Source organism: Planctomycetaceae bacterium (genome assembly GCA_039680605.1).
GTDB lineage: Bacteria > Planctomycetota > Phycisphaerae > SM23-33 > SM23-33 > JAJFUU01.
Genome location: JBDKTA010000004.1, coordinates 57672 through 288357, shown reverse-complemented (window position 1 = coordinate 288357; position 230686 = coordinate 57672). Strand labels below are relative to the sequence as shown.

The window sequence follows — 230686 nt, the reverse complement described above, 5'->3', positions numbered from 1 at the left end:
GAGCCAGCGGCGGTAGGGCTTGCTGCGGGCGATCTTGCTCTTGATCTCGTTGTCGGTGACGATGCGTCCTTCCTGGGTGTCGACCAGGAACATGCGTCCGGGCTGAAGTCGGCCCTTGGTCTGGATCTTCTCGGGCGGGAAGTCGATCACGCCGGTCTCGCTGGCCAGCACCACCAGCCCGTCGGTCGTCACGACGTAGCGGCAGGGGCGCAGCCCGTTGCGGTCGAGCGTTCCGCCGACGACGCGCCCGTCGGTGAAGACCATCGCCGCCGGTCCGTCCCAGGGCTCCATGATGGCCGAGTGGAACTCGTAGAACGCGCGCTTGTCGGTGCTGATGTGGTACCGCGCGCCGAAGGCCTCGGGGATCATCATCATCATCGCGTGGGGCAGCGGCCGGCCGGCGCGAGTGAGCATCTCCAGCACGTTGTCGAACTGGGCCGAGTCGCTGCCGCCCTCGGCCAGCACGGGCAGCAGGTCGCTCAGGTCGTCGCCCAGCAGCGGCGAGGCCATTTTCGTTTCACGGGCGCGCATGTGGTTGCGGTTGCCCGAGAGGGTGTTGATCTCGCCGTTGTGCGCCAGGCAGCGGAAGGGCTGGGCCAGCGTCCAGCTCGGGAAGGTGTTGGTGCTGTAGCGCTGGTGGACGATCGCCAGGGCGGTGGTCATCGCCGGCTCGGCCAGGTCCGGGTAGTACGCGAAGAGCTGGTGGGCCATGAACATGCCCTTGTAGACCAGCGTCTGGGCGGAGAAGGAGCAGATGTAGAACTCGCTGTCGGGCCCGAACCGCTCGCGCGTGAGGCGCTCGACGCGCTTGCGCGCCATGAAGCACTTGCGCTCGAGGGCCTCCCCCTCCAGGCCCGCCGTGTCGGTGAAGAACTGCCGCACCCCCGGCTCGCTCGATCGGGCGATCTGACCCAGGCAGCTATTGTCGGCAGGGACCGTGCGCCAGCCCAACACCTTGAGCCCGTAGTGCGCCAGACCCTGGGCGACGATGTTTTCCCAGACGGCGTTGGAGTCGCCGCTGTCGCGCGAGACGAACGCCATGCCCACCGCCCAGGCGTTGTCGCGAGGCAGCGCCACGCCCGCCGCCGCGGCGGCCTTGGGCAGAAACTCCCGCGGAACCTGCATGAGGATCCCCGCCCCGTCGCCGGTGACCTCGTCGCTGCCGGCCGCCCCGCGATGGTGCAGGTTGAGCAGGATCTGCCTGCCGTAGTCGATGATCGCGTGCTCGCGGCGGCCGTTAATGTTCACCACCGCGCCGATCCCGCACGAGTCATGCTCGTTGGCGGGGTCGTAAAGTCCCTGGGCTTTCTGAGGCCTCAACATCGTTTGCCGAACCATCCTTTCCATTCGTACGCCGCACGCTGTCGCCGGATCGGGCCGGGCCGCCTATTGTAGCGGTTTTGCCCGAAACGCAAACACTCGCTGCGCCAGCATACGAAATCGTCTGCCCGCGAATTCGTTTGCCTCGGCCTTTCCCGGTGGCACGGGCTTTCCAGCCTGTGAGGTCTGCAGCGGGAAGCCACAGCCTGGAAAGGCTGTGCCACTTAACTGTCGTAGTACATGTGGAACTCGTGCGGGTGTGGGCGCAGCGCCATCGGAGCGATCTCCTTCTCGCGCTTCCACGTGATCCACGCCTCGATGAGGTCCTTGCTGAACACCTTGCCCTTGAGCAGGAACGCGTGATCCTTCTCCAGCGCCGCGATCGACTCTTCCAGCGAACCGGGCACCTTGGGGATCGTGTCGAGTTCCTTCTTGCTCAACTCGTAGATGTTCTTGTCCAGCGGCTCGCCCGGGTCGATCTTGTTCTGGATGCCGTCGATCACGGCCATCAGCATCGCCGACCAGGCCAGGTACCCGTTGGCCGTCGGGTCCGGGCAGCGGAACTCCAGGCGCTTGGCCTTGGGGTTCTTGGAGTACATCGGAATCCGCAGCGACGCCGAGCGGTTTCGGGCCGACATCACCAGGTTCACCGGCGCCTCGAAGCCCGGAACCAGGCGGCGGTACGAGTTGGTCGTCGGGGCGGCAATCGCCAGCAGCGCCGGGGCGTGCCGCAGCAGCCCGCCCGCCGCGTACAGCGCCATGTCCGACAGCCCGGCGTACTTCTTGCCGGCGAACAGGGGCTTGCCGCCCTTCCAGATCGAAATGTGCGTGTGCATGCCGCTGCCGTTGTCTTCGAAGATCGGCTTGGGCATGAACGTGACCGTCTTGCCGTGACGCTTGGCGACGTTCTTGATGATGTACTTGTACCACATGAACTGATCGCACATCTTGGTCAGCTCGTCGAACTTCATGTCGATTTCGCTCTGGCCTGCCGTGGCGACCTCGTGATGGTGCGCCTCGACCTTGATGCCGACCTTCATCATCTCATGCACCATCTCGCCGCGAAGGTCGTGAAACGTGTCGGTCGGGCTGACCGGAAAGTACCCGCCCTTGAAACTGGGTTTATAGCCGAGGTTGGGCTCCTCGAATCGCGCGGTGTTCCAGGCGCCTTCGGACGAGTCGATCTGGTAGTAGCCGGTGTGCTGGTTCTGCTCGTAGCGCACCTCGTCGAAGATGAAGAACTCGGCCTCGGGGCCCAGGAAGCACGTGTCGCCGATGCCGGTCTCCTTGAGCCACGCCGCCGCCCGCTTGGCCACGTGGCGCGGGTCGCGCGAGTAGTCCTCGCGCGTCTCGGGGTCGACGATATTGGCGATCACGCTGACGGTCGGCCGCGCGAAAAACGGATCGAGCACCGCCGTGTTCGGGTCGCAGACGGCCATCATGTCCGACTTGTGGATCTCCTGCCACCCGCGGATAGACGAGCCGTCGAAGCCCAGACCCTCTTCAAAGACGCTCTCGTTGATGGTGGCGATGGGATAGGAACAGTGCTGCCACGTGCCGAGCATGTCGACGAACTTGAGGTCCATCATCTCGGCTTTGTTCTTCCTGGCGAACTCGAAAAACTCTTTGGGCGTCATGTTCGTCTCCTGACTTTCGGGTCGGGGAGAGCAGGATTGCACGGATTCAGGGGATTAAGAGGATTGGGAAAAGACGGAGCAAAGAGACGGGACACGTCTTCGTCTTCCATCATCTCTTTGTTCTTAATCCTCTTAATCTTTTCCCAATCCGCGCAATCCCGCACTCTTTCTTTTCCGGCGTCGGGCGGACAAAAAAGCCGGGGAGACTGTCGAACGCGCCGCAGGCAGCCTGTCGGCCCAGCGCCACGGTAATTCGACAGCCCCCCAGCCCAACGCACTCCATCATGCATCCAGCAGCCTCGCATCCACTGCAGAGACACCGGTGGCCTGCCAAGATATAAAGCATGGAACGTGCCAGATACCCATTGTTAACATAAGAATCTATTTATCAATAACTTAAAACGACTTGTTTTATATGAGGTGGCTGCATTTTGTTACATACTTGTCGCGATTTCGGCGGATTGGCTACATTATTGTAGTCAGCGACAAGATTGGACTCAGACGCGCCGGGTGCGATGGCGGCCGTTTATCAGCCGCCATGCTCCAGGGCAGGCACAGACATGGCGGCCGCCAGCGTCGCACTGAAGGCGACGCTACTGGGAAATGCTATACGCCTTGTCCAAGACCATCTTGATGAGACCCACGTGTTTAGGAAGATCTTCCGGCTTGAGACGGATTCTCAGAGCTCCCCACTTATAGCTCATAAGATCCAAGCCGGCTTCATCCAACTGGCCTGAGAGCGATTCGTCCTTTGGTAACCTGACGTTCAGCCGGAGATGGGACTTGTTCAATTCACACCAGATAAAGTTGTTCGTGATCCCACCCTTGGCCATCCCGATATAAAACTTGTTGTACTTGAAGTTGAATGCCGGATCGGTCTCGTTCACAATGCCCAAGATGCGGTCTGCCAATTCCATGATGGTTTTGGGGGTGCGTTTTTCCCAATAAGCCCGGTCTGTGACCACTATATCTTCATCCTCATCAACAACACCCAAACTCCGTTCGTCGAGGACCTTTGTGAAATTGAGCCCGATCCCTCCGTCGGCCTTGATTGCCGTCATTTGAAGGGCAACTAGGGGGATTGTTCCGTTGAACAGGTTAATGACATTGAGAAACCTGCTTGTGATATCTTCCGCCACAATAACTGCACAATGCTCATACTGCGGGTAGCGATTCCTTTCGATATCCCAGTACTCAATCGTCCCGATGATATGCGTTTCATCCGTGGCTCCTAATTGAATCTCCACTTCATAGCGTTTGTCGTCGCTGTCTTGAAGCAACAGATCGAGTCTTCCGGCTCGCGGCTGAGGGCGTTCTTTGTCCCGAAGGACCAAATCGCCTAAGCCCAGGATTGCCGGGTCATCTGCTATGACCTTCTGAATCCAAGCCTCGTTGAGTTCAGAGTGGTTCTTCAAGGACACCGTCTCAAGTTTGACATGTTTCATAGAGGCCTCTTAATTTCCGCATCTTCATGAGAATGTCTTCACCGCGTGTTATCTGGCACCGGCCGCTCCGGCCAGAAGTTCGGCTACGAAGTTGCCGATGTCTTTGACCAGCGTTTGCGGGTGGTCAGCCGTCCGCTTGGCGATCTGGGCCACGATGGCCGAGCCGACAATCGCGCCGTCGGCGGCCTTGCAGACCTCGGACACCATCTCCGGCGAGGAGATGCCGAATCCCACGCAGATGGGGGTGTCGGTCTTGGTCTTGAGCTCGGCCACTGCCGCCAGCGTCGCCGCAGGCAAAGCGGTGCGGGCCCCGGTGATGCCGGCTACCGACATGTAGTAGACGAACCCGGTGCTGGAGCGGGCGATCTGCTCGCGGCGTTCAGCCGTCGAGGTCGGGGCCACCAGCATGATGCAGCACAGCCCGTGCGACGCCGCCACCGGCTGAACCTTCAACGCCTCCTCCAGCGGCAGGTCGGGGATCAACAGCGCGTCGAACCCAGCCTCTGCCGCCGCGGCCGAAAACCCCTCATACCCGCGGCGATAGACAATCGAGTCGCTGACCATCGCCACCAAGGCCATCTTGCCCCCGCCCTTGCGATAGGCCTTGACCATCTCGAATATCCCCTCGCACGTGACCCCGCCCTCAAGCGCGTGATAATACGAGGACTGAATGGTCGGCCCATCCGCGATGGAGTCCGAGAACGGAAACCCGATCTCGCAGACCGCCACCCCGCGGGCCTCGATCTCCGCCAGCAGCGCCCCGGTCGTCTTCAGGTCCGGAAACCCCGCCGTCAGAAACGGCACCATCGTGCGCTTGCCAGAGGCACGCAGGGCGGCAAAACTCTTTGCCAGTCGATTGTCGTTGCTCATGTCCGCCACTATACCCGCAGGCGGGAGGGCATTTCCAATTTCCAATTGGCAATTTCCGATGGGGAGTGCAGGGTCAGGGGGCGCCCTAGAGAAGCAAATGGGGGTAGTTAGTGGCGATCCATTCTTCTGTGGCCTGCCGTACGCTCTGCGCCGCCTGAATGACCTCAACCACTTCCTGATCGGAAACAGCGCCAACGCGTTCGTATCCGGTCAGATTGCGTTTCTTGCGGAAAGCGTCGTGCTTGCGGATAACCTTGGCATCCAGCCCCACCGTGAGTGCCAGCGACTGGAGAACTCGAAAATGGTGCGCGTCACGAGTAGCACGATATCCTGCCGCCGCCAGTGCGGCTGTGGCTGTCTGCAAGAGAGCGTTGTACGCGATGTTGAATCGCCAGTCAGCGCTCAAGCCTTCGGACTGGCAGTCCTTGAGGTCCCGGTCTGCTACAGCCAGCAGATCAATGATCTCCTGCGGGCTCGACTGGTGCTCCGTGAGCCAACCGTTATTTTGCCAGTCCTGCAAGGTCATTGGCATCTCCTACTATGAATATCTTGGGTCCCTTCATGACGGCGTGAAGGAAGTGGTGCCCTGAGGCCATCTTGGTTTTGAATTCAGTCGGCGAGAAAACCGTTGGATTGACTTCTCGGGTCAATTCATCCTGCGCCGGACCCACAGCGGCAACAACCCGGGCGAACGACACATTACCGACCACCATCAAGTCCACGTCGCTGGAAGCCCCGGCCGTGCCGGCGGCCTGCGAACCATATACAAAGGCGACTGCAATGCGCCTTGCCAGTGGTTTGAGCGCCTCGGCAAGCACGTCGGCCATTCCGGATGTCTTACGAACGATCCCTCTCAGTTCCGGGCCGATGGGACAATTTGCCGCCGCCTGATAGTACGTACGGTTTCCGTCGCGCGTGGAAGTTACGATGCCGCAGGCTGCCAGCCCCGTCAACTCGCGGCGGACGCTGCCGATGGCGCAACCGGTTCGGCGGACCACGTCCCGCAGGTGCCAGCGCCGCTGAGGGTCGCGTAGAATCAGCGTCAGCACAGCGCTGCGCACGCGAGGAAACAACCAGATGATCGCTTGTCCCTGTGATGTTCTCATTATGCGCACAATTGTGCGCCTAAAGCGCACAGGCATCAAGGCAATTTTTCAGGATCCAAAACAAACCAACTGCCGGGACGGGGCGGGGACGCGGAGGGACGACACTGAGAGACACAACGTTTGCGCCTAGAGGATAACGCGTTTTAGCCCCTTCGCCAGCGTCGGCTGATTGAAGTTCATCAGCAGCCCAATTCGTTTGCCAGAGGCTTTCAGTATGCTCCTCAATTGGGCTACATGGATAGCAGCCAAGGCTTCGACGGATTTCAGTTCAAGAACAACTTGATCGTCGACGAGCAAGTCCAGGCGGTGCTGTCCGACAAGGAAGCCCTTGTAATACACATCGAAGCTCTTCTGCCGTTCGACAACGCGGCCGCGCGACTCCAGCTCGATCACCAACGCGTTTTCATATATCTGTTCAAGGTATCCTGGCCCCAGCTTTCGATGCACATAAATAGCCGCCGCAATGACAGCGTTGGTCAGTTCCTGCAACGGATACTCGTCTGCACCAAACTGCCTGCCACCCTTATTTTGATTCATACCCGCGTCGTCATTCATTCTCATTCCCCTTGCTCAGCAATCTCCATATTCTGCGCGGCTTTCTTCATCCTTGTCATTCTTCTTGTCTCTTTTGTCTTTCTTCTCTTCTTCTCTCTTCTCTTCTTCCCACCTCTGTCCCTCAGCGTCTCTACGTCGTCCCTCCCCTCCCCGTCATCTCTGTCCCTCAGCGTCTCTGTGTCGTCCCTCCCCTCCCCGTTGCTTGAGGATCTCGGCGATCTCGTTGCAGTCTTTGTCGCCGCGGCCGCTCAGGTTTACCAGGAGGATCTTGTCCTTGCCCATCTTGGGGGCCATCTTGACGGCGTGGGCGACGGCGTGGGCGGACTCCAGTGCCGGGATGATGCCCTCGCTGCGGGCCAGGGCCACCACGGCGTCCAGGGCTTCGTCGTCGCGAACGGAGACGTACTCGACTCGCCCGATTTCTTTCCAGTACGAGTGCTCGGGTCCCACGCCGGGATAGTCCAGGCCAGCCGAGATGCTGTGGACAGGCGCCGTCTGCCCGTCGGGGTCCTGCAGCACATAGCTGAGCGAGCCGTGCAGCACGCCGGGCTTTCCGGCGCCGAGGCTGGCGGCGTGGTCGCCGAGGTTGGGCCCGCGCCCGCCGGCTTCGACGCCCACCATCGCCACCTGCGCGTCGTTGATCATGGGGGCGAAGATGCCCGCGGCGTTGGACCCGCCGCCGACGCAGGCGACCACGGCGTCGGGCAGGCGGCCTTCCATCTCAAGCATCTGCCGCCGTGCCTCGCGCCCGATGCAGCTCTGAAACTCGCGGACCATCACCGGGAACGGGTGCGGGCCCACGACCGAGCCGATGATGTAGTGGGTGTCCTCGACGCTGGACATCCAGTCGCGCATCGCGGCGTTGGTGGCGTCCTTGAGCGTGCGCTGGCCGGAGTCGACGGGCACGACCCGCGCGCCCATAAGCTCCATGCGAAAGACGTTCAGCGCCTGGCGGCGGATGTCCTCGGTGCCCATGTACACGTCGCAGGCCAGGCCGAACACCGCCGCGGCCGTGGCGGTCGCCACGCCGTGCTGTCCGGCGCCGGTCTCGGCGATGACGCGTTTCTTGCCCATCCGCAGCGTCAGCAGCCCCTGGCCGAGGGTGTTGTTGATCTTGTGCGCGCCGGTGTGGTTCATGTCCTCGCGCTTGAGGTAGATTCTCGCCCCGCCGAGTTGCTCGCTGAGGCGGCGGCAGAAGTACAACTCGCTGGGTCGCCCGGCGATCTGGCGCAGACAGCGGTCCAGTTCCGCGGTAAAGGTCGCGTCGGCCATGGCGCCGTTGAACTGCTCTTCGAGTTGGCGTACGGCCTTGATGAGCGTCTCGGGCACGAACTGCCCGCCGAAGGCGCCGATGTAGCCTCGGTCGTCAGGGTGGTCTTGAATCATGTGGGGCCTGTCCTTATCATGGCGTTTGACCTATCCTACAGCAAAGGCGGCTGCTGCAACAAGCGCCGCCCCGGGCGGGGGCGAAAGGAAACGATCATGATCTCGACAAGTCTGGCGGCATGGGCGGTCGTCATCGCGGCCGCGGCCGGTGCAGCGCCGTCGCCGGCGACGAGCCGACCTGCCAGCGGTCCTGCCGCGGCGGCGCCTAAAGTCACCGCGCCCGAGGTCCAGGCGATCATCACCCAGCTCAAGGCGACCGACCAACCCGGCGAAGCGGCAGGGTTGTTCATGCGCGGGCGCACCCTCGACCGGAACAACCTCGACCTGTGCCGCGCCTACATGCGCAAGATGCTCACGCTGGGTTACCCGCGTGTGGCATACCACGGCGCGTACGAGGTCGTCCGCCTGGACAGCGGCGACGGAACGGCCTGGGCGACGATGGCGTACTATCTGGCCAGGGAGGGCAAGTTCGCTCTGGCGATCGATCCGGCGGTGCGGGCGGCGGCGCTGCTGAACAACGACGCGTCGGCCCTGAGCAACCTCGGACAGCTCATGGGCTGGTCCGACGAACTCAAGCACACCGCGTCGCTGTCGGCCAAAGCCGCCGGGATGTTCAAGGAGAATGAAAAAGCCTGGACCAGCGCGGGCGCCTACAGCGGGGCGTACAAAGCCGCCCGAAGCAAGATGAAGACCTACAACGACGCGATGAAGAAGAGCACTGCTGCCGTCGACGAGGCCGATAAGCAGGAGAAAGAGGCCCTGACCGTCATCCGCAACGGCACCATCTTCGTCCGCAACGCCCGCCAGCGCGTCGCCGAGTGGACCGAAGAGAACAAGAAAAACCAGACCCACCTCGACCTGATGAACCGCTCCGGCGGAAGCGGTAACTACAAAAGAGACCTCGAAGCCAGGATCAACAACACCAAGAACGGCATCAACACCCTCAACGGTCAGATCGGCCAGGCGACCAACAAGGTCAATGAAGCCGTCCGGACGGTCGCCAAAGCGCGCGACAACGCCGCCAAGGCCAAAGCCGACGCCGCCAAACTCTCCATGCCCGAGCTGGAATGGAAAGTCCCCTCCGTCGACGGCAGAGCCACGGCCGATGCCGAGGACAAAGGCAAGCGATTCACCCTGATGCCCGCGGCGCCGGCGCCCGCCCCGGCCGACACCGGCGACCTGCCCCCGGTCGAACCCCCTGCCGCCACCACCCGCCCCACCGCCTCCGAAGCCCAAAGCGCGTTGGATTTAGCCAAGATGCTGCTGCAGAACAATCGCGTCGACAAAGGGCTGCAGAGCCTGCGCGAGATCGTCCTGAGATATCCCAATACCGCCGTCGCCAAGGAAGCCCAGGAACTCCTCAAGCAACACGAAAACCCCTGAGTAAGACTGTCATGACGCCGCGCCGATATCTGCCGGAACTGGCCGCACTCGCCGCAATCACCCTGGCCCTGGGGCAGGCGCAAGCGGCCGCCCCCGCCGCGTCGCAACCGCATGACAACCAGCCCACCCAGATCGAGATTCTAACCGAATTGGTCCGCCAGATGGCCGCCGCGGAGAACCTGACGGCCTTGAGCGACTACGCCTCGCGGGCGCAGGCCATCGATCGCAACAACCCCGCCGTCCACCAGGCCCACATGAAGCGGGCCCTGCAGTTGGGACGTCCCATGGTGGCGATGGCGGCCGCCCTCGAACTGACGCGCCTGCGCGACGATTGGCCGGCGGCATGGAGCGTGATCGGCTATTGCCAGGGGCGGCGCGAGAAGATGCTCCTGGCGCTGGTGGCGATGTCCAAGGCGATGGACCCCCTCGGCGACGACCCGGGCATCCTCAACAACGCCGCCATCTGCCTGGCGTGGTACGAAGACCAGCAACCGCCCCCCCGCATCTCGCCGCTGCTGAAAAGTTCACTCGAAAAAAACAAGCCCGCATGGATGGCCAAACCCGCCTTCTCGAAAGCCTACGCCGCCGCCGCGGGCGCCTTGGCCTCGAGGCGCGCCCGAATGGCCGATCTCGAACGCCAGGCCGAGAACGCCCAAAGCGCCTACTACCAGGCCAAGAACGCTATCGCCATCGTCATCGAGGAACACAATCGCACCGTCCGCGAGATCGCCAATCAACGCAGCGCCCTGGAGCAGATCGAAAAGTCCGCTGCCGCCGCCTCCAGACCCGCCGACAAGCCCGCGCCCCCCACCGCCGCAAAACAGCCGACGCCCCCGCCGGCAGGGAAGGCCAATCGCGACAAGATCGCCGAACTCGAAACCCTCAACCAACAGCGGGTCAAGCAGGTGGGGGATCTGACAGCCGAGGCCCGCGCCCAGCGGCAAAAGGCCACCCAGCTCCGCCAGAGGCTATATAAGGTAGAGCACTCGCTGCCGACTTTGCCGTGGATGCCCCCCATCGTCGACGGCAAGGCGTCGGTCGACCGCGACATGCCCTCCACCGCCCCCGCCGCCGGCCAAGAGCACCAACCCGACTCCGCCGACGATCCCGCCAGCGCCGAGACCTCGCCCGAGGTGAAGGTCAAGCTGGCCGAGATGCTGCTGAGAAACGGTCTGCCCGGCAAAGCCGCCGCGACGCTCAATGAGGTCATCGCCAGCCATCCCGGCTCGCCCGCGGCGCAGCGGGCGCGGGAGTTGATGGCGCAGCACAAGCTCCGGTAGCGTTTGCCCGTATAATGAACGTGCCGCCGTCAGAGGCGGCGGGAGAATGTCATGGTCACACAGCGTCTTTTCACCGCCATCGCAACCGTCCTGCTCCTGGCGGGGGGCTTATGGGCCCAGAGCCGCCCCGCCGTCGACCGCAGCGCCAAGGACCTCGATCAGATCATCGCCGACATCCGCAGCGCACCTGACCTCAACACGGCCGCCGCCGATTACGCCGAGGGGCGGAACATCGACCGCAACAGCATTGCGCTCTACGAGGCATATACCCAGCGTATGCTGCAGTTGGGTCATCCGCGCATCGCGGTGTATCCGGCGACGGAGTTGACGCGTCTCAAGCCCACCGACGGCCTGGCCTGGGCGGTGCTGGCGTATAACGACGCGGTGCAGGGGCGATATTTCCAGGCCTTGCAGGAAGTGCTTCCGGCGATGAAGCATCGGCCCGACGACAAGACCATCCAGCACAACGCCGCCAACCTGATCGCCTGGCACGAAGGTACGCAGCCGCGCCCCGCCCTGCCCAATGAGCTGGCGCGCATTCTCGACCAGTCGCTGGAGAAGTGGAAACAACTGCCGCAGTTCGCGGCCACATACGCCAAGGCCCGCCAGACATACACCGGGCGGGCCAAGCGCTCGCAGGAGATCGCCGAGCAGACCGCCGCCGCCCAGGTGCGCCGCCAGGGCGTGCTCAGCGAGGCGCGAGAGATCGACTCGGTCGCCGGACGCAACGACCTGCAGATTCGCGACCTGTGGGCGATGATCAACCATTACCGCCTGCGCCTGTCCCGCATCGAGGGCGACCTGCTCGTCGAGACCGACCCGGGCAACCGACTCCTGCTGCGCCGACAGGCGGACGACGTGCGGGCCGACATCGCCCGAGCCCTCCAGACCATCAACGACCGACAGCAGGAAACCAACACCGTCGCCCTGCGAAAACGCGAACTGGTTGAAGCCCTCAAACGCATCAACGCCGAGATCGACAAGCTCAAGGCCGAGGAAAGAACCCTCGGACCCGTCGCCCCGGCATTCACATGGCACCCGCCCGTGGGCGACAAGCCCCCCGCCGCGGGCGCCGCGGCGGCAGCCCCTGCCGCCCCGCCCGCCCCCGAGGCCCTGCGCCTGCTCGACATGGCCCGGCTCCTGCGCGCCAACGGGTTCGCCGACAAGGCCGACGAAACCCTCCGCGACATCATCAAACGATTTCCCAACACCGCCCCGGCCCAGGAAGCCAAAGACCTGCTGGGGCAGAAACAGGACCGATAGGCCGGGACAAGCGACAGGAAAGAAGCTTATGGAAGAGAGTATTCAGAGTCACCGGCTGGGGTTGAGCGATAAAGCTGCACGCGTACTGGCGTGGCCTGCCCTTGTGCTGGCTGTCCTAGGGTCACTGGGGTTCTATCTGTGGGAAATGCTGCCCTATGGGTCGGGGCGGCTGTTTCTCATTCCACCTCCCTATTTTCTGGTGTCGGTTCCACTGTCTGATTCAGTTGCCCATGCATTGGCGGCATGTTTGCCTTGGGCGGTAATTCTCAGCAGCACATTAGCAACAGGGCTTGCAATAGTCTCCCGTCGAAAAAGAGTAGGCAAAATTGCCCTTATTCTGGCAATCGCAGGACCGGGCTTTGTATATTTGGCGGTGCAAGTCCTTGCTTTTCATGCCAAATGGTACGCTGATTCGAATGTTAATATCCCGTTCTGATCGGTGGCATTCACTGAAGTAAGCACGCTCAAGCATGCTGGGGCACTTAGATGAACGGTCCCCCCTCGCCCACAGGCCAAAGGCCCGTGGCTATCCCTGACTTCAGCCGAGCGGGAAATTGGAAATCGGAAATTGGAAATTTCCCCCGGAATCGTATAATGCCCCCTCTATCGGAGAACCGCACGGCCATGGAATCTCGCGAGGCTTTACACGACCGGTTTGGACGCAACACTGTCTTTGACGTGCTCCTGCGCTTTTCGGGCGACAACGCCGCCCTGGGCGCGGCCATCGGCGCCATCACCGACGCCGGCGCCCGTGTGGGCAATATCGACTTCACTGCCGCCGCCGACAAGGTCTTCAACTACCGCCTGCAGGTCTTCACCAGCGGCGACGCCCAGATGGCCGCCGCCAAAGCCGCCCTGGAAAAGACGGCCGGTTTTGAAGTGACCGCCGTGCTCGACGCGGCGCTGGAAGCGCACCGCGGCGGTTCGACGTACGTCAAGAGCCGCATCCCCATCCGCACAAACACGGACCTTCGGATCGTCTACACGCCGGGCGTCGCCCGCGTGTGCAAGGCCATTGAGGCCAAGCCGGAACTGGCCCGCACGTACACCGGCGTCGGCCAGCGCATCGCCATCTGCACCGACGGGACGGCGATCCTGGGCCTGGGCAACATCGGCACCCTCGCGGGTCTGCCGGTGATGGAAGGAAAAGCGGCGATCTTCGCCGAGTTCGCGGGCCTGTCGGCCGAGGCGGTGCTCATCAACACGCGCGACAGCGACGACTTCATCCACGTGATGGAGACCATCGCCGGCTCGTACGGCGCCATCCAGGTCGAAGACGTCAAGGCGCCCGAGTGCTTCGCCATCACGCGCGAGCTCGACCGGCGCCTCGACATCCCCGTGATGCACGACGACCAGCACGGCACGGCCACCATCGTGCTGGCTGGGTTGTTCAGCGCCCTTAAGCAGATGGGCAAGAAGATGGGCGACCTGAGCTGCGCGATCAGCGGAGCGGGGGCGGCCGGCACGGCGATCGCCGACTTGCTGGTCCACTGCGGAATCGCCGACGTGGTGCTCGTCGACAGCCGCGGGATCGTCGAAGAATCTCGCGGCGACCTCAACGAAGAGAAGAAAGCCCTCGCCCGCCGCACCAACAAGAGCAAGATCAAGGGCGCCCTCGCCGACGCCCTCAAGGGGCGCGAGCTGTTCATCGGCGTCAGCCAGCCCAACATCGTCACGCAGGACATGGTCCGCTCGATGGCGCCGCGGCCGCTGATCTTCCCGCTGGCCAACCCCGTCAGCGAGATCTCCCGCCCCGATGCCCTGGCCGCCGGAGCGGCGCTCTACGCCGACGGCCGCATGATGAACAACGCCCTGGCGTACCCGGGCCTCTTCCGCGGCGCCCTGGAAGCCGGCGCGAAGATCTTCACCCTGGAAATGCTGATCGCCGCCGCCGAGGCCCTGATGGCGTTGGTGCCTCCCGGCCAGTTGCTCCCGGAGATGATGGACCCAGCCACGCACGAAGCCGTGGCGGCCGCGACGGCGAAGGCGGCAAGCAAAGGCGGAACTGCTATTAACAGATAGAAGAAGATCCTAGATCCTAGATCCTCGATCCTAGGGGCATGACGCCACGCCTTGTTGGGGCGGAGGATCTCGGATCAAGGACCCCAGGATCTGGGACCGAGGATCGAGGATCTGGTTTTTGAACAAAGAGCCCGTCTGTGAACGGGCCATGCGATAAAGGAAGATACAAAGATGAAAGCTCTGATCGTTTACGGCGGTTGGGACGGACACACTCCTAAGCCGGTGTCGGAAATCGTGGAAAAGGAACTCAAGGCCGCCGGTTTCCAGGTTGAGCGGCACGACACGCTCGACGCGTTGAACGACCCGGCCAAGGTCGCCTCGATGGACGTGGTGGTCCCGATCTGGACCATGGGCCAGATGAGCGGCGAGCAATGGGGCAGCCTGAACGCGGCCGTCCGCGCGGGCACGGGCGTGGCGGGCCTGCATGGCGGCGCCGGCGACGCCTTCCGCGGCAACCTGGAATACCAGTGGATGATCGGCGGACAGTTCGTCGGCCACCCGCATGTCGGCAAGTACGAGGTCTTCCTGACCGACACGCAGCACCCCATCACCCAGGGCGCCCCGACGGCGTTCGAGTACGAGTCCGAGCAGTACTACATGATCGTCGACCCGGGCATCAACGTCCTGGCCAACACGATCTACAACTATGACGGCCACAAGATCATCCACCCGGTCATGTGGACCAAGAGCTGGGGCAAGGGCCGGGTGTTCTACACCGCCCTGGGCCACTGCGACGCCGAGTTCGGCAAGTTCCCGCAGGTCCATGCGATGACGATCAAGGGCCTGATCTGGGCCGCCCAAGGCAAGGCGCTGGCCAAGTAGCACGGGCGTCTCGCCCGTGCAACGTTCGAAGTAAACCACGCGTGCGGCAGGATCTTTGCCGGAATCCTGCCGCACGTTTTTTTTGCACGGGGAAAATAATAGCCGCTGAGGACGTTGAGGACGCTGAGGAAGAAGACAGACGGGGAAGGAGACCGGGAGAGAGCGGGCAAAGAGGAGCGGGAAAGACAGGCCTTCGCACAAGTAAGCAGCCCAGGTGCCGTGGCGCGCAGGGCCGAAGGCCCGGAGAGCCACGATCCCTGATCTCGCGGTGGGAGTTTCGGCTTTGGCGTCAGGGACACGCACAACGGAGTTGTGCGTGCCACCCGGGTGGCGGCCCGGAGAGCCAGGATCCCCGATCTGACGGCCGCTCTGCCCCATCGTGGCTGTCTTCTCCTTCTCCGCAGCTCCCCGTCTCTCTCCGGCCTCAGCGTCCTCAGCGACCTCAGCGGCTAATTCCAGAACCCAACAATAGTGCTTGACCTTGCCGCTTTGATCCCCGACCATAAGATCGCGCACAACCGCCATGCGATCATAGACACCACGAGAGGACCCGCCCCAAGACGCCATCATGACGCTGCGTGCAATCATCCTCGGTCTCGTGGCCGCCGTTGCCATCGCCTGCGGAGGCTATCTCTGCGGGCTGTTGGCCATTGGCAAGATCCCGGTGGGGCATTTTCCGGTTTTCCTGTTCGGGCTGCTGTTTGTGGGCCTGGTGGCGGGCAATCCGCTGCTGCACCTGATCCGCCCGTCGTGGCGGTTGAGCGGGCGCGAGGTGGCGCTGGTGCTGGGGATGTCGCTGGTGGCCTGCAGCCTGCCCAGCGACGGGCTGATGATCAACTGGACACAGAGCCTGATCATGCCCCGGGCGCTGGCCACACGAGACGTGGCCTTCAAGAACACCCACGTGCTCGACTACGTGCCCGATGTGCTGATGGTGGATGTTTCCGAAAAAGACCCCGCCCTGCTGTACTGGGCCGACGGCTTTGATCAAAAGGATCGGCCGATAAGCCTGGGGCAGGTTCCCTGGCGGCTTTGGAAAGGTCCGGTGGCATCCTGGGGCGGGATGACGATTCTTCTGGCGATCGTCGCCATCTGCATGGCCATGGTGGTGCATCGCCAGTGGGCATATTCCGAGCGTCTGCGCTACCCGATCGCCGAGTTCGCCGACACGATCCTGACCGACCGCCCCGGCCGCGCGCTGGGGGGCGTCTTCAGCAGCTCCCTGTTCTGGATTCCGTTCCTGCTGCTGACGCTGATGCGGGTGATGCACGGGGCCCAGCAATACACCACGCGCGTGCCGAACTTCGACCTGGGGCTGGATGTTTCGGGATTCTGCAACGTCCTTCCGGCTTTGCTCAAGACCCCCAGCGCGAATTACCTGTACTACCTGTCGATCATACCGGCGGTGGTGGCGATCACGTTCTTCCTGGGCAGCGACATCGGTCTGAGCCTGGGGCTGCTGAACCTCGTCAGCGTGGTGGTGCTGTTCCTGCTGGCGCAGGCGGGGGTGAGTTTCGCCGGCGACTCCAACGTCGGCGGGCTGCTGCCGTGGCAGAACTTCGGCGCGTTCCTGGGCTACGGGCTGCTGATCGCGTACGTCGGGCGGCGATACTATCTGCTCGTCGCCCGCAGCGCTGTCTGGCGCCGCCATGGCGAAGTGCCCCGCTACGCCGTCTGGGCCTGCCGCCTGGGTCTTCTGGCGGCCGCCGCGCTGGGGTATATCTTCGTGCGACTGGGTCTGGCCTGGCCGCTGGCGGTGGTGGTGCTGGTGCTGGTGGGGCTGCTGTTCATCGTGATGGCGCGGATGAACGCCGAGTGCGGCATCTTCATCTACACTCCCTTGTGGGCGGTGTCGGGCGTGGTGGTGGGCATGTTCGGTCTGGCGGCGGTGGGACCCTCGTCGCTGGCGTTGATCGGGCTGATCAGCGTGGTGCTGATCGCCAACCCCATCGAGTGCGTCATCCCCTACGCCATCAACGCCCTGAAGATCGGCGAGAGGCAGGGGCTCACCCCCGCCAGGTCGGGAGCCTCCATGACCGGGGCGTACGTGCTGGCCCTGGTGGCGGTGATCGTGGTGGGCCTCTGGGCCGACTACAACTTCGGCTCGAGCAAAGCCGGGGAGAATCCCGCCGTGGCATCGGCCTTTGTCAACGCCCAGACCGCCATCAAGAACCTCAGACCCACCGGTCAACTCTCCGATTCAGAACTGCTCTCGCCGTTGCAGCGCGTGGCCACGATGCAGCCGCATCCGAAATTCATCGCCGCGATGATCTTTGGCGCCGTGGGGCTGCTGGTGCTGGGGCAGATGCGGCTGAAGTTCCCGTGGTGGCCGCTGCATCCGGTCCTGCTGCTGGGCCTGGGGGTCGGTCAGTTGCAATTGCTCAGCGCCTCGTGCCTGCTGGGGTGGATCATCAAGACCGGCGTCATGCGATTCGGCGGCGGACCGGCGTATCAGAAGACCAAGATCATCATGATCGGCGTCATCGCCGGCGAGCTCGTCGGCGCCACCGTCTGGCTGGTCACCAACTGGGTGCTCTACGGCGTCACCGGCATGTCGTGGGTCTGGTACGTCCTGATCCGCCCGTGGCGGTATTGAAAGCCCGTAAACTGCATGAACCGCAGAGATCGCAGAGTACGCAGAGAAGCAAATGGCTCAAAACAAGACCATCTAACGTCGCCGTCGGCGTTAATCTGAAAAACAGACTGTCCATGCGCCCCGCTTCGCTAGTCTTCTGTAAGTCTTTTCGCTCAAAATACCTCTGCGGCCTCTGCGATCTCCGCGGTGAAATATCCGGGCTAGCCGCATGAAATAATCTTCGCGGGAAAATAAGAAATGGACGGTTAGCATTGCAGAGGCCGCAGAGAAGCAAGTGGCGCTTTGGATTCAGGCTGTCCGGCCGCCATCAAGCACTTTGATCTCGTAAGGGCCAAAGTCCGTCAGGTCGATCCCCATATCCCGCGACTCGGTCACGTAGAACGACGCCCCTTTGCCCTCGCCAGGCGCGATGCACTCGCCGTGGGGCACGTCCTTGAGCATGGTGAAGAAGCTCGCCTGCGGGTCGTTGTACCGAACCTTCAGGCACACAAAGTCGGCCGCTGTCAGCCGCCCCGCCGCGATCTTGGCCGCCAGCTCCTCGCGCATGCACAGCGCGACGACCAGATACATCGCCCGCCAGTTGTTATCCCCCAGCATAAGAAACTCTTCGTTATCGACATGCGTCCCAAACGCCGCCAGAGTCTCACGGTTCACCGTCACCGCAATCAGCTTGTGAGGCCCCAGCGACTCCGCGGCCTCATAGATCGACTCGCCCAAAGTCTCCCCCGCCCCGGCCGCCAATTCATGCCGCCCCGGCGCAAGCCGGATGATGAGCTTACGATCCTCCAGCATCTGCATGACATCCGCCGTCATCTCGACCGGCTTGAGCACGATAGTCTTTGCCATAAAATCATTCTCCGTCAGCACGTCAAATCCAACCTTGACCGTCTTCGGTAAGATGCGGATGAAGCTCAATAAGCTGATAGAACAGCTTAAAAGGTAGGGCCTTGCCACAGCTTGGGCATGCATGATCCTTATCCAGGGGGATACCGCAGCCAGGGCAGTAGACCCGGGAAGCGACCGCACCAGTTACGTCACTGGTTTTGGTTTGCTGAACTGGATAGTTCTCCTGCAGGAGTCTCTGAAAGTGCCGGCTAAGCGGCATGTTGCCTTTTTCACAGGTCAACATACCTTCGTTGCATGTCATCACTCGCCCACATTTAGGGCAATACATATCGACTCCGCGGCGACTGGCTGGCGCCAAAGGTTATTACATTCCCAGCATTCTCTTCCACCAGGGCCTTCGGGAAGATACCGCAGGTACCTGTGGATACCTGGAAAACATTCGTTCGACGTAATTCTCTTGAAAAACTTCGCTGTCGAATTCGTAGAACTCATCCATCTGGCGAAACCACTGTAGGCCAATGGTTTGGAATTCATCCCTCGTTTCAGTTCGTACTATGCCCAAAATGGCCAGTCCCTTATTGATAGGCCCAATGTCTTCTGATACTTCGGGCCCATAGGCAACCTTTCCCGACTTCCAAGCAACGGCACTTTGTGTTCCCGTGCCGCCGAAGTACTCGGTCTCGATGTAAGCAACCGGGTCCATGAGAGACATATCCTGCAGGACTTTCCAGACGTGAGAGGAGAGCAGCATAAACCGAGAATCATGCTCGACTGCGTCATCAACACCCATCTCATCGTGGAGGTCGCCAAGCATCGGCACCATCGCAAAGCCATTGGCAAGTTTCACAACTTTGGCATGTGTATATTTCTCCTCAAGCACTTTGAGGAGTTGCTGGCTTCCAATGATCGCCTGGATGTGATGTGCCATGCATGAATCTTACGACACGAGCGATTTGATTAGAATAGGGTAACGTTGATCTTACTGCCACGGCATGCAACTCACTCATTCTTCTGTTTTCTCTGCGTCTCTGTGTCGCATGAATCGCGGCCGCGCGGTAGTATCTTCGCTCACGCGCCAAAGCGCAGAGGAACCCCCTATGGCCGCGAAGAAACATGTGCCTGCGTACAAGAATCCGGACTTGCCGTCTGAGTGGCGGCTGGATGATTTGATCGTCCGGTTGACGGTGGATGAGAAGATCTCGCTGCTGTCGGAGACGGCGCCGGGGATCGCGCGGCTGGGGATACGGCCTTACAACCATGGCAACGAGGCGTTGCATGGGGTGGTGCGGCCGGGGCGGTTTACGGTGTTTCCGCGGCCGACGGGGCTGGCGGCGACGTTCAATCCGGCGTTGATCCGCGCGATGGCGTCGGCTGTCGGCGACGAGGCGCGGGCGGGGCACAATCGCAATCGCGGGCGGATGATCGGCGGGGACTTCGGCGGAAAGTACAACGGGCTGCTGACGTTCTGGTCGCCGGTGGTGAACATGGTTCGCGACCCGCGCTGGGGCCGCACCGGCGAGACCTACGGCGAAGACCCGCTGCTGACGTCGCTGATGGGCAGCGCCTTCGTCCGCGGTCTCCAGGGCGACCACGCGAAATACATCAAGGCCGTCGCCACGCCCAAGCACTACACCGCCAACAACGAAGAGCACAACCGCTTCAGTTGCAAAGCGGTCATCCCGCAGCGGTGGCTGCGCGAGTACTACCTGCCGGCGTACCGCGCGTGCGTGGCGGCAGGAGCGCAGTCGCTGATGGCCGCGTACAACGCCGTCAACGGCGTCCCGTGCTCGGCGAATCACTTCCTGCTGACCGAGGTGCTGCGCTGGCAGTGGGGCTTCGACGGCTACGTGGTGGGCGATTTGAACTCGACGCTGCTGGTGATGAAGGGGCACCACTACACGGCCACGCTCGAGCAGACGGCCGCGGCGTGCCTCAGGGCCGGGCTCGAACTTGACAGCGGTTTCCTGTGCTATCCGGCGCTGGCGCAGGCGCTGGCGGACGGGATGGTCAGCCGCCGCGACATCGATCGGGCGGCCTGGCGGATCCTGCAGGGGCGGATGCGCCTGGGGCTGCTGGACGAGCCGGAGAGCGTGCCCTTCAACAAGATCAAACCGGACGTGATCGGCTGCCGCAAGCACCAGGCGCTGGCGCTGAAGATCGCGCGCGAGTCGATGGTGCTGCTCAAGAATGCGCCAGTCTTGTCATCCAAGAGCATGGCCGAGACGGCCATGCCACACAGCAAGAGCATGGGCGAGACGCCCATGCCACACAACAAGGCGCCCTTGCTACCGCTGGATAACACGAAGATCAAGTCCATCGCCGTCATGGGGCCCAACTGCCTGACGTACAAGCATCATCATTACAGCGGCGAACCGATCAACGAGCCCATCACGCCGCTGGCGGGGATCGTCGCCGCGGCAGGCAAGAACGTGAAGGTCACGCACGTGCCGTGGCTGAGCCTCGACGCCAAGGGCTTCATGGTGATCCCGGACATGTACCTGCGCCCCGCAGGCGGCGCCGAAACGCAGCAGGGGCTGGCGGGGGAATACTTCCACAATCACGACCTGCGCGGCAAGCCCGCGGGGCGGCGGGTCGACGCCCGCATCGAGTTCCACCGCGCCGACCAGCAGCCCGACCCGATGTTCGCCAGCACCCCCCTGTCGATCCGATGGAGCGGCACCCTCACTGCACCCTCGGCGGGCAAGTATCAACTCGCCGTCACCTGCGGCGGCGGCGTGCGGCTGCACGTCGACGGCCGCACGATCATCGACAATTGGGACAAGCGCCAAGCCGGTCGCGACGCAGCCGCGGTAACCTTCGCCGCCGGCCACCAGGCGGCGGTTGTGCTGGAGTATCGCGACCTGCCGGACAAGCGCATCGAAGAGGGCGTGACAGCCGCGGTGAAGCTCGAATGGCTGCCGCCGGCGGGCGCCATGGCACGCCGCAACGACCCATACCTGGCCGCGGCGGCGCAGGCCGACGTGGTCATCGCCGTGCTGGGCACCAACGTGCAGTACGCCGGCGAGGGCAAAGACAAGTTCTCGCTGAACCTGCCCGCCGAGCAGGAGAAGTTCATCCGCCGCGTGGCGCGGGTGAACCCGCGGACGATCGTGGTGCTGGTCAACAGCGAACCGCTGGCGATCAACTGGGTCGACGCGCACTGCCCGGCCGTGCTCGAGGCGTGGTTCCCCGGCGAGCAGGCCGGACGCGCCATCGCCGACGTGCTCTGGGGCCGCTACAACCCGGCCGGGCGGCTGCCGATGACGTTCTACAAGAGCACCGGACAACTGCCGCCGTTCAACAACTACGACATCGCCCGCGGCCGCACGTACATGTTCCTGCGCCAGGAGCCGCTCTACGCCTTCGGGCACGGGCTGAGCTACACGACGTTCAAGTACTCGCCGGCGGCGCTGAGCCGCGGCAGCGCCTCGCCGGGCGGGCGCGTCATCGTCAGCGTGAGCGTGACCAACACCGGCTCGCGCGACGGCGAGGAGGTGGTGCAGCTTTACGTGCATAACCGCCGCTCGCGGGCGCCCCAGCCGATCAAGCAGCTCAAGGGCTTCAAGCGCGTGGCGATCAAGGCCGGCCGCACCGTCAAGGTCGACCTCCCGCTGGCGGTGGACGATCTGGCGTGGTGGGATGAGCGAGCCGGCGACGAGGGCGGGTGGGTCGTCGAGAGCGGACTGTACGACATTCTCGTCGGCGCCGCCAGCGACGACATTCGTGCAAGAGCAACGCTTCGAGTAGAAGAGGCTGCAGTAGTGAACGCTTCGCAGATGTCCCGTACTCAGAAATAATGAATTGTCCGGGGAGCGAGGGCAAGATGCCCTCGCCACGCGCGGGCGAGACGCCCGCGACACGAGGAAACCATGAAAGGCCGCGAAATCGCCCTGGCGACGCTGATGCAGCAGGATGTCAAAGAACCCTGCATCAACTACTGCTGGATGACGCACTCGAAGTATCTCAGCAAGGCCGCCGGTCGCGACTACTGGGCCGATAGCGAAAACGCGTTCTACGATTATCTTCGCTACGCCGGGATCAACCTGGTGCCGCAGTACTACCTGCCCGGCGAGGGCCAGCGCAACATCGAGCTGGGCCACATGGCCCACGAGCCTCAGAGCGGCGGCTGGGAGGGCGTCAGCGGACCCGAGGGCGTCCTGGCGGCGATCGAACGCCTGCCCGACGACGAGCAGGTCATCCGCGAGTTCAACATCGAGAAGTCCGCGGCCGATTACGCCAGGGCCAACAACGACCACATGGCGCGGGCCCACGACGAGACGCTGTTCATCGACTGGTTCGGTCAGGCGGACTTCATGGGCGGCTACAACCGCTGGGGCTATGAGAACTACCTCATGGCGATGCTGGACTACCCCGAGGCGATGGGGCGGTACTGGCATCACACGGCGCTGCAGGGGCGGCTCTGGAACCAGGCCATCGCCCTGGCGGTGGCCAAGCATGGCATCGCGCCGTTCGTTTACAGCGGGCAGGACATCTGCTCGGGCAAGGGCCCCATCGCCTCGCCGGCGCTGCTGCGCCAGTGGTACTTCCCGCAGCTCAAGTGGTGCATCGAGCCGCTGATCGAGGCCGGCGTGGGCATCATCTGGCACTGCGACGGAAACATCATGCCGATCCTCGAGGACATACTGGACCTGGGCGTGGCGGGGCTGCAGGGGTTCGAGGAAGAGCACGGCGTCGACTATTCGCAGATGGTCGCCCTCAACAGCCGCGCCGGGCGCCCGCTGATTATCCTGGGCTGCGTCTCGGTCACCAGCACGTTTCCCCACGGCAGCGTCGAGGACGTGCGCCGCAGCGTCGAGCGGTCGTTCACGCTGGCGGGCAAGGGACGCGGGTTCGTGCTGTCATCGACCAGCAGCGTCATGCCGGAGACGCCAATCGAGAATATTGAGGCCTTCTTTGCTCATGGGTTGAGTTTCGGGCGCGAGTTCCTTGCCTGACGTGTGCCCCCCCTGCGCCGAAGCCGGCGCAGATGCCCGCTGCGATGCCGGCTGCGTATCCGCCGGAGGGGCCTGATTCTGGCGGTGATTGGTCACCAGCCAGCGCCGGCCGATGTGCCCGAGCTCCCTGACGCGTCCGGCGGCGTGCAACTGCATGAGGGCCTCTTTGCCGGTGACGAAGAAGTACACCGGCGCGTCGGACTGCAAGGCAGCCGCGGCGATGGCTTTTCGCCGCGCCTGGTGTTCGGGGGATGTTTTCAACTGCTCGATAAAACCGGGGTCGGCATAGTACTCGAACGAGCGGTTCTCGTCGGACCAGTAATAGTACCTGGCGATCTTGGCCTCGGCCGGATCGATCAGCCGGGCCAGTTGCCGCATGCTCTTCTTGTTGTAGCCGGCAGGAGCGATGTGGATGATCAGATACAGGAACGAGGCCATCACGCCGGCCACCGACAGGATCAGGACCCACCCGCGACGATTGCGGACCAGGGCGACGATCATCGCGGCGATGACCGCGGCGGCCACAACCGCCGGAAGAATAATCGCCGGCGAGAGGATGCCCAGCAATCGCTCCAGCACGGCCAGCAGGATCACAAAACCGCCGACGGTGATCATCATGGAGATGGCGCCGTGCTTGAGCATGCCGTCGCGCTGGCTGGACTGGACCCATTGCACGGCCAGGGCGCCCATCAGGATCGTCAGCGGTGCCAAGACCGGCAGGATGTAGACCGGCAGCTTGGTCTTGCTGAACATGAAGAAGATCAGCGGCAGCAGGGCCGCCAGCCATAGAAACATAACCGCCGGCGAGGCGTTGCGAAGCCTCCACCGCCGCGGGAACATCCGGATGTACGCCCCGGGCAGGTACGTCGTCCAGGGCAGCAGCCCGCCCAGCAGAATCGCAATGTACGTCACGCCCGGAAAGCCGTGTTCTTCGGCGCCGCCGAAGGTCTGCGCACCAAACCGCGCCAAGGTGTGCTGACCGAAAAACTGCTGGGCATACTGCGGCACCGACCAGCACACGCTGATGTAGAACGGCAAGGCGACAAGCGAAAATCCCAGCAGCCCGCGCACGTGGAAGACCTCGAACAGCCGGCGAGGGCGGCCCGACAGCAGCAGGTAGCCCCCCACGACGATGCCCGGAATCCCCAGCCCCGCAATTCCTTTGAACAGGCACGCCACGCCGCAGCAGATATAGAAGCCCAGCCACCCCCCCCATCCGCTGCCCTGGCCTTTGAGACGCTGGTCCTCGCCGCGCCAGAAGAACCACAACGCCGCCCACATGGCCGCCGTAAAGGGCATGTCCATCCGATACCAGCGCGCCACGAAGAGGAACATCCCGCTCGAGGCGAGCATGATCGCCCCCAGCAGACCGGCCTGGGGGCCGAAGATCCGCCGCCCCAGGCGCCAGGTCACCACCACCGCCAGCAGGGCCGACAGCGCCGAGACGCCCCGCCCGGCCAGCTCGCCGCTGCCGGTGAGGATCTCGGCGGCGCCGACGAGCCAGAAGTACGGGGCAGGCTTGTCGTAGTAGATCCCGCCGTCGAGCATCGGCACCCACCAGTTGCCGCTGCGGATCATGTTGCGCACGACGATGGCGCATCGCGGTTCGTCAGGGTCCAGCAGGGGCAGCGAGTTAATCGCGGTGAAGAACAGCGGCAGGCAGACCGCCAGCAATACCATCAGGTGTACAAACGTCTCAACGCGCGGATCGCGCCAAAACGATCTCCCTCCTGCATCCTGTCGTGCCCGCGTCATGCCCTATAGCATACCCAACGACGCTCCTGAAGGCCAACACTTGCGACGCCTCCGGGGAAAAAGCCGCGGCAAAGGCACCAGGTATTTATCAAAGCCGTTGTGTGGCTTTGATGAATACTTGCGCTGGGGAGAGTACACGGGCACCAAATGAAGAAGTAATTCAGACAACGAATTACTTCTTCATTTAGTGCCTCCGCCGCGACTTTTCCCCCCGGCTTGTTCCTACAGCAGGGCCGCCCCCGCGAAGAGCAGGTGCATCAGACCCAGAACGATGCATGCGGCGCCCAGGGGCATTTGGTACTTCTCCAGGGTCTTGATCGTCCCCTGGTGGCGGATGAGCAGGTTCTCGGCGCCGGCCAGGCGCTTGGTAGCCAGGAACTCGGCCGCCAGGACCAGGCCCGTCACGATCGCCAGCGCCTGCGGCAGCAGGTCCGCATGCGGGCGCAGCCGCACCAGGTTCCACAGCAGCAGCACGACTCCGGCAGCCAAAGCCACCACGCCCAGGACGGCCTTGTGTGCGGCCAGCTTGCCCAGCAGGCTTGCCGCGGCCGGTACGTATCGGACGATCAGCGGCGTGGCCACCAAAACGCCCAGGGAGATCAGCGCCAGGCTCAGAACCAGGCGGAACAGGATGAACGGGGCGTTCGAGCCGGCCGTGCCCGCCCTGCCGCCCGTGCTGCCGGCGACGACGCTGCTCAGGTCTGTCAGCGCCGCGCCCTTGAACGCTCCGCTGCGCATCCAGCGATTATCGCCCACTGCCGCGATCTTCCACGGCGGACCTTGCTTGAGGTCGTGCGTGTACATCGACATCCAGAACGACTTGACCACGTCGCGCCCGGCCTTGCGGTCTTCGTGCGAGTACAACGCCACCTCCACCGGCAGACCCCAGTTGATCTGCATGCCCAGGGCGTTCTTCTCGGCCGCATGCCAGTCGCCGGCGACCCTCAGGGCCACCAGCGAGTACTGGTTCATCCACTCGCTGTTTTTGAACCACGCGATGGCGCTGTCGGCCAGGGCGTCGGCGCTGCCGGGACCCTGAAACTTCTTCGAGGGCTTGGGATCCCACTGCTCGGCGTCGATCTCCTTGTTGATCTTGTCGATAATCCCCTTGCGGGTGGCGTCGAGGTTCTTGAGCGTGTCAGCCAGCGCCGCGTTGGCCGGGTCGTACCCCGCCGCCAGCTCGAGGCGCTGCTTCTGCAGGGCGAAGAACGCCTCCTGCTTCTGCTCGTTGTACTGGCGGAAGTTCTTGATGGCGTCCTGGGCTTCTTCCAGCAGCACCTTGGCCACCGCCGGGCGAACCTCGTCCATCTTCTTGAACCCTTCGTCCAGGTCCCGGTAGGCGGTGCCCGGGTCGCGGTCGTATTTCAGCGGGGCGTTGAGCAGCTTGGCCATGGTGTTGTCGATGTCCATCGAGTTGCTGCCGTACTTGGCGCTGAAGTCCTTGAGGAAGGTCTTGGCGGCGGCCGCATCCGTCTCGAGGGTCTTGAGTTTGGGCAGGAATTGCTCGTATTGCTTCGCCCGTTCGTCGCTTTGGCGCGCCGTGAGGATGTCGGCGACCTGTCGGAACGGCTCTTCAAACTTCGCCCGCAGGTCGAGAATCGTCTTGGCGTCCTTGTCGACGTTGTCGCGCCCCGCCGTCACCTTGGTCATGGCGGGGGCGGCCTCTTTCTTGAACCGCTCGATCTCGGCGATGGTGCGCAGGTACGCCGGGTGCTCCTTGAGCTTGACGGTGACGCGTTTGGTGTCGCCCTGGTCGAGGGCGCGTTCGACGGCCTTGTGCATGCGCTCGATGTCGACGTCGATGTCCTTGAACTGCTCGACGCCTTTATCCACCTCGCCGCCTTTGACCAGGATCGTCGCATACCATGCGCGGTCGCGCAGGTTGTCGAGGCTGCGCCCTTCGGGCATCGGCTTTTCGCCGAAGGCGAAGCTCATCCACATGCCGCAGGCCTCCATCTTCTTGCGCATGGCCTCGACCTTGGCCTTGACCTCGACAAGCTGCGGGTCGCTCTCGGGCCAGCCGTCCTCCACGGCCTGGAAATACGCGTCGATGACGTTGCGCAGTTGGCCGGCCATCGCTGACGTGACCTCGATATGGCGCACCGTGCCATTGGAGGATTTCTCCAGCGTGCCCTGCTCTTTGAAGTGGTTGTACTGGGTGAAGAGGGCTTCGGCGCCCTTTTCGAGCTTTCCGGCCTTGAACACCGCGTCGTTCTTGTTGTAGTTGGACGGCGGGGCCGCCCAGGCCGCGACAGCCGAAGCCAAAACAACACTTGTCGCCAGTGCCCATCTCGTGAAAGTCTGGTGTCCCGTCATGGCTGCACTCCTTGTATGTTCGATGAGAAGCCGATCCGGCAAAGGGTAATTGACCGCGCAGATGATAGACCCGCGATGCGATGTCGGCAATGATTTGTGTCTGAATTCGCGCCGAGCGGATTTGCCGGATCATTTCACCGCCGAGAGCGCAGAGACCGCAGAGAGGATCGGAGTGAAAAGACCTACGGACGAGGATGAAAGAAGCTTCTCCCCGTTCCGATCTTTGTTTTAATCCTCTTAATCCTCTCAATCCCGTCCCAATCCCGCACTCCCCCTCCCCGTCCCCGTCCCCGTCCCCGTCCCTGTCTCATCCCCCTCTGTGCTTCTGTGGTAAATCCCATCTCCGTCTTCACGCCTTGGCCTGGATCTCCTTTGAGATCGCCTCGAGGGTCGCCTGGAACTGCGGGTCGCTGTGGGCGACCCCTTCGATCGTGCGGTGGGCGTGCAGCACCGTCGTGTGGTCGCGGCCGCCGAAGTAGCCGCCGATCTCTTCCAGGCTGTGCCGCGTCAGGTTACGAGCCAGGAACATGCAGATCTGCCGCGGAAACGCGATCGAACGCGACCGCTTCTTGCTCTGCAGGTCCGCCAGGCGCACGTTGAAGCGTGACGTGACGGCCGTGAGGATATCCTCGACCGTCACCTCGCGCCGGGTGGGGACGGGGGCGGCGCCCAGGGCCTCTTCGGCCACCGCCAGGTCGATGGGCCGGTCGGCGACCTTGGCGAGCATGGCGACTTTGGCGATGGCGCCTTCGAGCTCGCGGGTGTTGGAGTCGATGGTCGCGGCGATGAAGCACGTGACGTCTTCGGGCAGTTCGATGCTGCGCAGGCGCGACTTCTTGTGGACGATCGCCACGCGCGTTTCGTAGCACGGGCGGTCGATGCGGGCGACCAGGCCCCAGTTGAAGCGGCTGACCAGGCGGCTCTGCAGGGCGGGAATCTCGCCCGGGCCGCGGTCGCTGGTCAGAATGATCTGCTTCTGGCTCTGGTAGAGCGTGTTGAAGGTGTGGAAGAACTCTTCCTGCGTCTGCTCGTGGTCGGAGAGGAACTGGATGTCGTCGATGGCCAGCACGTCGGCGTGGCGGTAGCGGTAGCGGAACTCGTGGAGCTGGCCCTTCTCGACGGCGTTGATGAAGTGGTTCACGAACGTCTCGCAGGACAGCACCATGATCTGGGCTTGGGGGTTATCGAGCTGCACCTTGCCGCAGGCGGCCTGGAGCAGGTGCGTCTTGCCCAGCCCCACCGAGCCGTGCAGGAACAGCGGGTTGTACGTCTTGCCCGGCGACTCGCTGATCGCCACGCACGCCGCGTGCGCCAGGCGGTTGCACGGGCCGATCACGAAGTCGCCGAAGGTGTACCGCGGATTGAGCGAAAATGCCGCCGGCTCGGTCTCGAACTCGCCCTCGCCCGCCGCCGGCGCCTCGTCGCCCGCGACGCCGTTGGCCTCTTCCGCCGACGTCAGAAAGCACACGCTCACCAGCCGCCCCGTCGCCGCCTGGGCCGCCTCGTTGAACATCCGCGTGGCATGCTTGCGGCAGTATTCCTGTTCCTTGCGGCCGGGGACGAGGATCTCCAGCAACCCGTACTCGAGGCTGATGGGCTCCAGGGCGGTGAACCAGGGGCGGATGATGTTGCCGCCGGAGGCAACGACTTGCTGAATGATTTTCTGCCACAGGGATGATTCCACGCCGGCCATTGAATCAACGCCTTTCTACGCGCAGTGACAGCACATCGGTGTATCCACGGGATTGACGCCGCACATCCGGCGTCCGGTCTCAGACAGGCCGCTCCTTGCCCCGCTCACCACGCATCCATGCAGCGGGAGACTCAACGCGTCGGAATATACCCCCGCGCCGCGCAGGCGTCAAAAGCAAAATCCGCAACAGCGCTGAGTAATCTGTGACCAGTGGTCAGAAATATGCACATCCCATCGCTTAAGACGGGGAGTGCGGGATTGACGGGATTGGGAAACGATTAAGAGGATTAAAATAAAGACGGGGATGGGGCGTATCTTCTTCTCGTCCTCGTCCTCGGTTTGTTCTTAGCCTCCTCGTTATTCCCGGATGAACCTTTTTCTTTTGCGTGTTTTGTGCTTCCATAAGGGCTGAAGGAGTTCTTCATGACCGACAAGACGGCTTGGTTTGCGCAGTGCGGGTGGGGCGTGTTCTGTCATTATCTGGGCAGCCCGCCTTCGACGCATGGCATCGGGACGACGGCAGACCAGTGGAACCGCCAGGTCGACGCGTTCGATGTGGCGGGGCTGGCCGAGCAGCTTGAGGCGGCGGCTGCGCGCTACTTCTTCATCACCGTCGGGCAGGGCTCGGGGCATTACTGCGCCCCCAACGCGACGTACGACGCCCTGACCGGTCTGACGCCCAGCAAGTGCTCGCGGCGCGACCTGGTCAGCGACCTCTACGACGCCCTGCACGGCCGCGGGATCGAGCTGCTGGTCTACACCACCGGCGACGGGTCCTGGGGCGACTTCGAGGCCCGCAAAGGCCTCAAGCTCGACCGCCACTGGAACGACCCCGGCGGCAACTTCGACTGGGACGCCAGCCGCAACGTCGAGTTCCAGACCAACTGGGAAAATGTCAATCGCGAGTGGTCGCTGCGATGGGGCACGAAGGTGCGCGGCTGGTGGGTCGACGGCGCGTACCATGCCCACGTGCGGTACCCGGAAAATCAGCCGCCGAACTTCGAGACGTTTGCGGCCGCACTGCGGGCGGGCAACCCCGACGCGATCGTGGCGTTCAACCCCGGCGTGAAGCTGCCGGTGATTCACTACACGAGCCACGAAGACTTCACCTGCGGCGAGGTGGCCGACGCCCTGCCGCAGTGTGACGGCGCGTGGGTCGAGAAGGACGGCCACAAGGCCCGCTACCATCTGCTGAGCTACCTGGGCAGCACGTGGTGCGGCGGGGCGGCGCCGCGATTCCCCGACGATCTGGCGGCCGCCTACACCGCGTACATCGCCGGCCGCGGCGGCGTGATGACCTGGGACGTCCCCATCGAAAAATCCGGCCTCATCCCCGCCGCGTTCGTCGACCAGCTAAAAGCGATCGGCCGCCGGATGGCGGGAAACGTTAGCCGCTGAGGTCGCAGGAGGACGCAGACCAAGATTCTGCGGGTGCCGTGGCGCGCAGGCCAAAGGCCGGAGAGCCACGATCCCCGAACGTTGCGGGAGAGGTTGCGACGGTCTGAGTTCAGGGACACGCACAACGGAGTTGTGCGTGGCACCCGAGCTCGCCCGTCCCCAATTTACGGGGAGGGCACCCAGCGCGTGCCGGCGGGGTTGGCCAGGCCGGGTTGGACGGAGATTTGCGGAAGCCCGATTGGGCGCGGGGTTACCGTCAGGGCGGTGTTGGTGAGGTGGTTACGCGTGGTGACGCCGTTGAGTGTACCCGTCCACTGCGCCGGCTGGACCTGCGTGCTGACCGAAGGCGACAGCGCCGCGGCCGGGCCGACCGTGGAGAGACTGCCCTGCCCGGCGGTGGCCACCACCGAGGGAATGGCCGACTGATCGACCGTCACAATTTGCCGTCTGCTGCCGCCGGGCTGATCGTATTGCACGTCCAGCGTCACCTGGTTGCCAAAGGTGCTTATAACCAGCACATTCACTTTCGCGCCGGTGAGGCTTCCATCCTGGCGATAGGTAAACCGGTCGCCGGTCTTGACCCGCATGGGAGCTGGCGCCGGCTGACCCGGCAGCGCGACGGCGCGGACAGCCGGGACGACGGGCGCGACGGGTTGCAGATTCGGCGCCTGGACCAGCGGTGGCTGTTGCCGCAGCAGCGGCGGAACCGGCTTGGCCGGCGGTTGCGCTGGCGCTGCCGGCAGGGCTGCGGCGGCGGGCTTGAGCTTGTCCGTCACGTCGGGCAGCCGCGCCTGGCGGGGCATGTAGCTGGCCATCGCCACGCTACCGGAGAGGATAATGGCTGCCAGCAGCGCCAAGCCCAGCAGGTCGCCGGCCGCGGCGGCAGAGTGTACCTGCGGGCTGACCAGCCGCCGCACGCGATAAAAGAACGTTCCGCCCCCGTCGGCGGCCACTGCCGCTTGCACTGGCCGACAGGGCATCGCCAGCTTCGCCGTGGCGGCCAGCGCCCGCGCGAACGTCGTAGCCCCTGCCGCTGCGGCGGCAATGTCGTCGCAGCAATATTCGCGATGGCGGCGGATCTGCCGCGACAGCCACCACGCCGCGGGATGGTAGAACAGCAGCGTCTCGGCGGCCGCCTGCACCAGGTTCACCAGGTAGTCGCAGCGGGCGATGTGCGCCAGCTCGTGGGCGAGAATCGCCTCGAGCTGGGCAGCGGTCAATCCCGTCACCGCCGACAGCGGCAGCAACACCACCGGGCGCAGCCAGCCGATCACGACCGGCACGGCCACCCGCGCCGACTCGAGCACGCAAACCGCGCGGCGAATGCCCAGGCGCCGAGCCAGCGCCGAGGCCGTTGCGGCCAGCGACTCGCTGACGGGCCAGACATCGCGTCGCACCAGGCTGCGGGCAAAGCGCCAGGCCCAGACGCGCCTGGCCGCCCCGGTCGCCGTGCCAACCAGCCATGCGGCCACCAGCCACGGCAAGGCCGGAGGCAGCCAGACCTGAACGTCCAACAGGGCCTGCCACGCCGGCCGTGCCGCCGCGGGCGCCTGGGCGGAAAACGCCTGCCCCGCCGCCGGCGCCGGGACCATCGCCTGCGGGGCGCCCGGACGAGCGGCGCAGATCAACGCCGTCGCCGCCGTCAGCAGCACCATCGCCAGCAGCGCCGCGCAGGCAGTAGCGTATCGCGCCCGCGAGCGGACCGGCGGGATCAGTCGCAGAGCCAGCGCCGCGGCCGCGGCGATCAGCGCCCCCTGCCAGAGCGAGTGTACCAGCGCCCAGCCCAGGGCGTGGATCAGCAATCCTGCAATGGCTGTGGCGGGGGCGGTCATGGCGACTCCGGGTCGATCTTGTCCAGCAGCTTTTCCACGGCGGCCAGTTGGTCGGCGTCGAGGTCGGCCCCGTCGAGGGCCTGGAGCACCAGCGTTCGGGTCGAGCCGGCGTAGGTGCGTTCGAGGAAGTCGCCCAGGAGCCTCTGCTGGGTTTGTTCCTGCGTACACGCCGGGCGGAAGATCTGCGGGCGCACGCTGTCGTCGCGGATCAGCAGGCCCTTGTCGACCATGATCTGCATGAACTTCAGCGTCGTGGTCATGCCCACGTTCTGGCGGCGGTTCATCGTTTCGTTGACCTGCCGGACGGTTGCGGGCCCGACGTCCCACAGCACGCGCAGAATCGCCAACTCGGCCTCGGTAGGCATCGGCGGTCGCGATGCCTGCTCGCGGCGGGCTGCGCCCTGGCGTTTGTCACGTTTGCCGGACATGGCGGCCATTATTGTATCTACCGGACCGGAGGAAGCAAGTTGGCGTCATCCCCGCAGGACCGGCAGAGACCCCCGCCCCGCCGCGTCCTCCCCCGAGGGACGCAGCGGGACACAGCTTATTAACGAATACCTTCGTATATCATACGAATGGGTTCGTATCTGTCCAGTGATCTTTCGGAATTCTCGCAAAAATAGTGGTGCCCGCCTGAGACCGAGCCGGATCGCTCGGGGGGGAGGTTGGGCAGACATCGACAGGCAAGACGCCCCGGAATCGTTCGGCGGAGTTTTTTTCGCCAGCGGGGATTTCCGCCCCCGTGCAATCTGCCTTTCGCTTGTGCTAATATTAGCCGAAAGATGAGCGACCGGAATCCGACCCCCGGTTCCTGGTTTGCGGTTGCCTCAACGAAAGGAGATGGCTTGTGCTGGACCCCCGAATGAAGAAACTCGCCGACGTGCTCGTGAGCTACTCGTGCAAAGTGCAGCCGGGAGAGCGCGTGCTCATCGACGCCTTCGATATCCCCGCCGAGATGGCCTGCGCGCTGATCGATCGCGTCGCCGAGGCCGGCGGCGTACCCTTCTGCGACCTCTACCAGGCCCGGGTCATGCGCTCGTTCGTCGCCACCGCCACCCAAGAGCAGATGGCACTCTACGCCCAGCGCGGCCTGGACTTCATGAAGCAGTGTCAGTGCTACATCGCCGTCCGCGGCGGCCACAACATCACCGAGATGTCCGACGTGCCCGACGAGCGGATGAAGACCTACCGCTCGGCCATGAAGCCCGTGACCGACCAGCGCGTCAAGCATTCCAAGTGGGTCGTGCTGCGCTGGCCGACGCCGTCGATGGCGCAGCTGGCCGGCATGAGCACCGAACAGTTCGAAAACTTCTTCTTCGACGTCTGCACCCTCGACTACGCCCGCATGGCCAAAGCCGAGGACATCCTGAAGGAGCGGATGGAGCGGACCGATCGCGTGCGGCTGGTGGGCCCCGGCGAAACCGACCTGGCGTTTTCGATCAAGGGCATGGCCGCCATCCCGTGCGTGGGCGACCGCAACATTCCCGACGGCGAGTGCTACACCGCCCCGCTGCGCGACAGCGCCAACGGCGTGATCGTCTTCAACGCCGGCACGATCCACGACGGCAAACCGTTCGACAACATCCGCCTGGAGTTCCAGGACGGCAAAGCCGTGAACGCGACGGCTTCGGATACCAAGGCGTTGAACGAGATTCTCGACATCGACGAGGGGGCGCGTTACATCGGCGAGTTCAGCCTGGGGTTCAACCCGCACATCAACCGCGCGATGCGCGACATCCTGTTCGACGAAAAGATCGCCGGCTCCATCCACCTGGCCCTGGGCCAGGCCTACGACGAGGCCGACAACGGCAACCGGTCGAAGAACCATTGGGACCTGGTCATGATCCAGACCGAGCCCCAAGGCGGCGGCGAGATCTGGTTCGACGACGAACTCATCCGCAAAGCCGGCCGCTTCGTCCCCGAGTACCTGCACCCCCTGAATCCCGAGAATCTGGTGTAGGCGGACAGTTAAGCGAGGATCCCAGAAAATCAAGAAAACCATCTCGTTGTTTTACGAGCAATAGCTCGTAAAATTACGAGAGATGGCTCACAAGAAGCTGCTCGTCGGAGGGCAAGATGAATTTCTGGCCACCGAGCCCGAGGCGTGGTTTTGAGCCGAACGATGGGCATGGTCCAGACCGACCCCCACGGCGGCGGCGAGATCTGGTTCGACGACGAACTCATCCGCAAAGCCGGCCGCTTCGTCCCCCAATACCTCCACCCCCTGAACCCCGAGAACCTGGTCTGAGCGTCTCGGCCCAGTGCCTGGCGCGAACCATGCAATGTGATGGACATTGTGGACGCGGTGGACGAGATCGTGGACGAAGTTGCTTGGGACTTGTGCCTCCGTTGTTTCATAATGCCGTGGTCCAGATGCTGTGAAAGGGTTGGCACATGGCCTATGGGGCAACAGGCAAAGAGCCATTGATTCCGCCGCATGGCGGGTACCGCAGACTCAAGAGCTTTCAGATCGCCCAACTGCTCTATGATGTCACCGTGCGTTTTTGTCAACGGTACATCGACAGAGGCAGCCGCACGCGGGACCAGAAGAGATTATCGGTTCCTGGCCGCTCTACCTGGGCGGGCAAGGGCCCAGCGGCGAAAGTGGTCGGCAAATTGCACGTCACCAACCGCAATATTTGTTTCGACGCCGGGCTTGCTCTCCAGGAGAACGCCGCGACCGAGCTCAGCAATCGCACACAAGCCTTTGAAACGCTGGACCAGCGACTGTCCATTCCCATCAAGGACATTCGCGAGGCCGCTATCACGAGGAAGTTCCTGATCCTCAAGTCGCTGCAGTTGGTGCTTCAGGCCAGCAGTACAACATTCACTTCGGCGCCGCCTCCCCACAGGACGCGATCCAACGCGGGATGAACATTCAGTAAACTCTCAATCAACGGGGCATGTAAGTCACTTCTTGTCCAATTTGATCTTATCTGCCTGTTGGCGATAAGCTTTTGCGTCCGCTTCACGGCCTGATTCCTGGCAGCACTTGGCCAGGCTTTCCAGGGTCCCCAGGACGATATCGGCATCTGCGTCCTTAACCTTGTCCAGCACCGCCAGCGCTTGCTTGTATTGCTCCAAAGCCGCCTCGTGCTTCTTTTGCGCCGACAGCACATCGCCTCGGCTATTCAGAACGACGGCCAGTTCTACACATTCAGGGTTCTTTTCCAATATGGCCAGTGCGCGCACAAAGAAAGCGTCGGCCTCGACGAGCTTAACCTGCAGAAAGTGAATGCGCCCGAGGTTCAGCAAACTGCCGGCAATCCCGCTTTGGTCATTGTTCTTGCGGCGTATGTCAAAAGCGCGCTGGTATATCGCTGCGGCCTGCTCGTGTTTGCTGATTGTCTCATATAGGAAACCGAGTTCATCCTGAAGATCGGCAAGCAGGAGATGATCAGGCCCTAGGGATCGTTCGATGATAGCCATCGCCGTCTTGTATTCCTTCTCGGCGGGATCATATTTCTTCTGCTCCCAGCAGACTCTGCCCAGCATGCGATGACACTCCACCAGATAGAAATGGTCGGCGCCCAATGCTTTGGCACGAACGGCCACCGCGCGCCGAAACGACGCCTCGGCCTGCGGAAGTTTGCCGGACTCAAAATATACATATCCCAGGCTGTACAAGCCCCGCCCTACTGCAACATCCTGATTCGAATCGCACTTCTCCAGGATGCCCAGGGCTTTCGTACATATGGATGCTGCTTCGTCAAGTCGCCCCAGAGAACCAACCGCTTCGGCCTGAAAGATCATCGCATGCCCCACGGAGGCGTCGTCAGGCCCGTTGGCTTTTTGAAGCACTGCAACGGCGCGCGATATGATTGGTTCGGCGGCTTGAGGATTCTTAGGTAGATATCCGCCCCCCAGCCGCAGGAGAGTAAAGCCCGTCATCCTGTGCTCAGGCCCGATCGTCCGCTCGAAGATTGTGATCTGCCGCTGGAACAGCGGTCCGGAGGAGGCAAAGTCATCACGATGCTGGTAGAACAGCGCCAGCTTCTGGATCAAAGAATGCAATTGGAAATGCGCGCGACCAAGCCGTTTTTCGGCAATCGCGAGTGATTCCTTGTACGTGGCTTCAGCTTTGTCGGGGCGTTGGCGAATCTCCTGAACCTCTCCCATGCGCTGCAGCGAGAAGGCGTATAGCAGGCTGTCGGTTCCAAACGATTTAGCCAGGACTTTCAGCGTGCGGCTGCAGAACGATTCGGCCTGGTCGTACTGTTTCATCGCCTGATACGTCTTGCCCAGGCTGGTTAGCGGGTAGGCACAATCGGGATGCTCTGCCCCCAGCGCCTGCTCAATGATCTTCAAGGACCGCTGGTGGACCTGCAGCGCGTGCTCATACTGCCCCTGAGCAAGATGCCATTTGCCGATGGATTCCAGTATCCAGAGCAACCGTGTGTGTTTCTTGCCGTAGATTTTCTCAGCGGTTGCCAGGCACTCCTGCAGAAGCGCCCCAGCCGGCGCGAATATGCCATCAGAGGTATATTGCTGTGCCAGCGAAAGCTTCAGCCGGCAGGTGGTCGGATGATTCGCACCCAATGATTTTTCGGACCGGTCCAGCAGTGCCTTCATCGCCTCCTTATAGCCAGCGAACCGGAAGACGCTGGGATAGAACTTCGCCAGCGCCGCCTCGGCAGCAATCGTGGAGGGGTGATCCACGCCCTGTTGCTTGCGCAGGATGGCAATGATCCTCTTGTACAGACCTTCGGCCGCCGGGATGTCGCCCTGGCGCTGCCGGATCTGGGCCAACGAGCCCATCGGCCAGGTGACGCTGATATGGTCTGGTCCAGCGGCCTTTTCGGCGATGGCGATGGCTTGCAGCAGGAGCGGCTCGGCCAGGTCGTCGCGCTGGGGAAACTCGTATTGAGCGCCCAGATTGTTCACGCACATACCGTATTGGGCTGATTGTTCTCCCAGGCAGTGGCGAGCGATCTTGCAGGACTGCTGGGCGTGCTTGATCGCTTCCTCATAGCGGCCCAGCGCGGCGCATAGGGAAGACAGGCCATCGTGCATGTACACCAGAAGCGGGTGCTGATCGCCCAGCCTCTCCTGCGCAATCTCCATCGCCAGGCGCAGGTGTTTGCCGGCCAGATCAAATTGCTCCGTTTGCTCGCAGAGCCTCCCGAGCCGGCCATGGACTCTTGCGGCGGTCAGGTGCCGCGCCCCCAGTGTTTTTTCACAGATGGCCAAAGCCTGTTTAAGCGACTTTTGTGCCGCCGCCCAATCCAACTGCTGTTCCTGCGCGTCCGACAAAACCTCTATCGCGACGATCAGGTCGGGATGTTCCTTGCCCAGGACCTTCTCCCGAAGGGCCACCCCGCGCCGTGCCATCTCAAGCGCGCCCGCTGTATCTGCAAGTTCTTTAAGGCAGTTGCTCAGCCCCGTGCAAATAGCAGCATTATCGGCATGATCGGGGCCGACGGCTTTGCGGGCGATCTCCAGCGCACGGCGGTACAGCGGCAAGGCCTGGTTGTAGTTATGCATGAATCCTTGACTGTCGGCCATCCCCATCAGCGAACGCGTGACATCAATGTTGCCGGCGCCCTGTGCCTTGAGCCGGATTTGATAGGCCCGCTCAAACATGACCAGGCCTTGTTTATATTGCCAGCGATCCAGTTTTCGACGGCCCAAGGATTCCAGGCACGCCGCCACATCGCGATGATCCTCCCCCAAAGCCTTGATTCGTAGTGCCAAGGCCTCTTCGACCAAAGCCTCACCGTTATCCTTTTCCCCAAGACTCCGTTGCACGTCGGCCATCGTGCATAAGGACTTGGCCAGCCCCAAACCGTCCGCCCCGCTCTTGCGCGTTATGTCCAAGGCCTCGAGAGCCAGCGGTTTGGCCTGAGCATATTGCCCCAGCCCCAAAAGAGCCTGAGCGACCAGGTCCATGGCCGCCGCTGTCTGGCGCGAGTGCTTGCCGAAGCTCTTGGTCCGAACCTCCAGTGCCGCCCGCGCAACCGTCAGCGCCTGGGCGTACTTGTACTGGCTGCAAAGCTCGCGGAACTGCTGCTCCAAACGACCGGCTTCGTCGGCGGCAGGCAAATTCGCTCCGGCGGCAAATATGACAACCACCAAAGCAATGACTCCGCCGACGCGTCTCGATTTGGTTTTCAGGCACATTGTTCTTAACTCCCGACCGCTTTGGCTACTGATGATACACGGACCTGAGTGGATAAAACTTGCCGCTTCATCGCCCGTTCCCTTTTTCACATTAGGGCACCTTCGCGCAGGACTGTTCCAGGTTTTTGAAGCCTTGGACGATCTGGAAGAAGCGGGAGGGTTTGTTGCGGCTTGGCCAGACTGCTTTCAGGTGGGCGATGGTTTCACGGGACTGGGTTATCAGGTCGGCCTTGTTGGGGACGGGTTTGGCGGCCTGGACGTGCTTGATGGCGATCAGCCAGCGGCAGGCGAAGGCGTCGAGGTGGGCGGCGACGGCGAAGTCGGCGTAGGTGTCGGCGAGGAACTTGGTGGCGGCCTTTTCGGGTGCCGGCCAGCTCAGGCGCTCGAGCTTTCTTGCGTGGGCTTCCAGGCGGGCGCAGACTTTCGGGTCGAAGGGCGTTTCTTCGCGCTTGAGGCCGGCCAGCGGCATCCAGAGGCCCCAGTACGCCTGCGGCCAGGGCAGGCCTACGCTCTCGTCCAGCGAGCCCAGGGTCTCCAGCGCGTCGGCGAGCTTCCAGCCCTCGCGGCCGAAGGTGTGGCGGCAGAAGCGCTGCACGAATCCGCGATCGTCCACGCCGCGCAGGTTCCACGAACACGCCCCGCCGTAAGCCATGTTCGCCAGGCTCACGCCCAGCGGGTTGCGGTGGTTGCCGTCGCCCCAGTCGGTGTTGAGCACGCCCTCGGCGCGGCGCTTGAGCCCCTCGGCCGTAAACTCGCGGATGTTCCGCTGCCCGTGCCGCAGGCGGCAACCGTGCGAGGCCCAGGAATTAGTGCCGGGGCAGACCATGCACGCCAGGCCGCGGTCGGTGATCTCGCGCGTCCGCGGCACGCGGGAGCCGTGGGGATCGTAGTCCCAATTCAGCATCACCACATCCTGCGGCCAGCCCTCAAGCGACTCGGGGTGCTCGAGCACGATGTCAGCCCACATGTTCATCCGCTTGCCGTGCTTGCTGCAGAGGCGGTGGACCTTGAGCAGAAACTCCTTGTACAGACCGCCGATGCCGATGCGGTCGGCCCGGCGCTTGCTGCGGCCTTTGCCCAGCTCCCAGGTCTCGTCGCCGCAGATGTTGAAGTCGACGGCCTCGAACAGCGGGACGTATTCGGCGTAGAGTTCGGCCAGCAGGGCGATGGAGCCCGGGTCGGTCGGGCAGAGGGTCGAGCATTTCTTGTCGGGGTCGACGAACTCGCCCAGCGGTTTGTACCGCGGCTGGGCCAGCACGCGCTCGAGGTGCCCGAAGCTCGCCAGCGACCCCACCAGCCGCACGTGATGCGCCTTGGCGTGCTCCTGCAGGGCGAGGATCTCGTCGGCCGACAGGGCGCTGTAGCCCTCGTCGATGCCCGGGTGGCTGCGGAAGGCAAAGACGTTCTCGACGTACAACTGCAGTTCGTTGATCTTCCATCGCCCCAGGTGAGCGACGAGGTCCTTGAGCGTCGAGAGTTTGGGCACCTTGCCGCGCGAGCAGTCGTGGTACACGCCGCGCCGGGCGAAGGCCGGGGCGTCGTCGATCGCGCAGCACGGGAGGCTGCGCCCGCCGGCGGCGGCCATCTCCCGCAGCGTCTGCACGCCGTAGTACGCCCCGGCGTCGGCCGACGAGCGAATCTCGATTCCTTCAGGGCTCACCGTCAGGCGGTACGCCTCGTCGCCCTGCACGCTGCGATCGCGCACGATGCGCACAGCCGCGGGCAAGCCCGCCGACGCCTCGACGCGCGCCGCGATCGCCGCGGCGGCCAGATCGGCGGCCAGTTGCCCCAGCGGCATCTGGTCGATAATCCGCGGCGAGGCCAGCACCGCCTGTGGCGGCCAGACGAACCGTCCGCCGCGGGGGGAGAACTTCCGTACCGGGATCAGCAGGTCTTTGTCGATGCTCATAGTGGTTTGCGAGTATAATCATTTTCGCAAGAACGGGAATAGCCGGGGACTTTTTGCCGAAGAGGACAGTATGGACTCCGAACGAATGGACGACATGTTTCGCGAATTGATCGAGGAGGTCCGCCGCGGCTGGATCCGCTTCGACGCGCAGGTCTATCGCGACATCCTCGACTGCATCCCATCGGTGGTCATCCTGGTGGACATCTCGGGCACGGTGGTGGACATGAACGCGGCCGCCGCCCGGTTCGTCGACCTCGACAGGGAGACTGCAGAGAAACGGCTCTGCGGCGACTTCCTGCACTGCCGGCACTGCGCGGAGGAAGTCTGCGGCAAAACCGCGGCGTGTCCGTGCGACGTGCGGGTGGCGGTCGAGATGGCCTGCCGCGGCAAGTCCACCCGCCGCAAGAAGACGATGGTCAAGCGCCTGATCAACGGCGCCGCCGAAACCCGCTGCCTCTGGGTCACGGCCATGCCCTTCCAGTTCACCGACTGCCAGATGGCGCTGCTGACGCTGGAAGACATCACCGAGCTGGTCCCGCCAGAGGCGAGCTGATTCGAGGGCGGGCAGAAAACCCATATTTCACCGCTGAGATCGCGGAGACCGCAGAGGGTGAATCCGGTTCAGGGCTCTTCCACTGTGACCTGTACGCCGTCGTCGGCCGGATGCGCCAGCGCCTCTGCGGCGCGTTGAGACCGCCAGCGCCGCAGGGGCGCCAGCCAGCGTTGAGACAGGCGGGCGGGCCAGTCCTTATACATGAAGGGCTTCTCGAACAGCAGGAACAACCCGCCGGCCGCCGCGACGACGAAACCCGCCATCAGCGCCGACTGCACGAGGCTTCGCCACGTCAGAGCGGCTTCGATGCGACCGGTCAGCCCCGCGGTCGGCCACAGCGCCGGTTCGATCAGGAACCCGTGATAGAGGTAGATCGTGTAGCACATCCCGCCGATGGTGGCGATCAGCGGGTTGCGGAAGAACACATTCAGCAGCCGCCCGCGAAAAGCCCCCACGTACGCCAGCAACATCGCCGCCGGAAGCAGCATCCCGTCCAGCACGGCCGCCACGTCGCCCAGGGCGGTGGCGGCGGCGTGCTGACCGGCCAGCGTCCAGAACGGTTGTCGGGCGGCCTGCAGCCATTGCGGCAGCGTCTGCTGGGCCGCCACCAGCACCGGGATAACCGCCCAGGCGGCGGCGCCGGCGGCGTCCCAGGCGAAACATTTTCGCGGCTGACCCTTCCACACCGTCAGATAAATGTCGGCCAGGAGGAACCCGACGAGGAAGAAGCGGATCTGGCCCAGCAGGGTCATGTGGACGTCCATCGTGCTGAGGAAGCCCACCAGGTTGTGCCACCACGCCCCCAGGGCGGCGGTGTCCAGCGCGCCCAGCCAGGTCCAGTGCATGTAGTAGCGGTGCTCCATGAAGCACGACAGGGCGATAGCCCCAACCAGCACGCCCCGCCGCAGCCAGGCTCTCCGCAGGGCGAACACGCCCGCCAGCAGCGGCGCCAGAATGTAAAACTGCACCTCGATCTCCAGCGTCCAGGTCACCCAGTTGATGTAGCTCATCTCCTGGTAGACCAGGTTGTGCGAGTACGCCAGGCTGGCCGCGAAGTGCTGAAAGTATTCGCCCACGCTCAGCGACGCGAACTGCGGCTCGCGAACCACCGGACACAACAGCATCAGCGCCAGCAGCAGCACCAGGTTGATGATGTAGGGCGGTTCCAGGCGCGTCACACGACGGAGGAAGTACTTGCTGATGGGGATTCTCGCGCGGTTGTTGAGGTGGTGCTCGGCGAAGGGCGTGCAGAGAATGAATCCGCTGATGACGAAGAACAACTGCACGCCGAACCACCCGCATGAATACAGCCAGTTCGCCGTCCCGACGACTCCCTGGCCCAGGGCGTGGACCTCGTCGGGAAAGAACTTCGTGCGGGCGTGGAAGTTCAGCACTGAGACGATCGCGATGAACCGCAGGGCGTCGATCTCGGTGATGAACTTGCCCGACGACGTCACGCGCGAAAAGGCGCCCAGAGCGCGCGTCGCAAAGCTCATCACGGATTGAAGGGCATTTGCCAAATGGTCACCCGATCGAACAGGCGCATAATCTATGACAATCCCCGTCAAATGCAAGAACCTGCCCCAAGAACCGCTCGGGCGCGGCGATACGATTCCTTGCCCCGCCAGGAGAGATCATGCATCGCGGAAGCATCAATGAGACCGGACGTCCACGGCGCGATTACGGCCGCTGGGCGATCCTGCTTGCCGCGGCGCAGTTTGTGGGCGTGTCCATCGTCGCCATGGCGATGTATCCCGGCGGTCATCCGTGGGATCCGCAGGCCGCGGGGTATTCCTTCTGGCGCAACACGATCAGCGACCTGACCAAGTCGGCGGCCAACAACGGCCAACCCAATCCTGCGTACGTGGCATTCCTGGCGTCGCTGGCGGTGCTGGCGGCGGGGATGGCCGTGGCATGGTTTCGCCTGCCGCGGTGGTTCCCGCGCTGGCGGCGCCTCGGCAGCACCTGCCGCGTCCTGGGGGCGGTTTCGGTGGCGGGGATGATCTGGCTGGCCGCGGCGCCAGCCGACACCGCGCCGCATCAGCACGTGCTGGCCATTGCCGCCTCGGCCGGGCCCGGACTGGCCTCGGTGGCGCTGGCGTGCGGGGCGATGTTCCTGGACCGCGCCTGCCCGCGCTGGTGGGCGGTCTTCACGCTGGGGATGCTCGTCGTGTCGACCGTCTCGTTCACCCACTACGTACACCACTTCTGGCTCGATGGCCAGTGGCCCCCCGCCGCGCCGGCCGTCGAAAAACTCGCGGCGCTCTACGTCCTGACCTGGCTGACGCTCAGTGCAGTGATCCAGCCGCGGCGCGGGGCGGCCTTCGAAGCTGTTTGAGAGAACGCCGCCCGCGGCAGGTAACGGGAAGAGCCCGCGCTCAATCGAGCGCGTCGTCCGGCAGCATCTGCCTGCGGTGCTTCTCGAAGGCCGTAGCGATGCGGCTGGGTCTTGTGAAGTCCCACAGTGATGTCTTCAGCAGCCGCAGGGCATACGTCGCAGTGATCCAGCCGTCGGTCCAGCCGGTCTCGATGCTCCAGACGCCCCAGCCGATGTCGCCGTCGGAGCCCCAGTAGTCCCACTTGTCGTAATCGAACCCGCGATACCAGGCCCCGTCCAGCTCGCCGCGCATCTCGCTGCGGATCTGGATGCGGACGAGGAAATCCGCCAGCCGGTCCTCCGCCCGCTTGAGCTCCGGGTCGCCCGTGGCGGCCGCGGCCTCGTGCAGACCGATGAAGGCGAAGTTGGTGGCGTACAGCAGGTCGGTGCAGGGGTCGCCGTTGTGCTGGACCAGGGCGCACTCGCCGGTGCCGTATTGATCGTTGGCGGTCGTGGCGTGGATGATCCGCTGCGGGATCGCGCCGCAGGGCTGCTGGGCGACCAGGACGTACTCCTTGATCGTATCGAGCCAGCGCCGGTGCTCGGGCGTGTCGGCCACCCGGACCAGCCACGCCAGCGGCAGGAGCATGCGGCATCGTTCGGGCTCGTGGCGGTTGGCCTCATGGTGCCAGCCGTCGGGGAGAAGTTCCATCAGGTGACGGATGCCGGCCTCGGTGCGGTCCAGCAGCGGGCCAAAGTGCGTCTTGTCGTAGAGCCACAGGTTGACGGCCCAGAGGTAGGCCTGGTAGTGCGGGCAGTTTCGCATGCCGCCCCAACTCGCCTGGGCGTCTTGCCAGAATTGCCGCCAGCCGTGTTCCTGGAGCTCCGGTTCTTCGATCCGCGCCTTGCGAAACCCGGCCGGGCCGGTGGTGCGGAAGTTGGCGAGCATGTCCAGCACGGCGCGGTCGTCCCAGCGGTCGCTCTTCAACGCCGCCGCGGCGGCCATCCCGCCCAGGAGGTGGCGCGCGGCGTCGTCGCCGTAGTACACGCCGGGACTGCTGTCGTCCCATCCGATCAGGCCATAGCTGGGGCTCTCGCGGTCCAGCCGCGGACCGCGGCTCGCCTGCGACTCGAAGAACAGCAGATCGTTGAGATTGCGGGCGACCTGGCGGTACTCCGCCTCGCCCAGCGCCGCCGCGCCCAGCGCCAGGCTCATGGCCACTTCGCCCGTGCAGTCGGACCGGATCGCGGTGCTGACGCCGTGGCTGCCGTCCATGAAGAAGTCCTTCGAGTTGTAGCCCTCGTGGAAGCCCCTCTTGCCCGAGGGCTCCAGGAAGAGCTTCGAGCGGCCGTACCACGAGACCCCGCGCCGCAAGGCCGCCAACTCGGCATCGACCGGGAGCGGCTCGTCGCGACCGTAGGTCGGCCGCACCGTCGGCGTCCATCGCAGTTGCGGCGGCTCCAGAGGCGGTTGCAGCCAGCGCAGGATCATCTGCCAGAGCGGCCCCCAGGCGTTCGTCGGCGCATAGCGGCCGGTGACGAAGTGGCTGAGCATGGTCGTCGCCACGAGGATATCGCCGCGGGGATGCTCGAAAAGAATCGGCCAGACGTCGTCGCCCGGCAGGCCAAACAAGGCCGCGTTATAGCCTGCAACGCGCGCGGTGACGATGTGCGGATTGCCGGCCTCCACCGGCAGGAATCGGCAGCCTTTGACCATGACGATGCTCATCCTGGGCAGGGGCGGGAATGCCTCGGACACGATGACCTCGCGGTCGAGGTTGCTCCCGTAAGGCCCCTTCTTGTGCTCCCGCGGCTGGCCGAGGCTCATGCCCGGCAGCATCGAGGGGAACTCGACATAGAGCCGGAGCTTCTTCCGGGCCGCCCGGTCGAATAGCGCCGGGTCGACCCCGGTTGTTCGCTCGGGGTACCCATCGGCCAGGACGAGCACGCCCGTTCCATCCGCCGCACGCTCGACCGCCTCGGCCGGCGTGTCGCAGCGCTGCACGTCCATGCCGTTGTCCTGCAGCACCCGGTGCAGGTCGTTGTCCCCGCGGCAGCTTGCAGTCAGTTCTCGTGTCATGGCTTCTTCCAGACAACTGTACGCGATATCCCCGCAATGGCATAGAATTCGTCGCACGCGCCGGGCGGTGCGGGAATGACCAGCCGGTAACCACAGGCGAAAGGAGCGTCCCATGGGCAAGCCGCAGAACACGGTGATGATGGACCCCTCTGACGTGGCAATGCTGCTGATCGACCACCAGAGCGGGCTGTTCAATCTGGTCAAGGACATGTCCGTGTCGCAGCTTCGCAACAATGTCATCGCCCTGGCCAAGGTGGCGACCAAGCTGGACATCCCGGTCATCACCACGGCCTCCGTGCCGGAAGGGCCCAACGGTCCGGTGATTCCCGAAATCCAGCAATTCGCCCCTCACGCCCAGTACGTCCCGCGGCATGGACAGATCAACGCCTGGGACGTGCCCGAGTTCGTCCAGGCCGTCCAGAGCACCGGCCGAAAGACGCTGGTGATGACCGGAACGCTGACCAGCGTGTGCCTGGTCTTTCCGGCGATCTGCGCCGCGGGCGCGGGGTACAAGGTGTACGCCGTCGTGGACGCCTCGGGCAACTGGAGCGGCATGGCCACCGATTTGAGCATCGCCCGCCTGAGCCAGGCCGGGGTGGTGCCCATCGACACCTTCGCCGTCGTCGGCGAACTCCAGCAAACCTGGAACCGCCCCGACGCGATGGACTACGCGGAAATCTTCGGCGAGCACATCATCCCCAACTACCGGCTCCTGATGGAGAGCCACGCCCAGGAGATCCATGTATGAACAAGCCCTCTCCGGGAAAGGCTGACACCGCCCGCTCGGTCGTGGCTATCGGCCTGAGGCCTCCCGCCATGGCTACTGCCGGGCGCTTTCCCAGGTCTGCGGAATCGTGCCCGAGCGGCTGTGCTTCCATGAACCGCACAGGCCGCACGATTCGCTGGCGAAGGGCGGCCGGAGATATACGCCATACTGCCCATCGAGCACGTCGGCCAGCGGTTTGAACGTGACGGGCCCGTGGACGGTGTCGAGCTGGAAGGTCAGCGGCTGGTCGTCGGCCGGCGCGTGTACCAGGCGCTGGGGCAGCGAGTCCAGATCGCCGCTGTAGAACAGGTCGCTGCCGGTGCAGGCCGCCAGCACCACCGGGCCATACAGCACGGCGGCCACTTCCGGTGCGTCGGGCAGCCCCTGCGTGTGCAGGCGCATCGGCAGGCGAAGCTCGACCGTGTCGCCCTCGCTCCAGGCGCGCTTGAGCGTGCAATACTCCCCGACGGGCCCGGCGGTGGTCAGTTGGCCGTTGAGCGCGACGCTGGGATTGCCGGCCCACGTCGGCATTCGCAGCCGCAGGGTCATCTCGACCGGTTTGGTCGCGTGGAACGTCAGGCGCGTCGTCTCGCCGCGGGGGAAGTCGGTGGCCTGCTCGACGGCCAGCCCGCGGTCCGCCCAGTCCAGGCGCGAGGCGATGTACTCGTTGACGATCAGCCCCTGGGCGTCGTGGAAGTACGCCCCGTCGCCCAGGCGGCCGAACGCCTCGGTGTTCGTGCCGTAGCAGCACGTGAAGCTGTTCATCGGCTCGCCCCATTCCTTGACCGAGTGCGCGGCGAGGTTCAGGTAATACAGGAACATCCCCGTCTGCGGGTGCTGGCGCGTCAGCACCGAGTTCCAGTACGCCCGCTCGTGATAGTGCGCGCACGCCGCATCGCCGCTCCAGCGGTACAGCGCTGCCGTGACCTTCAGCAGATTGTGCGTGACGCAGCTTTCGTTGGTCTTGCCGGTCAGGCCCGGCAGCAGTCGGCCGGCGAAGTCCCAGTGCTCAGCGACGGATTTTCCGCCGCCGGGTCGCGGGCCGCTCGAGCCGCCCTCGACGTAGCATCGCGTCTGCGTCACGATGCGCCAGAAGTTCTCCACCGCGCGGCGGGGCATCTCCTCGCCGGTCAGCTCGTAGCGCCGAACCGCCGCGGCGATCATCGGCACGTGCGTGTTGACGTGCAGGCCGGCCAGGATATCCTGCCCGCGCGCCAGCGGCTCGAGGAACCACGGGCGGTCGAACACGTCCCGCGCGAGCTTGAGATACCGCTCCTGGCCCGTCAGGGCGTAGAGGTCGTAGAGCGACTCGCCGATGCCGCCGAACTCCTTGAGCGGGTGGCCCTGCGTGGTCACCATCATCGCGTCGATCTGCTCGGGCGTGAACGGCGCGAGACGCTTGATGACGTGGTCCGCCAGGGCGCAGGCGGCCTCGAGCGCGCCGCCCGTGCCGCAGGCGGTGTGCTGGTCGATGAGGCCGGCGAGGATCTTGTGCACCACGTAGTACGGCGCCCAGGCGAACTTGCCGCTCTCCTGCAGCTCGAGGTAGTCGGTGCCGAAAGCCCCGACGTATCCGTTGCCGTGGGCCCGCTGGCACTTGATGATCTCGCCCACCAGGTACGCCCCGCGGTCCTTGAGCTGATCGTCGTCCATGCTCTGGTGCATCCACGCGCACGCCGAGAGGTAGTGCCCGACGTAGTGCCCGCGCACGCCGATGACGGGGGCCTCCCACCCGCCCAGCGGCTCTGCCGTCGAGGGCAGACCCGCCGTGACGCGAAAGTTGTGCAGCAGCCGTTCGGGATCGATCGACCGCATGTACGCCTGATGCACCCGCTGACGCGCCAGCAGCGGCCCTTCCGCCAGCCGCACCGCCGTCAGCGGAAACGGCGTCACCGCAAAGTGTACCTTAACGTCAACGGCCTGATTTGAATTCATAGCGGGCTCCTGTGCGAGGGTGAGCCCATCGTAAGCCCTCGCGCCGCCCTGTCAAGCGCGCAGCGCGGGCTGCGCCCGCAACCCATTTCGGACTTCGGATTGCGGGTTTGCGGATTCCCTTTGTACCACCATCTGCGTTACCCCTGGTCATGTGTGGAAGGTACGGCCGGTTTTCATTCAAAAACCCCTCTGCGATCTCCGCGATCTCCGCGGTGAAAATACCCGGGCTGAAATCGGAATAACCGGCGTTTGGGTGCTTTAGAGGTGCTTTTTGGGTGCCTTTTTGAGCCGTTGCGGGTGAAGCCGCAAACTCGGCACGATTTATGCTCGCACAAGAACAGCGAACGAGGAAAGACCACGCGAACATCAACAAGACCGTGATCCAATCAGTCCAGAGTGTCTATTCGCACATCGCATATCGGATATTGCCTCAGTCCCGTTCCCCGCGGCCTTGCCAGGGCCAACGCCCGGTCATCTCCACCTCCAGCGTGAAGCTCAGGAACGTGCGGATCAGCACCACCAGGCCCAGAACCGCCACGCTGGAAAAGGACAACTCCAGCCCGACCGTTTTGACGATGTCGGCCGCCACCAGCAGCTCCAGCCCCAGCAGGATGGCCCGCCCCACGTCGATGCGGATCTGGCGGTAGGTGCCGTCCTCGACGCGGCGCCGGGCGACGAGATAACCCGCCCGGGTCATGGCGACAGCCGTCCCGCCGACGATCACCACCGCCCCCGCCACCTCCAACGCCGCCACAATAAACCCGATCCACTCCCTCATGCCGAATCTTAGCCAGCCAAACCCCCTGCCCTTGAGCGGCTGAATCAGTTTCAGCGCAGAGTTCGCGGGAACGTGGACCTGTCTCTAACCGTCCGTTTCCTTTCTTCTCGCGAAGGTTTCTCGCTTCAGGGATATCCCACAACATGGGATGGCATGAAACAACAACGCCATCTCCAGCCCACTGCGTCGGAGGGCCCCCGGTGGGAAAACAGTAGCCCCAGTGGCCGCCGGCGTCGTGGGCGGGCTCCAAACGGAAGTCCACGGGGGGGCTGGATTGGGGCCCGGGGTCCCACGGCTCCTTGCATGCGGGCCGAAGGCCGGCAATTCGTCAGCCCAGGGCGCAGTCGCGAGCGAAGCGAGGGACGCAGCCCTGGGGTCAGGTCGCCCCACGGTCCAGCCCTGAAAGGGCGGCACACGATGGTGTTTCGCCCTTTCAGGGCTCAAGACATACTGGGACAACGACTCCCCAGGGCGGCGCTGCGCTGTGCCCTGGGCTGACGAATATTCCTCCTTCGGACGAAGGAGGCCTCGGCCTTTTCTCCGTGAACTCCGTGTGCCCTCTGGCAAGGTTTTGCCCGACCAGGGCGGCACAGGCTTTCAGGGATTATTGGGCTTGCCCGGATCGGTTGAGTCCTGGGTGATGCGCAAGACGGTTTTGGAGGCCTGAGGCAGTTGCGAAAGTTGCCCTTGCGCGGGTGAGCAGATCGCCAGGCGGTCGCCGCGCGTCGCGAGCGTTCCGCCGGCAGGCAGAAGTTCGCGAACCGCCCCCCCGGTCCAGAAGAACGTCGCCGCGCCGTCGCTGAAGTAGAAGATCCGCCGTTGCGAGTCCGCGGCGATGGACTGTATCTGCGCTCCGAAAATCGCACAGATCAGCGTCGTCTGCACCTCGGCGGCTGATGGCTGGTCGCAGCGATGCGGCAGCGAGACCTTGAAGATGGACTCGCCGACGCCCACGAGCAGACCGTCCGGCAACGGGCACAGGGCGGTGATGGCCGAGTCGCTTCGCAGCACGGGCTCCAGCCGCCGCGGGCCAAGGCGATATCGCAGGACCTGGTAGCGCCCGTCACGTCGCGTGGCGACATACAGGCACTCACGCGCCACAGCGAGTTTGTAGGCCCGTCCGGGTATGGTCGCGACGGGCACGAGGCTGCCCGCGGCCAAGGCATAGACCTGCCCTTCGTCCAGCACCAGCACGATGCCGTCATCGCCGATGGCCAGGTCTACAAGCGGTTTGGCGACTTTCTGCGTTTCCTGTTCGATCGACCCTTTGGCCCGGTCAAATCGCCACACGTTATTCTTGGACAAGAAATGCACGCAGCCTTTTTCGTCCAGAGCGATCGGACCGTCCAGCCGCACTCCCGCCTGCGATGCCTGCTGCTGGTCCATCAGCACATCGAAGCCGCCACCGGCGCAGCCGGCCGCCGCGATGCAAAGAATCGCCAACCCCGTCAGCCTCACGATCGCGCTGCTTGGGTCCACTATTGCCGCCTCACTTTGCCGGTCCCCTCGCAGCCCTGGCAGGTATGCGCCTTGCCCGAGCACATCGGGCAGGAAACTTTCTTCTTTCGCCAACAGGACCAGCACATCGTGTGGCCGGTGCCCTGGCACCAAATGCAGTCCTTCAAGCCCGTCCCCTTGCACTGAGAGCAGGTCACCTTGCCGCTACCGCTGCAATTTCCGCACGTGCCGCCGCGCCCGCTGCCGTCACAACTGTCGCAGCTTTCCCTGCGGGCCACCTGTTCGGTACAGGGGCGACTCTCATAGTGGCGGCTGTAGACGGGCTGGCCGGCCGAGTCGAAGCCGACATTATCAACCACCAGTTGCTGGCGCGTTGTTTGGACGGTTTCCCACCGCGTCACGCTGCCGCTGCCATGGCAAGTCGAGCAGGACCGGCGCCCCGTGCCGCCGCAACTCCAGCACGTGGTCTTCTTGGGGCAGGGCACCCGGCCCTTGCCTTTGCACGAGAAGCATTCCGGTCCTCCCGTGCCGTCGCATTTGGGGCAGGGAACCAGAAGTTTGTCGTTGCACGTGGGGCAATGGGCCCGCTTGAGCCCCTTGCAGTAAGGGCAGACGATGTCCTGCGGGATCAACAGGCCGAGCTTGCGCCCCAAGCCGGAGGAAATCAGCGTCTGGATCAACCAGGACGGGGGCAGTTCGGCCGGCACGGAACCGCGGGCTTCCACGCCGACGCTGTATTCGCCGGCGGCGGTCTTAATTGCCAAGTCTTTGCCGGCCTCGATGAACACGCCGTCCTTGCTGCTGAAGCCCATCGCCGCCTCGACGACCTTGAACTTGCAGCCGATCTTCATCTGCCGCTCGCCACCCAGAGCGTCGTTTTCGATCAGCGTCTGCTTGAACTCGAACGACACCGGCGTGTCGAGCTTCACGCGGGCGGCCGTCTCGAACGACATCTCCTCGTCCATGAAGACCGGAGCGGAATTGGCCGCGACGGCGAAGATCCGGCGGCGGCCTTCGATAGTCAGGGCGGTGGGACCTTTGGCCGGGCCAAGCGAAGCGCCGGCCTTGACGGCCAACTCGATCTTGGCTTGGGTGGGGTCTACCTTGAGGGTGGGCACCAGCACGTTGGCATAGGTCGGCAGGCGGTAGGCCTCGGGAGTAAGTTTCTCCACGATCGCCGCGACGGGCAACGCCTGGAGCGTGACAAAGTGGTCCGGGTTCTCGACGGAACTGGCGGCAGGGAGAGGCACGATGCTCTTCTTGTGGGCCAGGCGAGCCAGTTCCGGCGGCAGCTTGGCCCGCTGCTCGAGCATGGCTTTGGATGTCTGGAGGAATTGCTGGTTCATTTCCTCCCACGAGACCGCCTGGGAAGACACCGCAGGCTGCCCCGCGGCCAGCGAGGGAATCGAAGCCGCCAGCAGAAAAGCTGCCAGGCACAGGCCGGGGCGAAAGAACATCGACAAGGCCCCCCGGCGCCGCTGGTATATGCACATAAACAATCTGCCTCCGGGGCCTCAACGCCCGGTATCCTCGCCGGCAGGCGGTGCTGGTGTCACCCGGCGCACTATGGTAGTATCGGATTCCACAACATCAAAGGAGTCAGAAATGTCCTCGAAAAATCTCTTCATCATCACCGCGGCCGTCGCGCTGGCGATATCGGCAGCAACCCTGGCGGGTCTGTGCCCCAACTGCAAAGACAAAGCTTACACCAAGGACATCGGCGAGTGTTCGCAGTGCAAGGGCATGACCACCAGCGGGCAGTTCAAGCTCTGCATGAAATGCTCGGCCGACATGAACCAGTGCCAGCACTGCCGCAAGGCGCTGCCGGCGACACAACCGGCCACTTCCGCCGCGGCAAAACTCGACACCAGCAAGGACGGCACGTACAAGTCCGGCCCGTGGGAATACCGCTATTCGATCCACAATGCCGGTACGCGCAGCCAGGGTTATTTCGGCGACCTTTTCTACGACGGCAAAGCGGTTGCGGCCCCACAGCAGATCAACGACCACCTGCTCACGCCCTGGGGCATGATGTACTGGGTGGGAGACCGCCCGGTGGCCTTCGGGAGCCATCGCTGGATGCCCAAACGATCCCCTTCGGGCAAAGGCGGGCAGCTGCTGACCGATCCGGCCGGCAAGGGGCAGGCGGCAGTCTTCGTGCAGGTGCTGCGATCGGGCGCCAATGGCGCCGATGAGCCGGAACTGGCCCCCTGGATAAAGACCGCCCTCAGCGAGGCCGGCGCCAAGAACATCACCATCGTCGATAAAGAGTTCCTGCTCACGCCCGCCCCTGTTGTGCTCCACGACAGCAGGCATTTCGGCCATTGCGAAATCAGCCTGGGCCCCGTCGCCGCCGACAAGGGCATCAGCGTTTCAGCCGACGGCGAAATGATCGAGCTGCCCTACCGCAACGGGGCCACCAAGCTCGCAAAGCACACCATCAGCTCGTCGGTGGCCAGCATGGATCTTTACCTCGCTCTAAGGGTGGAGATCTCGCTGCCAGCCGGTCCGATAGAATCGCACGCACGATGAGCGGCGAGATTTCCATCGCGATCGAGACGTCGTGCCGCAGCGGGGGCTTGGCGCTGGGGCGGGGCGAGGCGCTGACGGCTGTCGATGCCTTCGAGGCCTCGGGGCGCCACGCCACGGTGCTGGTGTCGCGGCTCAAGGCGCTGCTGGAGCGGCACGCCCTGACGCCGGCGGGGGTGCAGCAGGTGTACGTCTCGGCCGGGCCGGGCAGCTTCACGGGTCTCCGCGTGGGGATCACGGTCGCCCGCACGATGGCCCAGGCGATGCCGCAGCTCAGGTGCGTAGCCGTGCCGACGGCGCTGGCGGTGGCGGAGAACCTGGCTGGCGCGAGCTGGCAGAAGCTGGCGGTGATCGTCGACGCCCAGCAGGGTCAGATCCACGCGACGGTCCTCGAGCGGCGCGGCGATCAGGTCGTGCTCAGCGGTCCGGCGTTTGTCGGAACACCGGGCCAGTTCCTCGCCCAGGCCCCGCGCCCGCTGCTGCTGGCCGGCGAGGGGTTGCTCTTTGCGGACCTGACCGCCCGCGGCGACGAGCTGGCGCCGAAGGAGACGTATCTGCCCACGGCCGCCGGCGTCTGGAGGGTTGGGCGCCGGATGGCGGCCGCGGGCCAGTTCGTCGACTACCAGCGCCTGCTGCCGATCTACTCACGAAAACCCACCGCTGAGCAAGTCTGGCAGGACAAGCAGGGCGGCCAAGCCGTAAAATAACAAGTGAAGGTAGTCACATGAGCAATTCACCGCCAACGTGTCCGTTCTGCGGGGGTCCGACCGAAAGCGGCGAGTTAGTAGGCGCTAGTCATCCTCTGAAATGGGTGCCCCAGGATATGGGGCTTACCATGGGAATCTGGGCGTTTGGTTGCGAAACCGTCGGCACCGGCTGGACTCACCTCGGGCGACCGAAAGCTACCGGTTATCGTTGCGAGAATTGCCGCAAGATCGTCTTGGACTACTAAGGAAGGCAGCCAGAAGTAATTCGAAATCCAAAATTGGTGAAAGGATTTATCATGCACATGCAAACGCAGTTCTCGGTGTTCCTGGTGAACAAGCCGGGCGTTCTGGCGCAGGTGACGGCGGCGCTGGCCAAGGCCAAGGTCAACATCATGGCCTTGACGCTGGTGGACTCGATGGAGCACGGCGTGCTGCGGCTGGTCTGCCACGACGCGGCGGCGGCGCGGAAGGTGCTGGGCCAGGCCCACGACCGCTGGACCGAAACCGACGTGCTGGTGATGGAACTGGAGAACCGGCCAGGCAGCTTCTCGCACGTAGCCGAACGCCTCGCCGAAGAGCACATCAACATCTCCTACGCCTATTCCACCGGCGGCGGTCAGGGCGGCAAGACGACGGCCGTCTTCAAAGTCGCCGACATGAAGAAAGCCGCCGCCCTGATGGAACAGATGGAGAAGGCCGGCCACAAGGAACCCCGGGCGCTCAAGACGCCCCGCTCGCGCAAGGCGAAGTAAAGCAGGGGTGAGTTGTGTGTTGTGTGTTGTGTGTTGTGTGTTGTGAGTGGTGAGTGGTGAGTGGGTGCCACGCACAACTCCGTTGTGCGTGTCCCTGACCTTGGGCTCGGAGCCTGGCGTATGGTGGCATGGCAACATGCGTTTTTTGCGGGTCGCCATGAAGAACCTTGCGCTAGCGCGAAAACTGCATGAACCGCAGAGATCGCAGAGTATACGCAGAGAAGCAAATGGCTTAAAACAAGACCATCTAACGTCGCCGTCGGCGTTAATCCGAAAAAACAGACTGTCCATGCGGCCCGCTTCGCTAGTTTTCTTCAAAACACCTCTGCGGCCTCTGCGATCTCCGCGGTGGAAATATCCGGGTAGCGCGAGTTCAGGGAGCATGGGCCCAACGCCCGTGCGAGTTTGGGCGTGAAAACCTGCGGCAAAACGCGCACAATGAACGCGTGAAAATCGCGCTGGCCCAATTTAATCCCATCGTCGGCGACATCGTCGGCAACCTCGACCGCTCGCGCAAGCTGATCGCGCAGGCGGCAGACGCCGGGGCGCGCCTGGTGGTCTTCGGCGAGCTGTCGCTGGTGGGCTACCCGCCGCGCGACCTGCTGCGCAAGGAGCGGTTTGTGGCCGACAGCGAAGCGGCCGCGGCCAGCCTGGCCCGCACGTGTACGCAGACGGCAGCGCTGGTGGGCTTCGTGCGGCGCAACCCCGCCGCCAGCGGCAGGCCGCTGCAGAACTGTGCGGCGCTGCTGTCTGAGGGCAAGATTCAACACATCTACGCCAAGGCCCTGCTGCCCACGTACGATGTGTTCGACGAGACGCGCTACTTCGAGCCCGGGCCCGACCACCCGTGCCTGGAGATCGCCGGCGGGCGCCTGGGCCTGAGCATCTGCGAGGACCTGTGGGACTCCGCCTCCCTCGGCCGCGCGCTCTACGAGCGCGACCCCATCGCCCAGCTCCGCTCGTGCGGGGCGGACATCATCATCAACATGGCCGCCAGCCCGTACCAGATGGGCAAACCGCGCCTGCGCGAGGAGCTGTTCGCCCGCCGGGCCGCGGCGGCGAAAGCGGCGATCGTCTACGTCAACCAGGTCGGGGGCAATGACGAGCTGGTCTTCGACGGCGGCAGCGCGGTCATCGGGCCCGACGGTTCGGTCGTCGCCCGCGCGAAAAGTTTTGAGGAAGATCTGCTGGTCGTCGAGACGGCCGACCTGGGCGCCTCGCGTCGCGAAACGCCCGCCGAGGAGATCGACAGTCTCTGGAGCGCCCTGAAGCTTGGGCTGCGCGACTACGTTCGCAAGTGCGGATTCTCCAGCGTCGTGCTGGGGCTCTCGGGCGGGATCGACTCGGCGTTGGTCGCCGCCCTGGGCGCCGAGGCGCTGGGGCCCGACAACGTCCACGCCCTGGCCATGCCCAGCCGCTATTCCAGCGACCACAGCCTCGCCGACGCCCAGGCCCTGGCGCGGGCGCTGGGCATTCACTATCGCGTGCTGCCCATCGAGGGCGTTCACGCGGCGTACGAACAGGCCCTCGGCGAAGTGCTGGCCGGCGGGTGGGAAGAGATCGCCTACGAGAACGTGCAGGCCCGCATTCGCGGGGCGATGGTGATGGCCGCCAGCAACGCCCGCGGGCACATGGCGTTGGCGACGGGCAACAAGTCCGAGCTCTCGGTGGGCTACTGCACGCTCTACGGCGACATGTGCGGCGGGCTGGCGCCCATCGGCGACGTGCTCAAGACGCAGATCTACACGCTGGCGCGGCGGATCAACGCCCGCGCCGGGCGCGAGGTCATTCCCCAGAGCACCATCGACAAGGCGCCGTCGGCCGAACTCAAGCCCAACCAGACCGACCAGGACAAGCTGCCCCCCTACGACGTGCTCGACGCGATCCTGCAGCGATATATCGAGGGCGAGAAGACCGCCCTGCAGATTATCGACGAAGGCTTCGACGCCCAGACCGTCCACCGCGTGGTGGCCATGGTCGACAGCGCCGAACACAAACGCCGCCAGGCCGCCCCCGTGCTCAAGGTCACGGCGCGGGCCTTCGGCAGCGGGCGGCGAATGCCCATCGCCCAGCGATATATCCCCCAGGCAGGCGAGTTCTGATGAAAGGCTGTTGTGAGTGGTGAGTGGTGAGCAGGAGCGTCTATCGCTTTTGACTCACCACTCACCACCACAACTCACTACTGATTCAAAGATGCAACTGCTCTGCGGAAAATGCGGGCGCACCACCGAGGCCGACGACAACATCGCCGCCAAGGCCGTCGCCTGCGCCCACTGCGGGCGGCGCATCGCCATCCCCTTCGCCGGCGATGATGACGATGTCGTGCTGGCCGACGATGCGCCCGAGCCGGCGGCAACCGGTACCCAGGCCCCGGGCGAAGAAGACTTCGCCGGCTTGGCCCGCAAGATGATCTCGCGCAAAATCGTGGTGGCGTGCGGGTCATGCGGGCGGAGTCTTAAGGCCTCGGTGCGGATGGTCGGGCGCAAGGTTCGCTGCCCGGCCTGCAAGGCGCGCATTAAGGTTCCGGCCCCGCAGGAGGAGTTGCCGCTGCTGACGGTCCGCGCCCGCCGCGGCGGCGAGGAACTGCCCCCGCTGGAAGACGAAGACCTCAGCGGCCTGCCCGTGGCCAAACTCGTCCACCCGCCGGTGCCGACGTGGGTATACTTCGTGGCCGCAGTCCTGCTCGGCGGAGCGGTGGCAGTCGGGCTGCTGGTCTATCTGGCCCGCTGATTACCCCACAGGCCCCGTGGATAACTTGTGAACAAGCTGTCGCAGGGTGGGCGGTTGTCCGAAGGGCTCGCCCCCGCGGGCGCTGAGAAAAACCCGCCCCTGTGGGCAAAACGGGCAAGCGGCCTCGCCTCCCAACAGCAAAGCCCACAGCTTATCCCCAGGCGCAGATTCGAATTTGCCGCCGCAAGAGGCTATTGCTGCGACAGTTACGTCTGCGGCTGGTAATTTCCCGAACGACCCGCGACACCTATCAATACGACTACTGAATTCTCTTATACTTATATAGATAATACCCGCAACCCGCATGGGGAACGCAAGACGCATCGGTGAACGCTGCAAAGTGAGTGGTTGTGGATGGGGACGCGTTAATGGATGAGGCAACCAGCCAACTCGCTTCTTCTCTCCAGCCTTCGCGTGCAAATGGCCGATGCATAGAGCTATGCGGGCGGTCGCAGTGGCTGCCCGGCGACACTATCGCTCTGCCAGGACACGCACATGCATCAAGGATCAACGGAAACGACACCGCATACAGCCGTGGCGGCGTGGGGCATGGCGTTGGCGGCGATATTCCTGGCGGCATTGCTCGCCGGCGGCTGTCAGGGTTCCATCTCCGAAGGCGAGATCTCACAGGAGGGCCGCATGGGCGCCTCCGGTGTTGAGCGCCAGAAGTGGGTGCCGCTGGTGAGCGATCCGGTAGTCTCGCCGTGGAAGACGCCCCTGGGCCCCGGCCGAGCGCTCGAGACGCAGCACTACCGCATCTTCACCACCGTTAACGACCGTCAGATGCTGCGGATCTTCCCGGCGTTCATGGAAGCCGCCTACGACAACTACTACGTCATCACGCGACTGCCCCGCATCGCCCCGGGCAAGAAGATGCCCGTCTACTTCATGGCCGACCGCAACCAGTGGGTGAGCCTGACAGAGTACCATTTCGGCAAAGACATCGGGGCGTTTCTCGATATCCCCACAGGCGGCTACAGCCACCAGGGCGTGGGAGTGTTCTGGCAGTTGCAGGGGATGCAGTCATACTCAATCGCCTCGCACGAGGGCCTGCACCAGTTCCTGTACTACCGCATGCGCAACACGCTGCCGGCCTGGCTCGAGGAAGGCCTCTGCACCATGGCCGAGGGGTTCCAGGACCGCCAAGCCGAGGCCGTCCGCTTCACGCCCGAGGAAAACATCAGCCGCGCGACGGATCTGCAGGCCGTCATCGTCAACGACCGGTGGATCCCGCTGGAAAAGCTGCTCAACATGGACAGCGCCGAGGCAATCTCCAAAGGCAACGACCCGCTGGCATTCTACGCCCAGGTCTGGGCCCTGGCGATGTACCTGCGATACGACAAGAACTACTCCGCCCGCCTCCAGACGCTGCTGACCGACGCGGCGGCCGGCACGTTCCACAAAGCCCTCGGCGTGCCCCAGGAGAAACTCTCCCAATTGCAGCAGCACAAAGGCTACAACCCGACTGTGGCCGTGCCGCTGTTTCGATACTACTTCGCCAACAATCTGGCCGGTTTCGAAAAAGCCTACCGCAACTACGCCGAAAGAAACTTGATCAAGCTGCTGCCCAAGAACCCTGTGCTGAAGGACTATTGAGGCAGTGGTGAGTTGTGTGCGGTGAGTGGTGAGAGGGCGGCCGAGATTGCTCGCGGGTTGTTCAATCTCTAACCTCTGCGATCTCCGCGATCTCTGCGGTGAAAGATCCGGACTACTAACCGCTCACCGCCACTGCACGTCCGGTTCTTTGCGCGGCGGGATGCGGTGGTACTGCTCGGCGGGGTGGCCGATCATCAGGGCGCCGTGCATCACGTGTCCGGCGGGCAACGCCAGGGCCTCGCGGGCGGCGGGGGAAAAGATCGTCGCCATGTGGAGGAAGCCCGCCCAGCAGGTGCCCAGGCCCAGGGTCGCCGCGGCCAGTTCGGCCGTCGTCAATGCGGCGGTGCATGAGCCCGCGGCCATGGCGTCGCCTTCGCGGGCGTGGGCCACCAGCACGTGCGGGGCGCCGCGCAGGATCAGGTCCATCCCGTTGTCCCAGGCCATGATCATCGGCGCGGGATTGTAATTACCGCCGATCAGCTCGCCCTTGGCCGCCAGCGAGTGCATCCAGTCGATCACGGCGGCGGAAAGCTTCTTCACTTCGCCGGCTTCGTAGACGACCTGCCAACTGACTGACTGGCTGTTCATGCCGGTCGGGGCGTAGCGGGCCATGTCGATGACCCTCAGCAGCGTCGGGCGATCGACGGGCCGGTCCTCGTAGCGGCGGATGGACCGCCGGCCCTTGATGAGCTGCTCGACGGCATGCACGTCGCCGCGCCAGTTTTCGTCCAGCGGCAGACAGGCGCCGGCCGGAAGCCGCTCGTGCTGCAGCGTCTTGGTCGCACAGGCGGCGATGCAGTGCCCGCACAGCATGCACTTGTCCTGGGCGTCAGGCACGGTCCGAGGCCCGCGCGAGCCGACGCGGATAAACCCCATCGGACACGCCGCCCCGCACCTGCCGCACCGTGTGCAGACCGCATCATCAAATGAAAGCAGACTGGCCATTGTTTACTCCTGTCTTTGCTGCTGACATCATAATCGACGTCACGTTAGCGGTCGAGCCCGCCACGGCGGATCTTCGACTTGCTCGACGGGTTGCTCGGTCAATATATCACCGCAGAGGTCGCTGAAGACGCAGAGGAAGAAGCGGTCAAAGAAATGGGGCGTGTCGCCATGCCACCCGACAAATGTTGTGTTAGCGGTCGAGCTTGCTCGACGCGGTTTCTTCCCAGACGCGACAACCGCGCGGGGCAAGCCCCGCCGCTAACAGGCGCGTCGGAGTCTTCTCCCGTCTTGCTCTGCGTTCTCCGCGATCTCCGCGGTGAATCATCCCAGGAACTGCGCCAGGCGCTCGAGGACCTGGCCAACGACGATCTCGGGGCTGGAGGCGCCGGCCAGGACGCCGATTTTCAGCGGGCGGCGCGGCGGCAGCCAGTCGCGGGCGATGATCGGCTGACTGGTGGCGATGTCCATCGTCGACAGCTCGCCGGCGCTGACGATCGCGCGGGCGTCTTCGATGAACCACGCCGCGGCGCTCTTGCGGGCCAGCTCGTACAGGTGCCGCGTGTTGCTCGAGCCGAACCCCCCCACCACCATCACCAGGTCTACCCCGGCGGCGCAGAGCTCGACGGCCGCCGCTTGGCGCTGCTGGGTGGCGCGGCAGACGGTCGGCTCGAAAAGCACGTTGCGCGTGGGGTGCTGGGCGGGGGTGTGGCTGGTCAGGGCGTTGCGGATCAGCCCGCGGACGGTCATCGTGTCGTCGTAGAGCATCGTCGTCTGGCTGACCTGCGCGAGGCGGTGGTAGAACGGCTCGATGCTGCGGGCGTTGGTCGCCCGCTCGTCGAAAACGCGAGAGAACTCCCCCGCGTCGCGCCGGCCGGTGAGCATCTGGCACAGCGCGGCGATCTTGTCCAGGTCTTCGGTCACCACGTAGGACCCCCCCGCCGCGGCCAGTCGCGAGCACGTCACCACGGTTTCGTCGTGATGCACGCGGCCGTAGATCAGCACGCCGTAGCCCTGTTCGACGGCGCGGGTGGTCCAGACCCACAGGCGGCGCACGTCGCCGCAGGAGGTGTCGATGACGCGGCAGCCGATGGCGGTCAGGCGCTGCTCGATGTCCCAGGGGACGCCGAAGGCCGGCACGACGGCGCCGTCGGCGGCGGTGACGTGCTTCTCGACCTCGCGCACCTGGTCGGGGGTGAGGATGCGCACGCCGCGGTCGGCGAAGAACGCGTTGACCCAGGGGTTGTGGATGATCTGCCCCAGCAGCACGAGGGTTCCGCCGCGGCCGGCGTGGTCGGCGACGGCGCGCTCGAGCATCGTCAGGGCGCGGCGCACGCCGCGGCAGAACCCGAAGACCCGCGGCAGGAGCAACTGCCCGCCGGGCAGGTTCCAGGCGTTTGCGCTGCGGTGCATGCGATCGACGACGGCGCTGGAGAAGCTGTCGCCGCGACCTTGCTCGTCGCGATCGGCGTTGTCAAAGGAGTCGTGCGCGTCGGACATATGTTCATCATAACAGGGGGAAGTGGTGAGTGGTGAGAAACAGTGGGAGACTGCGCGCGGGATGCTTCAAAGCGCGAAAGGTCGGGGAACGAACGCTGAACGGACAAGCCGTTCTTGCAGCACTCACACTGGCGACACACCACTCACCACACACAACTGCTTCACTCACCCGTCCGACTCGGGCAGCGGGGGTTGGGGTCGTGCGGGTTTTTCGGGCGGGGGCGTGGGGTGTTCGTCTTTGGGTGCGTCGCCGTGCGGGGTTTTGCGCCACAGGCGGCGCGACGATTCGGTGTGCTGCTTGAAGCGCTGGTCGATGATCTCGCCGCGGTTGCGGGCGTGCTCGTCCAGCTCGGCTTGCATCTGCACCAGGCGGGTCTGGAGGTTCTTAAGGCCGTTGGTTTCGACGGCGGTCTCGGCGTCGAACCCGGCGGCGATGGTCTTCTTGAGCGTTTCCTGGAGCTGGGCTCGCTGGGTGTCGCCGGCGGCGTGGGCCAATTGCAGCGTCAGGCCCTCGATCGCCAGGCGCGAATCGGCGGCTATCAGGGCCGGTCCCTGCATTTCCTTGGGCATGGCGCGCCACCGCTGGTACCACTGCCAGGTGGCCCGCATGAGCCTGCGGTGCGTCTCGGGATTGCTCTTTTCCAGCGCCACCAGGCGGGCGTAGTACTCGGGACGTTTTTCCTTGAGCAGATCGAGCATGGCCGCCAGGTCGCGTTCGTTGGGCCCGCCGCCGAAAACGGGTTGTCGCGAACGTTCGCGCGGGCGCTCGCGGTCGGTGCGCCGCTGGTTTGGACTGGCGTCTTTGGGCGCCCCGGAGCGCTTGGCGTCGGGGGCGTTGCGCGCGGTGGCGGCCGACGGCGTGGCGGTCGGTGCGCGTTGTGAAACAAGTGCGGCGGCGGGCTCGTCGAGTTCCAGAGCGCCCAGACCGGGCTCATCGTCGCCGCGCTGCTTGTGCAGGCGGATGCGTTCGGCCCGCTGGAGGGCTTGTTTATAGCGGGTTTCGATCTGCTGGCCGCGTTGGGCGGCGCGCTTTTCGAGGTTGGTCCGCAGGGTGTCGACTTCCTGCTGGAGCTGCTTGAGGCGGTAGGCGTGCGTGATCTGTTCGGCGTCGAACTCGCGGGCGATTTCTTCGCGGAGTCGTTTGCGCGCCAGCTCGCGATCGCCTTCGCTGTCGGCGTTGGCCAGCTCGCGCGCCAGGCGGTAGATGCGCTGGCGCGACTCGGTGAGGTACCCGGCGGCGGTCTGGACGTCTTTGGGCAGTTTGCGGAACTGCTCGTGCCAGCGCCCCATCGACTGGAGCATGCGCTGATAGGCGGCGGGGTCCTGGTCCTTGGTCGTCATCAGGCGGCTGTACGCCTCGGGGCGATGCTCTTCCAGAACCTTGAGCAGTTCGGCCTCGGTGGCGGGCTTTTCGTGCGAGGGCCCCTGCGCGCGGACAGCGCCGCCCGCCAGGGCCAGCACCACGCTGATGGCGAAGATCTTGCCGCTCATGTGCCACTCTCCCAGGTCTGGATCGAACGGATGTCGCGCAGGAAACCCTGGACGTCGCGCTCCATGGCGTCGAAGTCTCCTTCGCTGTCGGCGGGCGTGGAGACGATATCGGATTCGAGCTGGTCCATCCGTTCGGCCAGCGCCTGGATGTCGGGGTTGATGGGCTTTTGCGCGGCCGAAATCAGCACTTCGGTCGGCACGGCGGGCGCCGCCGGCGGGTCCTGGCTCAGGACGCCCAGGGTGACCAGGATCATCGCTGCCCCGGCGATGGCGGCCGCCTCGACGCCGACGAGGTACTTCAGCGCCAGGCGGAAGCGGTTGGGTCTGGCCGCGGCGGCAGTGAGGCGTCGGTGGGCGCGGGCCATGACGGCCGGCGGCACGTGGACTTCCAGGGCACACAGGGCGGCCTCGCCGTCGCGGAGCTCCTCGGCCAGGCGGCGCTCGTCGCCGGTCAGTTCCACAGCGTGGCCGTCGAGCCACCGGCCCACGCGCTCGTACTGTTGTTCGGTGTATGTCATCTCAGTTACCGCCTCTGGTGGCACAGCCTTTCCAGGCTGTGACTGCCACAGGCTGGAAAGCCTGTGCCACCCGCTAGTGCGGGGGTTCCAGCATGTCCCGCAGGGCCGCCAGCCCGCGATGCACCCGGGCCAGCACCGTCCCCAGCGGACATTCAAACGTATCGGCCAGTTCCTTGAAGCTCATCTGACCGAAGTATCTCAGCAACACCATCTCCCGCGTGGCGGGGTCAAGCTGCTCGAGGGCCTTGGCCAGACCCTGCGAGGCCTCGGCGGCGACCAATCCCGCGTCGGCCGAGGCGTACTTGCCCGCCAGCGTCTCGCCGACCCGTGAGCCGTCGTCGCTCTCGAGCGAAAGGCTCATCGCCGTCGGATGGCTCTTGTAGCGGCGGATCCGGTCGCGAATCATGTTCGCGGCGATGCGGAACAGCCACGGCTCGAACCGCCCGCGATCGTCATACTTGCCGATCTGGCGCACCAGCCGCAACGCCATCTCCGACAGCAGGTCCTCGGCATCGTGATGACTGCCGGTGGCCCGAAGGAAATACCCGAACAGCCGCGGGCCATAGGCCTCCAGCAGCGCCGCCAGGCCGTCGGCCCGGCCGGCCTGTGCGGAGGCAATCACGGCCCGAAGCTCTGCAGGTTCCATTCGTCCATTCCGATTAACGCCCCCCCGCCGCCGCTATTGCGATATTTCCCATTAGCGGCGGGGCTCGCCCCGCGGGTCCCTGACACGCCGGTACAACGATCTTACCCGACGGCCTTTGCCCCAGACGAGAGTTTTTGAAACCGCCGGGATCGGGGAGAGCGGGATTGAAAACGGATTAAGAGGAAAGAATCACAACAACGACAGCCTTCTATGCCCCGGCGTCGATGGCGATGGCCATGCGCACCAGCTCGGCCAAACTCTGTGCCCGCATCTTTTCCATGACCTGCGCGCGGTGGTTCTCGACGGTCTTGATGCTGATGCCCAGTTCGCCGGCGATCTGCTTGTTGAGCATCCCTGCCACGACGCGGTCCATGACCTCCCGCTCGCGCGGCGTGAGAGAACTGCATCGCCGCTGAAGCTCGCCCGACAGCGGCGACGGTGCCGACTTGGCGCACTGCGCCAAAGCCCCGCGCACCCGCTGGAGCAACTGCGCGCCCTCGAAGGGCTTTTCGATAAAGTCAAACGCCCCGGTCTTGAGCGCGCGAACGGCCATCGCGATATTGCCAAAGGCCGTCACGAAAATGACCGGGATCGAAATCTGGGCACGGCGAAGCTCGTCCAGCAGCTCCAGGCCGCTCATGCCGGGCATCCGAACGTCCAGCAGCAGGCAGCCGCGCATGTCCGCCCGGCTGTGCGCCAGAAACGCCGACGCCGAATCGAAACACTGCGTCTCGTATCCGGCCGAAGAGACCAGAAACTCCATGCCGCGACGCATGCCCTCGTCGTCGTCGACAATGAAAACCGTTGCCGCCTCGTGCGGCTGTTCAGGGGTGTTGCACTGAGACATCGTGTCCTCCATCGCTTGTGGGAATGCTGAAGTGGACCGCCAGGCCGCCGCCGGGGTTCGCCGCCGCCCAGATCCTGCCGCCGTGGGCCTCGATGATCGAGCGGCTGATCGACAACCCCATTCCCAGCCCAGAACTCTTGGTGGTGAAAAACGCATCAAACATCTTTTCGATCGACTCGGGCGGGCAACCGGGTCCGCTGTCGCAGACGGAGACGACAACCGCGCCGTCCTGGGGGAGGGCGGCCGTCACGTCGATCCGCCGCGCGGGGCCGCGCGTCTGCTCCAGAGCCTCAATGGCGTTGCGGATCAGGTTGAGCAGGACCTGCTGGGTCTGGATGGCATCCACCTGTACCTGCGGCAGAGCGTCGCTGACGTCCAGGTGAAAGTCGATCTGCTTCTGTCGCAGCTCGGCGGCTACCAGGTCGACCAGTTCCTCCATCAGCGGTCGCAGGCGGTGGGGCTCGGTTCTGGGTTGGCCGCTGGCGACGAACGACCGGAGGCGTTGGATGATCCGCCCAGCGCGGCGGGCCTGTTCGGACACTTCGCCCAGGACGGTGTGCAGAGTTTGCGGGGTGGCTTTATCGGATTCCATCAGCCGCAGGGCGCCTTCGGCAAAGCCGGCGATGGCGCCCAGGGGCTGGTTGAGCTCGTGGGCCAGTCCGGTGGCCATCTCGCCCATCGTGCTGACGCGGGCGACGTGGGCCAGCTCCGCCTGGTGCTGGCGCGACTCGTCCTGAGCCCGTTGTCGTTCGACGATCTCGCGCTGCAGGTGGCGATTGGCGGATTCGAGGTCGGCGGTGCGTTCCCGCACGCGCTGGGCGAGCGTGTCGTTGGCCTCGCGCAGCAGCCGCTCGGCCTGCCCGCGCCGGGCGATCTGGCGCCCCAGCGACCACATGCCCCATGACATGCCCAGCGCCAAGCCCAGGCACAGGATGACCAGCAGCGTCATGCCCACGCCCCAGAACCCCCTGCCGTACCGGTCCAGGCGCAGCGCCAAGCCCTGGCCCGGCGGCTCCAGCGCGGCGGTGGCGAAGAGGCGCTCGTCGATGCCAGCCACCGCCGGCAGGGCGACGATGACGTTCTCGCGGGGATCGATGAGGCTGGCGCGGTGCTCGTGGAGAATTTCGCGGCTGAGCATGTTCCGCAGCACGCGCTGGCAGGAATAGACGCCGACGATGGACCCGCGCGACGTCGGGCCGGCATAGATGGGAACGCTCAGGTCGAACGCCGGTTCGTTCTGGAGGCTGATGTGGACGTCGGAATAGACGGCTTTGCGGGTGCGGGTGGCTTCCTGGCAGATCTCCAGCGACCGCGGGCAGGCAAGGGGGCGCCCCAGCACCTGCTCCTCCCATTGTGGCGGGATGACCCAGCGAGCCTTTCCATCGGGGTCAACGTACATGGCGCTGACCAGCTCCGGGTGCTCGCTCATATAGTGACCGACGCGCTGAGAGAAAAGCTCCTGCGTGATGGTCTGGCGGCCCATATCCTCGGCCAGCGTCACCAGGTGATCGTGCGTGGCGTGGAGGCGCTGACGGATGTTCTCTTGGGCGGTGTGGATGCTTGAGGTGAGGGCGGCGCGGTCCGTCTCCAGCGTCCGCGCGTGGATCAGCGCGATCAGCGCCCCCAGCACCCCCACGAACAGCAGCGCCATCGCCGCAGGGGCGAACCACGTGCTGCCCGCCAGGTGGCGCAGACCGCCCTCCTTCCGTTCTCTCGTCGCGTCGTCGTTCATTGCCTGTTAACGAAGCACGTCCAACAGCAGCCAGTATTGCGAGAGTTCCTCGGCCGTCGGCTCGTTGCCGGTGACCGGCCGCTGGGCGTTAACGGGGTCGGCGCCGGTCCACAGCACCGAGCCGTCGCCGAAAAGCCGATTATACCCGCGTCGCTGGTGCGGACTACACAGGCGCTTCTGAAAGCGTCCGCGCGCGGGCCAGTCGTCCACGCCGATGAAATCTGAGTAGATCACCTTGTTCATGTAGTTCGGGACGGTCCACCGCGGAGTCTGGGGCTCGCCCGGGTCGACAAACCGCGCGGTGTAGGAAGAGTTCAGCCCCGGGCGAGGCGCCGGTCCAGACGCGGCCGCCGTACCAGCGCCGCGTTTCTCCCCACCGCCAGCCGCGCCGCCCTCGTGCCAGCGATTCTCCGGCGAATCATAGGCGATGCTGGCCGAGGTATCGGCGTCCTGGCCGGGGCAGTAGAACGTCTGGGGGCTGTGTACCTGATTGAGCAGCGCCCCGAGATTGACGTACTCGCCGCTGTCGAGACGCATGCGGAACGTGTCGAAGGCGATGGCCCCGTCGGCGTGATACGGCGGCAGCGAAAAGTTGTAGCTGACCGAATGCGCCGCCGCGGCAGTTCCCACCGCGTGCAGGCTCGCCTGGCACGTCGAACGCACCGCCGCCTGGCGCACCATCGAAAGCGACGGCAGGAGGACCACCAGCGCGACGGCCACGATCACGACCACGACGACTGCCTCCAGCAACGTGAAAGCGGTCGCGGAGCGACATCGCCGGCGGAGCGGTTGGTTTGTGTGGCCACCCATCCAATTACACCGTCTGTGTGTGATGCTGCATTCATTATCGGGGACGACTACCCCTCCGCACAGCGGGAATGGGTGGGGGTTTACCCTGATCGCGGGTTAACCCTGATTGTCGCGAACCGGGCCAGGCCAGAGAATGTTCACGTGCAGGCCCGCGATGTTCGCGGGCGGCCGAATAACGCCCTGAGGCAAAGGAGACACATGATGAACAGGTTATTCTTGCCAGCGCTGATGATTGGTGTCCTCGGCTGTGCCGCCGCGGTTATGGGCAACGGAGCCCTCGCCGGCGACGAGCAGGAGGCCATCATGGCCTCGCCCCAAACGGTCGTTCTGGCCAAGGTCGACTCCCTCACCGTACACACGAATATTCCCGCCACCGAAGTAGACGCCGACACGGTCGCCCTCAACGGCGTGCCCGCCTCGGGCATCGGCGTCGATAACCTCGGGCACCTCGTCGCCCGGTTCGCCCTGGCAGACCTGGCGCTGCAACGCGGACAGGCGAGCGTAACCCTGACGGGTCTCTATGACGACGGCGATGAGTTCGCCGCCAGCGACACCGTTACAGTGAAGTAATCCCGCGTCGCGGAGGGAAGGCAGCACACGCGGGGCGATGGGCCGCTTGCGGCTTGGCAGTTGTCGCAATGCCAAGCTGCAAGCGACCATCATTTGCCCATCTCAGCATCGCGACCTCCCGTTCTCCCCCGCATCGCCGCACAAACCCCTTTACACCCACGGCGCTGCAAGTCATATTGAGCGCCATGGAGCCCAATCGGCTTTACAATCAAGACTGCATTGCCGGCATGAACGCCATGGCCGAAGGCTCGGTGGACCTGGCCTTTGCCGATCCGCCCTTCAACATCGGCTACGACTACGACGCCTACGAAGACAAGCTTGCGGCAGACGAGTATCTCAACTGGACGCGCCAGTGGGGCGCGGCCGTTGTGCGGGCGCTCAAGCCCACCGGCACGTTCTGGTTGGCCATCGGCGATGACTTCGCAGCCGAACTGAAACTCATCTTCCAGCGCGAGCTGGGGCTGACGTGCCGGAGCTGGGTGATCTGGTACTACACCTTCGGGGTCAACTGCAAGGCCAAGTTCAGCCGCAGCCACACGCACCTGTTCCACTTTGTGAAAGACCGCAAGACCTTTACGTTCAACACCGACGCCATCCGCGTGCCCTCGGCCCGCCAGCTCGTCTACGCCGACGTCCGGGCCGACGCCAAGGGCCGCCTGCCTGACGACACGTGGATCCTGCGGCCGCAGGACATGAGCGGCGGCTTCGAGCCCGAGGAAGACACGTGGTATTTCCCGCGCGTGTGCGGGACGTTCAAGGAGCGGGCCGGCTGGCACGGCTGCCAGATGCCCGAACAGCTCCTGGGCCGCATCATCAAGGCCTGCTCCAACGAGGGCGAGTTGGTGCTGGACCCCTTCGGCGGCAGCGGTACAACGCTGGTGACGGCCAAGAAGCTCGCCCGCAAGTTCATCGGCTTCGAACTGTCCGAAAACTACGCCGCCCAGATCCAGTCGCGCCTGTCCGCCGTCTCACCCGGCGACCCGCTCAACGGCCCGGCCGACCCCAAAGCCTCCGCCCCCCCCACCGCCCAGGGCAAAAAGCTGGGCGAAAGAAAGCCCGGCAAGAAACGCACTGCATCTCCGCAGAGCCCAACGCTGCCGCTGCCTTAGATCGTCGCGCCCAACTTTTTGGGCCACAACTACATTCGACGTGGCGACCGCCAGGAAATTGTCGCAATATGCTTATTTAAGGGGCAATCTGCGAACGCGAAGATGGCTTGTTCCCACGCTGACCGCGGCGTTGTCTCGAACCTCTTCATTCAAATATCGCGCTGCATTGGCGATCACCACTGCCAACTCGGCCGCGTTCAGTTTCTCAATGCGAATTCGAATTACAGAAGGGCCTGAAGCCTGTGTGGCTGCGAGAATCTGGTGGAAGTCGGCGTCCCGCGTGACAAGACAGGCATTATCCTTAAGCGCTTCGGCCAGGATTACCGCATCGCGCGCCCCGCCAAGCCCGATGTCGAGCACGTGCGTGGCACTGATACCAAACCTGCGCAGAGCCTCCGCCGCAGCCACAGGCAACCCTTCGTCAAGGATCAGTTTCATGTGGCGGTCCGGAATTCGGTGATCTCGTCGTCCAGATATGCCGCCGCATAGGCCAGCGCCTGCTGGATGTCCTCATCCTGAAGCTGGGGGTAATCCTTGTGCAGTTCCTGGCGGTCGCCATATTGTGCCAGGATCAGGAGCACGCGCTTGACCGTCAGACGTGTGCCCTTGATGCACGGCTGCCCGTTCATTATGGCTGGATCAGACGTTATTCTATCAAACTGCTTCATGGCGGGCCGCTCTCTATTACTGATTCTATCCGATTCTATCGGCAACAGGGAAGCATTCTCACCCAATACGGGTAAGGACGCGTTAATCAGGACTTGAATTGGTGCCAGGTTTATCCGGCGCGCTTGCGTTTTGTGCCCGGCTTGGGACCGGGCTTGCGGCGGGCGAGGGTGCGGCCCAGCAGCTTTTCCACTTTTGCGATGAACGCCGCATCGCCCAGCGGTCGGCCGGTACTCTCGCTGCGGCGCATGGCGGCTGCAACGGGCGCCTCGTCCGCCTCGGCAAGGTACTGTCGCCACGTGCATACCCAGTCGGCCGTCGAGTCCGTCAACCAGTCGCCCGAGGCGATGGAACTGCGGCGGCGGTCGACGTGGGCGGCAGCACTCGACCACGGCCAATCTTCCGCCCGTTTGACCAGGCGGGCCTTGACGGGGCTGCGTTCGATGCACTTTGCGGCCGCCAGCAGGTAGGGCTCGTCCATCACGAACGAGGCGAAGCGGTCCTGCCAGAGGTGTCCGCGCCAGCCCTTGCGGGTGTTAACCGCCCGCGTGTAGCGGCGGTGGGCCTCGCCGATGGCCCGGCAGAGGGCATCCTCGGTGGGCGGGCGCAGAATCAGGTGCGCGTGGTTGGGCATGAGGCAGTACGCCAGGATCTCCATGCCGTGGTGGGCGCACCACTGGGCCATCAAGTCCAGGTACGCTTGATAGTCCTGATCGCCGAAGAAGGTTTTCTGCCCCCGATTGCCGCGCTGGGTCACCTGATGCGCGGCCCCGGGCACCACGACTCGTGCAATACGTGCCATAATGCCCGCATCCTACCGCGCGGGGGCTCGATGTGTCAAATATCTTCTATGGCGTCCCCCGGACTCTGGGCTTACGTTCCTGCCGCTGGCGCAAAGAAAGCTCTGTGCCAGTTTTGTTTGCGGCTGAGCTAGCTGCAAAGAGCCCATAGTCTTGCCTCGCTCCTGTGTACGCTCAAGCCGGCTCTAGTCGAGCATGATCGTTCGTGCGCTATCTAATGGTCCGGCCATGGGCATATTTGTGCGTTCAGGTCCCAAGCGAAGTTCGTTGCCCACGAGTTTCACCTCGCGGTAGACGCGGTCGCCCCAGCTTTGTTCTCCCAGGAATCGCATCACCAACCGCTCTTTCTTGCCGCCGCTCTGGTAGCCGATGGTTTCCATCTCGAATCGAAGGAACATCACTCCGGGGACCGTGCCGCTTCCGCCAGTGTTGCCTACGTATTCGACGACGGAGATGCCGGAAGGCGTTGTCCCCAGGAACCTGTATCCGAACCATCCGTTTCCACGCGGCCCGCCGTTGCCCTCATTGGGCAATTCAAAACGTATAAGCTCTCCTTTGGCGATTTTGCATCCACTATAGGCGCCATCGCAGTTGTCATAGAAAAGCCCCTCTACCGCGACAGTACCGATGCGCATACCCACTCCTTTTGTCCAAAAGTCATCTGCTTCTGGTCCGCCGCAAAAGTCGGTCAAGAAGAAGGGAGGAATCGAGCGGCCCTTGAAGGTGAAATGCGTTTGCGCCTCAACGACCAAGGGATCGGCGATTGGCTTGGCCGGCTCAGCGCCCCCACAGCCACAGAGACTGATCCCGAGAATCAAAACCGGAAGTTTTCGCATGTCGGGTCCCCTTTCTCATTCTTGATCTCACAACCTCTGCGGTCTCTGCGACCTCGGCGGTGAAATTCCTCACACCACCTGGCGGTTCTCGTCCTCGTGCGTACCGTGTTCGGCCTGGCTGCGGGATTCGTCCTGGCGGCGGTGGTTGATCTTGAGCTTCTTGGCGTAGAGGCGCAGCACGTCCTGGGCGTCGAGGCCGAGGATCTGGCAGATGCTGATCCAGAAAAACAGCATGTCGGTGGCCTCGACGCGGGCGTTCTGCACGTCCTGAAGCTGATACTGCCGTCCTTCCTTGGCCTCGCGATACCAGTGCTTCCACGAGAGGCATTCCTGCAGTTCGTGGCACTCGGCCGACAGCGCGTCGATGTAACACTTCAGCGCCCGCCCCGCCGCCAGCAGTGCGGCCGTGGCCTTGGGATCGGCCGCCGGTGCATCCGCTCCCCCCGCCCCACCCTCGCCCGGCGCCGCAGGCAGCAGCCCCGCAGCCTCGACAGCCTTGAGCGCCTCGCCTAAGGCCGCGGTATCGAACCCCGCCCGTTTATTCAGCGCCGCCTGGAGCGGCCAGATGTCGTCGATCGAATTAAGCTCATGCGTTTCCTGGGCCATAGTCGCCTCGCCTTCTGATAGCCGCGAACGACGCGAACAACGCGAACTCGTTAGGGTGTAAAAACCGTTGCGGCCGCGGGCGATTCTACGCCCCATCGCCGCCGTGCTCAAGAAAGAGAATGAGCAGGGACAAACGCGGATGAAAGCGGATGAGGAATACGCGGCAAGCGGACCTGGCGCGCCTCCGATCTTCTGACTGAAAGCAGCCCATGGTGGAGCGGCTTTGGCATGTTGGTGTTTTGGCGATCGGCGACAGGTCTGGCAGCTCGAATCGAGATGGATTTGCCGCATCGGGGTTCGCCGGCAGCGGCCCCCTCGCCTCGCCGGGGCTCATCGCCGCCCTGCAGGCTCTCTGTGCCGTCTCGCTCCTGGCGGGCCTGTGGCTTTTGCGAGGTGCATCTTTCCGGCCCGCTCATCCCTGTGGCGCGATAGAAAACCGCACGGTGTAGCGGACCCAGATCGTCCGCCCCGGGGCCGGCATGGCATCGAACGGCCCGGAATCCCCCAGCGAGCCGATGGAAGCGGCGTACCGTGTCCGGTCCCCGAAGTAATCCTCATCGCCGGCCGCGCCCGAGGCGCGCAAGGCCTTGGCGCCTTCCTCGATCCGTACGACCGCCCCCAGCGCGACGGGCGCCTCGGCGGCCAGAACAGCCGCCTTGGATCGCGCGTCGGCCAGCGCGGCGCGGATCGCCTGGGCGCGGACCTCGGGCGCACTTTGGAAGATCGGTTGGCGCATCTGCACCTGAAGCGTCCACTTCTTCTGATCGAACAGCGGCTCCAACGCCGCCAATGCCGCCGTGAGCAAGCCCGGATCTCCCACCGTGATCGTCAGGTGGTGCGAGCCGATCATCTTCTTGGAATACTCGTGGCCGACCTCGGTGGGACCGTCGGCGATCTGTGACCTGTCGAGCCCCGCCTCCAGCAGCGTCGCCAGGCACAACTGGTGCAGTTGCGCGATGGACTGGGCTGCCCGCTGGTGCCGAGAGGCTTTGGCGCCGAGCTGCAGATCGGCGACGTACTCCCGCGCCATTTCAGCATAGCTGGCTTCTCCGGTGACCTGGATGTATGTCGCGTCGTCGGCCATGGTCATGACTGGACCCCAAAAAGTTGTGAAATCCGCGGCCCTATTGCACGAAGACACAGCGATTCTAAGCTCTCCCGCCCCATGGCTCAATAGGGAGCCGCCAAAGGCTGCAGAGGTTGCGGCTTGCGGCTTGAGGGCGGCCTTTGCAATGACTCACTCCTTCCCCATAGAATGTCCACCGTGAAGTGGGCCGTTGTCATCTTGCTCGTGCTGTCTCCGGCGATCCTCTATGGAATAGCCATCGCCGTTATTGCTTTGTCACGCAAGTATTTTCCGCTGCGGTGCCCATCCTGCAGCAAGCGGGGACTTGCGATGGTCAATTCATCCCTGGTGATGCTCGACGATGGCGACGGTAAACATCACTGCGAATACAGGTCCTTCTACAAGTGCCCGAGCTGCCACGCCTCGTTCCGCCGGACTCGCAGTGGAATCTCCCCCCTGCCAGAAGAGGAGCAGCATTGGCTGAATGCCAAACCATAGGTCGCGCCTGGCCCGCCTGGCCCTTGCCGGTTCCGCCAGACCGCCCCTGATGAGAATGAAGATTTTCTTCGAGGCGCCGCTTGACTGGTGTGTAGTGTGTAGTATATACTACACACATGAGCACAACCTCGACATTCGGAGATTATCTCAGGCAGCGGCGCGAGGCGATCGTCGTGGCGGCGCGGGGAGCCGCGGCGGCAGGGAAGGCGGTGCCTGCGGCTTCTGGCGCGGTCTTGCGCGGCGGGCGGCTGTCGCAAGCTCGCGCCGGCAAGGGCACGATGGCCCGCAATCGACAACCCGAGCCGCGCAATCATCTGTCCGTGCGGGCGCTGGCCAAGCGGGTGGGCATCGAGCCGTCGTATTTGAGCAAGATCGAGCGCGGGCTGCAGGCCCCGCCGTCGGAGGCTACCATCGCCCGCCTGGCGGCGGCCTTGGGCGAGGATGTCGACGTGATGCTGGCGATGGCCGGCAAGGTTTCCTCCGACCTGCAGAGCGTCATCCGCAAGCGCCCGGCGCTCTTTGCCGAACTGATCCGCCAGATGAAGAATATGCCCGAACGCGCCGTGCTGCGCATTGTGCGCGAAGTGCGCGACGGGGATTGGTGATAACTGAAAGGGGTATCGCCATGATCGAACTGAAAGACAATGTTCTGCACTTCTCGTTTCCACAAGTATTTGATAATGCTGGAGTTAGTATAGAGTTTCAGCGGACGCTCCGCATTCCTGACGACGGCTGCGAGTACCCCCTGCCGCCGGGCCTGGGGGCGTTTCCGCTGAGGCATGTCGACGATTTTGCCGAGAATCTGCCCCCCACCTGGCGTCAGCACGGCGGGGTGATGATGCCGATGTATCAATCCGAAGCGATGTGGATCATGTTCCAGGCAAACTACATCGGCGATCGCGATGCCACCTATCCCTGCGCGATCAAGATCGCCACGGGCAAGATCAACGCTGTCAGCGGCCAGCCGTGGTCGCCGGGGCTCAACCGGCGGCCTCAGGATTACGCGGTGGTGCCTGGTCAGCCGTGGCTGGACGGCTACTGCGTGAGCAAGGGCGTCATCCGCCAGTTCGTCGCGATGCCCTTAGGCGAGGGGTACACGGCCGAGGAGCAACTGACCGGTTCGGCCGACGTGGGCGGGTTGCAGATCGCGGTCTTTCCGATGAAACGGGAGGTCTTCGAGCGGCGCTTTCCAAAGATCCAGCCCGGTACAAGGATTGAGGCCTGCTTGGATTGTCTGGCTTGTGCGCCATCGCCGGGGATGGGCCTGGCCGCGGGGGGCAAAATGCGGCAGGAGATCTACGAGGACGAGTTCGACCTGAGCGACTGGGACCTTGCGGCCGGCAGCCGGTGCTTCGTGCATATCGTCAACTCTATGGTCTGGAGTGCGATCACCTCCAGCAGCCCGCCGCTGCCGCCGCCGACGGCCAAGCAGTACGCCAGAGCACACCTGCCTTGGTTTGATTACTACCGCGACGACGCCTCGGCGGTGGACGGGGCGAGTCTGCTGGCGGCCCTGAAGAGCGTCAAGGAGATGGGCGAGCAGAGGGGCCTGGCGCCCCTGCCGGAGAATGAATCGGTCGGCGTCGATCGGGTGATCAAGCTCTCGCCGCGCAAGCGCGACGAAGTGCGGCAGGGTCAGGGCTGGTGAATTATCGGTATTGTTCCACGTGGAACCATTAGCCCGAAAACTGCATGAACCGCAGAGATCGCAGAGTACGCAGAGAAGCAAATGGCTCAAAACAAGACCATCTAACGTCGCCGTCGTTAATCTGAAAAACAGACTGTCCATGCGCCCCGCTTCGCTAGTTTTCTGTAAGTCTTTTCGCTCAAAATACCTCTGCGGCCTCTGCGATCTCCGCGGTGAAATATCCGGGTTAGCGCTCGACATGCTCGACGTGCTCGCGACTCCGGGGATACGCGCGGGCAGGTCGCGGAAGCAAACGCGCGGGGCAAGCCCCGCCGCTAACGTCTGGACGAGAGCGAAACGGATTATCCGTGCGACGCGAAAGTGGGCGCTGATGCAGATACGGTCGGTGTTTGGTTTCTTCTTGCGTTGCTGAGATACAGCGTTATGCTTGGCGGCTGCGAAGTGACTGTTCCACGTGGAACATCGCCGCCTGCAACCGATAGCTGAAAGCTGAGCTGGCCTGTGACAGCTCCAAAGCAAAGGAGTCCGATATGTCGTCATCTCCCAAGCCCGTTAAGCCTCGTCTCGGCCGCGGTCTGGCCAGCTTGATCTCCAACTCGGCCATGGCCGATGTGTCGGCGGCGCAAGAGAACCTTCAGGCCGCACCGGCGGGGGCATATGCCGCTGATGTGGCGTCCCCTCATGGGGCGGAAATCGGAACGGCGCCTGTTTCAGCCTCGACCGACGCCGGCCGCGGGACGGAAATGGCCGCAGCCCGAGAAGCTCACGGCCAGGCAGACGGCGGGACCGTCTCCATCGCTGTCGATCTGATCTCGCCCAACCCGTATCAGCCGCGCCGCGAGTTCAACGAGACGGACCTGGCTGAGCTGGCCGGTTCCATCGCCGAGCAGGGGATCCTTCAGCCGCTCATCGTGGCGGTGCATGAAGGCCCCGGCGGCGGGGCGGGCGGGTACGTGCTGATCGCCGGCGAGCGGCGGCTGCGGGCGGCGCGAAAGATCGGCATGTCTGCCGTGCCGTGCATCGTGCGCGCGGCCACGCCCCAGCAGATGCTCGAGTGGGCGCTGATCGAGAACATCCAGCGGGCCGACCTGAACCCCGTCGAGAAAGCCACCGCCTACCGCGACTACCTGGACCGCTTCAACCTCACGCAGGCCCAGGCTTCCCAGCGGCTCGGTCAGCCGCGTGCGACGCTGGCCAACTACCTGCGCATCCTCGACCTGCCAGACGCCATCCAGACGCTCCTGCTGGGCGGCGACCTGAGCTTCGGACACGCCAAAGCCCTGGCGGGCCTGGCGGGCAAGGAAGTCCAGCAGCTCAAGCTGGCCAAGCTGTGTTTACATAAGTCGTTGTCTGTAAGGCAGTTAGAGTCGATGGTTTCGCAGATCATCGCCGGAATGGTCCCGGCGGGCAAAACGCCCTCGACTCGCAAGAGCACCAGCAAGCCGCCCTACATCGCCGACCTGGAAGGCCAACTGACCGCTGCCGTGGGTACACGGGTCGAGATCAAACCCGCCCGCGCCGCCAACACCGGCCGCATCGTCGTGGACTACTACAGCCTGGACGATTTCGACCGAATCACCGGCGCCCTGGGGGCGAAGATCAGCGGGTGAGGATTTTCACCGCCGAGATCGCGGAGAACGCAGAGTCAGAAATTTTGGAAAGGGGATCCGCATGGAAGCGGCCGAGACGAGTTTGGATGCTGTGGTGCAGGTGATGCCTCCGGCGGGGCGGGGAATGGAACGTCAATTTGAACAGGTTGCCCGCGACATGCGCGCGGTGCTGCAATCAGCGAGCAAGGATGCAGCGGTCGCTCGGTCCTTCTCCCTCATAGAAAGCAAGTTTGCCAGGAACGCAAGAAAGGATAGTGCCACGGCCTTGCCCGACAACGCCCGCCAGCGCTTCATCCAAATCCATCATTTTGCCGTCGATATCTGAGTCGCTGGAAATGGTCCAACAACCCTTTGGTGCCCCCCTCTGGCGAAGGAAGCTTGCTATTCCAGCATCGCTTTGTGTTGCCGGTGAGATGCTATGACAGGCTTGTGCGTCCAAGTCGGGCTGATGGTTCAGGCGGTCCAGCAGTTCCCTCCGTCTCTTGCGATTACAGAGCAGAGAACGCCATCGTTCCCGCTTCTCCTTCTTGATGAAGGCGGAAACAAAGGCATCTTCATGTAACCGCTGCATCTGTTTTAGTGAAGGGTCCATATGGCCTTACCCGTAGGTTCTGAACCGGATTCTCCACCATCTGAGAGGATTTGGCAATCAGCAACGCGCGGGGCAAGCCCCGCCGCTAACTGGGTGTGCTAGTTCCGTTGTTAACTCACCACTCACCACGCACAACTCACAACTGATTCACAATTCCGTAGAATACTTCGATGGGCACGTTGACGGAATCGTGGATCTGCTGGGCGATGGCGTCTAGTTCTTCGTTGGTCAGGGGTTCGGCGCCGCGGCGGCGGGCGGGTTTGCGGGCGATGGTGTGCACGTGAATGGCTTTGATCTGTCCGCCGGCGGCGACGATCTCGTCGACGCGCTGGCAATAGGCGGCGATCTCCTGCTCGGTGGGGGCCTGTCCGTCGAGGCGCGAGAAGAGGCTCTGGATGACGACGGCCCGGTCGCGAGCGACGTCGACGATGTTCTCGATGATCCCGGCCAGCGTCAGTCCCTCGGCGGGGCGGTTGACGCGCTGGAATTGTTCCTCGGTGCCGGCGTCGAGCTTCGCCCAGATTTCGCCGCCGGCCTTATCCAGGTGCGGCAGGGCGCGGCGGACCTGCGGGCTGGTCAGGGCGGTGGCGTTGGTCAGCAGGATGAGTTTGATCGTGCCGGCCGCCTCGGGGTCAAACTCCTGGACAGCGTCGCTCAGGGCCCGGGCGGCCGTGGCGACGGCGCTGTGGAAGTCCGGCACGCAGGTCGGTTCGCCGTTGCCGCTGAAGGCCACGTCGTTGACCCGCCGCAGTTCCTGGGGCGTGGAGGAGAATCGCCGGTCGTCCCAGATGCGGCCGGTGAGGGCGTCTTCGAGCACCATGCACAGTTCGTCGTAGAGGATCGAGAGGTTCGTCGAGACGTGCTTGGGCTTGATGCGGCGATTGACCTGGCAGTAGACGCAGCCGAAGTTGCATCGCTTGTCGCGGTTGAGGTTGACGCCGATGCTCAGCCCGCGGCTGCGGCGCGAGACCACGGGGTAGACGTAGAGGCAGTTTCGCCACTGGCGGCGATGGTCGCCCAGAGGCGTGCGCGGAGGGGGCGTCGATTGGGCAGAGGATTCCATGCCCTTATTCTAGTGCCCCAGAGGCCGATGTGCGAGGACAGAGCCTGCGGGCGGGCGGCCGCGACCTCCGCGGTGAACGTCGCCTCACGCTCTGCCGCAGAGAGTTGCCCTGTCGGCAAGGGCGGCGTATACTCGATAGAACAAAATGACGCCAAGCCGCAAGCGGGGTCTGCGGCGTGCGTTGATCTATAAGAGGCGAGATGATTCACTTTACCTGCACAAACTCGGCTTGCCGCCAGACGCTCCGCGTGGGAGAAGAGCTCGGCGGTCGGCGCGTCAAGTGTCCATCCTGCGGCACGGTGTGCGAAGTGCCTCTGCCGGTGGCCGAGGTGGTCGCCGGTCCTGCGGCGGCTCCGCCCCCGCCGGTCGCCGCGCCGGCCCCACCGCCCGTGCGAACCGCCCCGGCAGCGCCGGAGCCCTCGGCGGCGGGGGCGCTGGATGAACTGATGGCTTCGGTCGCGCCGGCAGCGGCGCCCTCCGCGCCGTCGGAGCCCGCCCGCGGAAAGACCGGCCAGCCTCTACGGGGCGGCAAAGTGGCGGCGGCGCGGAAAGACCGAACGCCGCTGATCGCCTTCGGCGTGTGCTTCATCGTCACCGTAATCGTCGGCGTCCTGCTCTATATCATGGTGATCCGCGATCCATGGGAAGCCGACAACCGCCAGACCGTGCTGACAATGGCAAACGAAGTACACCAGGCCGTCGCCAACCAGCGCTATGACCAGGCGCGGGCAAAGTATGACGAGCTCCACACCCTCATCGGCGGACGCACGATCAAAGACTACAAGCTCCAGCAGGCCCTCAAGCAGGCCCTGGAGGATTATCAGTCCGCCCAGGGGTCGTCTGCCGCTCTGCAGCCGCCCGCCGACGAGATGACCGAGATCAACACCCTGCTCGAGCGCATGCAGCAGCGTGCGCAGGTGGGGGCCTGGCAGAACGCCCTGGACCTGTCCAGCCAGATCATCGCCCGCCTCGAGAGCATCAAGGGCACGCAACCACAAGCGCAGGCCCTGCTGACGACGACGATCGCCAGGCGCCAGGAGTTCCAGAAGCGCCTCGACGCGGCACAGAAAGCCGCCCGCGAAGAGGCCGCCCGCGCCGCCGCCAAGGCTAGGCAACCCCCGCCCGAGCAGCCCAAGGACCCCCGCGCTGTCAACCCGGGGCAGCAGTACGCCCGGCAGTTTGCAGCCGACGTCGACCGCGCCGTCGCGACGCCCGAGACGGCTGACGACCTGGCGATCGGCGAGAAGATGTTCGCCGAAGCGGCTGGGGCATCTCAGGCGCCCACCTACCAGGCGCTGCTTTACGAAAAGGCCTGGCCGTTGTGCGCGAAGGAGCCCGCCGGACAGGGCAAGGCGATCGAGGCGCTGGCGGCTCTGGAGCAGAGCTTGCCCGATCGGCGGGCGGAGTTTCTCGCCCAGCGGACCAACCTGCTCGACCAGGCGTTCCGCACCGCCAGCGGAACCGCCCGCCGCCCCGCGGCAGAAGCGTACCTTGCTCCGCTGACGGAACTGGCCGACGCGTACTTCCAGCGCGAGCAGATCCCCAGAGCCCTCGAGACCTACCGCCGGGCGCTGCTGGTGTGCCAGTATCTCCAGTCGCCCCAGGAGGCGCGGCTGAAGGAAGCCATCGCCAAGTGCCGCGCCGCGTCCTCGCCGCGCGAGCTGGCCGCCGAAGCCGTCAAGACCCTCCAGGACAAGCTCAAAGCCGATCCCGCCGACGCCGCCTCGCGAACCCAACTGATCTATCTGCTGCTGACCGAGGCCAACGATCCTCCGGCCGCCGCGGCGGTCTCGCACGCGTCTGTCGAAACGTCGCTGTCGGTCAATCTCGCGCTATCGGTCAAGAGCGTCAGCGAAGTCTCCGAGGCGTCCTGCCTGACCCTGGGGCAGTGGTACGCCGGGCCGCTGCTCAAACGCGCCACCCCGCCGGCCAAGCCCGCCATGGCCCAGCGCGCCAGGGAGTACTACCGCCAGTTCCTCAAGCTTCATGCCGCCCAGGACGGCGCCGCCGAGCAAGTCAACGCGGCGATCAGGGCGCTCGAAAAGAGCTACCCCGAGAAGAAGGATTAATATGGAGTGCGGCAGCCCTAGCTGCCGCTTTGGTTGTTGTTGGCAGGTATAGCACGTTGGGTTACTGAAAAACAGCCAAAGCGGCAGCTGCTGCTGCCGCACTCCATATCGCCTCCCCCATGTGCTTTGTTCGTGTCATTCGTGTTCTCTTTGGTCAACGAACAACCCATCAAGCAAGCAGAAATTATCAGCCGAAAAAGGCCGATAGAAGCTATAATGCGGAACTCTGCCTGGCGGTGAACTGCGCCTATGGCGCCGGGAGTGCCTGCTAATGTTTCGGCCTGAGATTAAAGTAGTCGACTGCACGATTCGTGACGGCGGATTGATCAACGATTCGCACTTTACCTTCGAGACCGTGCGCGAGGTCTACAAGGCCATCTGCGCCTCGGGCGTGGACTACGTCGAGCTGGGATACCGCAACAGCAAGGAAATGTTCGATCCCAAGCAGTTCGGCCCGTGGCGCTTCTGCGACGAGGAGCAACTCCGCCGCGTCACCGACGGCATCGACACCGGTACGACCAAGCTGGCCGTCATGCAGGACGCCCACAAGGCCGATCCTCACGACGTCACGCCGGCTGACCAGTCCGTCGTCAAAATGATCCGCATCGCCACTTACGTCAAGGACATCGACAAGGCGATCATGCTGGCCAACAACGCCACCGACAAGGGCTATGAGGCCGCCATCAACATCATGTCGATATCGAAGGAAGGCGGGCCCTTCCTCGACGAGGCGCTGCAGCAGATCGAGGAAGAGACGAAGGTCAACGCCGTCTACATCGTCGACAGCTACGGCGCGCTGTACAGCGAGGAGATCCAGTACTTCGTCGAGAAGTTCAAGATGTTCATCAAGACGAAGGAAGTGGGCATCCACTGCCACAACAACCAGCAACTGGCCTTCGCCAACACCATCGAGGCCATCATCCACCACGCCAACTACGTGGACGGGACGCTCTACGGCCTGGGGCGGGCGGCAGGCAACTGCCCGCTGGAACTGCTGATCGGATTCCTGAAGAACCCCAAGTTCAGCATCGTTCCGATCATCGACGTGATCGGCAAGACGATCCTGCCTCTCAAGAAAGAGATCGACTGGGGCTACTGCATTCCGTACATGCTGGCCGGCTCGCTCAACCAGCACCCGCGGGTGTCGATGGAATGGGTCGAAGGCAACAACCCCAACCGCGACGACTTCGTGGCCTTCTACAACAAGGTCCTTGAGGATCCGGAACAGTAGAAGCATTTTCAATTTCCAATTTGAAATTTTCAATTTCCCATTGGATACCAACAGCAAGACTTACCACAGAGGCACAGAGACCACTGAGGTAGAAGACAAAGACACGGCACAGAAGCCTTCTGTTCTGCTTCCTCTGAGCCCTCTGTGCCTCTGTGGTAGTCTGTTTTTCTTGAGGACGCGCTAGAATACCGCAGCGGCCGGAGGGGGAGGGGGGGCCCTGAAGAGCGGCGCGGTCCATTTTGCGGCCGCCATCGCTTTGCCGATGGCGCTGGGGGTGGCGGGGGTTCTTGCCTTCATCAACCTCGCCCGCGCCGAGGACGCTCCGTCGCCCGCCCCCAAGGCAACAACCCCATCCACGCCCGGCGGCGTTTTCCATCTGACTCGACAAAGCATTTGGATTCGGACGGTCCCGGCGGTTGCCTTGCCGCCGGTGACACTGTCGCTGACGGCGCCGGCAAAAAAGAGCGCCGGCCCGGCCACGCCGTCTCGTCCCGTCTTGCGCCCGGAGTATGTCATCCGCCGAATGCGGGTGACGGCGTACTGCCCGTGCTGCGACTGTTGCGGACCGCGGGCCCGTGGCGTCACCGCTAACGGCACGCATATCTGGAAAACCGACGGGTATTTCCTCGCGGCTGACCCGGCGATTCCCTTCGGCACGCGGCTGTCTGTTCCCGGTTATGCGATGGATCGGCCGGTGCCGGTGCTCGATCGCGGCAGGGCGGTCACGACCGACTGCGTCGACGTGTACTTTGCCGATCATCGCACGGCCAAGCGGTGGGGGGTGCGCTGGCTGGATGTGAAGATTTACAACAGATCCTAGATCCCAGGTCCTCGATCCTGGGTATTGGTGGCACAGCCTTTCCAGGCTGTGGAGCACAGGCTGGAAAGCCTGTGCCACCTGTTGTTTTTCCCTTGGGATCTGCTTCTTACTGCGGAATTTTGAGCACGGTGCCGACGCGGAGCTGGTTGGGGTTGGAAAGTTTTTCGCGGTTGGCGTTGTAGATGTCGACGTGGCGGCGGTCGTGGCTGGGTCCGTAGACCTTGCGGGCGATTTTGGTCAGGGTGTCGCCGGGCAGGATAGTGTAGGTTCGAAAGGCGGCGGCGGGATCAGACCCCGCGGCGGCCTCGCGGGCGGGTGGCGCCGCGGCGGTGCGGGCGGGGGTGGTTCTGCCGGGCGCCGGCGCGGGCGGGGTGCTGAGGGCGCTGCCGCCCGCGGCGCGCATGGTGCGTTGTGCAGCCCCGCTGGCCTGGGCGTCGTACAGGTCCAGGATGTAAGAGACGCTGTGTCCGCGCCGGCCGATGGCGGGTTTGATCCGGTCGAAGACAGCCGCCGCCAGTTCAGCCTTGGCGAGCATCTTGGCCCGCCCGGTGGCTCGCAGGGCGGGGAACTGCCGCTCGAGGCGCGGGTCGTCCAGGACGACCTCCTCGCCGAAGTTCGGCGCCACCAGCCAGCACCCGTTGACTTTCACCACCAGCAGCCCCAGCCAGTCTCGGGCGAGGGTATTGGGGTCGTCTTCGAGAGTGGCCTGGGCCGAATCGACCGCCTGGGTGATGCGGGCCTCCCGGGCGAGGCGGGTGCTGTCGGGCAGGAGCGTGAAGTTGATCCGCCGCCCCCACCCGCGGCGCTTGAGTTCGCGCTGCAGCGCGGCGCTTCCGTAGGCTATCTCCATGGCGTCGTACCAGCGCTGAAACGACGAGCCGAAAGCGAACGACGCCTCGGCGGTCTGCGAGTCGGCGGCGTACACGCTGGAGCGGAACAGTTCCAGATCGCCCGAGCGATACGCGCGGACGAAGTTCAGAATGGCGTCTTTGGGGGTGGCTGCCCCGGTCGTGACTGGCAGAGGCGAGGACGAACCGGTCGCGCTGCGTGTGGCCGAGTGCGTGGGCGGAATTTTGCTGCACCCGCCCGCGGCCAGCGCTGCGACGGTCAGAGCCACCAGAATGCCTGTGTATGCGGCGCGCACGACGATTCATCCCGGCCGGCCGCTTGAACTGCGCACAAGCCGGTCTATTAATCTCATCGTCGGCAGGGGTCGCCGGGCTTGACCAAATATGGAGTGCGGCAGCAGCAGCTGCCGCTTTAAGAGTTTTTAGATCTGTCAAATGACCTCTCGCAGACGGAACAACTTCCAAAGCGGCGGCTCTGGCTGCCGCACTCCACATTACTTCGAGACTTCGATCACGTGACCGGTCCACGCCGGCGGCGGCGGGGCTGAGGCGTAACGCTGGCACCACTCGATGTAGATGGCCGAGGGCTTGTCACCGGCCAAAAGGGTCTGCGCCTTCTCGAACAGCTCGCGGGCCTGGGCGAAGCGGCGGGCGTTGAAGGTCTCCAGCGCTGCCGCAAACGTTCCGGCGCCCTCGCGCTGTGCGGGGCTGCAGGCGTCGGCGTAGCCCATGATTTCCCACGCGGCGGTCGGCTCGCTCACGCCTTGCACCGCCAGCAGCCCGATGGGGCGGGCAAGCAATTTGTCGCTGCCGCCGGCGGACCACGTGGGAGCGTCTGCCAGAGCGCGGGTTCCGAAGGCCTTGTTGGCGGCCTCGAGGCGGCTGGCCAGGTTCACGCACTCGCCGATGGCGGTGTAGTCCATGCGATCGGTTGAGCCGCAATCGCCGACCATCGCTCTTCCGCCGGCCACGCCCACCCGGGCCGCCAGCGCGACCGGTCGGCCGAGCTCGCCCGTCAACTCGGCGTTCAGGGCGGCGATGGCGTCGTGATATTCCGCCGCCGCAGACAGCGCCAGCGCCGCGTGCGACTCCTGCACCACCGGCGCGCCGAAGAGCACCAGCAGCCCGTCGCCGAGGAACTTGTTGACGTATCCGCCGCAGCGGTCCTGGACGATGCGGCAGGCGTGGTCGAAGTACCGGTTCAGCACCCGCACCGTGTCGGCCGGGCCCAGCGTCTGGGACATCGCCGTGAACCCGGCCAGATCGGTGAACATGCACGTGACGTCGCGCTGGCCCGGGCGGAGCATCGCCGGGTCTTCAATCAACTGGTCCACCAGCGCCCCCGACAACGCGTGGGCGAACATCCCGCGAATCTGCCGCCGCGCCCGCTCCTCGGTGAGCTGGCGATAAACCGTCACCGGCACAAACGCCGCCAGCATCGCCGCCAGAGGCCCTGCGGCCGCCAACTGCACGTGCCACAGCCCGAACACGACATACGCGTTGAGCACCGCATAGACCAGGCCAAAGGCCAGCACCATCAGGGCCGCATGCACCGGCCCGCGCGTGGCGGTGATCAGCGTGACCATGGCCCCGGCGACAATGGCGGCGGCGACGTTGAGCCACAGCGGGCTGACGCGGATGAACTGCCCCGACAGGATCGTCTCAAGGATGTTGCCATGCACCACCACCCCCGGCGTCTGCGGGCCGATGGGCGTGGCGACGAAGTCCGCCGCCTGCCCCGTCGAGTTGTACCCCACCAGGCAGATCTTGCCCCGCACCTCTTTGCCCAGCTCGGCGGTCAGCTCGGTCAGCGACTGGCGCAACTGCGGTTCCTGCGTGGCCAGGGCGTCGAGCTGTGCCAGCACCGACTTGACCGCCGCGATATTTTGCCCGAGCTGCTGTGACGGAACCGGCGCATCGGCTGCAGTCAGCCACGCGGCCCAGCGCCCGTCTTTACGCAAGGCGTCGATGACCTGCCCGGCGGTGGCATGCTGGCGGGCGAGGAGATCGGCGGCGCCGCGCTGCAACGCGGCGAGGGCTTGTTCGTCGGTCTTCTGGACGCTTGCCGGATCGTACAGCACTCGCCGCTGAAGGGCCTGCTGGGCCTGCACGCACTGCCCCTGGGCCTGGAGGAGCTGCTGCTGGTCCTCGACGGCCAGCTTCCAGTACTGGTTCTCAAGTTCGGCGCTGGGCCAGGTTCGCACCATCGACAGAATGTGCAGCCGCAGGGCCAGCGCCACTTCGGGCAGGCGCTCGAGCTGGGTCTTGTTCGCCCAGACGTTGAGGACGTTGCCGATGGCGATGTGCTTGCTGGCGCGGCGGCCGCGGGCCCAGTTGATCCGCAACGTGCCTTGCCAGAGCGGCACTTCTCGCAGCACCTGCCCGTCGGAGACGATCCGCAGCGAGTTGTTCTGCTGCTCGATGTCGTACCTGTTGCCGCCGCTGAGTTCATGCGCCGCCAGGGCCAGGGCGAACTGCGGGTACACGCCCAGGTGGTCGCTGTCGATCAGCACCGCTCCGCGGACGATCTTGTCGCTGTCGAAGGAGGTATTGGTCAGACCCATCAGCCTGGCGCCGGAGCCAAAGAGCACCAGCGGCGGGACGAGAGTTCGCGTTGGAGGCCCATCCTTATGCGGAGCGGGGGCGACGGCAAACGGCGCCGCGGCCAGCGTGCCTCGCCATTGCAGATAGGCCTTTTCGGTGTCTTCTCGCGCCGTCGCCGGCGCATCGGCGGGCAATTTGTCCAGCAGGGTCTTCAGGTTCCGGTCGTCCGACTGCAGGCGCACCCACTGCTGGCGGCGGTCGGGGGGCTCGTTCTTGAGGAAGATCGGCAGGGCGACGTTGCCTGCGCGGCGGATGGCGGCCGCGAGGATGGCGTCGTCGAAGATCACGCGGGGCTTGTCGTCGCCGATGATGCCCGAGCGGTCGGCCCCGTAGACTTCCTGCACCGCCGAGGCGTAGCGAACCGCCAGCGGTTCGGTGAAGGCGATGTCCAGGGCGATGGTCTTGGCGCCGCAGTCGTGCAGGACGTCGATGACGCCGGCGAGGTATTCCCGAGGCCACGGCCAGCGCCCGTAGGCCCGCAGGGAGTTGTCCTCGATGTCGACGTGGAGCACCTTGCCCGTCGGGCGGGCGAACGAGGCATGCTTGAGGCGAAGGTCGAGGGCGTAGAATTCCGCCCGGTTATCCAGGCGCGCCAGGCACAGCGCCGCTATTGCCAACGTCCCGGCCAGGCCCAGCAGGGCCGAAATGGTCAGACTGGATGCTCTGCGTTGCCGCCTCGCCATAGAGGCACTTTACGCGGCGCCCGCCCGCGGCTCAAGAACATTGCGCCGGATCGACACCTGTCAGAACCCGCCTGTATCCATTCCCGGCGACCCGGTGTCCGAAGGCGGCTGATAGTCTGACGGCGGTGGCGGCGGTGGGGGAGGCGGAGGCGGTGGCGGAGGATGCGAAGAGTCTGTCGTGCCGGGGTTCTGCGAATTACCCAGCGGCGAGGAGCCGCCGCTGGTGGAACCGTTGCTGAAGATGCCCTGGCCGCCGCCGTTGGTGTCTTGCGACCATTGCTCGCCGCCGGTCTGTCCGCCGCCGGTGTCGCCGAGGTTCACACTGGTGTTCTGCAGGTTCTGGTCGATCGACGTGCCGCCCTGACCGTTGGTGCCCTCGCCGTTGGAGGTGTTCTGGCTGAAGCCCGTGTTCGTCGTCGTGTTGCTGGTGCCGGTGTTGTTCTGATGAGCGTACCCGGTGTCGGCGTTGTTGGCCGTGTCGGTATCGGTGCCCGTGATGGTCATGGTGGCCACCGGCGTGGCAACTTTCAGATCGTTGCGCCCCTTGGTGGGGTCCACCTTGGTGTTGATCGAACCGTACTTGAGCCCCAGCCGCGCCTTGATGCCCGTGTTCATCTTGCGAAACTCGCCGATGCCGATCTTGGTGCCGCTGGAAATCGTGGCCGTTCCGCGGTCGGCCAGCTTGAGCACCACCTGCGCGCCCAGGCCCGTGCGGATCAGCGTCTGCTCGCCCAGCACGTCGTCTTTCTTGAGCGCCTGCCAGGCGGCGTCGGCCTTGGCCGCCTCGAGCTTCTGGGCCGATCCGGTCACGCTCAGCACCGTCACCTGCAGCGGCGGAAGAGGCGCCGGCGCTGCCGCAGCCGCAGGGGCCGCCGCCGCGGGAGCGGGAGCCGGAGCGGGGGCGGCCGGAGCTTGTTGAGCCAGCGCCGGCAGCGACCAGGCCAGCACGGCCGATACTGCAACGCATACGACAAGACGAGTTTTCATATCCGCATCTCCGGCAAGGATTCCGACATGTGAATAATAAGCTCTTTACAGGCGTCCGGCTACATGTGGGCGTTAATTCTGGGGCTTGTTGACGGCGTTGGGGAACTTGCCGGTGCGGCGGTAGATCTCGGCGCGGTTGAGCACGGCGACGAATTCCATTCCGGTTACCGGGTTGTACTCCACGCCCTCGCCCATCATGGAGCGATACTGCAGTTCGCGCAGGCAATAGCGGGTGGTCGGTCCGCTCAGGTGCATGATCACGCCGCCGCGGATGTCGCAGGCCTGGCAGACCATGAACGCCAGGCGCCCTCGCGTGAGCGGGCGCGTCGCTTCGAGGTCCCACTGGCGGCTGACCACGCCCCGCGCCTTCAGCGCGTCGGCCCGCTGGGTAAAGGTGGCGTGCTTGTCCGCGCCCTCCAGAACCAGCAGGATTCCGCGCATGGCGTCGTTTTCGCTGACGGCCGCCTGCGAACTCATGCGGTCCAGAAAGGCGGCGGAATCTTCGTCGGCCGGCAGATTCGCCGGCCCGGCGATCTTCGGCGCCGGCGTCTGGCATCCGGCACAGATCGCCGCCATCACCGCCGCCGCCAGGATGTTGCCCGCCGAAAAACGCATGCTCGTCCTCAGAAGCTCAGGAGAAAGCCAGTGTATACAAAATGCCGGATGCCGTCGCCGGCCGTGCCCGAATACGCCGCGCCGGGCGTGAAGACGCCGTAACGCACCGTCCAGGACAGGTCGCTGGTGATGCGCCAGTTGCAGTACACGTCCCACTCGGTGCCCAGGTGGGAGGCGTTATTGCTGGCGGTCGAATCGCTGATGGGCCCGCCCGAAGTGGCCTTGTTGAACAGGAAGAGCTTGGTCCCGACTTCCATCTCCCTGAACAGCCGCACGTCCTCAAAGGGCTTGAAGGCCGCCCCCACGGACACCATGTTCAGGTTCGAGATCCGCGGGGCGAAGGCCAGGCCCGTGTCGCGGAAACCGAAACCGTTGAACGCGTGATCGGTGGTTCCGGGGCGATTGCCGCCGATGGTGGCCGAGGAGTTGCTCGAGCGGTCGCCGTCGCCGCTGGCGTAGAGCCACTCGGCCATCAGGCGCGGACTCGTGCGGCAGCGGAAGAGGTATTCCAACTGGAGGTCCGCCGCGTACGCCTGGATGTCGTCGCGCCCGGAGGTGGCGCCGAAGCCGTACGTGTCGCCTGTCTCGCCGACGAGCTCGGCCTGGTATCGCAGGTCGCGCAGCAGGGCGCCGCTGCTGCCGACGCCGTAATACTGCGAGCTGTAGTCGTACTTCTGGTTGGGGTCGTCGCCGCGCGGGTCCGTCCGGTCGTGGTTGGCCATGAAGAACACGTACGGGCGGTGGCGGTCGAAGCCTTTGTACGTCAGCTCGGCGCCGAAGAAGTCGCGGTTCTGGTGGCGGGCGACGCGGTCCGACAGGTCGATGTTGGGCGAGTCTTCGATGCTGCGGCCCAGGAACGTGGCGAACTTCCACTTCGGACTCTCGACCTCGACCTGCACCTTGTCGATGGGGATCGACATCACCAGGGCCGACCCGATGGTCGTGAAGTCGCGCCCGATCAGGGCCCGCACGCTCGTCGAGGGCATCTGGCCGGTCTGGGCCTGGATGTGCCTGCCCCAGTCGAACTGGTACCACAGGCGTTCGATGCTGGCTTCGTCCTGATCGCCGCGCTCGTAGACGGGGTTGGTGCCGCTGTTCCAGTCCTGGTATTCCAGCAGACCGCGGAAGAACGCCGTGTGGACGCCCCGGTCGTTGTACCGCGCCCAGCCGCGAAGCTGGAAATCGCGCAGCGTGCGCTCCTTGCCCAGGGCGTCGTCGTAATTGAAGAACGCGAAGTTGAACCACCCGCCGGCGTCGAAGCCAACTTCGCGGGCCGCGGGCAACTGCTCATCGAGCGCCACGCGAAGCTGCTGCTCGTAAATCGACAGCGGACCGCCCGCCTCCTGCGCGACGGCGAAGGATGTCCACAGCATCACTGCTGCCAGAGCGGCCCCCGCACAGAAATAGTGTCGCCGGCGTCTATGCATGTACGATCCGAAGGGATCTGCCCGGGAACCGCGCCCCAAGCAAACCGCCGTAGATTAGGTATCGACGCAAAGCCTGTCAACGCTGAAATGTCTTATGCCCGCCGAAAAACGAAGCACGCCTTTTTCTGGCATGACTCACCAACGGCGCAGCACCGGTCCCGGTCACCTGAGGCGCTGCCGATGGCGGGCCTGGTCGACGCATGCCCAGCGCCGGTCTCGAAGCGGTACGGGCTATACCGCAATTGAACTTTCCTTGCACTTTGTTGTACTTTTCACAGCAGAATTCGCCCGCCCGTCCTTCCCGTTGAGGTAAACACGGACCCAGATAGTCGACATTCCCAAGTCATCGCCTGCTGACCGATGCCCGACGCCGGTCCGCCGATCAGGGCGATATAATTGCCGCGCGGCGATCATCCACCGACACAGGAGCGCCGGCGATGTACCCGACGGTTCTGAACTGGCTCAACGGTCACGGATATCCGGCGCTTGCAGGACTGCTGGCGGCGGGAGTATTCGGTCTGCCGGTGCCCGACGAGACGCTGCTGGTGTACGCCGGTCTGCTGTCGGCTCAGGGGGTGCTCAACCCGGTCTGGGCGATCATATCGGCTTCGCTGGGCAGTTGGTGCGGCATCTCCGTCAGCTATGTTCTAGGCCGGACGCTGGGGCATAAAGTTCTGCCGTGGGTCGAGCGCCACATGCCGTCACTGCACCGTCGCGTCCAGACCTCGCACCGCTGGTTCGCCCACGCCGGGCGCTGGACGCTGACCTTGGGCTACTTCATTCCCGGCGTGCGGCACGCTACGGCCATCGTCGCCGGCGCCTTGGACGTCAAGACCGGCTCGTTCATGGCCTTCGCTTATCCTGGCGGCGCGGCATGGGTGACGGCGTTCATCCTGCTGGGCTACTACCTCGGGCAGGAGGCACTGGTGCTGCTGGGGCAGTTCTGGCGGGTCGCGCTGATCGGGCTGGGCGGGGTGGTTCTTCTTGGAGGCTTCTGGGCTCTGTGGCGATGGTTGGGCGCGCGCCGGAAATGATCCGCCGCTTATCGGGGCTCACGCCTGCGTTCGCGCCAGTTCGTCTTCAAATGTGGCGATATCGTGGGCCCAGCGGCGGGCTTCGTCTTCGGTGACGGTTTCGGCGGCTACCAGCAGCGCCAGCGATCGTTCCATGGTGACCATGCGTTCGGAGGGGATGTCTTTGCAGCGGGTCTGGAGCTGCGTGTAGAGCTGCTCGACCTTTTGCGTGCGGATGATGTTGGCCACGGCGGGGGTGTTGTTCATGATCTCCATCGCCGCGACGCGGCCGGCCCCGTCGGCGCGCGGGATGAGTTTCTGGGCGATCACGTACGCCAGGCCCAGCGAGAGCTGGCTGGCCACTTCGTCCTGGCGGGATGGCGGGAACATGTCCAGCAGCCGCGTGACGGCCCCGCGCGCGTCGCGGGTGTGCAGCGTCGAGAAGACCAGGTGCCCGGTCTCGGCGGCAGTGAGGGTCCAGGTGGCCGACTCGAGGTCGCGCATCTCGCCGACGAAGATCACGTCGGGGTCTTCGCGCAGGCAGTCGCGCAGGCCGCGGGCGAAGTCCGGAACGTCGCGCCCGACCTCGCGCTGCGAGATCATCGCCCGTTCGCTGGTCAGGCGGTACTCGATGGGGTCTTCCAGCGTGATGATGCGGCAGGGGCGCGTGCGGGCGATGTGGGCGATCAGCGCCGCGATGGTGGTGCTCTTGCCCGCCCCGGTGATGCCCGTCACCAGCACCAGCCCGTGCTGGCGGGCGACGATGTCGCGCCAGACGTCGTTGGGAAAGCCCACCCCCTCGACGCGCGGAGCCTTGGCATCGAGCGCGCGGACGGCGATGGCCGGGCCGTCCATGTCGAAAAAGCAGTTCAGGCGGAACTGCAGCCCCTCGGCGAAGACCGACCCGTCGAGCGAGCGGCGCGTCTTCAACTGTTCCAGTTCCGCCGGGCACAGCAGCGTTTCCAGCAGGGCCGCCGTCGTCGCCTCGTCCAGTGGCGGGCCTTTCATCGGCTGAAGCAGCCCGTCGAGGCGGTAGGTGGGCGGGCAGCCGACCTTGAGGTGCAGGTCCGAGACCCGCAGCGTCCCGGCGTGCGAGAAATACTTGAGCAGGTCGCTCATGCTCAGCACGCGGCCGTCCGAGACGCGGTAGACCTTGGAGTCCATGCTGCGGCGCGATTGGGGTTTGGGGTCCATGGCAAGATCATACCTTTGCGGCGGGCCAGAAACCATGGAGTGCGGCAGCCATAGCTGCCGCTTTGGTAGTTTTCGAGCAAGTGGCGTACTGCTGACACCAAACAACTCCGAAAGCGGCAGCTAGGGCTGCCGCACTCCATAGGTCACATCGCCGCGCTGAAGGGGTCGCAGGACAGATTCGCGCTGCCGCAGTAGAGGCACTTGCTGTGGCGGGGGGACATCACGCGGCCGCACTTGTGGCAGGTCTTGATCGTGCGGGTGAGTTTGCCGTCGGCCTTGCCGTCGGCCAGGTCGATCTCGCGCACGCGCTGGGCGAGGTCGGCCGGCGTCAGATTGGTCTTCTCCGACAGCAGCGACCACATCGCCATGTTGATCAGCGTCAGGCGGTCGAGGCGGTCTTCGAGGTGTTCCATGTCAGTGCGGCTGGCGGCGGGCTGGCGGTCGCGAATCGCCTGGGTGGTCTCCATCTGCGGACGGACGTGTGAATCGGTGTAGGGCATGCCGGCAAAGACGTTCAACAAGTCGCTTACGATGTCGATCATGATAATTTCCTTTCGCCGCCCGAGCAGATTAATGTCCAACATTATTCTACCCTTGCGCTGGAATAGTGGAAAGCGGGCTGTGTGGGGGCGATAATTGCCTGTAGACCCGCATCCCCTTTGGGAAAGGAACCCGTCATGAAATTGCTTATCGCAACGCTCGTCGGTCTGCTGTTAGTCTTGGTACCCTTCGCCGTTTGTGCGAGGGATGTCGCGCCTATCCCCAGCACCGCTCAGACAGTTGCCCGCAGCAGCAACACCTTTGCGGTGAACCTGTACCAGCGGCTGGCCGCGGGGCAGCAGAAGAACCTGTTCTTCTCCCCCAGCAGCATTCACACGGCTTTGGCGATGGCGCTGACCGGCGCGCGGGGGCAGACCGCCTCGCAGATGCGCGACGCAATGGACTGGCCCAGCGACGACCCGGCCGTCACGGCGGCGGCGTTCAATAGCCTGCTCGAGGGGCTCAAGCCCGGCAAGAACGCGCATTACGAACTGCACAGCGCCAATTCGTTGTGGGGGCAGAAGGGGTACGACTGGAAGGCGGACTTCCTGAAGTTGACCAAAGAGCAGTTCCAGGCCCCGCTGCGCGAGGTGAATTATCAAACCGCCCCCGACGACGCGGCCAAGCAGATCAACGCCTGGGTCGAGAAGGAGACGCACGACAAGATCAAGGACCTGATCAAGCCCGGCATGCTCACCGCCGACACGCGGCTGGTCCTGGCCAATGCGATCTACTTCAAAGGCACGTGGTTGCACCAGTTTAACAAGAATGCCACGCAGGACGCCGACTTCCGCACCGGCGGCAAGACCGTCAAGGTGCCCATGATGTTCCAGAAGGCCCGCTTCGGCTACGCGGCCGATGACGATGTGCAGGTGCTCTCGATGCCGTACAAGGGCAACGAGCTGTCGATGGTGATCGTGCTGCCCAAGAAGGACGACGGCTTGCCCGCCCTGGTCAAGGACATGACGCCCGCAAAGCTGGAGGCCTGGATCACCCGGGTGCGCAGCCGGGAAGTGCTGACGTACGTCCCGCGATTCAAGATGACCGACGAGTTCGCCCTGTCAGCGGCGCTCAAAGAGATGGGCATGAAAGACGCCTTCGACCCTGCGGCCGCCGACTTCTCCGGCATGGACGGCAAGCGCGACCTGTTCATCAGCGCCGCGCTGCACAAGGCCTTTGTGGACGTGAACGAGGAAGGCACCGAAGCCGCCGCCGCGACTGGGATCATGGTCGGCGTGACGTCGGTACAGATCGACGAGCCCCCGACGTTCCGGGCGGACCACCCGTTCCTGTTCGTCATCCGCCACAACGCCACCGGAGCGATGCTATTCCTGGGGCAGGTGGTGGATCCGAAGTGAAGAAGGTCTGCGCACGTTATTTGGAATTGAAGATCATTCCGGCTGCATTGCTTGCAGTTTGGCGTCCTTTTGATCCGGTAGTCCCTGAAACCAGAGACGGACGCCAAACTGCAAGCAATGCAGCCGCAAGGCGCTGCAAGTCGGTCCTGCATATCCCCAGGGTCAGCGCTCCGCCGCCATCAGGTCTTCGTAGGTTTCGCGGCGGCGGATGATGCGCCACGTGTCGCCTTCGACCAGCACTTCGCACACGCGGGGGCGGGAGTTGTACTGGCTGGACATCACGAACCCGTACGCCCCTGCCGTGAAGACGCTCAGCAGGTCGCCGCGCTGCATCGGAGGCAGGGGGCGGGCCTTGGCCAGAAAGTCGCTCGACTCGCACACGCCGCCGACGATGTCGGCCTCGACCGCCCCGGCGGGCTTGAAGCTTAGCCGCCGCTGCGGGGGCTCTTCGCCCGCCGCAAGCTGCGCGGGGTAAACAAAATGCTCGCTGCCGTACAGCGCCGGGCGGATCAGGTCGGTCATCGCCGCGTCGACGATGACGAACTTGCGCTCGTGGCCGTCCTTGACGTACTGCACCTGCGTCAGCAGGATGCCCGCGTTGGCGACGATCTGCCTGCCGGGCTCAAGCACCACGTCGAGCCCCGCATCCTTCAACAGCGGCACGATCGCCTTGGCGTACCGCTCTGCCGCCGGCGAGGCGCCTTGCTCGTAGTCGGCTGCGAACCCGCCGCCAATGTCCAGCGTGCGGACGGTGAAGCCCTTGCTGCGCAACTGCCCGATGAGCGTCAGCGTGCGGCCGATGGCCTCGACGTACGGCTGTGCCGAGTAGATCGGCGAGCCGATGTGAATGTGGATCGCGTCGAGCCGCACGTGCTTGTCGCGGCCGTAGGTCTCGAAGAACTTGATCGCGCGATGGATGTCGACGCCGAACTTGCTGTCCTTCTTTCCCGTGGCGGTGTAAGCGTGCGTCTGCGCGTCGTACACGTCGGGGTTGAGCCGCAGGGCCGCGCGAACAGTCTTGCCAGCCGCCGCGGCCAGGGGCGAGATGTTCTCGAACTCCGGTTCCGATTCGACATTGAAAATGCCGATCCCGGCCGCGATGGCCTCGGCGATTTCTTTGTCGGTCTTGCCCACGCCGGCAAAGACGATCTTTGAGCAGTCCGCCCCAGCGGCGATCGCGCGGGCGATCTCGCCGCCGCTGACGACGTCAAAGCTGCTGCCCAGGCCCGCCAGCAGCCGCAGCACGTGCAGGTTCGACAGCGACTTGATGGAATAGCAGATCGTGGGTTTCAGCGGCGCGAACGCATCGGCCATCGCCTGGTAGTGCGCGCGGAGCGTCGCGGCGGAGTAGATGTAAACCGGCGTGCCCGCCGCCGCCGCGATGTCGGCCACCTTCACGTCTTCGCAAAACAGCGACCCATTTCTGTACTCGAACCGATCCATAACGCATTACTCCCGAGGTTGTGCGTATTGAATCAGAAATGCTCTGGCGTTTCCAGTTGGAGAGATCGTGTCGCGGGCGTCTCGCCCGCGCGTGGCGAGGGCATCTTCGCTCTCCGGGGATCGCGGGCGAGACGCCCGCGACACGCGCGGGCGAGACGTCCGCGACACGAATAACTGCGGGCTTCCGCTGTCCCGCTAACGTTCGCTCGACGGCGCCATCCTCGTTTGGTACGCTTTCCCCATGAGCACACAACCGATCATCCTGGTGACCGAACCGCTGAGCAAGCGGGCGATGGATTATCTGCGGCAGCATGGACAGGTCGTGCAGTGCAAACCCGAGCAGGTTGGCGAGCATATCGCCCAGGCCGACGCGCTGGTGGTGCGGACGTACACCATCGTCAACGCGGCGCTGCTGGACAAGGCCCCCAGGCTCAAAGCCGTCGGCCGTGCGGGCGTGGCGATCGACAACATCGACGTGCCCGCCTGCCGCAGCCGCGGCGTCGAGGTGGTGCACACGCCGGCGGCAAACACCTGGGCGGTCGTCGACTACACCCTCTCGATGATCCTGCAAATGAACCGGCGGTTCTGGCCGCTGGGCGGGCCGGTCGCACCCGAGGAGTTCCACCGCATCCGCAACCAGTCGTTCGGGCGGTTCCTCTCGTCGCTGACGCTGGGGATCGTCGGCGCGGGGCGCATCGGCAGCCGCGTCGGCCGCGCTGCGGCGGGGCTGGGCATGACCGTCCTCTACAATGACGTTATCGACATCGCCCTGGACTACCCCGCCCGGGCCCTCGATAAGCCCGCGCTCTACGCCGCCAGCGATATCGTCACCATCCACACGCCGCTCAACGCCACCACGCGCGGGTTGATCAACGCCGCCGCCCTGGCGCAGTTCAAGGACGGCGCCCAGTTCATCAACGCCGCCCGCGGCGGGTGCATGGTCGTGCCAGACGTGGCCGCCGCGCTGCGCAGCGGCAAGCTGTCCGCCGCGGCGATCGACTGCCACGACCCCGAGCCGCCGCCGGCGGACTACCCGCTGTTTGGCATCGACACAGCGATCCTCACCCCGCACATCGCCGCCCGCGTGCCCCAGGCGATGGAAAACATGTGCGACGTCGTGTTCGACATCGCAGCGGTCCTTCAAGGTCGCAAGCCCCAGTACCCGGCGGTTGAAGAATAGGAACCACGGATCGCCCTATCCGCCGCTTGCGGCGTAGCAGTCGTTCGGTAATTAGAGAGACTAAACGTTCAGCATGGTGATCCGTTTTGTGATCTCATCGTGAGCGGCGGCGTGCCAGTTGGCGGACTTTCTTGAGCAGTTCCACGACCAGAAAGACGCTCAGCCCCACGCCAAGGATCTTCACCCAGGCCGCGGCGGGGATAGCCGAGGTATGGAAGAGACGGTTCATGAACGGCAGATACGTAAAGGCCAATTGCGTCATGACTGTCGCGGCCAGGCCTAACAGGATCCACCGGTTGGTCAGCGGCCCGATGGAAACCAGCGTGCGCGTCAGCGAACGGCAGTTGAGCAGATAGAACGCTTCGACGAACACGATCACGTTAACGACGATCGTCCGTGCTTCGTCCAGCTCCGTGCCGCCGGTTCGTTCCCAGATAAACAGGAGGAACCCGCCGGCGACCATCATGGCCGAGACCAGCGCCGTCTGCCACAGCAGGGCGGGGGTCAGGATCGGCGCCGCCGGCGGGCGCGGGGGGCGGTCCATCATGCCCGCTTCTTTGGGCTCGAAAACCAGCATCAGCCCCAGCAGCAGCGCCGTGGTCATGTTCACCCAGAGCAACTGCACCGGCAGCAGCGGCAGGCTTCGACCGGCCAGGACTGCCAACAGGATCATCAGCGCCTCGCCGGCGTTGGTGGGGATGGTCCAAGTGATGAACTTGGTGAGGTTGTCGAAGATGTTGCGCCCCTCTTCGACGGCGGCCTCGATGGATGCAAAGTTGTCGTCGGTGAGGATCATGTCGGCGGTGCCCTTGGCCACGTCAGTGCCGGTGATGCCCATGGCCACGCCGATATTGGCCTGCTTGAGAGCCGGGGCGTCATTGACGCCGTCGCCGGTCATGGCCACGACGTGCCCGCGGTCTTGCAGCGCTCGCACCAGGCGCAGCTTCTGCTCGGGGGCGACGCGGGCGAAGACGGCCGTCTCGTCCGCCACCGCTGCCAGCGACTCATCGGATACCCGCTCGAGCTCCAGCCCGGTGATGACCCGCATGGGCTGGTGGGAATCCGCCCCGCCGCGCAGCCCCAGTTGTGCGGCCACCGCCGCGGCCGTCCCGGCATGGTCGCCGGTGATCATTTTGACGGCGATTCCGGCGCGTTGGCAGCTTGCCACGGCGCGGATTGCTTCTGCCCGAGGCGGGTCGATCATCCCCTGCAAACCCAGGAAGGTCAGCCCACCTTCGGCGTCTTGAGACTCAAGGCGGTCGCGCGAGCTTTCCAGTTCCCGGCGGGCGAACGCCAGCACGCGCAGACCGTCGGCGGCCATGCGATCCACGGCCTCGCCCACGGCGGCGGCGTCCAGAGGAACCCTCTCTCCGGCGGCGTTCAGGGCGTCCTGGCAGGCTCCGAGCACGTGCTCGGCCGATCCCTTTTGGTACAAAACGCATCGTCCGTCCCAGCAGTGCAGGGTGGCCATGTACATCCGCTCGGACTCGAAGGGAATCACGTCCACGCGCGGGCGCTGGCGGGCGGTTTCCGAGGCGTCATAGCCGCCCTTCTGGGCCGCCACGATCAGCGCCGCCTCAGTCGGGTCGCCCTCGACCTCAAGGCGTCCGTCCTTTGTGACCAGTTGCGAATCGTTGCACAAGAGCCCGCACAGCAGGCATTCCGCCAGCGCCGCATCCGCCGACGGCTCGACGCGCTGTCCGTCGCGCAGGATCTGTCCGGCCGAGCCGTACCCGCTGCCGGTGACTTCGTGGAACTCGCCGCCGGCATAGACGCGGGCGACCGTCATCTGATTCTCCGTCAGCGTGCCGGTCTTGTCGGAACAGATGACCGTGGTGCTGCCGAGTGTTTCGACGGCCGGCATCTTGCGGATGATCGCATGGCGTCGCGCCATCCGCGACACTCCGATGGCCAGCGTGATGGTGACCGCCGCCGGCAGCCCCTCCGGAATCGCCCCGACCGCCAAGGCCACTGCCGCCATGAACATCTCGGCTGCGCCATTGCCCCGAAGCACACCCACAACGAATGTCAGGGCCGCCAACGCCAGTACCGCCACCAGCAACCAGCGGCTGAAATGGGCGATCTTCCGGGTCAGGGGCGTCGACAGATTCGCCGCCGATGAGATCATGTCGGCGATGCGCCCCGTTTCGGTATGATCGCCGACGGCGCAAACCAGCCCTTCCGCCTGACCGTAGGTCACCAGCGTTCCGGTGAAGGCCATGTTCCTGCGGTCGGCAAGCCCCGTGTCCTGCGCCAGGGCGCCGGCGTCCTTGGAACTGGGGACCGATTCCCCCGTCAAAGCCGCCTCCTCGACCTGAAGATTTCGCACCAGCACCAGCCGCAGATCGGCGGGGATGCGATCGCCCGATTGCAGCAGCACCAGGTCGCCGGGTACCAGCTCGGCCGAGGGGACCCGCATCTTCTGCCCCGCGCGGCGAACGGTCGCCTCCGTGCGCACCATCCGCGACAGCGCCGCGATGGCCTTCTCCGCCTTGGACTCCTGAAGGAACCCCACCACCGCATTGACCAGCACCACGCCGAAGATCACCGACGCGTCGACATACTCGCCCAGCAGCACCGACACCGCCGCCGCCGCAACCAGAATGTAAACCAGCGCCTGGTTAAACTGCTCCAGGAACTTCAACCACGCCGGCGTGCCGGCCCGCGCCGTCATCTCATTGGGCCCAAAGCGCTGCCGCCGCTGGACGACTTCTTCCGCCGACAGGCCTGCCTCGACGGCCGTCTCCAGCTCCCTCAGCGCGTCGGGCGTCGTAATCGCGTGCCAGTGAACTTCACTCGGGTCTCGCATCAGGCCTCCTGTGGCAGTAAGGAATCAACCTTTACCACGATATTCTAGCCGCTGACCGCATATTTAGCCCGCTTGCGGCTTGGCAGTTCTTCGGATAGCAGTAAAACCGCCAAACGGCGGAAACCGGAGGCGCAACTAAACCTTCATCATGCCCACAAACTCTGTCGTTCGCTCGGGCGTGATGACCAGGCCCGGTCCGGTAAGGCGCTCGATCAGGATCATGCCGTCGCGGCGCGAGATGTACATCTCCATCGGGCCCAGGTTGCGGCTGTGAAAGCGTCCGAAGGCGCCCCAGAGCCCGCCCGCGCCGAAGACCCGCAGCGTGCGCCCCAGGTCGTCGCGGGTCAGCGGGCGCACCGCGACGATCTCTTCTCGCAGCAGCGTCCGCACGCGCCACGGCCAGACGATCTGCAGCCCCTCGGCGGTGACGACGAACTCGCGAGGTCGCCACAGACCGTACACCAGGGCGAAGATGCTCCAGAGAAACACCGCCGCCACCGGCGCCAGCCATCGCGACTGCGCCGGGGCCATGATGAGGATCGCCACCGGCGCAGCAGGCCCCATCGCCAGCAGCAACCACGTGCCGACAGCCACGCCGAAAGACATTCTGGCCAGGGCGAATCGTTCCATGCGGGACCTCTATGCAATAGTAGGGGGTTCGGGCGGCGGGCCTGCAATGGAAAAACGAACTCTCCGCCGCCGGGCGCGGTATGCTTTGTCCATGGCCATCCAAGAACACCACCGACAGGAACTGCTGGCGCTGGCGCGGCGGGCGGTTGAGGCCGCCGTTCGAGGGCAGGGGCTCATCAAGCCGCCGTCGGCCGAGGGCATCGCCGGAGAAATCCGCGGGTGCTTCGTCACGCTCAAGAACGGCCCGCATCTGCGCGGGTGCATTGGGACGTTTCAGCCCCGGGCCCCGCTGGGGCGACTGATCTGCGAGATGGCGTTGGCGGCGGCGACGCAGGATCCGCGGTTCTTCCACGACCCGGTCACGCCGGATGAGTTGCCCGCCCTGCGCGTGGAGGTGTCGGTGCTGTCGCCGCTGGAGCTGACGGACGACCCGGCGTCGCTGACGGTGGGGGTGCATGGCATCTATATCGTCCGCGACGGATACGCCGGGTGCTTCCTGCCCGAGGTCGCCACCGAGATGGGTTGGTCGGCCCGCGAGTTCCTGGACAACTGCTGCTCGCACAAGGCCGGCCTGCCCCCCGGCGCCTGGCGCGACGGCGACACGCAGGTCTATCTCTTCACCAGCGAGAAGTTCGAGGAACCTCAAATTAGCCGCTGAGGTCGCTGAGGTCGCAGAGGGAAGAAGTTTGTTTTGTCTCTCACATCCTCAGCGTCCTCTGCGACCTCTGCGGCTTAATCTACCGGCCGGGTGGCATGGCGACACGCGTTGTTCGGCAGGCCTGCCTGCCGGCAGGCAGGTCGCCATGGGTGTGCGCTGATGAGCATCATGGCGACCCACGAAAAAACAAAAACGTGTGTCGCCATGCCACCCATCTCTGATTCTGCGGTTATTTGCGGAGCAAAGATCGCAGCGTTCTTCACGTCTTTGAATTGGCCGCCAGGAGTTGCCGGGCGTGGGTGAGCGTCGCGGGCGTGGGGTTCTTGCCGGCCATCATCTCCGCCAGTTCCTGCACGCGGGCGTCGCCTTCGAGCACGCAGACGGAGGCGGAGGTCTGGCGCCCGTCGCCGCTGCCGGCCACGTCTTTGCGGATCTGCAGGTGATGGTCCGCGCAGGCGGCGATCTGCGAGAGGTGCGTGATGCAGATGATCTGGTGGGCGTGCGAGTTGGCGGCGCTCTTCCTGCCTGCCGCCCCGCGGGCCAGGGCGCGCATCTTGCGCCCGATGGTGGCGCCGAGGCGGTCGCCGATGTTGGCGTCGATCTCGTCGAAGACCAGCACGGTGATCTGGTCCTTGTCGGCCAGGATCGTCTTGAGCGCCAGCATGATGCGCGACAGCTCGCCGCCGCTGGCGATCTTGCGCAGCGCCAGTCGCTCCTGGCCGGGGTTGGTCCGCACGAGAAAGTCCACCGCATCGAGGCCGGTTGCGTCGACGCCCGCATCGTCGGCCTTGCGCGTAACGATCTCGACGTCGAAGGTGGCCTCGGGCATCTCCAGCTCGGCGAACTGCGCCTCGACGAGCGTCTTGAGCCGCCTGGCGGCGTCCTTTCGGCGGCGCGAGAGCTCGGGCCCGATCTGCCCCAGCCGCCGCTGCAGCTTGGCGATTTCCTCTTCGAGCCCTTCCAGCGACTGCGAGTCGGCCTCGAGGGCGGCGGCCTTTTCGCCGATGGCGCGGCGGTATTCCAGAACCGCTTCGAGCGGGTCGTCGCCGGCGGCGGAGGCGCGGGCGTACTTGTGGATGATGGCGTTGAGTTCGTCGAGGCGCTGCTGGATCTTCTCGAACTGCCCCTCGTCGACATCGAGCTTGTCCTGGTACCGCTCGAGTTCGCGGGCGGCGTCGCGCAGGATATCCTCGCCCTGCTCGAGCTGCGCCGCCAGGGCGCCCAGCGACTCGTCGAGACGCACGAGGTCTTTGACTGCCGCCGACAACCGCCCGAGGTTATCCAGCAGCGCCTCGTCACCCTCGGCCAGGCCGCCCAGCACCGCCAGCGACTGTTCCTTGAGTCGGGCGAGGTTCTTCAGGACGCTGTAGCGGCTCTTGGTCCGGGCGTACTCGCCGGCCTCCGGCGCCGCGGCGTCGATCTCTTCCATCTGGAATCGGTAGAGGTCGAGCTGGTCGTCGCGGGTCTGGCACGAGGCCTTCAGGTCGGCCAGGCGCTGGCGACTGTGGCGAAGCTCGCTGAAAACCGCGGCGAACTGCTCGCGCAGCTCCAGCGCGTCGGCGAAGGCATCGAGGATCTGCAACTGGTTGGCGTTCTTGAGCAGGAACTGCTGGTCGTGCTGTCCATGGATGTCCACCAGCAGCTCGCCGGCCTGGCGGAGCATGGCCGCCGTCACCGCGTTGCCGTTGACCGAGACGCTCGAGCGTCCCGAGGCCAGCACGCGGCGGGTCATCAGGATCGGCTCGGCGGGGGCGATCTCCTGGTCTAGGATCTGCCCCAGCGCCTCAGCCGTGGCGGCTCGGGCAACCTCGAACACGCCGCTGACGCGCGCCTCGCTGCTGCCGGGTCGGACGAACATGGCCGCGTCTTCGCCGCCGCCGCGCAGGCCCAGCAGCAGTTCCAGCGCGCCCAGGATCAGGCTCTTGCCCGCGCCGGTCTGCCCAGTGAAGACGTTAAGCCCCCGGCCGAACTCGATGTCGACCTTTTCGATAATCGCCAGGTTCGAAATGTGCAACTCGCGAAGCATGGCGGGTATTTTACAGAATCGGGAAGAAACTTACCACAGAGGCACAGAGGGCGCAGAGGTAACAATAAGAACCGGCGGCCTCTGCCACCCAGTCATAGCCACGCTGGCTGGGGTGCCGTGGCGCGCAGGGCCGGAGGCCCGGAGAGCCACGATCGCCGACCCCAGGAGGAGCGAACGCCGCAATCTGCGCATAGTCGTGGCTGTCGGGCTGAAGCCCTCCCGCCACGGCACCGGCAGGCGTTCAGTCGCCATTTGAAGTCGCCACGACACCGGCAGAGAACGACTCCCGTCCCCTTTGTTTCTTCTCACCACTCACCACTCACCACTCACAACTGCTTAGCCCGGCGCTGGGGGAGGTAGCGGGCGGCTTCGGCGAGTGCGGCGGCAGTTGCCGTCAGCACCACCGCCGGCACGAGGCCCCAGAGCACCCACCCAGCCAGGGCGAGGATCGCGTACAGGACGATGCGCTGCGTCGCGGCGGCGGGCGAGCCGATGCGCCAGACATGCCGCCAGATCCGAACCGCCAGTGCCAGCAGCACCAGGAGGATGACAGCCGCGGCTGTCGATTCCCACGCGCGGGCGGTGGAGTCTTTGACGGCCCAGATGGTGACGCTGACGTCGCCGCCGCTGCCGGCGAAGTCCATGGACACGCCGTCGGCGCGGGGCAGGCTCACCGGCAGAGAGAAGGTGCCCAGCGCCACGGCGGCCTGGGCGGGGATAGCATCGCCGCCGCGTTCCGACGCGGGCCTATCGGCGGGAACGGGCCCGCCGCCGGGTTGGCCGGCGACTGGGCCTCGCACGCCCAATGCCAACGGTTCGGCCGCTCCGCCGCTTGCCCGCCCGCGCCCATCGTAAGTCCAGCTTTCCTCAGAGGACTGAGGCTGTCCGGGCAGCGCCGGCGGCGATTCGGCGGCGCGTTGCGATTGGTACATCTCGCCCTTGCCCGTGCCCTTGCCGCCGGGCTTCTTGGCCAGGTCCTTGCCGTCGGACTGGCTGCGGGTGAGGCGGTTGAACTGCAGTTCATCCTGCTGCTGGCGGAGCTGGTCGCGCTGCTTGACGAAGTTCCGGCGGCCTTCGTCTTCCAACTGCTTGGTGAGTTCCTTGAGGGCTTCTTCTTTTTTCTCATCGTCAACGCCGGCGCGCCCGCCGACCTTGCGCTGTTCCTGGAGCTTGCGGCCCAGGGCTTGCTCGACGATCTTATTGCCGCCGGCGTCGTTTTTCTCCAGTTCGCCGGCAATGCGCCGCTGCTGCTCGTCGTTGGCGCGAATGACGAACTCGGTCGAGCGGTCCAGCCACTCGTTGGCCGCCGCGTCCGAAACGCCGGCGTTATTCACCGAGCCGTTGAGGAAGTTGTTAACGCCGGTGACGGCGGCGGCCTGCTCCTGCCGCTGCTGCCAGACCGTGTTCAGTCCGTACTGGGTGTTGGAGTCGTCGGTGAGCGTCTGTTCGAGGCGCTGGGCCTCGCCGCCCAGAGTCTCGCGATTTTCGACGATGAACTGCCGCGCCTCTTCGCGACTCTTGTTCCATTTGTCATTCTGCAGGCGAATGTTGTCTGTCCAGGAGTTCAAGCCCGTGCCGTTGCCGGCGCTGGAGTATTCGTCGGCATCGAGGAGGCGTTTGGTTTGTTTTCCCCTGGCCGCCACGCGGCTCAGGAGGCGATACGCTTCGGCGCGTTTGGCCTGTTGCTCCTGGTCGCCGATGGCGCCTTTTCGGGCCATGCCGACGCCCTCGCTGTAGCGGTACCCGCGGGGCAGTTGCAGGCTCCAGGTGGTCTGTTCGACCGGGATGCCGATGATGCGGATCGCCGGCGGCGTGATCTTGGTGATGCGCCCCAGCGGTTCGCTGGCGCGCCCGGCCAGGTAGAGCTTGACCGAGTACGGCAGGCCCGTCGCCGAGGTCTTGATCAGCGGGATGAGCACATTCTCGACGACGGGTTCGCCCTTATCATTGGCAGAAACATAATGGTCGGCCGAGGCGGGTTTGACGGCCTTGCCGTCCACGTACGCACTCCAGAGCGTCAGCTCGGGGGGAACCTTGACGTGCAGGAACTGCTCGCTGCGGTTCTGCAGCATCAGCTCGACCTCGTAGCGGCTGTTGCCCGCCAGGTCGATCGTCGTCGCCACGGTCATCAGGTCGATGATGGCCGTGGTGCGTTTGGCCGGCTCGGCGGGCTTGAGTTTCAGGGCCAGCGTCCAGGTGTCGCTGAAGGCCTGGAAGACATATTGCAGCGACGCGTGGGCGGCCCCGAGCAGGTCGCGCTGCTGGCTGGCGGGCAGGGCGGTCATCTCGGCCGCCGTGTCGAGAGACAATTCGTGGCGCGAGAGGTTCTGCACCGCCACGACGCATCGGTACCCCTCCGGCGCCGCCGTGACCACGCGAGGCACTGCCAGGGCGGTCGTCTGCTGCGAGATCGGCACGGCGAAGTTCACCGCCACGTCCAGCACGCCGGTGACCTCGTTGATCAGCGAGACGGTCCACCGCGTGCGGCCGCCGTCGGCGTCTTCGGTCTTGACGCTCCGCATGGCCGGGCAGGTGACGGCCGCCAGGGCGGCGTACTGCGTCGGCAGGGTGAAGCTGACGTGGTCGATGGGCGAGCCGCTGATGGCGTATCGCAGGCGGTAGGTGTACCAGGCCGCCGTCGGCTGCACCGTCACGCCGGCGACGATCTCGACGCGGGTGCGGGTGGGTTTGGCCCGCACATCGAGGTCCAGGGCGATGGCCGGCCGGTCGTACTGGTAGGCGAACTGGGTGGCCCGGATGTCCTGGCTGGCCAGCCATCCGGTCAGCACACTCGCCGGCGGGGCGCTGCCGAGGTTTTCGCTGTTCAGCGTGTGCGCCTCGAGCGAGTCGGCCAGTTGCACCGCCAGGCGCCCGGTCTGCTCGGCCAGCGGCGCCCCGCCGGCGTCGAGCAGGGTGACCTTGGGCACGCTGAGGCGCCCCAGCTCCAGCGGCGCCTTGACCAGCACCAGCGCCAGGCTGGTGCTCGCGGCGCCGCCGCGGAGATTGACGTAAAGCCGCCGCCCCGTCGGAGCGGGCTCGACGTGGAAGTCTTCCACCGCCGCCCCGGCGGCGCTGAGCAGCTCGTAGCCGTCGGGCAGGGCAAAGGAGGCTTCGAACAACCGCCCGCGGCGGGCGGTCAGGTTCGCCTGGACCAGCAACTGGCAGCGACGCGCGTCGATGCGGACGAGCTGGTTCACCACGGCCGCCGTTTCCGTTTCGGCTCGGTGCAGCTTGAGCGTCAGGGCGAAGGGGCGGTATGGCCAGTAGTAGGACGAGACTTCCCGCGTGGCGTCGGCGGCGGTCTGGGCGTCTCGCCCGCCGGCGGCAGAGGCTCGGCGCCGTCCGCCCTCGACGCCGATTTCGGTGAGCGTCATTCCGCCGGCGACCCGCAGCGTTGCGGCGCCGCTTTCGCGGGCCACGTCGCCGGCCTGGGGCAGCGGCAGCGTGAAGGGCTTGTCCAGCGTGGGAAGCGGCGCGACCCACTTGGCGGTCATCTCATACGTTTTGGTCGCGGGGCGGTGCAGGCGGACGAGCACCACGCTGTAATCCTGCCCTTCGGTCTTGCTCGTGGCGACCACGGCGAAATCGCGCAGGTTCGCCCCGGTCAGGCTGGTCACGCTCACGCCCGCCGGAACCAGCAGGCGGAACTGGTCGTAGTCGGTGGCGCTGAAGGTGAAGACCATCTGCGTGGCGCCGACGATGCCCCAGTGATTGAAGCTCACGTCATGATTGGCCGCGGCGGACAGCGTCCGGTCGACCGTGCCGCCGCCGGCCTTGGGGCTCCATCGCAGCGTCAGGGCGCGGGCCAGGCCCAGCGGAACGGTCCACTCGACGCCGCCGTCGGTCTTGCGGCTGGTGAGACTGCCCTGGGCCTGGGGCACTTCGAGCACCAGGTCGTCGGCCGGCAGAGCGACCGTCATCACGCCCGCCGGCAGCGGCGGCAGCGTGAGGTTGACCGTCGGCCGTCCCGCCTGCGGTTTGGCGGTGGTGACCGCCGTGAGGCGCAGCGTGCCCTTGGCCCCGCCTTCGAGCGTCAGCACCATCCCTTTCTCGGCGGATGCAATCGGCACGGGCTTGTCGTCGAGCGAGGCGCCCGTCAGGGCCACGCCCTCGAACGGGATCGGCACGACCACCAGCCCCTTGCCGGTGGTCTGGGCCTGGGCGGTCAGCGTCAGGGTGAGCGTGTCGGCCTTGACGGTCGCGGCGTAACGCACGTCGGCCAGCCAGAGCTTGCCCGCGGCCGGGGCGATATCGATGGCCTGGTCGGGGTGGGCGGCGTTCCAGAGCTCGATGAACTTCGCGTAGGAGACGAGCACCTTCTTGGCCTGGTCGGCCTTGGCCGGGTCGCCCTCGTAGGGGATGATCAGCGGGGCCGCGCCAGGCTCACCGGCTTGAGGCGGCGCGTTGTTGGCTTGGGCATCGGCCGCCCGGGCCGACTGGGCCATCAGCAGCACCGCCGCCAGCAGCACCGCGGCGCGCTGCAGGACCGGTATCGCCGTGCGGCGCATGGCGCGGAGGATGATCCGCACCAGACCCACCGCCAGGTAGAAGGGGATAAGCAGCAGGGCGGCCCAGAACATTCCGTTCATGAACGGCGCCGCGTCCCGCCACCACACGGCGACGAGGCTGGCGGCGATGAGCACGGCGATGATGAACCGCGCCTTGTGCCATGCCCGAGCATTGAGGCGCATCAGCCCGGCCAGCCCCGCCATCACGAACCCCAGCAGCGCGAAGCTGTCGAGGCCGGACTCATCGGTCAGCTCGACCGCCAGCGGCAGCGGGTCCAGCGAGGTAAACGTGACGCGGTGGCCATAGTCGCCCGTCTGGGCCAACTCCACCGGCAGCGTGTACTTGCCGCTGACGACGAGGCCGCGGGAATGGTCCAGAGAGACTTTGGACTTGACCTCCGCAGGCTGCGTCGCCGGCGCCGCGTCCTTCCTTGTGAGGCCGCCGTGGAGGCTTTCCGTCGCCACAGCCCTCGCCGCTGCCGCGGGAGGGGCTGAATACGCGATAGCGTCCAGCGAGGGTTCCCTGGGACCGAAGGCGAGATCGAACGTCTGCTGGTACGCCGGGGCGACGCTGTAGAGCCCGTCGCTGGTCATGTCGGAGTCCTGGGCCGTGATGCGCAGGCCCGGGGCGGTGACGACGGTCCAGGAGACGGTGTTGACCTTTACGCCGGGCAGGGTTGCCCGCGCCAGGGCGTGCATGCTGCCGCCAGTGCCGGCGGCGCCGTAGACGACCTTGATCAGCGGCGATCGCGAGTCGCGGGGCAGATGCACCATGTAGTTGCCGGCCGTGTCGCGCTGGGGTTTGGCGACGGCGCCGTCGACGGTGATCGACCACAGCGTCGCGTTGGCGGGCAGTTGAACGCTGGCAAACTGCATGCCGGCGTTGACGAGCCTGAACAGCGCCTGCGTGCGCTGGTTGCCCTGGCCGTCGAGATAGGTGGTCAGCTCGGCCGAGCCGGCCAGGGCTGCGGGGATGGCAACCGTTTGATGCACGGTTGTCGAGACGTTGACCACCGGTTGCTCGCTACCGCTGTCGAACCGCCAGGCCGCCAGCAGGCGGTTGGCGTCCTCGGGCAGCGGCGGCAGGTCGGCGCTGTCGATGGCGCGACCGGCGGCGTTTGCCTTGGCGTCGACGGCCAGCTCTTCGGCCGCCTGAAGCGCCAGGTACTCGGTGACCTGGTCAGCGCCGAAGGGGCGCACCAGGGGCAGCGTGAAGTCTTTGGCCGGCAGCGGGCGGCTGTATGAAACATCGACAGCCACCTGTCCCACGGCTTCGGCATCGAGCGTGAGCTTCCAGAGATCGTAACCTTTTGCCTGAGGTAATACGGGCAAAGGTTCCAGATTCTCTAGTGGGACAGCTTTCTGTGTTGTAACAAGCACATCTTTATCAAGATCAGGCAACTCAATAGGGAGCACTCGGGTTTTGCTGGCGATCCGCCGGCCGGGCACTTCGATGGATACCTCTTCACCCAGAGACTTGTCCACCAGGACCATCAATTCTGCCGTGCGGGCGCGGGTGATGGTGTACGTCACGCGCCAGTGGGCGCGCAGATGTTCACTGGTCAGCGAGACCAGCCCTACGGACTCGGCCGACAGGCGCGCGGAGCGGCGGCTGATCTGCAGTCGCACATCGGCGGGCGGGGGCTGCTGGTCGTACGTCCAGGCAAGCTGCACGTCGGAGCCCAGGCCCATCGACGTCATGCGCCCGACGTTGACGCCCTTGATGGCATCGGGCACGGCATCAGGCGCGGCGTCCAGATCGTCCGAGGTCGAAACGCTGACGACGCCGGAAACCTGATCGGCCTGGCACGACAGCAGAGGCATGGCGATGACGCGCGGCGTGCTGCCGGCGCGCCAGAGCCAATTCTGCGGCACGTGCTGGAGCGTGATGACCACGTTCGCCACGCCCTCGGGCTGCACCGGGCGGGCCAGCTCGATGCGCAGCCGCCGAAACGCCGCCGGGGCCGAAGCGGCCGGTTGCGTCGCGGGCGCTGCGTCGTCGGTCACGTGATACTCAAAGCCCTCCCCGCTGCCGTTGACGGTCACGCTTACCAGTTCCCACGCCCCCGGCGGCAGGCGGAAGTTCATGTCGAACATCTCGCTGCCGACGGCTGTGACCTGGAACTCGCCCGTCAGCGTGAGGCTCTTGTCGCCCACGGCGAGGCGCTGGCGGTCCTGGCTCTCGCGGCGCAGCGGCACCTTGGCGGTGCGCAGCTTGACGGACCAGTCGGCGCCCCAGTGGTAGTACAGCCGCCCGGTGAGCAGGCCAAACAGCGCCGGGACTTGCGTGGCGCCGGCGTCTTCGCGGCGGGCGTCGGACAGCTCATGCCCGCGCACGCGAAGGTCGCGCTGCGTGTTGACCAGCAGATACCCCCGCTGAAACGCCGCGTCCTGCAATATCACGCGAGGGCTGCGCCACTGGCCGGCGATCTTTTCCACGGCGGTGGCCTTGATGTGCAGCGCCTGCAGCCCACGGCTGGCCGAGCCCAGGCGAACGGTCAGAATGTTCGACCCGTCCTGGCCGGCCTCGACGGACCAGCGCACCAGGCCCGGGCACGTGACAGCCGTGATCGTCCACGACGCATCCACCGCGAACTGCAGCTCGCGCACGCTGCGGCGCAGCACGTCGACCATATACAGGCAGTGCAGCGTCTGGCTGTCGGCTTCGATCTCAACGCTGGCGGTGCTCTCGCCCAGCAGGATGGGCTTCTGGGCTTCCTGGCGGCCGTTGCCCAGCAGCACGGCCGTCACTGAGTCGCGCCCGCCGATGGTGAGCTCGGCGCGCGTGCGATCGGCGGCGCGATCGTACGTCGGTTTGTCCATTGCCGCCGAGGCGGAGATCTCCAGATCGCCCGGGGCCGTCAGGGTCATCGTGCCCGCCACGGCGGGGGGAATCGAGATGCCAAACTGCAGCCCGCCGGCGGGAAAGCGCGCCAGGGGCAGTTCGGTCAGGGCGGCCGAGGCCTCGATCGTCACGGCGTGCTTGCCCTTGCCCGCCACCAGCAGCACCAACGCCCCGTCGTCGTAGCCCAGCGGGGCGCTCTTGCCGTCGAGGGCGACCTTCAGCAGCCCCAGGCGCGCAAATGCCAGTGGCACGGCCACGCCCTTATCGCTGAGGGAGATCACTTCCAGCTCGCCCGTCAGTCGCAGCGACTGTCCAGTGACATCGGCCTGGTAGCGGGCGGATGTCACCTGGCCGAGCTGTTGACTGTCGGCGGCGGCCTGGTTGGCCTTGGCGGCAGCGAGCAGGGCGGCGAACTCGCCGCGGTCCATGAGGATGCTCTTGGCGGCAGGGTCGAGCGCGGCGGCGATATCGCGATAGGGCACGTAGAGGTTGCCCTTTTCGGCGGGTCGCTGCTGGGCGTCGGCCGGGCCGGCGGCGGCGAGCAGGGCGGCGGTCATCAGCCACGTCGGAAGGTTCTTCATGGCGTTACTCCTTGCCCGCGGGCGTCTGCGGCTGATCGCCGGCGGCTGCGGGCATCGGCGGGGGACTACTCTCGCGGGCCGCGCGGCGGCGCAGCATGGCGAAGAACCACTGCCCCGCCCACAGCGCCGCGACCACCAGCGCCGCCAGGAAGGCGTGCCATCCCAGGCGCACGGCGAACTTCGGCCAGTACAGGTTGATGACCGCCAGCAGCACGATGGCCGCCAGCACGATCACCAGTCGCGTGAAGCCCCGCAGCTTGAGCATGACCGCTCCGGCGGCAAGCACCACCAGCCAGACCGCCAGGGCGAAGACCTCGCGCCCGACCGTCGTCACCGATAGCGTCCCCGGCGCGCCTTGACGCTGGAAGGTCATCACCCGCCCCTGACCGGGCAGGGCCCAGGTCACCTGGACGGGTTGATTGGCCCCCAGCATCGATAACTGATGATCGCCGCCGGGCACCGGCGAGAACGCCCGGTCGTTGCCCAGCACGATGTCCTGCTCGGGGATCCACAGCCGCCACAGCGTCACCTGGAAGGCGACCTCCTTGGGCAGCGAAGGCACTTCGAGCTTCGACGCCGAGGCGTTGTCCTGCCCGAAGCGGATGTCCAGCACCACGTTGGTAACCTGCCCCGCCGAGGGCGGCAGGCGCACGATGCGCTGGTCGGCTGCCGTCGAGGCCTCCACCGGCGCCTCGGCCCCGTTGAGCAGCACCTGGCGCAGCTTGGCCCCGTGCAGCGTGATGGGCAGGCGGTCGCCCTTGCTGGTCTTGAGGAGGTACACGACGCGGCCGTTAAGCTGCCCGTCGTACCCGAGCACCTGCTCGACGATCGTCGCGGTGGCCATGGTCGTGATGACGGCGGCTTCTTCCTGCGTCACCACCGGCAGCGACAGTTCGAAAGGAGGGCGATTGTATCGCAGCGCCAGCGAGGCGGCGGCGCGATGCGGGGCGTAGGGAAGGTCAACGGCGCTGGTCGGGTCGCCGGGCGTGAGATTAGTCGACGCGGGTTGGCCAATCGCCAGCGTCTCGCCCTTGGCGATGGCGATATAGCCGCTCTGGTCGCTCAGGCGACCGGCCGCAAGGATCGGCTCGACCTTGACAGTGGCGGCCGAACCGACCTCCCCGGCCTTGAACGGGCGGCGCACGTTGACGTACAGCCAGTACGTGCCCGTCACCGGCGACTGGAGCACAACCTTATAGTACACCACGCCGCTGCGGCTGGCCGGGGCGGTGGCGGGGGCAACCTCGCCGGCCGGCCCCTGCGCCGGACCGGTGGCCGGCGGAGCGTCGACGCGCGGCGTTTCCTTGATGTTCTCGCCGGTGAGGGTCAGGCCGGCGTCGGCCAACTCGGCGGGCGCCTGAACGTAGAACACGTCCTGCGGCGAATACAGCACGGTGTAGGCGATCGCGGCCTGGTCGACGATCGCCCCGGGCTGGATGTTCACCAGGCGGTGTACGACGGCAGAGACCTGCGAGGGCTTGACGGCGATCTTGAAGACCGCCCCGGCGGGCTTGTCGGCGGCGATGGCGCCGAACTGGAACGCCATCTGCGGCGCCATGCCGAAGGCGCTGCGCTGGCCGATCTGCCGCAGCGGCAGCGACTGGAACTGGTCGAGCCGCTCGACCTGCGCGCCCAGATGCGCGGGCATGTACAGCACGAACTGCCCTGCGTAGTGGCGCAGGTTCGTCTTGTCGGGTTGGGGCAGGGCGAAGGCCACGTTGTCGTCGAGCTTGGCCCGCGGGCGCCGGGCCTGGAGGTTCAGCGAGACGTTGCCGAGGATCTCGCGCTTGAGCAGGATGTTGAGCTGTCGCGTGTCGCCCTTGCCGCTGAACTGGTGGTCGTCGACCACGTCGGCCGGACCGATCGACTGCACCTCCCACGGCTCGGGCAGCGTCATCGAGATGCGGAACAGCCCCGCCCGCTCGATGCTGTAGTTGATGTTCCCCTGGAGCTGCTGCCACGAATCATTCACCGCCAGCGACCACTGCTGAAACACCGCCACCCGCGGCTCCACCGTGCCGATGACCAGCGTGGCCGCGTAGTCAGCCGAGATGAACTGATAGGCCGTGACGCCGCTTTGCGTGGAAAGGTTGCCAGGCAGGCGACCGGTGTCGACGCGCGAGAGGTTTTTCAGGTCGCGCAGCTCCACCGAGCGGCGCGGCGAATGCGTTACGGCCAGCAGACCGCTGCGCCGCAGCACCTCGTGCGTCAGCACCGGCGTCAGCGGCAGGTCCACCTGCGACTCCTTCAGCAGGCGTTCCATCTTCAGAACCAGCGTGTAACTGTCGGTGACGGCCGAAAACAGCTTCACCTTGAGCAGTTGACCTTGCGGTGGCACAGGCTTTCCAGCCTGTGGTTCACGGCCTGGAAAGGCCGTGCCACCGGCGGCCGGGGCGTCGGCGACGTCCCACTTGCCGATGTTGGCGCCCTCGACGCTGGTGACGCGAAAGCCCGCCGGCAATTCGATGGTGAAGGCATCGACGCCGCGGCGGCGGATCTCGTAGTTGAACGTGATGTCGTACGAGACCAGCGCCTCGCTGACCGACAGGTGCTGGAGCTGGTTGGAGATAATCACCGGCTGCAGGTCGGCGGCGGCCTGCGTCTTGGGCTTCCACGAGAGCTTGACGCGCTGGGCGGCGCCCAGGAACGCCTGCAATCGCGTGACGCTCTTGCCGGCGGCGCTGTCCTGGCTGGTGGTAGCCGCCAGCATCGGCTCGACGTCCACCTTCATGTCCTGCTCGGGGATGGTCAACTCCAGGGTGGTGATGGCCGCTCGCGGCAGGGCCAGGTCCAGGATGTTCAGCCCCGGCTGCGTGGTGATCTGGCGGACGAAGTCGATCTGCACGACCTTTCGTCCGGCGCCTTTGGTCAGCAGGACGTACTGCCCGTTGACGACGCGCAGCAGCGGCTGGGTCTTGTCGTCGCCCTGGATTGCCGTGCGGGCGATGGCGGCCTCGCCCAGCCCCAGCGGGACGTTGACCCAGCCGTCGGCGAGGATGTCAACGGTCAGCTCGAGCTTGAGCGACGCCAGTTCGCCGCCGACGCTGCCGCTGAATCGCGCGGTGGAGATCAGGTACTCCCCCGGCGCGGCGGCAGCCTGGGCGGGCGAGGCCTGCGCCGCCTGCCAGAGTCGCTGGAAGTCTTTGTACGGCAGGAAGACGCCCTGGCCTTCGTCGTCGAGCAGGCCCTTGAGCTTGTCGTAGGGCACGTAGACCTTGTCGGGGGCCTTGGCCGGCTCGGGCGGGGCCGCCCACAGCGGAACTGACACCGCCAGCAGCACCAGCAGCGTAACGACCGGGCGAATCGAGCGAGAGGCGTTCATGAGCGAGTCTCCAAGAGATTGACGAATCCAGCGCATGCCATGGTACCGCCAGGACAGGGAAAAAGCCCGCTCCCGCCCGGCAATGTTGATGAGACGCACCAGCGGGCGATTTGTTTCAGAAAATCTTTCCTGGCATTACAATGCTGGCTGACTATTGCATCATGCGGAGTGCTTTATAGGGGTAACCGTTCATGACCAAACAGCAGACCACCGCGGACCTGAAGCCTCAGGGCAAACCCTCAATTTGGGGCCGGCTGGCCCGACTGATACAGCGTACTCCGGAGTGGGTAATTGCTTTGACCCTGGGAATCGGGCCTTTCCTTTTCAACATAGCGGGGCAACCTTACAAGGAACCGTGGCTGAAGATCACTCTTATCCCGCTGATCATAGCCGGGCTGGGGGCGTCCGGGGCCATCCGGCGGCTCAAGCTGCTCGGGATTATCATCATGTGCGTCGGCGGCGCCTTGGTGCTGGGACTGCAATTCCTGATCGATCTGGTTCTGAATATCCCCGTGCCATACTCGCGGTTCATCGGTCCAGCGGTATCGGTAGCGATTATTGGAATCCTCGAGTGGGCCCAGAGGCCTCCACGGCAGCGCGCTGGACTTTGGGCTATCGGCCTGTGTTCGCTCCTTGTCGGCGGAATAACTGGTCTGATCTGCAACTTGGGAGACGTCTGGCTTGGGGTGATCGACGTTTGGGGAGGCAGCTACGGGTATCCCGGAGCGTTCATCTTTCCGCTTCTGCTGACCCTGCTGATGTGGATCTTCCTGCCGCTGGCTTTCGGGCTATCCCGAACAGGGACCACGCCTTTACGATATGCCGGCGTAGCGGCCAGCCTGATATCCGCCTCGCTCTTCTTTCTTGTCTTCTGCATAGGAATTCACCCCCTGGCCTTGCGCTCGTTGGAAGGACAGGGCCCACTGGATCCATCTGCCAGCGCCTGGGTTCTGGCAACGCGGGGCAGAGACAGCGATTTCGAAGCGATCTGGCGGCAAGTTGAGAAGGCTGACTGGAGCAAGCCACGCGATTGGAGTATGCCGCGCCCGGACCGGCGCCGCGAGTTTCTTGTTCAACTGCTCGCGACTCATCGCCCCGAGATTTTCGCCCCTCGATTGGCCAGGCTCCTGCGCGAAAAGCCGCAAGACCCGTTGGCCGCTACCCTCGCGCCCTTAATGGCGGAGCAGAAACGATACGAAGCCGCTGCTGTTCTTCTCTGGTATGCAGGGCAACCGCATACCGGCGAAGAATGCCAGGCGGCGCTGGAGGCGATGAACCTGCCTTGTGCGGCCATTCGCATCCTGGGACACGCTTCGGCTTTCGATCGGCCTATGAATTCAGCCGAGGATTTTCCCATCAACCAGATGGCCCGCGACAAACTGGTTCGCATCTTCAAGACAGACGCCGGGGCCATGTTCAGCATGTGGGAATCGTACCTTGGCAAGCTCGATTCGACGCCCAGCGCGCTGCCCGGACCGTATCAATCTGAAGTGGATAGAGTTGTGGCCTCTTTGAACGCGTGGGGCAATGCCCGCACCCGCCTCCAGCGGGCCACGCAGGCCCTCTACAGGCGCAAACTCCAGCAGTCGGGCGATAACGATCTACTTCAGAAGGCCGCGAAGATTCATTCGCTTTTCCAAAAGCAACCTCGCCCCTCCGCTGCGGAAATATTCGCAGGAGTTCCTGACGCCGACAGGGTTACTGTGCAACTCGACCTTTTGATGCGAGAGGCCAGAGCCCAGATGGACATCCCCTCGCCGCAGTGGCGCGAGGGTGGCGTCGAGAGCCTGGAGAAAGACGTGCGACGGTATGAGGAACAAGTTCAGGATATCATCAGAATGACATTCCCCGCAGCCTCACAGCCGACGACTCGCCGCACGACCAATCCGCATTGAATGCGGGCGATATAGAACATCAGCACAAGTGGCGCGTACCCACCCATTGCTCTCCTCAGCGACCTCAGAGGCTAATAGGAAAAGGGACGGCCTCGGAAGACCGTCCCTTTTGTTCCATACAGGCTACCGGTTACTGCTGCGGCGGGGCCAGGGGCAGTTGCGCGTCGGCGGGTTTCTTGCCGACGATGCCGTACTTCTTGGAGATATTCTCCAGCAGCTTGTTGCGGTAGGGGTACCACATGCAGGCCTGGATGCTCTTGACCTTGTCGTCGGCGGTGTCCACGTAGCCGAAGACGGCCTTGCACTGCTCCATGCGGGCGCCATCGACGGAGTGGACTTCCTCGAAGGGCAGCATGGCCAGTCGCAGGATGCGGCGCGGGCGTCGGCGGTTCCACGGATCATCCTTGGAGAACATGCGGCTGATCTGGTGGCCGACCATCTTGAAGAGGTTGCGGACCGGCTTGCCCTCGAGCAGGCGTTTGAAGCTGACGGTCTTGAAGACCCACGGCGTGAAGGTGCGGATCAGCAGCCACCGCCCTCGCATGCGCGGGAAGAATTTGGCCGGGTCGAGGGCATTGAGCTTGGGCTCGATGGCCTTCATCATCGTCAGGAACTCGACGGTGGCGACGCTGAACTTCTTCTTGAGGTAGTGATTGACGCTGCGGAAGCACTTGCCGTCGGACACCAGCAGCGTGATCGACTCGCAGTTGGGGTGTACGCCGGCCAGCAGCAGCGTCTCGCTGCGGGTGTTCTTGCGGAAAAACGATCGCGGTTTGCGCATGGCGTAGGACAGCCCGGCCGGGACGAACTCGACATCGCCGCCGGGGACGGATTCCTTGACCATCTTCTCGACGTCTTCCATGGTCGTATGCGTGCCGGCCTGGAACGCGCCGGGCTCCCAGTTCTCCGTCAGGGGGATGATGCCCATTTCCGAGAACAGGTCGCGGTTGTCATGCACGTACTGGATCAGGTCGGGCATGTACTGGTCGTTGAACCCGTACGCCGCGCACGAGATCATTGCGTGCTTGCGGCGGCTGTACTTCTTGAGGTTCTCGATGGCCTTGAGCTTGAGGTCGTACGCCGCGCGATTGTGGCGCAGCTTTTCGTAGATGTCGGCGTTGCGTCCGTCGAAGGCGAAACGCATTCGCACGCCGGATTCACAGAGCTTCTTGCAGTATTCCTCGTTGGCCAGCTTGAGACCGTTGGTGACGACGCGGGGCTTGAGGCCGTACTTTCGCCCCAGGCCGATGATGTCGAGCAGGTCCTCGCGCATGGTGGGCTCGCCGCCGAAGAGCTCGACCATCGGCACGGGGTTCCAGGTGCTGATCTCGGCGAAAATCTTGTCGAAGTATTCCAGCGGCGGGGTGAACTCGAAGCCCATGCCCTTGATGGTGGCGATGCAGATGGGGCAGTTCATGTTGCAGCGGTTGGTCACATCGAGAAAGACCATGCCGGGCTTGTGGTCGACCTTGCACTTGTCGCAGTGCAGCGAGCAGGCGGTCTTGTCTTGTGGGACGTACTGCCACATATCGCGTTTGGCCTGCCAGACAGCCGCGTCGGTGCTGACGAGCGACTCGGTGGCCCCGCAGTCGGGGCAGTCCTTGCGGATCCACTTCTGCCCGTTGCGGGTGAAGAACTCGGCCGGAACGCGCTTGGCGCACTTGTTACAGATTCCCGGATTCACAAACGCCATCAGCACACCTCTCCTTCTCTAGAACTCCGGCCATTATAGAAAACGTCGTCGAGATAGTCCACAAGTTTGGTCCAAGAACCCGCGCGGTCGGCCGGAAAAACTTTGCCACTGACATCACAAAGACCACACGGAGGGATCGCGAACATCGTCTTTTCTCTCTGTGATCTCTGTGGCAATGGTGTTATTTCGCCGGCGCGCTGGCCGGGCCACTGGCCGGTTGTGACGCCGGCTGAGTCGTCGTCGCCCCGGTCGGCGGGCCCACCAGGGCCGTCAGTTCCTTGTGGTAATCTTCCATGTTGTAGTGCATGACGAAGTGTTTGACGTCCTGGCCGTTGACGAACAGGATGGCGGTGGGGAAAAGCTGTGCGTCGTACTGCTCGCGAACTTTCTCGCTGGGCACCCGCTCGAATTTGAAGAACAGCACGCGCCCCTTGTACTGGTCGGACAGCTTGTCCAGTTCCGGCTCCAACAGGATGCACGTCGGGCACAGTGTCTTGTAGAAGTTGACCAGCACGGGCTTGTCCGCGTCGAGCACCTTGGACTGGAACTGGTCCTCGTTCTGGAGCGACTGGAGCTTCTCGCCGGCACAGCCGCCGCAGCACGCGGCCGCCATCAGCACCGCCACGCCCGCATGTCGAACCATTCGCGTCATCATGGATATACCTGTTCACTGTAAGGGGGGAGTCTGGCCGAAACCAATGGCCTCAATCAGGGTGCGTATGGTACACACCGCCGCCGGCCAAAACCAGCGCGATTTGCCACGTATAATTCCCCGTCGCCGGGGGGACCGGGCTCATTGCCCACAAGGGGGGACAAAATGAAGGATATTCGACAGGCCGTCGTTGTTGCGCTGGTTGCGGGGATGCTGACGTTTGTGGCGTTCATAACGGTCAGCGCCCTCTGACGGCGACGCATGGACCGCCGACGGGCGCGTTATTCCGCGCGGCGGAGTCTTTCAATTGGAAATTCCAAATTGGAAATTGGAAATCGCGTCGGCGCGCAATGGTGTAGAATACCGCCCTTTGCATCAGGACGCGCCCGATGGCCAAGCCCCGCAACAAGATGCTCGATTATCTGCAGTACGTGGGACTGCGGCTTTTTGCCATGGGCGTCCACATGTTTTCCTGGCGGGCGAACTACGCCACCGCCCGGTTGATGGGCGACATTCTGTATCGCCTGGACAAGCGGCACCGCAACCGGGCGCTGCAGCACTTGCGGCTGAGCTTTCCGGACTGGTCCGAGGCGCGCTGCGAGCAGGTCGCCCGGGCATCGGTGCGGAGCCTGGTGTACCTGGGGATGGAGGTGCTGCTGACGACGCGGTTGATCAAACCGACCTCGTGGCGCCGGTACGTCAAGCTGCTGCAGGACCCCGAGCAGATCCGCACCCTCACCGAGCACCGCACGCCGATCATTCTGATCACCGGCCACCTGGGCAACTGGGAGGTGCTGGGGTACACGCTGGCGACGCTGGGCTTCGACTGCTACGCCATCGCCCGCTCGCTGGACAACCCGTACGTCAACGAGTACATCCTGGGCTACCGCGAGAAGACCGGGCTGAAAATCCTCGACAAGCGAGGCGCCACCGAGCAGGTCGACGGCATCCTCGACGCCGGCGGCGTGGTGGGGTTCATCGCCGACCAGGACGCCGGGCGAAAGGGCATGTTCGTCGACTTCTTCGGCCGCAAGGCCAGCACGTACAAGTCCATCGCCCTGCTGGCGATCAACCACAAGGCCACGATCATCGTCGGGTACGGGCACCGGCTCAACGAGGAGTTCTCGTTCGACTTCGGCGTCTCGTGCGTGATCCGCCCCGAGCAGTGGGCCGACCAGGACGACCCGGTGCGGTGGATCACGCAGGCCTACACGCGCGGGCTCGAAGACGCCATCCGCCGCTATCCCGAGCAATACCTTTGGGTGCATCGCCGCTGGAAGCACCGCCCCAAGGGCGAAGAGCCCGGTCCCGACGGCGTGGCGTGAGAAACTTTGCAGAGCTGTCTCTGGGGCAATTGCCCGTCTTCAGATCCACAAGAAGAGGCAGCCCAGAACGATCAGCACGAGGGCGCCGGCGATTTCGGCGTAGCGACCGACGGCTTTGCCGATGCGGCGCCCGATCATCGTGCCGACCATGCTCATCAGGGCGGCCACCAGGCCGATGATCACCGCCGGCCAGACCACGTCGTTGATCTGCTTGAGTCCCATCGAGACGCCCACCACCAGCGCGTCGATGCTGGTGGCTACCGATAGAGCCACCAGCGACCATCCGCGCGTGGGATCTTTGCCGGCTGCGTGGCGGCCTTCAAGGGCGTGCTCGGTTTTTTCTGCCGCGGCGCCGGGGTGGGACTTGAGGGCTTCGTAGAGCATTTTGGCGCCCAGGGCGATCACCATCGCCGCGGCGATGTACGCGCCGACGCCGACCAGCACGCCGGCAAGCCTGATGCCCGCCAGGCTGCCCGCCAGGGGCATGAGAAACTGGAAGAGACCCATGTGCCAGGCCAGGCGGAAGATCTGCCGCCGCCCGTGCCAGCGCACGCCGATAGCCATCGAGACGCTCATCGCGTCCATGCCCAATCCGGCGGCCACCATCAGGATTGCCCAGATCTGCACGGGAAGGCCCCGATTACTCGCCGGCGACCTTGATCAGGGAATGCACGTCGCGGCCGGCGAGCTTCGCCCGCCCGGGCAGGAAGCACAACTCGACGACGAAGGCCACGCCGACAATCTGGGCGCCGAGTTTTTCGACGAGGTGGCAGGCGGCGGCCATCGTGCCGCCGGTGGCCAGCAGGTCGTCCATCATGAGGACGCGCTGGCCGGGGACCAGGGCGTCGGCGTGGATCTCGATGCTGTCGGTTCCGTATTCGAGTTCGTAGCTGATGCTCAGGGTCTTGGCCGGGAGCTTTCCGGGCTTTCGGACGGGGACGAACCCGGCGCCGAGGCGGCAGGCGGCAGCGGCGCCGAAGATGAATCCGCGGCTTTCGATGCCCACGACGGCGCGGATGCCCTTGTCGCGAAAGGGGGCCACCAGATCGCCGATGCACTGATCCATGGCCTCGGCGCTGGCCAGCAGGGGAGTGATGTCCTTAAAGATGATCCCGGGCTTTGGGAAATCGGGAACGTCGCGAATCACTTTGGCCAGTTCGATCATCTGCATTCCTGCCTCAGGGTTTGGCCGGTCCGGAAGTCGGCGCGGCGGGCAAGCGGTGAGTTTGCCTCACGTACACGTCGCGTGCAACCGCAAAATACGACAGCAGCATCTCCTGCATGCGGGCCAGTTTGACCGGATCGGTCGCCGCCGGGGCGATGGGGACCATGCCGTCAGCATCGACATGATACATCAGCGTCAGGGGGAACTTGGGATCGCGAGGCATCGGCGGCAGCACCAGCGCGTCGGTGCCCATCAGCAGGCACGGATTGCCGCGGTGCATCATCGCCCAGCCCTGGTCCTTGCGCAAAGCCAGGATGTCGCGCCCCATGAAGCAGTGCTCGAAGTCGCCGCCGAGGAGACTCAGCAACGTCACGGGGATGTCGGCCTGGCTGCAGATCGTGCTGACGCGGCGCCGCGGGACCAGGTCCGGCATGCCTGGAGCGTAGAACAGGCAAGGCACGCGAAAGCCCGGAACGTCGAGCATGACTGCCTGGTTGAGCGGCGGGTGCCCGTGGTCGGCCACCAGCACGAACAGCGTGTCCTTGTACCAGTCGGTTTGGGCCGCCTGGTCGAAGAACCGCCCCAGGGCCCAGTCGGCGTAGAGATAGGCGTTGAGGCGGCGGATCTCGATGCTGTTGCCCCGCAGCGCCCGGATGCGCCCGGGCGGGATCCGGTATGGATCATGGTTCGAGATCGTCAGGATGGCGCCGAAGAAGGGCTTGGCGTCGCCGGCCAGGCGCGTGAACTCCTCGACGGCTTTGTCCAGGGCGACTTCGTCGGGCAGGCCCCAGGCGTTGTCGTCCCAGTTTCCCGGGACCTTGGTCTGGTCCATGTGCAGGCGTTCGACGACGCGATCGATGCCGCCGGGTCCGCCGAAGAAGCCTCGCATATTGTCGAAATCGGCTTCGCCGCCGTAGACGAACATCGTCTGGTAGCCCCTCTGGCGGAAGATCTGCGGCAGGGTGAGGAACTTGCCCTGCGCCAGGGGCAGTTCCATCAGGCTCGAGCCCTTGAGGTCGGGATGGCCGCAGAGCGTGCCCACCAGTCCGCGCACGGTGCGGTGCCCGACGGCGTACATGCGGTCGAAGAACAGCCCCTGGCGGCACATCTCGTCCATGCGCGGGGTGAAGCTGGGGATGTAGCTCTGCACCGCCGTGCTCTCGCCGGCGGGGGGTTCTTCGCTGAAAGCCCCGACGGCTTCGCCGGACTGGCTTTCCATGATGATCATGACGACGTTCGGCCGCCGCATCGGCCGACCGGTGCTGGTCTGGCGCCACAGGGTCGGTCCGGCGATATGGACGTCGTGCTCCTGATAGATCATCTCGCGAACGACGCGGCGCGACTCGTCCAGGTCCGGATAGGCGTAGTCGTCGTAGTCGCTGTTGCCCTCGGTGAGCCAGTACTTGGCCGCGTCGGCGATGGTGAAGAAGTTGTTCATCGTCAACTGGCAGGCCATGTTGTTGGTGGTGATGAAGGCCGCCCCTTTGCGCAGCGGCTGGAAGGTGAATGTCCCGTGGACCGCCAGCAGGCACAGCGCCGAGAGCACAATCGGCTGGACTACGCGGCGCCACTTGGCCTTGACGGGTGGCCGCCCGGACCACAGCACCCTGCGCAGGAGGACGTAGACGGCGTAATTCAGCGCGATGGTGAAGGTGATCACCAGCCACAGCGGGTATTCGTTGTAGATGTGCGAAACGATGGTTCGCGGATGGCGCAGGTAGCCGAGCATCCAGTCCGGTCGGGTGCCCTCGTAGAGGAACACGTACCCGCCGACGATCTCCTCGAACACCCCCAGCACCATCACGAACGTCACGTACCCCGTCACCAGGCGGCGCAGCCAGACGCGCTGGAGCGTCTGGTCGCGCACGGTCGAGAGCACCAGCACCAGCGGCAGCAGCACGTACCCCAACGCCATCAGATCGTAGCGCACCCCCAGGGCGAAACAATGCGCCCACGTCGCCGGCGGCAGGTCGATCTGCCCCGCCCGCGCCAGGAACAGCCCCAGGCGCGATCCGCTGAACAGCAGCAGACCGAACACCAGCAGAACCCAGATGGCGCGCAGGCGATGGTCCAGCAGCATCCGTCCCACCCGCCGCAGGCGGGTCTGTTCGCCCAGGCCGTCACCCGGACCGTTTGCCGATGTCGCGCTCATTATCACTCCACAAGAGCATCCGCCCGAACAACCTGCCGCCTCAGGCGCAAACCCCATTCTATCCGGCGGCGTGTCCGGCGTGAAGAGAGGTCCTCCGGTAACAACGAGGCCTCGGGCTGGGCTCTTGCCATGGGGAAGATCTTTCCCGTCCCAACAACATCGAAAGCGGCATCGCTGCCCCCGCACCCCATAAAGACAGCCCTTGCCGCGATGGGCTATCTGGGCCACAATGCCGCCCATGTTTGAATCGCTGGGAAATGTGAAGCTCAAAGACGGGCGCTCGGTCGAGCGCGGCGTGGTTGTCGGGCCGGATGAGGGCTGGGCGAAAAAGATATTGCCGCTGCTGGGGCATAAGGGCGGGGTTTGGAACTGGCAGAATGAGCGGCTGCTCACGAGCGAGACGCCGGTCAATCCGCGGTTCTTTGTGCTGTGCGAAGACGGCCGGCCGTTTGCTAATGTCATGACTTGCGACGTCGGCGGCGTGGGGCTGCTCGGGCACGTGTACACCGACCCGGCGCGGCGGCGGCTGGGAGCAAGCTCGCTGCTGATGGAATCGGCGATGGCCGACTTTGCCGCCCGCGACGGGCAGGCGATGTTCCTGGGGACCGGCTACGACTCGCCGCCCTGGCACATCTATCGCCGGTTTGGATTCGAGGACATCGAGCCGCCTTCGGGTTACATGGCGTGGTATGCCAAGCCGCAGGCGGCGTTCGAGGAGGCCTGGTTCGCGCCGGGGCCGGTCCGCATCGAGGCGCTCGGATGGAAGCAGTGGGTCGCCTCCGTGCCGCTGTTCCTGGCGGATCAGCCGCCTGTCGTGCGATGCGCGCCGCTGCGGCTGATGGGGCGCGAGCTCACCGAGGGCGTACTTCTGCCGCTGCTGCAGGAGGAGATCGATCGCTGCGCGAACCATCAGCCGCCGGCGGCTGTGGCGATGGCGAGCGTCGCCAGCGGGGCGATGGTCGGCTTTGCGGCGTGGCGATGGCACCCGATGTGGCCCGGGACGGTGCTCGTTGATGTATACTGCCACAGTGCTTTCTGGGACCGCGGCGGTGACCTGCTGGCGGCGCTGCCCTTGCCGCCGGCGCAGCGGTATGAAGCCTGCAGCGACTCGCCGTGCCCGGCCAAGGCGGCTGTGCTCGCCAAGGCGGGCTTTGTGCAGACGGCGGTGATGCCAGGACTGCTGCCTGCCGCGAGACGAAGCGACAAGCGAGTGGACGTGACGATATGGAGTGCGGCAGCCGTAGCTGCCGCTTTGGAAGTTTCTCACAAGCCAAACAACGGCTTAAGCGGCAGCTAAGGCTGCCGCACTCCATAGAGGAGAAGCAATGAGCAGCGTGAAAATCGCGTGCCTGGGCGCGGGGAGCCTGTACTTTCCGCGCGCCATCGGCGACCTGGTCGTCCGCGACGATCTGGCTGGATCGGAGCTGTCGCTCTATGACCTCGACGCCGAGAAGACCGCCCGCATGGCGGCCCTGGGGCAGCGCATGACAGCCGAGGCGGGGCACGGGACGCGCGTGACGGCCGCCAGCGAGCTGGGCGAGGCGCTGGATGGGGCGGATTTTATCATCACCTCGATCGGCGGCAGCGGCGCCGACATCAGCCAGGACGTCTACACCTCGCACCACCACGCCGCGGACATGCACATCCCCGCGCGCTACGGGATTCACCAGGTCGTGGGCGACACGGCCGGGCCCGCGGGCATGATGATGGGCCTGCGGTCGATTAGCCCGTACCTGGAGATCTGCCGCCAGGTGGAGCGGCGCTGCCCGCGGGCGGTGCTCTTGAGCCATTCCAACCCGATGGGCGTGCTCTGCCGCGCGATGAACAAGCACTCGCGGGTGAAGGTCATCGGCATCTGCCACGGCGTGCAGGCGACCATCGCCCAGGCCGCCGAGATGCTCGGCGTGCCTGCGGCCGAACTGCACTGCACGTGGATCGGCACGAATCACTATTACTGGATCCTCCGCGCCGCTCACAAGGGCGTGGACGTGACAGACAAGCTCGCCGCGGCGGCTGAGAGGCTCGGCGCCAAGGGCAGCGACAATCTCGCGCACCGCCTCTCGGCGGTCTACGGATACAAGGTTGGCTATCCCGGCGCGGGGCATCTGGTGGAGTTTTATTCGTGGGCGACGCGCGTGGCGAACCAGGCGGATTTGCCGTATGGCCTTGCGCACGACGCGAAGGGCCACGGCTTCGACGAGTCGCGACCGGCGCCGGTTCGCAGCGAGCCGACGGAAGAAACCCGCCGCGAGTTCTTCAAGGGCTTCCAGGAGTTCCTGGACATGATGAAGTTGCCCGCGCCCGGCCATCGCGACCACGTCAGCGAGGAAGGCATCGCGCGAATGATCAGCGCGATCGCCCAGGGGCGGCGCGAAGTCTTCATCGTCAACATTCCCAACCGCGGCGCCGTGGCGAACCTGCCAGCCGAGGCGATCATCGAGATCGAGGGCGTCACCGACACCCTCGGCGTGCGCGGGATCACCGTAGGTGAGTGCCCGCTGGTGCTCAAGGGCATTCTCGAAAAACGTCTGGCCTGGCAGGAGCTGGTGGTAGACGCGGCCGTCACGGGCGACCGCAGGATCGCTCTGCAGGCTCTGATGCTGGACGAAATGGCGATCCACCCCGACAAGGCCCAGGACATGCTCGACGAGCTGCTCGAAGCCTCGCGAGACATGCTGGGACAGTTTTTTGCGTAGCATGGGCACTTGCCTGCCGGCAGGCAGGTCTTGCCCATGAGTAGCACGGGCGTCCCGCCCGTGCAGAAACCAAGAGCATGGGCGAGACGCCCATGCCACCCAAGACCACGGGCAGGATGCCCGTGGAACTCACGGGCGAGACGCCCGTGCTACTGAGATGAGGAGATTATGAAGCTTGAGATTCTCGGCCCTGCCGGGTGCCGCAAGATTGACGCGGCCGCCAAGAGCATTTTGCATCGCACCGGCGTGCTGGTGCCGCACGCGGAGATGTGCCGCCTGTTCGAAAAGGCCGGCGCGAGCGTCGACCACGCCAGCGGGCGTGTGCGGATTCCGCCGGAGCTGGTCGACCAGTGCGTCGCGCAGGCGGGCAAGACGTTTACCATCTACGGGCGCGACCGGAGCAAAAAGGCGGCCTTTGGCGTCGGGCAGCGCAACTACAACTCGATCGCCGGCGAGGCGTACTGGGTCGATATGGGCGGGCAGCGCCGCTTCTGCTGCCTCGACGATGTCGTCCAGGCCGCCAGGCTGGGCGAGATGCTGTCGATGATCAACGTCGTCGGGGCGATGGCCGACCCGCACGAGCTCGATGTGCGACACCGCGTGGTGGACGTTGCGGCTGCACAGCTTGCCACGACGACCAAACCCATCACGTTCTGGTTCCACGATCGCGCCAGCGCCGCGTTCGTGATGGAAGTCTTCGCCGCCCATGCAGGCTCTGCAGAGAATCTCAAAGCCTTCCCGCCGGCATATCCGTTTCTGGAGCCGATCAGTCCGCTGCGGTTCAACACCAACGGGATCGACCTGCTGTTCGAGACGGCCAAGATCCCCCTGCCGGTGCCGATCGGGCCGATGGCCCAGACGGGCCTCAGCGCCCCGGCCACGCTGGCGGCCACCGTCGCGCAGGAGACCGCCGAGATTCTGGCGGGCGTGTGCGTGGTGCAGCTCATCCGCGCGGGCACGCCGGTTTGCTTCGGCGGTATTCCCCATGCCTTCGACATGCGCACGACGCAGCTTATCTTCTCCGGCCCCGAGCAGGGCCTGATGGCCGTGGCGTGTACCGAGATGGGCAAGTTCTACGGTCTGCCCAACTACATCAACGTCGGCCTCACCGACAGCAAGACCGTCGACGCCCAGGCGGGCCTCGAGCCGGCGGCGACGCTGCTGATGGGCGTGCTGGCGGGGGCGGACATCTTCGGGCACATGGGCATCGCCGGCGTGGACCAGGCGACGGACCTGGACATGCTGGTCTGGCAGAACGAGGTGATCGAGTACGTCGAACGCATCGCCCGCGGGTTCGAGATCAGCGACGAGTCGCTGGCGCTGGACCTGATCGACGAGGTCGGCCCCGGCGGGACGTTCATCGACCAGCCGCACACCGCGCAAAACTTCCGCAAGACCCTCTGGATGCCCACGCTGCTGGACCGCGACTACTGGCCGGCCTGGGTCAGCAACGGCCGACCCGATGCCCGCAAACGCACGCGCGACAAACTCGAGGCCCTGCTGGCGGCATACAAACCCACGCCTGTGGCCGACAGCGTGCAGCGCGACGTGGAGCGGATCCGGGCCGATGCGAAGCGGCACCTGGCGGGATAATTCGAAATCCGAAACTCGAAATCCGAAACAAACAACAATAGGAACAAAAAGAAAAGGAACAAGCACACGCGGCCTCATTCAGCAGCGACAACCTTTGTTTTTTTCTTATTGTTGTTTGTCTTTTTGTTGTTTGTTTCGGATTTTGTTTTTCGAATTTCGGATTTCCGCCACTTGGCGGGTCGCCATGGGCTCGCTGGGACATCATGGCGACCCGCGGCTGAAAGCTCGGGGACACGCACAACGGAGTTGTGCGTGGCACCCGATTGGTTGCACTGTTGGCGTAGCGGCGGTGGCGCGGCTAGAATCATTCAGCGGGAACTTTTTCCCCGCGCACGCGTCTGAGCCGTATCCACGAATGGTCTCGATGAAAGGAAGCCTTATGAAACATCTTGTCGCTCTATCATTGATCGCCCTGTTGCTCGCCGCCCCTGCCCTGGCGCAGGAAACCAGGACCGCCCCGGCCGCGGGCAAGGCTGAAGTGCCCGTTACGCGCGTGGTGCTGTTTTCCAGCGGCGTGGGATACTTCGAGCACAACGGCACCGTGCAGGGCGACGCCGACATCCGCCTGAACTTCAAGACCGAGCAGATCAACGACGTGCTCAAGAGCATGCTGGTGATGGCCGACAACGGGTTCGTCACCGGCGTGAACTACGCCAGCCGCGACCCGCTCGTGCGGGCGCTCAAGAGCTTTGCCGTCGACCTCTCGGGCGACCCCACGATGGGCGACCTGCTCAAGCAGCTCCGCGGCGCCGAGGTGGTGTTGATGGCCCCGGAGAAAATCGTCGGCAAGATCATCACCGTCGAGACGCGCAAGAAGGAGATCATCGTCGGCGGCCAGCCCACGATCATCACCGAGGTTATCCTCAACGTGCTGGCCGGCGGCAAGCTCAAGGCCGTGCCCATGGACACAATCCAGAGCCTCGAGCTCACCGACGCTCGCCTGCAGGGTGACCTGAACAAGGCCCTGGAACTGCTGATCACCTCGCACGACACCGAGCGCAAGCCCGTCGACATCCGCTTCTCCGGCAAGGGCGCCAGCAAGGTCCGCATCGGCTACGTCTCCGAGACGCCGGTGTGGAAAGTGTCGTACCGCCTCGACCTGACGCCCAAGAAACCGCTGCTGCAGGGCTGGGCCATCGTCGAGAACACCTCCGACCAGGACTGGACGGACGTGAAGCTCTCGCTGGTCAGCGGTCGGCCGATCTCGTTCATCATGGACCTCTACACCCCGCTGTACCTGCAGCGCCCCACCGTGGTGCCCGAGATGTACGCGCACCTGCGCCCCCAGACGTATGAAGGCGGGATCGCCCCCGAGGCCAAAGTCGCCGCAGCGCCCGCGGCGCCGCGAGCCTACGCCGCCCGCGCTCGCATGGCCCGCGAAAATATCGCCGAAGATCAGGCCATGGGCCTCCAGGCCCAGCAGGCCGCCGGCGTCTACGGCGGCGGCGGGGCCAGCGGCGAAATGTCGCTGGGACAGTCGGCCGCCAACGCGATGGCCGCGGCGGGCAAGATCGGCGAGCTGTTCAACTTCACGCTGGAAAAGCCCGTCACGCTCCAGCGCCGCCGCTCGGCCATGCTGCCGATCCTCAACACGCCCATCGAGGCCGAGAAGGTCAGCATCTACAACCAGGCCGTCATGCAGCGCTATCCGCTCAACGGCGTGTACCTGACCAACGACACCGGCCTCAAGATGCTCGGCGGGCCCATTACGGTGCTTGATGAAGGCATGTACGCCGGCGACGCGCGGATCGACAACATCGCCCCCAAGGACAAACGCCTGATCAGCTACGCCGTCGACCTCAACGTGACCGTCGACCCGTCACAGACCAGCGCAAGCCAGATCACGAGCGTCAAGATCGTGCGCGGCACGCTGCAGATCACGCGCCTGCACACGTACAGCCACACGTACCGCATCAAGAGCACGGCCGACGTGAAGCGAACGCTGATTATCGAGCACCCCTTCAACGCCGCGATGAAGCTGATCGAGCCGGCCAAGTTTGAGGAGAAGACGCCGTCGGTGTACCGCTTCCGCGTGGAAGTCGATAAGGAAGCGACGCGCGATTTCGTCGTCAAGCAGGAGCAGACGCAGTCGCAGGGGATCGCCCTGATCGACATCTCGCTGGACATGCTGGCGTACTACGTCCGCAGCGGCGAGGTGCCGGACAACGTCAAGGCCGCCCTCAGCGAAGCACTGGCGATGAAGAACCGCCTGGCCGATCTGGAGCGCAATCTCAACAATCTCGAAAACCAGAAGCGGCAGATCGAAGCCGGGCAGGAGCGCCTTCGCCAGAATATCGCCTCGGTCGGCAAGGACTCGCAGCTCGGCCAGCGGTACATCAAGAAGCTCGCCGAACAGGAAGACCAGCTCGAAACCATGAGTAAGCAGATCGAGGAACTGCGCCAGCAGATCGAGCAGCAGCGCAAGAAGCTGCAGGACTATCTGTCCAACCTGAATATCTGATGCCTCGCGAGCTCTGTGGCCCAAGATCGCCCGAGCCGCCGCTGTGGTCCCCGCGGTGAAATATCCGCGTTAGAATAGTCCTCCATGGCCAAGAATCCCTATGTCAGCCGAGGGGGCGAAAAACTGGCGGCCGCGCTCGATGCGTTTGCCATCGACGTGCGGGCGCTGACGTGTGCGGATTTCGGCGCCAACGTCGGTGGTTTCACTGACTGCCTGCTCCAGCGCGGGGCGGCGCAGGTGTACGCCATCGACACCGGCTATGGCGACCTGGCGTGGACGCTCCGCAAGGACCCCCGCGTGGTCGTGATGGAGCGCACCAACGCCCTGCACTGCCCGGTTGCCGCGGCAGTCGATCTGGTCGTCATCGATATGGCCTGGACGCCGCTGGCGATGTCGGTGCCGGCGGCGGCGAAGTGGCTCACCCCTTCCGGACGCATCGTCGCGCTGCTCAAACCGCACTACGAACAGGCCAAACTGGCCGGTCGCAAACCTGTGGCGGCGCTATCGCTGGAAGAGTCGGCGGCGGTGGCCGACGAAGTCTGCCGTGGGCTTGAACGCCAGGGCTATCCCGTCACGTCCCGCGTGCAGTCGCCGCTGGAGGGCAAGGGCGGCAACAGTGAGTTCCTGGTTCTGATCGAGCCGGCGCATCCACTCCGTTAGAGGAAAAAGTCGCGGCGGAGGCACTAAATGAAGAAGTAATTCGCTGTTTGAATTACTTCTTCATTTGGGCTCGTGTACCTCACCATCGCAAGTATTCATCAAAGCCACACAACGGCTTTGATAAATACTTGGTGCCTCCGCCGCGACTTTTCCCCGCAACGGAGGCATTGCGGCCTCACTCTGAGGCGCCGAAGAAAATAATCTTGGCTGACGGCGCGCCGAAGGTGCAGCGGATGATCGCTCTTGAGGCGCCGTCGAACGTCACTTCCACGCCATCGCTGGCGACGAACTGCCGGCTGACCGGGCGCCGGGTCATGTACGTGTATCCGCCGCGCACGTCGGCATTGGGGCTGATCGTCGCAAAAATGCACACGACGCCGCGCCCGGCTTGGGAGATCTTCTCGTAGATCTCGGGATTGCCGCCGGGGCTGCCGGTAGCCGCCAGCGTGCTGGCGGTGATGTCGTCGCGGACCTGCTTGTACAGGCCCAGCCATCGCCCGAAGCGCGCGGCGCCTTCCTCGGTAATGACCATGATGTCGCCCCAGATCCCGTTGTGCCCCAGGATCAGCGAGGCAATGTTGACCATCTGGCTGTCGAGCGGTTCGTCGGGCATGTAATGCGTCAGCGTCAGCACCGAGGGAATCCACTTGTCGTATGCCAGCGTCGTCCGCGCGCCCCACGAGCGCACGATCGGGGCGGCAATGTATCCGCTCGTCATCGTCGTCGGGTCGTTCATCAAAAAGTACTTGCCGCTGGCGAGAAACCCCAGACCGAAATTGCGGTACGGCTCGGTCACGTCGAAATCGCAGATCGCCTCGGGCACCGCGGCCGTCACCGCATCGGCCAGACGCTGCATGAACCGGTCGAACAGGAACGTGTAGCACTGCCCTCGCTCCTCGACGCTCGTCGACGCGTCGCCGTGCAGGTGCTCGGGGCGGTCGCAGCCGTAATGCCCGAATGCATCCCACTTGAAATACGTCGCCCCCAGCTCGCGCGCCAGGCGGACGATCTGGTCCGCGAAGGCCTCCACGTACCGGCTGGCCAGGCACAGGTGCTGGCCGGGCTCGGTCTCCCAGACCTTCCAGATGCCGATCTCGGTGCCGCGCCACGACATCGCACAATCGCGATACGCCTGGTAGATCGGGCTGTTGATGCCCGCCTGTGTGCTCAGCCACAGGCCCAGCTTCATGCCGTGCCGCGCCAGCCGCTCGCGCACGGCAGACAGGTCGCCGTCAAGAAGCTTCGTGTTGACCGGCCAATCGCCGCAGCGCGTGAACCATCCGGCGTCGAGCACGAAGACCTCGACGCCCATCTTGGCGGCGCGATCGATCTCGGCCAGGATGCGTTCCTGTTTAAGACCGTCGAGCAGGCTGCCCTGCTCGCCCGCGGCGGCCTTGCCCAGGCACTGGTTGATCCACGTGTTATAGAAGATGTACGGCTTGCGGGTTTCGAGGTTGGGGCACTGCACCTTGAGCAGGAAGCTGCGAAACGCCGCCGCCAGGTCGGCCTCGTCGCCGGCGACAGCGGCCACATCGAACCAGATCGTCTCGAACGGTTGGCCGGGAGCGAGAGGTTGCCCGCTGAAGTAATTGCCTTTCACCGCCCGCAGTGTCACGCCGCGCGTGGAATCGAGATGGAACATCAGATACGGATCCGACGAAACCGATCCGTGTTCATACGCCACCAGCAGGCTCTCGCTGGCACCGCTGGCGGCAATGATCGGGCCGACGACGGCCTGGCTGCTCTCGAAGTGCCGCGGTTCGAGGTCATACTCGCCGGGCATGTAACTGTAGAGGCGGTGCGTGAACTCGCTCAGCCGCACCTCCGTGGCCGCCGGCAGATCGGTCAGCGAAAACGCCAGGTATGTCAATTCGTCGCGCCCGCTCGACTTGGTCAGGCTGTGTTCGGCCGTGCTATGCACCTTGTAGCAGAACCGCACGACGGGACAACCGTCCTTGATGCGAAGAACCAGCTCCAGCCGCAGGTTCGGATTGCCCGCCACGGGCGCGGCGAAACGGTGCTCGACTGCCCCGTTGGCAAGAACCGTCGCCGCGGCCGCGCGCGGGGGCATCTCCTGCTTATCCCACGCCAGGGTCACGCGGCGATTGTCGATCTCGATCGCCGGGGGAGCAAAGCCATATGCGCGGGACGAACCGGCAAGGCGATACTCCCAAAGCGTTTCTTTGATGCCGGGGAAGGTGATGGTGCAGCAGTCTGTCGAGATCATCAGTCCTGGCTCCACGAAGGTAGGGATCAACCGATGGCTTGAGAGAATAGTAGAACGAGCCCCAATGAGCAAGAAAGTGCCAATGAAGTGACCAAATGAGCATCGCGGGACCCTTCGGACTTCTCTTGCGTCCGATCGGCTCCGCGATGCTTTCCACCCGACCCTCGCTAAGGTCTCCCGCCACTGTTACTGTAGGTAGGGTAATGACCTGATTCAAGTAAAGTGGGGGAAAATCTTAAGATCGCAGTGCTTGCTCCCAGGACAAGCGCCAAGCATCGGACATTCCACGTCTTCGAGCCCCCCTTTTCTGATAGCCTCGTGGCTGTTCCGCGCCACCACAGGCGGTAGTCACGGCTGGGTTGCAGCGGTATGATGAGTGTATGCCGGCAACGCGGAGAGAGATCGTTATCGAGGCGCTGGAGTTTCGGCCGCCGCCTTATGTGCCGTGGTCGTGGGACCCGACGCAGGATTGCGCGGTGAAGTTGCGGGCGCACCTGGGAGTCGACGACCTTTGGCACTGGCTGGCGCCGCACATGGTCACAGGCGGCGCGGCCATCGCCGGCCGCAGTGGGGAGGTTCGGCCGGGATATTGGCGCGACGCCTTTGGCGTGGTGTGGGACAAGACCATTGACGTCGATATCGGCACGCCGTGCGATTGGCCGCTGAAGAGCCCACAGGACCTGGCGAGGTACGAATGGCCCAACGCCGACGACCCGCGCGCATACGAGCATATCGCGGGTTTTCTGACCTGGGCGCGGGGGCAGGGGCTGTTCACGCTGTTCAACATCGGCTTTTCGCTCTACGAGCGGGCCTGGACGATGCGCGGGATGGAGCCGCTGCTGATGGACATGCTCGAGCGCCCGCAGTTCGTCCACGAGCTGCTCGACGCGATCGCCGACGAGAACCTCCGCCAGATCCGCCACGCCCTGCGGCACGACTTCGACGCCTTCCTCTTCGGCGACGACTACGGCATGCAAAGCGGCCTGATCATGGGCATCGACCACTGGCGGACGTTCATCAAGCCGCGCCTGGCCCGCATGTGGGCGCCCATCCGCGCGGCGGGCAAGTACATCTTCCTGCACTCCTGCGGCCGCGTGGACAGCCTCTTCGACGATCTGGTCGAGATCGGGCTGAACTGCTTCAATCCGTTCCAGCCGGAGGTGATGGACTGCCCCGCGTTGATCGAGCGGTACCGCGGGCGGCTGGCGTTCCACGGCGGGATGAGCGTCCAGAAGGTGCTGCCCTTCGGGACGGTCGAGCAGGTGCGGGAGGAGACGCGGCGTCTGCTGTCGGCCGGCGCTCGGGGCGGGCTGATCTTCGCCCCCTCGCACGCCGTTCCCCGCGACACGCCGCCGAAAAATCTCCAGGCGATGCAGGAGGTGCTGACATCGTTTAGCGGCGGAGCTTGCTCCGCGCGGTTGTAGAACCTGTCAAGGTCCGCGGCGGCGCCAGACCCGATGGTTCTTCAGCCCTTCGACAAGCTGGTACTGCGGGTCGCCGTCGACCGGGGCAGTCAGAAGCTCACCCAGGCGGCGGGCGAACGCGTCGGGCACTTCCCGGTCCAGCACCGCCAAGGCGCAGCGAGAGCGGAGGATCGACGCGGCCTGGCGGTCAGCATCGCCAACCGTCTCCACCGGTGGAACCATCATCTCAACGGGACGGTCAGCAAAATACTGGAGCACCAGAGCCTGGTCGGGCGCCACGGCTATCGGGCCATCGCCGGCTGTGCGAAACATGGCCGCCAGGGCGGGAAGGTCGCGATACTGTCCGGCATCGATCGTGCTGAAGAACGAGTTCGTCCGGGCCGCGACGGCGCTGCGATACCATCGCTTGAGCATTCGCGGCGCATTGGCGGCGACACTGCAAGCCACCGCCACGATCAGCACGAAGGCGAGTTTGCGGCGATCGGCGAAGGGTTTGAGTCGGGCCGCGGCGATCAGCAGCCCCTGCAGCACGAGCAGGATCATCACCAGGTGCAGCGGAATGAGGTACCGCACCTTGACCGCCCAGGCCCCGAGGCTCAGCGCCGAAACGAGGGGGAAAATTATCGCCGCCAGCGGCAGGATCCGAAGCCCGCGGCGCCACTGGCCGACCAGACCGACGATCATCAGCGCCAGCAGCGGGTAACCCAGCACCAAGGCTATCACCAGCCCGTCCTGTCCGGAAAACATCTCCGCCAGCACATTGGGCAGACCCAGCGTCATGCCCTGAACCGTGCCCACCAGGCGGCCGATCAGCGTCGGCCCGGCCAGGGGCTCCTCCGCCAGAACCTTCAGGTACAGCGGCGTCTCCTGGGATAGCGACCGGCTGAGCCAGTAGAAGATTACCGTCGGCGCCAGCGCCCCGGCCAGTATTGCCCCCGCGCTCCAGAGGCGGCGGCGCCGGCAGGGAACCGCCCGCACCTCCAGCAGCACGCCCGCCGCGATAATCACCATCAGCGCCACCAGCGGAACGCGAACGGTAACCACCGCCGCCGAAAGCAGCGTCAGCGCCGCGACGTTCCAGGCGAGGGACCAGCGCCGACCCAGGTACCACACGGCCAAAATCGCCGCGACCAGGGCGGCCGACGGGGCCTCGGTCAGCACCAGACCGCTGTGGCGGTAGAACTTGAAGGACAAGGCCGTCGCCGCCAGCACGCCCAGCGCCATCGCGGGCGAATCGATCGCCCGGACCAGTCGATAGCCCAGCCACAGGGCGATGAGCCCGCAGAGGGTCATCGCCAGGGTCGGGGCATAGATGTGCTCGCCGAAGAGGCGCCACAGGCCCGCGATCATCGCCGGCAGACCGGGCGTAACGGTGGTGTTGAGCGTGCCGTTGATGCTGTAGCCCTCGCCGCGGACCAGCGAGCGCGCCAGGTTCAAATACAGGGCGCTGTCCTTCGTCGGCCACCATTGCCACGACGCCCCAGTGAGATAGAGAAACGCGACGATCAGCCAGACGCCGTCCCGCCATCGCCGCGAGGGCGGGGGTATCAGGCTCTGCGGCTCCAGGGCCGCCGGCGGGTTCATGCTCTGCAACATCTTCATCAGCGTTTCCTGGCGGCGATCATCTCCTGCGTCAGCAGGATGGGCCAGAGGAGTTTTCGCCCCAGCACCTGGCCGTGACGGGCGACGACCGGCAGCACCTCCTGCCCTCGCAGGGGCCTCTCGTCGGGAAAACGCCATACGCCCGCCGCCTCGGCCGCACCGCGAATGAGCCGGTAAGACCATGTCGGCGTCGGGTAGGAAATGATCGCCAGGCCGCCCGCGCGGAGCATCTCAAAGTGCGTGTCGATGGCCTTGGCGGTGCCCGGGGCGTCAAAGTGCTCGACGAGACCGACGCTGAAGACAAGATCGAACGTGCCGGCAAAGGCGGCCGCCCCGTCCAGAACGTCCGCCTGGTGCAGCCGGACCGCTCCCTGCCGGGCCTCTTGGCGGACCCGCTCGAGCCCGGCGGCGCTGGTGTCGAACACGTGATACTCCTCCAGCGGCAGCAGGGCCAGAACGCTCTGTAGAAAGCAACTGCCGCCGCCGCCGAGTTCCGCCACGCGCAGCGCCGCGCCGCCCGAGCGGTCGATAAAGCGCTCCATCATCCCCAGCAGCACCCGCCGCGTGTACCGGCGCGACAGCCCCGAGGCGCAAAACGGCCGACCGTAGTATGCTTGCCAGTCCGTCGAGGCGGTCATTCCACGTCACCTCGGCCGCGGAAGATCAGGTCCCGCTGCACGGCGAAGTTGAAGACGAACACGATGGATTCGGCAACCACTTTCGAGGCCAGAACAGGAAGGGCGGCCAGGTTGCCCAGCAGTTGCATCAGGGCGTAACTGACCAGGCCGCTGAAGATCACCAGCGCCAGGTATCCCGGAAACGTCCAGCGCGACGTGCTCCTGGAGCGGAAGACGATTTTGCGATTGCTGTGGTAGTTGAAGGCGATGGCCGCCGCGCGGCCGGCCGCCATCGCCAGCAGGACGTTGGGGGCCATCCACATCGAGACCGCGAAGACCACGAAATCGACGCCCGCCGTCAGCAGCGAGACGGCGGCGAACCTCAGCAGCACGAAATATACCCGCATCGAATCCAGCAGCGGGCTGAAATGCGACCCGCTGTTGTTGTCGGTGTAGATCGTGGCGATGGGCTCCTCGACGACTACGACCTTTACGCGATGGGCTTCGAGCAGCATCTCCATCTCGAAGTCATAACCGCTGCTCCGCAGGCGCACGATGTCCGGGATGAACGCCGCCGGTATCCCCCGCAGGCCCGTCTGGGTGTCGCTGAGCCGCAGCCCCGTCACCAGGCGCAGCGTCGTCCGCGTGACCCGGTTGCCGAACCGGCTGCGAAGAGGCACCTCGCCTTCAAAGGCCCGCGCGCCCAGAACCAGACTGCGCGGAGCCTCCGCCAGCCGAGCGGCCACACGAAGGATATCCTCCAGGCGATGCTGCCCGTCGGCGTCGGCGGTGACGCAGCCGACGGAATCGGACAGGCGCGTCGCGCCATAATTGAGGCCCGTTCGCAGGGCGGCGCCCTTGCCGAGATTCGTCACGTGTGAGACAACGCTGCAGCGGGCGATCCGGGCCAGCCGCGCGAAGATCGCCGCGTACTGCCCTCCGCTGCCGTCGTCGACGACCACCACCGCCTGAACGACCGGCGAGTCCGCCAGGGCGCCCACCAGGCGCAGCAGCTCCTCATCGGGTTTGTACGCGGGAATGAGAACCCAGGGGCGGACATCAGGCCCTGACGGCCTGGCGCCAGTCGCGGCGGCCCCTCGTGCGTACTCCATTGCCGTCTGCATCGCTCGAACGATCTTCTATCGCCGGTACTACTCGATAACACCCGGGCGGGGACAGCCTCGGTCCCGAGCGGTATGCTAACGCGCGGGCGGGCAATCCCGATAGGCTTTTCACGCGCAGGGCGATCCGTCAGGCGGCGAGTTTTTCCTCTTCACGCCGCGGCGGCTGAATCGTATAATAAGCGGAGATCAGTGACTTGTTGGACCCCTGACTATACCCACCAAGGCTCCGGGGAGGCCTTCGGCGGTTATCGTCAGCGGTCTGGAGCTATCGAAGTCTGTGGATCAGCACGCTCTAGACAAATGTCAGGAACTCATCGGCTATCGTTTTAACGATCCAGCCATTCTCTCACTGGCGCTGACGCATGCGTCGGTGGCCGCCACGCGCGTGGAAAGCAACGAGCGCCTGGAGTTTCTGGGCGACTCCATCCTCGGCTTGGTCGTCTGCCACGAACTCTACAGCGACCCGTCCAATCTGCACGAAGGCGACATGACGAAGATCAAGTCTGCCGTCGTGTCCCGCAAGACCTGCGCGGAGATGGCCCAGGCCATCGGTCTGTGCGAGGCGCTGGTGTTGGGCAAGGGGATGGGCGGCAGCCAGCCGCTGCCGGAATCGGTAGCCGCGGCGGTCTTTGAGGCGGTGGTCGGGGCGGTCTTCCTCGACGGCGGACTGTCCGCGGCGCGGAAGTTTCTCATGGGCCCGCTGGGGCCTCATATCCGCCAGTCCAAGGCCAGCGAACATCAGTGCAATTACAAATCCATTCTCCAGCAGTATCTGCAGAAGACCTTCAATCATCGCCCCTCGTACCAGCTTCTGGACGAAAAGGGCCCCGACCATCGCAAGTGCTTTGAGGTGGCGGTCAGCGTCAACGGCAGGCAGTTCAAAGCCGCCTGGGGCATCTGCAAGAAGGACGCCGAGCAAGCCGCCGCCCTGGCGGCGCTGGTCGAGCTGGGCGTGCTGGAGCCGCCGGTACAGGAATAGCCCCCGCGCGCCGTGGGGTGGCATGGCGACACACGTTTCTGTTTCTCGTGGGTCGCCATGATGCTCAGCGCACCGGCCCCATGGCGACCCGCTGCGCGTGTCGCCATGCCACCCGGGACTTTCATGGTTTCGGGTGAACCGAAGGTTCATGATCGACTGCGGTGAAATATCCGGGTTAATCCAGGCACCGGCGGATGATCGCGGCCATCGTCTCGTGAGCGTCCTCGAACTCCCGCACCAGCTTGAACTGCGCCCGCGCGCGATCGAGGTTGTGCCCCGGGCGGGTGATCTTGTAATACACGTCGCCGGCCAGCCAGTCGGTCAGGAACCGCAGACCCTGCTCGAAGGTGATCAGGCGCGCGGCGAAGGGCAGGTGCTCGATTTCCTCGCCCGTCAGAAACGCCCTCGCCTCGCTCAGGTAGCCCTCGGCCAGGGCGGCGAACATGTCCAGATCGACGCCCATTCGCGACGCGTCGGGGTCGTCCTCTGCCGTGGTGGCCGCGGCGGTGCGGCAGCAGTCGCCAAAATCGATCACCGACAGGCCCGGCATGACGGTGTCCAGGTCGATCACGCACAGGCCCCGGCCGGTCGCGTCGTCGATGAGGACGTTGTTGAGCTTGGTGTCGTTATGGACGACGCGGCGGGGCAGGTCTCCGGCGGCGGCCAGGTCCTCCAGCACGGCGACGATGTCCTGGCGCGCCAGGGCGAAGTCGATCTCGGCGGCCGCGTCGGTGGCGCGTCCGGCGGCGTCGGCCTCGGCGGCGCGCATGAACGCCTCGAACCGCGAGGGCGTGTGATGAAACCCCGCGATGGTCTCGTGCAGCGGCGGGTCGGGCAGATCCGCCAGCCGGCGCTGAAACCGCCCGAAGGCCGCGGCGGCCTGACGCGCCTGGGCAGGCGTGGCGGCGTCGTACGTGCGGGCGCCTTCGATGAAGCGGTACATCCGCCAGAACGTCTCGCGGCCCCCGCCGGTGCGGCAGAAGCTCCTGCCCTCCGTCGTCGGCACCAGCGTCAGCACCTCGCGTGCCGGATCGCCTCCTTCTTCCTGAACTTTTCGCCACAGGTGGTCCGTCACGCGCAGAATGTTCTCCTGCATGGCAGGCACGTTGCGGAAGACCTTGTGATTGATCTGTTGAAGGATGTACCGCGTGCCGTCATCGCAGGTGACGATATAGGTCTCATGAATGAGCCCGCTGCCGTGGAGGGCGACGGCCGCCGCGGGGGGGACGTTAAAATGGTCTACGATTGATTGCGGGTGCATTGATGCAAATCCAAAATTCGAAGCACGAAATCCGAAACAAGCAACAATGAAAACAAACGACAAATCCCATGCCGGCTTCTTGTTCTTTCTTGTTCCTTTGTTGTTTGTTTCGGATTCCGTTTTTGTTGTTTCGGATTTTCACCAGCTATCGCCACAGTTTTGCCGGATAAACGCCCTTGTCGATCAAGTCGGCGATGGCCGCTCGCGCGGGAGGGCGGTCTTCGGGGTAGGTCAGGCCGAACCAGGTTTCGGTGGTCGGCAGGACCGCTGCGCGGGCTTTGCCGGCGGCGATCAGGTCGGCCACGACTGAGGGAAGGTAGTACTCGGCCTTGGGTTTGTCGGTGTTGGCGGCCACGAAGTTGGCGAAGCCCGCTTGCACGTGATCGAGGAACGAGGGGGTGAAGCCCCACATGTTCATCGAGACGATGCTGTCGGCGGCGAGAGGGACCCACTCGTCGCCCTGGGCGTACTTGACGGCGCGGTCGAAGCGTTTGATGCGGGTTCGTTCGGTCACGTCGGCCAGTGTCCCGTCGGCGTTGACGCGGCAGACGCCGCGCGAAACTTCGCCGTGGGCGCTGAGGGTTTTGTCCAGCACGAAGCCGACCATCGAGTAATCGCCCACGCCGGCGGCGGAGTCGGCGGCGGCTTTGAGATGGTCGGCCAGCGCGCGATAGCTGGCCGGACCGTAGAAGTCGTCGGCGTTGATGACGGCGAAGGGCCCGTCGACCAACTCGCGGCAGCACAGCACTGCGTGGGCGGTGCCCCAGGGTTTCTGCCGCGCAGCCGCGGCGGCCTCAAATCCCTTTGGCAGAAAGCTCGTTAGCTGCTGGTAGGCGTACCGCGTGCGCAGGTGGCGGGCGGTCTCGTCGCCGATGGCGGCACGAAACGCCTGCTCCATCTCCGGGCGGATGACGAAGATCACGCTCTCGAAGCCTGACCTCGCGGCGTCGTAGATCGAATAGGCGATCGTCGGTTCCCCGCCCGGTCCGAGCCCTTCGAGTTGCTTGAGCCCGCCATAGCGGCTGCCCATCCCCGCGGCCATCACTACCAGCGTCGGTCCGTTCATGCAGTTCCTTTCTGACAAACGAGATGTGAAATGGTAGCATCATGTCCGGCCATTGTCGATTGGTGGGCCAGTTGGCCGGCACAGTGTATAATGAAGCAGTTGCGGAGCGCAAGTATGGCTACCCGAACATTTACGATGCTGACTCACCGCGAAGACGACATGTGGGTGTCCTTGTGTCCGGAACTGGATGTGGCCAGCCAGGGCGGGTCTGTCGAGGAAGCACAGGCGAATCTTAGAGAAGCAGTCGGTCTGTTTCTGGAAACGGCCAGCCCTGAGGAAATTCAGCAACGGCTCGACCGGGATGTGCATCTAGACCGCCTGGAGGTCACCATTGGGTAGGCTGGGGGTCTTCTCCGGCAGAGACGTTATTCGCATCTTGCAGGCCAATGGTTTTGTCGAGGTCCGCAGACGGGGCAGCCACGTTGCCATGCAGAAGAAGCTACCCGAAGGTTCCGTCACCGTCCCAGTGCCCGATCACGGCGAACTCAAGTTGGGGACATTGCGCGCGATCATCCGCCAGAGCGGCTTGGCGCGCGAGCTGTTCGAAAAATAGACGATTGCCGGAGAATGAATATGCAAGAGCTGCTTTCGGTTGTCAGAGCGGGCTTTGTCTTCATATTGCTCATGCTCTGGCCCGGCTGCGCGCCACAGTCGTTCAGGGCGGTGGAAGATTCGCGGGCAGGGGCGGCGCTGAACAATCGCGTCTCGGTGGTGTATTCGCGGTACTACCAGATCGACATGGGCGGGTTCGAGAAGCTCCACCCCTTCGACATCCACAAGTACGCCCGCATCTATCTCAAGCTGGTCACCGAGGGGCAGATCAAGCCCCAGGACGTCTTCGTGCCCGAGGCGGTCCGCGACGACCAGGTCAGGCTGGTGCAGTCGCAGGCATTCCTCGACAGCTTGGCCGATCCGGCAACTGTCGCCAGATATCTTGAGGCGCCGGTGGTGGGGCTGGTGCCGGCGGGCTTGATCGAGGCCGGAATCGTCCGCAGCTTCCGCACGGCCACGGGCGGCACGATCCTGGCGGCCCGCCAGGCGCTGCGTCACGGCATCGCCATCAACCTCGCCGGCGGGTATCACCACGCCATGCCTGACCACGGCGAGGGGTTCAATGTTTTTGCCGACATGCCGATCGCCATCGCCGTGCTGAAGAAGGAGCGACTGGTCCGGCGCGTGCTGGTGGTGGACGTTGACGTGCACCAAGGAAATGGCACCATCGTCTGCACGCGCGGCGATAAAGACGTGTTCATCCTCGACCTGCACGAAGGCGACATCTATCCCATCCCCAAGCAGCGCGGACCCATGGATATACCTCTGCCCGCCGGCGCCGGCGACAAGGAAGTGCTTTCGGCCCTGAGACACTGCCTGCCCCTGGCCTTCGAGCGCGCCAAGCCGGACATCGTCTTCCTCCAGGGCGGATGCGACATGCTGGCCGGCGACCCGCTGGCGCGCCTGCAGATGACCAGCGGCGGCATCGTCCAGCGCGATGCGATGGTGATCGATGAATGCGTCCGCCGCGGCGTTCCGGTGGTGATGGTGCTTGGCGGGGGCTACAGCCGCGGCGCGTGGGCGGCCCAGTACGCAAGCGTCTCGCGCACGATCGGCAAGTACGGCTTAGCCAACCCCGAGACGCGCTCACAACGCCGGGAGCGAACGCTGTCAGAGAAGTTGTACACCAAGTAGCAGATCCGGCAGGTGGATCTCACGCCTGGGCAAATTGGAGGCCGACGGAGATGTAGCCTTTGTCGAGCAGGGTGGTGCGGTCGATCCGGATGACGGTGCAGTCGACGCAGCGCTGGTCGAGTTCTTCCAGGTCGCCTTCGACTTTGGGCAGGTCCAGGCGGATGGGTTGTCCGGCTTTGAGTGGGGCGGCGGCGGGGACGTAGACCTGCAGCCCGCCGCGCGAGATGTCGACGCACCGGGCGGGGAAGCGCCGCTGCGAAGGGGCGTGGACAAAGCTCACCCCCGCGGCCAGCGGGTATCGCCGGTGAACGCGCCTCTCTGGCGTAGCCATTTCTACCATCCGGGCAGTTCCTTTACTCGCGACACACGCCCTCCAATATCACTATCGGATCGGGCGCGCGATGCATTATACTCAAAGCCCCGACAACAGAAGACCCTTTTGGCGATTATGACTCCACAACCGGAACAAGGACGTTTCAGGACCGCCTGCCCGCCTGCGTCTTCTGCGCCAGTAGTTCACCGCAGAGATCCCAGAGGCCGCAGAGGAGGAGAACCGGTGACGGGACATTTGCAGTCATCCCGCCATCCAATCGTCCAACCATCCTCCCGCACCCGCTTCTCATCCTTTTTATTCTCTGCGTCCTCTGCGACCTCTGCGGTGAACTTCCTTCTTCTGCTCTCCGTGCTCTCTGTGGCGACTGCCGCCATGGCTCAGCAGCCCCAGCCGGCGGCGGTGCAGCAGCGGGTTGAGGCGATGGTCAACGATTATCTCCGCGCCCACGGCGGACGCGCCGGCGTATCGATCGTGCAGCTTCCCAACCAGCCTCTGGCGGCGCTGGCCGCCGATGAAACGTTCATCCCCGCCAGCAACCAAAAGTTGCTGACGTGCGGAGCGGCTTTGGCACGGCTGGGCAGTACCTACCAGTTCACCACGCGCGTCTACCTGCTGGCCGACGCCAGCGTGCTCGTCGCCGGCGACTTCGATCCGACCCTCGGCGACGCCGACGTGGAATCTTCCCTCGGCCTGGGGCGCTACGACGAGTTGGACCGCTGGGCCGCGGCCGTCAAAACCGCCCTTGGCGGCGCGGCGATCAAGCGGGTGCTGATCGAGGACAATCCCGACGACAGCACGTACACGCCGCCGGACTGGTCCGAGCCCAATGCCCGGGCGGCCTACGTGGCGCCGGCCTGTCGGCTGAACTATAACAACAACTGCCTGGACGTGACCTTCGTGCTGCGTTCGGGGCAGGTCACGCCGCGGATATTCCCGTACAGCCGGTTCTATCGCGTGATCGACCAGACGCGCCCCGGTCGCACCGCCACCTGGTCGCTGACGGGCAACGCCGACGATTCGATCCTGACGCTCAAGGGGTCGGTCGTGGCGTCGGCGTCGACCCGCGGCGGCGTCAGCGTCGCGGTCAAATCCCCCCCGCTGCTGCTGGGCCGCGCGCTGGCCCAGCGCCTCGTGCTGGCCGGCTTGACGTTCGATCCGCAGACTCCGGACCCCGTCGCCATCGTGCCCGCCCAGGCGCCCGGGTCGGCCGACCTGACCGGGGCCAAACTCGTAGCCGTCACGCGCCGCCCGCTGGGGCTGGCGATGGCGCGAGCGGGCAAAGACAGCCTGAACATGGCGGCGGAATGTCTCCTGCTGCGCAGCGGCGACGGAACCTGGGAAGGCAGCGCGCGAATCGCCGTCGAGACGCTGGTAAAGACGTTTGGCCTGGACCCGGCGAAGTTGGCGATTCGTGACGGCTCAGGACTTTCGCGCGGCAACCGGGTTTCGCCGGCAGGAATGACCACGATGCTGACCGCCCTGGCGGCCCGCCCCGACGCCGCCAGCGTGCTCGGGAGCATGTCGGTCGCCGGCGCCGACGGAACGTTGGGCAAGCGGATGACCGCCCTCGACCAGCGCGTCCTGGGCAAGACCGGATACATTCATGGCGTCTGCTGCCTCAGCGGATACGTGCTGGACCGCTCAGGCAAGCCGCAGATCGCCTTTGCGATGTTCGCCAATGGGTTCAAAGGACGCGCCCAGAACTTCAAGGATGTGCAGGACAACATCTGCCGCCTGCTGGTGGAAACGCTCGACGCCTCCGCCCCGCCGCAGCCCCCGCGGCAATGAACCGCCCTATCGCTTGTTGAGCAGCTCCTCGGCTTCCTTGGCCGCGTCGGTTCCGGGATGCTTGTCAATGATCTCTTCGAGCAGCTTGACGGCCTTGGCCCTCATGTCGTTGGCCAGGAATAGCTTGGCCCGCTTCAACTGCGCGACCACCGCCGCGTCGGGCGCGCCGTCGGGCACGGCAGCCGCTTTGCCCTCGCCCTCGCCGGCGGGCGGAACAGCCGCGGGCGGTTCGGCGGCGGGGGGCTGTGCGTCTGGGGTCTGGGCGATCATCTTGCCATTGACGGCCGGGGGCTTCCACTCCAGCACCGGGTCGCGTTTGCCCGCCTGCTCGATGGCCTTGGTCGCGATCTCGATATCTCGCTGGGCTTTCTTGATGCGCTGTTGGCGTTGGATATTGAGCGCCTTGACGCGGTTGCGTTCCTGATCGACGCGCGCGGCTTCGCTGCGGGCCTGGCGCATGCGGTCTTCGTACAGGCGGCGGGAGGAGAGCTGTTGCTCGGGCGTCAGTTGGGAGTACCCGCTGGCGCTGATCACCCGCTGCAGATCCTGCTGGGCCTGGCGGAAGTTCGAGTCACACGTGTTCCACTGCGTCTGCAACTGCCCCCAGCGCGCTTCGAGCTGCGACCCTTCCGAGTTGGCGCGGTTGAGGGCGTCCTGGTACTCCGGCAGCTTATCCTGCAGCGCTTTGGCCGCGTTGGCGCGGTTGTCGAAAGCGGCGGTGGCGGCCGCGGCGGCCTGCTCGTAACCGTCTTTGGACTTCATCTGCTCGGACACCTCGCCCACCAGCGCCGCGCCGTCATTGGGAACCCCCGCCTTCTCGTCGCTGCGCGCAACCCACACCGACAGCGTCGCAATGTTATGGATCAGCCCCGAGTTGTCCGGGTCGCCCTTGGCCGCCCGAACCAGGTGCGGCAGCGCCTCGCCGATCTTGTGACGCGACGCCAGGTTGTACCCGATCACGCCGGCCGCCAGCGCGTTATCCTGCTGGTTGTCCAGTTTCCTGAGCTGTTCTGCCGCCGGAACCGCCACGCGCGCCTGACCGAGTTCCAGCAGCTTGCTGATATACGCCTGGTAGACCTGTGGGTTCTTCCTGTCGGCATCGAGAGCGGCCAGGTAGGCCTTGCCGGCCTCGCTCATGTTCGACGCCCGCTGGATGGCCGCGACGGCGTCGCCGCCGCCGGGTTGTCCCATCGCCGCCGCCCCGCTCGAAAGAACCACCACCCATACGACCAACCGGAAAAAATGAGGATACATCATGGCCGTGCTCCGCTCAGGCCCGCGGACGGGTCGGCTTTAACACGCCGCCCCGGGCGGTGCCTGAAGATGTCAAGAACATCAATCTCTTATATCGTATCAGCAGCGGCTGTGATTTCCAGTTGAATCAATCGCTCGCCGTGGCGCCGCGGCGCACGAAATCGCTCGTTTTCGTGTCCGCGGCGGTATAATGCCTGAACCGTAAAGGAGCCCGAAATGAGCGCGCGAATCATGATCGTCCTGGCGGCAGCAACCGTTGCGGCGATGCTGGGTGGCGGATGCCACACGGCCTATCAGTGCCCGATCCTGCAGCCGATGACGGGCGGGAACATTCCGGCGCCGCTTCCGCCGCAGCCCAACGACGCCACCGACATGGGCTCCGGCGCGCCGCAGCGGGCATACGTCGGCGGCGTGGCCGTGGGCCCCTGGCCCGAGGGCGATGCGTACAAGGTAACCGGTTACCGCGACGGTATCCGCTTCTACATCGTGCAGTACGCCGACAAGATCTATCGCGGCGGCGACATCACATCCGAGGCCGGTATCGCCGCCCTGAAGGAGCTGGGCATCAAGACGATCATCTCCATCACGCCCAGCGATCGGGAGCGCGAACTGGCCGCGGCAGGCGCAATGACGCTTGTGGAGATTCCCTTCGGCGCCATGGACATGTCAGCCGACCATCTGTCGCAGTTCATGTCGGCGGTAGACAAGAGCCCCAAGCCGATCTACGTACACGACTTTGACGGCACGCTGCGGGCCGGAGCGCTGATGGCGCACTACCGCATCCATAAAGACAAGTGGTCGTACGATCGGGCCATGCACGAATGGCACCGCCTGGACGTCAACGTCTGGGACTACGGCCAACTGGTCAGCGTGATTAAGGAAAACAGTGGTCAGTAATCAGTAATCAGTAATCGGTGATCGGTGATCGGTGATCGATCGGTGGAATCGGTAAAGCGGCCGTTCTGCTTCTGCTGGTTACTGATTACGTTTCACTGATTACTGTTTTTCCCCCCTGCCTGGTTACTGATTACATTTCACTGATCACTGTTTTCCCTTACGCATCGGCCTGCCCGTGCCAGTTCAGGGCGCTGGAGATCATCAGGACGTGCGAAACCTCTTCTTCGATAATCGCATCGACGCGTTTCTGCGCAGCGCCGCGGGGGAGCATCTTGCGCATCCCCTGGAAGAACTTCACGCTGTCCTGCTCGAAGGCCAGGGCGCGGCGGAGCATCTCGGCGCTGCTTTGTGAAGCCGCCACCTCGCCCAGCGTCTCTTCGAGACCTCGGGCCAGCATCCCCACCTCGGCCGAGATCGGCCCCGCGGCCGCTTCTATGCGGGCGGGCAGGGTCTCCTTGCCCAGCCGCAGGCCCGAGAAGATGTCTTCATGCACCTGTTCGAGCGCAGCGAGCTCCGACAAGAGCTGCCGCGTGCGCCGGTCGCCGACGGCCTTGGCCGCACGAGCGTAAAAATTGCACGCGGCCTTCTCGATCTGTTCGGCCAAGGCGATGACGTCATTGGCTGTCAACTCGATGCCCATGATGCAACTCCCGTCCTCCCCGCCCGTATGATAGTCGCCGCGAAAGACCTTGCCGAACTTTTCCCGCCAATCCGTTGCGGGTCGCCCTGCCACCCCAGAAGGTCCCGACCCTATCACTCAGTGGTCCCTAACCCGGATATTTCACCGCGGAGATCGCAGAGACCGCAGAGGCGTCTTGAATTAAAAGACCTACAGAAACTTCACGGAGTGGGCCTCATGGACAGTCTGTTTTCCAGATTAGCGCCGCTTACGACGTTAGATGGTCTTGTTTTGAGCCAATTTCTTCTCTGCGTACTTTGCGATCTCTGCGGTTCATGCAGTTTTCGGGCTAAGCCTCCTCCGGGGTCAATTCTCGCTCTTCGATTTTTTGGCGGCCGCTTGGGCTTTGGCGACCATGGGGCGGTAGAGGCTGTCGACGATATTGCGGATGTACTGCTCGCTCGACAAGCCGTCGGTGGCGTCCTGGGGGAAGGGCGAGAGCGTCTGAAAATATTCGGCCAGTTCAGTAAAGACCTGCAGGCGGTTTTCGGCGTGGAGAGTTTCGCGGCGGAGCATGGCCTGGGCCGCCAGGCGCGCTTCGTCGGCTGAGACCTTGTGGCGCAGGCGTGCTTCGAGAACCGGCCAGGCGCGGAAGGAGTTGAACTTGTCGTCGGCCAGCACGACGCTGAGGTCCGGTTCGTACGTGCGCGGGGAGGCGACCACGACGGTTCCTGCCGCCAGGTCGCCCAGGCGCTGAGCGTGGCGGGTCAGGAGCATCGACAGGCCGCCGACGAGGTACAGCAGCGGCAGCGAGTCGACCGGTCGCAGCAGGTTGCGGATCAGCGCCTGGCTGAAGGTCAGGGGCATGGCCTGGTTGTCCATCACGCGCAGACCCAGGGCCTTCTTGCCCAGCGTGCGTCCGCCCCAGCGCCATTCGAGCACCGTGGCGTACCCGATGCCCACCAGGAAGACCAGCACCGCGTACAGGGCCTGCACCAGCCCGCCCAGCAGCGGCGTCAGCGGGCCCAGCAGCATCGCCAGGCCGATGAACAGCACCACCTGGACGAACAGGTCGACGATCCACGCGAGCATGCGCGCCACCGGGCCGGCCAGTGGATACGAGAACGCATACCCTTCGGGCGTGCGGATGACCAGCGTGTTGGTGCGGCGGCTAGACATCGCCGGCCCCCGCGGCGCTGCGCCCGGAAAAGCCCAGCAGCAGCACCAGGGCGCTCAACTCCAGGCACCCGAAGGTGATCTTCGCCCAGTACGGCAGCACCGGCCAGTGGTACTGCGAGATGAAGGCCTCGATGAGTCCGGCCCAGACGAGCATGATTGCCACGCCGATGATCAGCGTGACCAGGTCCGGCGCGATGCTCTTGAGCCGCGCCGAGAGGCGGTGACGGTCGCCCCAGCCGATGACGGCGCGGCCGAGCACCAGGCCCGCCTGTCCGGCCAGAAAGATCGCCGGCAGTTCGATCGACCCGTGAGGCAGCAGCCAGCCGACCAGGAACGTCCCCTGCCCGGCGCGGAAGTAGTCCAGCGTCACCGAGCCCAGGACCAAGCCGTTGTAGAACAGCATCAGGATCGTCCCGACGCCCCAGGTGATCCCCAGCGCCATCGTGTTGATCGACACGCGCGTGTTGTGCGTCATGTACATGCCGGCCGCTTCGCTCTTGTGCCCGCCGAAGGGGTTCTGCACCTTCTGCTCTTCGTCTTTGACCCGGTCGCGCGGGTCGCCACGCAGATGGGCAAAGGGAAGGATTGTCGGCTTGCCTTGGGTGTCGATGGCCGTCAGCAGCGCCCCGATCAGCGCCGCGCCCAGCGAGACCGCCAGCGACAACCAGAACGCATTGATGTGTTTGCGGAACGTCTGCGGGAAGGTGTTGAGGAACCAGAACAGCGGCCGCACGCGCCGGCGCGGGGCGGCGGTGGCGTGGATCACCGCGTACGCGCGGGCTACCAGCGCCTCGAGGTATGATCGAAGCTGCGGTTCGGCGCAGAATGTGTCCAGGCGCGCCAAATCGGCCGAGGCGCGCTCGTAGAGGTAGTGCAAGCGCCGCACCTGCTCGATCTGTGCGGCGAGCCGGTCCAGTGGCACAGCCTTTCCAGGCTGTGACTCCACAGGTTCTGAGCTCACAGGCTGGAAAGCCTGTGCCACGCGCACCAGCCGCCAGGCCGGGTCGGTCTCGAGCATGCCCAGCATCGACTCGAGCTGCTGCCAGTACGGCTGTTCGGCGTCCACGAATTGTCGCAAGTCGATAATCACAGGAGCTGCCTCTGCTTGACGGCGACGTATTGCGAGATCAGTTGGGCGCTGAGGGTTTCGTTGTTGAGCTGGTGGAAGTTGATCCCGCGGCGGCGCAGCGTCCACTCCAGCTCGCGCAGGCGCCGCCACTGCAGGTGCCCGCCCAGGCCGGCGTAGATCTCCTCGACGCTGGCGGCTTCGCGCTCGAACAGCGGCGCCACGTCGGGGTTCTTCAGCGAGCTGACCAGCACCAGGTGCTGGCGGGAAACGACCTGCACGTGATGGGCGAACTGCTCGGCGATGATCGGGTCGTCGAGGTTGGTCAGGATGATCAGCAGCGCCCGGCGGCGCAGGCGGGTGCGGACAAACGAGAACAGCTCGCCGAAATCCGGCGTCACGGCGCTGGGCTGGACATTCAGCAGCGTGTCGCGACAGGCGCGGAAATGCCCGCGACCGCCCCGGGCGCTCAGGAAGCGGTCCACCTGCGTCGTGAACGTCAGCAGGCCCAGCAGGTCGCCCTGGCGCTGGGCGGCCATCGCCAGCACCAGCGAGGCCGTCACGAACCGCTCGAGCATGTTCGTCGTGCCGCCCAGGTCCTCCAGGCCGTCGCCCCGCGGAACCCCGGGCACCGCGATGGCCCGCCCGCTGAGGCGCGACGAGTCGATCAGCACGTACACTTCCTGTGTGCGCTCGATCTGGTAGATCTTGGTGACGGGGCGCCCGCGCTTGGCGGTGGCCTTCCAGTGAATGTCGGCGTAGCTGTCGCCGGGAATGTACGCGCGGAGTTTCTCGAAGTCGCGTCCCTGGCCGATCTGGCGCTGGGCGTGAATGCCGTAGCCGCCGCGGTTGAGGAAAAGGGCCGCCACGCTGCGGCGCTCGGCGCCCAGGTTGGGGTACACGCTGACCTCGACGCGGACGGGCAAAGCCTTGCGCATCGCCCACAGGCCCAGCGGCGAGGGCGTCTCGACCCAGCAGGTCTCGAGGATGAACCGCCCGCGCCGGGCAGGGCGGCAGTCCCAGACGGCGTAGGCGCTGCTGGGGCCTGCGGGCTGGGGCTTGAGTCTGAACGCGATGTCGGCCTGCGGGCACGAGATCTCCGGCGGCAGCGCCAGGACCGCCCGCAGGCGCAGGGCCCGCCCGCGCCGGTCGATCACCGCCAGCTCAATCTTGCCCTCGGCGTCGCGCGTCAGGCGCGCGCCGCGCGGGGCGCTGACGGTCAGGCCGGCAAAGATGCCGATCCCCGCGGCGGCGTCGCCGGCGGCGATCACCATCACGATCGCCACGATGACGATCACCGCCGTCGCCATCGCCGGCGACAGCGCCGCCGCCACCGTCAGCGGGACGGCGGTCAATGCGACCAGCCAGATCAGTCGGTTCTGCGGGGCCATCAGCGCGGTACCGTGAGTCCTTGAAGAATCCGCGAGATCACTTCCTCGACGGTCAGCCCTTCGATCTCGTACTCGGGGCGCAGGATCAGGCGGTGCTGCAGGGCAGGGCCGGCCATGTCCCGCACGTCATCGGGGGTGACGAAGTCGCGCCCGACGATGGCCGCGCGGGCGCGGGCGGCTGCCAGCAGCGCCTGCGTTCCGCGCGGGCCGGCGCCCACCAGCACGCTCTCGTGCTCGCGCGTCCCGCGCACGACGTCGACGACGTACGCCAGCAGGTCGTCCTTGACGGTGATGGTCTGCAGGCAGCGGCGAAACGCCTTCAGGTGGCTGCCCTGGATGACGGCCGCCACGCCGCCGGCGTCCAGAACTGTCTCGGGCGAGTCGGGCCCGAGCATCCGCCGCGCCAAAGCCAGTTCCTCCGCCCGTGCGGGGCAGTCCATCATGATCTTGAGCATGAAGCGGTCTTTCTGGGCCTCGGGCAGCGGGTAGGTGCCTTCGTACTCGATGGGGTTCTGCGTGGCGAAGACGGTGAAGTTGTCGCCCAGTTCGTGCGTCTGGCGGTCGATGGTGACGCGGCGCTCCTGCATGGCCTGCAGCAGGGCGGCCTGCGTCTTGGCCGGGGCGCGGTTGATCTCGTCGGCCAGCAGAAAGCTGGTGAAGACCGGCCCCTTGACCAGCGTGAACTGGTGATTCTGGAAGTCGAAGACGTTGGTGCCGGTGATGTCGGTGGGCATCAGGTCGGGCGTGAACTGGATGCGTCCGAACTCGCAGCCGAGCACGCGCGCCAGGCACCGCACCAGCAGCGTCTTGGCCACGCCCGGTACGCCCTCGACCAGCGCGTGGTTGCCGCTGAAGATTACGATCAGCGCGTGGTCGATCACCTGCTGCTGCCCGATGATGACCTTGCCCACCTCGGCGCGGGCGGCGGCCAGTACGTCCAGCAACTCTTTCACGGACACGTCCATAAAGTCACTTCCTCTCTGCCAGAATCCGGCACATAGTTTTGTAGGCGTTGACGAGTGTGCGATCGTCGGCGCCGGCTGCCGCCGCCGCGGCGCGCAACTGCGCCGCCCGGGCGTCGGACGCCTCGCCCGCCGAGACCGTTGAGGCGGCCTTGGTCGGGCGCGACCATTCGCGAACGCACATCGTCAACAGGTCGCGCCGACCGATGGCGCGGCGCAACAGGCTCACCAGGGCGCTGATGGAGTCGCGGCCGGCGACGGCCCCGGTGTCGATGGCGCCCTCGGGGCGCGTCACCGGGCCCAGGTGCGACAGGCTCCGCCACAGATAAAGCCCCGCCACCACCGCCAGCGCCGCCAGGGCGGTCTGGAGATTGTGACGGCGCATCAACGCCATCACCGTCAGGTCCGACTGGATCCCCAGGTGCGTCTCGTCGAAAATCACCGACCGCGCCGAGGCGCCGATCAGCCACGCCAGCAGCCGCGGATTGCGGCGGTGGCGCAAGCCCTCGTTGCTGAGAAAAAAACTGTCGCTGCACAGCACCAGCCAGCCGCGACCCATGGGACGCTCGATGATCGCCGCGCCGGCATCGGTGCGATAAATCACCTTCCAGAGCGGGTCCTTGGGCTCCAGGTGCAGCCCGCCCAACCAGCTCACGCTCTCTTCGGTGCCCAGCGCGGCGATGCGGCGGGCCTCTCGGCTAGCCACGCCGTGCCGCGTGTCCTTGCGGCCGCGCAGTTCCGCTTGCGGGGCGGTGGCGACGCCGACGGCGAATCCCCATCGCGGGCCCAGCTCGACGTCTGACGGTTCGTCGTCCTTGGGCTCGGCGGGGGCGGTTGTGCTTTTGTCGGAGGCGGGGCGGCTCTTGCTGCGAGCGGGGCGCGAGGTGGGGCGGTGGTCCCAATCGAAGTCCGACCACGCGTCGCGGTGATGCACCAGGGCAATCACCAGCCGCCCGCCGGCGTTGACAAAACGTTCGAGCCTTTCGACGGCGGCGGCGTCCTGCCAGCGGTCGAACCGGTTGCCGGCCTCGCCGGCGAGGATCATCATCTGGCCTTGGCCGCCGGAGAACCGCTCCAGGGCGTCGAGGTTGCGTTCGACCGACAGGCCCGGCAGGCTCGCGAGGCTGTCGTAGAGCGCCTTGGTGCCCATCGGGTCGGCGCGGTAGGAGGAGTAGGGCGGGTACACGTCGCCGCGACCGAGGCGCCCCAGGAGCAGGTCGAGCATGGCCGCGGCGAACCCCACGGCTCCCAGCAGCACCGCCACGCGCAGGACGCGATCAAGCTTCGACATGCGAGCGCATCCTTTCCTGGTTGGCGGTGAAGGTGCCCAGCATGGTCTCGCTGACGTCGTGGAGGCCGTACCAGGTGTACTCGAAGAGGTCGACGTTTTCGCCGAAGGCGCCCAGCAGTTCGCCGGCCACGTGCTCGCGGCGCTGCAATTCGCGGCGATAGTCCTGGTTGCTCTTGAACTTTTGAATTCGGATCAGCCCGCGCTGGGCGAGCTGCTTGAGGCTGGCCAGGTACATCGCCCGCAGCGCCAGGCGCAGTTCTCCGCGGGCCAGCAGCTCGGCGGCCATCGACATCCACCCGTCTTCGCTGAGGGCGTCGGCGGTGACGGTCTCGTCGGCCACGTCCGGGGCCGCCTCGCTGGCGGCGGCGGGCGCTTCGGCGTCGTCATCATCTTTCTTCCGCCGCGCCCGGATCAACTTGACGGCCAGAACGATAACGGCCACGGCGACCACGCCGATGGCCCCGTAGAGCAGCAGCTTGAGAGCCGCTTCGCCGCCGCTGAGGTCCATCCCGCCGCCACCGCCCCCGCTATTGTCCTCGCTTTGGCGGGCGGGCGAATGCCTGCCCTCACGCGATGGCGGGTCCTGCCCAAGCTCGCGCAGCCACTGGCGAAAATCCTCCCACAACTTGCGCACAACCTGGAAGAACCCATCGGTCTTCCGGGTCAACCAGTCGAAGAACGAGGCCGCATCGCTCTTGTCGGCTTTGTTTTCATTGGGGCTGCGCCAGTCGTATTCGCTGCGCTGGAGGGTCTTGTCGATGCTCTGATCGAGCTGATCGGCCCGCGAGGCGGTCCCGTTGTGTGGCATGGGGGTCTCGCCCATGCTTGGGCCGGCGGCCAGCCCGATCGTAAAAACCACCGCGACCACCACCAGCGCGGCGCTGCGGCGGCGCAGGGCCTGGCGGCGAACCTGGGCCAGCAGGTCCTGCCCGGTGAATCGCGCCTGGCCGTAAAAGCACCGCAGCACGTACAGAGCTTTGACGAGCGGATCGACGCACAGGAACGTCAGTGCCGCGGCGATGGCGAAGAACGTCGTGTTCAGCAGCGACCCGACGCTGAGCGTCAGCGATGTCTCCCATCCGGTGAGCATCCGCAGCAGGTACGGCAACATCGCCAGGGTGATGCAGACGTTGATGAAGACCACGCATGTCATCAGCGACAGGATCAGCAGCGTCGCGGCGTGCGTTGAGAAGCTGAAAAATACCGCCCGCCACGCCTGGCGCAGCACCGCCGCGGCTGACTGCCCCGCCCCCGCCAGCGCCAGCAGGTTCTGGCAGTACGCGTACAGCCACGCCAGCAGCCCCCAGGCCGCGACCGACCACGGCAGCACCACCAGCATGACGAATGCGGCCGTAACGTTGTTCTCGCCGGCGATCATCATCAGCGGGATGGCGGGCAGGAGCAACTGCAGCGGTTGAACGATCGCGTGGAGAACCGCCGTCCGGGCAGCGGCGCGGAAGTTGAACGCCGCGGGCGCCCCTTGCGGTGCGGCTGGCGATTGCCCGCCGTTATGCACCGCGACCATCAGGCGCCGGCAGAACGCCCCCTGCCAGAGTTTCATCCACAGGTACAGCAGCGCCAGCCCCAGGGCCATGGGGGTGCATCGCTGGGCGGCGCTGTTGGCGTAGAGCATGTCCGACCAGAAATACAGCAGCGCCGCGATGAAGGGCAGGGCTCCGGCGTAGTACCGCCCCAGCGTCGCCGGCGAGGCCACTCGCAGCAGGTGGATGGACTCTTCGACCATCTGCAGCGCCGTGGGGGCCGATCGCGCGCGGCGCTTCTGCGGCGAAACCGCCGCCCGCGAAGACGCGCTATGCGATGCGATACTCATGCACAAACCGCCGCTTCAGCCGCCGTGGAACGTGTCGGGCAGCCTCTGCAGGACGGCGCCCAGGTAGTGAAAGAACATCCATGCGATCAGCAGGCTCATCATCGCCAGCAGCGTTGCAGCCGCCCCGGCCAACAGCCCGCTGCCCCGCCGCGGCGGGTTCATCATGGCCGCCAGGCAGGCGGCGCAGATCACGCGCCCGTCGTGTTCGGTCACGCACTCGCGGCAGAAAAACCGCCGGCACTGCGGGCAGCGCGCCGCCGCCTCGCGCGAGGCGTGGTGGAAGCAGCGCTGATGAGTCAAGACAGTCATGGCGTTGTCAGCCCCGGCGAGGCGGCCTGCTGATGGCTCTGGATCAGCGGCCCCATCGTGCGAAGAAACGTGCGCGCCTGGCGCATTCGCCCCAGCGCGCCCAACACCCTCGATTGTACGGCGGTGTGGACCCTGCAGCAACACGTCGCCCCGGCAGCGATATTGTATGCCAGCGCCAGCATGAACAGGGCCGGCGGAATCACCAGGATCAGCCGCGCCCAGCGGTCGTTGGCGACGAAGGGCCAAGGCAGCAGCACCAGGGCCAGAACCGCAAAGACGACGCTGCGCCACGTGCCCATGGAGGTCTGGTGGACCGTGACGGCGCGGATGTCTTTGAAGAAGAAACGCCGGTATTCTTCGACAAAAGGCCAATACAACGCGCATGTCACCGACAGCAGGTGGTCGTCGCCCTGCAGCAGTCGGCTGCGCCCCATGCGGGCGGACCCCGGCGCGCGTCTGTAGCCTTTTTCCATGGTCATGACCCCGCGAGAACGTAGAAGTACCAGGTCCAGCAGAAGATCTGCACGGCCCCCAGCACCAGCGCCAGAAGGCGCCGCGCGCCGCTGCCGCCGAGCATGCTCGGCGGGCGCCGCCAGAAGATGAAGCATAGCACCACCGCGGCAGGAGCGCCCAGCAGCGAAGGAAACACCCCCAGCGCCAGCGGGAGGATCGCCACGCTCAGGCAGATCTTGTCGTAGAGCACCCGCGAGTTCTGCAGGTCCACCATGCCCTGGGCCGGCTGGTCCAGGCACTGCGGGCAGTAATGATGCTGCCCCACCCGCACGTCGCAGAGGTCGCACAGGAACCGCCCGCACCGGTCACAGGGAACCGACGCCTGCTTATTGGGATGATAGAAACAACTTGCCTGGTCCTCGCCCAGCAGTGTGCGTCCGCTGCGGCCGGCCTCGTGCGGGCGCTGCGCGGCAGGGAACACCCATGCCATCTGCGCCGTGCCGCAGGATGGGCAGCGGGTGGCGTCGGAGCGATTGCACGCCTCCGCCGGCAGCGGCGAGTAGCACTTGCCGCAGCGAACGACGCTCTCGGGAGCGATGTGTGATCCCAGGCTCATGGATGGCTTGCCGCGGCAACCACAAAGGCGATGACGATCCCGATCACGGCCACCAAACTCAGACCCAGGCCGATCCAACCGCAGATCTTGCCCGCTTTGGCCAGGCCCGCCGACGAGGCCGAAACGCCGCCAGCCTCGATCTGGCGCTGGGCCATGCTCGAGAAGACCACCGCCAGGATCCCGCAGATGACTCCGGGCAGACCGTAGCAGAGGCACGTCGGGATCGCCAGAATCCCCAGCACCAGCGAGGCGACGGCGTACCCGCTGTTGCGCTCGCCCATCGCCCAGGGACCCTGTACCGGCGGCGCCACGGGGGCGCCTTCCTGCACCTGCTGAATAAACGCCGGTTTGCACGTGGCGCAGATCCACCGCCCCTGGTACTGGATCATGTCGTCGCTCGAGCAGTACAGCCCGCACCGGCTGCAAAGCTGCTGGCGCGGCGGTTCTGCCGACGACTGGGCAGCCGATTCGGACGCCTGCAGGGCGCTCCACGTCTGCCAGTTGGCCATGCCCTGGCGCCATACCAGCGTGTTGACGGTAATGGTGCCGTTGTCGACCAGCGACTGAAAGGTCTCCTGCGACACAGGCCCGCTCTGCACGCCGCCGTTAGCGTAGTACCAGTCCACCCGTAATTCCTTTCACACAGGCCCAGAGAGGATAGCAGCCCACAAACGTAGAGCAACGTGGGGCGGCTGTCAATGGGCGCGGCAGCCAATGTCGTGAAACCGGGATAGCCCAAAGCCGCCGGCTTGGAGTACAGTAGCATGATGCCCCGACCGAGGATTACGTTTATTCTTGGCTGCACCGCCAGCGGCAAGGGATCGCTGGGGCGCCAGCTCGCGCGCCGGACGGGGGCGCACATCATCAGCGTCGACTCGATGAAAGTCTACCGCCGCATGGATATCGGTACGGCCAAACCTTCGGCCGCCGTGCGGGCGGAGATCCCGCACCACTGCATCGACCTGGTCGAACCCAGCGAGGGCTTCTCGGTCGCGCAGTACCTCGCTCATGCCGATGCGGCCGTGGCGCAGATCGCCGCCGCGGACCGGCCGATTCTCGCCGTAGGCGGCACGAGCCTGTATATCAAGGCCCTGTCGGAGGGGCTTTTCGAGGGCGCTTCGGCCGACGCGGCGGTGCGGGAGCAACTGCTGGCCCGCGCCTCGGCAGAGGGGTTGGCGGCCTTGCACGCCGAGCTGGCGGCGGCGGACCCGGAGGCGGCGCGGCGCATTCATCCCAACGACCAGCGTCGCATCGTGCGGGCGCTGGAAGTTTTTCGCGTGACGGGCAAGCCCATCAGCGCCCATCAGGAACAGTGGGACGCCCCCGGCGCGGCGGGGCGGTACGACTGCACGTTCATCGGTCTGCGGCGCGACAAGGCCGACCAGGCCCGCCGGATCAACCTGCGGGCAAAACTCATGATCGAAGCGGGCCTGCGCGACGAGGTCGCCGCGTTGCTCGCCGAACCGCCCGGCCTGAGCATGCAAGCCGCCCAGGCCGTCGGATACGCCGAAATGATCGAGCACCTCCAAGGGCGCTGCACCCTCGAAGAGGCGGCCGAACAGATCAAGATCAACACCCGCCGCCTGGCCAAGAAACAGCGAACCTGGCACCGCCGCTGGGCCGCCGTCCAATGGCTCGACGCCGCACCCGACGAAACGCCCGAGCATCTGGCCGAGCGGGTGTTGGTGATTGCGGATAACGGATTTCAGATTTCGGATTAGATGGCAGAGAACGATATGCCAACGCGGTTCTCGATAAACGCACCTTCGCGCCGCGCAAGTAGCGGTTAAGATTCATCGCCATGCAAACGCTCACGGAAATCCGGGCGATGCTCGACGAGGCGGGACTGGCGCCCAATCGCAAGTTCGGTCAGAACTTCCTGATCGATCAGAACCTCATGCGCCTCCTGCTGGAACTGGCCGACGTGCCGCCCGGAGCGACCGTGCTCGAGGTGGGGCCCGGAACCGGCGCGCTGACCGAAGAACTCGCCGCCCGCGCCGCGGCCGTCGTGGCCGTCGAAATCGACGCCGGACTTTACCGGATGCTCTGGCCGCGCCTGGCGCGGTTGGGCAACGTCACGCTGCTGCATGCCGACGCCCTGTCGGGCAAGCACCAGATCAATCCCGCGATCATGCAACGCCTCGGCGGCGCAGCGCACCTGGTGGCCAATCTGCCGTACAACATTGCCACGCCGCTGGTGGCGCAGTGCCTGATCGAGTCTTGGCACGCGATGCGCCGTAGCACGGGCGTCTCACCGCTGGTCTTGAAGGATGGGGACGACGGGGAGCATGGGCGGGGCGACCATGCCACCGGGAGCATGGGCGAGACGCCCATGCCACAAGAGGGGGAGCATGGGCGAGACGCCCATGCGACTCATGGGCAAGATGCCCATGCTACGGTGTTCGAGCGGTTGACGTTTACCGTGCAGCGGGAGGTGGCCGAGCGGTTCACGGCCGCCGTCGGTTCCAGCGAGTATGGGCCCGTCAGCATCCTCGTGGCGCTGCTGGGGCGATGCATGCTGGGGCCGGTCCTGCCGCCGACGGCATTTTGGCCGGCGCCGAACGTGTACAGCCGCATGATGCGGATCGACGTTGACGCCGCGGGGGGCGCCGCAGTCGCCAACCTGGACCTGCTGCAGGATTTGCTCTCGACGCTTTTTGGCCATCGCCGAAAACAGATCGGGACCATCCTGCGCAAGAGCGGGATGAATCTCGCTGCGCTCGAAGCGGCCGGCGCCCGGGCGGCGGACCGTCCGCAGGACCTCTCGCCGCAACAGGTGCTGGCGATGGCGAATGCCCTTGCGTCGGGGCCTCCTGCGACGTAATATTCAGGGTACCTCCCGAACATGAGCAGCACACCACAAAACAATACTCCGCGGCCGACGATCAAGGGCAAGGCGTTTTTTGACCGCGCCGACCAGGTCGCCGAAACCGGCAACTGGGACTTCGCCCTGGAGATGTACCTCGAAGGCATCCGGCGCGAACCGGCCAACGTCGAACGCGGGCATGAGCCGCTGCGCCTGACGGCGGTGAAGCGCAAGGCCGCCGGCGGCAAGGCCGCGGGCATGATGGACCAGCTCAAGCACCGTCCGGTGAAGGACCCGCTCGAGACGCTCATCAACGCCGAGTGGCTGCTGGGCAAAGACCCCGGCTCGATGGTCTACATGGAGCAGGTGCTCAAGGCCGCGCAGGCGATGTCGCTCAACGACGTGGTGCGCTGGATGTGCAACATCATGCTCGTGGCGATGCGCCAGGTTGACAAGCCCAGCAAGCGCACGCTGATACAACTGGGCAAGGCCCTGAAGGAACTGGGCGATTACGGTACGGCCCTGCAGGCACTGGACCACGCCAAGCGGATCGATCCTGCCGACGGCGAGATCGCCAAGCTGCTCTCGGACACCGCCGGCGAGTTTGCCATCCGGCAAGGCAAGTTCGTGGAAGACGGACACAAATTCACCGATACCGTGGCCGATATGGCCGAGCAGACGCGCCTGGCGCAGGACGACTCGATGGTCAAGGACCGCGCGTTCCTGCTCCAGCAGATCGAGCGGGCCAAGACCGAGTACCACCAGGCGCCCACCGTGCCGGGCAAGGTCAATGCCGTCGTCGACGCGCTGCTGAAGATCGAAGACGAAGAACATGAGAACCAGGCCGTCGACATCCTCACGCAGGCCCACCACCAGATCGGCGCCTACCAGTTCAAGCTGCGCATCGGCGAGGTGCGCATCAAGCAGATGACCCGCCGCTGGCGCGAACTGATGGCCAAGGGCGACAAGGAAGGCGCCGCCGCCCAGCTCAAACGCCAACTGGCCTTCGAACTCGAGGAATACGCCGAGCGCGCCACCAACTATCCCACCGATCTGGACATCAAGTTCGAACTGGGCCGACGCCAGTTCCTCGCCGGGCGCTACGACGAGGCCATCGGGTCCTTCCAGCAGGCCCAGCGCAACCCGCGCCGCCGCCTGGGAGCCCTGAGCCAACTCGGCCAGGCGTTCCACCGCAAAGGCATGCTCCGAGAAGCCGCCGAGACCTACGCCAAGGCTCTGGAAGGCGACGTCAGCGAAGACAAGAGCAAGGAACTGCGGTTCAACCTCGGAAACGTTCTGGTCGACATGGGCAGCTTCAAGGAAGCGGAAGACCAGTTCTCGCAGGTAGCCCAGCTCGACTACAACTACCGCGACGTGCGCCAGCGCCTCGACAACGTGCGAAAGAAACTCGGAACGGAATAAACGATTGGAGCCGCTGAGGACGCCGAGGTCGCAGGAAGAAGCGTATTTTTGCTTGTGTCCGGCGACCGGTGCTGTATAATCCCCGATCTTCGAACGGTTAACTGAAACGTGCGGGCCTGCGGGCCCGGGAGTATGACGTGGCCAACAGACCCTCATCAAAGAAACGCATCCGACAGAACGTCAAGCAGAACATGCGCAACCGCTGGCGCAAGAACCAGATCAAGGACTCCGTCCGCCAGCTCGAAGCCTCGATCGACGCGGGCAAGGCCGACCAGGCCGCCGCTGACCTCAAGGTCGTCTACAAGCGCCTCGACAAAATCGCCGCCAAGGGCACCATCCACAAAAATACCGCCGCCCGACGCAAGAGCCGTCTGGCCAAGCAAGTCGCCGCGGCCGCCAAGAAGTAAAAAACGAATTCCGCAATAGCAGATCCTCGATCCTCGGCTCGCCCCGAGGATCGAGGTTTTTTTTGGAGTGCCTGCGACACGCGCTGTGGACCCAGGCGGTTACCGCTTGGCGAGTTCCTCGTACACCTCGTTGTAATAGATCACCGCGTCTACCGGCGTGTTCGGGGGGATGTGGTTGCCCACGGCCATGAAGAAGCCCGGGCATTTCTTGCCGATGGCCATGCAGCGCTCGACTTCGGCGCGGATGGCTTTCTTGTCGTTGTGCAGCAGGATCCGCGTGTCGGCGTTGCCGATGAAGTAATGCGTGCGGCCGTACTTCTCGGCGATGTACGCCATGTCGGTCATGGGCTCGAGCACAAAGCCGTCCACGCCGGCGTCGACCAGGTCGTCGATGAACTCGGTGTAGTTGCCGTCGGCGGTGAAGGTGATCTTCTTGCCGCTGTCTTTGAGCGGGGCGAAGTACTTCTTGAAGTTGGGGAAGACGTACTTGCGATACCAGTCGGGGTGGATGAACGCCCCGGCCGTCCAGACCATGTCGTCGTGGATCATCACAACCGGCGCGTCGGCCTCGGCCAGGGCGTTGAAGCACCGCTGCATCCAGCGGCAGTAGCGATTGGTCATCTCGCCAAAGGCCTGCGGGTCGGTCCCTGCCGCCAGCAGCAGCATGTCCCACCCGAAGATCGCGATCAGCCCGGAGATGCACGTGGTGTAGATGCCGGTCGAGGGCACGCCGTCCATCGCCGGGTTCTTGCGCGTGTTCTGCCAGCTATCAGTGAAGTTTTTGACCAGCTCAGCGTGGTTGGGCGCGGTGAACATGCTCTCGGGGTCCAGCGCCAACGCCTCCTCGGGCGTCTTGAACGGACAGCCGCCGATGGAGCGGTAATCCACACCGCCGGCCGCGTAGACCGCGTGGCCCATGTCGGTCTGCCACTTGCCGAAGTACTGCCCGCCGATGATGGTGCCCCAATAGAAGTCGAAGTTCCACTTGCGCCAGAGTTCCTGGGCCGCGGCCCACTTGACCTCGCCGGGCGAGTCGATGGTGATGGTCTTGCCCGTCAGCGCCGAGAGATACTCCCAGTGCCCTTCGAGCGAATATTCCGTCCGCGGCACGCGTCGAGGCATCTCCAGATGCACCGCCGCCCATCCGTCTTTGAACGACATAGCAGGCTCCTTCTGTCAGGAGGTGAAAGTTTGCCCGAAATGAGGGGCGAAACAAAAGGAAATTCCTTTGTCAGGTTTCATCCGCGATGCCTGAGGAATTGAGCTTATGGAAAGGCCAGTTGTCATATGGCACCGCGAAATCCCATCGCTGCGGGGGCAACCGGTGTTTGGGAGGGTTGCCATCAATATAGGCGATGCACGTCCGCATCTGCTGAATGCTGTCCTTATAGAGGGTGAAGGCGTCGGCGCTCCAGATGGGGTGCTCGTGGGGACAAAGTTCTCGCGTGCGCAGCAGTTCTCGAGAAAGTGTTCGCAGTCGATGCAGGGTGACTTGGGGCGTCTGGCGGTGGCGGCGGATGAGCAGATGGACGTGATTGGGGAGGATGGCGCAGGCGTAGCAGGTGAGGCGATCTTCCTGAACAACCTGCGCGATCGCTTGGGCGATGGCAGCGCGGTGAGGTTGCTCAAACCAGAGGATCGGATGCTCCAGTTGCTCTTTCGCAGCTTTGTGGAACGCCCGCAACTGCTCGCGCGTGGGTTGTATCGCTTTGCGACCGAAATGAATTTCGCCCAGAGGAGCGAGCTTCACTTCGCGCAGTTCCCTTGAGAGACTCCCGCGCGGGTCGTTGGGTAACCAGTGTCCGTACCCGGTCATGATGATGTGCGAGGCGATGACCATGCGCGGATTACATAGAAAAAGACGCCAACCCGCAAGCGGGAAGACAGGCGATCATTCCAGCTTGCTGGTTGGCGTCTTCATGATGGAACGCGATTCTCAGCTACCCAGATATTCGCCAATCGCGTTGGCGATGGTCTTGAAGGTCCAGGCGCGTTTGGCGTCGTCGCATTCCAGCAGCGTCACGCGGAACCCGTCGCGCTTGCAGTAGAAGCCCGTCAGGGGCACCACGCAGATGCCCGTGGCGCCCAGCAGGTAGTAGACGAAGCGGGCGTCGTTGGCGGCCCCGGCGACCTGCTGCTCGACCATCTGGCGGATCTGCGGGTTCTCGATCGCCAGCCTCTGGCGGTTGTTGAGCGCACCCTTCTCGAAGAGCACCGTCATGTAGAACGCCCCGCTGGGCATGTTCACATGCACGCCTGGGGTGTCTCGAAAGATCGCCGCCGCCTCGCGGGCGCGGGCCTCGAAGATGCCCGCCCGCCGGGCCAGGTGGGCCTTGTAGCGGCCGTTGCCCATCACCGGCGGAATCGAAAGCTGCGGGGCGGTCGTCGAGCAGACCTCCAGGCGTTTGCTGGCCAGCAGCGAGTTGACATACGTGCGGAACATCGGGTCGCGCGACCCGTTGAGCACCTCGATCCACCCGCAGCGCGAGCCCGGCCAGGGATATTCCTTGCTGATGCCCCGCATGACGATCCCGCAGACATCGCCGATGACCTCGGACAGGTGCAGGGTCCTGTGCCCGTTGTAGACGATGTGCGTGTAGATCTCGTCGCAGATCAGGAACAGGTCGAACTCGCGGGCGATGGCGACCATCCCCTCGAGCATCTCGCGGGGGTAGACGGCCCCGGTGGGATTGTCGGGGTTGATCAGCAGAATCGCCGCGATCGAGTCGTTGTACTTGCACTTGAGGCGCAGGTCGTCCAGGTCGGGCATCCAGCCGTTGTAGGGGTCCAGCTCGTACGTCAGGTGCTCGTAGCCGCTGTGGGCGCCCTCGGCGGAGGAGTGCGTGCTGTAAGCCGGCGTAGGCCCGATGACGCGGGCCTCGCGGCGCAGGAAACCGTAGACTTTGGCCACCGCGTCGCCGATGCCGTTGAAGAAGATGATGTCGTCGGGCGTGACCCTGGCGCCGCCGCGGAGGTTGACCTCGGCGGCCAGGAACTCGCGCGTCGCCGGGACGCCGGCGGTGTCGCAGTACGCCCACGAGGCGTCCTGGTCGACGATGTCGTGCAGGATCTGGCGGATCCAGGGCTCGATCTTCTCGCCCTTATGCACCGGGTCGCCGATGTTCTCCCAGGTCAGATCCACGCCCAGGTTCTGGAAGCGGTTGCCGATCTGGACGATCTCGCGAATCGCATACGCCAGGGACCCCGCGCCGCCATGTACGATATTTCTACGCATGTCTGTAACTCCACCGGCCCAAGGGCCGCTGATCGCCATTGTCCCTTTTTTGCACGGCGGCGTAAATCTTTTCTGCGCGGTATGGGTCCTGGGTTCGGAATTCAAATCCGCCGCGGCGACCTCCGCGGGTTGATCTATCGGCAGCGGTGAAATATCCGGATAAGCGAAAGGGGCGACAGGATCATCCTGCCGCCCCCGTTCGTTCAGCCTGTTCGTAGAAGGCGTTAGCTTGGGCCCATCCTCGTTGTGGGCTCGGGTGCGTCGTAGGGTATCAGGCGCGAGCCGACAATCCCGCCGACGATGGCCGCAGCCAGGCCCAGAAGCAGCATAAAGAACAGACCCCATGCCGCCCCGGCGGTGGGGCCAAGATACTGCTGCAGATTAGGCGAAGCCGTCACTCCGGGCATGGCGTCGCGCTGCAGAGCGGGCTCTTCCGTCGTAGCCAGCATCGTCCAGGCGCCGCCGACCAGCGTTCCCAGCAGCAGGGCGCTGGCCAGGGTCGCCACGCCCCAGGTCACCGCTCCGTGCAGCGTCCCTTCGAACGGACGGCGCGTGCCAGCCAGTTTGGCTGCCACCAGCCCGCCGCAGAAGAGACTGGCCAACGTGGCGATCACCCACCAGATGATGGCGCCGATCCCGATGGTGCGGGCGACCTCGCCCTCCGTTGTGCCGAAGACCGAAATGCCGATTGCGGCCCCCAGCACCGCCAACAGTAACTGAACGGAAATCGCGATCACGGCGCCGGCGAAGATCGCGCCCCATGCGCTGCGCCGGGGAAGACTACGATAGTCCCCCGGAGCGTATACCGGATCTCTATGTTCCATGGTAGCCATGTGTTCCCCTCCTGAGCTTGATCCCCTGTTGTTCGAGCAGCCGGGCTCCACAACCGTGGAACCCACACGAAAAATTCTAGGCGCGTTTATTGGTATCTGCTCAGTTGCAGGGGGAAAAGTCGCGGCGGAGGCACTAAATGAAGAAGTAATTCGTTGTGTGAATTACTTCTTCATTGGGGCCGCGTACCCCTGACCAGCGCAAGTATTCATCAAAGCCACACAACGGCTTTGATAAATACTTGGTGCCTCCGCCGCGACTTTTCCCCCGTGGCTGAGGAGCGTTTAGGCGTCAGGCCGATTCGATCTGCGAGCTTTCCCGAAGGGCTTCGACTTTCAGGCGGGTGATCTTGCGCTCGTCGGCGGCCAGCACCGTCACGCGCACGCCATGGGCTTCGAGTTTTTCGCCGGCGCTGGGGATGTATCCCAGTTCGGCGAAGACCATGCCCGCGATGGTGTCGTAGTCTTCGTCCTGGGGCAGGTCCAGGTCCAGTTCGTCGTTGAGTTCGTCCACGCGCATGCGCCCGTCGACCTCGGCGTTGTTGGCGTCGATGCGGTGCATCATCGCCGGCTCGGGCTGGTCGTACTCGTCGGTGATCTCGCCGATGATCTCCTCGACGACGTCCTCGATGGTGACGATGCCGGCCGTGCCGCCGTATTCGTCCAGAACGACGGCGAAGTGGATTTTTCGGACCTTGAAGTCGCGCAGGAGGTCGTCGAGCGGTTTGGTTTCGGGCACGAAGTAGGGTTTTCGCAGGATGGACCGCAGATCGCCGGGCTCGTGCTCGACGACGTAGCGCAGCAGGTCCTTGGCGTAGAGGATGCCGACGATGTTGTCGAGGTTGCCCTGGTAGACGGGCACGCGCGTGTGCCCGGACTCGATGATCGCCTGGACGAGCTGCGCCCAGGGCATGTCGATCGCCGCGGCGAAGATGTCGGTGCGCGGGGTCATGATCTGACCGGCACGGGTCTCGGCGAACTCCATCACCGACTCGATCATCTCCACTTCCGCCGCCCCGACCGCGCCCTCGAGACGCCCTTCGCTGGCGGCCTGCAGAATCTCCTGCTTGGCCGCCTCGCCGTTCTCCGCCGCCGTCGCCTCGACCGATCCAGTCAGGCGGCGGATCGGTTTGTCGAAGGCCGACATGACTGCCGTCACCGGATAGAAGGCGTACCGGCACGCGATCAGGACCGGCATGGTGCCGGCCAGCACCCGCTCGCCGGAGTAGGTCGCCCAGGCGTGGGGGATCGCCACGCCGAAGATGGCGATGATGCCGGCCGCGGCGACGATCGCGCCGATCAGCCGCCACAGCGTGTAATTGCCCGCCGGGACGATCAACTGCACGATCGCCACCATCAGCACCAGGTTGCCCAGGTTGCGCACCAGCGAGACCATCAGGCGCAGCGGGCGCAGGTTTGACTCGACCCAGTCCAGGCGGCGGCGCCCCCCCGGCGACGAAAAACTCTCCTCAAGCTGAAGCCGCCGCTGCCAACCCAGCGTGTAGCTGATCAGCGCAAAATAACCGGAGATGATCGCCGCGACGGTCGCGGCCCAGAAAGCAGGATGTCCGATGTTCATCAACGCTCCGCCAACGCCGGATCGGTTCGTACCGTCCCTCAGGACGCACCGCGAGGGGGCTTGCCTCGCAAGAGACATGATATCCGCCCCAACAAGAGGCACAAGCGTCTTGCGCAATACAATAGACCATGAAGAACGTCATGGCAGCGGTGGACTTCTCGCCCGTCACCGACGCGGTCATCGAGACAGCAGCGGAATTGGCCGCCGCCCTGGGCGGATCGATGGTGATCCTGCACGTGGCCGCAGACGAACGCGACCTCGTCACCCACCAGATCGGCCCGCCATCGCAGAGGCAGTGGAGCGGCCGCGATCTCGAGCGACTGCGCCAGCGCCTCGAGCAGATCGAAAACACCCTGAAAGCCCGCGGCCTGCCCGCCACCGCCCTGCTGGTGCAGGGGCAGGTCTACGACACGATCATCGACGAGGCCATCCGTCAGAACATCGACCTGCTGGTGATGGGCACCCGAGGCCACGGGCCCTTGCACCACCTCCTGCTGGGCTGCGTCTCCCAGGCCGTCATCGAGTCCCACTGCTGCCGCGTCCTGCTGGTGCCCAAACCGGCGGAGAAATAACTTCCCTCAAGCCGGTCATTGCCTGACCGCCCAGCCACCGGGTACAGTTTTGGGCATGGGTGACAGTTCTTTTCGACTCCAAAATGGAATGCGGTTCATCGTCGTCGAGGACCACGCGGTCCCAGCGGCAGCATATGCCTGCAAGGAGTGAATCATGGGCGCCAATTGCCGGGCGGTGGTCTATGGACGCGTTGCGGACCGTCTTACCGGAAAGCCCGTCGCACGAGCGACCGTGCGAACACTTCTCTACAACGGTGAAATCCTCTGCGACGTCACCACCAGAACCAACGGCACAGGACGGTATCGCCACACGATGAGTTGGGCGGCCGGTTCGCGCGCGGTGCTGATGCAGGAGATTTGGGCCGAGGGTTTCGCCTATATCGGCGGCGCTGTTCGTGGCAAACCACAAACCGCACAAAAGATCCTTAAGGACAAGGAACGTCACGAACTATCGTCCCAGTTGACCGAAGGCTTCGATCTTGTCGTAACAGTGCGTGACCCGCGGGGGCGGCCGCTGAGCGGCTGCCCTGTCGCGGCGGGGGACTTCTATAAGGGCTATGACGACATCCCTCTGACCACCGGCACAAGCCGCTTGCCCGGGGGCGATGCCTGTGCCGTCACCGATGTCCACGGACAGATCGTCCTTCGGGGTTTGAACGCCTGGATCAGCGACGAGTTTCACTCCACGCTGCGCGTGCGCCACGCACGGTATCTCGATCACATTCAGGACCATCTTCAGCTTCTGCCCCGCCGGGACCATCGCGCGGCCTTAACGGTGACGCTTCGCCCGGGGCAGACCCTGCGGGGGCGCATCACCGATGCAAAGACCGGGCGTGCGGTCGCCGGCGCTTGCGTGGAGCTCAGTGCGGTCAGCGGCGCGGTGCGGCTCGTGTGCTGCGGCAGCGAGGGCAAGAGAACCACGACCGACGCGGCAGGTCGATACGTCATCAGCGGACTGTCTCCGGGGCTGCACCACATCAGCGTCTATCACCCACGCTATCCGATGCATTACAGCAAGAAGAAGGTTGGACCTGGGGCGCCGCCGGGAGACATGAAGCTCAGGTGCGGTCCCGTGATCAGCGGCCGCGTGACCGATGCCGCGGGCAATCCGGTCCCTGGGGCAATGGTCGAGGCATCGTATGAGCCGATCAATCCGGGCGGGTTCAACCGCCTTGCCGCCAACGAAAAGGGCGAGTATCTCCTGGCGATGCGCGCCGCCCGCGGGCGCCTGCACATCCATTCGTACGGCCGCGGCCCAGATCAAGACAGAATATATGGCTACTGCACCGCACCCGCGCGCAGTCAAACCGTCGATTTCAACGAGAAGGAGATGATCCCGCTGGAGTGTCAGGCAGTGCATGGGTCAACGGGTAGGCCAGTACGGCAGAAAGCCCTCTGTCGCTGTGGAGTAATGCCTCCGGCAATTGTTCCACTTGGAGGCTTCTATGGAGGCCAGGATGATGGCCGCATCCGCCTGACCTTGCCGCCGCACGGCGTCTTTACCATCGCCTTGAGCGAAGCCCGCGACTTCTACAATTCCCATTTCTTCGGCCGCACCCGCGTGACAATGAGCGGACGGCGGAAGAGCCGCCCGATTGTCGTGCGGGTGAAGCCGGCACAGAAACTTCTTATCCAGGTGCTCGATCGGCGCAGCGGTAAGCCGGTCACCAATGCATGGGTGGAGACGAGGCCTCTGGCAATGCAGTGGAACATCTGCGATAGGCGTGCCACGGGATCCGACGGAGCGTATTGCATTGGACGGTTTCCGCCTTTTGGCGCGCGGGTGCGGATCACGGCGGAAGGATACCGCCCGCTGAACCGGAACGTTAGCTCGCGTGTGATCGCTGCAGGGACAGTGCTGGTGCGGTTAGTGCGCGCCTGATCCAGGCTCCTTCAACGCAGCTCCCAGAACTCCAGCTTTCGGAACGTGGCCTGTCCACCTTTGGCGCGCAGCACGACGATCACCGGGGCGGTGGGTTTGTATTTAGTCGTCAGGGCGATGCGGCCGTCCACCCAGAGCCTGGCGGTTCCGGCGTGGGCGATCAGGCGCATCTTCACGCTGCCGTCGGCGGCGAGTTTGAAGGGCGTTCGCACGTCGCCGAGCACCAGGTCGCCGCCGTCGACCAGGGCCTCGAGCCCCTGGCCTTCTTTGAGGGCGTTGGGCGTGGTCAGTTGCAGACCGTACCGCGTGGCCTGGCCGGGAACGATCTCGGTCTGGATCTCGGCGCTGCCGGTCTTGAAGCCGGCCAGTTTGCTTAGAGCGGTGTCGGAGACTTTTTCGTTGGCGAACTTTCCATACACCGTGCGCAGGCGCTTCATCGTCTTGTCATCGGGCTCGCGCAGCGGGCACCAGGTCTGATGAAAGCCCGCTTGGTCACTGCGACAACCGCTGCAGCGATCGGCGATTCCGAGGTCCTTCTCGCCGACGCGCACCACCTTGTACGGCCCGTTGCGGTTGACCACCGTCAGCACCGGCACGCCCGACTTGATTAGCGAGGAACCGCGGTGCGTGTGGCCGGAGAAGACCTGCGTCACTTTATGTTTGATCAGCAGCGGCCAGAGCCCCTCGTCGCCGAGGGGAAAATGCGTGAAGATAAGAATCCGCTGGCCGGCGGGCACGCGGGCGAGGTCCTGGGCGAGCCACTTGACGGCAACGGGGGGGACGCCTTCGTCATAGACGTCGCCCTTTCGGGTACACCAGTCGAGCCCGACGAAGTGTACGTTCGCATAGGAGAACGACCACCGCGGCGGGCCCAGGTACTTGGTATAGGCTCCGTAGGCATAGAGCGGGTTGGTCTTGTCCGGCGGCGGGGGCAGCTTGATCATCGGCTCGCTCTGGCGGTTTGCGCGGGCCTTGGCGCGGGCGGCGTCGGCGGCGGCCTTGGCGGCGCCTTCGGCCAGCGTGGCGGCCAAGTCATGGTTGCCCTGCGTGCAGAAGAACGGCGCCGGCAGCGAAGCGACGTACTTCACCCACGACTGGTATGAGCCCTCGATGGCCGCGTAGTCGCCGGTGGTGTCGCTGTAGCCGTAGTCGCCGGCGAAGACGCCCAACTTGACGCCGCCGATCTCGGCCAGGTCCTTGCGAAAGGCTTCCGAGTGCTCGCTCTTGCCGCCGTCGTGAGGGTCGCTGGCGAAGGCGAACACGAACGGCACGGCCTGCGTGTCCTGGCGCAGGGCAAAGTCGACGCTTTGGCCGGCCTTGATCGCGTCCACGCGGTGCCACCAGGTCCCGGACGGCCACGTGCCGCTGGGCCAGATCACCGAGATCACCTGCGACGGCTGGGGAATCTGCGGGTCGAGCCCGACGCTGATGGAGTACTTGCCTTCCTTGTCCGGCGCGACGATGGTCACGCCGTCGGTGACCGCCGCCCCGGCCGGTGGCGTTTCGCCGGTATCCTGCACGCCGTTGCCATTGGCGTCGAGAAACACGCGCCCGCCGACAACGAGGGGCGCCGCTGGGGCCAGCGCCGGCAACGACAGCGCCGCAGCGATGACTATCGCAACTGACCGTATGTTCATGGTGCAGTCCTTTCGGTGCCATGGCGGCCGTTTTGCCGCCGCCCCTGACGCCCAATCCACATCAGTATAACGCAGAGGCCGCCCGACGTTCTCGAAGCGGATCAAGTTTCCCTTGCCTGCGCAGGTCGGCGGCGGTGTAATTCCCGCTTCGCGACGTCCTGTATGACAAGATTGAAAGGAAGAACATGCCGGCTCTTCAATCTCTTGCCCCCGACAAGGTTTCCGTCGGCGGCGCGTTTGGCCATCGTGCCAACCTCAACCGCAATTACATCCTGAGCCTGACCAACGACAACCTGCTGCGGAACTTCCAGGGCGAAGCTGGCTGGGGCGGAGGCATTCTTCAGGGCACCATGGCCGGCCAGGGCGCCACGGGCGAGGATTGGCACTGGGGCTGGGAGACGCCAACGTGCCAGCTTCGCGGGCACTTCCCCGGGCACTGGCTCTCCGGCGCGTCGCGCATCTACGCCAACAGCAAAGACCCGCTGGTCAAGCTGCGCATCGACCAGTTCGTCTCGGGGCTGGCCGCCTGCCAGGAGCGCAACGGCGGCGAATGGGCCGGCTCGATTCCTGAAAAATATCTGCACCTGATCGCCCGCGGCCAGGGCGTCTGGGCGCCGCACTACACGCTGCACAAGATGCTCATGGGCCTGGTCGACGCGTACGTCTGGGGCGCCAATGAGCAGGCCCTGACCGTGCTGGTCAACTGGGCCAAGTGGTTCCACCGCTGGACCAGGCAGTTCAGCCGCGAGCAGATGGACAACATCCTGGATGTCGAAACCGGCGGCATGCTCGAAAGCTGGGCCAACCTCTTCGCCATCACCGGCGCCGACGAGCACCGCGACCTGATCGAGCGCTACACGCGCATGCGGTTGTTCGGCCCGCTGATGGACGGCGTCGACAACCTCACCAACATGCATGCCAACACGACGATCCCCGAAGCCGCCGGCTGCGCCCGCGTGTACGAGGTCACCGGCGAGGCGCGCTACCGCAAGATGGTCGAGGCGTACTGGGACCAGGCCGTCACGCGTCGCGGGACCTTCTGCACCGGCGGGCAGAACCTCGGCGAAGTCTGGACGCCGCCGTTCGAGTTCGCCGACCGCATGGGCGACAAGAACCAGGAGTTCTGCACCGTCTACAACATGGTGCGACTGGCCGACTACCTGCTGCGATGGACCGGCGAGGCGCAGTACGCCGACTACATCGAGCGCAACCTGTACAACGGCTTCCTCGCCCAGCAGCACCCCGGCACGGGCATGGTGGCGTACTTCCTGCCGTTCGAGCCCGGCGGCCACAAGCACTGGGGACACCCGACGCACGACTTCTGGTGCTGTCACGGCACACTGGTGCAGGCGCACAATCTCTATGGCGACTGGATGTACTACGCCGCCAAAGACAGCCTGACCGTCGCCCAGTACGGCGACTCAACCGCCAAGGCCCAGATCAAGGGCGCCGCCGTGGAACTGCACCAGTGGCCCATCCACGAAAACTACGGCCAAGGCAAGGAGCGAGTGGTCTATCGCGGCGGACGGGACCATCGGCCGCAGCATTGGCTGTATAACATGTCCGTCAAGGCCGACAAGACCGCCGACTTCACCCTCAAACTGCGCATGCCCTGGTGGCTGGCGGGCAAGGCCGAGATCACCGTCAACGGCAAAGCGGTCAAGGCGTCGGCCAAGGGCAGTTTCACTGAGATCCGCCGCGCGTGGAAGGACGACACCCTGACCGTCAAGCTCCCCAAGAGCCTCTGGACCGAGCCGATCCCGGACGAACCCGGCACGGCGGCGTTCATGGATGGCCCGACCGTCCTGGCCGGACTGTGCGACAAGCAGTGTACGATCCACGGCGAGCAGGCCCATCCGGAAGAGATCCTCAAGCCCGACGTCGAGCGCCTTTGGGGCTCATGGACGACCGGCTACCGCACGGTCAACCAGTGCTGCAACTTCCGCTTCAAACCGCTGCACGAAGTCGTGGACGAGAAATACACGGTGTACTTCCCCTTCAAAGAAGGGGAAATCCGAAAAAACAAAACCGAAATCCGAAACAAGAAGACAAACCGCAAGAAACAATAAGAACCTCTTGTCAGCGTCCTTTGTTGTTTCTTGTTGTTTGCTCTTTGTCGTTTGCTTCGGATTTCGGGTTTTGAATTTCGAGTTTGTTTCTCGTTGCTGTTTGCTTCGGATTTCGATATTCGATATTCGGATTTGTTTCTAAAAGGATTTCAAAATGGACTTCCCCCCGATGCCGCCCTCGACCGTCTTTGGCAACAAGTACGAACCCCTGCGCCGCTTTGACATGCGGGACTGGCTGCAGCCGCGCCGCATGACAGCCGTCATGTGGGACCACGCTTTCCTGACCCGCCACGTCAAGGGCGACTCGTTCGAGGACTACGACCGCGTGCTCGACGAGGCCATCGAGCGCGGCTACAACACGCTGCGCATCGACCCGGTCCCGCAGTCGATCGATCTGTCCAAGCCCGAGATCGATTTCACGCAGACGATGAACATCCCCTACCTGCCCTGGACCCGCCCCACCGGCTTCCAAGGCCGCGCCGGCGAGTGGCTCATCGAGTTCATGGAGAAGGTCATCGACCGCAAGTTGTATTACGCCCTGAGTTCCTGGTGGGGTGGCGGCATCAAGCCGACGCGCCACGACCCGCACACGCTGGTCGAGGCCACCGAGTGCTGGATCGACTTCCTGACGCAGTGGAAGAGCCGCTTCGGCTTCGACGGCTGCGCGTACGTGGACCTCAACAACGAGTTCCCGTGCTTCCTGCCGGGCATGATGGGCTACCTGGAGAAAGAAGGCGGGGCGTCGTGGAGCCCCAAGTGGCAGCAGGTGGTCACGCAGCAGATCAACGACTCGATGGGGATCATGCGCAAGGAGTTCCCCGAGCTGAAGTTCATGGTCTCGCTGCACGGCGACGTGCGTTACACGCAGCTCGAGCTGGAGCTGGACTGCATGGACATCCACTTCTACTCCGACGCCGACCCGCGCTGGCACCAGCGCACGCAGTTCTACGCCTTCTGCCCCAACATGTTCACCAGCACCGACTGGCACGCCGAGTACAGCGACCGAACCCGCAAGAGCAACAAGGCCGCCGCCGCCATGTACCGCGCCCGCCAGAGAGCCAAGGTCGGCGAGTTCGCCGCGATGTCCGACGCCCGCGGAATCCCCCTGCTGACGACCGAAAGCTGGGCCGCGTGGTACTGCATCGACAGCCCGCAGATGGACTGGTCGTGGCTGCTGGAGTGGGCCGAGTGGTCCGTCGAAGACGCCATCGATTACCGCATGTGGGGCTGGACCCCGCACAACTACGTGCAGCCGCAGTTCGAGAACTGGAAAGACGTCCGCTGGCATCAACGGCTGACCGACCGCTTCCTGAGAAGCTGATTCGACTCGCTAATCAAATTAGCCGCTGAGGTCGCTGAGGGCGCTGAGGATGTGAAAAGACAAAACAACTCTTTCCTCAGCGACCTCGACGACCTCAGCGGCTCAATTCATCACCATTGTCATCAAGAACCGCGACAGGTTGCCGACACAATGAAATCGGAATAATCAGAATGCCAACGTGAATTGCCAAATTTTCTTCAGTTCGTTCCGCCGGGCGGTCGATATCGATAGTGGCCGGCCGCGGTGGCGGGCTGACTAAAAGGAGTCGCGATCATGAAAGTTCTGATCATCGAGCCCGATTGGCGGTTTGCACAGCAGGCGACGGCGTTTCTGGAATCGCATGCTCACCTGACGGTTCATGAGACCACTGCGGAGGGCGGGCTGGCCAAGGCCTCGCACTGGCAGCCGGACCTGGTGATCGCGGCGGACGTGTTCGCTGAAGACGGACTGCTGGAGTCGCTGGCGGACGTGCCCGACAAGCCTGCGGTTCTGCTGACGGGATGGATGGACCGCTATGATGTCGCCTGGCGCGCCTGGCAGAGGGGCGGCGATGAACTGCTGATGAAACCGGTATTCCGGGCCGAAGAATTGCACGGGGCCATCATCACCGCGATGGAAAATGCCACAGCCGGAACACGAGGCAGCCAACTACCGACAACCGCCACTGCGTAACGCACACAAACCGGGACCTCTTGACAAGCCCGTCCTCGGACGGGCTTTTCTTTAACCCTTCTGCGTCGTCGGGGCCAATCCGTTCTGTACGGCACGCGGGGGCTGTGTTAGAGTTTGTCTGGGCGAGAGCGTGAAAGGTTTAGCTGGATGATTTTTGGCAGCATCTTAATTGTGGCGGGGCTTGTGCTGATGTGCATGGGCGGGTTGCGACTGGTGGGCTGGCAAGGCGGCTCCGGTGACGATTCCTGCGGCGAATCGGACTGGTACGATTCGACCGCCCGCCAGAGTTCCAGCGATCCGAAGTACCCCATGCTGCATTTCTTCGCCACCATTCTGGGCCCGCTGCTTTTCGGGGCCATGCTGGTCGTTTTCGGCCTTCTGGAATGGAAGTGGGACTGACCATGCGAGAACAGGATGAAGCTTTTTTCAATACCCAGCGGGTGTTGCCTGTCGATCAGGCGCTCATCGAGCGGATCAAAGTCCGCGCGTTGGCCTCACCGCGCGGGCAGTTCCGTCTGTGCCTCCACCAGAGCATACAGGATGCTGTCCAGGAAATGATCATCGCCCAGCGCCAGGGGGTGTTCTACCCGCCGCACTGCCACGACGACACCTCCGTCTCCGTCCAGGTGCTCCAAGGCCGCCTCACCGTGATCATCTTCGACGACAACGGCAGCGTGATCGAACGCCACGACCTCCAGCCGCACGGGCAGGGCGGCGAGTTCTGCCTCCGGCTGTCCAAGGGCTGCTGGCACATGAACCTCCCCCGCTCGCCGATGACAGTGTTCTATGAAACGCTGGCCGGACCGTTCCTCCGCGAGACGGCCAATCGCTTTCCCGCCTGGGCGCCCGCTAGCGGCGATCCGCAGGCCGTGCGGGACTACCTCAGCTCGCTGGGACTGTGATCAGTCCTTCTTCGCGACGAGGCGGCGCAGGTCGGCCGCGTTACCCACGGCATAGCCGTGTGCGTCGTTATTGAAATACGCAAACACGTCAAGCCCCTGGGCAAGGTACTCGCGCACGTATTGCCCCTGGCGGCGAAGATGCGCGGGCGTGTATTTGCCCCCGGACGGTCTGTGGTACCGCAGGTACACCCAGTCGGCCGTGACCATCCGCGGGTGGCGATCGATCTGGTCGTGAATGCACAGCGCCGCCCCGTGCCGCCTCAGCACCGCGTACACTTCGTCGCACAACCACGAAGGATTGCGAAACTCCAGCGCCCACCGCTGCGCCCGCGGGGCGGCTGACAGGAATGCCTCCAGGCGTTCGGCGTCGACGGCAAACTGCGGGGCAAGCTGCACCAGGATCGGCCCCAGGAACTCTTCGAGGCGCTGCGCCCGCTCCATGAACAGGCCGATCGTGTCGGCGGGGTCCTTGAGCCGCTTGATGTGGCTGCCGTAGCGGCTGAACTTGAGCGTGTAGAGGAAGTCGCGCGGCGCCTTGTCGTGCCAGTGGTCGAACGTGCTTTCCTGGGGCAGATGGTAGAACGTGTTGTTGACCTCGACGGTGTCGAAGTGCTGGGCGTAATGCTCGAACCATCGGCTCTTGGGCAGGCCCCTGGGATAAAAGATCTCCGCCCAGTGATCGTACTGCCACCCCGACGTGCCGACGCGGAATTCCCCTTTGCCTTGGCTCATGGAATATTCTAGCCCGAAAACTGCATGCACCGCCTCCCACGGCGACGGCGGCATCTGGTTCAGGTCCCCTGCGCATCGAGCCCCGGCGGGGCGGACGTAATTGCCCGCCATCGTCACGGCCGCCCCTGCTTCGCTCGTCCCGCGCCCTGGGCTAAGCACGAAGGCCCCTCTGGGGCCAAAACTCATGAAGATGAATTAGCGCAAAATCCTGTGTCCCTATGGCCCAACTTCTTTGCCCGAAGCTCCTGTCTGTCCAGAGGTGGTGAATAAAATTGCCATGGGGGCGCCGACGGTCGTCGCCTTTCGAGACCGAGTTCTTATGAAAGGATGTGGCATTATGAAACTGCTGATCGCTGCTGTGACCATCGGGGCTGTTGCGTTGCTGGGGACCGGCTGCAAGGACAAGGAACCGGCGCGCAGCCCGACGGCTCCGAGAACCGCTCCGGAAACCACTCCGGAAGCTGCTCCCAAAGCCGCCCCTGAAACTCCTGCGCCGGAAAAGGCCCTCGCCAGGCTCACTCTCGACAAGCCCTCTGACGTCACCATCACGCGGGGCGAAGTGGCCCAAGTCAAAATCAGCATCAAGAGGGAAAACCTGGAAGGGCCCGTTTCAGTCAGCTTCGACAAGCTGCCTTCAGGCGTCAGCGTGGTCGATACCGATAAGAAGATCACTGCCGAAGAAGCGACCTTCGCCCTCAAGGCCGCCGCCGACGCCGAGATCGTTTCGGGCTACAACGCCCAGGTCACCGCCAGCGGCCCGGGCGACACTGCCGCAACCCAGCCGCTGACCATCACCGTCAAGGCCAAGGAATAACCGGCGGGGACCGGCGGGATCGGGCGCCGGGCCCGATCCCGCTCTCCGCTGCGCGCGAGATCCGAGATCCCACCCCCGTGACACATCCACCCTGCTGCAATTGGGCTGGCGTCGCCGTGGCCGCACGGGCATAATTCTCATTCGCCCAACAGGAAGGACAATCACATGAGCGTTCCCGAGGCCGCCGCAGTTCCGGCAGAAGACATTCAGAAGATCCTGGCCGCCGCTCCATCCCAAGCCCCGGCCAAGCCCAAGCGTCCGCGAAAGCTGCTGGCGGTAACATCGGCCCCGATGTACTACCACGACGTGATCCCCTGGGGTACCGAGGCGTTGCGGATCCTGGGCGAGCAGACCGGGGCGTACGCGATGACCCTCGACAATGAGCCTTCGGCCTTCGAGAAGGACAATCTCGCGGCGTACGACGCCATCTGCTTCAACAACACCTGCGGGCATTTGTTCGAAGATGCAAAACTCAAGCAGAACCTGATCGACTTCGTGGCCGCCGGCAAGGGGTTCGTCGGCATTCACTGCTCGGCGCACACGTTTGTCGGCTGGGAACCCTACGGATTGCTCAACGGCGCGTTCTCGGTCAGCCACCCGTGGATGACCGAGACGGTGACGATCAGGATCGAGGAGCCCGTTCACCCGGTGGTTTCGATGCTGGGCGACAGCATCGCCCTGGTGGATGAGATCTATGAGTTCGCGCCCGAGCCGTACTCGCGCCGGCGCCTGCGCGTTCTGGCCAGCATCGACACGTCCCGGACCGACATGACCAAGCCCGAGATCAAGCGCACCGACGGCGACTTCGGACTGATCTGGGTGCAGAACTTCGGCAAGGGCCGCTCGTTCTTCTCGGCCCTGGGTCATTACAAGGAACTGTACTGGGACGGGCGGATACTCGAGCATTACCTGGCGGGCATCCAGTTCGCCTTGGGCGACCTGGAAGCCCCAGCCGCCCCGCGGTAGGAGAAACTGGAATGATGGAAGAATGGAAGAATGGAATAACGCAAGACGCATCATTCCATCATTCCCGCATTCCAATATTCCGACATTCCAATATTCCATTCTTACTCGGTTCTCTCTGTGCCTCTGTGGTAAGTTTCTAAAGGAGTTCCCGATGAGCGTTTTGGACCGGATCAACGTCGGCATCGTGGGCGTGTGCGGCGGGTATGGGCGGGGCGGCCATCTGGTGGGCGTCTTCAACGCCCTGCCGCCGTTTCACGTGCAGGCCCTGTGCGACGTCGACCGCCCGCGCCTGGACGAGGCTAATAAGAAGCTCGGCGTCGCGGAGCTGTACTACGACTACCAGCAGATGCTCGAGCAGTCTGACATCGACGCGGTCTTCATCGCCACGCCCATGGACCTGCACGTGCCCCAGGCCGTCGCCGCTCTGAAGAAGAACCTGCACGTCCTGTGCGAGGTGACCGCCGCCGTCAGCATCGACCAGTGCAAGCAGCTTGTAGCCGCGGCCAAGAACACCAAGGCCCAGTACATGCTGGCGTCGAACTACAACTATCACAAGCACGTCTCGGCGGTGCGACAGATGGCGCTGGCGGGGTTGTTCGGGCAGACCTATTACGCCGAGGGAGGGTACGTGGCCGACTGCAAGGGCCTGGCCGAGCTGACCCCGTGGCGGCGGCGCTGGCAGGTGGGCATCAACGGCATCTCGTACATCACGCACAACCTGGGCCCGATGCTGCAGTGGCTGCCCGGGCGGCGCGTGGCGGCGGTCTGCTGCAGCGGCTCGGGTCACCACTACGCCGACCCGCGCGGCGTGGCGTACGAAGCCGAGGACAACTGCACCATGCTGGGCAAGCTCGACGACGGCGGGCAGATCGTCATCCGCTGCGACTTTCTTTCCAACCGGCCCGGCATCGGCGTCTACAACGACCTGCAAGGTACCGACGGGGCCTTTGAGACGCGCTGCGGAGCCCCGCGAATCTGGCTCAAGAGCCGAAAGCCCGACGCGCAGTGGCTGGACTACAACGCTATCGAGGGCGAGTTCCTGCCCGAGTACTGGAAGAAGTCCATCGCTGACGCGGACGGTTTCCACAACGACCACTTCATGGTCATGGACTTCCGCGCGGCGATCCAGGGCAAGGCTCCAAACCCGCTGGGCGTGCACGAGAGCATGGACCTGACGCTGCCGGGCCTGGTCAGCCAGCTCTCGATCGCCGAAGACGGCCGCTGGATCGACGTCCCTGACTCGCGGACATGGTAGGAGCGATGATGTTTTCGATATTCTTCGCCATCTTTTCGCTGGTATATCTGGCAATGCAGTCGTACATGCTCGTGCGCGTCTGGCGGGCGTTTCCGCAGTTGGGCGCGTGGCGCTGGACGCTGGTGGTCTGGGCGCTGCTGATGCTGGCGGTGATCTGGACCGAGGCCGCCTACCGCTCGCGGCCGTGGTCGACGAAGCTGGGGCCGCTGGCCAATGTCGCGTACTGCTGGATGGTCGTGCTGTTCTGGTTTCTGGTCGCCGGTCTGATCGGCGACTTGTGGAACGGCGTTTTCAAGTTCGGCGGTATCTGGCTTCCCGCGGCAAGGAAGCTTGTCATCGCCCCGCCGGCTCTGACCGCCGCCGTGCTGGCGCTGGTGGCGGTGTGCCTGGTCTGGGCGATCATCGAGGCCAGATACGTGCGCCTGGTGCATCAGGTCTTTGCCCCAGGCGCCATCGCCAATGAGCGCCCCGGAACGGTGGCAGGCAACGCCGACCAACCCGTTCTTGCCGGGGCAGCCGTCGCTGCAACCGACCCGGCCGACCCTGCACAGCCGCCGCGCCGCGTGCGCATCGTGCAGATGTCCGACCTGCACCTGACCGGCTATACGGGGCGCGAGCATTTCGCCGATCTGGTCCGCCGCATTCAAGACCTCAAGCCCGATCTCATCGTGGCTACCGGCGACATGATCGACGCTCCCGCCGCGGAGTTGACGGACCTCTCGGCGATGCTGGCGGGGATGAATCCGCCGCTGGGCAAACTGGCCGTCATGGGCAATCACGAATATTACGTCGGTCCGCGCGAGGCGGTACAGTTTCACCGCGACGCGGGCTTCAAGCTGCTGCGCCAAGAGTGGGTGCGCGCGGGCGGCCTGCACATCGCCGGCGTGGACGACCCGACCTTCTCCCGCGACGGCGCGGACGTGCAAGCCGGCGAGGCCGCAGTGCTCGCCGCCGGCCAAGGGCGCCCTGTGCTGCTGCTCAAACATCGCCCAACGGTGCGGGCCGAATCGGCCGGCAAGTTCCGCCTGCAGCTTAGCGGCCACACGCACGGCGGGCAGATCTTCCCCTTCTATTTCCTGTCCAAGCTGGTCAACCCCAACATCAGCGGGCGCTACAGCCTGCCCGGCGGCAGCGAAGTGTACGTCAACAACGGCGCCGGAACCTGGGGCCCGCCCCTGCGCCTGCTGGCACCCCCGGAAATCACGCTGATCGAACTGGCGTTCTAGCTTCACCGCCGAGATCGCAGAGGGCGCAGAGAAGACCTTGAAACAGAAACGAGGGACTCTGGCCGCATGTGGAGTGCGGCGGCCTTAGCCGCCGCTTTCAGAGTTTTTCACGACCGGCAACGCACAGGCATCCAAAAACTTCCAAAGCGGCGGCTGCTGCCGCCGCACTCCATAGGGCGTCCTCGCAATTTCTTCGTTTCTATATCCAGGCCTCTGCGATCTCTGCGACCTCTGCGGTGAATTATTTCCGCGGACCTGCCGCCGACAGGTCGAAGGGCTCGAAGCCGATCTTCAGCGCCGGCGAGTCGGCGGGCAGGGTGAAGTCGCGCGCGGCGGCGTTGGCGAACTTGGGATCGGCCACGATGCTGCGGCCGTCCATGTGGCGCTGCCGCCACTGGGCCAGGTCGTACTTCATGAACTCGATGTCCTTGCCGCCGTGCCAGTAGAGGTTCGAGTCCCACAGCAGGCCGAAGTTCGGCCAGTCCGGATCGAAGAACAGCTTGCCCTGGTCCCAGACGATGATGTTGCGGCGGAAGAGGATGGGGTTGGGCATCCACTCGCCGGCCGGCGTCGGGTCGCCGTAGCGGCTGAGCTGCCCGCGGCGGCCGAAGGCGAAGATGTTGTTCTGGATGATGTCGCCGAAGACGTTGAAGTTCACGCAGATGCCGCCGCCGTCGCAGTCGTAGGCGATGTTGTTCTCGACGGTGATGCCCGCGCACGAGTTGTCCAGGATGATCGCGCAGCCGTTGGGCACGTGGGGGATGTCCGGCCAGCCCGCCACGTCGTGGATCAGATTGTTGCGGAAGCTCGTGCCCGGCTGAATTCCCAGCGCGTAGATTGCCGCGTGGCTGCCCAGCAGTTTACTCCCGATGTGGTGACAGTGGTTGAACTCGACGATATTGTCGCGGGCGGCGGTCTCCGTCCAGTACGACCACGCCCAACCCACCGACACCGCCCAGTGGTAATCGCCCGACACGTTGTTGTGGGCCACCAGGTTCTCGCTGGAGTGGCCGATCCAGATCGCCGCCGCGCCCAGGTACACCAGCGAGCCCTGGCCGACGGTGTTGTCGGTGATGGTCGTGCGGCAGGTGAGTTCGGCCGGCGATGCGGGGTTGGTCGGCCTGCCCGCGCGGATGGCGCCGCTGCCCAGGTCGTAGAGCGAGTTGCCGGCGATCGCGTTGTCTTTGCATCCGGCGGCCAGCTCGATGCCCCAGCCGCCCAGGTGCGCCAGCTCGCAGTTGCGGAAGCTGCAGTGCTCGATGCCTTCGGCCACCACAGCCGCCGAGGCCTGGATCTCCGCCTGGGGTACGCCGAAGCCCTGCGGGGGCATGGTCCAGGCGGCGTGCTGGAACGACAGGTTTTCAAAGTGCAGGTGCCGTACGCAGTTTCCCGCGGACCAGTCGCCCTCGATGCGCAGCATCGTTTCAGCTACCGGCGCGACGACCTCGGCCGTGGCGGGGTCTTCGCCGTTCAGCGGCAAATACGTCAGCACGCCGCTGGAGCGGTCGAGGTACCACGAGCCGCTCTGCGTCAGGGCCTCGGCGACGTTCTCGACGTAAAAGCCGGTCGTCCAGTTCAGTGCCCGCCAGCCCGGGCCGGTGAAGCGCACCACGCCTTCTTTGGCGTCGATGCTCTTGATGTGCAGCCGCGAGTCGGTCCAGTACTGCAGCACGACGACTTCTGCATCGGCGAGGTTCTTCCAGTCGCCGCGGATGTCGCCGCTGCGGAAGCGGAAGGCGTCGCGGTTTTCTGCGCAGTCGATGTTCTTGGCCTCGGCGGCGTTGAAGGGTTCCACCGGCAGCAGGCCCTGCGCCGGCCAGCGCGTGCGGTCGGCCCGGCGGCCGTTGACGAAGAGCTGCGTGAAGTACCACGCGCCGCTCTTGACCTGGGGCAGCTCGACGGTCCAGGCGCCGGCGGGGGTCTTCTTCCACCCGCTGATTCGCCGCCCGCCGCTGAGGATCGGCCGCGCTCCCGGCGCGCCGCGATACGTGACGGCGGAGGCTTCATCGCGCCCACCGTCTTGCGGACCCAGGTTCAGCGGTTCATTGAGCGGGTAGAGCCCGGGGGCGATCTGCACCTGAACAGGCCCGCTCTTGCCGGCGGCGCGGAGGCGGCGCACCGCGTCGCGCGCTGCCGTCAGGGTGGCCAGCGGACCGTCCGTACCGGCGGCATCGCGTTGGCTCAGCAGTCCCGTCCAGGCGTCGTCGCCCTGGGGCGACACGTAGAGGCGAATCGGTTGAGTGTTCATGGCCGCCCATGATAATGGAAGATTGGGATAATGGAATACGTGAACCCGATTCGTCGCTGCGGTCCTTGCAGTCCTTTGGGTCCGTCCCCTGTTCTCTCAACCCGCCGCGGTAACACGGAGTTGCTGCTGGCTCTGCTCCAGTTGGCGGCGATTCCTCATGCACCAGGCCACAGCCAAGGCCGCCAGATCCGGCTCGAACGCCTTGCCGCTGCCGCGCGAGATTTCCTGGAGGATCTCGCCCAGGGGCAGGGCGGCGCGGTAGCTGCGGGCCATCAGCATGGCATCCAGCGCGTCGGCCAACCGGATGATGCGCGACGCCTGGGGGATCTGCCGCCCTTTGAGGGCGTCGGGATATCCCGAGCCGTCCCAGTTCTCATGATGATGGCGCAGGATGCGCGCCTCGGCGTGGAACGACGAGAGATTGCGCACGATCGTCTCGCCCAGCACGGGATGACGGCGGATGTGGGCGAGTTCTTCGCTGTTGAGCGGGCCGGGCTTGGTCAGCACGCGGTCGCTGACGCCGATCTTGCCCACGTCGTGAATCAACGCCGCCACAGCCAGCGAGTCGATCATCTTGGCCGGCAGCTTGAGTTCAGCGCCCAGCGCCGTGGCGTACAGCGAGACCTGGCGGCTGTGCATCGTCGTGTAGCGGTCTTTGGCTTCCACGGCAGAGACCAGCGCCTCGATGGCTTCCAGCGAGATCTTTCGCTGGTCGTTGTCGGCGTGATGGCGGCAGGTGGCGCAGGGCCATTGCGGCGCCGCCTCGACGCCGACGGCCCGGGCGATAGCGGCCATCAGGTCGCCCAGCTTGAGTGGAGCTTCCACATAGCCGCAGGCGCCCATGGCAAAGGCGCCGGCGAGATCCTGCCCGGTGTCGGTGCCGCCGATGACGATCACTTTGGGGCGCTGCGCCAGAAGGCTGCAGCGTTTCATCAGGCGCATCCGCGAGCGGACCGGCAGCGACAGGTCCAGCGCCAGCACGTCGAATGGTTCGCCGTCCAGGGCGGCCAGGCCCTGCTCGAGCCCGCGGGTGACCACCAGGTCGCTCCTGAGGCTGGGCATCAGCCCGGGTGTGAAACGGGCCAGAAAGGTTCCAGACGTCACGATAAGAATCCGCGCCGGGTCTGTCAGCATTGTACCCACCATTCTCCGACCAGGAGGTTCCGACAGTAATAATACCCGACCCGCTGTTAAGGTCGGTTCATATGAGGGGCGACTTTAACTGGACTGATCGGAAAAACGGGAACATCCGGAGACGGCTAGCCCGAAAACTGCATGAACCGCAGAGACCGCAGAGTACGCAGAGAAGCAAGTGGCTCAAAACAAGACCATCTATCGTCCGGTCGGCGTTAGTCCCAAAAAAACAGACCGTCCATGCGGCCAATTCCGTAATGTTCTGTAAGTCTTTTCATTCAAAACAGCTCTGCGGTCTCTGCGATCTCTGCGGTGAAATATCCGGGCTAGGGGCGGCACCCGACGCCACTGGTGGCACCCCGCGCTACTGGCGGCCGGTCCAGAGATAGCAGAATCGCGGCCGTCCGAAATCGGCGACGGCTTCGAGCGAGATGTTCATCAGGCCCAACGCTCCGGCGCCGCCACCGGCGGGCGCTTGGGAAGAGTAGGCGTTGCGCCGGTAGCCCCAGGGGCGGTGATACATCACCACCTTCACGCGCGGCGTGCAGGCGGCGGTCTTGACCTGAACGATGGCGTCGTCCATGTAGTTCAGCGAATCGACCAGCCCGTTCTTGCAGGCCTCGTCGGCGGAGAACACCCGCCCGTCGGCCAGCGCCCGGACCTGCTCGGGCGTGAGGCGCCCCTTTCGGCCGGCGATGACGACGTTGACGAACCGGGCGTAGTAGTCGTTGACGAGCTTCTGGATGACGGCCTGATCTTCCTTGTTCAGGGGCTTGAGCGGACTGGCCATGTCCTTGAACTTTCCGGAGGTAATGGCGTGGGCGTCGATTCCGAGCTTGTCCAGCGAGCCGGAGAAGCTGATCAACTGCACGATCACGCCGATCGAGCCGACGGTGCTGGTGGGATGGGCGAGGATCTTGTCGGCCGCACAGGCAATGTAGTACGCTCCGCTGGCGCCGATGTCTTCGATGACGGCATAGACAACCACGTCGGGCCGCTCCTGTCGGAAGCGTTTGACGCGCTGGTGCATGATGTCGCTGGCGGTGACGCCGCCGCCGGGGGAGTTGATCCGCAGCAGAACGCTCTTGACCCGCGAGTCGGCCTGGGCCTTGTCCATCTTCTCGACGAACATCGAGACGGGGTTCTCGCCCGTGCCCAGAAGTCCCGAGCTGCGGGCGTTAAGCAGCAGCCCGTCGATGTCGATGATCGCCAGCTTGTCGCCGGCCCATACGCCGTCGCTGGCGATGGTGGTTTCTTCCAGTTCGTCATCCAGCGGCACGGGTTTGATGATGTAGCCGGTCGAAGGACCGCACCCCGCCAACGCCGCCGCCAGAACCCATACGATAGATTGGATGGTCTTCATGCCAGTATCGTAGCGCGTCGAGAGATGGGTGGCAACAATCTGCTGCACCCGCAGGCGTGTGCGTAAGGCGGACCCCGCGGCAAAACGCGCGGGGCAAGCCCCGCCGCTAACGCTCTGGATCCTCCGAGGATACCCGAAACGTTAGCGGCGGAGCTTGCTCCGCGCGGTTCTTTCCCTGATCCATAGGCTCAGCGACCGAGGCGGCGAAGCTTGCAGCCCCAGATGCTCAGCCAGACCGCCAGGATGAAAACGATCCACAGGATCATCTTCATCGCCCCGAAGAACCACAGGTACATCACGTGTACCTGGTCCCAGTCGATCTTGCCGCCGCCCCAGAGCTGGCTGGCCCACTCCGGGCGATGGCTGGTGATGAACAGCACCCCCAGCCACGACAGCGTCAGCAGGATCACCATGATCAGCAGCGTCCACCACGCCGCGCCGGCGGCCGCCTTGACCCGGCCGGTCAGAATGTCATGCGGAAGTTCCATTTCTTGTCCCTTTACGCCAGGCTTCCGTTAAATTATACGTCGAAATTGGTGGCACAGCCTTTCCAGGCTGTGATGGACACAGGCTGGAAAGCCTGTGCCACCTGCAGGAGAACTCATGGCCGACATATTGACCCAACCCGTTCCGTCCGCCGACCGCGCGCTCGTTCGCGATCTGGCCAAGCGAGTCGCCGAGATCGCCGCGATGCCCATCCAGGCCCAGCGCATCAAGGAGTGGAAGCGGCACAACAGCCTCGACCGCCCGCGGCCGATGATCCTGTTCTTCCCCGAGGGCTCGTGGGGCGAACTGATGCCCTGGAGCAACATCAAGGTCACCGACGATCGCCTCAAGGGCATCGAGTACACCTTGCGCATGACGATCTACCAGCACGAGCACTTCGACGTCGACAACGTGGTGACGGCGGACTTCGGCGTCGGCAAGGCCGTCAACTCCACCGGCTGGGGGATCAAGCCCGAATGGACCTTCAGCAAGGACCCCCGCGGCGCCCGCACGTTCAAGCCGGTGATCCACGAGAGCGCGGACCTCAAGAAGATCACCGCCCCGGTGCTCAGCTACGACGAAAAGGCCACCCTGGACTCGCTGGCGTTCCACCAGGACCTTTTCGGCGACATCCTCAACGTGCGTCTCTGCGGGTCCAAACACTTCAGCTTCCACCTGATGAGCCAGTACACCTCCCTTCGCGGGCTGGAAGAAGTGATGATGGACATGGTGCTCAACCCCGGAATGCTGCACGAGGCCATGAGCATTCTCGAGCAGGCCCATCACGGCGTCGTACGGCAGATGGTCGAGCAGAACCTGTTGGACCTCAACAACGATAACTCCTACCACTCCAGCGGCGGCAACGGCTGGACGGACGAACTGCCCGCCAAGGGCTTCACGTCCGGTCGCGTGCGCCCCATCGACGTCTGGGCCTCGGCCGAAGCTCAGGAACTGGCCCAGGTTTCTCCGGAGATGCACACCGAGTTCTCGCTGCAATACGAGAAGCGCCTGCTGGCGCCGTTCGGGCTCAACGGCTACGGTTGCTGCGAGGACCTGACGCGCAAGATGGACGATGTGCTGACGATCCCGAACATCCGCCGCATCAGCATTTCGCCGTGGGCGGATGTGGACGTCTGCGCCCAGAAGATCGGCCGCAAGGCCATCTTCTCCTGGAAGCCGCACCCGGCGCACCTGTGCGGGCACTTCGACGAGCAGGCGATCCGCAAGTACATCGCCCACACGGTCGAGGCGACGAAAGACTGCTGCGTCGAGATGATCCTCAAAGACACGCACACCTGCGACAACCACCCCGAGCGCTTCGACCGCTGGAGCCAGATCGCCCGCGAGGTGATCGAGCAGTACGGCGTTTAGAATTGGAAAGTTAGCGGCGGAGCTTGCTCCGCGCGTTTTGCGGACGGACTTGCTGCATGGGATGACCATTCAATGCCTGACGAAATGGATCAGAATCTTGTCGTTGCCGCCAGCGCTGCAACGCTGCGGCAGGCGGATGTTCTCAAGGCCGTTCTTGAGGCCAACGGTATTCCTACGTTTATTCCCGGCGCGCTGGCCAGCAATTGCATGCCGCACATGGAGATCGGCCTTAATCCCAAAGGCGTCCGCCTTCTCGTGCGCAAGAAGGATCTGAACGACGCCCTGGAGATTCTCAATCACCCTCAGGCGATTGACGCCGATGAGGTCTCACCCGCCGATACGGATCAAGACGTCTCCGCGGCCAATGACTACGCCAGGAAAGCCTTTTACTGCTCGGTCTGCTGGATGCTGTTTGCACCACTGGCCGTGATGATTCCCTGGTTCATCGCTCGCGCCATCATCGCCGACAGCCGCCGGGAAGCAGAGAACTCTTCCCGCTTCCAACGCCACATCATCCTGGCCTCAGTGCTGGGGCTTGTTCCGTTCGTCCTGCTCGTGTACTTCCTTCGTGGCCTATAGTGATATGCATGGCTGAGGATCGCACAACAACCAACACCGTAATCGTCGCCCGAGTGGCCTCGCTCCAACAGGCCGACATCATCAAGAGCGTGCTCGAGGGCAACGGCATCGACGCGCTGGTGCCCGATTCGTTGACCAGCACGACGATGACGCACATGCTTATCAAGCGAAAGCCCAAGGGCTACCCTGTGCTCGTGCTGGAGAAGGACCTCGAAGCGGCGCGGGAAGTCCTCGCTCAGAAATATGACCCTGCCGAGCTCGAGGCCGCCGCCGCGGAGTTTGTGGGCCAGGAGGCTCAAGAGGATCAGGACCGGCAAGAGGTCTCGGCCGAGACGCTCTTGTCCGAGTTGCAGGCGCGGCGGGCGCTGGTTTGCTCGGTGCTGTGGATCATCTTTCCCCCGCTGGTGCTGCTGGTGCCGTGGTTCGCCCTCCAGGCCGCCCGCGCCGCCGCAGCCGACCCCGCCACCCGCACCCGCGCCTACCGGCGCGATCTGCGCCTGGCCGTCGTGCTGGTCCTGGCCCCCCTGGCGGCTGTGGGACTGTTTCTGCTGGCACATCGCTGACCGCCGTTGCGGCTTGTGGCGCCTGCCTCATAAAGGCCGCACCACATTAGCCTGTTTAGCAAAAGTGCAGCGTGTTTGCAGGATTCCTAAAAACCGCTTCAAAATGCACCGCAAAAGCACCGTAAAAGCACCCAAACCTGGATCGGGTGGTCTTTTGGCCTGTGAGAGTTCATCATTTTTTGCGGTCGGCCTGCTTGTCGGCGGCGATGCGTGTCTCTGCCATCCCGCGCCAGACGGGGGCGAATGAAAAGTGACCCAAAGGCACCTCGCCCAGGTCGCAGTTGGCCGTGTAGGCGTTGGACTGAATGCCGATCAGCTTGCCGTCCTTCAGAATGGCCGCCCCGCTCGAGCCGAACCGCGCCAGGCCCTTGGCCAGATACTGCACGCCCATGGTGGTCTCGGCGGCGCCGATGATCTCGGCGGGGCTGATCAGGAACGTCGGGTCGCCCTTCTGCAGCGGAAACATGTAATGGCACAGATACACGCGGTCGCCCAGACGCAGGGTGGGCTTGTCCTGCGAGTAGAAGTCCACGCACGGCAGGGCCTCTGCCGTCGTCTCCAATTTCAGCAGCGCCACGTCGGCCCGGTCGATCTGCGCGCGGCCGCCCTGCTTGATCAGACGCGAGTGATAATCCTCCTCGAAGAAGTCCGTCGGCCCAGCGTCGACCTTGGTATTGGTGTGCCGGTGAAACACGCCCGGCCACGGCGACAGCGCCTTCTTGCGGAACGAAACGCTGATACGGCCGCGATGGGTCTTGGTCTTGGCGTCATACGTGACATGGGCGGCCGTCAGCACATAGCCGTCCGGGCGGATAAGCACGCCCTGCCCCTTTTCGTCGCCATCGTTGCCGACGACGACAAACGGCTTCTCATTCCATCCGGCCATCGCGAGCATCCCCTCCAGTGGCCCGCTCGCTGCCGGCGCGGCGGCAGCCCGTGTCGCGGGCGCTCGGGGGGCCCCCTGAGAATCCGCAGCCGCCCCCCAGACGCTTGCCCCCAGCAGGGCCAGTACGAGAAAAGTCGAGATCTTCATGGCCAATCCTTTTCAGTGGCGCAGGCAGTCAAAGTAAAACGCGTACAGGCGCGAGCCGCCGGGGGCTTGGCCCCAGGTTTCATCGAGCGTATAGCGGAGCCCCTCCACCGTGCGCGCGACGGCGATGCGCACCAATCGGTCGGCATTATCGCTGACGGCCGCCAGCGGGTGCCATTGCCCTTCCACCTTCATCTCAAGGCGAAACCGCCGCGGCAGCACGGGCGGCATCGAGAGGTACTCGACGCTGGGGTGGTGGTGCGTCATCTGCGGGTCTCTGGCAAGATCGCTATCAAGGATCAGTGTTGTCTCGCTGACCGCACAGGCGGCGAACTCGTAGGCAATCCAGTCGCCCGGTCGGCTGGTCCAGCAGTGCAAATCTTCGCCAACCTGGCGGTTGATCCCGTCGCGAACGCCCTCGCCGTCGCCTTGCGAAGTTGTCAGTCGCGCGCCCATCACCGCAGCACTCAATTCCTGCCGGACCCAAGGCAGGTAGGCGTCGTCCCGCAGGAGGGTCTGCTGGAGATCCCTGATGCAGGCCCCGATGGCGAGCGGGCGAACGCCGCGGGCAGCCGCCATCGCCGCGGCCGTTCCGGCCGCCTGCCCCATGCTTGCGCCGGTGCCCATGACCCGCGTCGAGCTCATGGCCGCGTGGGTGCAGCTTGCGCATCGCCCGGCGAACATGAGGTTGTCGATCGCCCGCGAATATAGTGCCCGGTATGGGATTCCGTACGGCGAGGGGCAGGGGTGGAAGACGGTTGCCGGCTCGCCCCTGCCGGCCGCGCGAAAACCGGCCGGGTGATGATCGTCCATCGACCAGCCGCCATAGGCGACCACGTCCTCGAACTTGCCCCCGGACTCCAGGTCTTTCTGGCAGAGCACGTGCTCGCCGACATAGCGGCGGCTTTCGCGCTTCGCCGGCAGATACCCCAGCCAGTCCAGCGCCCAGCAATCCGCGCGGGCACGGTCCGGGCAGCGATTCTTGATGTGGTCCCACACGCCCAGGGTGATCTTGAGCAGTTCGTCGCGCAGGACTTCCGTGTCGGCGATGGAGTCGTATTCGCCGCCCAGCTCGATCCACCAGTAGCCCATCTCGATCCACTGGTGCCCGCCGCGCCCGTAGGGAAGATCCTCGCAGCGGTCATAGCGGTGAGCCCAGAGAGGCGGCTCGAAAGGCTGGCCCGTCGCGTGCCGGCGGGCGTGGAACAGGCAGGTCATCCCCATCGTCCGCTCGTCAGCGGCCGCCGGCGCGATGCTTTCCCCGAACTCGTCGCGCCCCTCGCGCCCGCGGCGCGCCGGCGCGCCCGTCAGCGGGGCGAGAATCCCGTCCCCCGAGCAGTCGATGAAGACGGCCGCCGATACACGGTGGTATGACTGCGTAGTCAGCTGCCAGCCGGTGACGCGGCGCACGGACGGGCCGTCCATCTCGGCGGCCAGGCACGAGCAGTTCAGCAGCAGCGTGATGTTAGGCTGGCAGTGGACTTTCTCGTACAGCACCAGTTCCCAGAGCGAGTAGCTGCGCTGCGGGTTTCGGCGGAGGTTCTCCAGGCGGAGCTCTTCGAGGATGCCTGTCTCGCGCATGTGCTTGATGGAGTTGTGGCGGTCGGCCCCGCAGACGTGAATGCGCGTCTCGCCGGAACTGTTGCCACCCAGCACCGGGCGGTCCTGCATCAGGACGACCTTTGCGCCGTGGCGGGCGGCTGCCAGCGCAGCCGACACGCCGGCCATTCCTCCGCCGACCACGCAGACATCAACCGCATGATCGATGAAAGGCTGCCCTGACGGAGCTTGAATATTGCTCACACTGTCAGCCATCGGATCTCCTGAGCGTCGCCACCCGATGACTTTACCCGCCCCCGGCCAGGCTGACAACGACGCGTCGGGCAGAAAGCCCACCTCTACAGACTTGAAGTTGCCAGCGGCGTGTTGCAAAACGGGCGACTGTCGTGTACACTTTGTGTAGTAGTCACAACAGCCGCAGGAGACGCTGCCATGAGGTTTGTCACGGTTCGAGACTTGAGAAGCAAGTCCGCCCAGGTCTGGCGAAAGCTTAGCGAAGAAGGCGACCTGGTCATCACCAGCAAGGGCAGGCCCATTGCCGTCGTCAGCGCGACCGACGAAGCACACCTTGAACAGACGCTGCGCCGCCACCGGCAGGCCCGCGCCGCCTCGGCCGTCAGCCAGTTGCAGCAGCAGTCCCTCAAGGCCCAGCGCCGACTGTCGCCCAAGCAGATAGAGGCGGAGATACAAGCGACACGCAAGGCCCGCCGGCGATGAAGATCGTCCTGGACACCAATGTTTTGGTGGCTGGCCTGCTCTCGCCGCAGGGTCCTTGTTCAAAGGTGCTCCAACTGATCCTGTCCGAGCGGGTGCAGCTCTGTCACGACGAACGAATCCTGGCGGAATACCGCGACGTCCTGGCGCGTCCAAGGTTCGGTTTTCACGCCGACCTTGTGGCCGCTGTGATTGATTTTCTGGAGCAATCCGGCGAATCGATCATCTCGCCTCCCTGGCCGCTGGCCCTGCCCGATCCCGACGACGCGATGTTCCTGGAAGTGGCAGCCGCCGCCGATGCAATGTGTCTGATCACGGGCAATCTGCGGCACTTCCCTGCACGTGTTCGCGGTAGCGTTCGTGTGCTGTCACCGGCCGAGTTTCTGAAGATACGGATATGATGTTTTACTACTTCAGGTGACGTGTTCAGGATGGACGAGGTTCAATCGCCCCCTTCGGGGGCTCTAATCATTGAAGGGACGTTCACCCCGGGCTGCGCTGCGCTTCGCCCGGGGCTACTATCAGGCACCCGCTTCGCGGGCTCTCATGTCAGCCGCTTTCTCTCCGCTGCCTCCGAGCCCTCTGTGCCTCTGTGGTGAGTTGTTTCCCCGTGCGGGTTCTATTGACTCGCATGGCCGCAGCGGCTATAGGATGGAGCTTTCCCCAACCGTAACCGAGAGGAAAATCATGACCAGCCGCGAAATCGTCAAGATGGCCATCAAGCACCAGACCGGCCCGCGCGTTCCGTATTTCATCCGCATCTGCGGCGACGCGTGGGAGGCCCTCAAGCCTCGCGCCGGCGGCAAGAGCCAGGACGAGTTCTTCGACAACGACGTCCGCGAGATCTGGGCGCCGTGGTGGGGCTGGGCCATCGACGGCAAGGACTGGGTCCGCGCCGACCTGCCCACCACGCCGGCCAAGGTCATGGCCTGGGGCAACTGGCAGCAGTTCTATGACGGACTCAAGGCCGCCAACGACAAGGGCGACAAGTACAACTGCGTCCTGATCTACGGCAGCCATTTCGAGAAGGCCAACTTCGCCCGCGGGATCGAGAACTTCCTGGCCGACATGGCCGGCGAGCCGGAGTTCGCCCGCAAGCTGCTCAACAAGATCATCGACATGAACATGGCGTTCCTGGACTGCGTGCTGGCCGGCGAAGGCATCGACGGCGTGCTGCTGGGCAGCGACTGGGGCACGCAGATCGACCTGCTGATGAGCCCGGCCGTCTGGGACGAGATGATCCGCCCCGGCGAGCAGAAGGAATACGACCTGGTACACTCCTACGGCAAGGACGTGTGGGTGCACTCCTGCGGCAAGATCGACAAGCTCATCCCGCGCCTGGTCGACATGGGACTGGACGTGCTCAACCCCGTCCAGCCCGAGTGCATGGACATCGCCATGCTCAAGAAGAACTACGGCCACAAGCTCACGTGGTGGGGCGCCATCAGCACTCAGACGGTGCTGCCCTTCGGCACGCCCGACGACGTGCGCGTCGAGGCCCGCCGCGTGCGCGACCTGCTGAGCAAAGACGGCGGTTACATCTTCGCCCCCAGCCAGGACCTGCAGAACGACGTGCCGCCGGACAACATCATGGCGCTGCTGGAAGTGGCGCGCGAAGGCAAGAATTAAGTCGGCGGATGGTTTGAATGAATATAGTGTTGGGCCACAGAGACACAGAGAACACAGAGGAAGAAGTTTGGTTGTTCTATTCTCAGTCATAATCCTGCTCTGAGTCCTCTGTGTCTCTGTGGCCCATCCTGTTTCTTCTCTATTCGTGACATTCGTGTAATTCGTGGACGTAGTTGTTTCTTCGGGATCAATCATTATGACCAGCAGAGAGCTCGTCAAAGCCGCCATCGCCCACCAGGAAACGCCGCGCGTGCCGTTTCATATCGCCTTGTGCCGGCAGGTGCGCGATGCCCTGGCCGCACGTGGGGTGGGATGGGAAGAGTTCGTCGACGGCGACGTCGTCAGCATCGCCCCGCCGTGGTGGGGCTGGCAACTGCAACCCGATTGGTACAGGCCCGACCTGCCGACCACGCCGGCGACCGTCTGCGGCGGCGGCAGCTACGAGGGCTTTTTTGACGCCCTCAAGGCCTCCCGCGACAAGTGCGACAAGTATCACCTGGCCATCGTCTACGGCAGCCATTTCGAGAAGGCCCACTTCGCCCGCGGGATCGAGAATTTTCTGGCCGACATGGCCGGCGAGCCGGCGTTCGCGAAAAAGCTGCTCAACACGATCATCGAAAAGAACATGGTCATGCTCGACAACATCGTCGCCTGCAAGGAGATCGATGGAATCCTGCTGGGCAGCGACTGGGGCACGCAGATCGACCTGCTGATCAGCCCAGCCGTCTGGGACGACATGATCCGCCCCGGCGAGCAGAAGGAATACGACCTGATCCACGCCTACGGCAAGGACGTGTGGATTCATTCCTGCGGAAAGATCGACAAGATCATCCCGCGCCTGGTCGAGATGGGCGTCGACGTGCTCAACCCGGTCCAGCCCGAGTGCATGGACATCGCCGCGCTGAAGAGAGATCACGGCCACAAGCTCACGTTCTGGGGCGGCATCAGCACGCAGACGGTTTTGCCCTTCGGCACGCCGGACGAAGTGCGAGTCGAGGCCCGCCGCGTGCGCGACCTGTTGAGCGCCGGCGGGGGATACATCTTCTCCCCGTCGCAGGGCATCCAGGAAGATGTCCCGATGGCTAACGTCGAAGCGCTGCTGGAAGTGGCTCGCGAATCCAAAAACTGACGTCCACGAATGTCACGAATGACACGAATGGGGAAAAAGCGAAAGAATGGAAGATTGGAACACTCGAAGATCGGGCGGGTAAGCGAAGCCTGATGCGGTAGCGTTCATCCTTCCACACGTCCATCATTCCATCCTTCCTCCCGTTGTTGCTCCCCATTGGTGTCATTCGTGACATTCGTGGACGTAACTCTGTTTTTCGTTCGCGTCGTCGTCCTCGTCCTCGTCGTCGGTTGTTTCTTCGAAAGCATGGACATCATTCCAGCATTCCACTATTCCATCCTTCCTCTTTTGTTTATATTCATTCGTGACACCCGCCTTCGCCGAGGCTTCGGCGGGCAGGTTCGTGGACGTAACTCTTTCGGAGAACGGTCATGGCCAAGATTCCGCAGAGGCATTTCGAAGTTCATCCCTGGCAGGTTGTCGAGCGCGGGTTCGATCCTTCGCACAGCCGCATCAGCGAGTCGATGTTCTGCCTGGCCAACGAGGCCATGGGCGTGCGCGGGTATTTCGAGGAAGGCTACAGCGGCGCGACGCTGCTGGGCAGCTACTTCAACGGCCTCTTTGAAGAAATGGACGTCATCCACCCGCAGGTCTTCAAGGGCTTCCTGACGCGCACGAACTTCTCGGTCAACGCGGTGGACTGGCTGCACACGCGCATCAAGGTCGCCGGCGAGACGCTGGACCTGGCCCGCTCGAAGTTCTCCGACTTCGTCCGCACGCTGGATCTCAAGAACGGTCTCATGACGCGCAGCTTCGTCTGGAACATCAAGGGCGGCAAAAAGCTGCGCCTGACGTTCCAGCGGTTCCTGAGCATGGTCGACGGCGACCGCGGTTTCCAGCGCATCGTGCTCGATCCGTTGAACTTCTCCGGCAGTGCGGCTGTCACTGTCGGCCTGGACTTCAACACCGTTCACGAGATCGCCTCGGGCTGGACGCAGACCGAGAGCACCGGATCGGCCGACGCCGCCAAAGGCATCAACTTCTGGACCTGCCCGAAAATGGGCAAGGCGGGCAAGGGCCTGGCCGTGCTGGGCAAGACCACCAGCACCGGCCAGTACGTCTTCTCGAGCTTCCGCCTGGACTGCACCAGCGGCATCAAGGCCAAGATGGTCAAGGGCGAGAAGTGCATCGGCCAGGCGCTGACCGTGCCGCTCAAGAAAGGCCAGGCCGCCACCATCGACAAGATCGTCGTCAACCGCTGGTTCGGCACAAAGCCGATGCCCGAGGCCAAGGCCTGGGCCGCCGGCGTGAAGCTCGCCTCGGCCCGGCCGACGCTGACCTTCGACGCCGCCCTGGCCCAGCAGACCGCCCACTGGGCTGACAAGTGGAAGACCCTCGATGTGCAGATCGACGGCGAGCCGGAGATCCAGCAGGGCATGCGGTTCAGCATCTACCAGCTTTACCAGACCTACCACGGCGGCAGCGAGCGGTTCAACATCCCCTGCAAGGGCCTGACCGCCGAAGTGTATTACGGCTGGATCTTCTGGGACACCGAGACGTACTGTCTGCCGTTCTACATTTTCACCGACCCCGCGGCCGCGCGCAAGCTGCTGGTCTATCGCTACAATCACCTCGCCGGCGCGAAGCGCCGGGCGAAGGAGCTCGGCTGTGAGGGCGCCCGCTATCCGTTCTGCACGCTCGACGGCAACGAGAGCTGCCACACCTGGCAGCACGGCGACCTGGAGATCCACGTCGGCGAGGCCGTCTTCTACGCGCTCTGGCTCTACGTGCGACACAGCGGCGACAAGGAGTTCCTCTACCGCGAAGGCATCGAGATGCTGCTGGAGCTGTCGCGCTACTACGCCAGCCGCGGCGAGTTCAGTCCCAAGAAGGGCGACTTCGGCTTCTACGGCGTCATGGGCCCCGACGAATATCACATGATGGTCAATCACAACACGTACACCAACGTGATGGCCAAAAAGCTCTTCGAGTACACGCTGGACGTGATGGACGAGATGAAAACGGCCGCCCCCGACAAGCTCGCCGCCGCTACGAAAAAGTTCGGCCTGCGCGAGCACGAAGCCGACCGCTGGGCGCAGATGGCCGCCAACATGCGCATCTGCAAAGACGAGGCCACCGGCATCTACGAGCAGCACGACGGCTACTTCGATTTGCCGGAGGTCGACGTCAAGCACCTGCCCGTCGAGCAGATCCCGATCTACAAGAATTGGCCGTACATCAAGATCTTCCGCTACAACATGGTCAAGCAGCCGGATTTCCTGATGCTGCCGCTGTTTTTCAGCCGCGACTACACGCCGGCCGAGAAGCTCGCCAACTACGAGTACTACGAGAGCCGCACGATCCACGAGAGCAGCCTCTCGCCGGGCGTGCATTCGATCCTGGCGACCGAGCTGGGCAAGATGGATCAGGCCGTCGAGTTCCTGCGTTACATGGCGCGGCTGGACCTGGACAATTACAATCGCAACAGCGAGCAGGGCCTGCACACCACCGCGATGAGCGGCGCGTGGATGAGCGCCGTCTACGGCCTGGGCGGCATGCGCACCGACGGGGCCAAACTCTCCTTCCGCCCCGCCCTGCCGGGCGACCTCAAGGGCCTGCGCTTCCGCATCGTCCACCACGGCTCGACGATCGAAGTCGCCCTGACGAGCCAAGCCGCCACCTTCAAACTGATCGAAGGCACCGAGGCGCAGGTCGAAGTCTACGGCCGCGACGTGACCGTGACACCCCAGGGTACAACGATCCAGCTTGAAATGACTCTTTAGAGAAATACAGCAGTAGCTGTTCTGCTACATCATCCAGTGATGTGAGACTGCGATGGATCTCGCTGCTGCGTACTTACATACGCGCACAAGAGCCTCCACAGCCTCTCTGGCTTCAGGAGTAAGACCAAATACTTCATCCTTGTACGTTTGCTGCATCGTCTGAAACCAAGTTTCACAGGCAGCCTCGATATGAGACGGATCAAGCTTGGCGACATATTCGACCCATCTAGGATCTACCCGAAGCAGCCCATAACATTGTTCGTCTACTACGACAGTCAAAAAAGGCCGTAGGTCAAGAGGGACTTGGTCGAATGGCCCTAAGTTAAGGGTTCTGAATGGCCTCTTCCCCATCCGGACAAGCATCGAGAGAGCGGCAATCGTTGGGAAACATGGCCATCGAGCACAGGTGGACTTTTCACCCCCAAAGGACAATCCGGCGGAAACGCCTTAACTTAGGGCCATTGGGGACTTGGTCCGAATGTAGTCCGATGGCTCGGGAAAGCATATTCAAGTCATTTGGCACCAGGTGCAGAGAAAAGTCAGCTTGTTGCGAAGTGATATCGGGAGCGTTCAAGATATCGAGATTAAGACTGCGGATCGCTTCTTCGATTCGATCTTCATTCCCAGCGAAGAAAATAAGCGTCAATCCCATGGACCCGCATCCCGTTCAAAAGCCTCTTTTCTCATAAGGTTAACGAACTTGTTTAGCAATTGTACCAAATAATTGTCTAGTCTCTGAAGACGCGTCACGTCTAGATAGGGCGGCGCAATGCTCCTCAGGTTCTCCGCAAGGCGCAATTCGGAGAAAATCGAAGAGGGAAGCGTCGGTGTACGGCGGCTGGGCGGGGAGGTTGCCTTCGGCGATGACCGGCCGGACTGCCACGTTCAAGCTCATCGAAGGCCCCGAGGCACAGGTCGAAGTCTACGGCCGCGACGTAAACGTGACCGCCCAAGGCACAACCATCCCGCTGGAGAAGTGACCTGTGGAGTGCGGCAGCCAGAGCTGCCGCTTTGGAAGTTTCTCGGCGTCCAACAACATCCAAAGCGGCAGCTAAGGCTGCCGCACTCCATATCGCCTTCTAGCCTGCATCCACCAGTTCCGCCAATGGCACGACCTCCACGTTCTTCGCCAGGACGTAGCGTTTCTCGCCCGGGTACGCCACGATGAGTTGGTCGAGGTTGAGGTCGGTCATGGCGATGCGCATGGAAGGCGTCAGCACGGGGGCGTCGATGCGTTTGCACTCGATACCGATGCGGCGGCCTCGCTTGAATAGAAGGAGGTCGAGTTCCGCCCCGCCGTATGTGGCCCAGTAGTAAGCTTCATCGGGCCGCAGGGCCTTGAGGAGCTCCTCGACAGCGTAACCTTCCCACGAAGCGCCAACCTTTGGATGAAGCTCCAGGTCTCGCCGGTTGCCGATCCCCAGCAGCGCGTGCAGCAGGCCGCTGTCGCGGATGTAGACCTTTGGAGCTTTGACTTGCCGCTTTCCCAAATTCTCGACCCATGGCGGCAGTTGGCGGACCATGAAGACTCCCGTCATCAGGTCGAGGTAGCGGCGCACCGTCGACTCGCCGACGGCCAGCGCGCGGGCCAGTTCGGCCCCGTTCCAGGTTTGGCCGTGGTAATGAGCGATCATATTCCAGAACCGTCGCAGTGCGACGGACGGGATGGTGATGCCCAACTGCGGCACGTCGCGCTCGAGAAACGTCTGCAAGAACTGCCGACGCCATACAAGCGAACTTTCTTCCGTACGGGCCGTGAAAGACAACGGCATACCCCCGCGTAGCCAATGGCGCCCCTGTGCCGCCTTTCCCAGGTCGGCCAGGCGAAAACCTTCCAGCGGCACCGTCTCCAGACGTCCAGCCAGCGTTTCTGAAGACTGTTTCAACAGTTCCGGCGAGGCACTACCGAGAATCAGGAACCGCGCCGGGAGAGGTTTGCGATCCGCCAGCACCCGCAGCAGCGGAAACAAATCCGCCCGGCGCTGTACCTCATCAATGACGACCAAGCCCTTAAGCGGCCGCAAGGCTATGTTCGGCTCCGACAAGCGTGCCAACCCTTGCGGGTCCTCAAGATCGAAGTAGTTAAGGGAACTTGACGGCACGAACTGACGGGCCATAGTGGTCTTGCCGCATTGGCGCGGACCTAGCAGCGCCACAATGCGGCTGCGCTTTAGCGCCGAGCGCACCAGATCGATATCGGCCTGACGCGAGATCATGGCGGTATTATAGACCGTGAAAATCCGTCAGTCAATGGTGGATTTTCACGGTAACCTTACAACCTCCTAAAGCGATGGCCGGTGCCGCCGCTTTGGTAGTTTCTCGGCGTCCAACAACATCCAAAGCGGCAGCTAAGGCTGCCGCACTCCATAGCTATCGCATCTGCTTTTGGATGCCGCCGAAGAGTTGCACCAGCCGCTGCATCCGGGGGCTGTCCAGATAGGGCGGAGCTATGGCTTGCAGGTTCTCTTGCAGGCGGGCCTGCGTCTGCATGCCGACGCAGCAGGTGCTGATCTCGTGCGCCAGGACGTATCGCAGGGCGGCCTCGGGGATCGAGTAGGGCTTGAGGAAATCGAAGAGGGAAGCGTCGGTGTACGGCGGGCGGGCGGGGAGGTTGCCTTCGGCGATGTGGCGGCGCACGCATTCCAGGGCGGCTGGCACGCTCACCAGGCCGGATTCTTTTGAGGCTTGATTCAGCGGCATCATCACCACCATGCCCACGTCGTGCTTGAGGCACAGCGGGATGACAGACTCGGCGGCAGTCTGGAGCAGGAAGTTGATCGTCAGCATCACCACGTCGAAGGCCCCGGTGGGCACCGCCCGCTTGAGCACTTCGTGCGTGCCGTCGCCTTCGGACAGTTCGCTGATGCCGATGAAACGCACCTTGCCCTGGTCGTGCAGCTTGAGCATGGCGTCATAGCAGCCGTCGGCCATGAACCGCTCGAAGCTCTCGACCGTCCGCATGCCATGGCCGAGCAGAACGTCCAGCCGGTCGCGGCGCAGGCGGCGCAGGCTCTGCTCGGCCGAGGCGACAAGCGCCGCCGGCGTCCCGACGTATTTGGCCCCGACGGCATAGCTGTCGTAGGGGCAGTACTTGGTCTCGACGAGTACGTCGTCGTGACCGGTCAGCGCCTCGCCCAGCACCCGCTCGCAGTCGCCGCCGCCGTAGCCGCCGGCCGTGTCGATAAAGTTGACCCCCGCCTCGATGCAGGCGCGGGTGATCGCGATGAATTGCCGAGGGTTCTCCGTCGCCCCACGCGCGGCGCCGTAGCTGAGTTCCGAAACCTGCAGGTTCGTCCGTCCCAACCGGCGATAGAGCATCGCGAGTCTCCTGTCCGTCCATGGAAGCACAGCCGGCAGCGGCTCCATTGCCGCGGCGCCCTCTTGCCTTGCCGCCGTGCTCTCACGATAATATTCTGCATGAACGGGCGACTATTCTACATGGGGCTATGGGTCATCTTGCTTCTGATTTCTCTTTCGGCGGCGCAAGACCTGCGGCCACAGAAAAGCTCCCCCTCCACCCAACCGGCGCAGAGCCGCCCGAAGATTCCCATCATCGTCTCGCGCGAGACAACCTACCTCACCGGCCCCCTCAACGCAGACGGGACGGTCAACTACGTCGCGGCCATCAATGAGATGGCCTCCAAAGGCGTCACGCCTGAGGACAATGCGGCGATACCTTTAATCCAATCCAAAGGCGACATCATCCTGGAACCCGAGATGACACCGCTGAAGGACAATTTCTACAAGACTGTCGGCATGACTATACCCACGGGCGACAGGCGGTATGTTGCGCTCAGGGACTACCTCAAGAATCATGACCGGGATGCGCTCGTGCGGATCAGGAAACTGTTTCCCCCGATCCTGCGTGATGGTCTGGACGAGGGCGATCTTCCACTGTCAGATGACCCGGCTATCGCCAGTTGGCTGAAATTCAATGATGGACATTTCACCCTCCTGGCCCGGGCGGCACGTCGCGATCGATATTTTGTCCCGCTGATCAGCAGCAGCGATCCGCCGACCATGTGTGACACTTTTAAGATCGGCATCTGTCTGCCCCACGTGGCTCCGATACGGGCCTTGGGTTATCGCGCCAGACTGCGCCTCAAGAGTGGAGACACGGCTGGTGCTTTCGAAGATGCCGTTACTCTTGGCCGTCTGGGACGAATGAAGCCTCAAAACCTGATGGGGTTCCTGGTGCTGGCAAGCCACTTGAGCCAGGCTGCATCAGTTGATGAAGCCTTCGCCAGGACGCCTGATCTTTCGACGGTTCAGTTAAAGGAATGCCTTTCGAGGATCGAAGTGCTTTCGGCCAACGAACGGCTGGCAGAGGTGCTTGACCAAGGAGAGCGGCTCGTTGCACTCGATATTCTAGTAATGTCATCAAGAGAAGGCTTGGTTGGATTCAACCGCTTCAAGCACGAACTGCTGCACAAGATGGGACAGCCGGCATGCCACATCAATATTCCTGAGGTTGCAATCGACTGGAACGTTGTTCTCAAACTCGAGAACAAATACTTCGACGATCTCGTCTGGGCGGCCCGCCTTCCCTTGTACAGCGCCAGGGTAAAAGCGCTCGAAAAGCTGTGTTTGGGAAACTCTCAGGCCAAACCCATCAAGCCGATCCCCGAGGATTCCGAAAACACTTTTGGGTTCACAGCTACCTGTCTGGAGATGAAGACTCTGCTGGAGAAGATGAAGGATAGGAATCCTCAGGAAGTTGGGGCCGCAGTCTGGCAACAAGTGATGCCTATCGGAATTGACCTTTCCAGGACGCTGAAAGGCGTGACAGAACAGGTCCAGGTCAAACAGGAACTGGCCAGGGTTGCCTTGGCTTTGCGACTGTACAATTGGGAAACGGGGAGGTATCCCGAGATTCTGAATGTTCTCGTCCCTTCCATCCTAAAGAAGGTCCCAGTCGATCCGTTCTCCGACAAGCCGCTGCACTACGCGCGCAGTGGCAAAGGCTTCATACTCTACAGCGTCGGGCCGGATATGAAAGATGACGGCGGCAAGGAGAAGGATCCCAAACAATCGGGCTTCGATGGTTACGACATCGTCCTGCGAGTAGAGTGAGTTGTCTGGATGGCCGGCACGCACAACGGGGTTGTGCGTGGCACCAGTCTTTCCTTACTCCCCCTCTGCGTTCTTTGCGATCTCTGCGGTGAGCAGGCCTACGCCAACTCAGCGAAGAGCGTCAGATTGTCGGCCCGGACCACGCGGGCTTGCTGATAGGTGCCGATCAAGTCGCTGCGGCCGAAGAAGACTACGATGTGGTCGCCGGTTGTGCGGGCGGTCAGTTGCGTCTGGCCGGGCGGAGGCGGGGTGGGCTGCTTGTCGGCGCGGGGGGCCTGGGCGGTCACGAGCACCTCAACGGTTTTGCCGACGTAGGCCTGATGATGCGCCTGGCCGATCTGCTCCTGCACGGCTAGCAGCTCGTTGTTGCGGCGGCGTTTGACGGCCTCGGGCACGTCGTCGGTCAGACGCTTGGCGGCGGCCGTGCCGGGACGGGGGGAGTATTTGAAGACAAAGCAGTTCTTATACCGGCAGCGGCGGATCAGGTCGGCCGAGGCCTCGTGGTCGGCCTCGCTCTCGCCGGGGAAGCCCACGATGAAATCGCCCGCCAGCACCACCTCAGGCACGATGGCCCGTGCCCGGTCGATCAGGTCGTCGTACTGCGCCCGCGTGTAGTGGCGGTTCATGGCCGCCAGCATCGCGTCCGAGCCGCTCTGGGCGGGGCAGTGAATGTATGGGCAGAGATTCGGCAGGTCGCGCATGGCCTGCAGGATGTCGTCGCCGAACTCGACAGGGTGGCTGGTGACGAACCGCAGCCGCTTGACCCCGCCCACGGCCGACACCTTGGCCAGCAGGTCGCTGAACGCCACGCTCGCGCCGCCTTCGCTCCAGCGATACGAGTTGACCGTCTGGCCCAGCAGCGTAACCTCGCTGACGCCGCCGTCGACGAGCTTTTGCGTCTCGGCCACGATGTCGCGCCAGTTGCGGCTCTGCTGAGGCCCGCGCACGTACGGCACGATGCAGTACGTGCAGAACCGGTCGCACCCGTGCATGACGCGCACCATGGCCGAAGGCCCCGCCGGCACAGCGCCAGCGCCGCGCGAGAGATCCAATGCGTCGTAATCGGCCGGTTCGCTCTGGTCGTCCTTGCCGATGCGCGCGGGGTCCAGCCGGCAGGCGGGCTTGCCCGCGGCGGCTGCGTCTATCATCGCGGGCAGGTGCGCGAGCTGCCCCGGCGCACAGACAATGTCCAGCGCGGCGAATCGCTTCTGAAGCCGCCGCCCCCAGCGCTGCGCCATGCAGCCCAGCACGCCGACGATCGGCCGCCCGTCGCGCCGCTTGAGCAGGTCCTCACCCACGCGCGAGAGCACCTTGCCCTCGGCGTGATCGCGCACCGAGCAGGTGTTGTACAGCACCACGTCGGCCCCGGCCGGCCCGTCCACCGCCTCATGCCCCGCCGCGCGCAGCAGCCCCAGCACCAGCTCGCTATCGAGCCGGTTCATCTGGCAGCCCATGGTTTCCAGGTAAATCTTCACAAAGCCCCATAATAACACAGCCCGCCGAGCTCATCGGCGGGCCTCTTTTCAATCCGCAATCCGAAATCAAAAATCCGTAATCGAACGGGTGGCTGAAGGGATTCGAACCCTCGACCCTCTGGACCACAACCAGATGCTCTAACCAACTGAGCTACAGCCACCATGTGCCCGCAAAAGGGCGACAGGGAATCATACCATCGCCGCTTTAAATGGTCAACGGGGCGATGGCGTTTGTGACGTTGGGCGGTCGGGGAGCAGGGGCGGGACGCCCATGCCACTATATAACTTTGCCCAGCTCGCGCAGGACTCTTACGTCCTGCTTGTGGATGGAGCCGCCCGGCAGCGGACCGGTGTTGAGCAGGAGATTGGCGCGGGCCTTGCGCGCGGCGGCGAGCATGTCCCGCACGCCGATGATCGTGTGGTGCTGCGACTTCTTGACGTAGCCCCATCCGCCGCCCTGCAGCGTGGTGCAGATCTCCAGCGGCTTGCCCTGGCGCGGTTTGTGGATCTTGCCCGAGTGCTCGGGGGCGAAGAAGTCTTCGGTGCCCAGGTAGCCCCACTTGTACGAGACCAGGGCCTGCGGCTGCAGGGAGTGGATCATGTCGTAGAGTTCCTGCACGCGGAAGAGGTCCTTGCCGTTGTCGGGGTCGTGGCGGGCAACCATCGCCCCGCGCGGGTTCTTCGGTACGCCGTAGCCGTCGAGCCAGATGCCCGCGACGGGCCCGTACTGCGTCAACAGCTCGGTGATCTGTGCGGACATGAAATCGACGTACTTGTTCAGGTCGTGGTGCTTGCCGGTGGCGTACGAGCGCTCCGGCGGATCGAACTCGGGCCGGGCGTGGCTGCCCCACTCGTCGTTGTTCGGAGCGTGCGGGTGCTTCCAGTCGCGGCCGTGCGAGTAGTACAGGAACAGGCCCAGCCCCTTGTCGGCGCACTGCTGCGCCAGTTCGGCTACCAGGTCCCGCCGGGCGGGGGAGTTGACGGAGTTGAAGTCGGTCTGGCGGGTCTCGAACAGGCAGAAGCTGTCGTGATGGCGCGTGGTGAGGTTGACATACTTCATACCCGCTTCCAAAGCCAGGTCGGTGATGAAGTCGGCGTCGAAGGCGCGGGCGAAGAAGCGGTCTTTGAGTTTGGCGTAGTCGGCCGGGCGGATCTTCTCGCGATGCTGCACCCACTCGTGGCGGCCCAGCAGCGAGTAGAGCCCGTAGTGCATGAACAGCCCGCGTTTGGCGTGGCGGAACCACTCGATCGCCGCCTTGTGCGGGCTGCGCGCATAGAGGGCGGCGTAGTCCTTCAGGTAAGACGGCGGCTGTGAGCGGTCGGGGACACGCACAACGGAGTTGTGCGTGGCACCCTTGCTGCTTCTCGGGGCGTGTTTGCTCATTAGTGTTTGCTCGCGGGTTGCGCGGCAGAGGCGGGCACCCGCCCGCAAGGTCGCGCCTCGCGGCGCATCTTTTCGTCGAATGCCTGCATTACGCCCTTGAGCCTGGCGACGATGTCCGGATGATCCGCCGAGACATCGTGCAGTTCGCCGACGTCCTTTTCCAGATCGAAGAGCTGCGTGATGATGCGCGAGTCGCGTTCCTTTCGCCACGCCGGGCCGATGCGGAGCTTCCATTTGCCCGCCCGCACGGCTTCGAGCTTGCCCTGATTATAGTAGTAGAAGGCCTCGTGCGGCGAGGCGGCGCCGGCTTTGCCCAGCATGAGCGGGGCGATGTTCTTGCCGTCGATGACGCGGTCTGCCGGGGCGGCGCCGCCGGCCAGCGCGGCGATCGTCGGCAGCAGGTCGATGGTGGCGGCGACCTCCGAGCAGACCGCCCCGGCGGGGATGCGCCCCGGCCAGCGCATCACGCACGGTTCGCGCATGCCGCCTTCGTAGGTGGTGGTCTTGCCCTGGAAGAGCGGGTCGGCCGAGCCGCCCTTGTCTTTCTTGATCAGCCACGGGCCGTTGTCGCTGGTGAAGATCACCAGCGTCCGCTCGTCGAGGCCCTGCTCCTTGAGCGTCTTGAGGATCTCGCCGGTTGACCAGTCGATCTCTTCAATCACGTCGCCGTAGAGCCCTCGCTTGCTCTTGCCCTTGAACTTTTCCGACACCGCCAGCGGCACGTGCGGCATGGTGTGGGGCAGGTAGATGAAGAACGGGCGGTCCTTATTCTTCTTGATGAACTCCATGGCCCGCTCGGTGTAGCGGCGGGTGAGCTGGCTCTGGTCGGGGCCGTGCTCGATGGTCTTTTCGCCGTCCATCAGCGGCAGCGGCTTCATGTCGTTGCTGTAGGGCAGGCCGAAGTACTCGTCGAACCCGTGGCGCGTCGGCAGGAACGGCGCGTGGTGCCCCAGGTGCCACTTGCCGATGCACGCCGTGGCGTAGCCGCGTTTCTTGAGGATGTCGGCGATGGTGATTTCTTTCTCGCTCAGACCGGTGTCGCTGGCGGGAAAGAGCACCGCGTTGATGTTCACCCGCGGCGGATAGCACCCCGTCAGCAACGCCGCGCGCGAGGGCGAGCAGACCGGGGCGGCGCAGTAGAAGTCGGTAAACTTCATGCCCTCGGCCGCCATGCGGTCGATGTTGGGCGTGCGGATGTTCTTGCTGCCGAAACAGCCCAGGTCCTGATAGCCCTGGTCGTCGGTGAAGATGACGATGACGTTGGGCGGGCGATCGGTCTCGCCCTGGCCCAGCAGCAGCCGCGGCAACGCCAGCGCCGCCGCGCCTGCGCCGAGAGTCTTCAAGAACGCGCGGCGATTTAATGTGGCGTGGGCGTCAGCCGTAGCACGGGCGTCCCGCCCATGCTCTTGGTTTCTGCACGGGCGAGACGCCCGTGCCACACAACCCTGCACGGGCGAGACGCCCGTGCTACTCATGGGCAAGATGCCCATGCTACTGGGCGCGACCGTGCCTGTTGCTTTATGCATCGTTGTAGTGGCTCCAGAATTCGCTGCAGGTGTCGCCCATGTCGTCGCGCCAGGCCACGAGGCGCTTGCGCAGGCGTTTGAGGTGAGCGGCGCAGGCGCTTTGGCCGGCGAGGTTGTTCAGCTCGAAGGGGTCGCTCTCGAGGTCGAAGAGCTGCGTGGTGCGCACGCCCTCGACGACGTATTCGATGAGTTTCCATCGCTGGTGGCGCACGCCGCGATGCAGGTGGCGGTACGCCAGCATGGCCCCGTCGCGCACGGAGGCCTCGTCGTCATGGAGCACCTTGACGAGGCTCGAGCCTTCAACCGTTTCGGGCGGTTCGATCCCCGCCAGATCGCACAGCGTGGGATAAATGTCGATCAGGTTGGTCAGCGCAGTTCGCCGCTGCCCGCGGGGAATGCCCGGGCCCGAAAAGATCAGCGGCACCGTCACCGAGTGCTCGTAAAGGTTCTGCTTGCCCATCAGCCCGTGGCGACCCAGCGCCAACCCGTTGTCGCCGGCGAAGACGATGATCGTGTTATCCCACTGGCCGGTCTCTTCCAGGGCCTTGAAGATCTGCCCGATGCGGTCATCGATATGCGTGATCATCGCGTAGTATTCGGCCAGATGACGGTGAATCTCCTGCTCGCTGCGCGGGAAGCCCGCCAGCATCTCGTCGCGCACTTTCATGTCGCCGTTGTCGAAAGGGTGCAGCGGCATGAAGTTTTCCGGCGTCGGAAGGCGGTCGGCGTCATACATGTCGTGGAACCGCGGGTGCGTGTCGCGCGGGTCGTGCGGGGCCGTGTATGACACGTACGCGAAAAACGGCTGCCGCTTGTCGTGACCGCGGATGAAGTTTACCGCCGACTCGCTGAACAGGTCGCTCGAATGCTTCTTGTCTTCGTGGTACATCGCCTCGGCAGGGTAGCGGCCGGAGGGGTCGAACGGGTTGAGCGGGACCTGGAAGTGGTCGCTCATGCCGCCGAAAAAGATCCGCTCACCGGCAGAGAAGCTCCGCGCGTACGAGGCCGGACCGTTGTGCCACTTGCCCGTGCCGAAGGTCCGGTAGCCGCCGGCCTGGAGGCACTGGCCCAGCGTGACATGCTCGGGGGGGATCTCCTGGCCCTGGTCCTGGATGTGGAAGAGGGTGCGGCCGCTGTGGAGCATGGCGCGGCTGGGCATGCAGACGGCGCCGCTGGTTCCGCCGAAGATGTAGTTGCTTGTGCAGGCGGTGCCTTCCTTGACGAGGCGGTCGATGTTGGGCGTGAAGATGTGGCGGTTGCCCAGGGCGGCGATGGTGTCGGCCCGCTGGTCGTCGGTGAATAGAAAGAGAATGTTCGGACGCTTGCGTTTGCTCATGGGTGCTTCCTTGCCGGGGGCCTCACGTGAAACCCGTCACGCGGCCGTGCGGCACGGCGATTTATGCGCCGCGTGGCCGATGCAGATGGGGCCGCAGGTATTATCGCCGCGCGGCGCCCGAGGGGCAACATGGCGCGACGAATCACTTGCGTTCGAGAATTGCCAGCTTGCCGCTCCAGGGCGCCTCGACGGGTCGGTAGCCCACCAGGTCCTGCAGGCGGTGCAGCGCCGGTCCGCTGACGACCGGCAGCATGGCGGTAGTCAGCGTGGCGCCGGAGGCGCCGTAGGCGGTTTGGTATCGGTTGATCGCGCGGTCTTTGACGGCCCAGAGCGCCAGCGGCACGAGGATCTCGCGCGAGCGGTCGTCGGCAACCAGGCGCTTATCGTCATGCACGAACTGCTCGAAGCGGCTGGCGATCTGCGAGCGGATATCCCGTCCCTGCAGCGGCTGGCGGGGCAGCGCCGCCCGCTGCCACAACACCCCCGGCGCTGCCGGCAGGGTGCGCCAATCGTCGTCGGCCGCCAGCAGCGCGTCGATATCCGCCAGGGTCATCGTGCGTCCGTCGATGTCGAAGGGGCGCTGCTCCAGCAGGGGGCGGGTGATCGTCTCGCCCTCGCGAGCGAGCATCGCCAGCTTGATCGCCCACGCCGCCCGCGCGTTGTACCAGTAAGCCAGCGCCTTGTCCGCCGCCGAGGCGCCGCCTTCGGCGGCGAACTGCCCCGGCGTGGCGGTCGGTCCGTTCGCGGCCAGCAGAGCCAGTTGCTTGTCGAGGTCGTCTTTGACCCACTGGTACTCGGATGCCTTCAGCACGCCATCTCCATCGACGGCGTCCTTGAGCACTTTCGCCAACGGCGCGTAGCTCAGTGTCGGCGCTGCGGCTGCAACTGGCGGCAAGGTCAGGGGGACTTTTGTCGGCGTCGGCGCCGCCGGGCTGCCGCATCCCGCCGCCAGCAGAAAAGCCACACACCCTATTGGCGCCAGTTTCATTCTTCTCTCGATGGCAGCAACGTTTCAGGCCAGGTCGGGACAATCCGCCTTTACAGAAGGATCCGCGCCGATTCGAGGCTCTGGCATGCCCGCTGCCATTGGGCTTGCGCATATTCCCTCATGCCGCCACTCCATCTCTATGAGCCGCGCGATACAGGGGGCAGTCGAGCGTTTCGTATTCTTTTATATCGACGGGCTTGGCGCTGATGCGGCGCCCGAGACGAATGGACAAATCATATAGTGCATTAATACATTTCTGCAGGTCTTCCCCGTAATCACTGGATTCTCTCAAAAGAGCCAGGACGTCAAGATCGCTGTCGGGGCCGGCTTGCCCACGGGCTTCGGAACCGTACAGGATTACTCCCTTCAATCTGCCGGCAAAAGCAGATTCGAGGGCTTTCTTGATCTGGTTAAGCGTTTCCGGGGCGATCATGTCTTCACCGTTTTTTTGACATCAGAACAATTGTAGAGCGCCGCCGGCGCCAGGACCAGCCCCGGCGCCCTTTCATCGGCAGTCCTGCTTCATGATCTCCCGCAGGACGACGGTGGCGTAGCAGCCGCTGGGGGCGGTGAAGCGCAGCTCGACAAACTCGCCCGCGTCGTCGGTGCCGGCCGACAGCGAGGGCTCGCCCAGCGGGAACCGCAGCGGGCGGCGGCCGCCCTTGGCCTTGAGCGGTCCCAGGGCGCGGAAATCCTGCCCGGCCAGACCGGACTCGGTCAGCACGGCCTGCTCGATCTCGCCGGCGGAACCCGTAGCCATGCTGCCGCGATAACCGACGATAGGGCCGGTGGGGCTGATCTCGAAGGCATCGGCCCGCGGCTGTTCTGCCGCGGCGTCCTCGACATAGAAAACCGCGCCCGAAGCGGTCTTCTGGGCCATGTCGCCGGTCCAGAGGCGGTCGAGGCTGTCGATGCGCCGCGCCAGGACGGCGTTGAACAGTTCGCTCTGCAGGGCCGAGACGTACAGCCGTTTCATGCGCTTGTCCACGCTGCGCAGAGCGTCGGCGGGGCGGCGCTTCTTCATGAACGCCGACAGCGCCCGGCGCTGCTCGCTGTAATGCCGCGGCCAGTGCGACAGCGCCTTGTCATAGTTCCCGGCGTCGAACTCAGCCCGGGCGGCGCGGCAGTCGGGCGGGTCGTCGTCGGCCGGCGCTCCCAGCAGCAGCTTCACGAATGCGTCGAGATCACCCGCCACCAGCGCCCTGCCGAGCAAGGCGGTATCCGCGCGTGCGCCGAATCGCTGAGGCCCGAAGTAGTTCGGCGCCCCGCGGCGCTGCAGTACGTCCAGAACAGCCTCGGCGGCGCCCGGCGCCTCAGTGGCGGCGCCGCGGATGCGGATGGCGAAGCGGTTGCCCCGCAGGTGGCCGGGGCGCAGCTTGTTGCCGTGCCGCGACACCTCCAGCACGCGAATGTTCGCGTCGGCAAACGCCGCCAGCTTTGCCGCGTCGGCGTGTTCGAGGCTGAGCCACTGCGTGGCCACCGCCTGGGCGTCTTTGAGACCGGCCAGACCGATGTCGTGAGGCTTGACCTTCATGTAGCGGGCGAGGCGTTCGACGGCCGCCGGCGTCGGGATGCCGCGTTTTTCGATGCGGAAGTAGAGGTGCGTTCCCTCGCCGCTGGCGGCGTAGAGGGGAATCTCGTCAACGCGAAAATCTTCGATCCGCGAGCGAATGCGCCCGCCGATTCCAGCAAGGTCCGGGGTGAGGTATGGAAGGATCATGGTTGGCTCGTTAATTGGTTAACTGGTTGACTCGTTAACTGGTCAATGCGGTAATGGCTGATACGGGCTCCGATCCCAGTCAACCAGGTAAACCAGCCAAACAGTCACAGGACCTTGAAGAACCGTTCGCTCTTGGACCCGCACACGGGGCACTTGTCGGGCGCCTGACCCCAGCCGGTGTTTCCGCAGGTGCGGCAGACGAAGGTGTCCTGGGTCGGAAGATCTTTGCCCTGTTCGACGGCCCGGAGGGCTTCGCTGTAGAGACCGTGGTGGATTTCCTCGGCCAGCAGCGCGTTCTCGAACGAACGGGCGGCGGCGGCGTTTTCTTCATCTTTCGCCTGTCCGACGAACTTGGGGTACATCTCCTCGAACTCGAACCCTTCGCCCTTGATGGCGGCTTTGAGGTTCGCCGCGGTCGAGCCGACCTCGCCGGCGGCGTCGAGATGGGCCAGGGCGTGGACGCTTTCGGCCTCGGCGGCCGCCCGGAACAGGCGGGCGACGTTGGGCAGCCCTTCGATATCGGCCTTGCGGGCGAAAGCGATGTAGCGGCGGCTGGCCTGGCTCTCGCCGGCGAAGGCGTCTTTGAGGTTCTTGTCTGTCAGCATTAGGTGCTCCTTGTTGCAATTAAGCTGTGGTCATTATAGCGGCGGTTTTTGCATGTGCGATAGATGCTGCGACGCACGCGGGGCAAGCCTCGACGGATTGCTGCATGCCCGTCACGGACTGCTATCCTCCGGCGTCACTTCAATCGCCACGGGATAGCGCACGGTTTCGGGCAGGACGAAGAGCACGTGTCCTTCGTCGACGCGGGTGACCGGTTCGATCGGACGGCCCATCGCCTGGGCGCGGACGGCGCCTTTCCAGTCTCCGGCGACAAGGAAGACCGGGGCGGCCACGCCGGCGGGGCGGGTCGCAGCCGAGGCGGGTTGGCTGGCCGGGGCGGGCGGCGGCGAGATCGTGAAGCGGCAGTGCCCGGCGGCGTCGGCCTTGAGACAGTAACAGCCTTGCGATTCGTCGAACCCGTCGCGGCGGATGTCTCCGGCGGCGTGCTCGACCTGTCCCATCGTGGTCTGCACGCGTCCGGGGACCATGAAAGACTCCAGCAGCGCCTGCTGTCTGGGCCCGGGTGCGGATTGCAGATAGCTCCAGCGGGCGACGGGGCCGGGGAACTCGGCGGCCAGCAGTTCGCTGCCGCGCCGCCCCAGGCTCCAGGCGGCCGGTGCGAGCAGGCGGATTCGCAGCGAGCTGATCGCCCGCCCGCCGGCGTTGTTGACCTCGATCCCGGTGACGGTTCGCCCGTCGGCATAGAAGGTGTAGTCCCAGCGGATCTGCCGGACCGCCAGCGAGACCCACTCGCCGGCCTGCGTGGGGAAGTACCAGGTGTTGGCGATGCGGATGCGCGAGGCGTTGTGCTCGAGCAACTCGACGGCCCCGACGCGTCGGGGGCCCATCGGCTCGAGGTCTTCCCATCCCGCCGCGGGCTGACCTGCCGCGGCGATCGACACGACGGGCTGGTCCTCTCCCAGGCGCCACAGTCCGTCGGGGCTCTGGCTCAGGCGCATGGGTCCGCGCCCGGGCAGTTCGAGAGTGTAATCGAGTCCGCTCTTGAGCAGCTTGATTCCCGGCGGCGTCGGCTCGATCGCGCGGCGATTGTCGATGAGCATGATGTCGTCGAGGTTGAACATGACATGACCGGCGGCGTCGACGAAGGCGATCTCGATGGCGCGGACGGCCTTGGTGTCGAACCCGGCGGCGCGCGACAGGCGCTGGATGTCGATCAGGACGGTGTTCCAACCGATCTGGACGATCGTGTGCGGCGAGGTCCAGGCGGTCTTGTCGGTCCGCAGCGTCACGCGCAGGTCGTCGCGCAGGGCCTCGCTGTACAGGGCCATCGACAGCAGGGTGTAGCCGCTGAAGTCATGCACCTCCTGCGGCGAGAACACCAGCCGCCCCTGCGGGGGCAGCGAAACCTCCATCGCCCCGGCCCCGGTGCGAGTGACATTGACGACGAACTTGCCCTTGCCCGCCGGCGCCGCGTCGGGGCCGCCCTTGGCGGAAATCGTGAACCAGTCGACCTGACGATGACCGGGCAAGGCCGGCGAGTCTTCAAAATCGCACAGCGAGACAAAACGCCCGGTAACGGTCTCGCTATACACTCGCGACTGCTGAAGCGGCAGCGGCTCCATCGCCGGTGCGCCGGCGGGGGCACTGGCCGGCGCCGAGGCCGGTTGAGGCCGCGGCCAATCCCAGTTCCAGATCCACACCTTCCACCCGCATCCGCCTGCCAACAGGCCACCCCACGCCGTCAAGGCGATCCAAACCCCAAATGAAATCCAGCGCCTGTTCATGGCCGCAGATTATAACCCCGGCAGAGGCAGAGATCACGTTACTGAGGATGTTTGATCGCTAGCCTGAAAAGGGTGTGAACCGCAGAGATCGCAGAGTACGCAGAGAAGCAAATGGCTTAAGACAAAAACCATCTACGGACGGCGGCCGGCAAAATTGCTCAACGCTTTGGGCGGCGAAGAGCCCGCTTTGGTTGCGGCCGAGCGAAGGGAGGCCGCGCCAAGATCTCCGCGGTGAAATACCCGGGCTAGTTTGGGCGCGGGCATATGATTGTCTGCTTGGACGTCGGCCGAAGCGGCAGATTTGTATAAGAGATTGATAGACAAGTACTTATAGATGCTACCAAATTGGTAATCGGTCGAAACAGACAAGAATAGACAACGAATGGACAAAGTACTGGACGGGCGATGGTGCTCTCCAGATCCTCAAAACCGGCAACTGATGTGGCTGGGCGGGGAGCAAGGACGGGAGCGCCATGCCACCGCGCTACGGGGGAGGCTGGGGCAGGCGGCGGCGAACCAGGTCGTCCATCAAGGTCTGGTTCCACCCTGGGGCGGTGATCAGCGGGGCCACATACGTGCTGACGAAGTACGTGGTGGTGCTGGACAAGTGCCCGCCGATGTTGCCCGTCAAGGCCATCTCCCGCCGCCAGCCGATCTCGAAGAGGTTCTCGTATGCCATCCCTTCTTCGCCCGGGCTTGACCTGAAGCCCACCGCCCCGGCCGAGGATGTGTAGCGGCCGTCCATGGTGCCCGCCACCGCCGTCCCGACGCCCAGCAGCATGTCCAGTTCACTATAGAAGTTGACGATGCCGCGGCGGCTATGCACCAGGGCCATGTCCAGCGGATATGCCGGCGACAGGGCCGGGGCGATCAGCACGATGCCCTCGACCTGGCGGCTGGGGCTGAGCGACTCCGCCGTCCAGACGGCGATGGCCGAACCGCCGCTGTGCCCGACGAGAAAGACCGGGCGGTCGGGATGGTCCATTTGATATTCTTCGATGCGGGCGGCGAGTTTTTCCGCCTGGCGGCGGTTGCGTTCCTGGGCGCGGAGGTTATAGAGCGGTCCGCCCCAGTCGCTGGTCCAGGGGTGGACGGTGATGGCGTACTCGACGCCGCCCTTGTTGAGCCCGCGGGCGATGTCGTCAGTCAGGACGCTGCGCCCCTCGATGCCCGACAGCACGATCACCAGGCCCAGTTCCTGCCGCGCCGCCGTCATGTACGGTTGGGAGTTGCAGCCCCAGGCTGCAGCCGCGGCCAATATGAGCGCCCATCGCATGATCATCGTGAAGGATTATATCGCCTCAGTTATGGGGGGAAGTCGCGGCGGAGGCACTAAATGAAGAAGTAATTCGTTTTCTTGAATTACTTCTTCATTTAAGGCCGTTTCCACCTGTCGGCGCAAGTATTCATCAAAGCCAAACCACTGCTTTGATAAATACTTGGTGCCTCTACACCGCTGCAGCGAGAGGCGTCCTTTACGCCGGACCCATCGCCTGCCAGTACTTGTACTCGTAGGCCCAGTCTTCGCGGCGGGAGGTCACCAGCTCGCGCATGCGCTGGGCGAAGGCCCGGCGCCCGGCGGCCTGCTCGGGGAAAATCGTGCGATTGGCCACGCACTCGACGAGGCGCTTGCCCAGGTCCGCCGCCGCCTGCAGGCGAGCGGGGCGCTGGGCGCCGTCGTGAAGCTCGTAAGCGGCGGCCGAGGCGCTGCCGACCGTCCAGCACCCCACCGCCTGGGCGAAGTTGAGGATAAAGTCCTCGACTTCCTTGCTCTGGGGCCCGCCGCTGGTGACGATGGCGGCGGCGTACTTGGCGGTCATGGTCTGGCAGTGGACGGCCGCGCTGCAGCGGTCCATCAGGGCCTTGAGCTGCGCGGTGACGCCGCGCATGTAGTTGGGACTGGCCAGAATGATGCCGTTGGCCTCGTCGAGGGCCGTTCGCACGGCGGCGAAATCGTCGCGGATTCCGCACGCCCCGATCTCGTGGCAGCGTTCGCAGCCGCAGCAGGGCTGCACCTTCATCGTCGCCAGGGACAGGCGGGTGACTTCGGCGCCGGCGTTTCGGGCCGAGGCGATGGCGGCATCGAGGAGCATGGCCGTGTTGCTCTTGTCGCCGCGGGGGCTGCCGAGGATCGCGAGAATTTTCATGTTGGACTCCTTTGCCTGGTGGATCCACTGCCGCGGAGATTTTATCCGCTGCCTGTGCCACTGTCTGCGCCCATTGTACCTTGGTCGAATGACGCCCATGCAAAAGAAGCAGAAATGGCCGTCTATCCCGTCCCGCTGGACGGGGAGTGGATTAGGAACAAAGATGGGAACGGGGAGAGTTCTCTTTCAGAACCCGCGGATGGTTCCCAATGCTCGGTTCACGTTCTTGTTACTGTCCGTCTTCGCAGATGCAGATTTCGGTCAGGGTCTTCTTGGGCAGCGGCGATGGGCATCGGCCGCCGGGTTCGTCGTCGGGCAGGACCGTGATGCGAATGACCTCGGTGTGGATGTTGCGGTCCTGCTTGAGGGCGGCCATCATTTCATACTCGCCGGCGGGCACATCCAGGACGACTCGGGCGGGGATGGCGATCTTTCCGCCGGTGTCGACGATCTGGCGGTAGGGCCTGGGCGTGTCGCTGCGCGTCGGGTCGAACAGCGGCGTGAAGTCGCCGTGCCTGCCCTCGACGAGCGGGCGGATCAGGAAGAACACGTCCGACGGGCCGACGGGCCAGCCGTTGTACGGGTCGATGGTGTAGGAGGCGGTCCCCTTGTTCTCCAGGCGCAGCAGCACGCTGCGCACGCCGCGGCAGTATTCACCGCGGGCGGAGAGGAACGTCAGGGCCATGTCGGCCCGCGGCGGGACCGGCGGCGGGGTCGCCTTGGCTTGGGGCGCGCAGATATCCGGGCAACCGCAACCGCACACCATCAGCAGCAACGGCGAGAAAAGAACCGTCGCCGCCAGCGACAAAGAAGGGTTCTGGCGGATCATGAGGAATCCTTTCCATAGGGGCAGCGTTTGTCCATAAACGCCTCGGGGGCATTATACGAAAAACGCGCCTCTATGCAAATTTTCAGACGATTGTGTAAATTTTTTCCGAACTCATACCGACGCCGCAGGCAAGGCTTGTCCACGCCACGTCTGGCTCGGATGAACGCCCAGTGCCCCTGTGAAGCGGCTTATCCCCGCAATCCGGACCGGTCCCGGTTGCAGAATCGCTTTCAATGTCCGGCGATACCTCGTATATTAGTCAACGACTATGGCCGATTTCGAGAGAACTTGCTGGCGAGGCCTGGAGGTCCATCACCCCGCGCACTGGGAAGTGGCTGTGGCCAGCGGTCTCAAGCAGGATCACCGCCTGGTGCTGGCCGACCGATACCATCACCGGCTCGATATCCGCTGGAAACATCTCGACTACGACCCCCAACTCGAGCGAGTGATGGACCGCTACCGCCAGCATGAAGGCGGCAGCGTCGAGTATCAGGCGATCGACTCCCTGCCGCAGGGATGGCTGGGCGTGCTTCAGCCGCTGGAACCCAAGGGCGTCCTGGCGCACCTGGGCAAGTTCTTCCAGCCCCAGGGCGTGCTGGTCGAGGCGACGTTCTTCTGGGCGGGCAAACGCGACGTCAATCTCGAGCGCGACGTGGCCGAGCGGATGGCGCCGCAGGATGCCGCCGCCTTGCGCCGCACCTGGCAGGCGATGGGCTTGAGCCTGGAGATCGACAAGCAATACGAGCTGACCGAGGCCGACCTGAAGGTCGGCCGTCTGCGCTGGACGTTCACCGCCGGCCGCGACGCCGCCGAACTGGTCGTCGAGCGCATCGCCCTGGTGGAGCAATGGCTGGACGAACCGCTGCGGCAGTGGCTGGCGCGGGAGCTTCCGCGGGAGTTCACGCCGCTGCGTCAGGAGACGCTGGCCGAGGCGCCCCATCGCATCGAGCGCGTGACCAGCCAGGCCAAGATGTACCTCCACCACACGCTGCGGGGGATTCGCCGCCTGCGGGTGGACCAGGCCTGGCTCTGCCCGGTCGAAAGCCGCGTCTATCGCATGACCGCCAGCCAGGCCAGCCGCGAGCAAACACTGGAGTTTCCCGCTCACGTTGCGGTGCGATGTTGTCATCGTCCGCCCCTTGTGGGCGCGGCCGAGGGTTAAAGAGGTTGCCCATGATATTCGCCAGCAAGAGCAAACGGCTGCCCAGCCACGCGGGGACTGCGCCGTTCCTGCGCACGGTGCCGCGGTTGAACGCGTCTCTGGACGTGGAGCGGCGCTCCAGCGGCAAGGTCGTGGTGGAGGTTCCGATGGAGAAACCGTGGTACATGGTTCCTCCGGTGACGTGGGTTCTGCCGATCCCCAACGGGCGGCGGATCGAGCTCGACGCCCTGGGCGCCGGCGTGCTGGACCTCTGCGACGGGCGGCGCAGCGTGGAAAAGATCATTGAATTATTTGCCTCCGGCCATAAACTGACGTTTCGCGAAGCCCAGCTTTCGGTGACGCAGTTCCTGCGGCAGCTCACGCGTCGCGGAATCGTTGTCTTGGTCGGGCTCAAAGAGGACACCGATAAGCCATGAACGCCCTTGACGTCCGACAACAAGTGCGCCTGCCTTTGTCCAAGTGCGTGGAGCTGGTCCTGTCCGGCGTGCGGTTTCGCCTCTTCCGCGCGGCGATCACGGTCGTCATCATCGCCCTGGCAGTGGCGTTCCTGATGACCATCCTGGCCGAGGGCACCACCGCCCGCGAGGTCTCGGTGGCCATCGAGCGCCAGACCGCCCCGCGGCGGTTATTCCTGCTGTGGGTCAGCCGCCTGGCCACGCCCATGAAGGAAAAGGACCTGACCGAAGAACTCTACCGCCTTGACGACACCCTGCGCCGTTCCCAGGCCAAGGGCTCGCACGTGGACGCGGCGACGGTGGCCCTGACCCATCGCCGCCTGGACGAACTGAAAACCTGGGGCAAACTTTCCGACGCCGAACTGGACCAACTGACCGACGTGGCACGCCGCCAGATCGATCCCAGGACCGGCGTCATGACCTACTTCGAGACCCTGACCGAGGGGCTGCTCCGCCCGCTGGTCGGCAGCGTCCGAGGCAGCGACATTATCGTCACCCTCGCCGATCCGGAAAAATACAAGCATTGTGAAGTCGAGGCCACACGCATCGGAAAGAAGCTGCCCGAGGGCCTCAAGCAGTTCGTCGCCGACTGGCATCGCACCATCCCGCTGCGCCAGAAAGTGCTCAAGGGACACGCCGACGCCGTCCTGCAGGCGGCGGTGCTGTTCAACAACAACCCGCCGCGACTGGCGCTGGCGACGGCCGACGACTCCCTGCCCGCAAAGCTCGCCCCGCTGGGGTTCATGATGACCGGCGAGGAACTCCAGACCGTCCGCGTGCAGGCCGCCCTGGCGCGCGACGCCGACACCATCGCCCAGAAGCTCGGCTCATCCTACCTCAAGGCCATGCTCGCCAGCCGCTGCGAAGAAAAAGCCGGCTCCGTCAATGCCCAGATGCTCTATCAGCAGACCGCCACCGCCGACGGGGCGCAGTGGCTGGTTCAGCAGACCGACGCCGCCCGAGGCTACAAACCCCAGAACCTCTCCGATCGCCAGATCCGCGACCTGGCCTTGACGCAGGTGCCCCTGACTCAGGCGCAGTTGACGGTGGATCTGGCCGCGGCCGTCATGGGCGAGATCAGTTGGACCTCGCTGGCCGAGTGGGGCGGCAAGATGGACGACAGCGTCGTGCGGCGCCTGGTCAACGTGGCGCGGTGGCAGGAGGGGTATGACACCTTCTTCGGCAACCTCAATCCCAAGGACCGCCTCGAACTGCTCGGCGAGGAAAATCCCAATGACCCCTATGCCAGCATCGAAACGACCGAGGGGTTCGACCGCATGGCCAAGATCCTCGAGCGCAACAAACGCGTGATGGAAAAGACCGTCGCGGCGATGGAATGGATGAAGAAGGAACTCGCCGACGATATCGCCGACGACAAGGACCCCCAGGCCAAAGCCCGGCACCAGGCCCTGCTCAAAGAGGTTCAAAGCGGCACCGTCACCGAACTGGCGGTCTTCCGATATTTCATGGACGTGTACAGCCGCACCAAACCGCCGCGGATGCGCATTATCCAGGGTCGCCAGAACGCCTTGGACAAGGTCCGCCAGGCACTGCACATCGAGGAGATCGCGCAGGTCCGCCACGGTCTGGCGATGGCGATCTACGCCCTTTTCGAGATCGACACCACCGAGCCCGGTGAGCTTCGGGCCCTGTGGCAAAGCCAACTCGCCCAGCTCCGTGCGGACCGGGCGAACCTCGGCAGCGCTGCGACGCCGCAGACCGGCGTGGTCGACATGATGATCCGAAGCCGCCAGGGACTCATCGAGGCCCTGGACAAGGCCGGCCCCCAGGACCTGCGCGGGCAGTTGCACCAGCAGTCCGACGACCTGGCCGCCAGGCTCCGGACGCTGGAGGCGGCGATGGTCAAAGCCGTCGACGAGGACAAGGATCTCAAGCCCGCGGTCATTCACGCTCTGGCGCAGAGGACGGCGGCGGCACAGGAGATCGCCTCGCTGCTGACGGTTCCGCTGGTTCGTCAGCAGGCGGCATTGCGGTTGCGGCTCAAGCCCCACGAGCGGTGGATGGTCAACGAGACCGAGTTGTTCAAAGAGATCAGCAGCGAACAGGGCGCGGTGTGGTTTGACGAGGAGATCGGCAAGATTGCCGGGCTCTCGCCGATGGGTCTGTCGGTCCAGCGAGTGGCGGAGGTGTCGCAGGACCGCCTGGAACAGACGCACCTGTCGGAGCTGGAGGCGACGGTGGGTCAGGCGGCCAGCGCGAGCTCGGACGAATTGTTCGCCGGCTTCAGTGCCCGGACGTTGTGGTTGATCGTGGTCAGTTTCATCGTGTGCATCGTCGGGATCGCCAACGCCATGCTGATGAGCGTGACGGAGCGGTTTCGCGAGATCGCCACAATGAAGTGCCTGGGCGCCACCGACGGGTTCATCATGGTGAACTTTGTGCTTGAGTCGTGCCTCCAGGGCGTCGTGGGCGGGTTGATCGGGGCGGCGCTGGGTCTGCTGCTGGGGATGGTTCGCGCGGCGGGCAGCTACGGCATGATGGCGCTGGAGCATCTGCCCTGGGGACAGATGTTCCAGATGGCGGGGGTTTCGATGGTGGTGGGGCTGGGAATTTCCGCCCTGGCGGCGGTGTACCCGGCGTGGGCGGCGGCGCGGCTGGCCCCGATGGAAGCCATGCGGATCGAATAGCTAACAGCAAGGGTTGGAAGGCGTATGACAGAAGCATCGACAACCAAGGCCCACGCGCCGGACGTCGCGACGCGCGGCGTGCTGATCCGCACGCGGAATCTCAAGAAGCACTACCGCATGGGCGAGGTGGTGACCGAGGCGCTGCGGGGCATCGACATCGAACTCTACCGCGGCGAGTTCATCTGCGTCATGGGACCTTCCGGATCGGGCAAGAGCACGTTCTTCAACATGGTCGGCGGGCTCGACAGCCCCACCAGCGGGCGCGTGTTCATCGACGAGGTGGACGTCGCCCAGCTCAACGCCATCGAACTGGCGTTCCTGCGCTGCCGCAAAATCGGGTACATCTTCCAGACCTACAACCTCGTGCAGTACATGACCTGCCTGGAAAACGTCACCGTGCCGATGGCCTTCGCCGGAACCGACGTCGACACCGCCCGGGACCGCGGCATGGAACTGCTGGCGATGGTCGGGCTGGCCGATCGGTGGTTCCACAAACCCATCGAAATGTCCGGCGGACAGCAGCAGCGAACCGCCATCGCCCGCGGAATGGCCAACCAGCCCTCCATCCTGCTCTGCGACGAACCGACCGGAAACCTCGATCTGCGGACCGGCTCGGAGATTCACGATATCCTCAGACGCCTCAACAAGGAACGCGGTGTGACCATCATCTGCGCCACCCACGACCACCGATTGATCAACATGGCCGACCGCATCATGTGGGTTCGCGACGGCCAAGTCGAGCGAATCGCCAACCGCAGCGATGTCACCGTCGAGACCGGCGCTATCGGGGGGCACGAAAATGAGTAACCGACGCCTGCCCATCGCCCTGGCCGCCCTGATCGCGACGCTCTGGGCCGCCGCCGCCCCGGCCGCGGACGACTTCTGCAGCCCCGGCGAGTTCAAGGACTTCCTCGAAACGATCGTCGGCACGCCGCTGGTCAAGAGCGAGATGCCCGGCCGTCAGGTCGGAGCGGTCAACCGCCTGGCCGGACGCGTCGACGGCAGCTTGCGAGCGGCGGTCTATGTTCATCAGCAACTGGGCGAGATTTCCCGTCAGGCGGCCCGAAAAGGGCAGAAACCGCTGGAGATCTTCACCCAGGACGTGCCCGTCGTCCAGCCGCTGATGACCGAGTGCCAACTGACCATCGACGGCAAGACGCTGCCTCTTCATGCGGTGCGCCCCAACCTGCTTCAGGCCTCGATTACCGTCGAGGAAGGCCTGACCGCCAAGACCATCTACGTCGGACGCGGCGACGTGGTCGACTATAAGAACGCCGACCCCTCCGACAAGATCGTCGTCATGGACTTCAACGCCGGCGCCAACTGGCTGACGGCGTTCTCCTTCGGCGCCCGCGCCGTCATCTTCGTCGGCGACATGCTCGCCGACGGTTGTGACCACCACATCAACATGCCCGCCAACATGCCCCGCTTCTATGCCACCGGTGAAGCGGCCAAACTCCTCCGCACCGCCCAGGGGCGCGAGGTGACGATCAAGGCCGCCGCCACCTGGCAACCGCTGCGCGGGCGCAACGTCATCGCCGTCATCCGCGGAACCGACCCCACCTTCGCCATCCGAAGCCGCAAGGCCGGTTCCGCCGGCGAAACCGTCGTCCTGGCCGCCGGCCTGGATACTTACGGCGAAGTGCCCGAGGTGACGCCCGGCGCCCGCGACGGCGGCAACGTCGTCGCCCTGCTCGAGATCGCCCGCTACCTGACCTTCAACCGCCCCAAGCGGGACGTCATCGTCTGCTTCTTCGACGGACAAGCCCAAAGCCACGCCGGCGCCCGAGCCTTCTACGGGGCCATCAGCCGCGAAAACTTCACCAAGAGCTCCGTACCCAGCCTCGAAGACCGCCTGGACATGATCCGCAACGAGCGGGAATTCATCGAGGCTGCCGCCGAGTTCCTCGTCCAGGACCAGACGGCTGACCCCGATCTGGCCCTCATCGGCGCCGCCCTGCCCCTGCCCAACCTCTTCGACGGCGCCCCCCGCGCCGCCTGGTTGTCGAACCTGGCCGCCGCCCTGGACATGCGCGTCAACGTCCAGGCCAACAAGGTCGACGACAGCGCCCTCAACGACGCCCAGAAAGAACTGGCCGCCGCCCTGCGAAAGCAGATCAAAACTTCCGGCGCCGAGGTCGATCTTGAAGCGGCCTTCAAGGAATGCCTCGCCCAGGCGCGACAGCGACTCAAGACCGCCATCGCCCAGAACAAGACCCTGCTCGATGAACTGACCCAGGGCGCCAAGGACGTCGAAAAGCTCGAGAAGAACCTCCAGGCCCTGCGCGCCAAGGTCGGGGCCTCGCAAGCGGAACTGGAAGCGGCTGAAAAAAGCGTCATCGCCGCACGCAAGACCATCAAGAAAAACCGTGCCGAGGCCGTCAGTTTCGAACCCTTCGGCACCGTGGGCAAGGTTGCCCTGGTCGTCGCGGGCATCGTCGCGGCACTGCTGACCGGCGGCGGGGTGCTGAACCTGCTGCGCGCCCATAAAGCCGTGGGCGCGGGCATGCTGATCGCAGTGGCCGCCATCGTCGCGGGCAGTTGGATCTTCTGGAACCGCCAACAGGACCATGCCAGGAGCAAGGACTCCGTCCGCAAGCTCATCGAGGCTCGCGATGCATGCTACAGCCTGGAGATGCAGATCAAGTCCCTGCCCGCCTTGCGCAAGCAATACGAGGACTACCTGCGGTACCGTCCCAACCTGGACGAAACGCCCATCTCCTGGTTCAAGTGGCTGCCGGATCGCTGCCGGAGCCTGGCCGACGCGACGAACCGCCATCAGGACCGCTTCCGCCAGATGCTGCGAGAAGAAGCCCGCCAGCGCAGCAGCGAAAAGCTCAAGGAACTGCGCCCCCTGCGCGTCACGGTCAAACGACTGGGCATCCGCATCCGCATGGTCCATAAAACGCCCGTGTGGTCCGAGAGCCTCAAAGCCGCCACCGTGGCGATGTCCTCGAAGAACCTGCCCGAGGCCGCCCAGATCCTCGTCGACGTGCGGCAGAAGGTTGAAGAGGCCCGCGAGCAGATGGAATGGGCGCCCTTGAGAGGCAAGCTCGAACTCGATTCGCCGCCCGAGGTGCTGGCTGAATGGGCCACGACGCTCCAGGGCGAGATCGCGACGCTGCAGAAACAACTGCCCGACCTGTATCGCCAACTGTACGAGCTGACGCCCGAAGACAAGCTGATCAAGGAAGAATACGACCGCCTGTCGGGGGAACTCCGCCAGGCGACCCAGCCCGCCGACAAGTACCAGCGCATGATCGCGCTGCAACCGCCGGACCCCAAGGGCCCGATCCCCCCGGCGGATTACCCCTTCGGAACCAACGACCGGCTCGAGGGCGACGACCTGTCGTGGAACGGCGTTCAGGCGCTGATCCACGAGCGCGAGACGCCCGAGGAAGGCACCGCCACGCTGATCAGCCTCTTCAAGGGCATCGAACACCTCAAGCAGCGCCAACGCGTCATGGAGATCATTCCCCAGCGCTTCAGCCAGCTTGTCAGCACGGCGGTGCAGAGCCTCGAGATGCGCACCCGCGAGCTCGACCAGATGTACGTCGACACGCTGGCCGACCGCCAGCTCCGCCAGGCGATGGGTCCGCGGACCAACACCATCGTGCTGCACCTGAGCCTGAGCCTGGGCGACGCCCGCACGCTGTGGGGGTTCTACCAGGGCGAGCACTCCCAGCCCAACCCCAAGGACAACATCGCCAACTACAGCGCGATCTACAAGGCCATCCGCTCCATCGACAAGTCGCGCAGCGTCAAGGCGCCGGACTTCGACCCCCGCTCCGTCGACCAGACGTATAACCAGAACCTGTTCGTTCCGGCCAAAATCGCCGCCAGCGGAACCGTCGCATCGAGCTTCGGGATCCTCAACGTGACGATCACCACGATGCTGGACCCGATGAATCGCCAGGGTCAGCCCGGCGACACGCTGGAGGCGCTGAACGTACCGCACATGTACGCCCAGGCCTCGCAGGTGGCGCCGTTCCTGGGCCAATTGCTCGACGACTCGCGCCTGGGCAACCAGTCGCCCCTGCAGCCTGACGTGGGATACGCCGAGTGCCGCTGGATCAACAACAAGACCATCGGCTCCGACGTGGGCGCCGCCGCCATGGGCGGCGCCATGCGCCGCGAACCGTGCATCGGCGCCGTGATGGCGCTGCTGGACAAGGGCAAGTGGCGCAACCCCAGCGAGGTTCCGTCCGGATACAACCACGCCATTCAAGTCATGACCGACTCGCAGGGCATGTACGAGATCGGCCCGGTCATGACGTCGGCCTACGGCGACATGATCCGCATCGGCGCCATGTTCAAACCCACCCGCAGCAGCGAGGACGCGACGATGCTGCCCGGTCCGCGCGGGCTGATCACCTCCATCACCAACCAGGCCACCGTCGGCGGCGCGGCCACCGTGTCGGTGGACCTCTTCGAATGCCGCCACTTTTCGATGGTCAACTACGGACCGGCGCGGGGGATCGTCGCCACTACCGCCATGCGGGCGCTGTCGACCTCCGGGTTTGATCCCACGCGAAGCCTGACCGCCGAGTTCGGGAGCATCCTGACGCTTTACGCTCCCCTGGACACCCGGGGCATCAAGCTGTTCAACCCCTACGGCGTGGTGCTGCTCAACAATGCCCCCACGGCCAAGGAGTACTACGGGCGGGGCATCCCGCTGTCCGACCCGTTCGCCCACCCGCCGACGAGCCTGTGTTCGGCTCAGGACATGCGAATCCTCAATGAGTACCGCCTCAAACTCCTGCGAGACAACCGCATCACCCAGGAATCGCTGGAAGTCCTCAACGGAAAGGCCCTCGACCTGGAAGAGCAGGCCCGCAAGGGCGGTATCGCCGCCTCGACCGACCGGTACTACGGCCTGATGGCCGCCGCCGCCGGCGTGGCGCGGCGACCCTACGGTCCGCTCAAGGACGTCATGAACGACCTGGTGACGGCCGTGGTGCTGTTGCTGCTGCTGGCGATGCCTTTCGCCTTCGCCCTGGAGCGCCTGCTGATCGGCACGCCGCACATTTACCGCCAGATCGCCTGGTTCTCGGTGTTCTTTATCACGACCTTTGCGGTGCTGTACCTGGTGAATCCGGCGTTCAAGCTGGCCAGCACGCCGATCATCATCTTCCTGGCGTTCTCGATCATCATTCTGAGCACGCTGGTCATCGTGATCATGGTTCGCAAGCTGCAGACCGAGATCAAGAAGATGCAGGGTCTGGCCAGCACCGTCCACAGCGCGGACGTGTCGCGCCTCTCGACGATGATGGCGGCAGTCAACATGGGCATCTCCACCATGCGGCGCCGCCCGTTGCGAACGGCCCTGACGGCGACCACCGTCCTGCTGTTGACCTTCACCATCCTGACCTTCGCGTCCTTCGGCAACAGCTGGGACCTGCGCAGCACGTACGAAGGACCCATGAGCGGCGGGCCCGAGCGCATCCTGATCCACCATCCGCTCTGGAGCCCCATCGACCAGGGCAGCTATGACAGCGTCCGCGGGGCCTTGTCCGGCCAGGCCCTGACCGTCCCGCGCTATTGGGTAGCCCCGACTGCCGCCGGCGCCCAGGCCGCCGCCGCCCAGGGTTCCTCCAGCAGCAGCGAAATGCTCCTGAGCGACCTCTCGACCCAGAAGCTCACTCCCGTGGCCGCGGCGATCGGGCTGGAGAAGACCGACCTGGACCGCCAACCGATGCTGGCGGAGATGTTTGCTTCCGGGGCCAAGCTCGAACTGCTCAAGGGCAACGGGATCTTCCTGACCGACGCCGTGCGCAAGGAACTGCGCCTGGAGAACGAAGACATCGGCAAGACGATCGTGCTGCTGCGCGGCGTGGAGTTGGTCTACGCCGGCGTTGTCCGCGACGCCATGCAGAACTTCACCATGCTCGAAGGCTCGAGCATGCTCCCGGTGGACTACGAGGCCTCCGGCGGCGCCAACACCCAGGACTTCACCCGCACCAAGACTGACGACGCCCTGGCCGAAACGCCCGACATCGAGAGCGCCCAGTTCGTCCATTTCAACGTCGACCGCGTGGTGGTCGTCTCGCCCGAGACCGCCCGCAAGATGGGCGGGCTGATCCGCTCGATGGCCATTTACCCCCACAAAGCCGAGCAGACGCAGGCGGCGGCGAAACTGGCCGCTTACGTCCTGCCCCTTCCGGTGTACTACGGCGAGGGCGGCGGCGTGTACCGCCTGATCTTCACCTCGCTGACCAAGGCCAGCGGCGTCAAGGATCTGCTGATCCCGGTGATCCTGGGCGGGTTGATTATCTTCGCCACCATGCTCGGAAGCGTCAGCGACCGCGAGCGCGAGATCTACACCTTCAGCTCGCTGGGCCTGGCCCCGCCGCACGTGGCCAGCCTGTTCTTCGCCGAGGCCAGCATGTACGCCATCATCGGCGGCATGGGCGGGTACCTGCTGGGGCAGATCGTCGCCCGCATCCTGGGCATCCTCAGCGGATACGGGATCGTCCCGCCGCTGGACATGAACTACAGCTCCACCAACGCCATCGTGACGATCCTGATCGTCATGGGCACGGTGCTGGTCTCGACGATCTATCCCGCCGTCAAGGCCTCCCGAAGCGCCAACCCCGGCATCCAGAGGCATTGGCGCATCCCCAAGCCGCTCAACAATCTCTACGACCTGGTCTTCCCCTTTACCGTCTCGTCGTATGACATCACCGGCGTGGTCAGCTTCCTCAAGGAGCACTTTGACAACTTCTCCGACACCTCGATGGGCGTCTTTGCCACGACCTCCAGCGCCATCATCCGCCAGTCGAACAACGACATGCTGGGGTTTGAGGCCGCCGTCGCCCTGGCGCCGTTCGACCTGGGCGTCAACCAGAAGTTTGCCCTGTTGAGCCAGCCCAGCGACATCGAGGGCATCGACGAGGTGCGCATTATGATCTACCGCGTCAGCGGCAGCCAAGGCGACTGGCAGCGAGCCAACCGCGTCTTTATCAACGACCTGCGCAAGCAGTTGCTCATCTGGCGATCGCTTACGCCGGAGATCATGGACGAATACCGCCGCAAGACCCTTCAGGGCTGGGACGGTCTCAGCGTCAAGCTTATTGACGGCCAGACGATAGGAGAGTCAGCGTGAGTTCCGTGCGACTGGATAAAGAACTCGAACTCTTCCGCGGCCTCATGAAGGTGCCCAGCACCTTCGAGGATGGGTTTACCTGGCCGACCTTCTTTGGTTCGCTGTTCATCGCCCTGCTGATGGTTCCCGGGGCGATGTACATGGGCCTGCTGATGGGCGGCGGCTCGATGCCCGCGCAGTGGGTGACGGTGATTCTGTTCATCGAGGTGGCCCGCCGCGCGCACAAGCACCTCAAGCGCAGCGAGCTGTTCGTGCTGTTCTACATGACCGGCGCGGCGATGGGCAACCCCTTCGGCGGTCTGCTGTGGAACCAGTTCTTCGTGCAGTCCGAGGGCGTCGCGTCGATGGGCATCGCCCAGTACATGCCCGACATCTGGTGGTACGCCCCGACTGACCCGGAAGTGCTCGCCCAGCGCACGTTCTTTCACGTCGCCTGGCTGCCCGTCATCGGCATGATCGTCTTCCAGACCTTCATCGGGCGCATCAAGGGAACCATCCTGGGATACGGCCTCTTCCGGATCGCCAGCGACATCGAAAAGCTCCCCTTCCCCATGGCCCCGGTCGGGGCACAGGGTCTGATGGCTCTGGCCGAGCAGCAGACCGAAAGCACCGACGCCGAGGCCGTCGGCGACGCTGAGGGCAAGCCTGAGAACTGGCGATGGCGGATCTTCAGCATCGGAGGCATCCTGGGTCTGAGCTTCGGCGCCCTGTACGCCGGACTGCCGGTGCTGTCCTCGGCGGTGCTGGCTAAACCGATCATCATCTTTCCCATCCCCTTCGTCGACTGGACGAACAAGACCTCCGACCTGCTGCCGGCTTTCGCTACCGGGATCAGTCTGGACCTGGGCAACTTCCTGGGCGGAATGGTCATGCCCTTCTGGGCGATGGTGGGCAGTTTCACCGGCCTGGTGATCACGGCGATCGTCAATCCCTTCGTGCTGTACCGCCTGAACATGCTGCCGAGCTGGTCGCCCGGCGACGACACGATCCGCACCACCTTCGTCAACAATATCGACTTCTACTTCAGCTTCAGCATCGGCATCTCGATCGCCATCGCCATCGCGGGCTTCTGGCAGGTGTACAAGAGCTTCCAGGCGTCCAAGGCCGAGGCCAAACACAAGCAGCAGATGCGCATCCAGCTCGACGCCGAAGACGCCGACCGCCTCTCGGCGATCAAGGTGCAGCGAGGCGATATTCCCACGCCGATCATCATCGCCACGTACGTCGTTACCAGTCTGACGTACGTGCTGATGTGCGGCTGGCTGATCGACTGGCACCCGGGAGTCATGGTCTGCCTGTTCTTCTTCGCGTTTTTGTACACGCCGCTGATCAGTTACGTCACCGCCCGGCTGCAGGGATTGTCGGGCATGTCGGTAAACATCCCGATGGTGCGCGAGGCGGCGTTCCTGCTCTCGGGCTATACCGGCGGCATCAAGCTGTGGTTCCTTCCGGTGCCGATGGACAACTTCGGCGCGGGCGTGACCTTCTGGCGCCAGGCGGAACTGACGGGCACGAAGTTCTGGTCGATCTGGAAGTCCGAAATCCTGCTCACGCCGATCATCCTGCTCTCGTCGATCTTCTTCGCGCAGTTTATCTGGAGCCTGGCCGAGGTGCCTGGTCCGGAGTACCCCTTCGCCCAGAAGATGTGGGAGATGAACGCCGCCAACTCGTGCATCATGTACACCGCCACGCTGGGACGCTTCAGCCAGTTCAATGAGAGCTTCCGCTGGGACTACCTCACCTACGGTACGGGCGTGGCCACGATCCTCTTTACCATCCTGTACGGCCTCAAGCTGCCCATCCTGTTGATCTACGGTATCCTGGGCGGTCTCAACCAGACCACGCCTCATGGCGTGCTGCCGCAGTTCATCGGGGCGCTGATCGGACGCTATTACTTCCAGCGCAAGTACGGCGAGCAGTTGTGGCGACAGTACATCCCGGTGGTTGCCGCCGGGTTCGGGTGCGGCATCGGACTGATCACCATCTTCTGCCTGGGCGTGAAGTTCCTGGCCGAATCCGTGATCAAGATTCCGTTCTGAGGAACACCATGGTATCAACACGCGAAACCATCATTGTCTGCAAGGACCTCGAGAAGGTCTACAAGATGGGCGGCCAGTTGGTCTACGCCTTGCGCGACATCGACCTGGACGTCTATCGCGGCGAATATCTCTCGGTCATGGGTCCTTCCGGCTCGGGCAAGAGCACGCTGTTCAACATGATCGGGGCGCTGGACAAGCCCACCGGCGGAACCGTCAGCATCGGGCAGATCGACCTGACCAAGCTGAGCAGCCTCGAGCTGGCGTACCTGCGCAACCGCCACATCGGGTACATCTTTCAGGCGTTCAACCTGATCCCCTCGCTGACCGCCCTGCGCAACGTGATGCTCCCGCTGCTGTTTTCGGGCATGACGACGCATAATGCCACCGAGCGGGCCACCGAGGTGCTGACGGAAGTGGGCCTGGCCCACCGCCTCAACCACCGCCCCGACGAACTCTCCGGCGGACAGCAGCAGCGAGTCGCCATCGCCCGGGCACTGTCGATGAACCCGACGATCATGCTGGCCGACGAGCCCACCGCCAACCTCGACCTGCACACCGGCGAGGAGATCATCCATACCCTGCGCCAACTCTGCGACGTGCATGGCGTGACGGTGATCACGGCCACTCACGACCACAAGATGCTCGACAAGTCCGACCGCATTCTTTGGATCAAGGACGGCACCAAGGACAAGATCCAGAACCGCGACGAAATCGAAATCCGCGTCGGCAAGGTGGTATAACCCGCCGCACGGGCAGCGGGCAGCGCGGAAACGGATCAAGACGTCCGGGAATAGCGGATGCCGGAAGATATCCACATAGGAGAACCCATGGAAGAATATGCCCTGCGATATTCCGGGCGGCGGTGGGAGATTGTCTACGCGCGCTATGAGGGCGTGCAACAGTTCGCCGTCGATGAACTCCAGCGCACGCTCCAGCGGTATCTTCCTTATGTCGTCGCGGTGCGGGCGGCGGGGACGGAGCGACCGGATGCGGACGTGCATCGCATCCTGATCGGCACGGCCGCCGGCCATGCGGGCGTGGCGGAATGCATGGCGCGCGGGCACGTTGACAAGCCTCAGGGCGCAGGGGCGTACTCCATCGCGGTGTTCAAGAAGGGCGAGGCGAGCACGGCAGTCATCGCCGGGGCGGACGAGGGCGGCGTGCTGCATGGGGCGATGGACTTTTGCGGCCGCGTCCTGGGCCTGGGCGTCGTCGAGGAAAAGCCCGATCTGCAGCAGGCGGCGCTGGACCGGCTGGCCGAGGTGAGATACGCCACCGCTGCGGCGATCGACAACCGCGGCATCTGGACGTGGGGGTACGTGATCTACGACTACCAGCGGTTCATCGACAACATGGCGCGGCTGCGGATGAACATGCTGACGATCTGGAACGACCAGCCGCCGCTCAACGCCCCGCAGATCATCGAGTACGCCCACAGCCGCGGGGTCAAGATCGTGCTGGGCTTCCACTGGGGCTGGGGGCTGGAGAAGTTCGACATCTTCAGCAAGCCCCAGCGCGATGAGATCCGCCGAGGCGTGGTCGAGAACTACCGCCGCAACTACGCCCACCTCAAGGCTGACGGGATCTACTTCCAGACCAGCACCGAGCACACCACCACGGCCAGGGACGGCGTCACGACCGCCAAGGCGGCCTGCATGCTCGTGAACGAAACCGCC

The 230686-nt window shown here is 64.6% G+C and carries 183 protein-coding genes, 1 tRNA gene and 1 pseudogene (2 of these 185 only partly in view); 82 read left to right on the top strand and 103 right to left on the bottom strand.

What is annotated here, in order from left to right; all coding sequences use genetic code 11:
* From gltB to trpB, 8 genes are all read right to left on the bottom strand, one after another.
* Window positions 1–1323, bottom strand: the start of a protein-coding gene (gene gltB / locus ABFD92_01470; protein ID MEN6503183.1) for a glutamate synthase large subunit. 3234 nt of this gene lie to the left of the window's left edge; 1323 of the gene's 4557 nt are visible here — the first part of the coding sequence; its start codon is at window positions 1321–1323; its stop codon lies beyond the left edge, outside the window.
* A gap of 221 nt (window positions 1324–1544) precedes the next feature.
* Entirely contained in the window at window positions 1545–2957 is a 1413-nt protein-coding gene (gene glnA, locus ABFD92_01465) for a type I glutamate--ammonia ligase (GenBank protein ID MEN6503182.1), read from the bottom strand.
* Window positions 2958–3550: 593 nt separating this feature from the next.
* On the bottom strand, window positions 3551–4402 hold the full coding sequence (locus ABFD92_01460) for a hypothetical protein (protein ID MEN6503181.1): 852 nt from the start codon (window positions 4400–4402) through the stop codon (window positions 3551–3553).
* A gap of 48 nt (window positions 4403–4450) precedes the next feature.
* Window positions 4451–5272, bottom strand: coding sequence for a tryptophan synthase subunit alpha (trpA, locus tag ABFD92_01455; GenBank protein ID MEN6503180.1), 822 nt, complete (start codon window positions 5270–5272; stop codon window positions 4451–4453).
* A gap of 85 nt (window positions 5273–5357) precedes the next feature.
* Window positions 5358–5798: a hypothetical protein gene (locus tag ABFD92_01450; protein MEN6503179.1), complete on the bottom strand. Its 441-nt coding sequence runs from the start codon at window positions 5796–5798 to the stop codon at window positions 5358–5360.
* A complete protein-coding gene (locus tag ABFD92_01445; GenBank protein MEN6503178.1) occupies window positions 5773–6321 on the bottom strand; it encodes a nucleotidyltransferase domain-containing protein in 549 nt (182 codons plus the stop codon). Before ABFD92_01445 ends, ABFD92_01450 begins: the two co-directional genes overlap by 26 nt.
* A gap of 183 nt (window positions 6322–6504) precedes the next feature.
* On the bottom strand, window positions 6505–6933 hold the full coding sequence (locus ABFD92_01440) for a GxxExxY protein (GenBank protein MEN6503177.1): 429 nt from the start codon (window positions 6931–6933) through the stop codon (window positions 6505–6507).
* Window positions 6934–7086: 153 nt separating this feature from the next.
* On the bottom strand, window positions 7087–8319 hold the full coding sequence (gene trpB, locus ABFD92_01435) for a tryptophan synthase subunit beta (GenBank protein MEN6503176.1): 1233 nt from the start codon (window positions 8317–8319) through the stop codon (window positions 7087–7089).
* Between the two features lie 96 nt (window positions 8320–8415).
* On the opposite strand from trpB, the gene ABFD92_01430 reads away from it, so the two are divergent.
* The 7 genes from ABFD92_01430 to ABFD92_01400 all read left to right on the top strand — a co-directional run bounded on the left by ABFD92_01430 (window position 8416) and on the right by ABFD92_01400 (window position 17685).
* Window positions 8416–9702, top strand: a complete 1287-nt coding sequence (locus ABFD92_01430) for a hypothetical protein (protein MEN6503175.1) — start codon at window positions 8416–8418, stop codon at window positions 9700–9702.
* 11 nt (window positions 9703–9713) lie between these two features.
* Window positions 9714–10982 (top strand): hypothetical protein, encoded by a 1269-nt coding sequence (locus ABFD92_01425; protein MEN6503174.1) that lies wholly within the window; start codon window positions 9714–9716, stop codon window positions 10980–10982.
* Between the two features lie 51 nt (window positions 10983–11033).
* A complete protein-coding gene (locus ABFD92_01420; protein ID MEN6503173.1) occupies window positions 11034–12245 on the top strand; it encodes a hypothetical protein in 1212 nt (403 codons plus the stop codon).
* A 28-nt stretch (window positions 12246–12273) separates the two neighbouring features.
* A complete protein-coding gene (locus ABFD92_01415; protein MEN6503172.1) occupies window positions 12274–12681 on the top strand; it encodes a hypothetical protein in 408 nt (135 codons plus the stop codon).
* Between the two features lie 158 nt (window positions 12682–12839).
* Window positions 12840–14267, top strand: a complete 1428-nt coding sequence (locus tag ABFD92_01410; GenBank protein ID MEN6503171.1) for a malic enzyme-like NAD(P)-binding protein — start codon at window positions 12840–12842, stop codon at window positions 14265–14267.
* A 171-nt stretch (window positions 14268–14438) separates the two neighbouring features.
* Complete coding sequence (locus tag ABFD92_01405; protein ID MEN6503170.1) at window positions 14439–15089, top strand: ThuA domain-containing protein; 651 nt, start codon at window positions 14439–14441, stop codon at window positions 15087–15089.
* A gap of 568 nt (window positions 15090–15657) precedes the next feature.
* The gene (locus ABFD92_01400; protein ID MEN6503169.1) at window positions 15658–17685 is read left to right on the top strand and encodes a DUF6785 family protein; all 2028 of its coding nucleotides are present in this window, start codon (window positions 15658–15660) and stop codon (window positions 17683–17685) included.
* Between the two features lie 288 nt (window positions 17686–17973).
* Here ABFD92_01400 and ABFD92_01395 read toward each other — a convergent pair whose 3' ends face one another.
* Together ABFD92_01395 and ABFD92_01390 are read right to left on the bottom strand one after the other, a co-directional pair.
* Entirely contained in the window at window positions 17974–18531 is a 558-nt protein-coding gene (locus ABFD92_01395) for a hypothetical protein (GenBank protein ID MEN6503168.1), read from the bottom strand.
* A gap of 364 nt (window positions 18532–18895) precedes the next feature.
* Window positions 18896–19459, bottom strand: coding sequence for a hypothetical protein (locus tag ABFD92_01390; protein ID MEN6503167.1), 564 nt, complete (start codon window positions 19457–19459; stop codon window positions 18896–18898).
* 169 nt (window positions 19460–19628) lie between these two features.
* Between ABFD92_01390 and ABFD92_01385 the strand changes: the two genes are divergently transcribed.
* Window positions 19629–22328: a glycoside hydrolase family 3 C-terminal domain-containing protein gene (locus ABFD92_01385; GenBank protein ID MEN6503166.1), complete on the top strand. Its 2700-nt coding sequence runs from the start codon at window positions 19629–19631 to the stop codon at window positions 22326–22328.
* 72 nt (window positions 22329–22400) lie between these two features.
* A complete protein-coding gene (locus ABFD92_01380) occupies window positions 22401–23486 on the top strand; it encodes a uroporphyrinogen decarboxylase family protein (GenBank protein MEN6503165.1) in 1086 nt (361 codons plus the stop codon).
* Here ABFD92_01380 and ABFD92_01375 read toward each other — a convergent pair.
* The 3 genes from ABFD92_01375 to dnaA all read right to left on the bottom strand — a co-directional run bounded on the left by ABFD92_01375 (window position 23391) and on the right by dnaA (window position 29250).
* Window positions 23391–25166 (bottom strand): glycosyltransferase family 39 protein, encoded by a 1776-nt coding sequence (locus ABFD92_01375; GenBank protein MEN6503164.1) that lies wholly within the window; start codon window positions 25164–25166, stop codon window positions 23391–23393. The genes ABFD92_01380 and ABFD92_01375 overlap by 96 nt on opposite strands.
* 297 nt (window positions 25167–25463) lie before the next feature.
* A complete protein-coding gene (locus tag ABFD92_01370) occupies window positions 25464–27557 on the bottom strand; it encodes a hypothetical protein (protein MEN6503163.1) in 2094 nt (697 codons plus the stop codon).
* Between the two features lie 349 nt (window positions 27558–27906).
* Entirely contained in the window at window positions 27907–29250 is a 1344-nt protein-coding gene (gene dnaA, locus ABFD92_01365; protein ID MEN6503162.1) for a chromosomal replication initiator protein DnaA, read from the bottom strand.
* Between the two features lie 423 nt (window positions 29251–29673).
* Between dnaA and ABFD92_01360 the strand changes: the two genes are divergently transcribed.
* Window positions 29674–30648 carry an alpha-L-fucosidase gene (locus ABFD92_01360; GenBank protein ID MEN6503161.1) on the top strand — a complete coding sequence of 325 codons (975 nt, stop codon included), beginning with the start codon at window positions 29674–29676 and terminating at the stop codon, window positions 30646–30648.
* A gap of 164 nt (window positions 30649–30812) precedes the next feature.
* On the opposite strand, the gene ABFD92_01355 is transcribed toward ABFD92_01360, so the two are convergent.
* Together ABFD92_01355 and ABFD92_01350 are read right to left on the bottom strand one after the other, a co-directional pair.
* A complete protein-coding gene (locus tag ABFD92_01355) occupies window positions 30813–32480 on the bottom strand; it encodes a M56 family metallopeptidase (GenBank protein ID MEN6503160.1) in 1668 nt (555 codons plus the stop codon).
* Window positions 32477–32908 carry a BlaI/MecI/CopY family transcriptional regulator gene (locus ABFD92_01350; protein MEN6503159.1) on the bottom strand — a complete coding sequence of 144 codons (432 nt, stop codon included), beginning with the start codon at window positions 32906–32908 and terminating at the stop codon, window positions 32477–32479. Before ABFD92_01350 ends, ABFD92_01355 begins: the two co-directional genes overlap by 4 nt.
* 419 nt (window positions 32909–33327) lie before the next feature.
* On the opposite strand from ABFD92_01350, the gene ABFD92_01345 reads away from it, so the two are divergent.
* The 3 genes and pseudogenes from ABFD92_01345 (at window position 33328) to ABFD92_01335 (ending at window position 35027) form a co-directional block, all read left to right on the top strand.
* The gene (locus ABFD92_01345) at window positions 33328–34440 is read left to right on the top strand and encodes an aminopeptidase (GenBank protein MEN6503158.1); all 1113 of its coding nucleotides are present in this window, start codon (window positions 33328–33330) and stop codon (window positions 34438–34440) included.
* A 150-nt stretch (window positions 34441–34590) separates the two neighbouring features.
* The gene (locus ABFD92_01340; GenBank protein MEN6503157.1) at window positions 34591–34728 is read left to right on the top strand and encodes a hypothetical protein; all 138 of its coding nucleotides are present in this window, start codon (window positions 34591–34593) and stop codon (window positions 34726–34728) included.
* 146 nt (window positions 34729–34874) lie between these two features.
* Window positions 34875–35027: pseudogene (locus ABFD92_01335) on the top strand (four helix bundle protein).
* A 363-nt stretch (window positions 35028–35390) separates the two neighbouring features.
* Here ABFD92_01335 and ABFD92_01330 read toward each other — a convergent pair.
* The gene (locus ABFD92_01330) at window positions 35391–38690 is read right to left on the bottom strand and encodes a tetratricopeptide repeat protein (protein MEN6503156.1); all 3300 of its coding nucleotides are present in this window, start codon (window positions 38688–38690) and stop codon (window positions 35391–35393) included.
* Between the two features lies 1 nt (window position 38691).
* On the bottom strand, window positions 38692–40509 hold the full coding sequence (locus ABFD92_01325; GenBank protein ID MEN6503155.1) for a glycoside hydrolase family 20 zincin-like fold domain-containing protein: 1818 nt from the start codon (window positions 40507–40509) through the stop codon (window positions 38692–38694).
* Window positions 40510–40579: 70 nt separating this feature from the next.
* Here ABFD92_01325 and ABFD92_01320 point away from each other — a divergent pair, with 70 nt between their 5' ends.
* Window positions 40580–41062, top strand: a complete 483-nt coding sequence (locus tag ABFD92_01320) for a PAS domain-containing protein (protein MEN6503154.1) — start codon at window positions 40580–40582, stop codon at window positions 41060–41062.
* Between the two features lie 68 nt (window positions 41063–41130).
* Here ABFD92_01320 and ABFD92_01315 read toward each other — a convergent pair whose 3' ends face one another.
* A complete protein-coding gene (locus ABFD92_01315) occupies window positions 41131–42558 on the bottom strand; it encodes an acyltransferase (protein MEN6503153.1) in 1428 nt (475 codons plus the stop codon).
* A gap of 140 nt (window positions 42559–42698) precedes the next feature.
* Here ABFD92_01315 and ABFD92_01310 point away from each other — a divergent pair, with 140 nt between their 5' ends.
* Entirely contained in the window at window positions 42699–43400 is a 702-nt protein-coding gene (locus ABFD92_01310) for a hypothetical protein (GenBank protein ID MEN6503152.1), read from the top strand.
* Window positions 43401–43440: 40 nt separating this feature from the next.
* Here ABFD92_01310 and ABFD92_01305 read toward each other — a convergent pair whose 3' ends face one another.
* Entirely contained in the window at window positions 43441–45459 is a 2019-nt protein-coding gene (locus ABFD92_01305) for a hypothetical protein (GenBank protein MEN6503151.1), read from the bottom strand.
* A gap of 112 nt (window positions 45460–45571) precedes the next feature.
* On the opposite strand from ABFD92_01305, the gene ABFD92_01300 reads away from it, so the two are divergent.
* On the top strand, window positions 45572–46207 hold the full coding sequence (locus tag ABFD92_01300) for an isochorismatase family protein (protein MEN6503150.1): 636 nt from the start codon (window positions 45572–45574) through the stop codon (window positions 46205–46207).
* 72 nt (window positions 46208–46279) lie between these two features.
* Here ABFD92_01300 and ABFD92_01295 read toward each other — a convergent pair whose 3' ends face one another.
* From ABFD92_01295 to ABFD92_01280, 4 genes are all read right to left on the bottom strand, one after another.
* Entirely contained in the window at window positions 46280–48160 is a 1881-nt protein-coding gene (locus ABFD92_01295; GenBank protein MEN6503149.1) for a beta-L-arabinofuranosidase domain-containing protein, read from the bottom strand.
* 430 nt (window positions 48161–48590) lie between these two features.
* Window positions 48591–48938 carry a DUF1622 domain-containing protein gene (locus ABFD92_01290; protein ID MEN6503148.1) on the bottom strand — a complete coding sequence of 116 codons (348 nt, stop codon included), beginning with the start codon at window positions 48936–48938 and terminating at the stop codon, window positions 48591–48593.
* Between the two features lie 597 nt (window positions 48939–49535).
* A complete protein-coding gene (locus ABFD92_01285) occupies window positions 49536–50417 on the bottom strand; it encodes a hypothetical protein (protein ID MEN6503147.1) in 882 nt (293 codons plus the stop codon).
* The gene (locus ABFD92_01280) at window positions 50417–51889 is read right to left on the bottom strand and encodes a hypothetical protein (GenBank protein MEN6503146.1); all 1473 of its coding nucleotides are present in this window, start codon (window positions 51887–51889) and stop codon (window positions 50417–50419) included. Before ABFD92_01280 ends, ABFD92_01285 begins: the two co-directional genes overlap by 1 nt.
* 112 nt (window positions 51890–52001) lie before the next feature.
* Here ABFD92_01280 and ABFD92_01275 point away from each other — a divergent pair, with 112 nt between their 5' ends.
* The 6 genes from ABFD92_01275 to ABFD92_01250 all read left to right on the top strand — a co-directional run bounded on the left by ABFD92_01275 (window position 52002) and on the right by ABFD92_01250 (window position 58710).
* The gene (locus tag ABFD92_01275; GenBank protein MEN6503145.1) at window positions 52002–52928 is read left to right on the top strand and encodes a hypothetical protein; all 927 of its coding nucleotides are present in this window, start codon (window positions 52002–52004) and stop codon (window positions 52926–52928) included.
* Window positions 52925–53632, top strand: a complete 708-nt coding sequence (gene tsaB / locus ABFD92_01270) for a tRNA (adenosine(37)-N6)-threonylcarbamoyltransferase complex dimerization subunit type 1 TsaB (GenBank protein MEN6503144.1) — start codon at window positions 52925–52927, stop codon at window positions 53630–53632. Before ABFD92_01275 ends, tsaB begins: the two co-directional genes overlap by 4 nt.
* Window positions 53633–53928: 296 nt before the next feature.
* Window positions 53929–54384, top strand: a complete 456-nt coding sequence (locus ABFD92_01265) for an ACT domain-containing protein (GenBank protein MEN6503143.1) — start codon at window positions 53929–53931, stop codon at window positions 54382–54384.
* 446 nt (window positions 54385–54830) lie between these two features.
* On the top strand, window positions 54831–56486 hold the full coding sequence (locus ABFD92_01260) for an NAD+ synthase (protein ID MEN6503142.1): 1656 nt from the start codon (window positions 54831–54833) through the stop codon (window positions 56484–56486).
* Window positions 56487–56577: 91 nt separating this feature from the next.
* Window positions 56578–57114 carry a hypothetical protein gene (locus ABFD92_01255; GenBank protein MEN6503141.1) on the top strand — a complete coding sequence of 179 codons (537 nt, stop codon included), beginning with the start codon at window positions 56578–56580 and terminating at the stop codon, window positions 57112–57114.
* Window positions 57115–57609: 495 nt separating this feature from the next.
* Complete coding sequence (locus ABFD92_01250) at window positions 57610–58710, top strand: hypothetical protein (GenBank protein MEN6503140.1); 1101 nt, start codon at window positions 57610–57612, stop codon at window positions 58708–58710.
* A 123-nt stretch (window positions 58711–58833) separates the two neighbouring features.
* Here ABFD92_01250 and ABFD92_01245 read toward each other — a convergent pair whose 3' ends face one another.
* The 8 genes from ABFD92_01245 to ABFD92_01210 all read right to left on the bottom strand — a co-directional run bounded on the left by ABFD92_01245 (window position 58834) and on the right by ABFD92_01210 (window position 67118).
* On the bottom strand, window positions 58834–59655 hold the full coding sequence (locus tag ABFD92_01245) for a nitroreductase family protein (protein ID MEN6503139.1): 822 nt from the start codon (window positions 59653–59655) through the stop codon (window positions 58834–58836).
* 321 nt (window positions 59656–59976) lie between these two features.
* On the bottom strand, window positions 59977–61152 hold the full coding sequence (locus tag ABFD92_01240) for a hypothetical protein (protein MEN6503138.1): 1176 nt from the start codon (window positions 61150–61152) through the stop codon (window positions 59977–59979).
* A gap of 165 nt (window positions 61153–61317) precedes the next feature.
* Window positions 61318–62643 (bottom strand): hypothetical protein, encoded by a 1326-nt coding sequence (locus tag ABFD92_01235; GenBank protein ID MEN6503137.1) that lies wholly within the window; start codon window positions 62641–62643, stop codon window positions 61318–61320.
* A complete protein-coding gene (locus ABFD92_01230) occupies window positions 62640–63161 on the bottom strand; it encodes a hypothetical protein (GenBank protein ID MEN6503136.1) in 522 nt (173 codons plus the stop codon). The genes ABFD92_01235 and ABFD92_01230 overlap by 4 nt, the downstream gene beginning before the upstream one ends.
* A gap of 73 nt (window positions 63162–63234) precedes the next feature.
* Complete coding sequence (locus ABFD92_01225; protein ID MEN6503135.1) at window positions 63235–63807, bottom strand: sigma-70 family RNA polymerase sigma factor; 573 nt, start codon at window positions 63805–63807, stop codon at window positions 63235–63237.
* A 208-nt stretch (window positions 63808–64015) separates the two neighbouring features.
* A complete protein-coding gene (locus tag ABFD92_01220; protein MEN6503134.1) occupies window positions 64016–64654 on the bottom strand; it encodes a response regulator in 639 nt (212 codons plus the stop codon).
* Window positions 64632–66386, bottom strand: coding sequence for an ATP-binding protein (locus ABFD92_01215; GenBank protein ID MEN6503133.1), 1755 nt, complete (start codon window positions 66384–66386; stop codon window positions 64632–64634). The genes ABFD92_01220 and ABFD92_01215 overlap by 23 nt, the downstream gene beginning before the upstream one ends.
* Before the next feature lie 6 nt (window positions 66387–66392).
* Window positions 66393–67118 carry a hypothetical protein gene (locus ABFD92_01210; protein MEN6503132.1) on the bottom strand — a complete coding sequence of 242 codons (726 nt, stop codon included), beginning with the start codon at window positions 67116–67118 and terminating at the stop codon, window positions 66393–66395.
* A gap of 279 nt (window positions 67119–67397) precedes the next feature.
* Here ABFD92_01210 and ABFD92_01205 point away from each other — a divergent pair, with 279 nt between their 5' ends.
* Entirely contained in the window at window positions 67398–67766 is a 369-nt protein-coding gene (locus tag ABFD92_01205; GenBank protein ID MEN6503131.1) for a hypothetical protein, read from the top strand.
* 227 nt (window positions 67767–67993) lie between these two features.
* Entirely contained in the window at window positions 67994–68875 is an 882-nt protein-coding gene (locus tag ABFD92_01200; protein MEN6503130.1) for a site-specific DNA-methyltransferase, read from the top strand.
* Between the two features lie 72 nt (window positions 68876–68947).
* On the opposite strand, the gene ABFD92_01195 is transcribed toward ABFD92_01200, so the two are convergent.
* The 6 genes from ABFD92_01195 to ABFD92_01170 form a co-directional block, all read right to left on the bottom strand.
* Entirely contained in the window at window positions 68948–69313 is a 366-nt protein-coding gene (locus tag ABFD92_01195) for a DUF5615 family PIN-like protein (protein ID MEN6503129.1), read from the bottom strand.
* Window positions 69310–69504: a DUF433 domain-containing protein gene (locus ABFD92_01190; GenBank protein ID MEN6503128.1), complete on the bottom strand. Its 195-nt coding sequence runs from the start codon at window positions 69502–69504 to the stop codon at window positions 69310–69312. Before ABFD92_01190 ends, ABFD92_01195 begins: the two co-directional genes overlap by 4 nt.
* A gap of 149 nt (window positions 69505–69653) precedes the next feature.
* On the bottom strand, window positions 69654–70343 hold the full coding sequence (locus ABFD92_01185) for a transposase (GenBank protein MEN6503127.1): 690 nt from the start codon (window positions 70341–70343) through the stop codon (window positions 69654–69656).
* Window positions 70344–70526: 183 nt separating this feature from the next.
* Window positions 70527–71177: a hypothetical protein gene (locus ABFD92_01180; GenBank protein ID MEN6503126.1), complete on the bottom strand. Its 651-nt coding sequence runs from the start codon at window positions 71175–71177 to the stop codon at window positions 70527–70529.
* A 69-nt stretch (window positions 71178–71246) separates the two neighbouring features.
* Complete coding sequence (locus tag ABFD92_01175; GenBank protein ID MEN6503125.1) at window positions 71247–71783, bottom strand: hypothetical protein; 537 nt, start codon at window positions 71781–71783, stop codon at window positions 71247–71249.
* A 412-nt stretch (window positions 71784–72195) separates the two neighbouring features.
* Window positions 72196–72873: an SIMPL domain-containing protein gene (locus tag ABFD92_01170; protein MEN6503124.1), complete on the bottom strand. Its 678-nt coding sequence runs from the start codon at window positions 72871–72873 to the stop codon at window positions 72196–72198.
* 174 nt (window positions 72874–73047) lie between these two features.
* Here ABFD92_01170 and ABFD92_01165 point away from each other — a divergent pair, with 174 nt between their 5' ends.
* The 5 genes from ABFD92_01165 (at window position 73048) to ABFD92_01145 (ending at window position 76930) form a co-directional block, all read left to right on the top strand.
* Window positions 73048–73347, top strand: coding sequence for a hypothetical protein (locus ABFD92_01165; GenBank protein ID MEN6503123.1), 300 nt, complete (start codon window positions 73048–73050; stop codon window positions 73345–73347).
* A gap of 116 nt (window positions 73348–73463) precedes the next feature.
* Window positions 73464–73952: a helix-turn-helix transcriptional regulator gene (locus ABFD92_01160; protein ID MEN6503122.1), complete on the top strand. Its 489-nt coding sequence runs from the start codon at window positions 73464–73466 to the stop codon at window positions 73950–73952.
* Window positions 73953–73972: 20 nt separating this feature from the next.
* The gene (locus ABFD92_01155) at window positions 73973–74995 is read left to right on the top strand and encodes a hypothetical protein (GenBank protein MEN6503121.1); all 1023 of its coding nucleotides are present in this window, start codon (window positions 73973–73975) and stop codon (window positions 74993–74995) included.
* A gap of 530 nt (window positions 74996–75525) precedes the next feature.
* Window positions 75526–76605, top strand: coding sequence for a ParB/RepB/Spo0J family partition protein (locus ABFD92_01150; GenBank protein MEN6503120.1), 1080 nt, complete (start codon window positions 75526–75528; stop codon window positions 76603–76605).
* A gap of 61 nt (window positions 76606–76666) precedes the next feature.
* Complete coding sequence (locus ABFD92_01145; protein MEN6503119.1) at window positions 76667–76930, top strand: hypothetical protein; 264 nt, start codon at window positions 76667–76669, stop codon at window positions 76928–76930.
* 403 nt (window positions 76931–77333) lie between these two features.
* Here ABFD92_01145 and ABFD92_01140 read toward each other — a convergent pair whose 3' ends face one another.
* Window positions 77334–78260, bottom strand: a complete 927-nt coding sequence (locus tag ABFD92_01140) for a radical SAM protein (protein ID MEN6503118.1) — start codon at window positions 78258–78260, stop codon at window positions 77334–77336.
* Window positions 78261–78460: 200 nt separating this feature from the next.
* Between ABFD92_01140 and ABFD92_01135 the strand changes: the two genes are divergently transcribed.
* The 3 genes from ABFD92_01135 to ABFD92_01125 all read left to right on the top strand — a co-directional run bounded on the left by ABFD92_01135 (window position 78461) and on the right by ABFD92_01125 (window position 82380).
* Window positions 78461–80329, top strand: a complete 1869-nt coding sequence (locus ABFD92_01135) for a hypothetical protein (protein ID MEN6503117.1) — start codon at window positions 78461–78463, stop codon at window positions 80327–80329.
* A 271-nt stretch (window positions 80330–80600) separates the two neighbouring features.
* Entirely contained in the window at window positions 80601–81560 is a 960-nt protein-coding gene (locus ABFD92_01130) for an aldolase catalytic domain-containing protein (GenBank protein MEN6503116.1), read from the top strand.
* Between the two features lie 430 nt (window positions 81561–81990).
* Window positions 81991–82380: a 3D domain-containing protein gene (locus tag ABFD92_01125; GenBank protein ID MEN6503115.1), complete on the top strand. Its 390-nt coding sequence runs from the start codon at window positions 81991–81993 to the stop codon at window positions 82378–82380.
* Between the two features lie 106 nt (window positions 82381–82486).
* On the opposite strand, the gene ABFD92_01120 is transcribed toward ABFD92_01125, so the two are convergent.
* The 5 genes from ABFD92_01120 to ABFD92_01100 form a co-directional block, all read right to left on the bottom strand.
* Window positions 82487–83524, bottom strand: coding sequence for a LysM peptidoglycan-binding domain-containing protein (locus tag ABFD92_01120; protein MEN6503114.1), 1038 nt, complete (start codon window positions 83522–83524; stop codon window positions 82487–82489).
* A 198-nt stretch (window positions 83525–83722) separates the two neighbouring features.
* Complete coding sequence (locus tag ABFD92_01115) at window positions 83723–86515, bottom strand: CHASE2 domain-containing protein (GenBank protein ID MEN6503113.1); 2793 nt, start codon at window positions 86513–86515, stop codon at window positions 83723–83725.
* Between the two features lie 60 nt (window positions 86516–86575).
* Window positions 86576–87502 (bottom strand): FecR domain-containing protein, encoded by a 927-nt coding sequence (locus ABFD92_01110; GenBank protein MEN6503112.1) that lies wholly within the window; start codon window positions 87500–87502, stop codon window positions 86576–86578.
* Between the two features lie 72 nt (window positions 87503–87574).
* Window positions 87575–88117 carry a hypothetical protein gene (locus ABFD92_01105; GenBank protein ID MEN6503111.1) on the bottom strand — a complete coding sequence of 181 codons (543 nt, stop codon included), beginning with the start codon at window positions 88115–88117 and terminating at the stop codon, window positions 87575–87577.
* An 8-nt stretch (window positions 88118–88125) separates the two neighbouring features.
* Window positions 88126–89490, bottom strand: coding sequence for an alginate export family protein (locus ABFD92_01100; GenBank protein ID MEN6503110.1), 1365 nt, complete (start codon window positions 89488–89490; stop codon window positions 88126–88128).
* Between the two features lie 491 nt (window positions 89491–89981).
* On the opposite strand from ABFD92_01100, the gene ABFD92_01095 reads away from it, so the two are divergent.
* Window positions 89982–90578 carry a DedA family protein gene (locus ABFD92_01095; GenBank protein MEN6503109.1) on the top strand — a complete coding sequence of 199 codons (597 nt, stop codon included), beginning with the start codon at window positions 89982–89984 and terminating at the stop codon, window positions 90576–90578.
* Between the two features lie 18 nt (window positions 90579–90596).
* Here ABFD92_01095 and ABFD92_01090 read toward each other — a convergent pair whose 3' ends face one another.
* Together ABFD92_01090 and ABFD92_01085 are read right to left on the bottom strand one after the other, a co-directional pair.
* Complete coding sequence (locus ABFD92_01090) at window positions 90597–91751, bottom strand: PilT/PilU family type 4a pilus ATPase (GenBank protein MEN6503108.1); 1155 nt, start codon at window positions 91749–91751, stop codon at window positions 90597–90599.
* A gap of 143 nt (window positions 91752–91894) precedes the next feature.
* The gene (locus tag ABFD92_01085) at window positions 91895–92293 is read right to left on the bottom strand and encodes a hypothetical protein (GenBank protein MEN6503107.1); all 399 of its coding nucleotides are present in this window, start codon (window positions 92291–92293) and stop codon (window positions 91895–91897) included.
* Window positions 92294–92428: 135 nt separating this feature from the next.
* On the opposite strand from ABFD92_01085, the gene ABFD92_01080 reads away from it, so the two are divergent.
* The gene (locus ABFD92_01080; GenBank protein MEN6503106.1) at window positions 92429–93649 is read left to right on the top strand and encodes a serpin family protein; all 1221 of its coding nucleotides are present in this window, start codon (window positions 92429–92431) and stop codon (window positions 93647–93649) included.
* 162 nt (window positions 93650–93811) lie between these two features.
* On the opposite strand, the gene lysA is transcribed toward ABFD92_01080, so the two are convergent.
* Window positions 93812–95092, bottom strand: coding sequence for a diaminopimelate decarboxylase (lysA, locus tag ABFD92_01075; GenBank protein ID MEN6503105.1), 1281 nt, complete (start codon window positions 95090–95092; stop codon window positions 93812–93814).
* A gap of 241 nt (window positions 95093–95333) precedes the next feature.
* Here lysA and ABFD92_01070 point away from each other — a divergent pair, with 241 nt between their 5' ends.
* On the top strand, window positions 95334–96272 hold the full coding sequence (locus tag ABFD92_01070) for an NAD(P)-dependent oxidoreductase (GenBank protein ID MEN6503104.1): 939 nt from the start codon (window positions 95334–95336) through the stop codon (window positions 96270–96272).
* 94 nt (window positions 96273–96366) lie between these two features.
* On the opposite strand, the gene ABFD92_01065 is transcribed toward ABFD92_01070, so the two are convergent.
* Entirely contained in the window at window positions 96367–99081 is a 2715-nt protein-coding gene (locus ABFD92_01065) for a cation-transporting P-type ATPase (protein MEN6503103.1), read from the bottom strand.
* A 135-nt stretch (window positions 99082–99216) separates the two neighbouring features.
* Window positions 99217–99711 (bottom strand): PH domain-containing protein, encoded by a 495-nt coding sequence (locus ABFD92_01060; protein ID MEN6503102.1) that lies wholly within the window; start codon window positions 99709–99711, stop codon window positions 99217–99219.
* A gap of 91 nt (window positions 99712–99802) precedes the next feature.
* Here ABFD92_01060 and amrA point away from each other — a divergent pair, with 91 nt between their 5' ends.
* Window positions 99803–100369, top strand: coding sequence for an AmmeMemoRadiSam system protein A (gene amrA / locus ABFD92_01055; GenBank protein MEN6503101.1), 567 nt, complete (start codon window positions 99803–99805; stop codon window positions 100367–100369).
* A 259-nt stretch (window positions 100370–100628) separates the two neighbouring features.
* On the opposite strand, the gene recN is transcribed toward amrA, so the two are convergent.
* From recN to ABFD92_01040, 3 genes are all read right to left on the bottom strand, one after another.
* Window positions 100629–102395, bottom strand: a complete 1767-nt coding sequence (recN, locus tag ABFD92_01050) for a DNA repair protein RecN (GenBank protein ID MEN6503100.1) — start codon at window positions 102393–102395, stop codon at window positions 100629–100631.
* 326 nt (window positions 102396–102721) lie between these two features.
* The gene (locus ABFD92_01045; protein MEN6503099.1) at window positions 102722–110329 is read right to left on the bottom strand and encodes a hypothetical protein; all 7608 of its coding nucleotides are present in this window, start codon (window positions 110327–110329) and stop codon (window positions 102722–102724) included.
* Between the two features lie 4 nt (window positions 110330–110333).
* Window positions 110334–113651 carry a hypothetical protein gene (locus tag ABFD92_01040; protein MEN6503098.1) on the bottom strand — a complete coding sequence of 1106 codons (3318 nt, stop codon included), beginning with the start codon at window positions 113649–113651 and terminating at the stop codon, window positions 110334–110336.
* 191 nt (window positions 113652–113842) lie between these two features.
* On the opposite strand from ABFD92_01040, the gene ABFD92_01035 reads away from it, so the two are divergent.
* Window positions 113843–115546, top strand: a complete 1704-nt coding sequence (locus tag ABFD92_01035) for a hypothetical protein (protein ID MEN6503097.1) — start codon at window positions 113843–113845, stop codon at window positions 115544–115546.
* 130 nt (window positions 115547–115676) lie between these two features.
* On the opposite strand, the gene ABFD92_01030 is transcribed toward ABFD92_01035, so the two are convergent.
* The gene (locus tag ABFD92_01030; protein ID MEN6503096.1) at window positions 115677–117239 is read right to left on the bottom strand and encodes a radical SAM protein; all 1563 of its coding nucleotides are present in this window, start codon (window positions 117237–117239) and stop codon (window positions 115677–115679) included.
* A gap of 181 nt (window positions 117240–117420) precedes the next feature.
* On the bottom strand, window positions 117421–117882 hold the full coding sequence (locus ABFD92_01025; protein MEN6503095.1) for a thioredoxin domain-containing protein: 462 nt from the start codon (window positions 117880–117882) through the stop codon (window positions 117421–117423).
* Between the two features lie 398 nt (window positions 117883–118280).
* Between ABFD92_01025 and ABFD92_01020 the strand changes: the two genes are divergently transcribed.
* The gene (locus ABFD92_01020) at window positions 118281–119216 is read left to right on the top strand and encodes a lipid A biosynthesis acyltransferase (protein ID MEN6503094.1); all 936 of its coding nucleotides are present in this window, start codon (window positions 118281–118283) and stop codon (window positions 119214–119216) included.
* A gap of 39 nt (window positions 119217–119255) precedes the next feature.
* Here the strand turns inward: ABFD92_01020 and ABFD92_01015 are convergent, their stop codons facing one another.
* Genes ABFD92_01015 through ABFD92_01005 form a run of 3 tightly spaced genes read right to left on the bottom strand, consistent with a single transcriptional unit; the run spans window position 119256 to window position 122533 of the window.
* Complete coding sequence (locus tag ABFD92_01015) at window positions 119256–119843, bottom strand: manganese efflux pump MntP family protein (GenBank protein ID MEN6503093.1); 588 nt, start codon at window positions 119841–119843, stop codon at window positions 119256–119258.
* 13 nt (window positions 119844–119856) lie between these two features.
* Window positions 119857–120387 (bottom strand): adenine phosphoribosyltransferase, encoded by a 531-nt coding sequence (locus ABFD92_01010; protein MEN6503092.1) that lies wholly within the window; start codon window positions 120385–120387, stop codon window positions 119857–119859.
* Between the two features lie 7 nt (window positions 120388–120394).
* Window positions 120395–122533 carry an LTA synthase family protein gene (locus tag ABFD92_01005; protein ID MEN6503091.1) on the bottom strand — a complete coding sequence of 713 codons (2139 nt, stop codon included), beginning with the start codon at window positions 122531–122533 and terminating at the stop codon, window positions 120395–120397.
* A 238-nt stretch (window positions 122534–122771) separates the two neighbouring features.
* Here ABFD92_01005 and ABFD92_01000 point away from each other — a divergent pair, with 238 nt between their 5' ends.
* The 5 genes from ABFD92_01000 to ABFD92_00980 all read left to right on the top strand — a co-directional run bounded on the left by ABFD92_01000 (window position 122772) and on the right by ABFD92_00980 (window position 129943).
* Entirely contained in the window at window positions 122772–123830 is a 1059-nt protein-coding gene (locus ABFD92_01000; GenBank protein MEN6503090.1) for a GNAT family N-acetyltransferase, read from the top strand.
* 28 nt (window positions 123831–123858) lie between these two features.
* Window positions 123859–125229 carry a hypothetical protein gene (locus ABFD92_00995; protein MEN6503089.1) on the top strand — a complete coding sequence of 457 codons (1371 nt, stop codon included), beginning with the start codon at window positions 123859–123861 and terminating at the stop codon, window positions 125227–125229.
* A gap of 168 nt (window positions 125230–125397) precedes the next feature.
* Window positions 125398–126822 carry a trimethylamine methyltransferase family protein gene (locus tag ABFD92_00990; protein MEN6503088.1) on the top strand — a complete coding sequence of 475 codons (1425 nt, stop codon included), beginning with the start codon at window positions 125398–125400 and terminating at the stop codon, window positions 126820–126822.
* A 379-nt stretch (window positions 126823–127201) separates the two neighbouring features.
* On the top strand, window positions 127202–129283 hold the full coding sequence (locus tag ABFD92_00985; protein ID MEN6503087.1) for a hypothetical protein: 2082 nt from the start codon (window positions 127202–127204) through the stop codon (window positions 129281–129283).
* A gap of 84 nt (window positions 129284–129367) precedes the next feature.
* Window positions 129368–129943, top strand: a complete 576-nt coding sequence (locus ABFD92_00980) for an SAM-dependent methyltransferase (protein MEN6503086.1) — start codon at window positions 129368–129370, stop codon at window positions 129941–129943.
* A 175-nt stretch (window positions 129944–130118) separates the two neighbouring features.
* Here the strand turns inward: ABFD92_00980 and ABFD92_00975 are convergent, their stop codons facing one another.
* Complete coding sequence (locus tag ABFD92_00975; protein ID MEN6503085.1) at window positions 130119–132170, bottom strand: alpha-galactosidase; 2052 nt, start codon at window positions 132168–132170, stop codon at window positions 130119–130121.
* A gap of 380 nt (window positions 132171–132550) precedes the next feature.
* Here ABFD92_00975 and ABFD92_00970 point away from each other — a divergent pair, with 380 nt between their 5' ends.
* Window positions 132551–133594, top strand: coding sequence for a uroporphyrinogen decarboxylase family protein (locus ABFD92_00970; GenBank protein ID MEN6503084.1), 1044 nt, complete (start codon window positions 132551–132553; stop codon window positions 133592–133594).
* Window positions 133595–133600: 6 nt separating this feature from the next.
* Here ABFD92_00970 and ABFD92_00965 read toward each other — a convergent pair whose 3' ends face one another.
* The 3 genes from ABFD92_00965 to ABFD92_00955 are packed head-to-tail and all read right to left on the bottom strand — an operon-like array spanning window position 133601 to window position 136925.
* Entirely contained in the window at window positions 133601–135196 is a 1596-nt protein-coding gene (locus tag ABFD92_00965; GenBank protein MEN6503083.1) for a hypothetical protein, read from the bottom strand.
* On the bottom strand, window positions 135196–135834 hold the full coding sequence (locus ABFD92_00960; protein MEN6503082.1) for a class I SAM-dependent methyltransferase: 639 nt from the start codon (window positions 135832–135834) through the stop codon (window positions 135196–135198). Before ABFD92_00960 ends, ABFD92_00965 begins: the two co-directional genes overlap by 1 nt.
* Entirely contained in the window at window positions 135831–136925 is a 1095-nt protein-coding gene (locus ABFD92_00955; GenBank protein ID MEN6503081.1) for a bifunctional glycosyltransferase family 2/GtrA family protein, read from the bottom strand. Before ABFD92_00955 ends, ABFD92_00960 begins: the two co-directional genes overlap by 4 nt.
* Before the next feature lie 289 nt (window positions 136926–137214).
* Between ABFD92_00955 and rnc the strand changes: the two genes are divergently transcribed.
* On the top strand, window positions 137215–137916 hold the full coding sequence (gene rnc, locus ABFD92_00950; GenBank protein ID MEN6503080.1) for a ribonuclease III: 702 nt from the start codon (window positions 137215–137217) through the stop codon (window positions 137914–137916).
* A gap of 175 nt (window positions 137917–138091) precedes the next feature.
* Here rnc and ABFD92_00945 read toward each other — a convergent pair whose 3' ends face one another.
* Window positions 138092–139177, bottom strand: a complete 1086-nt coding sequence (locus tag ABFD92_00945) for an aminoglycoside phosphotransferase family protein (protein MEN6503079.1) — start codon at window positions 139175–139177, stop codon at window positions 138092–138094.
* Window positions 139178–139322: 145 nt separating this feature from the next.
* Complete coding sequence (locus tag ABFD92_00940; protein ID MEN6503078.1) at window positions 139323–140243, bottom strand: NTP transferase domain-containing protein; 921 nt, start codon at window positions 140241–140243, stop codon at window positions 139323–139325.
* A 114-nt stretch (window positions 140244–140357) separates the two neighbouring features.
* Here ABFD92_00940 and ABFD92_00935 point away from each other — a divergent pair, with 114 nt between their 5' ends.
* From ABFD92_00935 to ABFD92_00925, 3 genes are read left to right on the top strand one after another with little or no spacing between them, the layout of a single operon-like run.
* Window positions 140358–140582: a type II toxin-antitoxin system HicB family antitoxin gene (locus ABFD92_00935; protein ID MEN6503077.1), complete on the top strand. Its 225-nt coding sequence runs from the start codon at window positions 140358–140360 to the stop codon at window positions 140580–140582.
* Window positions 140575–140796, top strand: coding sequence for a type II toxin-antitoxin system HicA family toxin (locus ABFD92_00930; GenBank protein ID MEN6503076.1), 222 nt, complete (start codon window positions 140575–140577; stop codon window positions 140794–140796). Before ABFD92_00935 ends, ABFD92_00930 begins: the two co-directional genes overlap by 8 nt.
* Window positions 140797–140810: 14 nt before the next feature.
* Window positions 140811–141929 (top strand): histone deacetylase, encoded by a 1119-nt coding sequence (locus tag ABFD92_00925; protein ID MEN6503075.1) that lies wholly within the window; start codon window positions 140811–140813, stop codon window positions 141927–141929.
* A 19-nt stretch (window positions 141930–141948) separates the two neighbouring features.
* Here ABFD92_00925 and ABFD92_00920 read toward each other — a convergent pair whose 3' ends face one another.
* Entirely contained in the window at window positions 141949–142260 is a 312-nt protein-coding gene (locus tag ABFD92_00920) for a PilZ domain-containing protein (protein ID MEN6503074.1), read from the bottom strand.
* 375 nt (window positions 142261–142635) lie between these two features.
* On the opposite strand from ABFD92_00920, the gene dacB reads away from it, so the two are divergent.
* Complete coding sequence (gene dacB / locus ABFD92_00915) at window positions 142636–144051, top strand: D-alanyl-D-alanine carboxypeptidase/D-alanyl-D-alanine-endopeptidase (GenBank protein MEN6503073.1); 1416 nt, start codon at window positions 142636–142638, stop codon at window positions 144049–144051.
* Between the two features lie 6 nt (window positions 144052–144057).
* On the opposite strand, the gene ABFD92_00910 is transcribed toward dacB, so the two are convergent.
* Entirely contained in the window at window positions 144058–145308 is a 1251-nt protein-coding gene (locus ABFD92_00910; GenBank protein MEN6503072.1) for a hypothetical protein, read from the bottom strand.
* 213 nt (window positions 145309–145521) lie between these two features.
* On the opposite strand from ABFD92_00910, the gene ABFD92_00905 reads away from it, so the two are divergent.
* Window positions 145522–146202: a hypothetical protein gene (locus ABFD92_00905; GenBank protein MEN6503071.1), complete on the top strand. Its 681-nt coding sequence runs from the start codon at window positions 145522–145524 to the stop codon at window positions 146200–146202.
* A gap of 157 nt (window positions 146203–146359) precedes the next feature.
* Here ABFD92_00905 and ABFD92_00900 read toward each other — a convergent pair whose 3' ends face one another.
* From ABFD92_00900 to ABFD92_00850, 11 genes are all read right to left on the bottom strand, one after another.
* Entirely contained in the window at window positions 146360–146935 is a 576-nt protein-coding gene (locus ABFD92_00900; GenBank protein ID MEN6503070.1) for a ferritin family protein, read from the bottom strand.
* A 252-nt stretch (window positions 146936–147187) separates the two neighbouring features.
* Entirely contained in the window at window positions 147188–148000 is an 813-nt protein-coding gene (locus ABFD92_00895) for an RDD family protein (GenBank protein MEN6503069.1), read from the bottom strand.
* Window positions 147993–149078, bottom strand: a complete 1086-nt coding sequence (locus tag ABFD92_00890; GenBank protein ID MEN6503068.1) for a stage II sporulation protein M — start codon at window positions 149076–149078, stop codon at window positions 147993–147995. Before ABFD92_00890 ends, ABFD92_00895 begins: the two co-directional genes overlap by 8 nt.
* 8 nt (window positions 149079–149086) lie before the next feature.
* Window positions 149087–150457, bottom strand: coding sequence for a DUF58 domain-containing protein (locus ABFD92_00885; protein ID MEN6503067.1), 1371 nt, complete (start codon window positions 150455–150457; stop codon window positions 149087–149089).
* Window positions 150457–151422: a MoxR family ATPase gene (locus ABFD92_00880; protein MEN6503066.1), complete on the bottom strand. Its 966-nt coding sequence runs from the start codon at window positions 151420–151422 to the stop codon at window positions 150457–150459. The genes ABFD92_00885 and ABFD92_00880 overlap by 1 nt, the downstream gene beginning before the upstream one ends.
* A 4-nt stretch (window positions 151423–151426) precedes the next feature.
* The gene (locus ABFD92_00875; GenBank protein ID MEN6503065.1) at window positions 151427–152710 is read right to left on the bottom strand and encodes a DUF4350 domain-containing protein; all 1284 of its coding nucleotides are present in this window, start codon (window positions 152708–152710) and stop codon (window positions 151427–151429) included.
* The gene (locus ABFD92_00870; GenBank protein ID MEN6503064.1) at window positions 152697–154541 is read right to left on the bottom strand and encodes a hypothetical protein; all 1845 of its coding nucleotides are present in this window, start codon (window positions 154539–154541) and stop codon (window positions 152697–152699) included. The genes ABFD92_00875 and ABFD92_00870 overlap by 14 nt, the downstream gene beginning before the upstream one ends.
* A 15-nt stretch (window positions 154542–154556) precedes the next feature.
* Window positions 154557–154850, bottom strand: a complete 294-nt coding sequence (locus ABFD92_00865) for a rhomboid family protein (GenBank protein ID MEN6503063.1) — start codon at window positions 154848–154850, stop codon at window positions 154557–154559.
* Window positions 154847–155323, bottom strand: coding sequence for a hypothetical protein (locus tag ABFD92_00860; GenBank protein MEN6503062.1), 477 nt, complete (start codon window positions 155321–155323; stop codon window positions 154847–154849). Before ABFD92_00860 ends, ABFD92_00865 begins: the two co-directional genes overlap by 4 nt.
* A gap of 2 nt (window positions 155324–155325) precedes the next feature.
* A complete protein-coding gene (locus ABFD92_00855; GenBank protein MEN6503061.1) occupies window positions 155326–155919 on the bottom strand; it encodes a hypothetical protein in 594 nt (197 codons plus the stop codon).
* Entirely contained in the window at window positions 155916–156545 is a 630-nt protein-coding gene (locus tag ABFD92_00850) for a GYF domain-containing protein (protein MEN6503060.1), read from the bottom strand. Before ABFD92_00850 ends, ABFD92_00855 begins: the two co-directional genes overlap by 4 nt.
* A gap of 138 nt (window positions 156546–156683) precedes the next feature.
* On the opposite strand from ABFD92_00850, the gene miaA reads away from it, so the two are divergent.
* The 4 genes from miaA (at window position 156684) to rpsT (ending at window position 160554) form a co-directional block, all read left to right on the top strand.
* Window positions 156684–157640, top strand: coding sequence for a tRNA (adenosine(37)-N6)-dimethylallyltransferase MiaA (gene miaA, locus ABFD92_00845; GenBank protein MEN6503059.1), 957 nt, complete (start codon window positions 156684–156686; stop codon window positions 157638–157640).
* Window positions 157641–157720: 80 nt separating this feature from the next.
* A complete protein-coding gene (locus ABFD92_00840) occupies window positions 157721–158743 on the top strand; it encodes an rRNA adenine dimethyltransferase family protein (protein ID MEN6503058.1) in 1023 nt (340 codons plus the stop codon).
* A gap of 21 nt (window positions 158744–158764) precedes the next feature.
* Complete coding sequence (locus tag ABFD92_00835; protein MEN6503057.1) at window positions 158765–160147, top strand: hypothetical protein; 1383 nt, start codon at window positions 158765–158767, stop codon at window positions 160145–160147.
* Between the two features lie 137 nt (window positions 160148–160284).
* Complete coding sequence (gene rpsT / locus ABFD92_00830) at window positions 160285–160554, top strand: 30S ribosomal protein S20 (protein MEN6503056.1); 270 nt, start codon at window positions 160285–160287, stop codon at window positions 160552–160554.
* A 99-nt stretch (window positions 160555–160653) separates the two neighbouring features.
* On the opposite strand, the gene ABFD92_00825 is transcribed toward rpsT, so the two are convergent.
* From ABFD92_00825 to ABFD92_00805, 5 genes are all read right to left on the bottom strand, one after another.
* Window positions 160654–161715, bottom strand: coding sequence for a uroporphyrinogen decarboxylase family protein (locus tag ABFD92_00825; GenBank protein MEN6503055.1), 1062 nt, complete (start codon window positions 161713–161715; stop codon window positions 160654–160656).
* A 70-nt stretch (window positions 161716–161785) separates the two neighbouring features.
* Window positions 161786–162394 (bottom strand): hypothetical protein, encoded by a 609-nt coding sequence (locus tag ABFD92_00820; protein ID MEN6503054.1) that lies wholly within the window; start codon window positions 162392–162394, stop codon window positions 161786–161788.
* A 96-nt stretch (window positions 162395–162490) separates the two neighbouring features.
* Window positions 162491–163789 (bottom strand): pyridoxal phosphate-dependent aminotransferase, encoded by a 1299-nt coding sequence (locus tag ABFD92_00815; protein ID MEN6503053.1) that lies wholly within the window; start codon window positions 163787–163789, stop codon window positions 162491–162493.
* A gap of 224 nt (window positions 163790–164013) precedes the next feature.
* Window positions 164014–164622: a hypothetical protein gene (locus tag ABFD92_00810; GenBank protein ID MEN6503052.1), complete on the bottom strand. Its 609-nt coding sequence runs from the start codon at window positions 164620–164622 to the stop codon at window positions 164014–164016.
* 289 nt (window positions 164623–164911) lie between these two features.
* Window positions 164912–166198: a hemolysin family protein gene (locus ABFD92_00805; protein ID MEN6503051.1), complete on the bottom strand. Its 1287-nt coding sequence runs from the start codon at window positions 166196–166198 to the stop codon at window positions 164912–164914.
* Window positions 166199–166326: 128 nt separating this feature from the next.
* On the opposite strand from ABFD92_00805, the gene ABFD92_00800 reads away from it, so the two are divergent.
* Together ABFD92_00800 and ABFD92_00795 are read left to right on the top strand one after the other, a co-directional pair.
* A complete protein-coding gene (locus tag ABFD92_00800) occupies window positions 166327–166770 on the top strand; it encodes a universal stress protein (protein ID MEN6503050.1) in 444 nt (147 codons plus the stop codon).
* A gap of 154 nt (window positions 166771–166924) precedes the next feature.
* Complete coding sequence (locus ABFD92_00795) at window positions 166925–168652, top strand: carboxypeptidase regulatory-like domain-containing protein (GenBank protein MEN6503049.1); 1728 nt, start codon at window positions 166925–166927, stop codon at window positions 168650–168652.
* An 11-nt stretch (window positions 168653–168663) separates the two neighbouring features.
* Here ABFD92_00795 and ABFD92_00790 read toward each other — a convergent pair whose 3' ends face one another.
* Complete coding sequence (locus ABFD92_00790) at window positions 168664–170289, bottom strand: metallophosphoesterase (GenBank protein MEN6503048.1); 1626 nt, start codon at window positions 170287–170289, stop codon at window positions 168664–168666.
* 185 nt (window positions 170290–170474) lie between these two features.
* Between ABFD92_00790 and ABFD92_00785 the strand changes: the two genes are divergently transcribed.
* The 5 genes from ABFD92_00785 (at window position 170475) to ABFD92_00765 (ending at window position 175253) form a co-directional block, all read left to right on the top strand.
* The gene (locus ABFD92_00785) at window positions 170475–172358 is read left to right on the top strand and encodes a beta-L-arabinofuranosidase domain-containing protein (protein MEN6503047.1); all 1884 of its coding nucleotides are present in this window, start codon (window positions 170475–170477) and stop codon (window positions 172356–172358) included.
* A gap of 154 nt (window positions 172359–172512) precedes the next feature.
* Window positions 172513–173679 (top strand): cellulase-like family protein, encoded by a 1167-nt coding sequence (locus ABFD92_00780; protein ID MEN6503046.1) that lies wholly within the window; start codon window positions 172513–172515, stop codon window positions 173677–173679.
* A gap of 273 nt (window positions 173680–173952) precedes the next feature.
* The gene (locus tag ABFD92_00775; protein ID MEN6503045.1) at window positions 173953–174351 is read left to right on the top strand and encodes a response regulator; all 399 of its coding nucleotides are present in this window, start codon (window positions 173953–173955) and stop codon (window positions 174349–174351) included.
* Between the two features lie 147 nt (window positions 174352–174498).
* Window positions 174499–174750: a hypothetical protein gene (locus ABFD92_00770; protein ID MEN6503044.1), complete on the top strand. Its 252-nt coding sequence runs from the start codon at window positions 174499–174501 to the stop codon at window positions 174748–174750.
* A 2-nt stretch (window positions 174751–174752) separates the two neighbouring features.
* Window positions 174753–175253: a WbuC family cupin fold metalloprotein gene (locus ABFD92_00765; GenBank protein ID MEN6503043.1), complete on the top strand. Its 501-nt coding sequence runs from the start codon at window positions 174753–174755 to the stop codon at window positions 175251–175253.
* Here ABFD92_00765 and ABFD92_00760 read toward each other — a convergent pair whose 3' ends face one another.
* On the bottom strand, window positions 175254–175985 hold the full coding sequence (locus tag ABFD92_00760) for a DUF72 domain-containing protein (protein ID MEN6503042.1): 732 nt from the start codon (window positions 175983–175985) through the stop codon (window positions 175254–175256).
* Window positions 175986–176322: 337 nt separating this feature from the next.
* Between ABFD92_00760 and ABFD92_00755 the strand changes: the two genes are divergently transcribed.
* From ABFD92_00755 to ABFD92_00740, 4 genes are all read left to right on the top strand, one after another.
* On the top strand, window positions 176323–176799 hold the full coding sequence (locus ABFD92_00755; GenBank protein ID MEN6503041.1) for a hypothetical protein: 477 nt from the start codon (window positions 176323–176325) through the stop codon (window positions 176797–176799).
* Between the two features lie 165 nt (window positions 176800–176964).
* A complete protein-coding gene (locus ABFD92_00750) occupies window positions 176965–177765 on the top strand; it encodes a ThuA domain-containing protein (protein MEN6503040.1) in 801 nt (266 codons plus the stop codon).
* A 151-nt stretch (window positions 177766–177916) separates the two neighbouring features.
* The gene (locus ABFD92_00745) at window positions 177917–179020 is read left to right on the top strand and encodes a Gfo/Idh/MocA family oxidoreductase (protein ID MEN6503039.1); all 1104 of its coding nucleotides are present in this window, start codon (window positions 177917–177919) and stop codon (window positions 179018–179020) included.
* A 5-nt stretch (window positions 179021–179025) separates the two neighbouring features.
* Complete coding sequence (locus ABFD92_00740; protein MEN6503038.1) at window positions 179026–180246, top strand: metallophosphoesterase; 1221 nt, start codon at window positions 179026–179028, stop codon at window positions 180244–180246.
* A gap of 241 nt (window positions 180247–180487) precedes the next feature.
* Here the strand turns inward: ABFD92_00740 and ABFD92_00735 are convergent, their stop codons facing one another.
* From ABFD92_00735 to ABFD92_00720, 4 genes are all read right to left on the bottom strand, one after another.
* A complete protein-coding gene (locus tag ABFD92_00735; GenBank protein MEN6503037.1) occupies window positions 180488–182494 on the bottom strand; it encodes a right-handed parallel beta-helix repeat-containing protein in 2007 nt (668 codons plus the stop codon).
* A gap of 96 nt (window positions 182495–182590) precedes the next feature.
* A complete protein-coding gene (locus tag ABFD92_00730; protein ID MEN6503036.1) occupies window positions 182591–183598 on the bottom strand; it encodes an HD domain-containing phosphohydrolase in 1008 nt (335 codons plus the stop codon).
* 394 nt (window positions 183599–183992) lie between these two features.
* Complete coding sequence (gene sppA / locus ABFD92_00725) at window positions 183993–184991, bottom strand: signal peptide peptidase SppA (GenBank protein MEN6503035.1); 999 nt, start codon at window positions 184989–184991, stop codon at window positions 183993–183995.
* A gap of 188 nt (window positions 184992–185179) precedes the next feature.
* Window positions 185180–185479, bottom strand: coding sequence for a hypothetical protein (locus tag ABFD92_00720; protein ID MEN6503034.1), 300 nt, complete (start codon window positions 185477–185479; stop codon window positions 185180–185182).
* A 115-nt stretch (window positions 185480–185594) separates the two neighbouring features.
* On the opposite strand from ABFD92_00720, the gene ABFD92_00715 reads away from it, so the two are divergent.
* From ABFD92_00715 to ABFD92_00705, 3 genes are all read left to right on the top strand, one after another.
* Window positions 185595–186848 carry a hypothetical protein gene (locus tag ABFD92_00715; GenBank protein ID MEN6503033.1) on the top strand — a complete coding sequence of 418 codons (1254 nt, stop codon included), beginning with the start codon at window positions 185595–185597 and terminating at the stop codon, window positions 186846–186848.
* A 72-nt stretch (window positions 186849–186920) separates the two neighbouring features.
* Window positions 186921–187427 (top strand): DUF2007 domain-containing protein, encoded by a 507-nt coding sequence (locus ABFD92_00710; protein MEN6503032.1) that lies wholly within the window; start codon window positions 186921–186923, stop codon window positions 187425–187427.
* A gap of 8 nt (window positions 187428–187435) precedes the next feature.
* The gene (locus ABFD92_00705) at window positions 187436–187990 is read left to right on the top strand and encodes a DUF2007 domain-containing protein (protein ID MEN6503031.1); all 555 of its coding nucleotides are present in this window, start codon (window positions 187436–187438) and stop codon (window positions 187988–187990) included.
* 172 nt (window positions 187991–188162) lie between these two features.
* On the opposite strand, the gene ABFD92_00700 is transcribed toward ABFD92_00705, so the two are convergent.
* Together ABFD92_00700 and ABFD92_00695 are read right to left on the bottom strand one after the other, a co-directional pair.
* Entirely contained in the window at window positions 188163–189023 is an 861-nt protein-coding gene (locus ABFD92_00700; GenBank protein MEN6503030.1) for a serine protease, read from the bottom strand.
* A 12-nt stretch (window positions 189024–189035) separates the two neighbouring features.
* Window positions 189036–190835, bottom strand: a complete 1800-nt coding sequence (locus ABFD92_00695) for an FAD-dependent oxidoreductase (protein ID MEN6503029.1) — start codon at window positions 190833–190835, stop codon at window positions 189036–189038.
* A 177-nt stretch (window positions 190836–191012) separates the two neighbouring features.
* Here ABFD92_00695 and ABFD92_00690 point away from each other — a divergent pair, with 177 nt between their 5' ends.
* The 5 genes from ABFD92_00690 to ABFD92_00670 all read left to right on the top strand — a co-directional run bounded on the left by ABFD92_00690 (window position 191013) and on the right by ABFD92_00670 (window position 196775).
* Complete coding sequence (locus ABFD92_00690; GenBank protein ID MEN6503028.1) at window positions 191013–191297, top strand: type II toxin-antitoxin system prevent-host-death family antitoxin; 285 nt, start codon at window positions 191013–191015, stop codon at window positions 191295–191297.
* The gene (locus ABFD92_00685; GenBank protein ID MEN6503027.1) at window positions 191294–191695 is read left to right on the top strand and encodes a putative toxin-antitoxin system toxin component, PIN family; all 402 of its coding nucleotides are present in this window, start codon (window positions 191294–191296) and stop codon (window positions 191693–191695) included. The genes ABFD92_00690 and ABFD92_00685 overlap by 4 nt, the downstream gene beginning before the upstream one ends.
* A 286-nt stretch (window positions 191696–191981) precedes the next feature.
* A complete protein-coding gene (locus tag ABFD92_00680) occupies window positions 191982–192923 on the top strand; it encodes a uroporphyrinogen decarboxylase family protein (GenBank protein MEN6503026.1) in 942 nt (313 codons plus the stop codon).
* 196 nt (window positions 192924–193119) lie between these two features.
* A complete protein-coding gene (locus tag ABFD92_00675; protein ID MEN6503025.1) occupies window positions 193120–194052 on the top strand; it encodes a uroporphyrinogen decarboxylase family protein in 933 nt (310 codons plus the stop codon).
* Window positions 194053–194423: 371 nt separating this feature from the next.
* Entirely contained in the window at window positions 194424–196775 is a 2352-nt protein-coding gene (locus tag ABFD92_00670; GenBank protein MEN6503024.1) for a glycosyl hydrolase family 65 protein, read from the top strand.
* Window positions 196776–197854: 1079 nt separating this feature from the next.
* On the opposite strand, the gene ABFD92_00665 is transcribed toward ABFD92_00670, so the two are convergent.
* Together ABFD92_00665 and ABFD92_00660 are read right to left on the bottom strand one after the other, a co-directional pair.
* On the bottom strand, window positions 197855–198991 hold the full coding sequence (locus ABFD92_00665; GenBank protein MEN6503023.1) for an ATP-binding protein: 1137 nt from the start codon (window positions 198989–198991) through the stop codon (window positions 197855–197857).
* 154 nt (window positions 198992–199145) lie between these two features.
* Window positions 199146–200093 carry an aldo/keto reductase gene (locus ABFD92_00660; GenBank protein MEN6503022.1) on the bottom strand — a complete coding sequence of 316 codons (948 nt, stop codon included), beginning with the start codon at window positions 200091–200093 and terminating at the stop codon, window positions 199146–199148.
* 99 nt (window positions 200094–200192) lie between these two features.
* Between ABFD92_00660 and ABFD92_00655 the strand changes: the two genes are divergently transcribed.
* Entirely contained in the window at window positions 200193–201848 is a 1656-nt protein-coding gene (locus ABFD92_00655; GenBank protein MEN6503021.1) for a hypothetical protein, read from the top strand.
* 98 nt (window positions 201849–201946) lie between these two features.
* Here ABFD92_00655 and miaB read toward each other — a convergent pair whose 3' ends face one another.
* The 13 genes from miaB to ABFD92_00590 form a co-directional block, all read right to left on the bottom strand.
* The gene (miaB, locus tag ABFD92_00650) at window positions 201947–203323 is read right to left on the bottom strand and encodes a tRNA (N6-isopentenyl adenosine(37)-C2)-methylthiotransferase MiaB (protein ID MEN6503020.1); all 1377 of its coding nucleotides are present in this window, start codon (window positions 203321–203323) and stop codon (window positions 201947–201949) included.
* Window positions 203324–203410: 87 nt separating this feature from the next.
* A tRNA-His gene (locus ABFD92_00645) sits at window positions 203411–203484 on the bottom strand.
* 116 nt (window positions 203485–203600) lie between these two features.
* Window positions 203601–204707 carry an alpha-L-fucosidase gene (locus ABFD92_00640; GenBank protein ID MEN6503019.1) on the bottom strand — a complete coding sequence of 369 codons (1107 nt, stop codon included), beginning with the start codon at window positions 204705–204707 and terminating at the stop codon, window positions 203601–203603.
* A complete protein-coding gene (locus tag ABFD92_00635) occupies window positions 204707–206233 on the bottom strand; it encodes a sulfatase (GenBank protein MEN6503018.1) in 1527 nt (508 codons plus the stop codon). Before ABFD92_00635 ends, ABFD92_00640 begins: the two co-directional genes overlap by 1 nt.
* On the bottom strand, window positions 206226–207569 hold the full coding sequence (locus ABFD92_00630) for a sulfatase-like hydrolase/transferase (GenBank protein ID MEN6503017.1): 1344 nt from the start codon (window positions 207567–207569) through the stop codon (window positions 206226–206228). Before ABFD92_00630 ends, ABFD92_00635 begins: the two co-directional genes overlap by 8 nt.
* Before the next feature lie 142 nt (window positions 207570–207711).
* Window positions 207712–208557: a hypothetical protein gene (locus tag ABFD92_00625; GenBank protein MEN6503016.1), complete on the bottom strand. Its 846-nt coding sequence runs from the start codon at window positions 208555–208557 to the stop codon at window positions 207712–207714.
* Window positions 208558–208675: 118 nt separating this feature from the next.
* Window positions 208676–208990: a nucleotidyltransferase domain-containing protein gene (locus tag ABFD92_00620; protein ID MEN6503015.1), complete on the bottom strand. Its 315-nt coding sequence runs from the start codon at window positions 208988–208990 to the stop codon at window positions 208676–208678.
* A 72-nt stretch (window positions 208991–209062) separates the two neighbouring features.
* On the bottom strand, window positions 209063–210277 hold the full coding sequence (gene truD / locus ABFD92_00615) for a tRNA pseudouridine(13) synthase TruD (GenBank protein ID MEN6503014.1): 1215 nt from the start codon (window positions 210275–210277) through the stop codon (window positions 209063–209065).
* A gap of 104 nt (window positions 210278–210381) precedes the next feature.
* Window positions 210382–210882: a rubrerythrin family protein gene (locus ABFD92_00610; GenBank protein ID MEN6503013.1), complete on the bottom strand. Its 501-nt coding sequence runs from the start codon at window positions 210880–210882 to the stop codon at window positions 210382–210384.
* Between the two features lie 111 nt (window positions 210883–210993).
* Window positions 210994–212625 carry a hypothetical protein gene (locus ABFD92_00605; GenBank protein ID MEN6503012.1) on the bottom strand — a complete coding sequence of 544 codons (1632 nt, stop codon included), beginning with the start codon at window positions 212623–212625 and terminating at the stop codon, window positions 210994–210996.
* Window positions 212626–213109: 484 nt separating this feature from the next.
* The gene (locus ABFD92_00600; protein MEN6503011.1) at window positions 213110–213907 is read right to left on the bottom strand and encodes an alpha/beta hydrolase; all 798 of its coding nucleotides are present in this window, start codon (window positions 213905–213907) and stop codon (window positions 213110–213112) included.
* 193 nt (window positions 213908–214100) lie between these two features.
* Window positions 214101–214772: a flavodoxin family protein gene (locus ABFD92_00595; protein ID MEN6503010.1), complete on the bottom strand. Its 672-nt coding sequence runs from the start codon at window positions 214770–214772 to the stop codon at window positions 214101–214103.
* A 229-nt stretch (window positions 214773–215001) separates the two neighbouring features.
* Window positions 215002–215601, bottom strand: a complete 600-nt coding sequence (locus tag ABFD92_00590; GenBank protein MEN6503009.1) for a hypothetical protein — start codon at window positions 215599–215601, stop codon at window positions 215002–215004.
* Window positions 215602–215938: 337 nt separating this feature from the next.
* Here ABFD92_00590 and ABFD92_00585 point away from each other — a divergent pair, with 337 nt between their 5' ends.
* The 8 genes from ABFD92_00585 to ABFD92_00550 all read left to right on the top strand — a co-directional run.
* On the top strand, window positions 215939–216763 hold the full coding sequence (locus tag ABFD92_00585; protein ID MEN6503008.1) for a hypothetical protein: 825 nt from the start codon (window positions 215939–215941) through the stop codon (window positions 216761–216763).
* An 11-nt stretch (window positions 216764–216774) separates the two neighbouring features.
* Complete coding sequence (locus ABFD92_00580) at window positions 216775–217179, top strand: PqqD family protein (protein MEN6503007.1); 405 nt, start codon at window positions 216775–216777, stop codon at window positions 217177–217179.
* Window positions 217176–219866 carry an FtsX-like permease family protein gene (locus ABFD92_00575; protein MEN6503006.1) on the top strand — a complete coding sequence of 897 codons (2691 nt, stop codon included), beginning with the start codon at window positions 217176–217178 and terminating at the stop codon, window positions 219864–219866. The genes ABFD92_00580 and ABFD92_00575 overlap by 4 nt, the downstream gene beginning before the upstream one ends.
* A 24-nt stretch (window positions 219867–219890) precedes the next feature.
* Window positions 219891–220673 (top strand): ABC transporter ATP-binding protein, encoded by a 783-nt coding sequence (locus ABFD92_00570; protein ID MEN6503005.1) that lies wholly within the window; start codon window positions 219891–219893, stop codon window positions 220671–220673.
* Entirely contained in the window at window positions 220666–226971 is a 6306-nt protein-coding gene (locus ABFD92_00565) for an FtsX-like permease family protein (GenBank protein MEN6503004.1), read from the top strand. The genes ABFD92_00570 and ABFD92_00565 overlap by 8 nt, the downstream gene beginning before the upstream one ends.
* The gene (locus tag ABFD92_00560) at window positions 226968–229010 is read left to right on the top strand and encodes an OPT/YSL family transporter (protein MEN6503003.1); all 2043 of its coding nucleotides are present in this window, start codon (window positions 226968–226970) and stop codon (window positions 229008–229010) included. The genes ABFD92_00565 and ABFD92_00560 overlap by 4 nt, the downstream gene beginning before the upstream one ends.
* Window positions 229011–229018: 8 nt before the next feature.
* A complete protein-coding gene (locus tag ABFD92_00555) occupies window positions 229019–229750 on the top strand; it encodes an ABC transporter ATP-binding protein (protein MEN6503002.1) in 732 nt (243 codons plus the stop codon).
* An 87-nt stretch (window positions 229751–229837) separates the two neighbouring features.
* Window positions 229838–230686, top strand: partial view of a hypothetical protein gene (locus ABFD92_00550; protein MEN6503001.1) — the 5' portion only. 615 nt of this gene lie beyond the right edge of the window; only the first 849 of its 1464 coding nucleotides appear in the window; its start codon is at window positions 229838–229840; its stop codon lies beyond the right edge, outside the window.

Bases quoted from the DNA above. Each gene is read 5' to 3' on its own strand.
- glnA (MEN6503182.1), bottom strand. From the start codon at position 2,957: ATGACGCCCAAAGAGTTTTTCGAGTTCGCCAGGAAGAACAAAGCCGAG.
- ABFD92_01460 (MEN6503181.1), bottom strand. From the start codon at position 4,402: ATGAAACATGTCAAACTTGAGACGGTGTCCTTGAAGAACCACTCTGAA.
- trpA (MEN6503180.1), bottom strand. From the start codon at position 5,272: ATGAGCAACGACAATCGACTGGCAAAGAGTTTTGCCGCCCTGCGTGCC.
- ABFD92_01450 (MEN6503179.1), bottom strand. From the start codon at position 5,798: ATGACCTTGCAGGACTGGCAAAATAACGGTTGGCTCACGGAGCACCAG.
- ABFD92_01440 (MEN6503177.1), bottom strand. From the start codon at position 6,933: ATGAATGACGACGCGGGTATGAATCAAAATAAGGGTGGCAGGCAGTTT.
- trpB (MEN6503176.1), bottom strand. From the start codon at position 8,319: ATGATTCAAGACCACCCTGACGACCGAGGCTACATCGGCGCCTTCGGC.
- ABFD92_01430 (MEN6503175.1), top strand. From the start codon at position 8,416: ATGATCTCGACAAGTCTGGCGGCATGGGCGGTCGTCATCGCGGCCGCG.
- ABFD92_01425 (MEN6503174.1), top strand. From the start codon at position 9,714: ATGACGCCGCGCCGATATCTGCCGGAACTGGCCGCACTCGCCGCAATC.
- ABFD92_01420 (MEN6503173.1), top strand. From the start codon at position 11,034: ATGGTCACACAGCGTCTTTTCACCGCCATCGCAACCGTCCTGCTCCTG.
- ABFD92_01415 (MEN6503172.1), top strand. From the start codon at position 12,274: ATGGAAGAGAGTATTCAGAGTCACCGGCTGGGGTTGAGCGATAAAGCT.
- ABFD92_01410 (MEN6503171.1), top strand. From the start codon at position 12,840: ATGCCCCCTCTATCGGAGAACCGCACGGCCATGGAATCTCGCGAGGCT.
- ABFD92_01405 (MEN6503170.1), top strand. From the start codon at position 14,439: ATGAAAGCTCTGATCGTTTACGGCGGTTGGGACGGACACACTCCTAAG.
- ABFD92_01400 (MEN6503169.1), top strand. From the start codon at position 15,658: ATGACGCTGCGTGCAATCATCCTCGGTCTCGTGGCCGCCGTTGCCATC.
- ABFD92_01395 (MEN6503168.1), bottom strand. From the start codon at position 18,531: ATGGCAAAGACTATCGTGCTCAAGCCGGTCGAGATGACGGCGGATGTC.
- ABFD92_01390 (MEN6503167.1), bottom strand. From the start codon at position 19,459: ATGGCACATCACATCCAGGCGATCATTGGAAGCCAGCAACTCCTCAAA.
- ABFD92_01385 (MEN6503166.1), top strand. From the start codon at position 19,629: ATGGCCGCGAAGAAACATGTGCCTGCGTACAAGAATCCGGACTTGCCG.
- ABFD92_01380 (MEN6503165.1), top strand. From the start codon at position 22,401: ATGAAAGGCCGCGAAATCGCCCTGGCGACGCTGATGCAGCAGGATGTC.
- ABFD92_01375 (MEN6503164.1), bottom strand. From the start codon at position 25,166: ATGGTATTGCTGGCGGTCTGCCTGCCGCTGTTCTTCACCGCGATTAAC.
- ABFD92_01370 (MEN6503163.1), bottom strand. From the start codon at position 27,557: ATGACGGGACACCAGACTTTCACGAGATGGGCACTGGCGACAAGTGTT.
- dnaA (MEN6503162.1), bottom strand. From the start codon at position 29,250: ATGGCCGGCGTGGAATCATCCCTGTGGCAGAAAATCATTCAGCAAGTC.
- ABFD92_01360 (MEN6503161.1), top strand. From the start codon at position 29,674: ATGACCGACAAGACGGCTTGGTTTGCGCAGTGCGGGTGGGGCGTGTTC.
- ABFD92_01355 (MEN6503160.1), bottom strand. From the start codon at position 32,480: ATGACCGCCCCCGCCACAGCCATTGCAGGATTGCTGATCCACGCCCTG.
- ABFD92_01350 (MEN6503159.1), bottom strand. From the start codon at position 32,908: ATGTCCGGCAAACGTGACAAACGCCAGGGCGCAGCCCGCCGCGAGCAG.
- ABFD92_01325 (MEN6503155.1), bottom strand. From the start codon at position 40,509: ATGAGCATCGACAAAGACCTGCTGATCCCGGTACGGAAGTTCTCCCCC.
- ABFD92_01320 (MEN6503154.1), top strand. From the start codon at position 40,580: ATGGACTCCGAACGAATGGACGACATGTTTCGCGAATTGATCGAGGAG.
- ABFD92_01315 (MEN6503153.1), bottom strand. From the start codon at position 42,558: ATGAGCTTTGCGACGCGCGCTCTGGGCGCCTTTTCGCGCGTGACGTCG.
- ABFD92_01310 (MEN6503152.1), top strand. From the start codon at position 42,699: ATGCATCGCGGAAGCATCAATGAGACCGGACGTCCACGGCGCGATTAC.
- ABFD92_01305 (MEN6503151.1), bottom strand. From the start codon at position 45,459: ATGACACGAGAACTGACTGCAAGCTGCCGCGGGGACAACGACCTGCAC.
- ABFD92_01300 (MEN6503150.1), top strand. From the start codon at position 45,572: ATGGGCAAGCCGCAGAACACGGTGATGATGGACCCCTCTGACGTGGCA.
- ABFD92_01295 (MEN6503149.1), bottom strand. From the start codon at position 48,160: ATGAATTCAAATCAGGCCGTTGACGTTAAGGTACACTTTGCGGTGACG.
- ABFD92_01290 (MEN6503148.1), bottom strand. From the start codon at position 48,938: ATGAGGGAGTGGATCGGGTTTATTGTGGCGGCGTTGGAGGTGGCGGGG.
- ABFD92_01280 (MEN6503146.1), bottom strand. From the start codon at position 51,889: ATGTGCATATACCAGCGGCGCCGGGGGGCCTTGTCGATGTTCTTTCGC.
- ABFD92_01275 (MEN6503145.1), top strand. From the start codon at position 52,002: ATGTCCTCGAAAAATCTCTTCATCATCACCGCGGCCGTCGCGCTGGCG.
- tsaB (MEN6503144.1), top strand. From the start codon at position 52,925: ATGAGCGGCGAGATTTCCATCGCGATCGAGACGTCGTGCCGCAGCGGG.
- ABFD92_01265 (MEN6503143.1), top strand. From the start codon at position 53,929: ATGCACATGCAAACGCAGTTCTCGGTGTTCCTGGTGAACAAGCCGGGC.
- ABFD92_01255 (MEN6503141.1), top strand. From the start codon at position 56,578: ATGCAACTGCTCTGCGGAAAATGCGGGCGCACCACCGAGGCCGACGAC.
- ABFD92_01250 (MEN6503140.1), top strand. From the start codon at position 57,610: ATGCATCAAGGATCAACGGAAACGACACCGCATACAGCCGTGGCGGCG.
- ABFD92_01245 (MEN6503139.1), bottom strand. From the start codon at position 59,655: ATGGCCAGTCTGCTTTCATTTGATGATGCGGTCTGCACACGGTGCGGC.
- ABFD92_01240 (MEN6503138.1), bottom strand. From the start codon at position 61,152: ATGTCCGACGCGCACGACTCCTTTGACAACGCCGATCGCGACGAGCAA.
- ABFD92_01235 (MEN6503137.1), bottom strand. From the start codon at position 62,643: ATGAGCGGCAAGATCTTCGCCATCAGCGTGGTGCTGGCCCTGGCGGGC.
- ABFD92_01230 (MEN6503136.1), bottom strand. From the start codon at position 63,161: ATGACATACACCGAACAACAGTACGAGCGCGTGGGCCGGTGGCTCGAC.
- ABFD92_01225 (MEN6503135.1), bottom strand. From the start codon at position 63,807: ATGGAACCTGCAGAGCTTCGGGCCGTGATTGCCTCCGCACAGGCCGGC.
- ABFD92_01220 (MEN6503134.1), bottom strand. From the start codon at position 64,654: ATGTCTCAGTGCAACACCCCTGAACAGCCGCACGAGGCGGCAACGGTT.
- ABFD92_01215 (MEN6503133.1), bottom strand. From the start codon at position 66,386: ATGAACGACGACGCGACGAGAGAACGGAAGGAGGGCGGTCTGCGCCAC.
- ABFD92_01205 (MEN6503131.1), top strand. From the start codon at position 67,398: ATGAACAGGTTATTCTTGCCAGCGCTGATGATTGGTGTCCTCGGCTGT.
- ABFD92_01200 (MEN6503130.1), top strand. From the start codon at position 67,994: ATGAACGCCATGGCCGAAGGCTCGGTGGACCTGGCCTTTGCCGATCCG.
- ABFD92_01195 (MEN6503129.1), bottom strand. From the start codon at position 69,313: ATGAAACTGATCCTTGACGAAGGGTTGCCTGTGGCTGCGGCGGAGGCT.
- ABFD92_01190 (MEN6503128.1), bottom strand. From the start codon at position 69,504: ATGAACGGGCAGCCGTGCATCAAGGGCACACGTCTGACGGTCAAGCGC.
- ABFD92_01185 (MEN6503127.1), bottom strand. From the start codon at position 70,343: ATGGCACGTATTGCACGAGTCGTGGTGCCCGGGGCCGCGCATCAGGTG.
- ABFD92_01180 (MEN6503126.1), bottom strand. From the start codon at position 71,177: ATGCGAAAACTTCCGGTTTTGATTCTCGGGATCAGTCTCTGTGGCTGT.
- ABFD92_01175 (MEN6503125.1), bottom strand. From the start codon at position 71,783: ATGGCCCAGGAAACGCATGAGCTTAATTCGATCGACGACATCTGGCCG.
- ABFD92_01170 (MEN6503124.1), bottom strand. From the start codon at position 72,873: ATGACCATGGCCGACGACGCGACATACATCCAGGTCACCGGAGAAGCC.
- ABFD92_01160 (MEN6503122.1), top strand. From the start codon at position 73,464: ATGAGCACAACCTCGACATTCGGAGATTATCTCAGGCAGCGGCGCGAG.
- ABFD92_01155 (MEN6503121.1), top strand. From the start codon at position 73,973: ATGATCGAACTGAAAGACAATGTTCTGCACTTCTCGTTTCCACAAGTA.
- ABFD92_01150 (MEN6503120.1), top strand. From the start codon at position 75,526: ATGTCGTCATCTCCCAAGCCCGTTAAGCCTCGTCTCGGCCGCGGTCTG.
- ABFD92_01145 (MEN6503119.1), top strand. From the start codon at position 76,667: ATGGAAGCGGCCGAGACGAGTTTGGATGCTGTGGTGCAGGTGATGCCT.
- ABFD92_01140 (MEN6503118.1), bottom strand. From the start codon at position 78,260: ATGGAATCCTCTGCCCAATCGACGCCCCCTCCGCGCACGCCTCTGGGC.
- ABFD92_01135 (MEN6503117.1), top strand. From the start codon at position 78,461: ATGATTCACTTTACCTGCACAAACTCGGCTTGCCGCCAGACGCTCCGC.
- ABFD92_01130 (MEN6503116.1), top strand. From the start codon at position 80,601: ATGTTTCGGCCTGAGATTAAAGTAGTCGACTGCACGATTCGTGACGGC.
- ABFD92_01115 (MEN6503113.1), bottom strand. From the start codon at position 86,515: ATGGCGAGGCGGCAACGCAGAGCATCCAGTCTGACCATTTCGGCCCTG.
- ABFD92_01110 (MEN6503112.1), bottom strand. From the start codon at position 87,502: ATGAAAACTCGTCTTGTCGTATGCGTTGCAGTATCGGCCGTGCTGGCC.
- ABFD92_01105 (MEN6503111.1), bottom strand. From the start codon at position 88,117: ATGCGTTTTTCGGCGGGCAACATCCTGGCGGCGGCGGTGATGGCGGCG.
- ABFD92_01100 (MEN6503110.1), bottom strand. From the start codon at position 89,490: ATGCTGTGGACATCCTTCGCCGTCGCGCAGGAGGCGGGCGGTCCGCTG.
- ABFD92_01095 (MEN6503109.1), top strand. From the start codon at position 89,982: ATGTACCCGACGGTTCTGAACTGGCTCAACGGTCACGGATATCCGGCG.
- ABFD92_01090 (MEN6503108.1), bottom strand. From the start codon at position 91,751: ATGGACCCCAAACCCCAATCGCGCCGCAGCATGGACTCCAAGGTCTAC.
- ABFD92_01085 (MEN6503107.1), bottom strand. From the start codon at position 92,293: ATGATCGACATCGTAAGCGACTTGTTGAACGTCTTTGCCGGCATGCCC.
- ABFD92_01080 (MEN6503106.1), top strand. From the start codon at position 92,429: ATGAAATTGCTTATCGCAACGCTCGTCGGTCTGCTGTTAGTCTTGGTA.
- lysA (MEN6503105.1), bottom strand. From the start codon at position 95,092: ATGGATCGGTTCGAGTACAGAAATGGGTCGCTGTTTTGCGAAGACGTG.
- ABFD92_01070 (MEN6503104.1), top strand. From the start codon at position 95,334: ATGAGCACACAACCGATCATCCTGGTGACCGAACCGCTGAGCAAGCGG.
- ABFD92_01065 (MEN6503103.1), bottom strand. From the start codon at position 99,081: ATGCGAGACCCGAGTGAAGTTCACTGGCACGCGATTACGACGCCCGAC.
- ABFD92_01060 (MEN6503102.1), bottom strand. From the start codon at position 99,711: ATGGAACGATTCGCCCTGGCCAGAATGTCTTTCGGCGTGGCTGTCGGC.
- amrA (MEN6503101.1), top strand. From the start codon at position 99,803: ATGGCCATCCAAGAACACCACCGACAGGAACTGCTGGCGCTGGCGCGG.
- recN (MEN6503100.1), bottom strand. From the start codon at position 102,395: ATGCTTCGCGAGTTGCACATTTCGAACCTGGCGATTATCGAAAAGGTC.
- ABFD92_01045 (MEN6503099.1), bottom strand. From the start codon at position 110,329: ATGAAGAACCTTCCGACGTGGCTGATGACCGCCGCCCTGCTCGCCGCC.
- ABFD92_01040 (MEN6503098.1), bottom strand. From the start codon at position 113,651: ATGAACGCCTCTCGCTCGATTCGCCCGGTCGTTACGCTGCTGGTGCTG.
- ABFD92_01035 (MEN6503097.1), top strand. From the start codon at position 113,843: ATGACCAAACAGCAGACCACCGCGGACCTGAAGCCTCAGGGCAAACCC.
- ABFD92_01030 (MEN6503096.1), bottom strand. From the start codon at position 117,239: ATGGCGTTTGTGAATCCGGGAATCTGTAACAAGTGCGCCAAGCGCGTT.
- ABFD92_01025 (MEN6503095.1), bottom strand. From the start codon at position 117,882: ATGGTTCGACATGCGGGCGTGGCGGTGCTGATGGCGGCCGCGTGCTGC.
- ABFD92_01020 (MEN6503094.1), top strand. From the start codon at position 118,281: ATGGCCAAGCCCCGCAACAAGATGCTCGATTATCTGCAGTACGTGGGA.
- ABFD92_01010 (MEN6503092.1), bottom strand. From the start codon at position 120,387: ATGCAGATGATCGAACTGGCCAAAGTGATTCGCGACGTTCCCGATTTC.
- ABFD92_01005 (MEN6503091.1), bottom strand. From the start codon at position 122,533: ATGAGCGCGACATCGGCAAACGGTCCGGGTGACGGCCTGGGCGAACAG.
- ABFD92_01000 (MEN6503090.1), top strand. From the start codon at position 122,772: ATGTTTGAATCGCTGGGAAATGTGAAGCTCAAAGACGGGCGCTCGGTC.
- ABFD92_00995 (MEN6503089.1), top strand. From the start codon at position 123,859: ATGAGCAGCGTGAAAATCGCGTGCCTGGGCGCGGGGAGCCTGTACTTT.
- ABFD92_00990 (MEN6503088.1), top strand. From the start codon at position 125,398: ATGAAGCTTGAGATTCTCGGCCCTGCCGGGTGCCGCAAGATTGACGCG.
- ABFD92_00985 (MEN6503087.1), top strand. From the start codon at position 127,202: ATGAAACATCTTGTCGCTCTATCATTGATCGCCCTGTTGCTCGCCGCC.
- ABFD92_00980 (MEN6503086.1), top strand. From the start codon at position 129,368: ATGGCCAAGAATCCCTATGTCAGCCGAGGGGGCGAAAAACTGGCGGCC.
- ABFD92_00975 (MEN6503085.1), bottom strand. From the start codon at position 132,170: ATGATCTCGACAGACTGCTGCACCATCACCTTCCCCGGCATCAAAGAA.
- ABFD92_00970 (MEN6503084.1), top strand. From the start codon at position 132,551: ATGCCGGCAACGCGGAGAGAGATCGTTATCGAGGCGCTGGAGTTTCGG.
- ABFD92_00965 (MEN6503083.1), bottom strand. From the start codon at position 135,196: ATGAAGATGTTGCAGAGCATGAACCCGCCGGCGGCCCTGGAGCCGCAG.
- ABFD92_00960 (MEN6503082.1), bottom strand. From the start codon at position 135,834: ATGACCGCCTCGACGGACTGGCAAGCATACTACGGTCGGCCGTTTTGC.
- ABFD92_00955 (MEN6503081.1), bottom strand. From the start codon at position 136,925: ATGGAGTACGCACGAGGGGCCGCCGCGACTGGCGCCAGGCCGTCAGGG.
- ABFD92_00945 (MEN6503079.1), bottom strand. From the start codon at position 139,177: ATGCACCCGCAATCAATCGTAGACCATTTTAACGTCCCCCCCGCGGCG.
- ABFD92_00940 (MEN6503078.1), bottom strand. From the start codon at position 140,243: ATGAACGGACCGACGCTGGTAGTGATGGCCGCGGGGATGGGCAGCCGC.
- ABFD92_00935 (MEN6503077.1), top strand. From the start codon at position 140,358: ATGGCTACCCGAACATTTACGATGCTGACTCACCGCGAAGACGACATG.
- ABFD92_00925 (MEN6503075.1), top strand. From the start codon at position 140,811: ATGAATATGCAAGAGCTGCTTTCGGTTGTCAGAGCGGGCTTTGTCTTC.
- ABFD92_00920 (MEN6503074.1), bottom strand. From the start codon at position 142,260: ATGGCTACGCCAGAGAGGCGCGTTCACCGGCGATACCCGCTGGCCGCG.
- dacB (MEN6503073.1), top strand. From the start codon at position 142,636: ATGGCTCAGCAGCCCCAGCCGGCGGCGGTGCAGCAGCGGGTTGAGGCG.
- ABFD92_00910 (MEN6503072.1), bottom strand. From the start codon at position 145,308: ATGATGTATCCTCATTTTTTCCGGTTGGTCGTATGGGTGGTGGTTCTT.
- ABFD92_00905 (MEN6503071.1), top strand. From the start codon at position 145,522: ATGAGCGCGCGAATCATGATCGTCCTGGCGGCAGCAACCGTTGCGGCG.
- ABFD92_00895 (MEN6503069.1), bottom strand. From the start codon at position 148,000: ATGTCTAGCCGCCGCACCAACACGCTGGTCATCCGCACGCCCGAAGGG.
- ABFD92_00885 (MEN6503067.1), bottom strand. From the start codon at position 150,457: ATGGCCCCGCAGAACCGACTGATCTGGCTGGTCGCATTGACCGCCGTC.
- ABFD92_00880 (MEN6503066.1), bottom strand. From the start codon at position 151,422: ATGGACGTGTCCGTGAAAGAGTTGCTGGACGTACTGGCCGCCGCCCGC.
- ABFD92_00875 (MEN6503065.1), bottom strand. From the start codon at position 152,710: ATGTCGAAGCTTGATCGCGTCCTGCGCGTGGCGGTGCTGCTGGGAGCC.
- ABFD92_00870 (MEN6503064.1), bottom strand. From the start codon at position 154,541: ATGAGTATCGCATCGCATAGCGCGTCTTCGCGGGCGGCGGTTTCGCCG.
- ABFD92_00865 (MEN6503063.1), bottom strand. From the start codon at position 154,850: ATGACTGTCTTGACTCATCAGCGCTGCTTCCACCACGCCTCGCGCGAG.
- ABFD92_00860 (MEN6503062.1), bottom strand. From the start codon at position 155,323: ATGGAAAAAGGCTACAGACGCGCGCCGGGGTCCGCCCGCATGGGGCGC.
- ABFD92_00855 (MEN6503061.1), bottom strand. From the start codon at position 155,919: ATGAGCCTGGGATCACACATCGCTCCCGAGAGCGTCGTTCGCTGCGGC.
- miaA (MEN6503059.1), top strand. From the start codon at position 156,684: ATGATGCCCCGACCGAGGATTACGTTTATTCTTGGCTGCACCGCCAGC.
- ABFD92_00840 (MEN6503058.1), top strand. From the start codon at position 157,721: ATGCAAACGCTCACGGAAATCCGGGCGATGCTCGACGAGGCGGGACTG.
- ABFD92_00835 (MEN6503057.1), top strand. From the start codon at position 158,765: ATGAGCAGCACACCACAAAACAATACTCCGCGGCCGACGATCAAGGGC.
- ABFD92_00825 (MEN6503055.1), bottom strand. From the start codon at position 161,715: ATGTCGTTCAAAGACGGATGGGCGGCGGTGCATCTGGAGATGCCTCGA.
- ABFD92_00820 (MEN6503054.1), bottom strand. From the start codon at position 162,394: ATGGTCATCGCCTCGCACATCATCATGACCGGGTACGGACACTGGTTA.
- ABFD92_00815 (MEN6503053.1), bottom strand. From the start codon at position 163,789: ATGCGTAGAAATATCGTACATGGCGGCGCGGGGTCCCTGGCGTATGCG.
- ABFD92_00810 (MEN6503052.1), bottom strand. From the start codon at position 164,622: ATGGCTACCATGGAACATAGAGATCCGGTATACGCTCCGGGGGACTAT.
- ABFD92_00805 (MEN6503051.1), bottom strand. From the start codon at position 166,198: ATGAACATCGGACATCCTGCTTTCTGGGCCGCGACCGTCGCGGCGATC.
- ABFD92_00800 (MEN6503050.1), top strand. From the start codon at position 166,327: ATGAAGAACGTCATGGCAGCGGTGGACTTCTCGCCCGTCACCGACGCG.
- ABFD92_00795 (MEN6503049.1), top strand. From the start codon at position 166,925: ATGGGCGCCAATTGCCGGGCGGTGGTCTATGGACGCGTTGCGGACCGT.
- ABFD92_00790 (MEN6503048.1), bottom strand. From the start codon at position 170,289: ATGAACATACGGTCAGTTGCGATAGTCATCGCTGCGGCGCTGTCGTTG.
- ABFD92_00785 (MEN6503047.1), top strand. From the start codon at position 170,475: ATGCCGGCTCTTCAATCTCTTGCCCCCGACAAGGTTTCCGTCGGCGGC.
- ABFD92_00780 (MEN6503046.1), top strand. From the start codon at position 172,513: ATGGACTTCCCCCCGATGCCGCCCTCGACCGTCTTTGGCAACAAGTAC.
- ABFD92_00775 (MEN6503045.1), top strand. From the start codon at position 173,953: ATGAAAGTTCTGATCATCGAGCCCGATTGGCGGTTTGCACAGCAGGCG.
- ABFD92_00770 (MEN6503044.1), top strand. From the start codon at position 174,499: ATGATTTTTGGCAGCATCTTAATTGTGGCGGGGCTTGTGCTGATGTGC.
- ABFD92_00765 (MEN6503043.1), top strand. From the start codon at position 174,753: ATGCGAGAACAGGATGAAGCTTTTTTCAATACCCAGCGGGTGTTGCCT.
- ABFD92_00760 (MEN6503042.1), bottom strand. From the start codon at position 175,985: ATGAGCCAAGGCAAAGGGGAATTCCGCGTCGGCACGTCGGGGTGGCAG.
- ABFD92_00755 (MEN6503041.1), top strand. From the start codon at position 176,323: ATGAAACTGCTGATCGCTGCTGTGACCATCGGGGCTGTTGCGTTGCTG.
- ABFD92_00750 (MEN6503040.1), top strand. From the start codon at position 176,965: ATGAGCGTTCCCGAGGCCGCCGCAGTTCCGGCAGAAGACATTCAGAAG.
- ABFD92_00745 (MEN6503039.1), top strand. From the start codon at position 177,917: ATGAGCGTTTTGGACCGGATCAACGTCGGCATCGTGGGCGTGTGCGGC.
- ABFD92_00740 (MEN6503038.1), top strand. From the start codon at position 179,026: ATGATGTTTTCGATATTCTTCGCCATCTTTTCGCTGGTATATCTGGCA.
- ABFD92_00735 (MEN6503037.1), bottom strand. From the start codon at position 182,494: ATGAACACTCAACCGATTCGCCTCTACGTGTCGCCCCAGGGCGACGAC.
- sppA (MEN6503035.1), bottom strand. From the start codon at position 184,991: ATGAAGACCATCCAATCTATCGTATGGGTTCTGGCGGCGGCGTTGGCG.
- ABFD92_00720 (MEN6503034.1), bottom strand. From the start codon at position 185,479: ATGGAACTTCCGCATGACATTCTGACCGGCCGGGTCAAGGCGGCCGCC.
- ABFD92_00715 (MEN6503033.1), top strand. From the start codon at position 185,595: ATGGCCGACATATTGACCCAACCCGTTCCGTCCGCCGACCGCGCGCTC.
- ABFD92_00710 (MEN6503032.1), top strand. From the start codon at position 186,921: ATGCCTGACGAAATGGATCAGAATCTTGTCGTTGCCGCCAGCGCTGCA.
- ABFD92_00705 (MEN6503031.1), top strand. From the start codon at position 187,436: ATGGCTGAGGATCGCACAACAACCAACACCGTAATCGTCGCCCGAGTG.
- ABFD92_00700 (MEN6503030.1), bottom strand. From the start codon at position 189,023: ATGAAGATCTCGACTTTTCTCGTACTGGCCCTGCTGGGGGCAAGCGTC.
- ABFD92_00695 (MEN6503029.1), bottom strand. From the start codon at position 190,835: ATGGCTGACAGTGTGAGCAATATTCAAGCTCCGTCAGGGCAGCCTTTC.
- ABFD92_00690 (MEN6503028.1), top strand. From the start codon at position 191,013: ATGAGGTTTGTCACGGTTCGAGACTTGAGAAGCAAGTCCGCCCAGGTC.
- ABFD92_00685 (MEN6503027.1), top strand. From the start codon at position 191,294: ATGAAGATCGTCCTGGACACCAATGTTTTGGTGGCTGGCCTGCTCTCG.
- ABFD92_00680 (MEN6503026.1), top strand. From the start codon at position 191,982: ATGACCAGCCGCGAAATCGTCAAGATGGCCATCAAGCACCAGACCGGC.
- ABFD92_00675 (MEN6503025.1), top strand. From the start codon at position 193,120: ATGACCAGCAGAGAGCTCGTCAAAGCCGCCATCGCCCACCAGGAAACG.
- ABFD92_00670 (MEN6503024.1), top strand. From the start codon at position 194,424: ATGGCCAAGATTCCGCAGAGGCATTTCGAAGTTCATCCCTGGCAGGTT.
- ABFD92_00665 (MEN6503023.1), bottom strand. From the start codon at position 198,991: ATGATCTCGCGTCAGGCCGATATCGATCTGGTGCGCTCGGCGCTAAAG.
- ABFD92_00660 (MEN6503022.1), bottom strand. From the start codon at position 200,093: ATGCTCTATCGCCGGTTGGGACGGACGAACCTGCAGGTTTCGGAACTC.
- ABFD92_00655 (MEN6503021.1), top strand. From the start codon at position 200,193: ATGAACGGGCGACTATTCTACATGGGGCTATGGGTCATCTTGCTTCTG.
- ABFD92_00640 (MEN6503019.1), bottom strand. From the start codon at position 204,707: ATGAGCAAACACGCCCCGAGAAGCAGCAAGGGTGCCACGCACAACTCC.
- ABFD92_00635 (MEN6503018.1), bottom strand. From the start codon at position 206,233: ATGCATAAAGCAACAGGCACGGTCGCGCCCAGTAGCATGGGCATCTTG.
- ABFD92_00630 (MEN6503017.1), bottom strand. From the start codon at position 207,569: ATGAGCAAACGCAAGCGTCCGAACATTCTCTTTCTATTCACCGACGAC.
- ABFD92_00625 (MEN6503016.1), bottom strand. From the start codon at position 208,557: ATGAAACTGGCGCCAATAGGGTGTGTGGCTTTTCTGCTGGCGGCGGGA.
- ABFD92_00620 (MEN6503015.1), bottom strand. From the start codon at position 208,990: ATGATCGCCCCGGAAACGCTTAACCAGATCAAGAAAGCCCTCGAATCT.
- truD (MEN6503014.1), bottom strand. From the start codon at position 210,277: ATGATCCTTCCATACCTCACCCCGGACCTTGCTGGAATCGGCGGGCGC.
- ABFD92_00610 (MEN6503013.1), bottom strand. From the start codon at position 210,882: ATGCTGACAGACAAGAACCTCAAAGACGCCTTCGCCGGCGAGAGCCAG.
- ABFD92_00605 (MEN6503012.1), bottom strand. From the start codon at position 212,625: ATGAACAGGCGCTGGATTTCATTTGGGGTTTGGATCGCCTTGACGGCG.
- ABFD92_00600 (MEN6503011.1), bottom strand. From the start codon at position 213,907: ATGATCATGCGATGGGCGCTCATATTGGCCGCGGCTGCAGCCTGGGGC.
- ABFD92_00595 (MEN6503010.1), bottom strand. From the start codon at position 214,772: ATGAAAATTCTCGCGATCCTCGGCAGCCCCCGCGGCGACAAGAGCAAC.
- ABFD92_00590 (MEN6503009.1), bottom strand. From the start codon at position 215,601: ATGATCCGCCAGAACCCTTCTTTGTCGCTGGCGGCGACGGTTCTTTTC.
- ABFD92_00580 (MEN6503007.1), top strand. From the start codon at position 216,775: ATGATATTCGCCAGCAAGAGCAAACGGCTGCCCAGCCACGCGGGGACT.
- ABFD92_00575 (MEN6503006.1), top strand. From the start codon at position 217,176: ATGAACGCCCTTGACGTCCGACAACAAGTGCGCCTGCCTTTGTCCAAG.
- ABFD92_00570 (MEN6503005.1), top strand. From the start codon at position 219,891: ATGACAGAAGCATCGACAACCAAGGCCCACGCGCCGGACGTCGCGACG.
- ABFD92_00565 (MEN6503004.1), top strand. From the start codon at position 220,666: ATGAGTAACCGACGCCTGCCCATCGCCCTGGCCGCCCTGATCGCGACG.
- ABFD92_00555 (MEN6503002.1), top strand. From the start codon at position 229,019: ATGGTATCAACACGCGAAACCATCATTGTCTGCAAGGACCTCGAGAAG.